Raw genomic sequence first — 229,009 nt, forward strand, 5'->3', positions numbered from 1 at the left:
CGCTCCCCGCCGCCGGACGTCCCGGTGGCGCCGGTCCACCGGTGCGCCGTGCGACCCACCGTGGTGGGCGCGTCGTCGTTGTCCACATCTGTGGACGTCCGTGTGGACACCGTCGACCTTGGAGGACCGCCGAGTCGTGGGCGATGCCGACCACCTGTGGGGCGCATGCTGCGACTTCCTCCGCGGTCAGGTGACCGACGGGGTGTGGATGTCCACGTTCCAGGGCATCCGGGCCGTGTCGGCCGACGACGACCGCCTCGTCCTGGGCGTCCCCAGCGCCATCGTGGCCGAGCGGGTGCACGGCCGCTACCGGTCGCTCGTCGACGAGGCCGTCCTCGCCGCCAACGGCGGACCGCTCGAGCTGGTGGTCGAGGTCCACACCCCGACGACCGACGGCCCCGAACCCGAGCCCGCGCCCGCGCCCCGGCTCGACGTCGCCGCTCCCACCGCCGCACCCGGGCGCGACGGCCAGGACCCCGGCGACAGCGCCGACGCCGACTTCGACCCGTTCCCGCCGCAGGCCGAGAAGATCTTCCCCACCGCCGGGGCCGACCGCCCCCGCGGCGGTCTCGACCCGCTCTACACCTTCGACGACTTCGTGATCGGCCCCTCGAACCGGTTCGCCCACGCCGCGTCCCAGGCCGTGGCCGAGGACCCCGGGGCCGCCTACAACCCGCTGTTCATCTACGGCGACGCCGGGCTGGGCAAGACCCACCTGCTCCAGTCGGTCCGGGCCTACATCGCCCGCCACTACCCGGGCAAGGTCGTCCGGTACGTCTCGACCGAGAGCTTCCTCAACGACTTCATCGAGTGCATCCGCCTCAAGACGATGAACGAGTTCAAGCGTCGGTACCGGGAGCTGGACGTCCTCCTGGTCGACGACATCCAGTTCATCGAGGGCGCCGAGCGGTTCCAGGAGGAGTTCTTCCACACCTTCAACGAGCTGCACGCCCGGCGCAGCCAGATCGTCCTCACCTCGGACCGCTCCCCGGACTCGATCGCCACCCTCGAGCACCGTCTCCGCAGCCGCTTCAAGATGGGCCTGATCACCGACATCCAGCCGCCCGACATCGAGACGCGGCTGGCCATCTTGCGCAAGAAGGCCGAGCGGGCGCCCATCCCGGTGCCCGACGACGTCCTCGAGTTCATCGCCACGAACATCGCCGACAACATCCGCGAGCTCCAGGGCGCCCTCACCCGCGTGTCGGCCTACGCCAACCTCTACCAGCGCGACCTCGGTGTGAGCCTGGCCGAGCAGGTCCTCTCCGACATCCTGGGCGACAGCGCCAGCCGCTCGATCAGCCCGGCCATGATCCTGGAGAAGGTGTCCGAGCGCTACGGCTTCAGCGTCGAGGAGATCACCGGCAAGAGCCGGCGCCGCCCCCTCGTCACCGCCCGCCAGGTGGCCATGTACGTCGTCCGCGAGCTGACCGAGCTCAGCTACCCCGCCATCGGCCGGGTGTTCGGCGACCGCGACCACACCACCGTCATGCACGCGGTGAGCAAGATCGAGGCCCTCATGGCCGAGCGCAAGGCGATCTTCCACCAGGTCCAGGCGCTCGTGCAGGAGCTGCGGAAGGGCGTCTCGTGACCGGCGTCGCCACCTTCGAGCCACGCCCGGCGACGGGTGCGCGGGGGCGACGGGCACGCCGTCGGGCTGTGGACGACCTGCGGACCACCGTGGGGGCGACCCCTGCACGAGCGGTGGAGCGAGCGGGGAGCACGACCCCTCCGCGGTGGACCACCGACGGCCCGACCGGTGGCCAGCCCCGGGCCCTGTGGAGCGCTGCGGATGGCTGTGGATCACGCGCGACCACCCTGACCAGCCGCGATGCGCCGTCATCCACGGTCCACAGGCACCCCTACTTCGATGACCTGGATGTCATCACGGCTGTGGGAGAGTGCACCCCGCACGCCCCCGCCCCCCGACATCCCCAGCACCCCGCTGCGACCCGCAGAGAAAGCGAGCACCGCCGGTGAAGCTCCGTTGCGAACGTGACGACCTGGTCGAGGCCCTGGGCACCGCCGGCCGGGCCGTGGCCAACCGTGGGGGCGCCCTGCCCGTGCTGTCGGGGGTCCGGATGGAGCTGGTCGGTGACACCCTGAGCCTCACCGGCAGCGACCTGGACCTGACCATCTCGGTCACCACGACGGTGGCGGGCACGGCCGACGGGGTCGCGGTGCTCCCGGCCAAGATCGCCTCCGACGTGGTCCGCTCCCTCGACGCCGGGCGCGTCGAGCTCAGCGTCGACGGCGACGAGGCCCAGATCACCTCGGGCCGGTTCTCGTCCACCATCCGCCTCCTCCCGGCCGACGAGTTCCCCCGCCAGGCCCCTCCGGCCGAACACGCGGTCACCCTCGACGCCGGGGACCTGTCCTCGGCCCTGTCGCAGGTCGTCCCGGCGGCCAGCAACGACGACGCCCGACCGATCCTGACCGGCGTCTTGATGGCGGCCGAGGGCGGCGGGCTGCGCCTGGTGGCCACCGACTCGTACCGCCTGGCCGTCCGTGACCTGGAGGGGAGCGCGGTGCTCGAGGAGGGCCAGAGCGTGCTCGTGCCCTCGCGGGCGCTGCGCGAGCTGGTCCGGGCCCTGGGCGACGGCGAGGTCACCCTCCGCCTGGGCGAGCGGGAGGCGACCTTCGAGGTCGGCACGACCCGGGTCACGACCCGCCTCATCGAGGGCGAGTTCCCCAACTACCGGGGGCTGATCCCGTCGACCTACCCGAACCGGATGGTCGTCGCCCGCGACGCCCTCGGCGACGCCGTGCGCCGGGTCCGGCTGATGGCCCGCGAGGCCACACCGGTGCGCCTGACCATGAGCGCCTCGGGGGTCGAGCTCGACGCCGTCACCCAGGACATCGGCCAGGCCAGCGAGGCGGTCGACGCCACCTTCGAGGGCACCGAGCTGACCGTCGGCTTCAACCCCGACTACCTCCTCGACGGCATCGAGGTCGCCCCCGGCGACGAGGTCGTGCTCGAGACCACCGACGCCAACAAGCCCGCCGTCCTCCGGGCCACCGGCCGCGAGGACTTCCTCTACCTGCTGATGCCCGTCCGCATCTGAGCGGGCCGGGGAGGCGGGCTCCGGCCGCATGCAGCTCGACCGCGTCTGGCTCACCGACTTCCGCAGCTACGCGTCCGCCGAGGTCGCCCTGGCCCCGGGCCTGACCGCCGTGGTCGGCGCCAACGGCCAGGGCAAGAGCAACCTGCTCGAGGCCATCGGCTGGATGGGCGGGCTGCGGTCGTTCCGAGCCGCCCCCACCGAGGCCCTCGTCCGGGTCGGGGCCGAGCGGGCCATCATCCGGGGCGAGGGGAGCCGGGCCGGCCGGGCCCTGCTGATCGAGTGCGAGGTGGCCCCGGGCGGGCGCAGCCGGATGCTCGTCAACCGCCAGCCCGTCCGGAGGGTGCGCGACGGGCTCGACTTCCTGCGCGCCGTGGTGTTCGCCCCCGACGACCTCGAGCTGGTCAAGGGGGGCCCGGCCGAGCGCCGGCGCTACCTCGACGACCTGGTGGTGGCCCTCGACCCCCGGCTCGACGCCGTGCGCACCGACCTGGACCGGATCCTCAAGCAGCGCTCGGCCCTGCTGAAGCAGTCCGGCGGGCGCCTCGACGAGGCCATCGCCTCGACGCTGGAGGTGTGGAACGCCCGCCTGGCGCGCGCCGGCGAGGCCCTGGCCGACGCCCGGTCCGAGCTGGTCGCCCGGCTGGGCCCGGTGGTCGAGGAGGCCTACCGGGACCTGGCCGGCGGGGCCGGGGTCGTGCTCGCCTACGACCCCCCGTGGCGGGCCGGGGGCCTGCTCGCGGCGCTGGCCGAGGCCCGCCGCGACGAGCTGCGCCGGGGCGTGAGCCTGGTGGGGCCCCACCGCGACGAGCTGGACATCACCCTGGCCGGGCTCCCGGCGCGCACCCATGCCTCGCAGGGCGAGCAGCGCACGACCGCCCTGGCCCTCCGCCTGGCGGCGGCGCGCCTGGTGGCCGCCGAGCTCGACACGCCCCCGCTGCTGCTGCTCGACGACGTCCTCTCCGAGCTCGACGACGACCGGTCCGCCGCCCTGCTGGCGCACCTGCCACCGGGCCAGACGGTCATCACCACGGCGACGAGCCTCCCGGCGGGCACCGAACCGCAGCTGGTGCTCCGGGTCGCCGGGGGCGAGGTCGTGCCGGCCTGAGGGCGGCCCGCCCCGTCCGGGGTCCCAGTAGGATCGCGCCGGTGCCCTGGGAACCGCTGACGACCGGGCCGGTCCGCCCGTCCCGCCTGGGTGAGACGCTCGACCGCGTCCTCGCCGGGCTCGGGGCGCCGCCCGCGTCGACGCTCGAGGTCGTCGAGCGGGCCTGGCCCGACCTGGTCGGGCCGGCGGCGGCCGCCGCCCTGCACCCGGTGGCCATCCGGTCCGGGAGCCTGGTCGTCCGCACCAGCGACCCGGTGTGGGCCGGTCAGGCCCGGTGGCTCGAGGGGGCGGTGGTGGAGGGTCTCGAGCGGCTGCTCGGGGCCGGGGTGGTCACGGCGCTGGAGGCGCGCGTCGACCGCCGCGGGGACGGGCGCTGAACCGGCGCCAGATGCACCGCCGCCGAGGACCCTGCTGGTAGGATGGGCGACATCGTGATCGCCAGTCTGCGCAAGGGTTCCGACGCTCCGGGAACCAGTCGCAGAGGCGGTCGGAACGGCCCCTCCGGGGGCCCGTCGTCCCCGTGAGCAGCCCGCTCCCCGTCTCTCCCTGAGAGGTCGCGCCCGTGTCGCAGACCACCACCTACTCCGCCTCGTCGATGACGATCCTCGAGGGCCTGGCCCACGTCCGGAAGCGCCCCGGCATGTACATCGGCGGCACCGGCATCAGCGGCCTCCACCACCTCGTGTGGGAGGTCGTCGACAACTCGGTCGACGAGGCCATGGCCGGCTTCTGCGACCGCATCGAGGTCACCCTGCTGGCCGACGGGGGGTGCCGGGTCGTCGACAACGGCCGGGGCATCCCGACCGACGTCAACAAGGAGTTCAAGCTCACCGGCGTCGAGATCGCCCTCACCAAGATCGGTGGCGGTGGCAAGTTCGGCGGCGACGGCTACAAGGTGTCGGGCGGCCTCCACGGCGTGGGCGTGTCGGTGGTGAACGCCCTGTCCCAGCGGGTCCTGGTCCAGGTCGACCGGGACGGCAAGCGGCACGAGATCGAGTTCAGCGACGGTGGTGCCAAGGGCACCAAGCTGGTCGTGGTGGGCGACGCCCCCCGGGGCCGCACCGGCACCACGGTCACCTTCTGGCCCGACGAGAGCATCTTCGAGGTCACCGAGTTCTCGGCCCGCACCCTGCTCGAGCGGTTCCAGATGATGGCCTTCCTCAACAAGGCCCTCCTGATCCGGTTCAAGGACGAGCGGGAGGGTCACGATCCGACCCCGGTCGAGTACAAGTACGCCAACGGCATCGTCGACTTCGTCAAGCACGTCAACGCGACCAAGACCCCGCTGTTCAGCCGCGTCGGGTACTTCGAGCAGGTCGAGGAGGTCCACGAGGTCGAGGTGGCCTTCCAGTGGAACGAGGGCTACCAGACCGACGGCATGCACAGCTTCGCCAACGGCATCGCCACCATCGAGGGCGGGACCCACGAGGAGGGCTTCCGCGCCGCCCTCACCAGCGTCGTGAACAAGTACGCCCGGGCCAAGGGCCTCCTCAAGGAGAAGGACCCCAACCTGGGGGGCGAGGACGTGCGCGAGGGGCTCACCGCCATCATCTCGGTGCGGCTGCGCGACCCCCAGTTCGAGGGCCAGACCAAGGCCAAGCTGGGCAACCCCGAGATCAAGACGCTCGTTCAGCGCGCCACCAACGAGCGCATGGCCGACTGGTTCGAGGAGCACCCCACCGAGGCCAACAAGATCGTCAAGAAGGGCATCGCCGCCCAGCGGGCCCGGGCCGCGGCCCGCCAGGCCCGCGACGCCACCCGGCGCAAGTCGGCCCTCGACGGCGCCGGGATGCCCGACAAGCTGCGCGACTGCTCCAGCCGCAACCGCGACGAGTGCGAGCTGTTCATCGTCGAGGGCGACTCCGCCGGCGGCTCGGCCACCAGCGCCCGCGACCCCAAGACCCAGGCCATCCTCCCCATCCGGGGGAAGATCCTGAACGTCGAGCGGGCCCGCGAGGACAAGATGCTCAAGAACAACGAGATCCAGGCCCTCATCGCCGCCATCGGTGCCGGGATCTCGGGCGACTTCGACGTGACCAAGTCGCGCTACGACAAGGTGATCCTGCTCTGCGACGCCGACGTCGACGGCAGCCACATCCGCACCCTCCTGCTCACCTTCTTCTTCCGCCACATGAAGGAGCTCGTCGAGCAGAACCACGTGTACATCGCCCAGCCGCCGCTGTACTCCACGGTCGTGGGCAAGGAGAAGGTGTACCTGAAGGACGACGCCGCCAAGGAGGCGTTCCTCGCCGAGAACCCCACCCACCGCAAGGAGTTCGCCCGGCTGAAGGGCCTGGGCGAGATGGACTGGCAGGAGCTCAAGGAGACGACCATGAGCGCCGACAGCCGCACGCTGCTGCGGGTGTCGGTCGACCAGGCCGCGGTGGCCGACGTGGCCATCTCCACCCTGATGGGCGACGACGTCGAGGCCCGCAAGCGCTTCATCCAGACCAACGCCAAGGACGTCCGGTTCATCGACATCTGATGTGCGCCCGCGACACCGCATCTGCCTGGCCACCCGGCTGGCGCCTCGCCGGCCACTTCCCCAGGCCACTCGGCTGGCGCCTCGCCGGCCACTCCCCCAGGCCACTCGGCTGGCGCCTCGCCGGCCACTCCCCCAGGCCACTCGGCTGGCGCCTCGCCGGCCCTGCCCCCCGATCGACCCCGAGGTGACCCCCCAGTGAGCGACGACCAGACCCCCACCCCCGACGGCGCCGGCGGCGCCGGTCCTCCCAGCGCGGGCTCGGAGATCGTCGAGCCCTACGAGCCGATCGAGATCGAAGACGAGATGGAGCGGTCGTTCCTCGACTACTCCATGTCCGTCATCGTCTCGCGGGCCCTGCCCGACGTGCGCGACGGGCTCAAGCCGGTGCACCGCCGGATCCTCTGGGGCATGAACGACATCGGCGCCCGCCCCGACCGGCCGTTCATGAAGTGCGCCCGCGTCACCGGCGACGTGATGGGCAAGTACCACCCCCACGGCGACGGCGGCATCTACGACGCCCTGGTGCGCCTGGCCCAGCCCCACTCGCTGCGCCACCCCCTCGTGGCCGGGCACGGCAACTTCGGCTCGCCCGACGACGGCCCCGCCGCCGCCCGCTACACCGAGTGCCGGCTGTCGCCGATCGCCATGGCGATGCTCGCCGACATCGACGAGGACACCGTCGACTTCGGCGACAACTACTCCGGCGAGTTCGAGGAGCCCCTCGTCCTCCCCAGCCGGTTCCCCAACCTGCTGGTGAACGGGAACCAGGGCATCGCCGTGGGCATGGCCACCAACATCCCGCCCCACAACCTGGGCGAGATCATCGACGCCACCACGTTCCTCATCGACAACCCCGAGGCCACCGTCGACGACCTGGTCAACGCCGACATCGTCAAGGGCCCGGACTTCCCGACCGGCGGGCTCATCCTCGGCAAGCAGGGGATCCTCGACGCCCAGCGCACCGGCCGAGGCTCGATCCGCATGCGGGCCGTGGCCGAGATCGAGGAGACCGCCCGCGGCGGCGACCGCATCGTCATCACCCAGCTGCCGTACCAGGTCGGTCCCCGGAACGTCCTGGCCAAGATCAGCGAGCTGGTGGCCACCAAGGAGATCGAGGGCATCAGCGACGCCAACGACGAGTCCTCGGGCGGCGAGACCCGCATCGTCATCACCCTCAAGCGCGACGCCCCGGCCCTGATCGTGCTCAACAACCTCTACAAGCGCACCCCGCTGCAGACCTCCTTCGCGGTGAACACGGTGGCGCTCGTCGACGGCGTGCCCCGCACGCTCAACCTCCACGACGCCCTCCGGCACTACCTGGCCCACCAGGAGGACGTCATCACCCGGCGCTCGGAGTTCCGGCTCAAGAAGGCCCGGGACCGGCTGCACATCGTCGACGGCCTCATCAAGGCCCTCGACCTCATCGACGAGATCATCGCCGCCATCCGGGCCTCGGACGACAAGGCGGCCGCTCGCATCGCCCTCCAGTCCGAGCCGTTCACCTTCACCGAGGTGCAGGCCGAGTACATCCTCGACATGCAGCTGCACCGCCTCACCCGGCTGGGGCGGGCCGAGCTCGAGCAGCAGCAGCAGGAGCTCCGCGCCACCATCGCCGAGCTCGAGGCGATCCTCGGCGACCGCACCGTTCTGCTCCGGGTCATCAAGGACGAGATGGGCGAGATCCGGGCCAAGCACGCCACGGACCGCGTCTCGCAGATCACCTACGACCCGGGCGAGATGAACCTCGAGGACCTCATCGACGACGAGGACCTCATCGTCACCATGTCGGCCAAGGGCTACGTGAAGACCGTGTCGGTCGACGCCTTCCGCAGCCAGGGCCGGGGCGGGCGCGGCGTCTCGGGGGCCAACCTCCGCGACGAGGACTACATCGCCCACATCCTCACCACCACCGCCCACGCGTACCTGCTGTTCTTCTCCAGCCGGGGCCGGGTCTACCGGCTCAAGGCCCACGAGATCCCCATGAAGGAGCGCACGGCGCGGGGCACGGCCATCGTGAACCTGCTGCCGCTCCAGCCCGACGAGAAGATCCGGGCCATCATCGACACGCGGGACTACGAGTCGAACAAGTACCTGTTCTTCGCCACCCGCATGGGCCAGGTGAAGAAGACCCGCTTCACCGAGTACGACTCGTCGCTGCGCGCCGGGCTCATCGCCATCAACCTGCGCGACGGCGACGAGCTGGTGAAGGTCATCCCCTGCAACGAGGGCGACGACATCTTCATGGTGAGCCGGTCGGGGATGACGATCCGCTTCACCCAGGACGACGTCCGTCCCATGGGCCGCTCCACCGCCGGCGTGCGGGGCATGAAGATGAAGCCCGACGACGAGGTCGTGAGCTGCGACGTCGCCCGCGACGACACCTCGATCCTCATCGTCACCGACGCCGGCTACGGCAAGCGGACCCAGCTGGACAAGTTCAACCAGCAAGGCCGCGGGGGCCAGGGCGTCCGGGGCATCAAGCTGACCGCCCGCAAGGGCCGGGTGGTGGCCGCCTTCATGGTCGCCCTCGACGACGAGATCTTCGCCATCGCCTCCGACGGCGTCGTGGCCCGCATGGACGTCCGGGGGATCTCGTCGCAGGGTCGCGACGCGACCGGCGTCAAGGTCATGAACGTCGACGGCGGACGCACCGTCGCCGCCGTGGCACCCGTCCTGGGGGCCGACCCCCCCGACGCCGCCGAGGCCTGACCGTCCCCCCTCGCTGACGACCCCGAGCGGGTCGGATCGCCCTCGCCGAGGGCCGCCCGCCCGCTCGCGCCCGCTCGGAGGTCGTCGTGCCCGTCCCGCCCTGCTCCCCCCGCTCCCGTCGCCGCCCGCCGCCCGGTCGGCAGCGGGGCCAGTCCACCGTCGTCGTCGCCGTCGCCCTGGTCCTCGCCGCCGTCGTGCTGCTGGCGGTCGTCGCCGCCGGGTCCGTCGTGGTCGACGGGGCCCGGGCCCGCACCGCGGCCGACGCCGCCGCCCTGGCCGGCGCGGCCGAGGGCGAGGCTGCCGCCGCCCGCCAGGCGGCCGCCAACGGCGGGCGGATGGTCGCCTACCGGGCCGAGGGCGCCGGGGTCACGGTGACCGTCGCTCTCGGCCGGGCCCGGGCCACCGCTCGCGCCGTGCGCGACGGCACGTGGTGCCGCTCCGAGGGCTCTCGGCCCGGGGTCATCTCGTACACTGAGCCCCCGTGTCCGTCGACTCCGGGTTGAGCGGCCCCGTCGAGGGTCCCACGGTGCCCGCATCGGCGCGCACCGGCGTCGCCTCGCGCGTCGCCCCCCGCGCCGGGGCCCGGCGGGCCGATGCCATCGCCGACGCGGTGAGCGCCCCGTCGTTCCGGGACGGCGGTCGACGACCCCGCCGCCACGGCCGTCGGGTCACCCGGATCGTCCGGCGCATCGAACTCTGGTCGGTCCTGAAGATCGCCCTGGTGTTCAACACGATCATGCTCGGGGTCGCCCTGGGCACCGTCGCCCTGCTGTGGGCCCTGGCCAACACCACCGGCCTCGTCGACGACCTCGAGGGCTTCCTCCGCGACGCCGGCTTCGAGGACTTCCGGTTCCGGGGCAGCGAGATGTTCGAGCAGGTGGCGTTCATCGGTGCCGTCGGCGCCCTGGCCGCCACGGTGTTCATGGTCCTCAGCGCGGCGCTGCTCAACCTCATCAGCGAGATCACCGGCGGCATCCGCTTCGTGGTGATCGAGGAGATCGTCGACGCCCGGTCGGCCGAGCCCGCCCGACCCCCGGCCCCGCTGCCCCTGCCCACGGCCCCGCCCGCCGCCCCGCCCGCGGGCTGGTCCCCGGCCCCGGGGCCCGCCGAGCAGGAGGCGCCCCGCGCGGCCCCCCCGGCCGCACCGGCGCCGTCCCTGTCCAAGGAGCCGGCCGCCCGCCGCCGCGGCGCACCCGCGCCGTCCTCGGCCCCGCCCCCTGCGGGCCGGCCGTCGAGCGGCGATCCGGCGCCCCGCTCGTCGGGGGACGCGCCCGCCCCGCCCGGGGGCCGGACCCGCTCGCGCGCCGGCGGCTCCGGCAGCCGGTCCGGCTCGGGCAGCCGGTCGGGCGGAGCCGGGAACCGATCGGGCAGCCGGTCGGGGGGCGCCGGGAACCGATCGGGTGGGTCCGGGACCCGGACCGGGGGCTCGACGTCGCGCGGGCGCGGACCCCGCCGGCCCCCCACCGCGCCCCTCCGCCCCACCGGCGCCGACGACGACCGGACCGAGCGTCCCGAGGCCGCCAGCTGACCGAAGCGGGCCCCCGGATGCGGGTGGCGTGCCGGTCGGGACGAGCAGTAGTGTCCTCCGACCCGGGGCTATAGCTCAGTCGGTTAGAGCGCACCCCTGATAAGGGTGAGGTCGCTGGTTCGATTCCAGCTAGCCCCACGCATCGGCCCGCCGGCCGACCGGGTGCGGCTCCGGGCCGTGGCGGTCGTGCCGTCGCCCGCCCCCTTCGACCCGGGAGAACCCGTGACCCTGCTCCGTCGTGCGCTCGTGGCCCTGGGCCTGGCCGGGATGGTGGCCGCCTTCGTCCGGCTGCGGGGCTCGGGCGGGACGCCGCCGCAGACGGGCGGCTGGCGAGAGCTGTCCGGCCCGGACCTGCGCTGATGCGGATCGCCGTCGTCGGGCTGGGCGCGGTCGGAGCCCGCGCCGCCCGCCAGCTGGCCTCGACCGAGGGGGTCGACGAGGTCCTTCTCCGCGACATCGACGACGGTCGCCGATCCGAGGTGGCGGCGTCGCTGGGCGCCATCGCCACCCCCGAGCCGCAGTCGGTCACGGCGCCACCCGAGGCCGACGCCGTCGTCTTGGCCCTCCCCGCCGGTGACCACGCCGCCGCCGCCCTGCCCCTGGTCGAGCGGGGCGTCCCCGTGGTGTCGACCTCGGACTCAGTCGGCGACGTCGAGGCCCTGCTCGACCTGGGCCCGCTGGCCGAGGCGGTGGGCACGACGCTCGTCCTCGGAGCCGCCTTCTCCCCCGGGCTGAGCTGCCTCCTGGCCCGGCACGCGGCCGACCTCCTCGACGACGTCACCGAGGTCCACGTGGCCCGCGCCGGCACCGGCGGCCCGGCGTGCGCCCACCAGCACCACCGCGCCCTGGGCGGAAGCGCCATCGACTGGCGCAACGGGGGGTGGCAGCGCCGGGCGGCCGGCTCCGGGCGCGAGCTGTGCTGGTTCCCCGACCCGGTGGGGGCGGCGGACTGCTACCGCGCCGGTCTCCCCGACGCCCTGCTGCTCGTCAACGCCCTGGGCCCGGTCGAGCGGGTCACCGCCCGGCTCGCCGCGACCCGGCGCGACCGGCTCACGGCCCGGCTGCCCATGCTCCGGCGGCCCCACCCCGAGGGGGTCCTCGGGGCGGTCCGGGCCGAGGTGCGGGGCCGGGTCGACGGCCGCTACGAGACCGTCGTCTACGGGGCCTTCGACCGCCCGGGCGTGGCCGCCGGGGCGGTGGCCGCCGTCGCCGCTGTGGCCGCCGTCCGCGGTGACCTCGGCGTGCCCGCCGGCGCCCACGGCCTGGGGGCCTCCACCCGGGCCCGCGAGCTGCTCGGCCAGCTCGCCGTGCGCGGGGTCAAGTCCGCCGCCTTCACCGGCTGAGATCCCGCCCGCGGCGACCATCCGCGCCCCCGGCTGCGGCCCGGCCATCCTGTGCCATCGGTGGTCGCCCGACTGCCCTGCGCAGCGCGCCCCAGGTGGGCCATCCGACTCATTCTGCGTAGCCAGCATTGCGGGTGGTAGTGCGCCCACGTAGAGTGTTCAGCAGTCCGCTGAGGCGACGCTGCGAATAGGCCGAACGACCTATTTGCACCGACGATGCTCACATGCCGCAGCGGGGGGACCGACCAGGGTCTCGGGATGAGACAACGGACAATGGAGGGGCAGATGCCCGCCGTCACGGAAGCAGAAGTTCACCGACTGATCGAGGAGCACCTCCCGCTGGTGCGCCACGTGGTCTTCCAGGTCGCAGTGCACTTCCCGCGCCACGTCGACCGCGAGGAGCTGGCCACCGCCGGCGCCCTCGGCCTGGTCGAGGCTGCTCGTCGCTACGACGAGTCCCGCGGCGTCCCCTTCGACCGCTTCGCCGCCCAGCGCATCCGCGGCGCCATCCTCGACGCCGTCCGCGCCGCCGACTGGGCGCCCCGCTCGGTCCGCACCCTCGCCCGCAAGCTCGAGCAGGTCGAGCAGCAGCTCGCCACCAAGCTCGGCCGCGTCCCCAACGCCCACGAGAAGGCCGAGGCCCTGGGCATGGAGCCCGACGAGCTGCGTCGCCTCCAGGACCGCATGTTCCGCTCGGTCGTCCTCGCCCTCGAGTACGAGGTGGCCGACGACGACGAGGAGCTGACGCTGGTCGACGTCCTCGCCGACGACCACACCAAGGAGCCCTCCGAGGAGCTCGAGAGCCGCGAGCTCCACAGCTACCTCCGCGACGCCGTGCACCTCCTCCCCGAGCGCCACCGCCTGGTCATCGTGGGCTACTTCCTCGAGGGCAAGAAGTCGCAGGACCTGGCCCAGCTGCTCGGCGTGACCGAGTCCCGGATCTCCCAGCTCCGCTCCGAGGCCCTCGCCATGCTGCGCGACGGCATCGAGGCCCAGTACGAGCCGGCGACGGCCGAGGAGCCCACCGGCCGGGTCGCCCGCCGCAAGGCCGGCTACGCCACCGCCATCGGCGGGGCCAGCCAGTGGGGCGACCGCCTCACCGCGGTTGCTCTTCACTAGGTCTCAGTCACTCGTTCGCTGGCGCTCTCTCCGTTCCTTCGAGCTGAGCGGGCTCGCTTGCGCTCGCGCTGAAGACCTTCCCGGAGCCGGACGCCTCGTTCCTCGGCGACACGGCTCCTCTGCGGGGGGAGACCCCCCGCCGCCCCCTAGCGGCTGCGCCGGGCCGGCATCGCTTGCGGGCCATCAGCCGGGGTCTGCCTGAACGTCGTCTGGGCGGCTGCGCCGGGCCACTCGTGCCTCGCGGGAGACCTGGCCGGGTCGCCTTCTCGCGTCGTCCGGCCCGTTGTCGCACCGGCGATCAGCGGAGGAAGGCGAGGAGGGCGGGGATCCTGAGGCGGCCTCCGCCGGTGATGACGTCGCTCAGGAGGCACTCGATGCTGACCGGGTCGAGATCGTCGGCCTGGCCCGGAGCCCGCAGGCGCGCCGCCGGGTTGGGGGCGGGGCGGGGAGGGGCAGCGCTGTCGGCCCCCTCGACCTGGCCCACGAGGACCCGTCGGGCCTCGGCCGGCGAGCCCGGAGGGCTGAGCGTCCCGGTGCGGGCCAGCTCGGCGAGGCAGGCCCGGCCCCCCTCGGCGATGCGGTGGGCGTGGATCTCGATCTCGGTGACGAGGGTCGAGAGGCTGTCGTGGTGGTCGCGCAGGATCCCGGCCCAGGGCACGCGCGCCGCGGCGGCGACCTCCCGGAGCGACGCGATCCCGTTGCGGCTGTCGGGGATGTCCAGCGTGCCCACGGTGGCGGCCCGCATCAGGTCCGCCTCCCGCACCCGCAGGCGCGCCCGATTGAGGTCCTGCAGGGCCCACCCCCAGAAGCGGACCTCCCGGGCGTCGATCAAGAGCTCGAGGGCGACGAAGCGGTACCGGAGCTGCTCCAGGCGGTCGCGCTCCTTCTGGAGCACCTCGACGAGCTGCTCGAGGTGGGCATCCCCGATGGTGTCCGGCACCCCGTTCCATCGGCGCGCGTCCCCCACCGTTGAGCACCAAGAGTGAGGTTCTGCCCCACTCCTGGTCAGGTCACGCGCTCTCCGCGACCTCCGGGGCCGGGGAGGACCCGTCGGGGTCGCCGAGGTCGGGGGCCAGGGCACCCGAGCGCACGACGAGGGCGGCGGCACCGGCGGCGGCACCCAGGGCCACCGCGGTGAGCGCCCGGTCCGTGCCCGCCGGCAACGACGTGGGCAGCACCGCCTTCCACAGGACCGGGAGGCGGACGATCGCCCAGCCGCCGGCCGCGGCCGCCCCGGCCAGGGCGGCGACGGCCCGCAGCACCCGGCCCCGCTGGATCAAGACGATGATCCCGGCCACCGCGGCGATGGCGGGGAGGATGACGACGAGGGGCGACGTCGGGGCGCCGGGGGGGCTCTCGCCCCTCTGGGCCATGCCGGCGACGATGCCGCCGATCCCGGCCACGAGCACCGTCGCCCCCGCCGCGGGCAGGGCCGGGACCACCCGCCCCAAGCCGAGGGCCAGGGCCAGGGCGAGCACGATGGCCAGCGCGGCCCACGGCAGGGGGCTGGGGGCGTCGAGGAGGCGGTAGGAGCCCGAAATGGTGACCTCGTCGCCGTCGACGACGAGGGGGACCGTCCAGGGCACCCCGCGGCGGTGGGCGACCTCGGTGTCACCGGAGAGGTCGCCGGCCATGGAGTGGATGCGGTGGTCGTGCCAGGCCCAACGTCCGTCGGTCGCGACCTCCTCCCACTCGGGCTCGGCCTCGGGGTCGTAGTCCCGGTCGGCCTCGGTGCGGGTGCGGGACTCGTTCAGGTAGGTCGCCGCCGACGCCTGGTTCTCCTCGACCGTGCCGTCCTCCCCGAAGCGGAGGTACGGCTCGCCGGTGTAGCCCGGGACCTCGACCGTGGTGCCCGGCTCCACCTCGAGGAGGAGGAAGCCGTCTCCCCCCACGACCGACGCGGTGATGCCGTCGACCTCGGGGGTGATGTCGGTGACCTCGGAGCGGTAGTCCGTCGGGCCCGGCGGGTCGGCGGCTGCGGGCGACCCCGTCAGCACCACGATGGCGAGGGCGACGACGCTGCCGGCGAGGGCGAGGCGCCGGCCACGTCGAGGGACGGTGGGGCGGAGGCGCACCCGGCCATCATGGCCCGTGGCGCGATCGCCGCTCAGGTCGCGCTCGGGGCCTCAGCCGGGGCGGACCCCGGGTCGGGCCGTGCGGTCTGCCCCGCCCAGGAGGGCGAGGAGGTCGTCGTGGAGGAGGCCGTTGCTGGCGATGCCGCTGCCGTGGCCGGGCCCGTCCTCCCCGTCGAGGGAGGTGAACCTCCCACCGGCCTCGGCCATGATCACCGGCATGGGGGCCAGGTCGTACAGCTCGGCCGCCGGGTCGATCATGGCCTCGACCCGACCGGTGGCCACGAGCACGTAGCCGTAGCCGTCGCCCCAGGTCCGGAGGTGGGCGTCGGTCTGCTGGAGGGCGAGGAGGGCCTCGTCGGACCAGGGCGAGAACCCGCTGGTGCTGATGAACGACTCGTCGATCGACCCCACCGTGCTGACCCGGGCGGGCTCGCCGTTGCAGAAGCAGCCCCGGCCCCGCCCGGCCCAGACCGTCTCGCCCAGCGCCGGGATGTTGATCACCCCGATGGCGATGCCGTGCTCGTCCTCGACCGCCAGGAGGTTGCTGTAGAGCGGCACACCGTGGGTGAAGGCCTTGGTGCCGTCGATGGGGTCGAGGATCCAGCGGCGGCCGCTGGTGCCGGGCGTCTCGGGCTCCTCCTCGCCCAGCACGCCGTCGTCGGGGTGGCGCGAGGCCAGCTCGGCCCGGATCAGGCGCTCCGCCTCGCGGTCGGCGGCGGTGACCGGGGTGCCGTCGCCCTTGCGGTCGACGGCCAGGTCGACGTGGCGGAACCACGGCAGGGTGGCCTGGCCGGCGAGGTGGGCCAGCTCGACCGCCTCGGCCATGAGGTCGAGGTCGGCGGGCGGGGCGGCGGACGCTGACGGCGACGACATGGCGGCATCCTGGCACGCCCCCGGGGGCGTCCGGTCAGCTGCTGGCGACGGTGGTGGCGTACTCCTGGGACATCCGCATCATGGCGACCATCTCGCGGCAGGTCCCGCCGCCGTCGAGGTGCGTCAGCCAGGCCGAGAGCTCCGACGAGGTGGGGACGCGCTCGAGCATCACGCCGTAGCAGGCGACGACGTGCATCCGGTTCTCGTGCTGGGTCGTGTACTCGGGGGTCTGGCTGAAGTGCGTCATCAGCCGGCCCCGGCTCCAGCCGTTGCGGAGGCGGTCGATCCAGTACGCCCGGCCGTCCGCGTCCGGAGCCCGCCCGAGGACGTTCTGGTACACGAGGTCGACGTACTGGCCGTCGTCGAGCGATCCGTACATCCGGGTGAACTCGGTGGTGCCGGCGAAGTGCTGGGCGATGCGGGTCAGCGGCCACGAGCCGCTCCGGATGGCGTCCATCCAGCCGTTGAACCCCTCGGAGTCGGGGAGCCGCTTGAAGAACGCCTGGTAGAGCCGGGCCACGCTGTGGACCATGGAGTCGCACTCACGGGACTCCAGGAAGAACTGCATCAGCCAGTCGGGGGTCTTCGACCCCTCGTCGAGCTTCGTGCCCCAGTAGATGATCTCGTCGGTGCTCGGGGCGCGGCCGAGGAAGTCGCGGTACTGGTACACCACGAAGCCCATGGAGTTGTCCCACGGCCGGAACGTCTCCGGGGGGACCGAGCCGCCCTCCTTGGCCGGGATGGCGTTGCGCAACGACTCGCGCGGGTTCACCGAGGCCGAGGCCCACAGTCGCGAGGTCTCGGTGCGGAAGTCGCCCGAGGCCGGCTTGCGGATCTCGAAGTGGAGGTGGGAGCCGGAGTCCTCGGCGTTGCCGCTGTCGCCGCAGAAGGCGACCAGCTCGCCCTGCTTGACCCGGTGGCCCCGGGCCGCGGCCTCGTTCATGGTGGTGGAGCTGGTGGCGAACTGCCGCAGCCCCGGGCCCCAGGCGTTGGCGACCAGGTTGCTGCCGTCGTCGGTGCCCGGCCGGTCGTTGTTGATGTGGAGGTAGCAGTAGAACCAGCCGTCGTCGCCCCGGATGTAGAGCGAGTTGCCCGTCGAGCGGTGGCGGAGCTCCACGATGGTGCCGCTCTTGACCGCCAGCAGCTTGGTCATCGACCGAGCCATCAGGTCCTCGCCCTGGTGGCGGCGGGAGCAGCCCGAGCGGCAGGCGCCGTAGGTGTCCTGGTTCCGGGTCCACGTCGTGGCGCTGTTGGGGAAGACCGGGAACATGATCCCGCGGTCGGGGCTCTCGGTCAGCAGGGTGTCGAACCCGTCGCGCTGCTCGGGGATGGGCGGGTCGTCGGGGTGCACCGGCTCGACGGGCGTCGCCGTCATCGGTGGGGTGGTGGTGGTCGGCGGCGTCGTGGTGGTCGACGGGGTCGTCGTCGTGGTGGTCGTGCTCGTGGACGTGGTCGACGATGAGGACGAGCCGAACGGGGTGTCGCCGTCCTCCTGGCCCAGGGCGGGCAGGCCCCGCAGGGCGACCACGCTCCCGACGGCGGCCCCCCCGACGAGGACGTGGCGTCGGGTCAGGCGGGTCGGGGCGGGCGTCTGCGGGTCGGGACGATGGTCCTGCATGGCGGGCCTCGTGGGGGAGCGGTGGTGGAGCGAGAGGGTGGCGCGATCCCGGACATCCGCCATGGGAGCCGGTGTGTTGCGGTCAGGTTACGAGTGCGACGATCGCTTGGGAAGTCGGAGACGGTCGGATCCCCGGCTTCTCACCCGTTCTCAGTCGGCAGGCGGCCGCTAGGGTTGAGCGCCGTGCCCGCCGCCCCTCCGCCCACGCTCCACGACCTCGACGTCGAGGTGGCCCGGCGCGTCCGGGGGGCCGGCCAGCGCTACACCGCCAACCGCCAGGCCCTCGTCCGGATCCTGGCCCAGGCCGATCGGCCCCTGACCACCGCCGAGGTGGTTGGTCGGGGTCGGGGGCTGCCCCAGAGCTCGGTGTACCGGAACCTCAGCGTCCTGGAGGGGGCGGGGGTCGTCCAGCGGATCGCCGGGGGCGACGAGTTCACCCGCTTCGAGCTGGCCGAGGACCTCGCCGGCCACCACCACCACCTGATCTGCACCGACTGCGGGATCGTCGCCGACTTCACCGTGCCCGGCCCGGTCGAGCAGCGGCTCGAGTCGGCCCTGGTCGAGGCGGCGGCCGCCGCCGGGTTCCGGGCCGAGCAGCACCGCCTGGACCTGGTGGGCCGCTGCTCGGACTGCACCCCTCGATGACCGTCCTCACCCCTGGCGAGCGAGCGAGCGACGCCGTCACCGAGGCGGCCCGGCGTCGCACCTTCGCCATCATCAGCCACCCCGACGCCGGCAAGACCACCCTCACCGAGAAGTTCCTGCTCTACGGCGGGGCCCTCACCACCGGCGCCGGCGCGGTGAAGGCCCGCGAGGGCCGCAAGGCGGTGACCTCCGACTGGATGGAGATGGAGCGCCAGCGCGGCATCTCCATCACCAGCACCGTCCTGCAGTTCCCGTACCGCGACCACGTGATCAACCTGCTCGACACCCCCGGGCACCGCGACTTCTCCGAGGACACCTACCGGGTGCTCGCCGCCGCCGACGCCGCGGTGATGGTCCTCGACGCGGCCAAGGGCATCGAGCCCCAGACGCTCAAGCTGTTCGAGGTCTGCCGCGAGCGTGAGCTGCCGCTGCTCACCTTCATCAACAAGTGGGACCGGCCCGGCCGCGACGCCCTGGAGCTGATCGACGAGGTCGAGCAGCGCATCGGCGTCATGCCCACCCCGGTCACCTGGCCGGTCGGCATCCCCGGGGACTTCCGGGGCGTCGTCGACCGCCGGACCGGGCGCTACGTCCGCTTCACCCGGGTCGCCCGGGGCGCGACCGAGGCGCCCGAGGAGATCCTCGACGCCGATGACGCCGCCGCCCGCGAGGGCGACGCGTGGACCCAGGCGTCCGACGAGCTGTCGCTGCTGTCGGAGATCCGCGCCGACCACGACGACGAGCTGTTCCGGGCGGGGGAGACCTCGCCGACCTTCTTCGGCTCGGCCCTCACCAACTTCGGCGTGCGTCTCCTCCTCGATGCCGTCGTCGACCTGGCCCCGTCGCCGGCGCCGCGGGTCGACGAGGACGGCAAGGCCCGCCCGCTGGACGCACCCTTCTCCGGCCTCGTGTTCAAGGTCCAGTCCAACATGGACAAGTCGCACCGCGACCGCATCGCCTACCTGCGGGTGTCGTCGGGGCGGTTCGAGCGGGGGGTCGTCGTCACCCACGCCCGCACCCACAAGCCGTTCGCCACCAAGTACGCCCACTCGGTGTTCGGCCAGGAGCGCGAGACCATCGAGGTGGCCTGGCCCGGCGACGTCGTCGGCCTGGTGAACGCCACCGACGTCCGGGTCGGCGACACGCTCTACCTCGACGAGCACGTCGCCTACCCGACCATCCCGTCGTTCGCCCCCGAGCAGTTCTCGGTCGTGCGGGTGCGCGACACGAGCAAGGCCAAGCAGTTCCGCAAGGGGGTCGCCCAGCTCGACGAGGAGGGCGTCGTCCAGGTGCTGCGCGACCCCGCCTTCGGCGACATGGCGCCGATCCTCGCTGCCGTCGGGCCCATGCAGTTCGAGGTCGCCGTGCACCGGCTCGAGACCGAGTTCGGGGCGCCCGTCGAGCTCAGCCCCACCGCCTACACGGTCGCCCGCGTCACCGACGAGGAGAGCTCGGCCGCCCTCCGGGGCATGCGCGGCGTCACCGTGCTGGAGCGGGCCGACGGCACCCGCCTCGCCCTGTTCGAGAGCAAGTTCTGGCTCGACCGCGTCGCCGCCGAGCAACCCGACCTCCGTCTCGACCCGCTCGTGGGGGCGCGGCTGGCTGGCTAGGTCTCAGTCGTTCGTTCGCTGGCGCTCACTCCACTCCTTCGAGCTTGTCGTCCCTCGCTGCGCTCGGGGCCGAACACCGTCCGGAGCCGGACGCCTCGTTCCTCGGCGCCACGCCTCCTCTGCGGGGGGAGACCCCCCGCACCCCCCAGCGGCTGCGCCGGACAGAGAGCGTCACGTGAGCTTGCCTGCTCGCTGCGGCGCCGTTCTCTGCGCTCCTCGTGCTGGGGCGATCAGTCGGTGGGGGGGTTTGGCTCGAGGTCGGCGAGCCGGGTCTCGATGCGCTCCAGGGCGGTGGCCATCCGGTCGACGGCGTCGCGGAGGTCGGACGTGGTGACGACGTCGCCCAGGGCGATGCGCACCGAGGCCAGCTCGCGGGCCAGGTACTCGGTGTCGGCCTGGGTGCGGTTGTTCACCTGCCGGTCGAGCTCGGCTTGGCGGCGGTCGCGGTCGTCCTGGCGGTTCTGGGCCAGGAGGATCAGCGGGGCGGCGTAGGCCGCCTGGGTGGAGAAGGCCAGGTTCAAGAGGATGAACGGATACGGGTCCCACCGGTACCGGACCAGGGCCAGGTTGAGGACGATCCAGATGACGACGAGGATCGTCTGGCCCATGAGGAACCGGCCGGTCCCGAGGAACCGGGCGATGGTCTCGGAGAAGCGGCCGAAGGCATCCGGGTCGTAGAACCCGGTCCACTCCAGGCGCCGCCGAGGCCGCGAGAGGTCGGAGGGGCGGCGGGCCACGTCAGGCCCCCTCGCCGGCGGCGTAGCGGCGGCGGCGGCGCCAGTCGGGCGGCAGGACGTGGTCGAGGACGTCGTCGACGGTCACGGCGCCGACGAGGCGGTTCGCCGCGTCGCACACCGGGACGGCGATGACGTCGTAGGTCGCCAGCCGCTCGGCCACGTCGCGCAGCGGCATCGACGGCGGGACCGGCTCGGGGTCCTCGTGGGCGCAGTCCTCCAGCCGGGTGGCCGGCGGCTCGCGCAGGAGCCGCTGGAAGGGCACGGTCCCGATGAACCGGCCCGTCGGCACCGAGGTCGGCGGGCGGACCACGAAGACCTGGGCCGCCAGCTCCATGGGCAGGTCGGGCGCCCGCACCGTCGCCAGCGCCTCGGCCACGGTCGTCGCCGCCCCCAGCACCACCGGCTCCGGGGTCATGAGCCCGCCGGCGGTGTCGTCGTCGTAGGCCAGCAGCCGCCGGATCGGCGTCGACTCCTCCGGCTCCATGGCCTCGAGCAGCCGCTGGCGCTCGGGCTCGGGCAGCTCGCCCAGCAGGTCGGCGGCGTCGTCGGGCTCCATCTCCTCGATGACGTGGGCGGCCCGCTCGAGGTCCAGACCCTCGAGGAGGCGGATCTGCTCGTCCTCGGGCAGCTCCTCCAGCAGGTCGGCCAGGCGGTCGTCCTCCATCAGCTCGGCCAGCCGGCGCCGCTTGGCGTGGGGCAGGCTCCGGATCCGCTCGGCCACGTCGGACTGGTGCATGTTGCGGAGCTCGGCCACCTCGGCGTACTCGGGCCCGGCGTCGAACTGGTCGGCCACGTCGCCCCACTCCACGACGTGGGTGCTCCTCCGGCGCAGGGGGCCGCGCCCGCCCAGGGCGACGGCGACGACGAACCAGAAGCCCGTGCGCGCCGACTCCTCGATCGAGATGTCGACGATGTAGGCGTCGCCGATGCGGGTGCCGCGGATGTCGCCCATGGCCAGCTTCTCGCCCGGCCGCTGGCGGAACGGCTGGACGTCGATCATCCCCGAGCGCAGGCGGACCCCGGTGGGGTCGATCGACCCGATGCGGGCCTCGTTGACGAAGATCTTCCGCCGGTCGACGGCCACCACGAGGCCCAGCACCCGGGCCGGCTCGTCCCCGGAGGGGACGGTGACCACGTCGGCAACGCGGCCGATGGCGTGCCCGTCGGCGTCGAGCAGCGGGAGCCGCACCAGACGGGAGACGAAGATCGGACCGGGCACCCCCGAAACCTACCCGTGCCACCCCGTTCCGGCGGGGGCCGGCTGCCGGGGTCAGATACCTTCCGACCTCGCCGATCAGGCCAGATCCGTCCCCCGACGGTGGGATGGTGTCTGACCCCCTGGTCTCGCGCGACGCAGTCCGGTCAGCTGTCCCTGTTGGCCTCGTCGGTCTGGCCCGAGGTGTCGAACCCGCCGCTGGACAGGTTCCGGGTGAGGAGGTCGGCGAACGCCTCCGGGGCCACCGGCGGCGAGAACCAGTACCCCTGGCCCAGGTCGCAGCCGACGCTCTTGAGGGCCGTGATCTGGTTCGGGTTCTCGATGCCCTCGGCGACGGTGTGGACGCCGAGGCGCCGACCCAGGGCCACGATGGCCTCGAGGACGGGGGTGGCCTCGTCGTCGGTGATGCCGGACACGAAGCTGCGGTCCACCTTCAGCACGTCGACGGGCAGGTCGTCGGCGTAGCGCAGCGATGAGTACCCGGTGCCGAAGTCGTCGAGGGCCAGCTGCACGCCCAGGTTCTTGAGGGCGGTGAGGCGGCTGCGGTCGTCCTCCATGTGCTCGATGACCACGGTCTCGGTGATCTCGAGGGTGAGGGTCTTGGGGTCGAGGGCGAACTGGTCGACGACGTCGCGGACGGCGTCGACGATCGAGGCCTGCTCCAACTGGCGGACCGACAGGTTCACGCTCATCGACAGGGCGGCGTCGGAGGGCAGGGTCAGCTGCCAGGTGCGCAGCTGCTGGCATGCCTCCTCGAGCACCCACTGGCCCAGCTGGACGATGAGGCCGGTCTCCTCGGCGATGCCGATGAAGGCGTCGGGGGAGAGGCGACCCCGGCGGGGGTGGTCCCAGCGGACGAGGGCCTCGGCCCCGGTGATGCGGCCGGTCTCGAGCGAGACGACGGGCTGGTACACCAGGGCCAGCTGGCCCGAGGTGATGGCCCGGGCCAGGTCGGCCTTGAGCTCCAGGCGCTCGAAGGCGGTGACGTGCATCGCCTCCTCGAACAGCTCGACGCGGTCCTTGCCCCGCTCCTTGGCGAGGTACATGGCCATGTCGGCGTTGCGCAGGACGACCTCGGCGGTCGTTCCCTCGTCGCCGATGGCGGCGATGCCGATCGAGGCGGTGACCACGATCTCCCAGCCGTTGACGTCGAAGGGGACGCGGAGCTCGTGGAGCAGGCGCAGGGCCACGCCGACGGGGCCGAGGTCGTCGTCGGTGGGTCGGACCAGGACGGCGAACTCGTCGCCGCCGAGGCGGGCGGCGGTGGCCCCGGTCGGGAGGCTGGCGGTCAGGCGGCCGGCGACGGCGATGAGCAGCTCGTCGCCCACGGCGTGGCCCAGGCTGTCGTTGACGGTCTTGAAGTCGTCGAGGTCGACGAAGAGGACGCAGGCCGAGCCGTTGCCCTCGGCCGAGGTGACCTCGACCAGCTCGCCGAACCGGGTCCGGTTGGCCAGACCGGTGAGGGCGTCGTGGTGGGCCTGGTGGCGCAGCGTCGACTCGAGCTGCTTGCGGACGGTGACGTCGCGGGCATTGAGGACGATGCCGTGCACGGCCGGGTCGTGGCGCAGGTCGCTGACGGTGACGTCCAGGGTGCGCACGCTGCCGTCGAGGGCCAGGGCCCGCAGCTCGATGCTCTGCGGCGTCGACCGGTCCGCGGCGCCGCGCAGGGCGCCGAGCAGCATTTCCTGGGCCTCCCGCCGCTGGTCGGCGACGACGATGGCGGTGGCGGGGGTGTCGAGCAGCTGCTCGGAGCGGTAGCCCAGCAGCGGCGTGACGGCCGGTGAGACGTAGGTGAAGCGACCCCAGTCGTCGATGACGGCGACGACGTCGCCCACGTTCTGGACGAGCGCCCGGAACCGGGCCTCGCTGCGGAAGAGCCGAAGCTCGGCGTCCTTGCGGTCGCTGACCTCGCGGCAGTTGAGGACGAAGCCGTCGACCTCGGGCTCGAAGCTGAGGTCGCGGGCCGCCACCTCGAACCACCGGGGTGACCCGTCGGCGTGGCGCAGGCGGATCTCGACCGGCAGGGAGAAGGTCGCCCCGTCGGCCTGGGCCAGCAGGTCCTCGAGCAGGGCGACGTCGTCGGCCACCGGCAGGTCCCGGGCGGGGGCGCCGAGCAGGGACGCCTCGTCGCGCCCCAGCAGCCGGCGGCAGGCGGGGCTGACGAAGGAGATCGTGCGGTCGGCGTCGACGGTGACGATGAGGTCCGACGAGTTCTCCACCAGGGCCTGGAACCGACGCTCGATGCGGCTGCGCTGGAGGGCCTCGGACAGCTCCGCCGTCTCGAGCGCTAGCGAGGCGGTGGCGGCGAGCGACTCGATGGCGCCGCGGAGGACGACCGGCAGCGGGTCGGTCGAGGTCACGATGAGGACGTGGCGTTCGGTCTGGGAGATGCCGAGGGGGACGACGTAGGAGGTGCGGATCGGAGCCGAGGCCCGGTGCGGGGCGTCGATCGGCCTGTCCTCGACCTCGATGGGGTCGTCCCCCAGGCGGGTCCACCAGGCCACGTCGGAGACTGGCAGGCGACCACCGGCCACCAGACCGGCGCCGGGACCCGAGGAGCCCTTCACCAGGAGGTGCGTACCGTCAGCGACGACGACCGCCGCGCGGACTCCGTTGGAGCGGCCGGCCAGCTCGGTGACCGCCTCGACGAGGGCGCGGACCATCTCGGACCGTCCGGGGGCGACGGCGAGCAGTGCGTTGGCTCGACGCAGCCCCTGCTCGATGAGCGTCGCCCGCTCGTGACTGCGGAGCAGGTAGGTGAGCCGGGCGAGGACCAGGCCGGAGATGATGACGGAGCTGACGATGTGGACGGCGACGGCCGGCTCGTTGCCCAGCACCTCCTGCACGGCGAGCATCGCCGGGTTGATGAGGAGCGCCCCCACGAGCAGGGCCACGCGCTGCCAGGTGAGCTTGACGTGGAGGGTGTCGGCCGCCTCGGTGATGCGGCTCAGGTGAGGGTGGAGGGCGGCGGCCCCGAAGAAGACGAAGATGAACGGAGCCAGGGCCCGGCCCAGCCGGGCCTCGGGGCCGCCGGCGGCCTCGACAGTGACGGCCAGGTCCTGGGCGAAGATCAGCCCGACGGCCACGGCGAGCAGCCGGTAGCTGGTCGTCCGGGCCCCGGGGCCCACTGCGAGGCGGGCGATGCTCGCCAGCAGGGCTGTGGTCAAGATGGCGTAGAAGACGTTCATCCCTCGGGCGGCCGCGGGGATGGTGGCGTCGTTCACATAGGGCCACAGCAGGGCGACCCAGACCACCGTCTCGATCCCGGCGGCGATCAGCGCGCCGTCGATGATGGCGGCCCGATCACGATCGGGTGAGCGGAGGTGACCGAGGAGGATGCTCCCGGTGATCAGCAGGATGTGCCCCACGACGAGGGCGGCCTCGGCCGGTGAGGGGAAGGGGCGCTCCACGTCGATGAGCAGCCCGTGCACGGTCCGGGCCAGGCCGCCGATCAGGAACGCCGAGCTGGCCAGGGCGAAGCACCACCAGGTCCGGCGGACCATCCCCTCGCTGCGCCGAGCGATCGTGATGCCGATGGACACCGAGGCCCAGCCCAGGATCTGCTGGAGGAGCCCGTTCGCCGTCGGTCCCAGGGTGAGAGCCCCTGCCACCGACACCACGAGGCCCGCGACCAGGGCGACGACCCACCCGTTCTGGCGCCACGACGTCCACGTCACAGGTGATCTCATCGGCAGCGACCTCGGCATGGAGAGGATTCCTGCTGGACAGCTGCACAGGATGGTCCAGCCACCGCGGAGCGTTGCGCTAGGGTCACGGGGAGGGGTCCACACTGGTGCCGGCCACGACGCAGGAACCCAACAGCCCGGAGCAGCGAATGGGGACGGCCGTGACGACGCAGGAGGCTCCGACGGCCACGCGCCGCCAGGTGCTGGAGCTGTCGTGGGTTGTCGGTGTCGTCGTCTTCGTCATCATCCGCTTCGTCGTCGCGTACTCGACGCTGGCGCAGTACAGCCGGACGACGGTCGTCGTCTTCGGGATCCTCGACATCGTCACCGCCGTCCCGTACGCCTTGGGCACGGCGCGCTTGGTCACGGGTCTGGTCGATCGTCGGGTGGGGTACGCCAGCCGGTGGGCCATGGTCGCGTGTGCCTCGTTCGTCGCTCCCTACGTGTGGCTGGCATGGGCCGGTCGGGAGGACTTCCCGGCGATCGCGTACATCGTCATCGGAGTGCTCGCCCTCCTGCTCGGGGCCAACGCCGTCGTCGGCGTGGCCCGCAACGTGCGGAACCAGCGGCGCGAGACCTCAGGTCCTGCTCACGAAGCGTAGGGGCGCCCGGCCAGCCGGTCGCGCATGGTGGGCTCGCCCCCGTCTGCGCGCCCGCTAGGACGGCGGAGGTGAGGCCTCGGCCCCCGCGAGCAGGGGGAGCGACCACCGGTCGGCCTCGTCGGCAGTGAGCGCCTCGAGCGTCCATGCCCAGAAGTCGGGGTTCTCGTCGGCCGTGATCTGGTAGTCCGGGCCGTGGAGCGGCATGGCCACCGGCACGGGCGTGCTGCCCATGTACTCCTTGCCCGTCCCGATCACGGTGAAGGGCAGACGGTACGTGCCCTGGAACACCTCGAGCAGCCAGTCGTCGATGAGGGCGACGAGCGTCGTCGAGCCCGAGCGGAAGGCGTCGAGCCACCCGGCTCGGTAGAGGTGCTCGATGACACCGGTGCTGCGCACGTCGGTCCGCACCGTGAGCGACGACAGCTCGCAGACCGGGTCTGGGTGAGAGGTGTCGGTGCGCTCGAACTGGCCGACCGGGAGCTCGTCGTAGGGGCCGAAGATCGTTCGGACCACGCCGATGACCTCGCCCGCGTCGTCCATGACGGCGTGGAGCCGTGAGCGCGTCTCCCAACGGGCGAGCTCCTCGACGCGGTTGCGGGGGGACTCCTCGCAGTAGCCGACCTGGCGGTAGATGTCGTAGACGAAGGCCTCGGCCTGCGTCCACAGGTCGCCGCCGGTGATCGTCACGATGCGGTGACCGGGTTGGAGCTCGGCCGGCCGGCCGCTCGGCGGACGGGCATCGCGGAGGTCGATGACCTCCTCGGCGTGGGCCAGGTCGGTCCCGGGGGTGACGTCCTCGCCACCTCCGGCCTGGACGAGGGGTTCGACCACCCCGTCGCGCAGGTCGATGATCGCGTCGTCGCCGAGCGATGGGATGGGGTCTCGGTCGGAAGATCCCACGGGATCTGGCCTCCTGTGGCTCGTCGCTCCACCCCCGCCGGCTCGCGACGATACGAGAGGGGCCGGGGGGAGCAGGTGATGGGGTGGGTTGGGGGTAGCAGGTTCGATCGGTCAGCGGGTCGTGCTCACCCGGGACCGAGCAGGCCGTCGCCGAGCGTGAGCGTCTCGGCGGGGGCGGGGGCGGCGAAGAGGTTCCCCTGGGCGTGGGTGCAGCCCAGCTGGGCCAGGACCTCGAGCTGGCCCTGGTCCTCGATGCCTTCGGCGATGACGTCGAGCCCGAGGGCCCGGCCCACGGCGACGACGGCCTCGACCACGGCCCGGCCGCCCGGTTCCCGGAGGCGCCGGCCGATCGAGGGGTCGATCTTGAGGAAGTGCATGGGCAGCGAGCGCAGGTGGGCCAGGGAGGCGCTGCCGGTGCCGAAGTCGTCGATCCCGAGCCGGACGCCGAGGGCGGCCAAGGTGCGCAGGCGGTCCAGTGCCCGGCTGTCGGCCATCAGGAGCGTCGGCTCCGGGATCTCGATGTTGATGCGGGTGGCGTCGACACCGGTGCTGGTGAGGGCGCTGCTGACCCGCTCGAGGATCGAGTCGGTGGTGAGCTCGGGCCCGCTCAGGTTGAGCCACATGGACAGCGGCCCGATCCCGGCGTCGTCCCAGCCCTGCATCTGCTCGAGGACGTGGTCGAGGACCCAACCGCCCAGCTGGACCAGCAGCTCGGCGTCGGTGACGCCGTCGAGCAGGCGGCCGGGGGGGCGGGTGCCGGTGACGGGGTCGGCGACCCGCAGGAGGGCCTCGGTGCCGACGGCCCGCCCGGTGCGGAGGTCGATGACGGGCTGGTGGAACAGCCGTAGGCTGTCGGTGGCGAGCGCCAGGCGGAGGGCCTCGGAGACCGGTGGTCGGGCGGCGGCGGCGTCGGCGCCCACGGTCACCTGGTGCCGGTCGCGGCCGGTGCTCTTGGCCTGGTACATCGACAGGTCGGCGTCGCGGAGGAGGGCGTCGGCGTTGGTGTGCTCGGACCCCGAGAGGACGACGCCGACGCTGGCGGTGACGCCCAGGACGTGACCCTCGACGGAGATGGGCTCGGCGATGGCGGCCCGGACCTTGCCGGCCAGGAGCCCGGCCCGCTCGGGGTCGTTGACGCCCATGGCGAGGACGACGAACTCGTCGCCACCGAGGCGGGCGACGGTGTCGTCGGTGCGGACCGAGTCCCGGAGACGACCGGCCACCTCGACCAGCAGGGCGTCTCCGACCTCGTGCCCGTGGGTGTCGTTGATCCACTTGAAGTGGTCGAGGTCGATGAACATGAGGGCGAAGGGCACCTGGGCCCGCTGGGTGGTGGCCCGCTCCAGCCGCTCGCGCAGGAGGAGGCGGTTGCCCAGGCCGGTCAGCGGGTCGTGCAGGGTCTGGTGGAGGAGCTTCTCCTCGGTGTCGCGCCGGCTGGTGATGTCGTTCACCTGGGCGATGGCGAACGGGCTCAGGTGGTCGGGGGTGGTGACGGCCGAGACGGACAGCTCGACGACGCCGACGGACCCGTCGTGGCGGCGCAGCCGGCACTCGACCCGGCCCCGGCGGCCGACGGTGCTCTCGGCCAGGACGGAGTCGATGAGGTGGCGATCGTCCTCGGGGGAGAGGTCGGCCAGACGCACCCGCTGGGAGTCGACCCCCCCGAGATCGAGCAGCGCCCGCAGCTCGGAGTTGGCCTCGCGGATGGTGCCGTCGAGCTCGACCACCGCCATCGGGGTCGGGGCGTGGATGAAGGCCGAGCGCAGGGCGTCGACGGTGTCGCGCTGGTCGCTCTCGGCCCGGCGACGGCTGGTGATGTCGTGCAGCTCGACGTCGGCCTCGGTGCTGACCGCGGTGGTCACCGCCTCGACCTGGATGCGCACCCACACGGCGGGCGGCTCGTCGGGGCGGGGGAGGGCGTCGGCGTCCGGTGGGGCGACGCGGGCGGCCAGGCGGACCTCGTGCTCGACCGAGCCGAGGTCGCCGGACAAGACCGCGTCGAGGAGGGCGCTGAGGGCGGCTCGGTCCCCGTGGTCGATGAGGTCGACCAGGAGGTGTCCGATGAGGTGGTCGGGGTCGGCCTGGAAGAACCGGGCCATCGCCGGGTTGGCGGCGGCGATGGTGCCGTCGCGGGCGAGGCGGGCCCGGCCCGACGGGGCCTGGAGGAAGGCCGCCGAGGCGCGGTGGGCGGCCCGGGCCAGGTCGCCGGCGCGGGCGTGGAGCTCGGTGATGAGGAGCAGGCGCCCGTGGTCGGTGGGCGCCGGGTCGGCGATGGACGACGCCTCGGGCTGGAGGTCGACGCCGCGGATGTCGACCCAGCGGGTCGGGCCACCGTCGCTGGGCTGGATCCGGACGCCGACGGCGTCATCGGCCATGCCGCGGGCCACGGCCAGCACCCGGCCGTGGTCGGCCGGGTCGACGACGGCGACGATGCCGTCGCGGGCGAGGACGCGGGCCGGCACACCGGCCAGGTCGGCGAGCGCCGGGCTGACCGCGGCGGTGGTGCCGTCGGGGTCGATGACGCAGGCGGCGACGCCGATGAGCTCGGCCCGCCGGCCGTCGGGCAGCACCGTCACCAGGGTCTCACCCGGGTCGGGGTCGGGCCGGGGGCCGGCGCCGCGCACCACGACCTCGACGTGGGCGGGGTCGCCCCGGAGGGTCAGGAGGGCGTGGCCACCGGCCGCCAACGGCAGGGCGACCTGGGCGTCGACGGGGCGGGCCAGGTCGCCGACCAGGGCCACGACCGACGGCTGGGCCGACGGCGGGAGGTGCTCGAGCCCGACGATGGCGGGCCCGGGGTCGTCGCCGCGGGCGTCGGCCGCGGCCTGCGCCAGCGTGTGGGCACGACAGACCACCCACCGCCCGTCCCAGAGTCCCCCCGACTCGGTCACCGACAGGTCCCAGGAGGCGCGCCGCGGCGTCGCGGACGGCGAGCGGGCGAGGGGGCGAGAGAGGGTGTCATGGCGGCAGGTAGCGGCGGGTGCTGGACGCGACCAGTGGTGGTCCGCCCGCTCGGCGCATTGTTCCACAAGCACGCTCCGTGTTCAAATGTCTGACACGACCTCTTTCCGTGGTCGCCTGGGGTCGGCTCGACCACCCGCACCCTCGAACCCCGCGGACCCCGGGCGGGCCTGTGGAGGACTGATCGTCGACCCCGTGGCCTGGGGCGAGGGCCGGGCGGGTGCGGAACGCCACACCCGGGTACGGACCGCCACACCGAGGGATCGACACCACGGGCCCGTGCCGGTGGCACGGGCCCGTGGGTACGGTCGAAGCCCTCCCCCCAACCTCGACCTGCTCCCATCATGGGCGCAGGTCACGGCGGGGGGAACGGAGCGGGCCGGATCCGGGGCAGCTACTTCGTCGGCCGCCGTCTCCGCCATCAGCCGGGATCGTCGGCCCCGGCGACGCCGGGGGCGGACCCGTCGTCCTGGTCGCCGTCGAGGAGGGCGCTCAAGGGGATGCCCTGGAGGAACGCCAGCACCGCACGCTCCTCGACCCCGAGGAAGGTGGCCAGCTCGCCCGGCGTCCGCCCGCACCAGACCAGAGCGTCGGTCAGGATCGAGCCCGCCACCCGGAGCAGCGCTTCGCTCTCGGCCGGGTACCAGCCGGCCTGGACGTCCATGACGTGGGGCAGGCCGACCGGCGGACCGATGCCCCAGTGGGCGTGCACCGGGTGATCAGCGGTGAGCCGGGCGGCCGGCAGCCCGCCGAAGCCCACGGCCTGGTTGCGCTCGGTGAGCAGCACCACGCCGTCGGCGTCGAGGTCGACCTCGACCCGGCGCTCCCAGATGCCCCACCGCCACAGCAGGACGTGGTCCACGGTGTCGGTCGCGGGGACGACGCGCACCCACACCGGTCCGACCCACTCGTCCGAGAAGGCATGGGAGTGCTCGGTGGCCCCCGGCCCCGACGGATCCCAGTCGTCGTGGCCCCGCAGGCTGACGAGGGCGCCCCTCTGGCCGAGGGCGGCGTCGAGGAGGATCGTCGTCTCACGGTCGGGCACCGTCTCGCCCGTCTCCCACCGGGCGAACGTCGAGTGGCCGACGCCGACGCGCGCCGCACACGCCCGCTGCCCCTCGCGCCCCCGCGCCGCCCTGATGGCGGCCGCCAGAGCCGGCCTCCCCCCGTCCCCCGCCCTCCCCATCGGCCCGATGATGCCACGGGTCCACGACGGTCTGCCGGTGCTGCGGCGCGAGCGGTACTCTGCGCCTCCGCGCCGCGCCGCCAGGGACGGCCAGGACCGAAGGAGGGTCCGCACCCTCACGACCTGGGCCTGACCCGGTCAGAGGCACACGGGGACGTAGCTCAGCTGGCTAGAGCACCTGCTTTGCAAGCAGGGGGTCGTGGGTTCGAGTCCCATCGTCTCCACCAGATCTGCCCTGGTCAGGGGGTTACAGGCCGACCGTCCTCCGAGGCTCACACCCCGAGGTCCGCGGAAAGTCCGCGAGACGCAGAGGGACCCCTGCGGAGATCCTGTGACGCACCGTCACTGATGGGACCGGGACGGAACGACGACACGGCCTCTCGGTGGAGCTCATCGAGGCGGCCGGTCAGCGCCTCGTCGAGCTTGGGGAAGAGGTGGCCGTAGCGGTCGAGGGTGACCGTGATCGACGAGTGGCCCAAGCGCTCCTGGATCGCCTTGGGATGGGCGCCGAGAGCGATGCAGAGGGCGGCGCAGGAGTGGCGGAGGTCGTGGAACCGAGTTCGCTCGGGCAACCCGGCGGCGCGCACGGCCGGCTTGAACGACCGGTTGTAGAAGTTCTTGTGGTGGATTACGCCGCCCTCGGGCGAGGTGAAGACGAAGGCCTGGGGGTCAAGGTCGCGACCGCCGAAGTGGGAGCGCAGCTCCTCGGTGAGGAACGGCGGGAGCGTGACCGAGCGCCGCTCGTAGGTCTTGGGCTGACCGAAGACGAGGCCGTGACCCTGTACCTCGGTGACCGACTCGGCGATGGTCAGACGACCGACCTCGAGGTCTGTACGTCCGACACGGAGCGCCTCGATTTCGCCAGCGCGCATGCCGGTGTAGGCGGCGACCCGGATCATCGTCGAGTACCGAGGATCGATGGTCTGGGCAAGCGCCTCAACCTGCTCGGCGTCGAGGAAGACCATCTCAGCCTTCGGCGATGGTGGGACACGTACGCCGTCGCACGGGTTCGAGCGGATGGCCCCCTCGGCCTGAGCGACGGCCAGGACGAGCCGCAGCACTTTGCGAGCGCCACGCACCGTCCCGGGGGCCGATCCCGAGCCCACTTTGTCGGAGATGAACCTCCGGACGTCGCCCGGGGTGATGGCAGCGACGGCACGGTCGGCGAAGGTCGGCATCACGTGGACGCGAAGCAGACCCTCGTAGTCGGCTCGGGTCTTCGGCTTGAGGTGGGCCGAGCCGTCGAGCCACTCCTGCGCCCAGCGGGAGAATAGGGTGCGCCCGAGCCGGGGGTCGACGTAGTCGCCCCTGTGGATCTGGCCCTTCACGGTGGTAAGCCACCGATCGGCCTCTGCCCGGGTGCGATGACGCTTGACCCGCTCCCGCCCTGACGGGTCCCGGTAGGACGCCTCCCACCGACCGTTCTCCAGCTTCGTCACTGCCATGACACCGACCTCCGAGATCGTCCAGGCCCCTAGGCCTCGCAACTCCAAGAAGGTCGACATCACGCCGTCGACGAGCGGGGACCATCCTGCCCTGCGACGACATTGTCGGAACGCAGCCGCAACACTGGCGGTTGGTGGGCTACGACGAGATCCTGGACCGGTATGACCGGCTTGCCCGTCGGGCCTCATGGTGGGCCTTAGAGGATCTCGACGACCGTCCGGAGTGGGAACGAGAGAACGGGATCTGGACCGAGCACTGCCGCACCTGCCGGCGTGACCTGGAGGTCGACGACTTCGGTGAGTGTGAGTCGTGCCGAGCTGCCGGGGGCCGGTGCCGATGGTGCGGCCTGGACCGCATCGCCTACCGCTCCCGCCTGTGCTGTCGGACCTGTTACCGCTGGCTTATTCGCAACGAGGATCGGTGGAACGACGAGGAGCTGATGGCCCTTCTCAGGGTGGTCGTGGAGAGGAGGCGTCGACGTCGTCGCCCCTGACCACGTCGGCCCGCCTTGCATCCATGCTCTGAGGTGATCCACCCGGAATGCCACAAGAGCACGTATCCTCTCGGGCACTGTTGGCGAGGAGTGGGCGAGGACCCACCGCCGACACGATGGGGCCGAGCATCATCGCTCGGCCTCTCTCGCGCCCCGCCTGACCTCCGTCACCGGGGCGTCTCCCCGAGGAGGCGCCATGCCCAAGCGGACCCGCTTGGGTCGGTGAGGGCGGCATCCCGGACGGCGAGCACGGTTGATGCGGGATCGCACGGTGCCGACGGGGACGTCAGTCGCCTCAGCGATCTCGCTGTAGGACAGCTCTTCCCACGCCAACAGCAGCAGGGCCTCACGGTCGGAGGCTTTAGGGCCTCGAGGGCTGCGGCCACCGGCGGCCAGGCCGCAGCTGCGTCAATGGCGCCATCGTGGTCGTTTTGGGCGTCGCCCGAAGCGGCGGGGCGGGCATCAGGCGAAGGAGCGCAGCGTCCTCCCGGCGGCTCCGCAGATGGTGGCGCAACACGGTGGTCGCCGGTCCGTAGAGCCGCTACCGCACCTGTCCCCGCTCCGGGTCCGGAGCGAGCGCGGAATCGAAGGCAACACGAAACGTCTCGGCCGCCAGGTCGGCGACCTCGGTCTGCGGCACCCGCCGAGCGAAGTATCCGAACACGGCGTCGCCGTGTTCGTCGAAGACCTCGCCGAACGCTTTGGGGTCCGACAGCGACCGGACCAGGACGTCGGCATCGCTCGCAGGCTTGCCCGTCATCGTCCCAGCCCGCCGTCGACCTTGCACCCCTGGTGTTGCCCGCAGTCACCGATCGGGTTCACGACCACCATCCATCAGCGGCTTGCTTGGTCTCGTCTCCGGAAGGAGCTCGTTCCGACGGAGGAGGCCAGCGCGCGGCCAGGCGCAGTCCTGCGCGACGGCAAATGACCGGGAGCTCTTCCCACTGCACCGTGCGGGCCCGGCGATCAGAACGTCCACGAGATGCTGGTTGGTATGGCCACCAGTCGGCGATCAGGGGCAGTGTCTCAGGACGGTTGAACAGACCACGCGATCGCCGGAGGGTCCACGCGGGCGCAGCGCGGGCCACCATCTCCGCCGGTCAGGTCGACTCTGGCAACCAGGTGCTCCGCCTTGCGTGCTCTTTCGACGATGGTCACGTCGATTCGATTGAGCATCAGTTTGGCGCGGCGGAACATCTCGAAGTCCCCGCTCGAGCCCAACTCCCCCCATGTCAGGTAGACGAATCGGTCTCCGCGCCTGCCCTGCACGGCTGGTCCGCGAAAGTCTGCGTCGCCGTCACGGTCGGCCACGTCCACATCGAGCTTCCAGGTGGCTGGATCGGTGTCGGCGCACACAAGATTAGTGGGCTCTTGACCGAGTTGAACTCCGACGTGGACATTGGTCATCACCGATCCGTCAGGACGGCAGAACTCGCGCCCCGGGGCGTTTACGCCGATGATCGTGATGCGCACGAGACCGATTCTGCCCGAAGCAGTTGGAGGGGCGTCGTCGGCGGGGTCCCCGTCGTCGCCGCGATCGTCGCAAATCGCCGAGCACCCCGTTGAGGAGCACTCAGGGGCCCACTCCCGGTCGTTCGGGTCGTCGATGGCGACCGAAGAACGGATCCCCCTACTGCGAGGTCAAGGTGGTCCGCTGCGAGCGATAGTCGAGGCGCTGCCGGGCTCGGTCAAAGCATCGAGCCGAGGACGGAGCCGACGGTGGGGTAAGCAGCGGTCATCGACTTCAGCTGTCGGGTGGTGAGGCCGAGCTTGATGGCGAGGCTGAAGAGGTTGATCAGCTCGCCGTATTCGGGGGCCGAGCAATGCCGTCGGCGTCGATGCCCTTGCCGGCCATGAGCCGGGCGCTGTTGATGAGCTCGGCGCCACGGCGCAGGATCTTCTTGGGGTCACAGCCGCGCAGGGCACACGTGCCCCCGTAGGGGAGCTCGTCGACGATGGTGACCCTCCAGCCTTGCGAGGAGCGCTTGTTCGCCGATGACGATCAGATCGTAGGTGTCGGTCATCGCTGCGTTCCTTCGAGTCGTGCCGATCGGTCATGGGTGTCGCCACTGGGGTCATGGCGGTACCGTCGCCGGTCCAGCAACCAGGCGATCACCACGACGACGCCGTGACCGGCGATCGAGACCGCGGTGAATTGTCCGATCGCGGCAAGAGCGACACCGCCGACCAGCCCGGCGATCAGCCCCTCGCACCGCAGCACACGATCGCGCCGACGGGCGCGACCGGCGCGAAAATCCGTTCACGCATCGAGGACCGCCTCGAGCTGCTCGGTCGCGGGGGATCCGGCCGGGCCGTCGGGGGTCTGGTACACGCGGCAAGCCAGCCCGAACGGCTCGTCCCCAGAGGCGAAGGGATCCTCGCCGTCGACGAGGATCGTGGGCGAACCCCGAAATCGGGCCGCCTCGGCCTCCTCGAGCGTCGTCACCAGGCGACGCTCCACCGTCAGGCCACGGCCTCCTGCGATGCCGTCGAGGCGTTCGGCGGCGATCTTCCAGTTCGGGCAGTCATCGAAGTACAGCAGTTCGAGCTTCATGATGGTCCTTCTCGCGTGGAGGGTTGCGTTCTGTGAGCTACCGTAAACCTTCCCCTGTGATGGAAGGTCAAGGAGGGTTCGAGGATGCGCATTGGCGAACTCGCTGACCAGAGCGGCGTCGCGGCCAAGACCATCCGCTTCTGGGAATCGACCGGACTCCTCGCCGATCCGACCCGAACGCCGTCGGGCTACCGCGACTACGACCCCGACGTCGTCGACCGGTTGCGCTTCATACGCCACGCCCAGACCGCCGGACTCACCCTCGCCGAGATCCGACAAGTCCTCGCGATCTCCGACGACGGCGAACCTCCGTGCGGACACGTCACCGACCTCATCCACCAGCACCTCGCCGACGTCGACGAACGGATCCGCGAACTCACTGAAACCCAGTCCATCCTCGAACGCTTGGCCGCGCGTGCCGCCGACCAGAACGCAACCGACTGCAACGGCTACTGCGCCATCCTCCAACCCTCGGACTTCAGCGACTCCCCGGCCCATCCCTGAGTCCCGTTTCAAGGAAAGGCCAGGGTTGCTGGCTGCGTGTTGTGGGGGTGATCGTCGACCGCTCCTGCGGCGTGGCGTCCGGCGACCCACCTAGCCGGTTGACGCCCTGTTCGTGACGACGGGATCCGCGTCTCGTAGTTACAGTCCTCGGCTGCGGTCCGGTGATGGACGGCGTCGGAGTCGATCGAGCTTGGCTCGGATCTGGTCGATCCGGTCGGGCGCCGGCGGTGTCACCGGTGGCACCTCCGAGCGGGTCGGCGCCGCCCGCGCCGCTTGGCGGTGGAGGGCATCGTCGATGGCCAGGGCCGAGTCGTGGCGTGGGGTGCGTTCGATGATCGAGGTGAGCAGGTCGCCGGCGTGGGCGGTGCCGGTCGGGTCGGTGAGGAAGGCGAGGTTCGTGTGGCGGCCTCGGGTCATGGCGACGTAGGTGTGGTTGCGGGTGGTGCCGGGTTCGAGGACGGCGAGGCCGATCTCGACGGTGTCGCCCTGGTTGCCGTAGCCGGTGACCGCCCAGCCCAGCTCGACGTGCTCGACGACGTACTCGGCCGGCAAGCGAACGGCCCCTCGGTCGGGATGAGCGACGGTCAAGGAACCGCCGGGCTCGGCCGACTCGACGGTCCACGTGTGTCGGTTGCGGACTTGTTGGCCGTCGGTGGTCTGGAGGGAGGGTTGGTTGCGGCGGGTGGCGATGCGGTCGCCGGGCCCGGCTCGGGTGCCGTCCGCCAGGGCGACACGGCCTCTGCCGGGGCGGGGGTTGGCCTGGCGCTGGATCTCGACGTTGATCCGCCGGGCCGTCTCGGCGGTGTTGGTGGTGATGGCGACGGTTCGGCCAGCATCCTCGTATCGCCGGTGGATGGCTGCGACGCGAGCTGCGGCGAGTGTCGGGTGGACCGTCTTCAGGCGCCCGTGCAGCTCGTACTCGGCAGCCGCCGCCGGCTCGCCGTTGCGGAGTCCGAGGCTGGCGCCCGCTTCCCATTCCTCCTCGAATCGGCGGGGTGTCTGCAGGTGGTGGGCTGGGAGGGTTGCTGTCCAGTGGGCGAAGACGCCGCCCCGACCGACGGCGGGTAGCTGGTGGGGGTCGCCGATGGCGACGAGCCGCCAGCGGTGTCGCTGGGCGAGGGTGACGAGGCTGTGGAGGTCGTCGGTGGCGGCCATGCCGGCTTCGTCGACGACCACAGTGGTGCAAGGTGCCCACGGCGTGCTCGTCCGTTGCTGATGGCGGGTGAGGAAGGCGGCGAGCGTCTCGGTCGGGCAACCGGCTTCGAGGCCCAAGACGTCGGCGGCCTTGCCCGATGGGGCCAGTGCTACGACCGGTCGGCGCTGGTGCTGCAGGATGCGGACGGCTCGGGCGGTCGTGGTTGTCTTTCCTGTGCCGGCGGGCCCGACGACCAGTACGAGCGGTTGGTGCGATGCCATGGCATCGGACGCTCCTCGCTGTGGATCGGGGGCTGGTCCCACCGGGGCCGAGCTCGCAGCCGCCCAGCGTTGGAGAGCGGTCTCCTGGTCGAGGACGGCCCGGGTGGTGAGGCGACGATCGGTGACGGCCTCGGTGACCGGGCGCCCGTCCCGGCGGCGTGGCGCACCAGGTTCCGTTGGTGGGCCGAGCGGAACGCACTGCGTGTCTGCCGAAGTGGCGAGACGGTCGATCCGCTTCACCGCTTCGGAGCCGGTGAGGTCGTTCGGAGCGATGAGCGTGGCGAGGTGGCGGGTGAGGTCTGCTCGCAGCCACGTCGATGCCTCCTGCGAGATGCGGCGGAGTGCTTCGGCGATGAGCTCGTCGTCCGAAAGGATCGGGGCGTCGATGGGGGAGCCGACACCCTCGGATGTCAGTCCGTCGGGGTCGAACCCGACGGCTGCGGCCTGCTCGCGCCAGGTCTGGTGCAGGTTCGTGCCGTCGATCCCGTGGGCCTTGGCCGGTCGGGAGGCGAGGGCCGCTCGTCGTTCGAGCTGGGCGATCGTGCGTGGGTCGGGGTCGGCGCCGTCGTGTTCATCGGTCCAGGCCCGGAGCAGGTCGGAGAGCTTGCTCTCGACCTGGGCGCTCCGGGCCGAGAACAGGTCGCGCACCGATTCGGGAACGCACGTGGTGTCGGCCTGTCCGCCGTCGAGCGGTTCCCAACCAAGTCCGAGGCGTGCGGTCAGCTCGCTGCGGAGGGCGGCGTCGTAGACCCATCCGATCGTGCGCTGTTGCTGCTTGAGGAACCGGGCATCGAGCGAGAGCCATCGGCCGGTCGGGTCCTGGATCTTGGTGGCGATGACGGCGTGGGTGTGCAGCTGCGGGTCCATGGTCCGCGACGTGTGCTGGCGGAACAAGGCGACGGTCAACCCCAAGGTGTCGACCTGGTCGATGCCGTCGGTTCCTCGCCGGGTGACCGCGCCGTGGCGTTCGAGGTACGCGAGAGCGGCGTCGACGGCTGCGTCGTGGGCGGCCAGGACCTCGGCCCGCACCCACTGATCTGGGGTGAGTGCCCAGAGCACCGACACGGACTTCGGTGCCGAGAACGTCGCGTCGAACCCCCGCGCCGAGGAGTCCCCGAACCGCCGACCGAGCCGCGCACCGGAACGCGGGTGGTGTCCCTCGAGAACGGCCCGCAGGTCCTCGCCGCTGACCTCGCCGTCCAGACCCAGCGCATGTCGGCCCCGTCCCCACCACCGCCCTGCCGGCTCGTCCGGGTCCAGGTAGTACTCGACCGGCCCTCGCGGCGGCCCGGGCCGCTGGCGATCCTCGGCCAGCCCGGCGTAGTAGGCCAGCAGCCCGCCCAGCCGATCGCCGGCCGCCTTGAGCGTCGTTACCCGCATCATCCGACCACGACCCCACGCCATCGAGGTCGTGCGCCGGATCGTGCTCGCCGGAATGCACTCGTCTGTCCCACATGGGCTCTAGGCCTCTTCGGGCCGCGAGATCGTTCACGGGAATCGCATGGACATGTGTCGGGGGCTGACTGTGGGGACGATCACGTAGCCTTGGGGCATGGATCAGAGCGGTGAGGAGGTGGCGGCGGTGGACGGTGAGGCCTGGCGGGCTGTGGTCGCCGATGCTGCTCCGACCCGCGATGACGACACGACGGTGATCGCCGGTCGCCGGGTCACCTTGGCCGAGGCGCTGGAGTACGTGGCCGAGGACGAGCGGCGTCGGGCAGCGGCCGGTGGGCGACCCGCCCGGTCCTGACCTCCGCCGGGGCGATGTCCTCGGCGCCTTGCTCCGTCACGGGGTGAGGTTCGTGATGGTCGGCGGCCAGGCTGCTGCTGCGCACGGCGCCCTGCGGCTGACCCGGGACCTCGACGTGTGCGTCGAGTGGACGCCCGAGAACCTGGACCGGGTCGGCGAGGTCCTCGTCGAGCTCGATGCCGGGCTCAGGGTCGACGGGCTCTCGCAGGGGTTCGTGCCGCCGCATCGCGACGGAGACTTCCTGGCCCCGATGGAGCTCTCGACGTGGCGCACCGTGCTCGGTGACCTCGACGTGTTGCGAGGTTTGCCGTCACCCGATGGGGAGGTGCGGTATGCCGACCTCGAGGAGCGAGCGGTGACGTTGACGATCGACGGCCATGCGGTGCGGGTGGCGGCTCTTGACGACGTGATCACGTCGAAGGAGACCGTCGACCGGCCCTCGGACCGGGAGGCTCTCCCGGAGCTTCGACGTCTCGCTCAGCGGCGCCGGATCCCTCGGGCCGACGGCCGGGATCTGGAGCCTCCTGGCCTCTGAGGTCCGCGAAAACTCCGCGAGACGCGCGATACCCGGGGTGATCCGGCGGGACGGGTTGGGACGGGAAACCGTCGCTGACCTGCGGAAATGGCCTCTGACCAGGACCGACGGAAACGCCCTCAGCGACTTTGCAAGCAGGGGGTCGTGGGTTCGAGTCCCATCGTCTCCACCACGACGTCGGAGGGCGAATCGCCAGCGAATCGCCCTCCGACGGTCATGCCGAAGTCCTCCTCGTTGGGGAGGACGACGGCGCGGGCACGGCCGTAGAGGCGGCGGAGCTCGACGTCGGACACGTGGCCGACGAGCTCGACGTTTCCGGGCCGATCGCGTTCGAGGGCCCCTCGTCAGGATCGGCCCCCTCCCGGCTCGGTGCGGCCCCACCGGGCGGCGCGCCGGCGGAGGTCGTGCCGATGCGCCGGCGCCGTCAGAACCGCTTGGCGCCGGAGACGGCGACGGCAGGGTGGCGGAGGCCCCACACGGAGCCGCGCAGGGCGGCCCGCTCCTTGATGGCCGCAGCCAGCCGGCCGGTGAGGACGCGGCCGTCCTCGCCGGGGCCGAGCTGCACGATGCGCCCAGCCGTCAGGTCGGCAGGGGGGTCGTCCGGTGCTGCGGGTCGGCGGCCCGCAGGTGCACGGCGATGGCCACGCTCGTGATCGCGGCCCACGCGCACCACAGCGAGATGAGGGCGGTGCTGCTCAACCAGGCCAGACCGCCGGCGACCACCAGGTTCACGGCGCCGTACCACCGCACGTGGTGATGGGCCGAGGCCAGCATCGAGCCGCAGGTCGCCAGCACGTAGAGGACGACGATCAGTCCGCCGTGCCAGAGGTCGACCCGGTAGTCGATGTGGTTGCCCTCGATGCGGGCCTCGACCGGTCCGCGGACGATGGCGTGCACCAGCACCAGTGACACGGCGGCGCCGACGACGGCGAAGGGCCGCAGGGCCCGCCGCGTCCCGGGCGGCTCGGCCGCGGCGACGGCGATCGGCACCAGGACGGGGAGGACGCCGAAGGCGATCACCAGGTAGGTCCACAGCGCCGGACGCCACACCGCCTCGGCGGCGTTGCCCTCCAGACCGCGCCAGACGACGGCCTCGACCAGTTGGTGCCCGGCGAAGATGAGGGGCAGGGCCGCCAGCGCCCGCTCGGCCGGCCGGCGGACGTGGCGGAGGGCGTCGATGCCGACGGCCCCGACCACGAGACCGGCCACCAGGTCGGCCTCGGCCGAGAAGCACATGCGCTACCCCGCGCCGTCGCCGGGTGGGGCGAGGGGTGGTGCTCGGCGCGGACCGGGCACGGTGCGGGAGTGGGGCACGGCTGTCGTGATCATGGGCTGCCTGTCAACCCACGGCGGTCCGCCGGCCCGGCGTCAGGTCACGGCGCGCACGTGGGCGAGCACCCGCGCCGCCGCCTCCGGTGGCGTGAGGTGGGTGACGTCGAGGTCGAGCAGGTGCGGGCTGTCGGGGCGGACGAGCGTCAGCCCGGCCACGTCGGCCATCACCCCGTCGGGATCGGTCCACTTGTGGTGGGCCGCCCGGTCGGGTCCGACAACCCGCCGGCGGAGCTCGTCGGGCCCGCAGTGGAGCACGACGGGGACGTAGGTGCTCCGCCGCGCCTCGGCCAGGGCGCGCAGCCGGGCCAGGGTCGGCGACGGCTTCTCCTCGACGACGTAGTTCGTGAACACGTACGACCACCCGGCCGGCGCCATCTCCTCGATGGCGGCCAGGACGTGCACCCGCAGGTCGTGCACGTAGGTCCAGACCCGTGGGTCGATCGGGACCGCGGAGTCGGTGTCGAGCGCGGCCAGGACCGCCTTGCCGGTCAGGTGGTTGTCGACGAGGACGAAGCGGTGCTCGTCGCGGGGCACCGACGCCACCAGGGCGGCCCCGACCGTGCGCTTGCCCGTGCCGGGGTAGCCGAGCAGGTGGACGACCGCCGGCACCGCCCCGTCACCCCTTGGGGTAGCCCCGCTTGACGGTGCGGTCGAGCACGCCCAGGGTCGCCCGCAGGGCGCTCTCGGGGATGATCGGGAAGATGTTCGCCTCGCGCCACTGCGGGTCGATCTCGGACCAGTCGTAGAACGAGGTCACGACCGTGCCGTGCTCGCCGGGCTCGAGCCGGTACCCGTAGACGTGGCCGATCTGGGGCCGGATCTGGCCCAGGATCGTCCAGGAGATGAGCCGGTCGGGCTCGAGCTCCTTGATCGTGACGGTCACGTCGTACTTGCCCATGGGGAAGTCGTTGAGCGCCTCGCGGTCCATGTGCACCACGAAGCTGTCACCGGGCTTGGTCACCGGCTCGCCCTCGGCCGACTGCAGCATCCCCGAGCTGTCGATGGCCACGTGGCCCTGGGGGTCGCACAGCACGGCGAAGATCTCCGCCGGCTCGGCCTCGATCACCCGCTGGACCTCGATGCGCTCGTCGCTCATGGACCGCATCCTGCCCCATGATGGGGGCGTGGACGGGACCGTGTTGACCGAGGACGACGTGGTGGCCCGGATCCGCCCTCGGCGGACGATCACCGGCATGTCCGCGGTGCTGCTCCCGTTCACCGTCGACGGCGAGATCGAGTGGCCCGCGGTCGAGGCCCACATCGCCCGCACCCGGGCCGCCGGCCTCGTCCCCGCCGTCAACATGGACACCGGCTACGTGCAGCTCCTCGACGACGCCACCAAGGCTCGGGTGCTCGACCTGGCCGCCGAGGTGACCGGCGGCGACTTCGTGGCCGGGGCCCACGTGGCCGACGAGGCCGGCGCTCCCCACGACCCGGGCGCCTACGCCCGGGCGGCGGCGGCGATCGTCGAGCGGGGCGGCACCCCGGTCGTGTTCCCCAGCCACGGGCTCAACGCCCTCGACGACGAGGGCTGGGTCACCGCCCTCGCCCGCTTCGGCGCCGAGGTCGACCGCTTCATCGGCTTCGAGCTGGGCGCCATGTTCGTCCCCTACGGCCGGATCTACTCCCTCGACGCCTACCGCGGGCTGCTCGGGATCCCGAGCTGCATCGGTGCCAAGCACTCGTCGCTCGACCGGGTCCGGGAGTGGGAGCGGCTGGCGGTCCGTGACCAGGTCCGGCCCGACTTCCTGGTCCTCACCGGCAACGACCTGGCCATCGACATGGTCACCTACGGGTCCGACTACCTGCTGGGCCTGTCGACCTTCGCCCCCGAGGCCTTCGCCGCCCGCGACCGGATGTGGGCCGCCGGCGACCCCCGGTTCCACGAGCTCAACGACCTGCTCCAGCACCTGGGCCAGATCACCTTCCGCGCCCCCGTCCCCGCGTACCGCCACGACGCCGCCGTGTTCTTCACCCTGCGCGGCTGGGCGAGCAGCGACACGACCCCGCCCGGCGTCCCCCGCCGCCCCGACTCCGACCGCGACCTCCTGGCCGACGTCCTGGCCCGCCTGGAGGCCTGGGACCTCGGCGCCGAGACGTCGCCGTGAGCACGCGCCCGACGCAGGTCAAGAACCTCAAGACCCTCGACGCTCTGCGCGCCCACCTCGACGCCCTGGGCGTCACCATCCCCCTCGCCGACGCCGTCGACCCGCAGGGCGTGCTGGCGAGCCCCACCGAGGTCGTCGACGGGTCGGCCGGTGCCATCCCCGTCGCCAACCGCTTCGCCGTGCTGCCCATGGAGGGCTGGGACGGCACCAACGACGGGCGGCCGACCGACCTCGTCCGCCGCCGCTGGACCCGGTTCGGGGCGAGCGGGTGCGGGCTGGTGTGGGGCGAGGCCACCGCCGTCCGCCCCGACGGCCGGGCCAACCCGAACCAGCTGGTGCTCGACGAGTCGACCGCGGACGACATCGCCGAGCTGCGGGGCCTGCTGCGACCCGGCCAGGTCGCCGCCCTCCAGCTCACCCACTCCGGGCGGTGGAGCCGACCCGAGGGGGCCCCGGCGCCCCGCACCGCCTACCGCCACCCGGAGCTCGACGACCGCTCGGCGGCCGACACCGGCAGCGTGCTCTCCGACGCCGACCTCGACGAGCTGGTCGAGCGCTACGTCGCCGCCGCCGTCCTCGCCCAGCAGGCCGGGTTCGAGCTGGTCGACGTGAAGCACTGCCACGGGTACCTGCTGCACGAGCTGCTCAGCGGCCGGGATCGGCCCGGGGCCTACGGTGGTGACCTCGACGGGCGCACCCGCTTCCTGCGGGCGGTGGTGACCGGCATCCGCGACCGGGCCCCCGGGCTGGCCGTGGCCGTGCGCCTGTCGGCGTTCGACCTGCGCCCCTTCGTCCCCGGCCCCGGGGGTGTCGGGGTGCCGGCGACCGACGGCCCGTACCCGCACGCCTTCGGCGGCGACGGCACCGGTCTGGGCATCGACCTCACCGAGGTGCACGCCTTCCTCGCCCTGCTCGAGGAGCTCGGCGTGGGGTTGGTCAGCACCACCGCCGGCAGCCCGTACTACAACCCCCACGTCCAGCGCCCCGCCTTCTTCCCGCCGTCGGACGGGTACCAGCCCCCCGAGGACCCCCTCGTCGGCGTGGCCCGCCAGCTCGCCGTCACCGCCGAGCTGGCCGCCGCCCACCCGTCCCTCACGATCGTGGGCTCGGGCTACTCGTACCTCCAGGACTGGCTGCCCCACGCCGCCCAGGCCGTCGTGGCCGGTGGCGGCGCGTCGCTCGTCGGGCTGGGGCGGATGGTCCTGAGCTACCCGGAGCTGGCGGCCGACGTCCTGGCCGGTCGCCCGCTCGAGCGGGGCCTGGTGTGCCGCACCTTCAGCGACTGCACCACGGCGCCCCGCAACGGCCTGGTGTCGGGCTGCTACCCGCTCGACCCGTTCTACAAGGAGCACCCCCAGCGGGTGGACCTCACCCAGGCCAAGCGGGCGGCCAAGGCCCGACTGCGCGACGGCTGAGACCGGCCGCCCCGCGCCGGCGCCGGGCCGCGAGAAGATGGGCCGCCGCGTCGAGGGCGTCGGAGCGGCTCCGACGTCACCCTCGGACGGCGCCCGCCCGGGCGCCGAGGACAAGGAGCCCCCCGTGAAGTACATGCTGATCATCTACGGCAACGACGAGATGTGGACCCGCCTCCAGGGCGAGATGGACTTCGAGGAGGTCATCCGGGCGACCGACGCCCACAACGCCGAGCTGGTCGCCTCGGGAGAGATGGTCGGCGCCTACGGCGTGGCCGACCAGGTCCAGGCCAAGAAGGTCCGCGTCGCCGACGGCGTGCCGGCGGTGACCGACGGGCCCTACATCGAGGCCAAGGAGTACATCGGCAGCTTCACCATCGTCGACGTCGACTCCGAGGAGCGGGCCCTCGAGATCGCGTCCCAGAACCCGGTGGCCGGGTTGGTCGACATCGAGGTCCGGCCCATCCTCCACGAGGCCCCCACCGAGCTGTGAGCCCGCCGGGCGTGCGCACCGAGGACGTGAGCGGGCTGGCCCCGCTGGTCCTCGGTGCGCTGGTCCGGCGCTACGGGCACTTCGACCTGTGCGAGGACGCGGTGCAGGAGGCGCTCCTCGCCGCCGCCCGCCAGTGGCCCGAGGAGGGCCGCCCCGACGACCCGAAGGCGTGGCTGATCCGGGTCGGGTCCCGCCGCCTCGTCGACCTGCTGCGCAGCCAGGAGTCCCGCCAGCGGCGCGAGGAGCAGGACCGGCGGCTGACCCCGGTCGACCGGCAGGTCGCGCCCGCCCCCGACGCCGACCCCGTCACCGCCGACGACGACGCCCTGACCCTGCTGGTGCTGTGCTGCCACCCGGCGCTGTCGCCGTCGTCGCAGGTGGCGCTGACGTTGCGCGCCGTCGGCGGGCTGACCACGGCCGAGATCGCCCGGGCCTTCTTCGTGCCGGAGGCGACCATGGCGCAGCGCATCAGCCGGGCCAAGGCCACCATCAGGAGGGCGGGCGCCACCTTCGCCCTCCCCGACGAGCCCGAGCTGGGCGAGCGCATGCGGGCGGTCCTCCACGTCCTCTACCTCGTGTTCAACGAGGGCTACGCCGCCAGCTCGGGGGCCGAGCTCCACCGGCGCGACCTCACGGCCGAGGCGGTGCGCCTGGCCCGCGAGGTCCACCGGCTGCGACCGGCCGACGCCGAGGTCGCCGGCCTGCTCGCCCTGATGCTGCTCACCGAGGCCCGGCGGGCGGCCCGGGTGCGCGACGGCGACCTGGTGCCGCTCGACGAGCAGGACCGGGACCTGTGGGACCGCGACCTGGTGGCCGAGGGGGTGGCCCTGGTCGAGGCGACCCTGGCGGCCTCGCCCGCCCTCGGCCCGTACCAGCTGCAGGCGGCCATCGCCGCCGTCCACGATGAGGCCCCGTCGGCCGAGGACACGGACTGGCACCAGGTCCTCGCCCTCTACGACCTCCTCGAACGGGTCGCCCCCAACCCGATGACCACCCTGAACCGGGCGGTGGCGGTGGCCGAGGTCCACGGCCCCTCTGCCGGCCTGGCCGTGCTCGACACGGTCGCCGACGACGAGCGCCTCGCCGACCACCACCGGCTCCACGCGGCGCGGGCGTTCCTCCTCGAGCGGGCGGGCGAGGTCGACGCCGCCCGCGACGCCTACCGGGAGGCCGTGCGCCGGGCCACCAGCCGGGTCGAGCAGCGCCACCTCGAGCGCCGGCTCTCCCGTCTGCGCTGACGGGGGCCGACGGCCCGGGGGTCAGAGGTGCACGGTCAGGGGACCTGGGCCGAGACCTGCACGTCGACACCGCTGGTGATGTCGCTGGTGGGGCGCAGGTCGTAGCAGGGCGAGCGGTCGACGTCGCGCGCGGCGACGTCGATCCCGGCCGCCTCCACGTTGGTGAAGGTGTCCGACGGCGTCCCCGCGGCCCGGGCCGCCTCGTCGTCGAAGATGTCCAGATCCCACGTCGCCCCGGCCGCGGTGGGCACGAAGTCGAGCCGGAACTCCAGGCCGGGCCGCAGGTACAGGCAGAACGTCAGCACGTTGCGGGCCGAGTCGAGCCGGGGCTCGACGACGGCGGGCTCGGTCTCGCTCTCGAGGTAGAACTCGTCGCCCTCCTCGCCGGCGAAGGCCGTCCAGTGGGCCAGGGCGATGATGTCGACCTCGGCCGAGCCCGTCGCCTGGGGGTCCTCGCCCTCGATCCGCAGCCGGTAGGTGGTGTCGGACCCGCTGGAGAACCGGATCTCGGACTCGTCGGCCGGGTCGAGCTCGAGCACGACCTGGTCCTCGGCGTCGAAGATGGTCCCGACCACACCGGACCCGGTGAAGATCACGTCGTAGAGCTCGTCGGCGGCGATCTCCATCGTCAGGTCGACGATGTCCCCCGGCTCGGCGATCTCGTAGGTGGCCGGGTCGAACTCGTAGGCCTCGGTGCGGACGGGCCGCAGGCTGACCTCGACGACGTCGGCGTCCTCGGCCGTGGCCAGCAGGGTGTGGGTGCCGTCGGTGGTGGGCGTGAGCGACGCGCCGAGGTCGACCGCCTCGTCGTCGGGTCCGACGAGGACCAGCTCGGCGCCGGCCGAGTCGTCCGCCAGCACGACCGAGTACTCGACGTCGGGGTCCAGGTCCACCCGCGCCGACCCGACCGGGCCGGGGCCGAGCTCCACCGTCACGACCTCGTCGGTCGGCTGGGGCTCGGCGTCGGCGTCGACCAGCGCCGGCCGGTCCTCGAGCAGGGCCGTCACGGCCTCGCCGTCACCGTCGCGCACGGCGGTGGCGAGGTCCTCCTGGTCGGCGAGCAGGGCGGCGGCCGCCTCCTCCCGCTCCCGCCGGCGGTCGGCGTCGCGCTGGTTGCCCCGCACGATCACGATGGCCGACGCCACGATGGCCAGCAGGGCGAGCACGGCGACGCCCCCGAGGATCAGGCCGAACCGCGACGACCCCTTCTTCCTCGGCGGCGGAGGGGTGGGAGGGGCGCCGGGACCGGGCGTGGGCGGCGCGTACCCCGGCGGGGGGAACGTCTGCGGCGTCGTGGGCGGCCCGGATCCGTAGGGCCCGGCCCCCGCCGGCGGTGGAGGAGGCGGAGGGAGCGTCGTGCCCGGCCGCCCGGGCGGCGCCGGAGGGGGCCCGAACCCCCCGGAGGATGCTCCTGGCGGTGGCGGCGGCGGGGGCGTGTAGCCCCCGTGGTGGTCGCTCATGGTCCCCGTCCTCCCGGGGGACGGTCCCATGCGCCCCACCCGGTTGTGACAAGCGTCGCGCACCGATCCCGGGAGGGGAAGGGGTCGACCTCCCCCGTTGGTGGGTTGTTGGCCGCGGGCGAGGGCGAGCGCGCCGAGCAGGCGGGCCGCCGCCGCGGCGCGTCGGGCCCGACCGTCGGGCGGGGCCCGGGGCTACCGTCACGTCCTCCGACCCCCCCACCCGGACGGGGTCGGCGTCGCCGACCCGATTGGACTGCCATGGCGATCACCGACGAGCGGCGGGGCTGAGCGGTGGGCACCGCCGTCCACCGCCTCCGGTTCGACCTGGAGGACCAGGCCGCCCAGCGCTACCCCGAGCTCGTCTTCGACCCGGGCGGGGCCGACTCGGTGGAGGTGACCCTGCGCTACGACACCGACGCCGCCGTCGTCGACCTGGGGTGCGAGGGGCCCACCGGGTGGCGGGGCTGGTCCGGCGGCGCCCGCTCGCGGTTCGTGATCGGGCGCGACCGGGCCACCCCCGGTTACGTCCCCGGCGAGGTGGAGCCCGGACGGTGGGCGGTCGTGCTCGGGCTGCATGCGATCCCGGCCGAGGGCGTCGCCGTCGAGGTCACCATCAGCACGCCGGCGGTGGGCGACGTCGACCCCGAGCCGCCCGCGCCGCCGCCGAGCGTCGGACCGCGCGGGAGCGACCGCGCCCTCCCGGCCCCGGCCGGGCTGACCTGGTTCGCCGGTGACTTCCACTCCCACACCGTCCACTCCGACGGCGAGGCCACCATCGCCGAGCTGGCGGGGCGGGCGACCGCCAACGGGCTCGACGTCCTCGCCGTCACCGACCACAACACGGTCTCCCACCACCCGCACCTGGCGGGCGTCGGCGCCGCCCACGACATCACCCTGCTCCCCGGGCAGGAGGTCACGACCGCCCGGGGGCACGCCAACGCCTTCGGGGACATCGGCTGGATCGACTTCCGCCGCCCCGCCTCCGAGTGGGTGGCCGCCGTCGAGGCCCGGGGCGGGTTGCTCAGCATCAACCACCCCCTGGAGGGCGACTGCTCGTGGCAGCACCCTCTCGCCGACCTGCCGCCGGCGCTGGAGCTGTGGCACATCGGGTGGTTCCGGGACCTGGGCTCCACCGCCATGTGGGGCCTGCTCGACCGCTGGGACCCCGGCTCCGGTGGGCCCGTGCTGCTCGGGGGGAGCGACTTCCACCACGCCGGCCAGGGCTACGCCCCGGGCACGCCGACGACCTGGGTGGCCGCCGCCGACCGCTCGCCGGCGGCGATCATGGAGGCGGTGACCGCCGGGCGCACGGCGCTGTCGTGGGCCCCGGCGCCCTCACCGACGCTGCTGCGCGTCGACGACGAGCTGATCGCCGTCGAGGCCGACGGGAGCGTGCTGGTCGACATGGACGGTCGCCGCCGGGTGCTCCACGGCGACCGGGTGCGGCTGGCGGCGCCCGCCCTCGGGCGGGGCCCCTTCCGCCTCGAGTCCGCCGCCGGCCACCTCCTGGCCATCAGCCCCTGACCGCGACCGCCCGGCCGACGGCCGCGGCGGCACCGCCGACCGGTGCCTGGCACCGGTCGGCGGTCACGACTCGACCTTGGTCCAGTCGACGACGGTGGCGCCGCTGGCGGCGACCCGGGTGAGGAGGGCCAGGCGGTTGGCCCGGACGTCGGGGTCGTCGGCCATCACCATCACCGTGTCGAGGCAGGCGTTGAGGGCGGTGGCCATGGGCTCGGCGGCGGCGAGGTAGGCCGCGACCGACGCGGCCGCGTCGGCCGCCTCGACCCGCTCCAGCTCGGCGAGGAGGGCGCCCTCGGTCGGGTCCTCGAACCGATCGGCCGAGACCGCCGGGAGGGACTCCCGGTCGGTGTCGCCGACCAGGCGGTCGGCCCGCTTGAGGGCGTCGGCCACCAGGCCGAAGCGCTCGGTGCCCACTGCGGCGGTGAGGTCGGTGAGGGCGGCCCGCACGTGGGCCGGGCGGTCGGCGTGGAGCAGGGCCGCCTGCACCAGGTCGTGGCGGTGACCCTGGTCGAGGAGCGTCTGCTCGAAGCGGCGCCGGACGAAGGGGACGATCCGGTCGACCAGGTCGGCCGACACGTCGACGGGGAGGTGGCCGGCGGCCCGCTCGAGCCCCTGGCGGAGCGAGAACCGGTCGAGGGCCGGGTCGATCCCCGACATGGCGACCAGGACGATGCCCCGGGCGGCCCGGCGGAGGCCGAAGGGGTCGGCGCTGCCGGTGGGCTCGGCGCCCACGGCGAACAGGGCGGTGACCAGGTCGAGCCGGTCGGCCAGCGAGAGGAGGGCGCCGGCGAGGGTGCCGGGCACCTCGTCGCCGGCGGCCCGGGGCAGCTCGGTCTCGGCGATGGCGGCCACGACGGCCGGGGCGAGGCCGGCGTCGGCGCCGTAGTAGCGGGCCATGGTGCCGGCCAGCGAGGTCATCTCGGCCACCATCGACGAGGCCTGGTCGAACTTGGCCAGCGGACCGGCCTCGTCGACCACGGCGACCACGGCCTCGTCGGCCCGGACGTCCGCGGCCAGGTCGAGACCGGTCTGGTGGATCCGGTCGACCCGGTCGCGCACCGAGCCCAGGCGGCTGTCGAAGGTGATCGTCGCCAGCCCGGCGGCCAGGTCGGCCAGCGGCGTCTCCCGGTCGCGGGCGACGAAGAAGGTGGCGTCGGCGTAGCGGGCCGAGATCACCGCCTCGTTGCCGGCGCGGACGACGTCGGGGTCGCATGCCCCGTTGGCGACGGTGACGAAGTGGGGCAGCAGGGCGCCGTCGGCGTCGGTGACCGGCAGGTACCGCTGGTGCTTGCTCATCACCGCGGTGAGGACCTCGGGCGGGAGGGCGAGGTGGGCGGGGTCGAACGAGCCGAGCACCGGAGTCGGGGCCTCGACCAGGTTCACGATCTCGTCGACGAGCCGGTCCCAGCGCGCCACGTCGACCGTGCCGCCCTCGGCGGTGGCGAGGGCGTCGGCCCCCTCGACGATGCGACGGCGACGCTCGGCCGGGTCCGGGACCAGGCCGTGCTCCTCCAGGGTGGCGAGCGCCGTCTCGGCCGACGGGAGGGCGGCCGTGGGCTCCCCGGTCGAGCGGAACAGGCGGGTCCGGCGATGGGCGGCCAGCCCGGCCCACGCCGTGGGCACGACCTCGTCGCCCAGCAGGGCCACGAGCCAGCGGACCGGTCGGCTGAAGGCGAGGGTGTCGGAGCCCGGCCGCCAGCGCATGTTGCGCCCGAAGCGCAGCTTGCCGAGGGCGGGGGGGACGATGTCGGCCAGGACCTCGGCGGCGGGGCGGCCGCCGCCCGTCGTCTCGAAGGCGAGGTGCTCCTCGCCCTTCTCGGTGACGCGGGTGAGGGCGTCGACCGTGGTGCCGCGCGACCGGGCGAAGCCCTCGGCGGCCTTGGTCGGGTTGCCGTCGGCGTCGAAGGCCGCCTTCACCTTCGGGCCGCGGACGACGACGGCCTTGGTCTCCTCGACGGGCGAGACGTCGGCGACCTCGACGATCAGGCGCCGGGGCGTGCCCGCGACGGTGACCTCGCCGTGGCGCAGGTCGGTGGCCTCGAGACCGTCGGTGATCGCCCGCTCGAGCAGGGTGAGGGCGTCGGCCACGTCGGCGGCGGGGAGCTCCTCGACGCCGAGCTCGAGGAAGAACGCCCGCGGCTCTGTGCCGGGCGGCGGCGGCGGCGCCGGGGTCGGCGCGGGGTCGGCCTCGTCGGCCCGGCCCAGCGGGAAGCCCAGCTCCTCGCGCTTGTCGCGCCACAGCTCGGCCACGTCGTGGGCCAGGCCGCGCATGGCGGCGAAGGCGCGGGCCCGCTCGGTGGTGCCCATGGCCCCGCGGGCGTCGAGGACGTTGAACGTGTGCGAGCACTTGAGGACCTGCGAGTAGGCCGGGATCGGCAGGGCCAGGCCGATCAGCCGTCGGGCCTCGGCCTCGAGGTCGCCCAGCTGGGCCCGCAGGAGGTCCACCTCGGCGGTGTCGAGGAAGTACGTGCTCCACTCGTACTCGCCCTGGGCGAACAGCTCGCCGTAGGTGACGCCGTCGGCGTAGGGGATGTCCTTGAAGTGGTCGATCCCGTGGAGCGCCATGAGGATGCGCTCCATGCCGTAGGTGATCTCGGTGGCGGGGGGGTCGAGGACGAGCCCGCCGGCCTGCTGGAAGTAGGTGAACTGGGTGATCTCCTGGCCGTCGAGCCAGACCTCCCAGCCCAGGCCCCAGGCGCCGAGGGCGGGCGACTCCCAGTTGTCCTCGACGAAGCGGATGTCGTGGGCGGCCACGTCGATCCCCAGGTGGACCAGCGACTCCAGGTACAGCTCCTGGGGGTTGCCGGGCTCGGGCTTGAGGATGACCTGGAACTGGGTGTGGGTCTGGAGGCGGTTGGGGTTGTCGCCGTAGCGGCTGTCGTCGGGACGGACGCTGGGCTCGACGTAGCCCACGTTCCACGGCTCGGGCCCGAGGACCCGCAGGAAGGTGGCCGGGTTCATCGTCCCGGCGCCGACCTCGGTGTTGTACGGCTGCAGGACGGCGCACCCGCGGGCCGCCCAGAACTCGGAGAGACCCAGGAGGGCGGCCTGCATGGTGAGCATCGGGCGAGGGTACCGAAGCCGGGCCTCCGGCCGGGAAGGCGATCCACGGCCGGCGGCAGTCGTCCAGCGCTCTGCTGCGGCGACGACGCTCCGGTCGGCCTGGCGGCAGCCCCTTCACCCGGCCTGCGTCGGATGAGCCGGCGGCGCAGCCGCTTCGGCGGGAAGCGTCCCGGCGCGATCAGGTCGCAGACCCGCGAGCGGGCCTGCGATCTGGCTTCGGCGTGCCGGGGGGGAAGAAGACGTCGAAGGCCCGGGGCCCGACCGTCGCGCCGATCGAGCGGAAGGCCAGGGCAGTGCCGGCGAAGGCGACGCGGTCGCGGGTGGACCACGGGATGGCGAAGCGGCGGCGGACCACGTCGGGCAGGGCGCCGAGCGTCACCAGCCGCAGGTTCTCACCCCGCAGCCAGGTGACGACCGGCTGGGCCGGGCGGAGCGGGAGGGGCAGGGGGGCCTCGGGCAGCTCCGGGGCCGTCTCGGGGGGGTGGAGGACCCAGTCGGCGGCCGGGGTCAGCTCCAGCTCGTGGGCGCAGATCTCGGCGAAGCGGGCCTCGAAGGCGGCCAGGTCGACGGGCACGGGCCGGTCGCTCACGCCGTAGCGGCGGTACCAGGTGACGCTCTCGGAGTAGAGCTGCTCCTTCTCGGCCCGGGTCAGCGGGAGGGGGAAGAACAGCTCCGCGGCCCGGAGGAACTCCCAGGTGAAGGTGGCGTGGGCCCACCAGAACACGTCGGGGTCGAGGGCGTGGTAGCGGCGGCCCTGGTGGTCGACGCCCTTGATGTCGGGGTGCAGGTCGCGGATGGCCCGGCCCCGTCGGTCGCCGTCGCCGTCGTCGGGGGCGAAGATCGTCCCCCAGATCTGCGGGATGGACCGGATGATGCGGGCCCACGGCTCGGTGAAGAAGGCGGAGTGCTCGGTGACGCCGGCGCCCAGGCCGGGGTGGAGCAGCTGGAGGACACCGGCGGAGGTCCCGGTCATCAGGCCCCGGCCGTCGCCGGCGATGCGCCACAGCACCGAGCCGGGGCCGAGCGGGGCCCCCGCGGCCCGCGGCCGTCGGTCGGGGGCGGCGAACTTCCTGGCTACAGCCGTTTCCACGACGGCGAACCTACCCAGGCCGGGCCGGTCCACACCCTGGTGTCAGCGGGGGGAGGTGAGGACCAGGGCCGAGGCCCGGACCGCCCCGTCGACCAGGAGCCAGACGCGCAGCTCGTCGCCCTCCTCCGCCGATCGCAGCTCGACGGTGTCGCGGGGGTCGATGGCGTCGCGGTACTCGACCTCGGCCCGGACCGGGACCAGGCGGCGCCGGTCGAGCTCGTCCTCCACCGGCTCCCACGTCGCCGCGTTGTTGACGTGGCCCATGCCGTCGTGGTCGGTGCTGCGCAGCGGCCACGGCCGGGTGGTGGCGGCGCCGTCAGCGGGTGCCGAGGGATGGTGGAGCCGGGCGCCCACGGTGCGGCCGTCGGCGGCCGACCCGTAGACGGCGACGAACTCGTCGGTCAGGCGGGCCGGCCGCCCGGTGGCCGGGTCGAGGGAGATCCAGAGCGACGCCGCCTCGACGTGGCCCCCGCCGTCGCCCTCGATGGTGGTGCGCCGCTCGGCCCACCGGGCCCCGAGCGCCCCGCAGAAGGTGGTGAGGGTGAGGATCTCGCCCGGCGCCGGCGGGGTGACGATGTCGATCACGGTCCGGCGGACGACCCAGGGCACGGCGAGGTCGAACCCGGCGTCGCGGGTGTCGTCGTTGCTGACGTCCTGGAGGTGGCGGGCGATCGAGTCGAGGCGGAGGCGGCCCCGCCGGTCGACGTCACCCCACCGCACCCGGCGGGAGGCGGAGAAGGCCCGGCCGGCGGCGACCCGACCCGACAGCGGTGTCCGGTCCATCGTCACCCCCGCGTCCACACGACGGGGAACAGGGGGTGGTCCATCGGGGCCCCGGCGGCCAGCTCGTCGGCCAGACCGGGGAACGGCGGCGACGTGGCCCACGGCCGCGGCGCGTGCACGGCGTCGTCGCCCAGGAACCGCAGCGACAGCACCCGCCGTCGCCCGGGGCCGGGGAACCCGGGGGCGGAGTGGAGGGCGAGCATGTGGAAGAACACGGCGTCGCCCGGCTCCAGGGCCCAGGCCAGGATGCGGTGGGCCGCGGGGTCGCCGTCGATGTCGGGGAGGTCGGCCAGCGTCCCCTCGGGGAACCACCGGGCCTCGCCGTCGAGGAAGGTGCGCGGCATGTACCAGGGGCCGAGGTGCGAGCCGGCCACGAGGGCGAGCGACGAGGAGCGGGGCACCGGGTCGACGGGCATCCACATGCTCACCAGCTGGCGGCCGTCGATGTCGTAGTACGGGAGGTCCTGGTGCCACGGCGTGGGCTGGCGGGTGCCGGGCTCCTTCACGAGCACGTGGTCGTGGTGGAGCCGCACCTGCGTCGACCCGGTGAGCTCGCCGGCGATGGCCGCGGCGGCCGAGGTGCGGGCCAGCTCCTCGATGGCGGGGATCTCGGTCCAGCGGCGGAAGTCCTCGACGAAGGCGCCGTCGTCGTCGGCGCTGGCCCGCTTGGCCGTGGGGGACAGGTCGGCCAGGACGGCGTCGATGGCCGAGGCGGCCAGGGCGACCTCGTCGGGAGGGAACGCCCCCCGCACGCACACCGCCCCGTCGGCGGCGAAGTCCCCCTCGATGGTCCAGCTCACGCCCCCAGCATGGCCCGCGGTGCCGACCGGTCCCGCAGCCGGGGCCGCCGCATCGCCGCGCTGACCGTTCTGAGGCAGGAACGGGCCATCGATGGCCGATCCCTGGCTCAGAACGGTGTGGGTGACCGTGCGCTCGGGCTCAGCCCTCGAGCTCGGTGCGCAGGCCGTCGAGGTTGGCCTGCATGGCCGCTCGGTGCTCGGCCAGGCGGACCTCGATGATGCGGGCCTCGCGGTCGGGCATGGCGTCGATGGCGATGCTCAGCCCCGACCGCGCCGGGCCGATGCGCAGCCACTGGCGGACCACGACGCCGTCGCGCACGGGATCGACCTCGAAGCCCCACGTCGACCAGGCCTCGTCGCCGTCGCTGACCTCCCACGTCCAGCGGCGCGGCGGGTCGAGCTCGACCACCGTGCACGTCGTGGTCCACTCGCCGAGGTGCTCGTTGCGGTTGCGGCCCTGGAAGCGGGCGCCGACCGCCGGCGCCGTCGCCCCGTCGAGCCAGGCCACCTCCTGGAGCTCGGGCGAGAAGCGGGCGGGCAGCGTGATGTCGGTGACGGCGGCCCAGGCCGTCTCGGCGTCGACGGCCATCCGCTGGGTGACCTCGACGGTGGGGCAGTCCCGGTAGCGCACAGCCGGACGGTAGCCGTCTCCGTCGTGCGTTGCAGGAGTGAACTGACGGGCGGGTGGGACACGTCCGACACCTGTGCCGCGCTCGATCCGTCGTCGGTCGGGGGCGCCGGCCGGTCGTCCTACGATGCGGCTCCGACCGACCCTGAGGAGGACAGATGGAGGCTGTGCACTGGACCACCGGGGCCGACGGCGCCGCGGTGCTGAGGACGGTGGGCGAGGTGCTCGCCTCCCAGGGCTACACCCTCACCCCCGACGCCACCGGCTGGGGCGGTCGGGCCGAGGTCGGGTCCAAGGCGGCCCGGGCCCTGGCCGGCGGGTTCGCCCGGCGCATGATCCTCGACTACTCCGTGGCCCAGGGCGGCGAGCCGGACACGACGCTCCTGCGCATCGCGCCGGCCTCGACGGGCTGGAGCGGGGGCGCCCTCGGGGCCAGCAAGGCCCAGAAGGAGATGACGTCGGTCGTCAACGGTGTCCACGAGGCGCTGGTGCAGCAGGGCCTGGTGGTCTCGACGGCGCCTCCGGGACCGACGCAGCCCTGAGCGGGGTGCCGTACGGTCGTCGCCCATGCGGCTCGGCGTCCTCTTCGACCCGCACGCCCCCGACGCCGGCGCCCACGCCCGCCGGCTCGAGGAGCTGGGCGTCGCCTCGGTGTGGGTGCCGGAGGTCTGGGGCTACGACGCCCTGACCGGCCTGGCCCACGTGGCCGCCCAGACGACCACGATCGGCCTGGGGACCTTCGTCGTCCAGCTCGGGGCGCGCAGCCCGGCCCTCCTGGCGACCAGCGCCCTCAGCCTCCAGTCGCTCTCGGGCGGTCGGTTCACCCTGGGCGTCGGCGTGTCGGGACCGCAGGTCATGGAGGGCTGGCACGGCGTCCGCTTCACCCGCCCGGTGCAGACGACGCGCGAGACGGTCGAGATCATCCGGACCGTCAGCCGGGGCGAGCGCCTGGTCCACGACGGCGTCGTCTACCCCCTGCCCCTGCCCGACAGCGAGGGCCGGGCCCTGCGCCCGCTCGTCGCCCCGGCCCACGTGCCGGTGCACATCGCCGCCATGGGTCCGGCCAACCTCCGGCTCACCGGTGAGGTCGCCGACGGGTGGCTGGGCAACGCCTTCGTGCCCGAGGCCGCCGACGTCGTCCTCGACGCGCTGGGCGAGGGCGCCGCCGCCGCCGGGCGGACCCTCGCCGACCTCGACCTGGTCGCCCCGGTCGCCGTCGAGCTGACCGACGATCCCGCCGCGACCGACGCCGCCGTGGTCCGCCACGCCCGGGGCTACGCCTTCACCATCGGGGCCATGGGCTCGGGCGGGCGCAACTTCTACAACGACGCCTTCGGCCGTCTGGGCTACGCCGACGACGTCGCCCGGGTGCAGGAGCGGTGGCGGTCGGGCGATCGGGAGGGGGCCGCCGCCGCCGTGCCCCTCGACCTGGGACGGCTCACCAACCTCATCGGCTCCGAGACCGAGGTCGCCGAGCGCCTCGCGCTCCACGCCTCGGTCGGCATCACCACGATCCTGGCCAAGCTCGACGGCGGCCCCGCCGACCAGCTCTCCGTGCTGGAGCGCCTCGTGCCGCTGCTGCCCGGCTGACGGCGCCGCCGCGATCAGCGCACGACGCGGTAGCGGAGGGTCGTGGCGAGGGGGACGTGGTCGACGCTGATGGGCTCGAGCCGCACGTGGGTGCCCCCGGGGTGGTCGAACAGGCGGGTGCCGTCGCCGAGGAGGACGGGGGCGATGCTGGTGAGGACCTCGTCGAGCCCGCCCCGCTCCAGCAGGCCCCGCGCGACGGTGGCGCCGAGGACGTTGACGACGCGGTCACCGGCGGCGTCGCCGGCGAGGCGGATGCCCTCGTCGAGGACGGGCGTGCACGTCACCCCGTCGAGGACCTGGCCGGTCACCGCGACCTGCGGGCCCTCCCACCCCCCGCCGAAGACCTCGCCCTCGCCCTCGGTGCCCTCGTAGGGGTCGCGCCCGCGGAGGGTCCCCCCGCCGACCAGCACGGCGCCGACCTCGGCGATGAAGGCGTCGATCGCCGGGTTGGGACCGAGGTACGGCACCATCCACGCCATGTCGCCCTCGGGTCCGGCGATGAAGCCGTCCAACGACATCGTCACCGAGTAGACGAACCGGGCCATCCCGAACCTCCTGCTGCTGCGGCCCAGGGCGGACTCCCGGACCGCTCGGAGCTCATCGCCGTCACGGTGTCCGGGCGAAGGGGCGGTCGAGCCGCTCGCGCACCGGGCGCGGGCCGTGCGCGACGACGTCCGGGACGAGGACCTGCACGACGTCGAGGTCCGGGCGCCGGTCGTCGGGCAGGCGGTCGGTGTGGGTCAGACCCACTCCGACCGATGCGGTCGAGGTCCTCGCCGAGGGTCCTTCCGTCGAACATCTCGCACATGCCGGGATTCATCCTCCCGGGGTGTGACAGCGAGGCTCAGGCCACCTCGGTGGGGGTGCCGTCGGTGACCCGGACCAGCTCGGCGAAGGTCGTCGGGTAGACGGCGTGGGGGATGCCCCCGGCGGCCCAGACCTCGTCGTAGGCCTCCAGCGCGGTGTCGACCAGGGTGCGCACCGGGGTCGGGTGGCCGACGGGGGCCACCCCACCGATCGGCTGGCCGGTGGCGGCCCGGACGAAGGCGGCGTCGGCCCGGTCGACCGATCCGACGCCGAGGCCGGCCGCCACCTTGGTCGTGTCGACGCGGTGGGCGCCGGAGGTCAGGACGAGCAGCGGCTCGCCGTCGGCCGAGAACACCAGGGAGCTGGCGATCTGACCGACCGCGACCCCGAGGGCCTCGGCCGCCGCCCGCGCCGTGGCCACGGCGTCGGGCAGGACCCGCACCGCGAACGGGGCCCCGCGGGCCGTGAGCGCGGCCCGGACGGCGGCGACGTTGGGGTGGTCGGCGTCGGCCATCCACCGACAGTACCGACGCCCCACCCGGCCGCCCCCGGCCCGTCGGCCCGCTCGTTCCTGCGACAGCCCGCACCCTGCGACAGGGCGAGGGCCGTGCTGGCGGGGTGTCGCACGTCCGGGGTTGTCGCAGGTTCGCGTCAGCCGGCAGACGTCGCCGTGGGCTCGGCGGGGGCGGGCCCGCCGGGGCCGGGGTGGGCCCGGACCTGGCGGACGTCGAGGCGCTGGCGGCAGTGGGAGCACACGACCTCGGCATCCATGTCGTGGTCGCAGGGGGTGTGGTGGTAGGTGAGCGGCGGGCCGTCGTCGCCCGCCAGCCAGCGGTCGCCCCAGGTCTTCATGGCCGCGATGACCCCGAACAGGTCGCGCCCCTTGTCGGTCAGGACGTACTCGTGGCGCAGCGGGCGCTCCTGGTAGGGGCGGCGGGCGAGGACGCCCTCGTCGACCAGGCGGTTGAGCCGTTGGGTGAGGATGTTGCGGCCGATCCCCAGGTTGCGCTGGAAGACGTCGAAGCGGCGCGTCCCCAGGTAGGCCTCCCGCAGCACGAGCGGCGTCCACCAGTCGCCGAGGATGTCGACGGTGCGGGCCACCGAGCAGGGCCAGTCGCCGAACGGTGTGCGCTTCACCGCAGCGAGGCTACCGCTGTCGGTCCTCTTGTGGAACCGACTCCGCCCCGGCCCCGCCACCACCGCAGGGCGGTCCGGGCCGCCCGGGCCAGGATGGCCACCACCACCAGCGCCTGGGCGGCCGGCACGACCCACGTGGAGAAGCCCCGCAGCGCCGGCGCCATGGGGTCGTCACCCAGGTGGGCCGAGTAGGTGTAGACGACGCTCAGCACGGCACCGTGGACGGCGACGAGGACCGCGCCCCGGGACCGCCAGCACACCGCGGCGACGGGGAGGGCGGCGGCGACGTACCAGGCCGGGACGTAGACGCTGGCGAGCAGGTAGGCGAGGAAGGCGGCCGTCACGACCAGCGCCGGGTCCGGGGCCGTGCGGGCGTCGGCCCGGCGGAGGACCAGGAACACCACGGCCACCACCACGACGGCCACCACGGCCAGGGCCAGGGCGGCCACCAGCTGGCGCGCCTCGAGCCCGGCGGTGCCGCCGTCGCGGCCCTGGGCGACCCAGGCCTCGGTGAGCACGAGGCGGGGCTGGGCCCAGAGCGAGCTCCGCGACTGCTGGAGCCCGGCCTCCCGGAGCGGCTCGAGGGCCCGGGGCCCACCGACCAGGAGGTAGCCGCCGGCGACGGTGGCGCCGGTGGCCGCGCTGGCGGCCGCGGCTGTCCGCCAGCCGCGCCGGACGAGCAGCCAGGCGACCAGGCCGACGCCGGCCACGAGCGCGAACGGCTTGACCAGGGCGGCGACGCCGAGGACGGCGGCGGCCACCACCGGCCGGCGCCGGGCGGCGAGCACCGCGGCCAGCAGCAGCACGCCCAGGAGGGCGTCGGCGTGGCCCTCGTTCACCCCCTTGGCGATCACGACGGGGTTCAGCCCGACCAGGGCCAGGCCGCCGGGCTCGACCCCGGCCCGCCGCAGGAGGGCCAGCGCCCCCAGCACGGCCGCCGCGGCCACCAGCTGGAACAGCACGCGCACCCGGGTGGGGGACGGTCCGGCGACGGTGGCGACGGCTGCCTCGACCGCGGTGAAGGCGGGCCCGTAGTTGCTCCGGTCGTCCCGCCAGGGAGGGGAGACCTCGTCGTGCAGGGGGTCGTCGGCGAAGGCGCCCGGCTCGTGGAGGTAGGGGTTGGACCCGTGGACGGCCACGATCCGGCCCTGCATCCCGTAGAGGTAGACGTCCTGGGAGTGCAGCGGGGGGAGGGCGACGGCGAGGCCGACCAGGAGGGCGGCGGTCCCGAGCACCGCCCGGGTCGACGGGCCCTGGCCCCTCCGGGCGAGGGCGATCGTCGCTGCCAGGCCTCCGAAGGCCACCAGGAGCGGCGCCAGGCGCACGGCGAGGACGTCGGATCGGGCGGTGAGCAGGAACGTCGCCGTGGCGGTCGCGGTCCCGGCCAGCGCGAGGGTGCGGGGAGCGGGGCGGGGCAAGGCCCAGGTGCTACCCGGCGGCGGCCCCGTCACTCCCGCTCGTCAGGCCCGCAGCAGGATCTTCCCGACCCCTTCGGCCCGGGAGGCGAAGAGGGCGTAGGCGTCGGGGCCCTCGGCCAGGTCCATGGTGTGGGTGACGACCACGGAGGGGTCGATCCGGCCGGCGGTGGCGAGGCGCATCAGCGTGGGCAGCTCGTGCTGGACGCTGCACAGCCCGATGTGGATCTCCAGGCACTTGAGCTGGGCCAGGACCATGCGCATGCGGAAGTCCATGCTCTGGTTCACGCCGACGATGGAGACCCGGCCCTCCCGCCCCGCGAGGTCGAGGGCGAGGGTCACCGTGGCGTCGGCCCCGACCGCCTCGAGGGCCACGTCGACGCCCCGGCCGCCGGTGGCCTCGGTGACGGCGGCGCGCACGTCCTCGGCGTCGATGGGCTCGGCCCCGAGGGCCGCGGCGGCGGCGCGCCGGCCGGGCACCAGGTCGATGGCCAGCACGCGCGCCGCCCCCATCACCTGGGCGGAGAGCACCGAGAGCAGGCCGACGGGTCCCAGCCCCACCACGGCGACGGTGTCGCCGGGCCCGCACCGTCCCCGCCGGGCGCCGTACCAGGCGGTGGGGAGGTTGTCGGTGAGGACGATGCCGGCGGCGTCGCTGAGCGCCTCGGGCAGGGGGACCAGGTTGCGGTCGGCGGCGGGGACGGCGAGGGCCTCGGCCTGGGTGCCGGGCAGGGCGTGGCCCAGCCCCCAGCAGCCGGACTCGCCCGTCTCGCACAGGGTGATGTGGCCGTGGCCGCAGGGCGAGCAGCGCCCGCAGGCCACCGAGGCGGTGACGAGCACCCGGTCGCCGGGCCGCACCGTGTGGACCGCGGGCCCGACCTCCTCGACGATGCCCACCGCCTCGTGGCCGAGCGTGTACCCGGTGGTGGGCGAGAACCCGTGGCCGTCGTAGATGTGCAGGTCCGATCCGCAGATGCCCGACGCCGTGATCCGGACCACGGCGGCCTCGTCGTCGACGAGGGCGGCGTCGGCCACGTCCGACACGCCGACGTGGTGCGGGCCCTCGTAGGTGAGGCCTTCACCCGGGCGTCCCCGACCGCAGGAGCTCGACGGCGTCGAGGTCGAGGGCGTGCTGGGCGTGGCGGGACGCCATGGCCAGGAACATCAGGTCGCCCCGCTCGGTCTGCTCGACGAGCATCGACGCGGCCACGGCCATCACCAGCCCGGCGAAGGTCCCGCGTCGGTGCTCGTGCCAGCAGGTGTCCCAGTCGAAGCCGTCGATGCCGGCGGCGAGCAGGCCGTCGTGGTAGCGCCGCACCAGCTCCTCCTCGACCGGCCTGCGGTCCTCGGGCAGCAGCCCGGCGCCCATCACGTAGGCCACGTCGTGGAGGGCGGGGCCGACGGCGACCGTCTGCCAGTCGACGACCCCGAGCACGTGGCCGTCGTCGGGGTCGAGCAGCAGGTTGTCGAGCCGGTAGTCGCCGTGGGTGATGGTGAGCGGCGATCCGGTGAGGGTCAGGTACGCCCCGAGGTGGGCGAACAGATCCTCGCCCACGGGCACCACGTGGGGGTCGAGGACGTCGCCGTAGCGGGCCTTGAACCCCGCCCACAGGTTGGGCAGCAGCATGCCGAGGAACGCCCGCCCGGCCTCGATGTCGCCGTGCAGCCACTCCATCTCGGCGAGGGTGGGGTCGCCCCAGCGGGGGGCGTGGAGGTGCACGAGCTCGTCGATGGCCGAGGCGACGACGGCGGGGGAGCAGCCGGCCAGCTGGTCGCCGGCCTGGGCCGGGGCCATGTCCTCGAGGAGGAGGACGAACGACGCGGTGGCCGGGTCGATGTCGGCGTGGAAGACGGTCGGCGTGCGGATCGGGAGGTCGGGGGCGAGCTGCTGGTAGAAGCGGACCTCCTTCTCGTAGCTCCGCAGCGAGAGGGCGGTGGCCCGGCTGGTGGGGTCGGCCGCCGGCAGCTTGGCCACGACCGACGCCGGCGCGGTGGCGGGGGCGCCCTCGTAGGTGAGGGCGAGCCGCAGGCTGTCGCACATCTGGCCGGTGCCCACCGGGGAGGCGTGGGCGGCGGTGACGCGCCCTCCGCCGAGGTGCGGCCCCAGGGCGGCGGTCAGCCACTCGGCGGTGAGGAGGTCGGGCGTGTCGGCGATGGCGATGGTGCTGTGACCCACGCCGCAGTGGCTACCACTTGGCAACGCCCGTTGCCCGCCACCGGAGAGGACGCGACGTGCCAGGCACGTCGCGTCCCGTCGCGTCCGCTAGAGCTCGTAGCCGCCCTGGTGGGCGGCGATGAGGCGGAGGGCCTCGGCCGAGGTGGTGGGGCCGTAGGTCCGGGCCGGGGGGAGGGTGGCCCGGATCTGCTCGATGTCGACGGCGCTCACCGCACAGGTGCTCTCGGGCACCTCGATGCCGTAGAGCCGGGCGGAGGTGAGGCCGAAGATGTCGGCCTTGAGCTCGTCGGTCAGCTCCGGGTAGCCGTGGCGCTCCTGGAGCTCGGCCGAGATCTGGAAGGTCCGCAGCGCCTGGATCTGGTCCTGCGGCGTGCCGAACCAGATCGAGTCCGTGCCCCACACCACCCGGTCGGGCCCGACGTGCTTGAGCAGCTTGCCGAGGACGTGGGCGGCGGCGGTGGTGTCCCGCATCAGGAACCACCAGGTGCCGCCCAGCTCGGCGTAGACGTTGGCGCTGGTCCCGACGCCGGCGGTCTCCAGCGAGCGGATCAGGCGGTCGACGCCCTGGGGGGCGGGGTCGTCGGGGTCGTAGGGGCCCACGCCGCCCTGCCCGGGCTCGAACCCCGAGTGGTAGATCACGAACGAGATGTCGGGGTTGCGGGCCGCGGCGGGGCCGATGTCGCTGGGGTCGGCCAGCTCGGGGGTGGTCCCGACGATCGAGCTGATGCCCTTGTGGGTGCAGATGATGGGCGGGCCGATGTCGCGGACGTGGTCGATGAAGCGCTGCCCGATCTGGGGCCGGGCCGGGTCGTGGTCGTCGAAGTAGAAGTGCGAGTCGACCGGGGTCATCGTGTAGATCTTCCAGGCCGCGATGTCGTAGCGGTCCCGGGTGTCGGTCATGGCCAGCAGGCTCGCCTCCAGCTCGCCGTGGTGCGGGTAGGCGCCGCCGTGCATCAGGACCCGGCCGTCGCAGCCGAGGCGGGTGGCCACGTCGATGGCGTGGACCATGTCGCCGGACTGCAGCCCGTCGAGGGCCTGCGCCGGCAGGGCCGACAGGATCGCCATCGTCGTGTCGGACCGGACGAACATCTCCCGGAAGTAGGCGTCGACGGTGAAGCACGCCCGGGGTTGGCGTCCTCGGCCCCCTCGGGGCAGGCGGCGTGGGGGAAGGCCGAGGTCCACTCGCCCCCGGGCTGGGCCAGGTCCTGGTTCACGTAGTGGGACTGGACGTCGAAGATGAACTCCCCGCCGCCCAGCTCCTCGAGGGCGGCGTCGGTGTCGAGCGTCGCCTCCTCGGACACGTCGTAGGTGCCGCCGGGCTCCTCGCCCCGGCTCCTGGCCTCCTCCTTCGAGCACGCCGCCAGCACGAAGAAGGTGGCGGCCGCGCCGGTCGCTCCCGTGAGGAAGCGGCGCCGGGAGATCCCCAGGCGGCGGGCGTTGACGTCGGCCAGCTGGTGCGTGCGGCGGATGGCCTCGGCGACCGTGGGCGAGTGCGGGACGGGGACGAACTCGCCGTTCGAGACCGGCCCCAGCTTCACGGGCAGCCCCGGCTCCTCGTCGGCCATGCCGGTCTCCTCGTCGACGGAACGCGCACACATCATGCACGATCCCGGCATCCGGTGCGGGGCGGCGTCACGCCGGTGTTTCGGCTCCGTGAACCATGCCCGTCGGGCATTGCCGAGGATGTCATGTGCGCTTACCGTATGCACGCATATGGTTCTGACGGACGCAGGGGAGCAGCGGTGCTGGTGAGCGAGGTCCCGGCCCTCCGGGAGTACTGGTACCCGATCGCCTACGACCACGAGGTCACCGACGCGCCCCGCCCGTTCCGCATCTTCGGTGAGGACTACGTGGCCTGGCGGCCCACCCCGGCCGGCCCCGTCCACGCCGGCGTCGACGAGTGCCCGCACCGGTCGGCCCGGCTGTCGCAGGGCTGGGTCACCGACGGCTGCCTGGTCTGCCCCTACCACGGCTGGCGCTTCGACGGCAGCGGCCAGTGCGTCGAGATCCCGGCCGCCGATCCCGACCTGCCGGTTCCGCCCCGAGCCCACGTCGATTCGATCCTGGTCGAGGAGCGCTACGGCCTGGTGTGGGTGTGCGTCGGCATGCCCCGCGAGGACATCCCCGACCTGCCCGAAGCGGCGCCCGACAGCGGCTACGCGCTGATCCACGAGATGATGGCGACCTGGAGGGCCTCGGCGCCCCGGATCATCGACAACGCCCTCGACGTCAGCCACGTCGCCTGGGTGCACCGCAACTCGGTCGGTTCAGCCGCCAACCCGCGGCTCTCGCCGTTCACGGTCGAGCGCGACGGGCTCAGGATCCTCTTCTCCACCAGCTACGTGGTCGCGGTCAACGAGGCGCAGAAGCGCAACACCGGCATCCAGAGCGACCTCACCGAGCGCACGACGCACGCCGAGCTGGTCAACCCGCTCGTCTTCCGCGGGGTGCTCGAGTACCACGAGAACGGCCTGCGCCACGTCCTGTTCAAGACGGCGACGCCGGTCGACGACCACACGACGCTCTTCTGCCAGTTCATCGCCCGCAGCGACGCCCCGAGCCCGGAGGTCTGGGACGCCATCGCCGCCGTCGACCGGACCGTGCAGGAGGAGGACAGGGTGCTGCTCGAGGGCGTCAACCCGAACTTCCCCATCGAGACCACCACCGAGCTCCACACCAAGTCCGACCGGATGACCCTTGAGTACCGCCGGGTGCTCGCCGAGCTGGCCGCCGAGACCACCGTCGCCCCCGACGCGACCTGGGCCCGCATCCGTCGCTGATCCCCCACCCCTGATCCCTCGGGCCCACCACCGGGTCCGACGACACCACCGGAGAGACCCATGTCCCGACACCGTCTTGGCGGCGCGCGCCCCGCCGCCGCCCTCATCATCGCCGGCGCCCTGCTCCTCGCCGCATGCGGCTCCGACGACGGCGATGATGCCGCCGGCTCGAGCGGCACCAGCGGCGGGGGAGGAGGCGACGCCACCTGGACGATGGTCACCGACCAGGCCGGCCTGGGCGACAAGGGCTTCAACGACCTGGCCTACGCCGGTCTCGAGGCGGCCGCCGAGGACCTGGGTGGCGAGGCCGTCGTCATCGAGTCGAGCGAGCAGGCCCAGTACGTGCCCAACCTCGAGCAAGCGGTCGCCGACGGCTCGTCGCTCACGGTCGGCGTCGGCTTCCTCATCACCGACGCCATCGCCGAGGTGGCCCAGGCCCACACGGACTCGTCGTTCCTGTTGATCGACGCGGTGGCCGCCGACGCCGACGGCGAGCCGCTCCCCAACGTCGCCAGCGTGACGTTCAAGGAGCAGGAGGCGGCCTACCTCGCCGGCATCATCGCCGGAGAGACCACCGAGTCCGACACCATCGGCTTCGTCGGCGGCCAGGAGATCCCGCCGGTCGTCCGCTTCCTGAAGGGCTTCGAGGCCGGAGTGGCATCGGTCAACCCTGACGTCACCGTCGAGGTGTCCTACGTCGGGGCCTTCGACGACTCCCAGAAGGCCAAGGAGCTGGCGGCCGGCTTCTACGACGGCGGCGCCGATCTCGTGTTCGAGGTCGCCGGCCTCGGCGGGCTGGGCGTGTTCGAGGAGGCCCAGAGCCGGGGCGAGGGCTTCTGGGTCGTGGGCACCGACACGTGCAAGCAGGATCTGGCCCCGGACAACTTCCTGACCTCGGCAACCAAGGACGTGGCCGGTGTTGTCGAGCGCACCGCCCAGGCCGTCGATGACGGCTCGTTCGAGGGCGGCGCCATCACCGAGGGCCTGGCCGAGGATGCCGTCGGCGTCTGCGAGGACACGTTCGGGGACCTGCCCACCGAGGTCCAAGATGCCGTCGAGGCGGCCCGCGAGGAGATCGCCTCGGGCGCCCTCGAGGTCCCGGCGGAGTAGGTCGTGACCGCCCGCCCCGCCCCCGTCGCCGCCGCCCCCACGGTGCGGCTGCACGGCATCACCAAGGCCTACCCGGGCGTGGTGGCCAACGACGGGATCGACCTCACCCTGGAGGCCGGCACCGTGCACGGCCTCCTGGGCGAGAACGGGGCGGGCAAGTCGACCCTGATGAAGGTGCTGTTCGGGCTCGTGCCGCCCGACGCCGGCACCATCGAGGTCGACGGCCAGGAGCGTCGGTTCCGATCCCCGGCCGATGCCCTGGCCGCCGGCATCGGCATGGTCCAGCAGCACTTCAGCCTGGTGCCGGACTTCACCGTGGCCGAGAACCTGGTGCTGGGGCACGAGCCCCGGCGCCGGGGGCGGCTGCTGGTCGACCGGACCCGGGCCGAGAGCGAGGTGCAGCACCTGGCCGACCGGTACGGCTTCCGGCTCGATGTGACCCGCCGGGTCGCCGACCTGGCCGTCGGCGCCCGCCAGCGCGTCGAGATCCTCAAGGCCCTTCACCGCGGGGCCCGGGTGCTCATCCTCGACGAGCCCACCGCCGCGCTGGCCCCACCCGAGGTGGCCGAGCTGGCCGCCGTGCTGGCCCGGCTGACCGCCGAGGGCTGCACCGTCGTGTTCATCGGCCACAAGCTCACCGAGATCGTCGCCCTGTGCGACGAGGTCACCGTGCTGCGCGACGGCGCCGTGGTGGCGTCCCGCTCGCTGGCGGACCACGAGCGGGTCGAGGGGCCGGCGCGCCAGCGCCTGGAGGAGGAGCTGTCGGTGGCGATGGTCGGGCGCCCGCTGCCGCCGGCGCCGGCTCGCGCCGGCGCGCCCGGCCCGGTGGTGCTCCGGCTCGACGGCGCCTCCGACGGCCACGACCTGGGTCCGGTGGACCTGGCGGTGCACGCCGGCGAGATCGTCGGCGTCGCCGGCGTGGAGGGCAACGGCCAGACCGAGCTGGTCGAGCTGGTGCTCGGCGTGCGGCGCTGCCGGACCGGCCGGGTCGCGCTGGGCGACGCGGATGTCACCCGCTGGCCGGTCGCCCGTCGCCTCGAGGCCGGCCTGGCCCACATCGCCGAGGATCGCCACACCGCCGCCGTGGCCCTCGACCTGACCCTCGCCGAGAACTGCGCCCTCGGCCACCACACCACGGCACCGGTCGCGCCCGGTCGCTTCCGCCTGTCGCGCCCCGCCATGGACCGGCTGGCCGCCGGGGTGGTCGAGCGGTACGGGGTGCGCACGTCGGGGCTGGGCGCGACGCTGCGCCAGCTCTCGGGTGGCAACCAGCAGAAGCTGGTCGTGGGCCGCGAGGTGGCCCGGGCCCCGAGGCTGATCGTCGCCGCCCAGCCGACCCGCGGCCTCGACGTCGGCGCGACCGCCTTCGTCCACGAGGAGCTGGCCCGTCTGCGCGCCGCCGGGTGCGCCGTGCTGCTGGTCAGCCTCGACCTGGCCGAGATCACCGCCGTCGCCGACCGCATCGTGGTGCTCCGCGACGGCTCCGTCGCCGGCGAGACCGCCGGAGGCGACGCCGACGCCACCCTGCTCGGCGTCTGGATGACCGGTGCCCACGAGGACGCCGCGTGATCGCTCCCGTCGCGCCCGACGCACCGACCGTCGGGCGCGGCATCGGGCGCTGGCTGCGCGAGGCGGCGACCAGCCGCCGCCCGCTGACCTCGATCGCGCTGTTCGTCGGCACCGTCGTGGCGGCAATGGTCGCCGCCGCCCCGGTGATCGGCATCGACGGGGGCAACCCGCTCGAGGCCTACCGGGCGCTGTTCGACGGGAGCCTCGGCAGCGACCGCGGCCTGGCCGAGACGCTCGTGTCGGCGACGCCGCTCCTGATCGGTGGGCTGGCCGTCGCCCTGGCCCTCCAGGGCGGCCTGCTCAACCTGGGCGTCGAGGGTCAGCTGGTCGTGGGGGGTCTGGCCGCCGGCGCCGTCGGTGCCGAGCTCGACCTGCCCACGGGGGTCCACCTGGCGGCGGCGCTGGCTGCGGGCGCCGCCGCCGGCGCCCTCTGGGCGCTCGTCCCCGCCTTGCTCAAGGCCTTCCGGGGCGTCCACGAGGTCATCACCACGGTGATGTTCAACTACGTCGCCTTCAGCCTCTCCACCTACCTGGTGAGCCCGGGCGGCCTGTTCGTCAGCGAGACCCAGCCGTCGGCCACCGAGCGGATCAGGCCATCCGCCGAGCTGCCGCCGATCTGGGAGCCGACCCGCCTCCACGCCGGCTTCCTGCTCGCCCTCGCCCTGGCCGTCGCCTGCTGGTGGTACCTGCGCCACACGCCCGGCGGCTTCCGCCTCCGGATGGTGGGGGCCAACCCGACCGCCGCCCGCTTCGGCGGCATCGAGGTGGCCCGCGTCCAGGTCACGACGCTGTGCCTGTCGGGTGCCCTGGCGGGCACCACCGGTGCGGTCGAGGTGCTCGGCCTCCACGGGCGCTACTTCGACGCCTTCAGCCCTGGCTACGGCTTCGACGCCATCGCCGTCGCCCTGCTCGGCATGGTGGCCCCGATCGGGGTGGTCGCGGCCGCCCTGGTCATCGGGATCCTCCGCGCCGGGTCGACGCTCCTCCAGTCGCAGGCCGGGGTGTCCAAGGACCTCGTCACCGTGATCTCGGGCCTCGTCGTCGCCGCCGTGGCCGGCCGGGTCGTCGTCGAGCGGTGGCTCGACGGGCGCCGAGCCCGGCAACGCCCGGCGGCCGCCCCCGGTGACGACCGGCCCCCACCTCGTGCGGAGCTCCGCACCGAGCTCGACCCCGACCCCGAACCCGTGGAGGCCCGCACGTGAGGGACGTCTTCTCCGTCAACCTGCTGGTGTCCGGCATCTTCTTGTCGACGCCGCTGATCCTGGCCGCCCTCGGCGGGCTGCTGTCCGAGCGGGCCGGGGTGATGAACATCGCCCTCGAGGGCCAGATGCTCTTCGGGGCCTTCGCCGGCGTGGCCGTGACGTGGTGGGTCCGCACGCCGTGGCTCGGGCTGCTCGCCGCCATCGGGGTGGGTGCGCTGGTCGGCGGTCTCCACGCCTTCGCCAGCGTGACCCTGCGGGCCGACCAGATCGTCTCGGCCACGGCCATCAACCTGGTGGCGGTGGGGCTGACCGCGGCCTTGATCGAGCCGATCTGGGGAGCACCGGGCGCCAGCGCGTCGATCGACCGCATCGGTGCGATCCACCTCCCGCTCGTCGAGGGGATCCCGTTCCTCGGTCGGGTGTTCGAGCGGATGACGCTGCTCGACTGGGCGGGGCTGCTGCTCGTGCCGCTGGTGTGGGTCGTGCTGTTCCGGACCCCGTTCGGGATGCGGATGCGCAGCTGCGGCGAGGCCCCCGAGGCGGCCGCCTCGGTCGGCATCGACGTGATCCGCACCCGCTACCAGGCGGTGATCCTGTCGGGTGTGCTGGCCGCCGTGGGGGGTGCCTACCTGAGCCTGGCCCAGGTCGGCGTCTTCCAGCGCAACATGACCGCCGGCCGGGGCTTCCTCGCCCTCGCCGCCATGATCTTCGGCAAGTGGCGGCCCGTCCCCGTGCTGGGCGCATGCCTGCTGTTCGGGCTGACCGACGCCTTCCAGCTGCGGGCCCAGACCCAGGGCGTGGACCTCCCCCACGACCTGCTGCTCGCCCTGCCGTACCTGATCGCCCTCGTCGCCCTGGCCACCTTCGTGGGTCGGGCGACGGCACCGGCGGCCATCGGCAAGGCCTACGTGAGAGGTTGAGACCGATCGACATCGCCATCCAGACACCGCCCGAGAACACATCCTTCGCCGCCTTGCGCGACGTGTGGCAAGCAGCCGACGAGCTCGGCTTCCGGGCCGCCTTCACCTTCGACCACCTGGTGCCGCTCAACCCGGGCCAGCGACCGGGGCCGTCGGCCGCGGTGCCGCCGGGACCGCAGCTCGAGGGGTGGATGACGCTCGCCGCCCTGGCCGCCACCACGACGAGGCTCGAGGTCGGCACCCTCGTCACCGGCGTGACCTATCGGCACCCGGCGGTGCTGGCGAAGATGGCGGTGACGCTCGACGAGGTCACCCAGGGCCGGGCCATCCTCGGGCTGGGCGCGGCGTGGCACGAGGCCGAGCACCGCATGTACGGCATCGACTACCCCCCGGTCGGCGAGCGGATGGGGCGCCTCGACGAGGCCCTCGATCTGATCCGGCGGCTGGGTCGCCAGGAGGTCACGTCGTTCGAGGGCCGCTACTACGCCCTCGAGGAGGCCGTCTTCGACCCCAAGCCGATCCGCCCCGGCGGCATCCCCGTGCTGGTGGGCGGGAGCGGGCCCCGGCTCAAGGGCATCGTCGCCCGCCACGCCGACCTGTTCAACAGCTTCTCGGCGCCGTGGGAGTGGGCGGAGGTCAACGCCGACCTCGACACCCGCATCGCGGCCGCCGGTCGCGAGCCATCCGACGTCGAGCGCACCGCCTTCGTCTTCTGCGAGCTCTCGGGTGAGGGCGCCGCCGAGGACGACCTGGTCGCCCACTTCCAGCGCACGCGGGGTGGCACCGACGAGGAGGTGCGATCGCGCGTCGTCGTCGGTGATCCCGACCAGATGGCGGCGGTGCTGCGGTCCTACGCCGATGCCGGCGTGTCGATGGTGATCCTCAACCTGCGCCCGCCGCACGGGCCCGAGCCGCTCGAGCGCTTCGCCCGCGACGTGCTGCCGTCCCTTGCCTGAGCGGGTCGACCTCCTGGTCACGGGGGGCACGGTCGTCACCGTCGACGCGGCCGACACCGTCCTCGACGGTGATGTCGCAGTGCGCGACGGCCGCATCGTCGCCATCGGTCCCGACCTGTCGTCGACCCACGCCGCCGACCGGGTGCTCGACGCCTCGTGTGCCGCCGTCGTCCCCGGCTTCGTGAACGCCCACATGCACGAGACCATCGAGCGCGGCTTCTTCGAGGACATGCCCTTCATGACCTGGCTGGAGGACTTCGCCCTCCCGAAGGACCGTGCCTACGAGCCCCGGCACATGGTGGCCGCCGGTCTGCTGAACCAGGCGGAGATGATCCTGGGCGGAACCACCTCCTTCATCGACATCTTCCGCTTCCCCCACGAGGCGGCGACGGTGGCGGAGCGGAGCGGGTTGCGGGCGACGTTCAGCCCCCAGGTGATCGACGACCCCGTCGGTCCCGGCGAGACCTACGAGACCAACCTGGCCTTCGTCGACGCCTGGCACGGGCGCAACGACCGCATCCGCACCTGGTTCGGACCGCACTCGCTCTACACGACCCGGGCGTCGACCTATGAGGCGATGCGCGAGCAGGCCGAGGTCTACGGCGTCGGCATCCACACCCACCTGGCCGAGAGCCGGGCGGAGACCACGCTGATCGCCGAGCGCACTGGTGGGCTGACGCCGACGCAGTACCTCGACCGGCTGGTCGGCCTCGGACCTGACCGGGTGCTGGCCCACTGCGTCGAGCTCACCGACGGCGACCTGGCGCGCATTGCCGAGAGCGGCGCCGGCGTCGCCCACTGCCCGACCTCCAACGCCAAGCTCGGCAACGGCGTCGCCCGGGTGACCGCGCTGCTCGGGACCGGGGCAACGGTCGGCTTGGGCACCGACTCGACCATGACCAACAACAACCTCGACATGGTCGAAGAGATGCGCATGGCGTCGCTCGTCCAGAAGCAGGCCACAGCCGATCCGACCGTCCTGCCCAGCGCCACGGTGCTGCGGATGGCGACGCAGGGCTCGGCGGACGTCCTGGGCCTCGGCACCGAGATCGGCAGCCTGGAGGTCGGCAAGACGGCCGACCTGGCGGTCGTCGACCTTCGCGCCCCCCACGCCAGGCCGCTCCTCACGGGGCCCGGCGGCAACGTGGTCGAGCAGGTCGTGTGGTCGTGCGGAGCCGCCGACGTCCGCCACACCGTCTGCGACGGCGTCGTGCTCATGGAGGACCGCCGCCTCCTCACCATCGACCTCGACGAGGTCGGCGACCTCGTCGACCGCGAGGCGGTCCACCTGCTGTCGCAGGCCGGAGTCCTCGACACCCGATCCCGAAGGAACCCCTGATGAGCCTCACCTCCGCCCGCCCGCCCCGCTACGAGTGGCTGACGGACCAGCACCTGCGTCTGCCCGATGGGACGTTCCCGCACCTGGGCACGACCGAGGGCGACGTCGCGCCCGTCGTCTTGCTGTCCGGCAGCCCCGAGCGCGTCGAGCTGATGGCCGCCCTCCTCGACGACGCCGAGCGGGTCGGCGACCGCCGGGGCTACGCCGTCCACACCGGCCGCGTCGACGGCGTGCCCGTCACGGTCGCCACCAGCGGCGTGGGCTCGCCCTCGATGGCGATCGCCGTCGAGGAGCTCGGCGCGTGCGGCGGGCGCACGTTCGTCCGGGTCGGCAGCTGCGCCTCGCTCACGCCCGCCCTCCCCGTCGGCGGTGTGGCCGTGTGCACCGGCGCCGTCCGCGACGAGGGCACCTCGGGGGCCTACGCACCCGCCGGGTTCCCGGCGGTGGCCTCGGTCCGCGTCGTCAACGCCCTGGTCGGCGCGGCCGCCGCCGAGGAGCTGCCGGTCGAGGTCGGCCTGACCCGCAGCACCGACAGCTTCTACGCCGGCGAGCGGGACGAGGCAATCATCGACCGCTGGAGCAGCCTCGGGGTGCTGGCCTTCGAGATGGAGACGTCGTGCCTGTGCACGGTCGCCGCCGTGCGCGGCTGGGAGGCGGGCTCGATCATCGTCACCGGGTCGAACCTGGTCACCGGGAACGCGACCTACCGGGGCGAGGGGCTCGACGCCTACGCCTCCGGCCAGGCCGCCATGCTGCGCACGGCCGTGCGGGCCGCCGCCATCCTCGGGGCCTGACGGTGCCTGAGCTCGTCGTGCGGGGCGGCACCGTCGTCACGGTGGGGCCGCAGGGGACGCTCGTCGGCGACGTCGCCATCGACGGTGGGCGCATCGTGGCCATCGGCGCCGCCGTGGGGCGCGGCGAGGTGGAGGTGGACGCCCGCGGCTGCCTCGTGGTGCCGGGGCTGGTGCAGGCGCACGTGCACCTGGGCCAGACGTTGTTCCGAGGCCTGGCCGGCTCGGTCGACGTCGTCGCCTGGCTGCGCGAGCGGGTGTGGCCGCTGGAGCAGGCCCACACCTCCGAGAGCATGGCGGCGTCGGCTGCTCTCGGGGCCGCCGAGCTGCTACTCGGCGGCACGACCTCCGCGCTGTCGATGGAGACGGTGCACCACACCGATGCCTCGTTCGCAGCGGCGGAGCGGCTGGGCCTGCGGGCCTGGATCGGCAAGGCGCTGATGGACGCGTGGGAGCCCGGCACCGAGATGGAGGGCGAGAGCACCGACGACGCCTGGGCCGACGCCGAGCGGCTGGTGGCGCGCTGGCACGGCGCCGCCGGAGACCGGATCCGGGTGGCCCTCTCGCCCCGCGGTCCGCGCAACGCCACCCCCGAGATGTGGAAGCGCTGCGCCGCCCTGGCCGAGGAGGCCGACCTGCGCCTCCACACCCACGTCAACGAGAGCCGGGAGCAGGCCGACCGGCTGGGCGAGCGCCCCGAGGGCCGCGACGTCGTCGCCCTGGAGAGCTGGGGCGTGCTGTCCGAGCGCCTGGTGATGGCGCATTGCGTGTGGCTGTCCGCGGAGGAGGTCGGGCTGGTCCGCTCTCGGGGGGCGCACGTGTGCCACTGCCCGTCGGCCAACCTCAAGCTCGCCTCGGGCATCGCCCCAGTGCCCGAGTACCTCGAGGCCGGCATCAACGTCGCCCTCGGCGCCGACGGCTCGGCCTGCAACGACCGGCTCGACGCCTTCACCGAGATGCGCCTGGCCGGCCTGGTCCACCGGCCCCGGCGCGGGATGGCGGCGGTGTCGGCGGCCGCCGTGCTGGAGATGGCGACCATGGGCGGTGCCCGGGCCCTGGGGGCGGCCCACGAGATCGGCTCGCTGGAGGTGGGCAAGAAGGCGGATCTCGTCACCGTGCGCGCCGACAGGCCCCACACCGCGCCCGGCCTCGGTGGCGACCCCGTCGAGCAGCTCGTCTTCTCGGCCCGGGGAAGCGACGTGGACAAGGTCGTCGTCGACGGCCGGATCGTCGTCTCCGACGGCTCCCTCCTCACCGCCGACGAGGCCACCGTGGTGGCCGACGCCGAGACCCAGCGCCTCGCCCTCCTGGCTCGCGCCGCCCTCCGCTAGCCCGAGTCGGTCACCAGGTCCTTGGGGCGGGCGTGTTCACGAGGTGCCAGGCACCTCGTGAACACCGGGTCAGAACCCGTCCGACCGCGGGGTCAAACTCCGGCTGGTCACCAGGTCCTGGGGGCGGGCCGGGACGCGGACGACCTCGCGGCCGCTGGCGTGGCGGAGGGCGGCGGCGATGGCGGGGGTGGACGACAGCGAGGGCGGTTCGCCGACGCCCTTGAGGCCGACGGGCCCGTCGGGGTCGGGCACCTCGACGAGCACCACCTCGGTCGGCGCCACATCCGCGGCCGTGGGGATCAGGTAGTCGGCGAAGGAGGCGTTCTCGACCACCCCACCGGTGCAGGTCAGGTCCTCCATCAGGGCCAGACCCAGCCCCTGGGCGATGCCGCCGTCGACCTGGCCTCGGACCTCGCGGGGGTTGACGGCCCGGCCGACGTCTTGGGCGGTGGCCACCTGCACGACCCGGGTGAGCCCCAGCTCGGGGTCGACGTCGACCACGGCGCGGTGGGCCACGAACATCCACGACACGTGGACGTCGCCCTGGCCCGACGGGTCGCCCTGCTCGGTGCGGGGGGCCCGGTAGGTGCGGGTGGCGACGATCGGGTCGGCGCCGACGAGGGTCGCGAGGGCACAGCGCCGCTCGGCGGTGCCGACGCCGTCGGGCGCGATGTCGACCTCGTCGGCCGCCACGCCGAGGTGGGCGGCGGCGCGGCCTCGCAGCTGCCCGGCTGCCGCCATCGCCGCCCGCCGCACCGCGCCCCCCGACATCCACGTCGCCCGGCTGGCCGAGGACGACCCGGCGTAGCCGTGGTCCGTGTGGGCCGTCGCCACGCGGACCGGGAGCGGACCCACCGCGTCTGCCGCCAGCTGGGCCAAGGCCGAGGTGATGCCCTGGCCGACCTCGGACGCGGCCGATCGGACCTCGACGCCCTCGGCGTCGATCACCACCGTGGCCTCCGCGTGCTCGGCGACGCCCTCGCCGTAGAGGTGGTTCTTGACCCCGAGGGCGAAGCCGACACCTCGGCGCAGCTCGGCGCCGAGGCTGGTGCGGCCGACCCCACCCGGTGCGGCGAGGGGGTCGGCCGGATCGAAGGCCGCGGCGGCGGACGGCGGCAGGGGGAGGGCGGTGCAGCGGTCGATCAGCTCGTGGAGCGGCGCCGAGGACCCGACGGTCTGGCCCGAGGTCGGGAAGGCGTCACCGGGCACGAGGACGTTGCGCCGCCGGAGCTCGACGGGGTCGAGGTCGAGGGCGGCGGCCAACCGGTCCATCGTCGACTCGACGCCGAAGCAGGCCTGGACCGCGCCGAACCCGCGCATGGCCCCGGAGACCGGGTTGTTGGTGGCGACCGACTCGGCCAGGACGTCGACCGTCGGCACCCGGTAGGGGCCAGCCGCGAAGTAGCCGGCGCTGCCCACGATCGGGCCGGAGGTGCTGGCGTAGGCGCCGCCGTCGAGGCGGATCCGGGCCTCGACGAAGCGCAGCGTGCCGTCCCGCTCGGCGCCGATCCGGTAGGCGAGCCGCGCGGGGTGGCGCTTCGGGTGGGCGAGGAAGGACTCCGAGCGCCGGTACGTGATCCGCACCGGCCGACCAGTGCGCAGGGCGGCGAGGCACAGGTGGACCTGGAAGGTGACGTCCTCCCGCCCGCCGAAGGCGCCGCCGATGCCGCCCATCTGGAGGCGCACCCGGGCGACGGGCAGCCCGAGGGCGGAGGCGATCTGGGCCTGGTCGGCGTGCAGGTCCTGGGTGGCCAGGTGGAGCGTCACCCCGCCGTCGTCGTCGGGCACCGCCAGGGCGCTCTCGGGTCCGAGGAAGGCCTGGTCCTGCCGCCCGGTCCACCACGTCCCCTCCACCACCACCGGCGCGTCGAGGGGCCCGTCGCCCCGCTGGATGTGGAGGCGTCGGAACAGGTTGCCCCCGGCCCGCAGGTGGGGCACGCCGGGGTCGAGGGCGCGCTCGGGGTCGTCGACGACGGGAAGGGCCTCGAGGTCGATGGTGACGGCGGCGGCGGCCGCCCACGCGCCCTCCTGGGTCGTGGCCACCACGAAGGCGATCGGCTCGCCCTGGTACCGGACGACGTCGCCGGCCAGGACGGGCTGGTCGACCTCGATGTGGCCGATGAGCGCGGACCCGGGGACGTCGTCGGCGGTGATCACGGCGACCACGTCGGGTCGGCGCCGGGCCGCCCCGGCATCGATGGCGCGGACCCGGGCGTGGGGGAGGCGGCTGCGCACGGTCGCTCCGTAGAGCTCCCCGGTCGCGCTGATGTCGCCCGAGAACGGGAACCGCCCGGCCAGCTTGGCGACGACGTCGGGGCGGGTCGCTGCCGTGCCGACCGCCCCCGGGCGCGTCATCGGGTGGCCCGCAGGCGTCCGACCGACACCTCGACGACGGCCTCGAGGATCCCCCGGTACCCGGTGCAGCGGCAGAGGTTCCCGGTGAGTGCCTCGGTCGCGGTGGCGCGGGTGAGGGGCTCCCCGGCGGCGGTGGCGGCGTCGAGCGCGGCCTCGGCGGCGACGACCATGCCCGGCGTGCAGAAGCCGCACTGGACGGCGCCGTGGGCGGCCAGCGCGGCCAGCAGGTCGGGGCGCTGCCGGCCGGCAACGGTGGTGACCTCGGCCCCGTCGACCAGCGCCGCCGGCACCAGGCACGAGCACACGAGGTCGCCGTCGACCAGCACCGAGCACGACCCGCACTCGCCTTCCTCGCAGCCACCGGGCACCGGGACCGACGCGGTGCGGAGGGCCCGGAGCAGCGATGTGACGGGGCCGACCTCGAGGGTTGTCGGCGTTCCGTCGACGACCACCGCGACCGTCCCGGCATCGGGCCCGTCCGGAATCGTCGTCGCGCAGATCATATGTGCAGATACTATCTCCTTGGGCCGGCTGACCTGCGCTAGCGTCGCCTCGTGGCGAGAGGGCGCAGCACGGGGGGTGGGGGCGGCGACGCCGCCGGGTTCCCCCAGAGCTCGGCGTGGGAGCGCCCCGGGTTCCTGCTGTGGCACGCCACCATGCGCTGGCAGCGGCTCGCCACCCGCGCCCTCGAGCCCTTCGGGCTCACCCACGCCCAGTTCACCCTGCTCGGCGCGACGCTGTGGCTCGAGGAGCACGGCGACCACCCGCCGAGCCAGCGGGAGCTCTCCGAGCACGCCACGGTCGACGCCATGATGACCTCGCAGGTCGTGCGGGCCCTCGAGGCGGCGAAGCTGATCCGTCGCACCGAGGACGCCAAGGACGCGCGGGTGAAGCGCCTGCGGTGCACGGCCAAGGGGCGCCGCGTGGCGGTCGCGGCCGTCGCCGCCGTGGAGGCCGTCGAGGACGAGGTGTTCGGCCCCGAGGGCGAGCGCTCGCCGGAGCTGGTCGGCCTCCTCCAGCGCCTCGCCGACCGCGACGCCGAGGGCCACCCCCTCCGCCGCTGATGGCGTGGCGGTCGCCGCCCATCCCGGAAACCGGCCACTAGGTGGCCACTTCTGGGGCGCACCCTGGGCCCTGTGCCCCGGCGATCGTCGGCGGGGCGTGACCTGGAGGTCAGCGATGCCCGGTTTGCCCCGCCCCCACGACGACGAGACGACCCTGCTCCTGGCCTTCGTGGCCCAGCAGCGCGACCTGGTCGCGACCGCAGCCCACGGGCTGACCGACGACCAGGCCCGGGCCACGCCCACGGCCTCCGCCCTCAGCGTCGGCGGGCTGGTCAAGCACGTCGCCGCCATGGAGCGGAGCTGGATGGGCACCGTCCTCCAGCGCCCGCAGCCCTCGGGCGCCGAGGACGACGCGTACGGCGACGGCTTCGTCATGGACCCCGACGAGACCCTGGACGACCTCCTCGCCGACCTCGCCCGGGCCGGCGCCGAGACCGAGGAGGTCGTGCGCGGCCTGCCGCTCGAGCACCCGGTCCCGGTGCCCGACGCCCCGTGGTTCCCGTCCGACGTGGCGGCGTGGTCCCTGCGGTTCGTGCTGCTCCACCTGGTCGAGGAGGTGGCCCGCCACGCCGGCCACGCCGACGTCATCCGCGAGCAGGTCGACGGGGCCACGTGGTACGGCCTGATGGCCGCCCGCGAGCAGCTCGACCTCGGCCCCTGGGTGCAGCCGTGGACCCCCGACGGCGACGGCGCCGCAGCCTGACCCGACGGAAGGGGTCAGGGTCGGTTGAACCGACCCAGACCCCTTCCGTCGGTCCCGGTCAGGTGGGGACCGAGGCGCTGTAGACGGGGAGGTCGAGCAGGGTCTTCACCCCCGGCGAGGCGGCCACGACGGCGGGGATGGCGTTCACCACGTGCATGGCGGTGGCCAGGCAGCCGGCGTGGTTGTGGTCGCCCAGGTCGGAGCCGAGCGACATCTCCAGCTTGAGGTGGGGCTCGCCCTCCACGAGGATCCGGTAGCCCTCTCCCTGCGGCCACTCCGGCGCCTGGTCGGGGTGGAGCCGGGTGACGTGCTCGACCACCAGGCGCTCCTCGCCGTCGACGAGGCCGATGATCACGAAGCGCATGCCGGAGATGGTCCCGGCGGCCACCGTGCCCGAGGCGATCTCGACGTCGTGGTCGTCGCGCCAGACCTCATGGCGCTCGACCACCTCGTCGAGGGTCAGGCCGATGGCGGCGGCCACGAGGTGGAGCACCGGCCCCCACGCCAGGGCGGTCGAGCCCGGCGACAGGAGCAGCGACTCGGACGGGTCGGCCTTCCCGAAGCCCATGATCTCGAACATGGTGAACGAGTTGTCCCAGGTCGCGTAGTCGACGATCTCCATCATCCGGACCGACCGCACCTCCTTGCAGAGGGCGAGCATGTGGACGGCGAGGCCGGCGTTGCCGAAGCCCGGGTCGATGCCCGAGGTGTAGAGGCTCGACCCGCCCTCCTGGCACGCCGCCTCCAGCCGCTCGAGCGTGCCCGGTCCGGCGGCGGCGGGGAACAGGAGCGGCACGAACGACGTGTTCACCACGTTGGCGCCCGAGGCGAGGATGCGGCACAGGTCGTCGACCACGCCGTCGGGCCGGATGTCCGAGCTGGCCGTGTAGCAGACGGCGTCGGGCTGGAGCTCGAGCAGGGCGTCGGCGTCGCTGGTGGCGGCGACGCCGAGCGCCGGCCCGCCGCAGATCTCGCCGGCGTCCCGGCCGGCCTTGGCGTCGGAGTGCACCCACAGCCCGGCCAGCTCGAGCTCGGGGTGGGCGGCGATGGCGGGCACGGCGTGGATCCCCACGGTCCCGGTGGCCCACTGGACGACGCGCAATGTCATAGAACACGTTCTACTTCACCGGGACACGGATGGTGCCTGGCACCATCCGTGGGCTACTCCTCGCCGGCGCCGAAGCGCTGCTTCCAGATCTCGATCTGGTCGTCGTCGATCTTGGCGAACAGGACCGGCGGCACCTCGATCGGCGTGCCCGGGCCGAGCGCCTCCATCTCGGCGGCCACGTCGGTGGGCCACGCCGGCAGGTCGTCGATGCCGAAGGCCCGCAGCAGGACGGCGGACGTGTCGGGCAGGACGGGCGCGCCGAGGATCGCCAGCAGGCGCAGGTGGTGCAGGGCGGTCGCGATGACGGCGTCGCGCGCCGCCGGGTCGTCCTTGAGCTTCCACGGCTCCTGGGCGTTCCAGAACACGTTGCCGGCCGACCACAGCTCGCGCAGCACGGTCATGGCCTTGCGCAGGTCCTTGGCCTCCATGTGCCCGGTGTAGGTGGCGACCAGCCCGCCGACCTGCTCGACGAAGGCGTCGCGCGACGCTGACGATCCCTCGACCGTCGGCACGACGCCACCGGCGTTCTTGGCCGTGAAGCCGAGGACGCGGTTGACGAGGTTGCCGTAGCTGCCGGCCAGGTCCTTGTTCACCGACTGGACGAGCGACTCCCACGTGAAGCTGGCGTCGGACGACTCCGGCGCGTTGGCGATCAGGTGGTAGCGCCACTGGTCCGACGGGAGGATCTCCAACGCCGCGTCCATGAAGACGCCGCGCTGCTGGCTGGTCGAGAACTTGCCGCCGTAGAAGGTCAGCCAGTTGAACGACTTGATGTAGTCGACCAGCTTCCAGCCGCTGTCGGCCCCGAGGAGGGTGGCGGGGAACATGACGGCGTGGAACGGGACGTTGTCCTTGGCCATGAACTGCGTGTAGGTCACGTCGCTGCCGGTGGCGTCGGTCCACCAGCGGCGCCACCCCTCCTCGCCCAGGCCGGCGACGTCCTCGGCCCACTCCTTGGTGGCGGCGATGTAGGCGATGGGGGCGTCGAACCAGACGTAGAAGACCTTGCCCTCGAACCCGGGCCGGTCGACGGGCACGCCCCACGAGATGTCGCGGGTGATGCTGCGGTCCTCGAGCCCCTCGTCGAGCCACTTGTAGGCGATCGACCGGGTGAGCAGCGGCCAGTCCTCGCGCTCGTCGATCCAGGCCCGCAGGCGGTCGGCCATCCGCGACTGGAGGAGGTAGAGGTGCTTGGTCGCCCGCACCTCGAGGTCGGTGGCGCCGCTGATGGCCGACCGGGGCTCGATCAGGTCGGTGGGGTCGAGCAGGCGGGTGCAGTTCTCGCACTGGTCGCCGCGGGCCCGGTCGTAGCCGCAGTAGGGGCAGGTGCCGATCACGTAGCGGTCGGGGAGGAAGCGGCCGTCGGTCGGCGAGTAGATCTGGTCGGTCACCCGCTCCTCGATGAAGCCGTGCTCCTCGAGCTGGGCGGCCAGCAGCTTCGTCAGCTCGTGGTTGTGCGACGACGAGCTGCGCCCGAAGTGGTCCCACGACAGGCCGAAGCGCTCGCCCAGGTCCTTCTGGATGGCCCACTGCTCGGCGCAGTACTCGTCGACGGGCAGGCCGGCCTCGGCCGCGGCCAGCTCGGCCGGCGTGCCGTGCTCGTCGGTGGCGCAGATGGCCACCACGTCGTGGCCCTGCTGGCGCAGGAACCGGGCGTAGACGTCGGCCGGCAGCATCGACCCCACGAGGTTGCCGAGGTGCTTGACACCGTTGATGTACGGCAGGGCGCTGGTGATCAGGTGGCGGGCCACGGTTCGCTCCGGTGAGGGGAGCGCCACCCTACCGGCGGGCGCCGGCGCGGCCGTCTGGGGTTCGGGCAGACTCCGCGGCCATGCCGCACCCTCGCCGCCTCCGCTTCGCCGTCGAGCTCCACCACCCGTTCCCGGGCCGGACGTGGCTGGAGAGCGCCAAGGAGGTCGAGCAGCTCGGCTACTCGACCGTCTTCCTGCCCGACCACTTCGACGAGGGCCCGGGGCCCATCGCGGCCACGGCGGCCTTCGCCGCGGTGACCTCGACGGTGAACGTCGGGCTCCTGGTCCTCGACTGCGACTTCCGCCATCCCGTCCCCCTCGCGCGCGAGCTGGCGACCATCGACGTGATCGCCGAGGGTCGGCTCGAGGTCGGCCTCGGCGCAGGGTGGAAGCGACGGGACTACGACGTCTCGGGCATCCCCATGGACCGCCCCGGGGTGCGGGTCTCGCGCCTCCAGGAGCACTGCGCCGTGCTGCGGGGCCTGTGGGCCGACGGCCCGTTCTCCTTCGCCGGCGAGCACTACACCGTCACCGACCTCGACGGGACGCCCGCCCCGCACCGCCCGGGCGGCCCGCCGATCCTCGTCGGCGGCGGAGCCCCCCGCCTGCTGCGGTGGGCCGGGCGGACGGCCGACATCGTCGGCGTCAACGCCTCCATCCACTCGGGCGAGATCGATGCCGACGCCGCGGCCGATGCCCTGGCCGAGCGCATCGACGAGAAGGTCGGCTGGGTGCGCGAGGGCGCCGGCGACCGCTTCGCCGACCTCGAGCTCAACGCCTGGCTGGCCGCGGCCGAGGTGACCGAGGATGCCGCCACCGTCGAGGCCATCGCGTCCCTGTTCGGCACCGATGCCGAGGGGCTGCGGAGTTCCCCGCTCGCCCTCGTCGGTGCGGCCGGCGAGATCGCCGAGCGCCTCCACGAGCGGCGCGAGCGCTGGGGCTACTCGTACCACGTGGTCCCCGGCGACAAGGCCCACGCCCTCGCCCCCGTCGTGGGGTCCCTCGCCGGCACCTGACCATCCGTGGCCGCCACCGGGAGCTGACGGCGCACGCCGAGGGGGACCGGACCCCCGGAACCTCCGTCGCCTGCTGATCCTCGGACGGGACCACGACGACGGAGGTCCGGGACGTGACGAGACGGCGATGGCGACAGGTGGCGACGGCGATGGCCGTGGTGCCGGCCCTGGTGCTGTCGGGGTGCGGCGAGGACTCCCGCCTCGTCGAGCGGGTGGGGGCGGGCGACGACCCGGCGACGAGCACGACGACCACGGAGCCCGACCCGGTCCCGCCGTCCGAGCGCTCCTCGCCGTTCACCGTGGGTCCCGTGCCCGAGCGCTACCAGCTGGTCGCCATCGGCGCCGGCGACACCGAGGGGGTCTGGGGCTGGGACTGCTGCGGCACCGACGAGCCCTACGTCGTCCTCTCGCCCGACGGCACGCCCGACCACCCCGCCCGGGTGATCGTGGCGGCGACCGGGTACAGCGGCTACGAGGGCGGCCTCGAGCAGGCGGCCGCCGGCTACACCGGCGAGGCCGAGGCGGTCGAGGTCGACGGCGAGGACGGCTTCTTCACGCCGGCGGCGGCCAACGACGGCTGGTCCGAGCTGGTGGTGGCCCGCGACGTCGACCTCGCCATCCGGGTCACCTCCCCCGACGCCACGCTCGCCGAGCTCACCACCGTGCTGGCGACGGTCGAGGACCCGGCCGAGCAGGAGCTCGCCCCCACGATCCCTGCGCCGCCGCCCGGGCTCCAGGTCGTCGGGGCGGCCCACGTCGACGCCGTCATCGCCCAGTACCCGTCGGTGCACGTCGACCAGGCACCGCCGGGGCCGGTGGGCGCCCACTCCGTCGGCTGGCTCGAGGGCGGGGCGGAGGGCGCCGACAGCCTGCTGGTCGAGACGATCCCCGGCGTCGCCGGCGACCCGGCAGCCCTCGCCGCCCCCGGCGTGGACGACGAGCACCTGACGGCGGAGACCGTGGAGGTCGACGGTCGGCCCGCCGTCGTCGTGGACCGGCGCTCGTACGAGGACGAGGTCCGGACCGTCTGGCTCGACAGCGGCTGGGGTGATCTCGTGGTGGTCACCGCCCTGGGCCGGGACCTGCCGACCGCCGAGGAGCTGGTGGCCATCGCCGCGTCCGTCCGTCCCACCGACACCGCGACCTGGGACCGGGCCGTCGCCGCTCGGTCGGTCCCGACGGCCTGACGCGCCCGCCGGTCGAGGCGGGTCAGCGGCTGGCCGGGACGAGGTCCAGGAGCTCCTCGGTGGGAGCCAGGGCCCGGTGCTCCGACGGGCTGATGCCCCGCACCCGGGAGAAGGCGGCGCTCAGGGCGAAGCCGGTGCCGTAGCCGACCTGGCGGGCGACCCCGGCGACCGTCGCATCGGGCTCGCGCAGCAGGTCGGCGGCCAGCGCCAGCCGCCACTCGGTCAGGTAGGCTATCGGGGTCTCGCCGACCTCGTCGGCGAACCGACGGGCCAGCGTCGCCCGGGAGACGCCGACCTCCCGGGCGAGCGACGCCACCGTCCACGGCGCCGACGGATCGTCGTGCAGCAGGCGGAGGGCGTGGCCCACGACGGGATCGTCGTGGGCCCGGTACCACGCCGGCGCCCCGGCCTCGGGCCGGGCGAACCAGGCCCGCACCGCCGTGACCAGGAGCAGGTCGAGGAGGCGGTCGAGGACGGCCTCCTGCCCGGGCTCGTCGCGCACGACCTCCCCCGCCAGCAGCGCGACGAGCGGCCGGGTGGTGGGCCCGTCGCGGACCACGGCGAGGGCGGGGAGCGCATCGAGCAGCCGCCGACTCACCTCCCCGGCCCGCTCGTAGGTGCCTACGATCATGGCCACCCCGTCGGGGTCGGCAGCACGGCCCGAACCCTCCGTGGCGCTGCCCGATCCCACCGTGGCGCTGCCCGATCCCTCCGTGGCGCTGCCCGATCCCTCCGTGGCGCTGCCCGATCCCTCCGTGGCGCTGCCCGATCCCTCCGTGGCGCTGCCCGATCCCTCCGTGGCGCTGCCCGATCCCTCCGTGGCGCTGCCCCATGTCCGCGTGCCGAGGACGTCGGCCACCTTGGCCTCGACGCCGTCGGGCGGGGTGCAGACCTGGCCGGGGTGGACGACGACCTGGACCTCGGATCCCGGGGCGTCGGCGATCCGGTAGTGGTCCGGACCGCGGGCCAGGGCCACGTCGCCGGGGGCCAGCCACACCTCGAGACCGGTGTCCTCGTCGACGAGCACCAGCTCGCCGGTGGTGGCCGCGACCAGGGTGAGAGGGGCTTCGTCCTCGACCCGGATGGCGAACGGCGGCGCCATGACGACCTGGAGCAGGAAGGCGCGGCGAGCCCGAGGTCCGTCGAGCAGCGAGGAGACGGCGTCCACCCTGGCCACGCTAGACGCTCACGTACGGATCTGCGCTCGTGGGCCATGGACCGTCTCACGGGATCGGGGTCCACTGGGCCCATGACCACCTCCACCCACCCCGTGCCCCCCGCCGACCCCGCCGACGCCGGCCCGCCCGTCCGCGACGTGCCGGCCGACGTGGTGCGCAAGGCCCTCGCCACGCGCTCCTACGCCGTGCTGGCCACCGTCTCGCCCGCCGGCCGGCCCCACGCCGCCGGCGTGCTCTACACCACCGTCGGCGACGACCTCTGGGTCTCCACCGAGACCGCCAGCCGCAAGGGCCGCAACCTGGTCGCCAGCCCCCATGTGGCCGTGACCGTGCCGGTGCGCCGCCTCCCGCTCGGACCGCCCGCCACCATCCACTTCCAGGGCCGGGCCGAGGTCCTCGCCGTCGACGACCCCGAGGTCCGGCGGCTGGTCGGCATGGGCGAGCTGAAGGGCATCACCAGCCACGGGGAGCTCGACCTGCCCGGAGGCTGCATGATCCGCATCACCCCGGCCGCCACCGTCCACACCTACGGCGTGGGCATGTCGCTCTGGAGCTTCGTGCGCAACCCCCTCGCGGCCGCCGGGAGGGCTACGTTCCGGCCATGAGCTGGGTGGAGATCGACGACGTCGGCCTCGGACGGGTGGTGGTCGAGCTCCAGCCCACCGTGCTCGAGGTCTTCCAGGCCCGGGTGCAGCAGACCACCCGCCTCCACCTGCGGATGCTGGCCATCGAGCACCGGGGCCCGAACGACCAGGGCCACCAGCAGGTGCACCTGGCCAACCACGGCGGTGCCGGCGTCACCCTCACCGTCCCCGAGGTCCACTGGGTCCGGCTCTGGCCGCTGCTCGAGCAGGCCCGGGCCCAGCAGTACCCGTTCCAGCAGTACTGATCTCTCGTCACTCGCCGGCCCGCCGCGCGCCGAGGTCCAGACGACGGCCGGGAGAGGTACCGCCAGATGGACCACGGGCACTCGGGCCCGGCGCAGCCGCTGGGGTCTGGGGTCCCCCCAGGCGAAGAGCCGTGTGGCCGAGGAACGAGGCCTCCGGCTCTGTGGAGACCCTCAGCGTCGAGCGCAGCGAGCACCTCCAGCTCGAGGAACGGAGCGAAGCGAGTGACGAGAGATCAGAACGCCGAGTAGCCGCCGTCGAGGAGGAGGGTGTCGGCGGTGTGGAACGCGCTGGCCGGGCTGGCGAGGTAGACGGCGACGGCGCCGAAGTCGTCGGGGAGGCCCCAGCGGCCCACCGGCATGCGGGGCAGCACCTTCTCCCGGAACCGGTCCCACGTCAGGACGGGCTCGGCCATCGGCGTCATCGTCCACCCCGGCAGCACCGCGTTGGCCCGGATGTCGTGACGGGCCAGCTCGATGGCGATGGCCTTGATCATCGAGATCAGCCCGCCCTTCGACGCCGCGTAGGACTGCCCGCGCGGCTGGCCGTGGATGGCGGCCAGGCTGGCGATGCCCACCAGGCTGCCCCCGTCGCCCTGGGCGACCATCGGCTTGGCCGCCTCCCGCAGGGTGAGGAAGGCGCCTTCGACGTTGGTGCGCTGCACCCGCCGGAACTCCTCCAGCGACGTCTCCAGGAACGGTGTGCCGCCCCCGCCGACGCCGGCGTTGGCGATGCAGGTGTCGACCCGGCCGAAGGTCTCGAGCGTGCGGGCCATGGCGGCCTCGACGGCGCCCTCGTCGGTGACGTCGACCGAGAGGCCGAGCGTGCGCCGCCCGAGCGCGGCCAGGTCGGCGGCGGCCCGCTCGACCAGCTCGGGCCGCCGACCCCAGAGGCACACGTCGCTGCCCGCCTGGGCCAGGGCGGTGGCCATCGACAAGCCGATCCCCGACCCCCCTCCGGTGATCACCGCGACCTGGCCGGTCAGGTCGAAGGGGTTGGCGAGGGCGGAGGTGTCGGTCACCGGGCCAGCGTGCCCCATCGGCGGGTCGCCCGGCGTCAGCGGCGGTAGAGCTCCTCGATCTCGGCGGCGAAGGTGGCGTGGATGCCCCGGCGCTTGAGCTTGGACGTCGGGGTCAGGAGCTCGGAGTCGGCCATCCACTCGGCGCCCAGCACCTTGACCTTCTTGACCCGCTCGGCGTTGTTGAACGGGGCCATGACCTGCTGCAGGCCCTCGTCGATGGCGGCCTTCACGTCGGGGTGCTCGGCCAGCTCGTCCATGGAGAGGCCCTCGAGGCCGCGCTGCTTGGCCCACACCGGTGCCTCGTCGGGGTCGAGGACCACGAGGGCCGAGACGAACGGCCGCTGGTCGCCGATGGCGCAGGCCTGGCCCACCAGCGGGATGGACTTGAGGGCGGCCTCCAGGTTGGCGGGGCTGATGTTCTTGCCCCCGGCGGTGATGATCAGCTCCTTCTTGCGATCGACGATCTTGAAGTAGCCGTCGTCGTCGAGCTCGCCGATGTCACCGGAGTGCAGCCAGCCGTCGGCGTCGAGGGTCTCGGCCGTCTTCTCGGGGTCGTTCAGGTAGCCCTGGAACACCAGCCCGCCGCGGCAGACGATCTCGCCGTCGTCGCCCAGCGCCACCTCCAAGCCCGGCACGGCGGGACCCACCGACCCGGGCCGCACCCGGTAGGGCGCCCAGCACATCGGCCCCGAGTTCTCGCTCATGCCGTAGATCTCCGACATGGGGACGCCGATGGCCCGGTACCAGGCCAGCAGGTCGGCGGGGATCGGAGCGGCGCCGCTGATGGCCAGCTCCAGGGCGTCGAAGCCGAGCAGCTGGCGGATGCCCTGGAAGGCGACCTGGTCGAGGAAGTCCCACGTGGCCCGGTCCTCGTCGGTGGCGGTGCCCCACGCCATGCGCTCGGCGATGGGCTTGGCCGCCTCGACCGCCTCGGCGAACTGCCGGCCCTTCTCGGCGTCGGCCGACAGGGCGGCGGTCACCCGGGCGTTGATCTTCTCCCACACCCGGGGCACCCCGAACATGAGCTGGGGCCGGACCTCCCGGGCGTAGTCGCCGATGAGGGCGGGGTCGGGGCAGCAGGAGATCTCGTAGCCCAGCATCATCATCGAGTAGTGGCTCGTCACCCGCTCGGCGATGTGCGCCATGGGCAGGTACGACACGAGCCGCCAGCCGGTGCTGTCGTCGGCCTCGATGGCGATCCGCAGGCTCTCGCCCGCCCACACCACGTTGCCGTGGGTGAGCATCACGCCCTTGGGCGGCCCGGTGGTGCCCGACGTGTAGATGATCGTCACCAGGTCGTCGGGGGTGCCGACGGCGACGGCCTCGTCGAGGTCGACGGGGTCGTGGGCGACGAGGTCGGCGAAGCCGATGGTGGCGTCGGTGCCCTCCGGGCGGACGGCGGCGAGCGTGGCCAGGTGCGGGAGCTGGTCGCGGACGGGGGCGAACCGGTCGGCGAAGCTGGCGTCCTCGACGATGGCGAGCTTCGCCTCGCAGTGGCCGACCAGGTAGGCGATCTGGTCCGGGGACGACGAGTTGTAGATCGAGATCGGTGTGGCCCCGACGAGGAGGGCGGCGAGGTCGAGGACGTGGAACTCCGGGCAGTTCCGCATCATGAGCACGACCCGGTCGCCGCGGCCGATGCCGGCGGCGGTGAGCCCGGCGGCGGCCCGGCAGGCCAGGTCGGCGACCTCGGCGAAGGTCCACTCCCGCCACTCCTCGCCCTCCTTCCACCGGACGGCGCACCGGTCGGGGATGCGGGCGACGGTGTCGCGGAAGTAGGTCGGGGCGGTCTTGCCGGCGACCGCGGCGTCGACGTCGGTGCTGGTGGTCATGTCAGTGGGGCTCCCCCGTGTGACGGACGCCAACCCTCGCACAGTTGCGGCAGGTGCTGCCGGCCGGACGTGCCCTCCGCCACCAGGTTGCGGCTCCCCCGGGCCGCGGAGCACACTTGACCGAGCGGTCTAGTCCCGCTCCTGCCCACCGAATCCCGAGGTCCCACCATGCCCACCGCAGTGATCGTCGACGCCGTCCGGACCCCGGGCGGCAAGCGCAACGGCAAGCTCTCGGGCTGGCACCCGGCCGACCTGCTCGCCGAGGTCCTCAAGGCCGTCGCCGACCGCAACAGCCTCGACCCCGCCCTCGTCGACGACGTGATCACCGGCTGCGTCATGCAGGCCGGCAACCAGGCCCTCAACATCGGCCGCAACGCCGTCCTCGCCGCCGGGTGGCCCGAGTCGGTCCCGGCCACCACCGTCGACCGCCAGTGCGGCTCGTCGCAGCAGTCGATGCACTTCGCCGCCCAGGGCGTCATCGCCGGCGCCTACGACATCGCCGTCGCCGCCGGCGTCGAGGTCATGTCCACCACCCCCATGGGCGCCTCGGTCACCCCCGGGAGCTTCCCCTTCGGCCCCAAGGCCATGGCCCGCTACGCCGAGTCCGAGTACTTCGGCTACAAGGGCCTCATCCCCCAGGGCGTGTCGGCCGAGGTCATCGCCGACAAGTGGGGCCTCACCCGCGAGGACCTCGACGCCTTCGGCCTGCGCAGCCAGCAGAACGCCGCCCGCGCCCGCGACGAGGGCCGCTTCGACAACGAGCTCATCACCGTCAAGGCCATGCCCCGCGACAAGGAGACCGGCGAGCTCATCGAGACCGACGAGATCGTCACCGCCGACGAGGGCATCCGCGACTCCTCGATGGAGAGCCTCGGCAAGCTGAAGCCCGCCTTCGTCCCCGAGGAGAACGGCGGCAAGGTCACCGCCGCCAACAGCTCGCAGATCACCGACGGCGCCTCCGCCGTGCTGATCATGAGCGAGGAGAAGGCCAAGGAGCTCGGCCTCACCCCCCGCGCCCGGTTCCACACCTTCGCCCTCGCCGGCGTCGATCCCGTCACCATGCTGACCGGCCCCATCCCCTCGACGGCCAAGGCCCTCGAGAAGAGCGGCCTGTCGATCGACGACATCGACCTGTTCGAGGTCAACGAGGCCTTCGCCTCGGTCGTGCTCGCCTGGCAGAAGGAGCACAACCCCGACCCCGAGAAGGTCAACGTCAACGGTGGCGCCATCGCCCTGGGCCACCCGCTCGGGGCCTCGGGCGCCAAGCTGATGGCCACCATGCTCAACGAGCTCGAGCGCACCGGCGGCCGCTACGGCCTCCAGACGATGTGCGAGGGCGGCGGGCTCGCCAACGCCACCATCATCGAGCGCCTCGGCTAGTCGCGGTAGGTGGTTGGTGCCGGACCGGGGTGGCCTCGTGGCCGCTCCGGTTCGGTGCTCGCCATGGCTCCGGGCGTGGTCGGCTCGCTGCGCTCGCGTCCGGATCGCCCTCCGCTGCTGCGCTCCGCTTCCGGTGCGGCCACGAGGCCTTCTCTGACCTCACCGTGGTGCCGTGCCTCGGGGGGGGGTGATGGGGTGACGTTGGCGTCGTGAGGTGCGTGTGCGTGGGGGGTGCTGCTGTGATCTCGTCGCCGGTCGCCCTGGTCGCGCGTCGGGCACGGATGGTGCCAGGCACCATCCGTGGCCCGCGTCGACCGGGGGGGTTGGCGGGTGGGCTCGTAGGCTTGGGGGCGTATGTGGGACGTCGTCCGGATCGTGATCGCGCTCGTCGTGGCGCTGCTGATCGTGCGGATGGGGATCGCCCTGCTCTCGGGCATGACCCGGCCCGTGCCGGAGCCGCCGCCGCCGGGCGAGCTGCGGAAGGTGAAGCTGCTCTACCGCTGCTCGACGTGCGGGACCGAGGTGCGGATGACCTCGGCGGTGCACACCGAGCCGGAGGCCCCCCGCCACTGCATGGACGAGATGGACCTGATGACCCCGGTCGAGGACCTCTGACCGATCACCCGGACCCCGGTTGTCCCCAGGTGTGGACAACCCTGGGGAGGGTCACACCGTTGTAACTCTCACGTTACTTTCGTCACACCGAGTGGACGCCGTCCCGCCACCGTCACGGAGCGTGGGTCGCCCCTGGTCGCAGCGCCCGACGGCGCCGGTCAGCGGTACTGCGTGGCCGTCAGGATGCCGCCCAGGATGAGCATCAGCCCGAGCCCCAGCGTCAGCGGCCGCCCGTTCCAGAGGACGTAGGTGAGCAGGATGACCACGCCGCCCAGGCCCAGCAGCACGAACATCAGCGCCGGCACCCAGGCCGGGCTCTCGAGCTGGGTGCGGGGGATGGGGGCGGTGTAGCGGGTCGACTCGGCCGCGGCGGCCGCCTTCTTGGGGTTGCCGCTGCGCGCCGCCGAGGAGCGGGCCGCCTTCGGGTCGACGGCGCCGCCGGTGCGCTTCGAGGGGCGGGCGACCTTCTTCGCCGTGGCCTCCCGCTCTCGGCGGGCCTTGGCCCCGGTCGGGTCGTCGGCGGTGGCCGTCCCGGTGGCGGCCGCGGCCCGCGCCGCGCGCCGGGCCTTGGCGCCGGTGGGGTCGTCGGCCGAGACCGCCGTCGTGGCCGTCCGGGCCGACTCGGCCCCCTTGGCCCCCTTGGCCCCCTTGGCCAGGTTCGGTCGGGCGGCGTCGGCCGCGTCGTCGTCGGCCTCGCCCGTGGCGGCGGCGTCCATGCGGGCCTTGGTCGCGGCTCGGCGGGCGGCCACGTCGGCGCGGGGGTCGGGGCGGCGCCGGCCGGGCGTGCGCTTGGTGGTGGTCACCGCCGCCGACCGGTCGGTGTCGGTGGCGTCATCGGTGGTGGTGGGCGCGTCGCCGGGGGCGTCGTCGGTCGCCTCGTCCGCGGCAGCGTCGGCGGCCTCGACGTCGGCACCCTCGTCGGCGCTGGCGTCGTCGTCTGTCGGATCGGCCATGGCGGTCGAGACTAGGCGCGCACCGCCCGGCGGCCCCAGCAGCCGTCCCCGATCTCGTGGGTCCGACGACCGGTCCCCCGGTAGCCTCCGGGGCCCATGGCGCCCGCACCCGGACCACACGTCCTCGTCGTCGACAACTACGACAGCTTCGTCTACAACCTCGTCCAGTACCTGGGGGAGCTGGGGGCCGAGCCCGAGGTCGTCCGCAACGACGAGATCACCGTCGACGAGGCCCTCGCCCGGCGGCCCGACGCCGTCCTCGTGTCGCCCGGGCCGGGCACGCCGGCCGATGCCGGCATCTCCAACGACGTCATCCGGGCCTTCACCGCCCAGCGCACCCCCGTCCTCGGCGTGTGCCTCGGGCTGCAGTGCATCGGCGAGGTCTTCGGCGGCACCGTCGTGCGCGCCCCCCAGGTGATGCACGGCAAGACGTCGCTGGTCCGCCACGAGGGCGCGGGCGTCTTCGCCGGGCTGCCCCAGCCGCTCGAGGCCACCCGCTACCACTCGCTGGTCGTCGACCGGGCCACCGTGCCCGCCACCCTCGAGATCACCGCCGAGACCGACGACGGCCTGGTGATGGGGCTCCGCCACCGCGACGCCCCCACCGAGGGGGTGCAGTTCCACCCCGAGTCGATCCTGACCGTCGCCGGCCACGACCTCCTGCGCACCTTCCTCGCCGCGGCCACGCCCGCCCCCGCCGCCGGCTGACCGCCGAAGCGGGCCTCAGGGCCCGGGAAGCGTGGTCGTGGTGGTGGTCGTCGTCGTGGTGGTCGTGCTGGTGGTGGTCGGCGTCTCGGGCGGGGGCTCGGTCGTCTCGGGCGGGGGCTCGGTCGTCTCGGGCGGGGGCTCGGTGGTGGTGGGCGGCGGGGCCGTGGTCGGCGGCGGCGGCTCGGTCGTCGTGGTCGGGGGGACGCCGGTGGACACCGTCAGGGTGATGTTCGAGTCGACGGCGACCGTGCTCCCGCCCGTCGGGCTCTGGGCCAGGACCTCGTTGAGGGGCGCCTCGTCGGCGCGGGTGCGCTGGGTGATCCGGGCCTGGTCGAAGCCGGCTTCGACCAGCACCATCACCGCCTCGTCGAAGGACAGCCCCACCACGGGGGGCACCGCCGCCTGGGCGGCGTCGGGGGGGCCGCTCGACACCACCAGGCTCACGGTGGTGCCGGCCTCGGCTTCCTCCCCCCCGGCCGGGTCCTGGCTGATGACCGATCCCTCGGGCACCGACTCGTCGGGCTGGCGCTGGGGGACCATGCCCACCTCGAACCCGGCGTCGGTCAGCGCCTCCTGGGCGTCGGCGAGCGGCTGCCCGGTGACGTCGGGGACCTCGGCCGTGTTCTCCTCGCCGATGCCGAGGGTCTCGGCGAACAGCCACAGCAGACCGGCGAGCACGCCGAGCAGCAGGAGCAGGAGCAGGACGAACCACCCGGTGCGCGACCGGCGGGCCTGCTCGGGGGCGGGACCGGTGGGCTCGGGCGGTCGGGTGGGGCCGACGACGGTGCCGGTCCCCGTGCCGGTGGTGGCGGCGGGTGCCGGCGTGGGGACGCCGACCACCGTGGCCCCGTCGACGGGGTCGGGTCCGCCGGCGGCGACGACCGCCCCGGCCGCGACGGCACCCGCGGCGGCGCCGACCGCCGGGGCCCGGACCTTCTGGCCCTCGGTGAAGCGCCGGAGGTCGGCGCGGAGGGCGTCGGCGTCGGGGTAGCGGTCGTCGGGCGCCTTGGCCAGGAGGCGCATGGTGATGGCGTCGTAGCCGGCGGGGACGTCGGGGTGCTGCTCGCGCAGCGGGGGCGGGGGCTCCTGGACGTGCTTGTAGGCGACGGCGATCGGGCTGTCGGCCACGAAGGGCGGCTTCCCGTGGGCCATCTCGTACATGACGATGCCCAGCGAGTAGAGGTCGCTGCGCTGGTCGACGTTGTGGCCCTGGGCCTGCTCGGGGCTGAAGTAGGTGGCGGTCCCCATGACCGAGCCGGTCTGGGTCAGGTTGTCCTCGGCCGAGGCGTGCATGGCCCGGGCGATGCCGAAGTCGGCGACCTTCACGTGGCCGCCGTTGGTGATCATGATGTTGCCGGGCTTGATGTCGCGGTGGACGACGCCGTTGCGGTGGGCGAACCCGAGGGCGGCGGCCACGTCGGCGGCGATGCCGGCGGCCGTCTTGGCCGGCGGCGTGCCCTGGGTGCGGAGGATCTCCGACAGGCTGCGGCCGTCGATGAACTCCATGACGATGTAGTAGGTCCCACCCTCCTGGCCCCAGTCGTACACGCCGACGATGTTGGGGTGGTTGAGGTTGGCCGCGGCCTGGGCCTCCCGGCGGAACCGGGCGACGAAGGCGGGGTCGCTGGCGAACTCGGGGAACAGGACCTTGACCGCGACCGGCCGGGCCAGGAGGAGGTCCTTGGCCAGGAAGACGTCGGCCATCCCGCCCCGGGCGACCCGGCGCTGGACCTCGTAGCGGCCGTTGTAGGTGGGGCGGTCGTCGTCAGCGCTCATGCGATCGATCCACAGTACGAGCCATCAGGACGCGACGTGCCAGGCACGTCGCGTCCAGTGCGGTGGGCGGTCGAGGGCGGAGTGGCGGTCATCGGTCGCCCCGCTCCTGGAGGACGGCCTCCATGACGGCCCGGGCGATGGGGGCCGCCACGGTGCCGCCGGTCTGCTCGCTGGCGCCGTCCTGGCCCTCGACGATGACCGCCACCGCGACCTCGGACTCGCCGCCCGGGGGGCCGGCGAAGCCGATGATCCAGGCGTGCGACCGGGGGGGATCGGTGCCCAGCTGGGCGGTGCCGGTCTTGCCGCCGACCTCCATGCCGGGGATGAGCAGCCCGCTGGCGGTGCCCTGCTCGGCGGTGGCGATCATCCCGCGGCGCACGATCTCGGCGGCCTCGGCCGAGGCGGCCCGGCGCCACTCGGTCTCCTCGTAGGCCCGGACCTCCTCGCCGTCCTGGTCGGTGATGCGGGCCATCACGTGGGGCGTCATGACCGCCCCCCGGTTGGCCAGACCGGCGGCGACCAGCGCCATCTGGAGGGGGCTGGCCTGCACGTCGCCCTGGCCGATGGCGGCCCGGGCGAGGGGGCCGTTGCCCTGGTCGGTGGGGAAGGTCTCGGGGATCACCGACACCGCCGGGTTCGGCATGTCGATGGGGATCTCCGAGTTGAAGCCGAAGCCCTCGGCCGCCCCGGCCAGGTTGGCCGACCCCAGGTCGACGCCCATCTGGGCGAAGGCGGTGTTGCACGACTCCTGGAGGATCGGGAACAGGCTGCCGCCGCAGGTCGCGCCGCCGAAGTTTCCCAGGTCGTTGTCGGTGAAGTCGATGTCGAAGGTCTGCTGCTGCGGGTACACCGGCTCGGTCTCGGAGACCACGTTGCGCTCGACGGCTCCGGTGGCGGTGACGACCTTGAACGTCGAGCCCGGGAAGAAGATCTCCTGGTAGGCCCGGAAGAGGAGCGGGTTCTCCGGGTCGGCGTCGAGGAAGCGCTTGATGTCGGTGGAGGTCCGGTCGTTGGTCGACAGCGGGCCCGGGTCGAAGGACGGGAAGCTGACCATGGCGTCGATCGCCCCGGTGCGGGGGTCGAGGGCCACGACCGACCCCTCCCGCCCACCGAGCTGCTCGGTGGCGATCCGCTGGACGGCCGCCGACAAGGTGAGCTCGACGTTGCCGAAGCGCTCCCGCTCGTCGAACAGGTCCGACAGGCGCTGGAGGTCCAGCTCCGGGTTCGAGCCCGACAGGTCCTCGTCGTAGCTGGCCTCGACCCCGGTGAGGCCCAGGTTGAAGCTGTAGTAGCCGGTGACCGGCCCGAACAGCTCCCCCTCGGGGTAGAGGCGGCGGAAGGCGAAGCCCTCGCCCTGGGCCTCGGAGGTGGCGAGCACGACTCCGTCGGCGCTCAGGATGTCGCCCCGCGGCTGGTTGAACTGGCGCTGCTCCTGGCGGCTGTTGCCGGGGCGGTCGTTGATCGAGTCGGCCGCCCAGAACTGGATGTAGTTCAGCTGGGCGAAGAGGATCCCGAAGCACACGGCCAGGGCGATGCCCAGCTTCTTGATCTGGCGGTCCATCGTCATCGCCGTCGCCTCCCGGCCCGCGTCACGGCGCGCCCACGGGGATGGCCGAGCGGCGGGCCCGGCGTTGGGCCCGCACGTTGGCGTCGTCGGACAGCCGCACGAGCAGGGCGAGCAGGACGTAGTTGGCCAACAGGGCCGAGCCGCCGAAGGAGACGAACGGGAGCACCACGCCGGTGAGGGGCAGGACCCGGGTGACGCCGCCCAGGATGATGAACGCCTGGATGCCCATGAGGGCGGTCAGGCCGGTGGCGAGCAGCTTCTCGAACGAGCCGGTCTGGCTGATGGCGACCCGCAGGCCGGAGCCGACGAGGAGCAGGAAGGCGACGAGGATGGCGGTGGTGCCGAGCAGGCCCAGCTCCTCGCCGATGATGGCGAAGATGAAGTCGTTCTCGGCCTCCGGGACCCGGTTGCCGAGACCCAGGCCGAGGCCCCGGCCGGCGATGCCGCCGTCGGCCATGGCGTACCAGCCCTGCAGGATCTGGAAGCCGCCGCCGTCGGCGTCGGAGTAGGGGTCGAACCAGTTCGTCACGCGCAGCTGGACGTGGGCGAAGAGGAGCCACGACACGAAGGCGCCCAGCCCGAAGAGCCCGAAGCCGACGAGCAGGTAGCGGGCCCGGCCGGTCGACACCCACAGCATCACCATGAAGAGGCTGAAGAAGAGCAGGGCGGTGCCGAGGTCGCGCTCGGCCATGATGACGACCAGGGCGATGCCCCAGGCCACCAGCACCGGTCCCAGGTGCTTGGGGTCGGGCAGGATGGGTCGGCTCTTGGGCCACGAGGCCAGGGCGAGCAGCTCGCGCTTCTCGACCAGGTACCCGGCGAAGAAGATGGCCAGGCACAGCTTGGCCACCTCGCCGGGCTGGAAGGTCAGCGGGCCCAGCTGGATCCAGATGCGTGCTCCCTTGACCTGCAGCCCGAGGATGGGCAGCAGCGGGATCATGATCAGCACGATGGCGGCGAGGAGGGCGCTGTAGCGGTAGCGCTCGAGGTCGCGGGGGCGCTTGACGAAGAACAGGGTGGCGACGAAGGCGAGGATGCCGACCGCCGTCCACAGCGCCTGGCGGGACGCCAGGTCCTGGTCGAGCCGGGCGATGAAGACGTAGCCGATCCCGTTGAGCAGCCCGGCCAGGGGGAGCAGGGTGCCGTCGGCCCCGGGGGCGAGGCGGCGCACGGCGATGTGGGCGACGACGAAGAGGGCGACGACGACGGCGAGGAAGGGCCCGACGTTCGCCGGGACCGAGGCGGTGCGGCCCAGGCTGGCGAGGGCGTAGGCGCCGCCGAAGACGGCGACCCCCATGAGAAGGAGGGTGAGCTCGGCGTTGCGCCGCAGCCGCTCGATCACCGGGTCGGTCCTCCGCCGACGCTCACGGCGCCGTCGTGGTGGTGGGTCCGGAGTTGGGGATCTCCGAGCCGGTGGTCGAGGAGTCGGCCTCGGTGGTCGTGGTGGTCGGCTCCTCCTCCGGCTCCTCCCGGACCTGGCCGCTGTTGACCCGCGAGAGGGCGTCGTCGACCGAGTCGAACTCCCGCTCGGCCCGCACGTCGTCGACGACCTCGTCCTCGAGGTCGTCGAGGGTCAGGTCGGTCCGCTCCTCGATCGACGGGTCGAAGATCAAGAAGCCGCCGGGCGTGCCGCGGTAGACGACGACCTCGTCGCCGTCGGTGCCGAGGAAGACGGTGCGGTTGGCGTACCAGGAGAGGCCGAGGTAGGCCGCGCCCGCGATGCCGGCGAGGACGATGAGCGCGACGAGGGCGGTGACGACCTTGTGGCGCCCGCCGGCGTGGTCGAGGTCGTCGTAGAGGTCGGTGGTGGAGCGGCCGAAGGGGAGGTCGGCGTCGGAGGGCCGATCGTCGTCGTCCTCCTCGCCACCCGGGAACCCGGGGTCGGGCGGGGTCGGGAAGGTCCCCTCCGCCGGCGGGGCGGCGGGGGCCTCGGGCGCAGGTGGCGGGGGAGGGGGTGGGGGTGGGGGCGGGCCCAGCCCGGGATCGGTCGGCGGGGCCCCGGGCGGTGGTGCGGCCGTGGACGGGGCCTCGGCGACCTCGGTGACGTCCTCGTCGGCGGCGACGGCCGGCATCTCGCGCGTCGGCGCCAGGTCGGCGTCGTCGGGGACCGTGCCGGTCTCACCGGCGACGGCCACCGCGGCGGCGGCCCGCTCGGCCCGGCCGCCGTCGTCGACGACGTCGGCCACGACGCAGGTGATGTTGTCGCGGCCGCCGCCGGCGTTGGCCAGCCGGACCAGCTCGGTGGCGATGGCGTCGGGGTCGTCGCCCTCGGACAGGACCGCGATGAGGGTGGCCCGGTCGACCTCGTTGAACAGGCCGTCGCTGCAGAGCAGGAAGCGGTCGCCCTTGAGCGGCACCACCGCCCCGGTGTCGACCTCGACGTCCTGGTCGATGCCCAGGGCGCGGGTGAGGATGTTGCGCTGCGGGTGGACCGCAGCCTCCTCGTCGCTGAGCTGGCCCCCCCGGCGCAGGTCCTCGACCAGGCTGTGGTCGCGGCTGAGCTGGTGGAGCTCCTCGTCGCGCAGGAGGTAGACCCGGGAGTCGCCCACGTTGACCCAGGCGACCTCCTCGTCGTCGGTGCCCTGGTTGACCAGGGCGATGGCCACCAGCGTCGTGCCCATGCCCCGCAGCTCGGCCGAGTCGGCGGCGCGGGAGAAGATGCGCCGGTTGGCCTCCTTCACCGCCTCGACCACCGACGGCGTGGTGGGGTCGGTGATGATGGCCTCGAGGGTCTCGACGGCGATGGCCGAGGCCACCTCGCCGCCCTGGTGGCCGCCCATCCCGTCGGCGACGGCGTAGACGCCGACGCCGTCGGACACCAGCTTGGAGTCCTGGTTGTTGGACCGGACCTGGCCGACGTCGCTGGCCGACCCGACGCGGAACGTGGTCATCGAGGCTCCTGGGGCTGGATGGGGCGGAGGCCGGGCGTCACCCGAGCTCCAGGACGGTGTTGCCGATCTGCACCTGGTCGCCGCGCTGCACCGCGACCGCAGCGGTGACCCGGGACCGGTTGACGAAGGTGCCGTTGGTCGAGCCCAGGTCCTCGACCCAGGTCTGGCCGTCGCGGCTGAAGATCCGGGCGTGGATCTGGGAGGCGAAGGTGTCCTCGGGGATGGCGACCTGGCACCCGCCGGCACGGCCCAGCGTCATCTCCGCGGCCAGGGGGAAGACCCGGCCCCGCTGGTCGGCCGGTTCGAGCACGGTGAGCTGGGTGGGGATCTTCCTCGCCTGGCGCTTGGACAGGTTCGGCGGGGCCGCCGCCACGGGCGGCGCGTAGCCGCCCCCCGCCGCCGGTGCCCGCTCCAGGGCGCGGGGCGGGTTGAGCTCGACCCACACGGCCCGCAGCACCCGGAAGAAGAACAGGTAGAGCAGGGCCAACAAGACGAACTTGAGGATGGTGAGAAGCTCGTCGGACATGACGTCGGGGAGGTTACCGGTCCCCCCTCAGCGGGACGGTCCCGCGCAGGGGTGGGCACTCCCCGGGACCGGGCCGAGCGCCGACCCTCAGCTGGCCTCGAACCAGATCCGGGTGTTGCCGAAGCTGATCTCGTTGCCGTCCTCGAGGGGCTGGATCGACACCCGGATGCCGTCGACGCGCGACCCGTTGGTGGACCCGAGGTCGACCAGCACCCACCCCGACCCCGCCGGGCGGATCTCGGCGTGGTTGCGGCTCACGTTGGGGTCCGACAAGACGATGGTCGACTCGGCCCGCCGGCCGATGGTGATCACGCTCTCGCCCAGCGGGATGCGGTCGCCGGTGGGCAGGACCAGCGACCCGGCCCCGGCCCCGCCCTTGCCCTCGCGCAGGCGACCGTTGACCTGGCAGGTCCCCGCCCGCAGGTCGCTGGGCTCGAAGCTGACCTCGACGGGGCCGAGGAAGGAGTAGGCCTCCTCCCGGGCGTGCTCGCGGGCGGCGTCGGCCAGCTCGCGCTGCAGGCTGTCGGCGATCTCGGCGAAGGCGGCGTGGTCCTCGACGCTCAGGTACACGATGAACGAGTTGGGCACGACGGTGCGGCCCCGCACGTCGATCGACCGTCCGGTGTCCATCTCCCGGATCAGGCGGCGGCCGATCTCCACCGGTCGCAGACCCGAGCGGAACACGCGCGAGAAGGTGCCCTCGACGGCTTGCTCCAGCCGACGTTCGAACCCCTTCAAGCTCATCGGTCGCCAAAGATACCGGGGAGGCCCACCCGCCGAGGAAGCACCGGGGTGGGAGGCGCCACCGTCCGCCGCAGCGGACCGGGGCTGGTCGGGCGGTGGAAGATGGGTCCGTGCAACCCGTCTGGAGCGCCCCGGAGGCGCCGCCCCCGCCGCCCGCGCCGGCGGCGGCGGTCGGGCGCACCGCCGCCGAGCCGGTGGCCGAGGGCGAGCGGCGGGTCACCGTCGATGCCCTCCGCGCCGTGGCCCTGCTGGGGATCGTGCTCGTCAACGTGGCCGCCTACCGCCGGGGTGCCTTCGTGAGCCTGTCCGCCGCCGGGGGCGAGGTCGCCGGCGAGGTGTCGCCGCTGACCGTCGTGCTGGCGGCCCTGGCCGAGGGCCGCTTCTACCCGCTGTTCTCGTTCCTCTTCGGCTGGGGGTTCGCCGTTCAGGACGCCCGCAGCCGGGCCCGGGGCCGGTCGGTCACCGGGCCCTGGCTGCGCCGGTGCGCCGTGCTGCTCGTGCTCGGCGTGCTGCACGCCACCTTCCTCTTCGACGGCGACATCCTCGTGGCCTACGCCGTGATCGGCGTGCCGCTGCTGCTGGTCCGGCGGGTGCCGCCCGGGTGGTTGGCCGGCATCGGGGCGACGCTCGTGCTGCTCCAGTCGCTCTTCACGACCGGACTGGTGTCGCTGTCCGCGGCCGTGGCCCTCGAGGCCGAGAGCGCCGGGAGCATCGCCGAGGTCCGGGCCGACGAGCAGGCCCACCTGGTCTCCGAGGCCGTCGTCTACGCCCGGGGCTCGTTCCTCGACGTCGCCCGCGAGCGGGCCGACGATCTGGTGGTCGACGAGCTGCTGGGGTTCTTCACCGTGGGCGGGACGGTGGCCGGGATGATGCTGCTGGGCATGGCCGCGGCCCGAGTGGGGTGGGTCGACCCCCGCCGCTGGCCCCGGTGGCTGCGCGCCGCCATGGTGCCGGCCTGGGCGATCGGGCTGGCGCTGTCGGTCCCGACGGCCTGGCTGGGCGGGCGGATCGCCCTGGGCACCGACGACCCCGGCGAGGCCGCCCTGCACTGGATCGGCTACTCGCTCCTCGGCCCCGCCGTCGCCCTCGGGTGGGCCGGGGTGATCGTGCTGAGCTCCCGCACGCCGCTCGGCGGCCGCGTGCTCGGCGCCATCGCCCCCGCCGGACGGATGTCGCTGACCATCTACCTGACCCAGTCGCTCGTGGCGTCGCTCGTGTTCAACGGCTACGGCGTGGGCGTGGGCGAGAACGTCGGCATCGGCGTGGCCGTGGCCATGGCGGTCGGGCTGTGGGTGGTCCAGGTCGCCCTCGCGGTCCTGTGGTTCCGGGTCTTCGCCATTGGCCCGCTCGAGGCCGTGACCCGCGCCGCGGCCTATCTCCGCTGGCCGGGTCTGCGCCGCCGGGGCTAACGTCGGCCGCTCCACTCGGGCGAGTGGCGGAATTGGCAGACGCGCTGGATTCAGGTTCCAGTGTCCGAAAGGACGTGGGGGTTCAAGTCCCCCCTCGCCCACTCCCACCCGGACTTCAGTCCATCGAGAGGGTCTCGGCGCCGAAGCGCCGGGACCTTCTGCGCTGGGACATCGTGCCGACCCGCGGCCGGGTGTCAAGGACCGCGCCGGGGGTGGTGGCGCCACAGCCGACGGACCGGGCGCGGGGATTGCCGCCCGGTCGGTCGATCAGACGGTCCCGGCCATGTCCCCAACCGGAACCCTCCACCAACGCCATCAGACCAACGAGGTCCGGCGCCGGCTCGGCAAGATCGGCAGCGGTGCCTTCTCGCCGGCCGGCCCGGCCCGGGCGCCGCTGCGTCTCGCCCACCCCACTGCCCCGGCACCGACGGCGTTCCCGCTGGGTGCGCAGACCCGCACCGTCGACCCCTCAGGTCGCCTCAAGCTCAACAGCGACCCGCGCCTCGGGGAGGTGCTCGGCTGGGAGCCCGGGGTCCTCGACGTGGTCATCGTCGACGGCTGGGCCGTGCTCCGTCAGCTCGGCTCGGGCATCGGGGTGAAGAGCCCCCGCTACTCCTCGGAGGCCTCCTACGTCCGATCCAGCGCCGGCGTCGAACGCATCACCCTCAAGCCCGCCCACATCGAGCACCTGGTCCGCGGGACCGACCGGCACCTGCTCGTTGCTGCAGCCCCGTCCTCCGGCGCGCTGATCGTCGTCGACCCGGGCGTCTGTCTCGCGGGCGCCCCCGGGGTCGTGCGCCACTCGCTCACCTCCGAGACCTCCCGTGACCCCAAGGACCAGCCGTGAACCCCACCGACCCTGAGGTCGTCAAGACCGCGGCGCAGTTCGGCCTCTCGCCCGAGGAGTTCATCGCCCGCCTCGCCACCCCAGCGACGACCGATGCCCCACTGGTGGCGGACCACATCGACGACCACCTCCGTTCCATGACCCGCAACAGCCGACGGACCTACCGGACGCACCTGTGGCGTCTGCGCGATGGGACCGGCCCGTTCTGCGATCAGCAGTGCGAGCCCTGCCTGCAGCGCTGGTCGGGGCCTGCGTGCAGCTGCCCCACGGAGTGCGACGTCTGCGACGACGGCGCCGGGGACCCCAGCTGCGCTTGCCACGACCCTTGCGGCGCATGCGTGGCTCGCCGGGCGGACTTCACCTGCCGCTGCACCTGTCGCCCGTGCCTCGACAGCCGCATCTCGCTCGCCCCCCGGGCTCAGATGCGCGTCGGTCCCTCGGTCTACGACCGGTCGGCCATCGAAGCCCTCGCCTCCATCGCCAAGCGTCACGCAGCCAAGGAGGGGATCGTCGAGAACCGGGTCCGCGCCGGAAAGGGCCTCGCGCAGAAGGCTGCCGAGGGCACAGGTGCCCAGGAGACCGCCGTCTCCGCGTGCCGGGCCCTGTTCAGGTCGGCGCTCAGGTGGACCGACGGCTACGACGGACACGACGTCGCCAAGCCCCGCCGACCCGGCAATGAACGGCGGCCGCTCCAGGACTTCGAGCTCCTCGAGCTCGCCCACGAGACCGCCGTCGGCGGCGACGACCCTTCCTTGGACTCCCTCCTGTTGGACTACGGGATCGCCACGGGCGCCCGGCGCCTGGGCGCCTACGGGTTGACCTGCGGACAGCTCCACGACGCCCGCCAGATCATCGAGCTGAAGGACAAGTACGGCCGACCCCAGGGCGCCCCGGTCTCGGCCGAGCTGATCACCCGCCTCCGGGACCACAGCATCTCCCGCCGAGGATCGGTCTGTGACCCCTCCTCGCCCGACTACCTGCCCGACGCGCCGGTGTTCTACTACCGCACACGCGACGGAGTCCGACCGGTTCGCTCGCGCCGGTTCGACACGCTCCACAAGCGTTGGCAGAGGACGCTGGCGTGGGCCAACGAGGAACAGGTCGGCTACCACCACATCCGCCACTCGATGTCGATGGTGCTCAAGTCCCAGTACGGGCCCCAGTACTCCAAGCGATACCTGCGCCACGCCGACGGCGACGTGACCGAGCTCTACGGCGCCTGCACCCTCGAGGAGCTCGCTCGTGCGATGTCGGACCTGTTGGAGTTCGACCACCCCCTCGTCCATGGCATCGAGGACCGCCGGGCCGCGACGCGGCGCCGGCTCGGCTACGACCTGTAGCCGGCGGAAAGCCGCAGCGACACGGTGACGACGAATGGGGACCTGGCTGCCGGGACGTTGGTCGTGACTGCAGGTGCCGAAGTAGCCAGCGGTTGGCTGCTGGCACCAGCGATCGATGCGCCAGGAAGCGGATTCCGCGGCGGACTTCCGAGATCACGCAGCTCCTCGGCCCGTGGTCGCCTGGCCGCGGTGTTGCACCAGCCAGTGTGCCCGAACTGCCCCGCGGCGGCTGCTGGCGTGCGCGCGGTTGAACCTCGCCTTGCGGGCACCAGCACGGGACTCGACGTGTGCAGCTCCAGCCGCTCCGGCGCGCTCGAGCGCTTTTGTCCAAAAGCGCTCTGATCCAAGCGCGGTGAAGAGACGCGTCTCTTGGGTCAAGAAGAAGGATGCAAAAGCGGACGCGCTTTTGTCTGGGGTCATCAACACAAAAGAGCCCAGGAAAAGAGAATGTGACCCGACCACTTAGGACCGCTCTTTTGAGCCAAAGAGATCGGCATAACACCAGGTCACAGCCCTGATCGACGGGGCCGATGATTCTTCGTATTTACCCCTTGACGGCATCATCAGTTTAGGGTCAAATGCCTCACGTCAACCCGGCGAACACCCTTGGAATCACCAAAGGAAAGGGAACATGGACATGAAGATCATCCCCCTCACCAACCGAGGTCGAGCCCTGGTCCTGGTCGACGGAGCGAACCTCCGCGGCCACCTCCAGAGCGCCGCCTACCCCCGCATCGACGGCTACGCCTTCGCCGCGTGGTGCCAGCAGTTCGGCCGCCCCACCATCACCTGGTTCCAGGGCGCCTACCCCGGTACGGCCGGGTTCTTCGCCCACCTGCGGGCGGCCGGCATCGAGGTCGTCACGAAGGCCGTCAAGCACCTGCCCGGCGGCGCCCGCAAGGCCGACATGGACATGGAGATCGGCTCGGCCGCCCTCCGCCGCGCCCACCACTTCTCCACCGTCGTTCTCGTGACCGCCGACGGCGACTTCGCCTGCATCGTCCGCGACCTCCGGGCCATGGGCGTCGACGTCGTGGTCGTCGCCCCCGAGGGCACCACCGCCCACGAGCTGATCCGGGCCGCCGGCGCCGAGAACGTCCTCGACCTCCACGCCGAGCTGCCCGCCTTCGGCTACGACCCCCGGGCGGCGGCATGAACCCCGTCCCCACCGCCGAGACCGCTGCCCTGCTCGACCTCGAGCGGCGCCTCACCGTGCTTCGCAGCACCGACCGCACCGACCGGGCCGAGTGGATCGAGGCCACGATGATGGCCCTCATCGCCACGCCGTTCCTCTACGAGGTCGATCCGCTCATGCACGACGCCGTGCTCACCTGGGCCGGCTTCGATCTCGACGACGCCGACGACATCCAAGTGGCGGCCAACCTCACGGCCTTCCTCACCAGCGCCGGGTTCATCTCCGTCGCCCCAGACCCCCACCACCTGGCCAGCGGCATCGCCATGCTGGCCGACGAGGACTGCTGCGCCGATGCCCGCGACCGCGGCGCCACCTTCGCCGACACCGACGAGGCCGAGCGCCTCTACCAGCAGGTCACCCGCATCGGTCTCGCCTACATCGCCGCCTACTACGGCATCGACTGGCCCCGCGACCAGGCGGCCTGAGCGGCCCGTCCGGCACCGCCGCTGCCAGCGGACCACGGTAGTGGCGAAGACCTGACTCGTAGCCCCGCGCCACCACGCGACGACCGACCCGTACATGTCCCCGACGCAACGGGCGAACGGATGGGCGGGAACGGGGTCTTGCCTCATCACCGAGGCGTTGTTCGCCGACAGGTTCATGGTTCGCCGGACGGAGAGGACGCGAAGTGAGGCTGAAGAGCACGCTGTGGCACAACACCCGGGCGGCACGGAACCTGGTGAAGGCACTCCGCCAGAACGCAGCCGGCTCCTGCCCCACGTGCGGGCGCGCCGTGGACCCGAAGCCGACGCAGGCTGACCTGGGCGAAGCGACCGCGAACCTGACGGGCTATGGGAGATGGGAGCGGGGCGACGAAGACCTGCGGGCCGACGAGATGGCCCGGGTCGCGATGTCCCTGGCGGTCGGCCCCGGTGAGCTCGCACGGATGGCGAAGCGGGTCGAGCGCGGCGAGGACCCCGCAGCCGTCGCCGATCGCCGCAAGGCGCGGGTCGAGGGGCGGCGCCGAGACGTCAGCGAGTACCCGTGGGCTCGCTGGGAACGCACCGAGTACAGCTGGACCTACAAGCCCCGACGGTGAGCTCGCCGTGAGGCGGTCGTCGGCAGGGGTTGGCCGGAGCGGACGGTCACCACAGCCCCAGACCGGTGTCCTGACTACTGCTGGCACCATCTGACCCGTGCGCCGGGCCGACCAGCGTCGCCGTGATGCGGTGCGACGGGACCGGACCTCGGTCCCGCAGCGCGACCACCTCGTCCCAGGTGTCGGGATCGAGCTCCTCGAGGGCACGAACGCGGTCGCGAACGGTCGGGAGACGTGTGATGCGGGTGATGGCGTCGACAGGGTCCATTGCGGACGCCGTTGGCGGCCGTGCCGAGCGCGCAACCCCTAGCTCGGGTCGACGGTCCCGTCGGTCGGTTCTCCGGATCGGAGCAGGCTGCCGACGCACACGTCCCCGTTGGAGGTGGCGAGCATCTGGCGGCGCCCGGCGCTCGCCCACCGGCGGAGGTACTCGGGGGGGAAGACGACCGTGCTGTTGGCGGGGTCTCGGCGACAGACGGGGCACAGAAGCCCGGAGGGCACCTCAGGGCAGAGGACAGGGACGAGGGCTGGGCCGGCGGCGTTGCGGCGGCAGTGGGGGCAGGTCCGGAGGCTGAAGTGCCGGTCGGCGATCGCGAGCTTGGTGAGCCGCTGGAAGTTCTTGGTGAACAGGGGCGGCCGTCGCTGGCCCCGGGTGGCGTCGGCTCGGCTGGGTCGCCCTTCGTGGGTCAGCTTCACCGCTGCGGTGTAGGGGAGCTGGGCGCGGTCGGCGGCGTCACAGGCGCTCAGCGTCTCGTCGGCGAGGCCGGCGGCGACGAGGACGTCGTGGAGGTCACGGGCTCGTTGCCAGTCGCCGTGGGCCCAGATGGTCCCCGCGACGGTGTCCGGGCTCGTGTACGTGGCCTTGAGGTGGGCACCGAAGGGGGTGGTGGAGCCGGTGACCAGCGCCTCGTAGAGCTCTCGGCGCGTGGCGGCGATGGGGATGTCGAGGATCACCGTGGCGAGCGGGCGAGGTACACCGCGTGACCCGAGCCACGAGCACAGCTCCTTGAACAGCCAGCTCGAGGTGCGACCGGTGCTGTCGGTGCCGCGTATGCGGCCGATGGCCGGGATGGAGTGGCCGTCGAGGAAGAACAGCTGGGCGAGGGTGTCTGTGTCCACCTGCTCGTTGCTCGCTGGATGCCACGCCTGGCCGGGGGTCTCGCGGTGCTTGGCGGCGATGGCGGGGATCGGTGAGGTCTCGATGGGGATGGCGACTGCGGTTCCGTCCTCGAGGGCGAGGCGCACCTCGCCGACGAGCTTCCATCGGGCGCCTCGGTCGAGGCTGACCATCCGTAGCGTGTCGGCGAAGATCTCGCCGGCGATGGCGTTGAAGATGGGCGGAAGCTTGGCGGGGCCTCGCCGCAGGGCTGCGATCAGCATCTCGATGTCGATCGAGTCGAACTCGCCTGTGTCGCCTGCTGCCCGGCTGGCTGGGACCTCGGTGCCGCTGAGGGACTCGAGCCGCATGCGGGCCTCCGCGACTCTCGTCCGGGCGACCTCCACGTCTGCGTCGAAGGCGTCCCGGAGCTTGGCGATGGTGTTGCCGTCGCGGAACGTCTCCTTGACCATGAGGGTGTTCTCGGCGTCCTCGAGTGCCTCGGTTGCCGCCGCGAGTTGCTCCGGGTTGACCTCTCGGGGGCCGGCCGGGGCCAGGTGCAGCGGGGCGATCCCGCTTTCGACGCCGGCGATGGCGGCCTCGAGCGCGTCGGCGAGGGCGGAGTGCGTTGGCTCTCCGGACAGTCGGGCGTGGCAGGTGTTGACCGGAGCGGTGGTCTTCCACGCCACGTGCTCATGCCCTTGTATCGCGCAGTCTGCGGGTCGGGACAAGACGTCGTAGTAGTTGCCGCTGGAGAACGTCGCGAGACGCCACTGGCGGTCGTCCTCGATGTACTGGACGACGCTGCTGAGGACGCGCAGGTCCGGTCCGGAGTTGCGACGGCCGCGACGTTGCGGCGTGGTGGCCAGTCGGAGCTGGATGATCTCGTCCCACTCGCCGTCGTCGATCCCCCAGCCGCCGGAGGGCGCCGGCATGGTGGCCTCGGACTCGAGGTAGGTACGACCATCGGCGCCGACCACGGTGATGGCGGTCGAGGGCAGCGCCGCCAGGGCATCGTCGTGGACGACGGTGACGATCTCGTAGGTGCCGTAGCGCCAGGCGTTGATCCACTCGATCTGCAACAGCGACGTTGCCGCAGACGCCGGGTCCTTGAGCCTGTCGAGGGTGGGGGGGTTGGAGGCGTGCTTGGGCGCCCGACTCGTGATGCCGGCGTGCCCGAGGCCCACAGCGATGTCCACCATGTGGTTGGACCGGTCCTTGGCGAGGTCGACCAGGAGCCGAAGGACCCGGGCACCGTGGGGCGTCGGCTCGACCTCCTGCTTGTCGAGCACATGTCGCTGCGACTCGCCCGTCAGAGGGTCGGTGCGGTACTCGCTCCGGTGCCGCCAGGTGAACGGCAGAAGGTTCTCGCCGCCATACCACTTGCCGGCGGATCGGATGGTCCCCTCGATGCCGCCGAGGCGCTCGATGATGTCGCGTCGGTCCTTGGCCGCGACGCCGCACAGCACGTCGAAGAGGAACTGGTCGGTCTTGTCCAACAAGTTCTGGGTGGTGTTGTTGACGATGAGGGTGGTGCCGGCGGAGCGAAGGCTCGTGCCCACCTGACCCGCCCACCGGGAGTCGCGGATCAGGCGGGTCAGGAGCGGGGTGTGGAGCTCGCGGGGTCGCCCGTGCTGGAGAAGCGTGCAGAGCAGCTCGGTGAACGCGTTGCGATCCTCGTCGCCGGCGGCGGTCGAGAGCACGACGTTGGCGGTCGCCGCTGAGTTGAGCACGAACGCGAACAGGGTTCTGCGATCAGGGCTCGGGATGAGATAGCCGAGCAGGGCCGTGCCGGTGCCCCCGGGCACGTGGCGGCGCTCGACACGGAACACCCCCAGGGACCGGCGGAGGTCCTCACCCCACGGCATGACGACGTCCATCCCGAGCCCCATGGCCCAGGCCACCGCCGGGTCGTCCTGGTTGCCCAACGACATCTGGCGCATCGCGTCGAAGTTGGCCTTGGAGGTGTCGCTGGTTCGGACCACGAACAGCCGATCGAAGGCCACGCCGGAGATGAACGCTCGGAGCTCGCTGAGGGCGTTGCCCTCGCCGGCGCGGACCCGGCGGGACAGCTTCGCCCGCTGCAGCCGGCGCATCGCCCGGCTCTGCACCCCCATCGTGGGGGAGCCGCTGCCGTCGGGGACCGGGGCAGCGGTGGCGGCCTGGTCGTTCGCTGAGTGGCAGTGCTTGTACTTCCTGGTCGAGCCGCAGGGGCACGGCTCGTTGCGGGCGGGGGTGGTGGTCGCTGGGGTGTCCATGGCCCGGACAGTGCTGAGCCCGCCCTACCGTGCAATCCAGGTGCTCGAAGCCGTTCGGCAGACAAGCGGCCCGGCATCTCTGCTGCGTGCGAGTCGAGAAACGAAGGCTCGCAGGCGAGCCTGCGCCAGCACGCCCGGCGACAACGACACTCCGGCTCGTCTCCCAGCCGCCCGCTCTCGGGTTGAAGTGCACCGAGAGCGCCAAGGGCACCACCCGAAGGAACGAGCACCCGTCGAGCTCACGTGGCCCGCACTGCGACGGAGGCTTCCTCGCGTTCGCGTGCGGGCCGACGATCAGGGTCCACCGGTCACACCTCGGGCCGATGCCGAGACCGGGAGCCCGGTCACGCGACGCAGGACTCGGCGACGTCGAGAACGGCAGCCCAGTCCGAGGCGGTCGCCACCAGTGCGTAGGCGACGTCGCTGGCGGATGCGGAGAGCCCGGGTAGGGGGCGACGACAGCGGCATCGCGGTTGGCCGACAGCGGCATGGAGCAGGTGCAGCCCGACAGGACCTTGCGAGCACACCATCTGGAGAAGCGGGTGGTCCCAGGGGTAGGAGAGCTCACCGATGGCAGCTGCCAGCAGGTGGGTCCTGGCACTCCACTGGTCGCGTCTGAGGAGATGGGCGTAGGCGATGCTCCGCACGGCGTCCGCAAGGGCGGATCGAGCTCCGAGGGTGAACCGAGAGGAGGGGAGCCGCCAGACGACTGCGGAGAGGACGGCATCACCGGTGTCAGGGAGCTGGCCGGTGATGGCAGCCGGAACACCGAGGCGAGTCCAGGTTCGCTCGTGCGACTCCACCGGCAGTGCGGACCAGGACCAAGCCTTCTCGATCCTCTGCGGGGCACCAGCATCGACGGTGATGAGCCGCTCGAGGCCTGCCAGGACCTCGGGCGTGAAGGGGCCGAACGGATGCTGGCCCAGGCCGATGATGCTCAGGAGGTGGTCCCGCTTGCCTGACGGCTCCGACTGGCGGCGGTTCGCGAGTACGTGATCGACGAGCTGCTGCGCGCCGTGCGGTCGTAGGGACGATCCATCGCTCCATGGTGAGCGGGGCATGGGACACGATCCTGGCCGCAGCATGGGGGCGTCGCCGCCCGTGGGCAACCGGTGCTGGCAGCACGGCGTCCGTCCGTCTGTTGAGGGCCAGTGGTCGCAGGACCAGACACGTCGTTTGGGTCGGCAGTGGGTGCTCCGAACGGTGGTCGTGGCGCCGCCCGGCGCCCTGACAACCGAGGAGAGCCATGTCCCTCATCGAGGCGAACCGCGCCCATGTGGGCGAGGCCGCCGCCGTGGAGCCGACAGGTGCAGACCTGTTGATCACCATCGCCGTGGCCGAGAGACCGGGAGCGATCTGGACCGCCGACCAGATCGTCCGAGCAACCGGCCTGTCCATCGTCGACGTGCTCGTCGGTGTGGCCCGCCTGGTCGCGTCGGGGCACATCGAGCGCGTGTCACCCGCTCGCTACCGCCACCCCACCCGCCCGGCGGACAAGCTCGCAGGTCGCATCCGCCGCGACGTGCTCGGCCTACGGGAGTGAGCGAGGGCCCCGCCGACGGCGGGGCCCTCGTGCCGTCCTCACGTCGCCGATCCTGCGATCGCCCGGATGCCGGCGGCGACCTCCTGGGTGGGGCCCTCGATCGTCACCGGCATGGCGTGGATGCGGGCCCACCAGCTTGCCGGCGGGGGAGACCCTGCGATGCGAAAGGCGATGGTCGCGCGACGGCTCGCGAGCGCGGCGTCGATGAGGGCCGAAGGAACCTCAAGGAGGATCAAGCCGTCGCTCGATGCGACGGCGAGGGTGGTCGTGCCGGCGTCACGTGCGGCGAGCAACAGCGCTGCGTCCTCAGGCAGCGAGCTCAAGACGACCGAGTCGATCTCGATCCACAGGGAGATGACGATCGTGTCACGAGGTCCGGCGAGAACGCTCGCAGCGCTGACCTTGGGGGTGGTGGGGGGATGCGGCATGTGAGGCTCCTTCTTCGGGGTGGGAACCTCACGGTCCGGCGTCGGGCTTGGGCCGCATACGACGCGAGGCCGCCCCCGGTGTGGGGGCGGCCTCGGTTCACGTGGTGGATTCGAGGACCAGGGCCTGACAGGCGCGGTCGGCCGTGATGCGAGTGGCTGGGGCGAGTGCCTGAGCCAGGAGCGCGACCCGACGTGCAGCTGGGTCGGGTCCACTGGCCAAGAGGGCCTCGGCGTGGTGGACGAGGCGCAGCCATGCGAGGTTGACGTCGACGATGGCCTCGATGGCGACCGTGGTAGCGGGCTCGGTCGGCGCACCAGTGCTGAGCGCCTCGAGTGACGTCGCCAACCGGGCCATGGTCGGGCGGAGCATGCGCATCACGTCGAGCAGCTCCGCATGCAGCGCAGAGGACGGGGGGGCTGACCCAGCGCCGCCCGGGCCAGCGAGGACCTCGGCAACGTCGAGGTAGGCCCTGGCGATGACCGCCGACGGGCGGTCCGTTTCGTGGTGGTCCACGGGTCTCCTTTCGTCCGGCCGGACGGCCGGCGCGAGGGACCGTGGACGCAGGCGCAGCTGTGCCAACCCCTACAGCGTGAAGACCGCAGGGCGACGGCGCTTGAGGATCTCCTCGCAGAGACGGATGCCTGACAGGTGCCGGTCCCAGCGAGGATCGCCGGAGCTGGGGAGCTGGCGATGGGCGTTGGCAGCGGCGACACCTCGATCGAGGTCGTCCGGCCGCCATGCCTCAACGCGAACAAGTCCCTGTGTCCAGTCGTCGCCAGCCGGCTGGTGCAGGCGCAGGTATCAGGTCAACCGGAGCGTCTCGTCCGCCGTCCGCGGAGGCAGCTGGAGGGTCGCCGTCCGTGACCCAGGAGGCAGCGCCGCCAACGGGCGTTCATCGCCCAGGTACCTCGTCTTGCAGGACTTCACCACCCCGATGCACCTGGCGGTCGGGCGATGGCCGAGGAGGCTGCCGTCGACCACCAAGAGGCCGTCCGACCCCTCGTGTGGGTGGGCCGACACCACTCGACGCTCGAGCTCGGCCCGGACCTCCCTCAGGTGTCGGAGGGCGTCGCGGCGGATGCCGGGCGCATGCAGCGCCGCGGTACGGACGACAGGCACCCCGCCGGGCAGCCCTTCGGCCCACTCGACGTCCTCGTCGGAGCAGACGATCCAGAGCCGCTCCTCCACCTTCAGAGCCTCGCGAGGGATGACAGCCGCGCCTGCGCCGGCCCACAACAGCAGGACAGGTCGCATCGCGCCGCCTCTCGTGCTGGCGCGCCACGTCGCGACCACCTGTGCCTGGCAGCCATCGACCCACACGGTGCGTTGGTCTGCGACGTGCTTCCCGGCGGGGCGCGGCTCACCTGCGCCGCCGACGACCGGCCCGTCCCACATCGGTCGTGCGGCAGGTTCCGCCATCGCAGCGGTCTCGCCGACCCAGGTCATGGAGCGGCAGAACGACCGCAGCTCCACTGCACCAGGGGGTGTCGGCGGAAGGGTGGTCGGTTGCTGGGGCATGCGGGGACCGTGCCGTCGCCGGACCATCCGCGCACTCACCTCGAACGCCCTACGCCGCATCTCGGGCGGCCACTCCAACCCCGCGTGCGATCTCCTACGATCGGGCCCGATGGCACCGAGGCGGGGGGCGAAGCGGGCTGCGCCGGCGAGATCGCTCGAGCAGACGCTGTGGGACGCGGCCGACAAGATGCGCGGCAACCTCGAGGCGGCCGAGTACAAGCACGTCGCCCTCGGACTGGTCTTCCTCAAGTACGTCAGCGACGCGTTCGAGCAGCGCCGCCGGTACTTGGACAAGGCCACCGCCGACGTCGAGTCGGACTACTACATCCCCAACCCTGACCGTCGGCTCGAGATCATCGAGTCCCGCGACGAGTACACCTCGGAGAACGTCTTCTGGGTGCCTGAAGGCGCCCGCTGGGAGTACCTCCAGTCGCAGGCCAAGCAGCCCACCATCGGCGTCCTGCTCGACGCAGCGATGGACGCCATCGAGGGCGAGAACCCCAGCCTCAAGGGCGTGCTGCCCAAGGCCTACGCTCGCGAGGACATCGACAAGCGCCTCCTCGGCGAGCTGGTGGACCTCATCGGTGACATCGGGTTCACCGACACCGACGACCACGGCGCCGACGACGTCCTCGGCCGCGTGTACGAGTACTTCCTCGGCAAGTTCGCTGCCGCTGAGGGTCGCAACGCCGGTGAGTTCTACACACCCCGTTCGATCGTCCGGCTCCTGGTCGAGATGCTCGAGCCGTACAAGGGCCGTGTCTACGACCCCTGCGCCGGCTCGGGCGGAATGTTCGTCCAGTCCAGCGAGTTCGTCGCCGCCCACGGTGGGAGCCAGACCGACATCGCCATCTACGGCCAGGAGTTCGTCGGCACCACCTGGAGGTTGGCCAAGATGAACCTCGCCATCCGGGGCATCGAGGCCAACCTCGGCGAACGCTCGGACGACACCTTCCACCGGGACCACTTCCCGGACCTGCGTGCAGATTTCTGCCTGGCGAACCCCCCTTTCAACAAGGACGACTGGTACTCCGACGCTCTTCGCGACGACGTGCGCTGGGCCTACGGCCTGCCCCCGGCGGGCAACGCCAACTTCGCATGGGTCCAGCACTTCATCCACCACCTCGCACCGAACGGCACCGCCGGGTTCGTCCTGGCCAACGGGTCGCTGTCGTCCAAGCAGTCCGGGGAGGGTGAGATCCGCCGCAAGATCGTCGAGGCGGACCTCGTCGACTGCATCGTCGCGCTGCCGGAGAAGCTCTTCTTCAACACCGGCATCCCCGTGTGCCTGTGGTTCATCGCCAAGAACCGCCACGGCAACGGCCACCGGGCCAGACAAGGCGAGGTGCTGTTCATCGACGCCCGTCAGCTCGGGCGGATGGAGACGCGGACGCTGCGCGTGCTCGACGATGCCGACATCGAGCAGGTCGCCGGCGTCTACCACCGTTGGCGGAGCACGGAGCCAACCGAGCCGTACGCGGACGTGCCGGGGTTCTGCAAGGTCGCCACGCTCGACGAGCTGGAGCAGCACGACTTCGTCCTCACCCCGGGCCGCTACGTCGGCGCCGCAGCGGCTGATGTCGACGACGAGCCGATCGAGGACAAGCTCGTCCGGCTCCGGAAGCAGCTCGTCGAGGAGTTCGAGGAGGCGGATCGTCTTGAGGTCCTCATTCGAGAGCGTCTCGATGGGCTGATCGATGGGGACTGACACCCGTACCGGGGGGAGACAGGCAACCTCTGGTGTCATCGCCGGCGGGGCCGCCATCGCCGTCGGCAAGCCGTCCACTCCCACCGCAGAGGGCTTCAGGTGGGCGGCACTGGCTGAAGTCGCCCGGCTGGAGACAGGTCACACTCCCTCTCGAAGGCACCCGGAGTACTGGGGTGGGGACGTGCCGTGGGTCGGCATCAAGGACGCCACCGCCAACCACGGGCGCACCATCAACTCGACCGTCCAAACGGTCACTCATGAGGGCATCGCCAACTCGTCGGCGCGGGTACTCCCGGCAAACACGGTGTGTCTCTCACGCACAGCTTCAGTCGGCTATGTCGTCGTGATGGGCGTCCCGATGGCCACCAGCCAGGACTTCGTCAACTGGGTCTGTGGACCCGACCTCGACCACCTCTACCTCAAGTTCGTCCTGCAACTGGAGCGCAGCACGCTCCTCCGGTTCGCAAGTGGCACCACACACCAGACCATCTACTTTCCGGAGGCGAAGGCCTTCCACGCACTGCTTCCCAACCTGGCGGAGCAGCGCCGCATCATCGGCGTCTTGGGCAGCATCGACGACAAGATCGAGTCGAACCGGCGGCGAGCCGAGGGCGCCGAGCAGTTGCTCGACCTCTTGGCGTCCGGCGTCGCCAGCATGGGCTCAGTTCCGCTCGGAGAACTCGTCGAGGTCGATAGGAAGTCCTGCAGCCCGGCAGCTCTCGGCGAGACGTTGGTCGACCACTTCAGCCTCCCGGCCTTCGATGCGGACCGGCTGCCCGCCCGCACCGAAGGCGAGTCGATCAAGAGCAACAAGCTCGTGGTCGCGACCGAGAGCGTGCTCGTCTCGCGTCTGAATCCGTCGACGAACCGCACGTGGTTCGCCGTGCCCGATGGTGGGCGCCTCGCCGTGGCGTCGACGGAGTTCATGGTGCTCCGGCCGGCTGCCGGCGTCGGGTTCGGCTCGATCTGGCTCGCAGTGCGGGACCAGCTCTTCAGGTCGGAGCTGGGGCAGCGGGCTACTGGTACCTCCGGCAGCCACCAGCGTGTGCGGCCCGCGGACGTACTGACCATCGAGGTCCCCGACGTCCGAGCCCTTCCTGCGGCGGAGCAGGACGAGGCGCAGGGCCTGCTCCGACTGGCCCATCAGGCACGATCCGAGTCCCGCACCCTCGCCGAGTTGCGCGACGCGTTGCTCCCGGAGCTCCTGTCTGGACGGTTGCGGGTCCCTGAAGCGGAGGAGCTCGCCGAGGTGGCGACGTGACCGACCGGCGAGACGTCGTCGCCGCAGGGCCGAAGGGGTAGCGGGAGTTGGCTGCCGGGGGGATCACCGAGGGGGTCGTGGAGGAGGCGTGCCTCGGCTACTTCCAGGCGCTCGGGTACCAGACGCTTCCTGGCCCGGCGATCGGTCCTGACGGGCCAGCGCCGGAACGAACGTCGTGGGACGACGTGGTGTTGGAGCGACGCCTGCGCGACGCGGTGGCGCGGATCAACCCGGATCTCCCGGCCGGCGCCGTGGACCACGTCGTGACGCGGGTGCGTCGCGCGGAGTCCCAGAGCGCCATCGCCGAGAACGAACGGGTGCACAGGCTGCTCGTGGAGGGGGTGCCGGTCGAGCACCGGGTCGACGGCGCAGTGCGAACGTCACTGGCCTGGCTGGTCGACTGGGAGGACCCGGCCAGCAACGACTGGTTGGCTGTCAACCAGTTCACGGTCGTCGGGTCCAAGACCCGGCGCCCCGATGTCGTGGTCTTCGTGAACGGCCTCCCCCTGGGGCTGATCGAGCTCAAGAACCCCGGAGCCGAGCACGCCACGGTCAAGGGGGCGTGGAACCAGCTACAGACCTACCGCACCGACATCCCGTCGATCTTCACCCCCAACGCGGTGTGCGTCGTCTCCGACGGCATGGGCGCGATGATGGGCTCGTTCTGCGCGGGATGGGAGCACTACGCCCCGTGGAAGACCGTCGACGGTCGAGAGGTGGTCACCGACCGACCGCCGCTCGAGGTGCTCATCCGTGGCGTCTTCGAGCCTGCGCGCTTCCTCGACCTCGTGCGGAGCTTCGTCGTGTTCAGCGACGAGCCGTCGGGCTTGGTGAAGCGGGTGGCCAAGTACCACCAGTACTGGGCGGTGAACGCCGCCGTGGAGTCGACCATCGAAGCGTCCGGACCCGACGGCGACCGACGGGGCGGGGTGGTCTGGCACACGCAGGGCTCGGGCAAGTCGATCGAGATGCTCCTCTACGCCGCCAAGATGATGCGGTCGGCGACGATGGGCAACCCGACCCTGGTGATGATCACCGACCGCAACGATCTGGACGACCAGCTCTTCGCCGAGGTGTTCGCACCGGCCCGGATCCTGCCCGAGACCCCGAAGCAGGCCGTGTCTCGCGCCGACATGCGCTCGCTGCTCGATCGATCCTCGGGCGGGATCATCTTCACCACGATCCAGAAGTTCGCTCCGGACGAGAAGGGCGACCCCCACCCACTGCTGACGGATCGCCGCAACGTCGTGGTCATCGCCGACGAGGCCCACCGCTCGCAGTACGACTTCCTCGACGGGTACGCCCGGCACCTCCGCGATGCGCTGCCGAACGCCACCTACCTCGGCTTCACAGGCACGCCCATCGAGTCGACGGACCGGTCGACCCGCCAGGTCTTCGGCGACTACATCGACATCTACGACCTCACTCGTGCCGTCGAGGATGGGGCCACGGTTCGGATCTTCTACGAGTCCCGCCTCGCCAAGGTGAGCTTGCCCGAGGACGTTCGCGACGCGATCGACGACGAGGTCGACGACGTCACGGAGGGCACCGAGGCCGAGGCGGTCGAGCGGGCCAAGACCCGCTGGGCGCGACTCGAGGCCGTCGTCGGATCGGACGAGAGGCTCGACTCCATCGCCGCAGACATCGTCGACCACTGGGAGGCCCGCCGATCAGACCTCCTCGGCAAGGCGATGGTCGTCGGCATGAGCCGACGGATCTGCGTCGAGCTCTACGAGCGGATCGTCGCGCTGCGACCCGAGTGGCACGACCCGGACCCGGAGTCGGGCCGGATCAAGGTGGTGATGACCGGGTCGGCCGCGGACCCGCCCGAGTACCAGCCTCATCTGCACACCAAGGAGGTCCTGCGTTCCATCAAGGCCAGGGCGAAGGACCCCGGCGACCAGCTCGAGCTGGTCATCGTGCGCGACATGTGGCTGACAGGGTTCGACTCACCCGCCCTGCACACCATGTACGTCGACAAGCCGATGCAGGGCGCCGGGCTGATGCAGGCCATCGCCCGAGTCAACCGGACGTTCCGCGACAAGCCCGGCGGCCTCATCGTCGACTACATCGGCATCGCCCCGAACCTCCGCCGGGCCCTTGCGGAGTACTCCCCGTCCGACCGGGACCAGGCCGGCGTCCCGATCGAGCAGATGGTCGCGGTGATGCTCGAGAAGCACGACGTGGTGAGCGCCATGCTCCACGGCGTCGCCTGGTCGTCGGACCCCGACCTGCCTGCGGACCAGCGCCTAGCGCACCTCTGGAACGTCATGGACTTCGTGCTCGCCGAGCCGGAGCGCAAGGCGCGCTACCTCGATCAGGTCCTCGCCCTCACGAAGGCGTTCGCGCTCAGTGGCACCCGCGACGAGGCGATGGCGATTCGCGACGACGTCAAGCTCTTCGCCGACGTCCGCGCCGCGATCGCAAAGCTCGACCACCAAGGAGACGGAGGGGGTCAGTCCGGGAGTACAGAGCTCGACACGGCCATCGCCCAGCTGGTGTCCGAGGCCGTCGTGTCCGAGGGGGTCATCGACGTCTACGCCGCAGCCGGCATCGACAGGCCGGAGCTGTCGATCCTCTCCGACGAGTTCCTCGACGGCCTGGTGCGAGCAGAGCGCCCGAACCTCCAGCTCGAGCTCCTTCGCCGGCTGCTCGACGACGAGATCCGGTCGCAGAAGCGCACCAACCTCGTGCAGTCCCGGCGGTTCTCCGAGCTCCTCGACGAGGTCATCAACCGCTACACCAACCGGGCGCTCTCGACGGCGGAGATCATCGCGGCTCTGGTCGAGCTGGCGAAGGAGATCCGCGACTCCAACGCCCGGGCCGGCGACCTGGGGCTGGCGGACGATGAGCTGGCGTTCTACGACGCCGTGTGCCAGAACGACTCGGCCATCCTCGGGATGGGCGACGAGACCCTCAAGACGATCGCTCGTGCGTTGGTGAAGGCCGTCCGTGAGTCGGCCACCATCGACTGGAGCCTGAAGGAGTCGGTGCAGGCTGGGCTGCGTGCCAAGGTCAAGCGCCTGCTCGCCCGCTACGACTACCCGCCCGACAAGGAAGAGCGAGCGATCGAGCTCGTGCTCGAGCAGGCGCAGCTGCTCGCAGCCGTCGCGTGACACGGCAGTGAGCATCGCGCCTCTCGGTCTCACGAACGCCTATGGAGGACCTGAAGGGAGACCATCGACATGGCAAGCGAGATGGTGTTCACCGTCGCGGGCACCGACGCCGTCGCGGCCACACCGATCGGCCTCGCCGAAGCCGGGCTGAAGGAGCGCGAGCACCTGCAGGAGTGGGTGCTGCAGCACCCACAGATCCTGGGCGACGACGTCAAGGTGATCAGCTTCGAGTTCGGCCGCTGGACCGGCAGCGGCGGGGGCCTGGAACGAGACCGCCTCGACGTCCTGGGCCTCGACACCGAGGGCCGGCTCGTCGTCGTCGAGCTCAAGCGTGACAAGGCGCCCGACACCGTCGACATGCAGGCGCTCAAGTACGCAGCGCTGGTGTCGCGCTTCACCCGCGAGGACCTCGACAAGGTCCACGCCCAGTACCTCAGCCGCCTGCGCGGTGAGGCCCTCACCCCGGACGAGGCCGGCGCCGAGCTCGACGACTGGGCCACGGTCACCGAGGACAGCCTCCGAGTTCCCCGGCTGATCCTCATGGCCTCGTCCTTCCCTCGGACGGTCACAGCCACGGTCGTCTTCCTGCATCAGCAGCTCGGCCTCGACGTCCGCCTCCTCGCGTTCCAGGCCTACAAGACGGCAACCGACGTGCTCCTGACGGTCTCTCAGCACTACCCGCCTCCAGACGTCGAGGAGTTCGTGCTCTCGCCCGAGGTCAACGAGGCGCGCCAGCAGCGCACGGCCAAGCAGACCAAGAAGCGCGAGGCCACTGCGGTGTCCCGGCTACTCGGCGCCGAGGCTCTCGAGCCTGGTGCGCCGCTGGAGTTCCGCTCTCCGATAGGGGCGGTGAACGCCGAGGTGGCGGAGTGGATCGCCGAGGACCCTCGGCGCGGTCGAGCAGCGTGGCAGGAGGACCTGGCCAAGCCGCTGGTGTGGGAGTTCGACGGGCAGCCGTACTCGCCCACCGGCCTCGCTGCGCTCATCCTCGAGGAGGCCGCCGGTCGAACCCAGGCGATACAGGGGCCGGCGTGCTGGTTCGACCAGGACGGCGCCTCACTCGTCGAGCTGGCCAAGGCCATCCCGGCCGGCTCCGAGGTGCCCCTCGAAGTCCACCTGGCCAAGCTGAACGATGGCCTGCGACCGGTGTTCGACGCCGTCGACGCGGCCATCCTCGCTCTCGGCTCGGACGTCACCCGCCAGTCCCGGGTCAAGAGCATCAAGTACTACGGCCAGCGCAAGCTCGCGGACCTGCTCATCCACAACGACCACCTCAGCCTCTACATCCGAGGCCTCACCACCGAACCCGCCGATCCGCAGTCGCTGATCGCCCGGTACGAGCCCGGCAAGTACCTCCACGCCAAGGTCTCCGCCGTCGACGACGTTGTTGCGCTCGTTGAGCTCTTGCGGCCCGCCTACACCAGCGAGGTGGCGACGACGAGGGCCGCCCCGCTGACGCCCTGACGGCGCGAAAGTCGTGCTTGGCCGGGGTACTGCGGCCGACCGCGCGGATCACGACCCGCTGGTGTGAGCGTACGAGTTCGAGCCGTGTTCAGCGGAACGGCCAGGCCGTGTCACCGGCCGATGTGATGGCCGAGACCATGGCAGCAATAGCATGTTCCTTGATCGCGGGAGATGGGCGCTGAGACGTAGCCCCGTCCTGAGCATCGACGGCACTCCCCGAACTTGCTGCGTCGCCCACATCGCTGGAGCCCCCACACGTCTCGCTCCAGGTCGAAATCCGCGGGCGCGTCCGATCCCGAAAAGTCGCGCGCCACGTCTGCTTTCAGTCGAGCTAAGCGCTCGTCGTGGCTTTCCTCTTCTTCTTCTCCCTTGGACGGCATTGTCTACGACGAGAACGACCTGGCGACCTCACGCATAACTGACCTCGACCCACCTGCCCCAGCCTCGTCGAGCCTGTCCAGCAGGAAGTACATGAACCTGAACTGCATCTGAACGACCAACCCGATCTCGTCGAGACCGGCTGAAGCCGCCTTCCCCACCAAGTCGCTTCCTCCACTCGGCCCGGCGTGGGAGAGACGGAACCGGCCTTCGAACACGCTGTTCATCAGCTGAACAAAGTCGGCCCCCAACGGACCACCCGGCGAGCCTGGCCAAGCGCCGAGAGCCACGCGGGCATACTCGGCAAGGTTTGGCGGCAGGCTGGTGAAGAAGGTCTGGAGGCCGTCGGTGAAGGCGGCTAGGAAGCCGTACCGGTCGGACGCTCCGGGGTTGGACTGTGCAAGCAATCCGCAGTACTGCGCGAACTTGTCGATGTCGCTGTCCGCGACCGACTCGAGCCCGAGCCGAGTCACTTCCATCATCGTGTCGCGCTTTCTTGCGATGGGATCCATCGACGCACCTCCCCTAGGCGCCGCCACGGTACCAGTGCCTCCGCAAGGGGGCTTTCACGGGCTCCGGTCGCTCGCTGGGTCGCCGAGCGATACGACTGAATCGAGCCGCGACCATGCGTCGCCTCGGACGGGTTGATGTAATCCTCGTCGACTTCGCGTGGGTCGTCGGCGATTCCCGCCCTCGATGCGGCCACGTGTGGCCCACCCGGAGGGGTGTGCGGGCGGTCTCTGTCCGCAACGTGGTTCGCAGGCCCTGCGGCAGGGCCCGATCGATCGCACGTGCACTGACGAAGGTCCCGGCCGGGTCGGGCGGTACCAACGACTCACCAGTCACGTGCTGAGCAGCGTCTGGCGCTCCGGCTGCGGTCCTACCTGCGTGCCGTCTTTCGCACCTTGGCCGGTCTGACGGTCGCGTACTTGTTGCCAGCTCGTCGTACGAGTCCAGCTTGTTCGAGCCGACGCAGGACCGCGTAGGTGTGGGTCCTGTCCTGTGCCGGCAGCAGGCTCGCCAGCCGACCCGCCGTCATGGGCCCCTCCCGGTGCAGTGTCCGGAGGATCGCTGAGTAGACCTCATGAGGCACGCCTGGACGTGGAGCTGGAGGCCCACCAGGGCGCTTCCGGCCCGAGGAGCGGAAGCCGCGACCTTTCGGCCCCTCACCAACGACGTCCCCGCCAGTGACCAGGCGAACCCTTCGCACAGCGGCATCGTAGGGCTAACGCCCTGCCAGCCGCCTCGGCACCTACGGCGTTCCCGCAGGTGCGCAGACCCGCACCGTCAGCCTCCAGTCGCCCAGCCGAACAGCGACCCCCGCCTCGGCGAGGCGCTCGGCTGAGAGCACGGCATGGTCGATGTCGCCGCGTTCCTTCCGGTTGTGTCTGGGGCCGCCTGTCGGCCTGGCCATGCGCGGGGTTCCCCGGCCAAACCGCCCGTCAGCCGGTCAGCGAACTCTGCAGTTCCTTGCGTAGCTCCTCGAGGGCGACCGGGCGCCCCGCCATGCCAGCGAGCAGACCGTCCAGAGGCCACTCGACCAGCACGGCCTGGCGGGCGAATAGGAGAGCCACCGACGCGATGCCGTGCACGTCGTCGCGGTCCAACAGTGTGTAGGCGACAAGCTGGCGAAGATCACGGGCCCGCAGCGACGGCGAGGTCGTCGCCTTCACCGCGACCAGGAGGCCGTCCGAGGTGACGTAGTCGCCGTCAGCGCGGACCGGTTTACCGACGAACGCCACCGGGGCGGTGCCGCCCCGTGCGACGTGGCCTTCGACGATCGAACGGCAGTGGCGCGTGACGGCGACGACGTCGTCGCGCCAGGCCGGCTCGGCGAGGTCGGCGATGGACCTGGCCGTTCGCATTCGGTCGGTCGCGGCCTCGTCGACCTGGCCGGAGCGGTACTCCTGGTCGGCGACACCAGCGACCCATGCGACAGCGGCGGCGACGTCGGGCGCCACCTCCCGAACGGGGGTGGCTGCGGCGGCGAAGAACGCGTCGCGCACGGCTTCGTCGCCGACCCAGAACGCGGCCGGTGATAGGTGGGCGCCAGCCAGCTCGAACCCTTCGCCGGGTCCGAACTCCCAGCAGATGCGCGTCGAGATGGCGTGCCCGAGCAGCGACAGGGGCGGATGGGTGTCCCGGTCGGGCGCGACTGTCGTGGCCCCGGCGAGTGCAGCGCGGACCTTCGGGCGGGCCATTGCGAGGCTGAAGTTCCTGGACCCCCGCTGGGGCCAGGAGCGGATGATCGCCGCCTTGGCCGGTGTCAAGGCTGAGGACGTCGGGCCTTCCCGGCTAGCGCTGGCGGCCCGCCGGGGAGCGCCAGTCCCGTCGCTTCTCCGAGATCCTCGACCAGGTCATCAACCGCTACACCAACCAGGCCCTGTCGGCAGCCGAGGTCATCGCCGCCCTCGTGGGACTCGCCAGAGACATGCGCGACGCCAAGCCCGCGCCGGCGATCTCGGTCCTCGCCGGGAACGAGCTGGCCTTCTACGACTCCGTCTGCGAGAACGACTCGGCCATCCTCGAGATGGTCGACGACATCCTCAGGGCATCGCATCGTCAGACGCAGTCGCAGGAGCCCGACAGCGACTTCTGCATCCGGCAGCCCGGACACACCTCACGGATCGGAGCTGGAGCCGCCTTCGCCCTTGCAGCGCGCACCCGAGGTGGCAGCTGCGGTGACCCCCCATCGGCCGGCATCTCAGCGCCGAAGTGTCGGTAGCACTCCCAGCGCGTCTGAGCAGCGTGACGTTGCAGGTCGTCGGGGGTGGTCCCCTCAGCTGCGAACACCGGGTCGCTGTAGCCCTGTCCGACGGTGTGGTCGGTCGTCGTCACCACCAAGGAGGTCAGCAGCGGCTCCCCTGCGGGCTGCGACGCCGCCAAAGGGTTCAGGATCTTGCCGATCCAGTTCTGGAGCAGCGACCGCGTGCGCACCCCAGTCACTTCTTGGACGTGCTCGGCGAGCTCCTTGTAGGTGACGAACGCGCCGTACTCGGTCGCCTTGTCCCGGAGGTACCGGTCAGCCGCGTCGACCCACCCGTCAAGTGCCTCGTCCCACGACACCCGCGACCCGTCCGAGACCCTCCACGTGCCCGGCTCGTCGTCGACCATCCAGCCCTCCTCGTCTTGGGAGCGACCCTAGTTCCGGGGCGGCACGTCCGAATCGTGTCCGGGTGCGCCCGACCCGGGCTGTCCCAGCACCGCAAGGACGCCGTCTTCTCCGGCGATGCGCCAAATCTGCCGGGACTCGCCCTCGCCTTCAAGCAGGCCGTTGCTCCACCGCTTCTCGGTCCGCAACCCTCGGGACCAGAACAGCGTGAGCCGCACCCGCCCCCGTGTCAGCTCGTCGCTGATCGCGCCGTGGGATGTCCTCTCGGTCGCACGTGCCCATCCGTGGGCATCGGCGACAGAGAGGACGTCGTCTCGCCGGTCGTGTCGAGCCTGGGTCACCCGCCGATCGTAGGATCACGTCCCCGCCCCGAACGGGGCGGGGACGCGTGCGGCGACCCGGCGTGTCTGCTGACAGCCGAGTCGCCGCAGGCTCACACGGCAGCGGCAGCGGCATCGAGCTCGGGGCGCAGGGTCCACCAGAACAGGTTGTCCTCACGCACCTCGCCGGTGGCGACGACGTGCCACCACATCGTCGAGCCGTCGGGCCGGGTGGAGGTCGCGTAGTCGGGGTCCACGATGGCCAACCCGTCAGCGAGGCGCCGCCCGAGACGGCCCATGGCGAGGTTGGCCCCCCCGTGGGCGTCGAAGCCGAGGTGCTCGGCGAGCATCCCCGCCGTGGCGGAGTTGTTGGGGAACGCCCGGAAGGCCTTGAGGAGGTTCCGGTCGTGTCCGGTGAGCTCCACGACCTCGAGGACCTGCCGCCAGGTGTCGACGGCGTCCCCCGGCGTCGAGGTCGCTGCGCTGACGGTGCGGTCTGCCCGGGCGGTGACCGCGTCACGGAAGAGCCGCACAGCGATCGGGTTGCTGGTGACACCCAGGGCCTGCCCATCGGCGGTCTTGTCCCCGCCGATCCACAGCGGCCGGCGGCCGACGCGACGGAACCGGGACCCGATCGCACGGAAGACCGGCGAGGCGGTGGTCCCCTCGGGGTACCCGGCGTTGGCCACCAAGAGGTTGGTCGGCGACCCGGGCTCGCTGACGACGCCGTGGAGGACATCGAGCTGGTTGTCGCTCAGGTCGTTGACGAGCCAGTGCATGGCGGCGACGTCGTCGTCGGTGTCCTCCCAGTCGGGCAGGTCCCAGGCGTCCTTGGGGCCATCGCTCGAACCGAACGGAGGCGTGTAGCTCCCGGTCGGCGCAGTGGCGTCGATGCTGTCGAGGTAGCGCTGCACGGTTGCCTGCACACCGGGGGCGTGCTTGGCCAGCACGACCAGGCGCAGCTCGACGAGGTCGTCGGGGTTGGTGGAGTTGAGGTTCACGGGGAGCCCTTCACAGGATCAGACGATGTGGCAGTCCTGATTATGTGAGGCCATACGCCCCGCTGTCAAGCACATAATCACACGATCCACCTTCCGTGATGCCTGCTCTCCACCTGTCCGCCGGTGGCGAGCGACTCCATCAACGCAAGACCGGGCCGCACTTGGCTGATTCACCCGGCCCGAGGACCTCGACGCCTGCCGTGCGCTCTGGTTCCTCTGGAGGCGAAGGGGTGTCCCGGGGCGGGCGTACCGTCGGCCAGATGTCGCAGAGCGATGGTTGCCCCGACGGCGCAAGCCTGGACGGTGGTGAGGAACCGACGCCGGACGCGCCGGTCGACCTGACGCGCGCGTTCAAAGGCCAGGTCGGACCCGAGGCCGCCTCAGGCAGTGCAAGTCCCCCCTCGCCCACCAGACCAGAGCGTTCAGCTCGGAGGGTCCCCGTGCCCAACGGCCGGGGGCCGGGGTGTCGCCCCCTTTGTCACAGGGCCTCGCGGCTGCCGTGCCGGGGACCGTGCCCGCCCGTCGAGGCCCACGGCTCGCAGCTCCGTGGTTGACTGGTGCGCTTGGACGGTTCGGGCGCCGGCAGGAGGGTGCCGCGGGTGGCGCGGCGACGCCGGGTGCTCGTCGGTGCCGCCGACATCCTGGTGGCGACGACCATCGTGGCGGTCGTGGCCGGCGCCGTCGTGGTGGTCGTGCGCCAACGCAGCGACGACGGTGCCGCCGCGGCCATCGCGGCGTGGGCGACCGACCGGGGCTCGGAGAGGGTGGCGTGGCCGCCGGAGCGGCGCGCCGCGGTGCCGGCCCTGCTCGCGTCCGGCGTCGTCCCGGTCCTGATCGACGCGGCCGCGCCCCCGCAGCAGTACGCCGTCGCCCGGACAGAGGTGGTGGTCACGAGGGTCGGGGAACCGGCGCCGGACCTCGTCGTGGAGTCGCATCGGGAGGGAGACCTGGTCGCGCACCGGGTCGACCTGGAGGAGGCCGGGACGGTCCCGCTCGAGGTGGGCGACACGGTCTCGGAGGAGATCTCCCGTCCCTATCGCTACGCGCCCCTGCGGCCGAGCACGTCCGTGCCACCCGGTGACGCGCTGGAACGAGAGCTCCACCTGGCGCCGGGCCGGTACGAGGTCGCGGTCGAGGCCTACGTGGGCATCGAGGACGATGACGCGACCACCTCCATCGTCGTCGTCCTCGTGCCCGCAGGAGGGGACCTCGTCGCCGACGGTGGCCAGGTGGGTCGGGTCGTCGAGGAGCCCCTCGTGGTCGAGCTCGTCATCCCCGAGGGGACCGGGCCGGGCACCCGCCTGGGCATCGGGCCCCTGGGCGACAGCGGCACGCCCACCCTGCTCGTCCACGGCTGGTCGGTGACCCGGGTGGCCGACCGGTGATCGAATGCCCCGCGGTGCGCCGGAGCGACCTCCTGCTCTTCGTCGCCGCCGCGCTGGTGCTGGTCGCGCTGTCGTCGGTGACGGCGTGGCGGCTGGACTACGCCCCGGACGAGACCTCCCACCTGACCGTGGTGGAGGTCGTCGCCGACGAACGGCGTCCGCTCACGTGGGAGGACACGCGGTACGGAGCGGACCGGGGCCACGCCTACCACCTCTACTCGCCGGTGGCCTACCTCCCCTACGTCCCGGCTCGGTGGGTCGCCGAGGCCGTCGGGCCCCTGGAGGGAGCAGCCCACCCGGACCGCGTGGTCGTCAGGTTCGGAGCCTGGTCGATCGCCGTGGCCCAGCTGGCGGCGACCTGGAGCCTCGTCCGGCGCGTCCTGCGCACCTCCTCGGCCCGCCTGGCCCTCGCCGTCGCCGTCGCCGTCAACCTGGTGCCGCAGCTGCGCTACATGCACGCCTACATCACCACCGACGGGATGACGGTCCTCGCCGCGACCGTCGCCGTGGCGGTCTCGGCGCGCGTGCTGCAGAGGCCGAGGGCCGAGGTCGTCGACGGGCTCCTGTGCGGGTTGGCGATCGCCCTGTGCGCGCACGTCCGCTACAACGCGCTCATCGTCGGCGCTGTGACGCTGCTGGCCCTGGCGTGGCGAGCGGCGCGCGCCGCCCAGCCATGGAGGCCTCGGCTGCGACCGCTCGGCGTCGCCCTCGCCGTCGCCCTCGTCCTGTCCGCACCGTTCCACCTGTGGGTGTACGAGGAGCAGGCCAACCGCCACGTGACCGCGAGCACTACGCACGAGCAGCTCCGGGAGTCGACGTTCCTCGGCCACCTCACCGAGGACGTCTCGACCGCCGAGCTGATCCGCATCCGCGGGGCCGAGGTCGACGAGGTCGGGGAGGGGATGTGGTTGCGCTTCCAGCGCTACCACAAGATCTCGGCCGCGATCTGGCGCGTGCTCGCCGTGCTCACGGTCCTCGGGGTCGTCGCCGCGCTCGCGTCCCGTCAGCTGACGCGAGCGATCAAGGTGCTGACCATCGTCCTCGTCGTCGCGTTCTTCGTGACCTGGGTCGCGATGGCGGCCCAGTGGCCGTTCACCGCCCATGGTCGGTTCCTGCTCCCCGTCGGTCTGCCCATCGTCGCCATCGCCGCATCCGGGTACACCGCCCTGCTGGGTGAACGGTCTCGGATCCCCGCCGTGGTCGTCCCGGCCGCGGTTGCTGCCGGGCTCGGCTCGCTCCTGCTCGACGGGATCCGCGCCCTCCGCTGAGGGCCTGCCCGAGGCGCGACGAAGGGTGGGCCAGCGGTGCCTGGCCCACCCTCCGCCCACCGCGGGCTGTCTGCTCAGCCGCGGGCGCTGGGGACCGGCTCGTCGACCGCCCCCCGGTCCTCGACGGTGACCGCTCCGGGGTAGCGGATGTTCTCGACCATGTCCTGGATGTGGTCCTCGGGGTCGGCGGTGAGCGTCGACACCACCAGGATCACCAGCATGTTGAGGGTGCCGCAGACCACGCCGATCCCGGCGGCGCTGATGCCGAACCACGGCTCCATGCCGCCGTAGATCACGAACCACATGTAGGTGGCCGCCGTGGTCAGCCCGACCAGCATCCCGCTCACCGCCCCGGCGGTGGTGGCCTTCTTCCAGAAGATCCCGAGCACGATCACGGGGAAGCTGGCGGCGGTCAACCCGAACGCCAGCGCCACCACCTGGGCCACGAAGCCCGGCGGGTTCACCCCGAAGTAGCCGGCGACGACCACGGCGGCGGCCATGACGATGCGCCCGACCATCAGGCGCTGGACCTCGGTCGCGTCGGGCCGGAAGCGCTTGTAGTACACGTCGTGGCTGATCGCCGAGGAGATCACCAGGAGCAGGCCCGAGGCGGTCGAAAGGGCGGCGGCCAGGCCACCGGCCGCCACCAGGCCGACGACCGGTGCCGGCAGACCGGCGACCTCGGGGTTGGCCAGCACCATGATGTCCTGGTCGATGGTGAGCTCGTTGGTGCCCTCGTCGGGCGTGTACTGGACCACGCCGTCGCCGTTGCGATCGTCGATGGTCAGCAGACCCGTCTCGCTCCAGTTGTCCACCCACGTGGGCAGCGCGCCCACCTCGCGGTCGGCGATGGTGTCGAAGACGTTGTACTTGGCGAACACGCCCACCGCCGGGGCGGTGAGGTAGAGCAGACCGATGAACGTGAGGGCCCACACCGCCGACCAGCGGGCGGCCCGCACGTGGCGGACCGTGTAGAAGCGCACGATCACGTGGGGCAGCCCGGCGGTGCCCCCCATGAGGGTCGCCGTCACCAGGTACACGTTCAGCATCCGGTGGCGGCACCACCTCGATGTGGGTCTTCCGACCCGGCCAGCGCAGCTGGTCGACGCGGTCGTTCCCCGCCGTGCGCGGCACCTACGGGGTCGTGGTGGCCGACTTCGACGGCGACCAGCGTGACGACATCTGGTTCACGACGGCGGGAGGGACGAGCCGATGGCTCGCGCGGGACAGGGGCTTCGCCAAGACCCCTGCGGCCCTCACCGTGACCGCCACCGCGGTGGTCGTCGGCTCCGACGGCCGACCGCGGGCCACCATCGAGCTGTCCTACGGGCGCACCGTCGTCAACCGGCGGACGCCGTGAGCCGGCCCCTCCGGGCGGTGGCGTGGCCGACGACCCTGGGTGGGACCCGCCGTCGAGGAGAGCGGCCGGCCATGGGGATGCTCCTGGCTCCGCTCGTCGCGGTGGTGCACGCCTTCGCCGACTGCCAGGACGCGGCGTGGGAGAGGTTCCTCGACGACGACGGGTGAGCTCGCTCAGGCGGTGCGCTTGTTGAGGTACATCCGGTGGTCCGCCGACGCGATCAGCCGGTCGGCGTCGGCGTCGGGCCGGTCGGTCCAGGCCACGCCCACGCTCCACGCCATGTCGAGGGTGGGGCCATCGGCCACCTGGACCCCGGGGGCCAAGGTGGCGCCCAGGCGTCGGGCCGCGGTCCGGGCCTCCTCGGCCCCGGCCACGTCGGTGAGGACGGCGATGAACTCGTCGCCGCCGATGCGGCCCACGACGTCGCCGTGGCGGGAGGCCCGCCGGAGGCGTTCGCCCACCTCGGCCAGCACGTGGTCGCCGGCCCGGTGGCCGAGGGTGTCGTTGACCTGCTTGAAGTCGTCGAGGTCGAAGTAGGCGACGGCGGTCCCGGCGGAGCCCCGGGCGTGGTCGGCGAGGGCCCGGTCGAGGGCGTCGATGACGGCGGACCGGTTGAGGCAGCCGGTCAGCTCGTCGACGGTGGCCCGGCGCTCGAGCTCGGCCCGCATCCGGTGCTCGTCGGTGACGTCGGCGATGGCGAGCACGGCGCCGCTGGGCCGGCCGTCGGCGTCGCTCAGGCCGCGCAGGGCGACGGTGCAGTGGCGGCGGACGATCTCCCCCGGGCGCTGGACGCGCACCTCGATGTCGGCGTCGACGCCGGTCTCGAGGACCTCGTCGAGGCGGACGCGCAGCGCGGCCCGATCGCCGGCGACGAGGGTCGCGAGCAGCGGCTCGACCTCGTCGTTGGCGGGCACCCCGAGCAGCTCGTGGAGGCGGGCGTTGGCGTGCACCACGTGGCGGTCGCCGTCGACGTGCAGCACGCCCGACGGAAGGGCCTCGGTGAGCCGGCGCAGGAGGTGCTCGCGCTGGCGGACCTGCTCGATGGCGTCCATCTCGTCGGAGATGTCGACCATCTCGGTGACGACCCGCCCCTGCTCGGCGAGCAGGTTGGTGTTGGTGAGGTCCATCCACAGCCAGGTGCCGTCGGCCCGGCGGTGGCGGGCGCGGAGGCGGGACGTGCCGCCGGGACGGGTGAGCATGTCGACCCAGGCGTCGACGGCCCGGTCCTGGTCGTCGGGGTGGAGCAGGTCGAGCGAGCGGGTGCCGACGAGGGCGTCGGGCTCGTAGCCGAGCATCAGACCCACGCGCTCGTCGACGTGGACGATGATCGCCATCTCGTCCTTCTCGGTGCGGCCGGTCTTGGGGACGACCGGGTCCCGCTGGGCGAAGGCGGCGATGGCGTCGGCCTCGCCGTCGGCGACGATCACGCCGACGAGCACGTCGTGGCGGTGGCGGACGTCGACGAAGTGGTAGCGGGCGTCGACGCCGTTGGCGAGGCGGACGGACGCGACCGACGCCCCGTCGACCTTGACCCGATCCCACGCGGCGATGATCGCCCGCCGGTCGGACGCCTCCACCAGCTCGAGGGCGGAGCGGGCGGCGACCACGCGCCGGTCGGGCTCGACCAGCTCGGGGGGTGTCTCGACGAAGAGGCCCTCGGCGTCGATGGCCGACACCAGGGCGCGGGGGTGCTGGCGGAGCAGCGCCGCGAGCACGGCCTCTCGGGCTGGCGGTTCCAGCGGTCGGTCTTCGGGTGCGTCCACCTCGGCCCCTCCGGTCGCGGTCCCGGCCCCATCGGCACGACGGCGCCACCTGTGAAGGGTCCGGCCGGTCAGCTGGCCGGGGCACCCCCCCGTCGGGCCTCGATGGGAGCGAGGGGGTGGTGCGGGTCGTCGGCCCACGCCGGACCCCGGTGGGCCCGGAGGGAGGTGTCGTCGAGCTGCTCGCCGCAGTGGGAGCAGACGTACACGGGGTCGGCCGGGTGGCCGCAGGCCCGGTGCTCGATGATCACCGGCGGGCCCTTGTCGCCGACGGCCCACCGGTCGCCCCACTGCATCAGGGCGACCAGCACGGGGAACAGGTCCCGGCCCTTGTCGGTGAGGTGGTACTCCCACCGGGTGCCGGACTGGGCGATGTTGCGCCGCTCCAGCACCCCCTCGTCGACGAGGGTGGTCAGCCGGTCGGTGAGGATGTTGCGCGAGATGCCGAGGTCGCCCTGGATCTCGTCGAAGCGGCGCCGCCCGTAGAACACCTCGCGCACGATGAGCGGCGTCCACCACTCGCCGATGGTCTCGAGCGACCGGGCGATCGAGCACGACATCCCGTCGAAGCTGACCCTCTTCATCGAGGACAGGCTAGGGGCCGGAGTTGCGTCACGAGACGAGGCGCAGCTGGCGCGAGGTGGCGACGTGGGTGCCGGCCCGATCCCAGAGGTCGACCGCCTCGGACACCCACCCCTCGTCGGACCAGTCGGTGCGGGCCCGCACGAGGAGCCACGGATCGTCGGAGTCGACGGGCGCCGGTGACCGGTGGTGCACGGCCAGCTCGACGGTCGGCACCGCGGTCGGGACCCGGAGGGTGGCGTACAGCGAGGGGGCGAGGGCGTCGGCCAGCACGGTGGTGCGGAGCGGGCCCGGGGCCCCGTCCTCCTCGCGGAGCCGCACCCAGGCCGAGAGGCGGGCGGTCGGCCCGCCGGTGAGGGGCAGGACCCCGTCGGTCGGGCGGATGTCGACGTGGCGGCCGAAGGGGACGAGCTCGGCCGGGGGCACGAACGGCTCCAGGTCCTCGGGCCGGTGGACGAGCGGCACGGGGAGGGGGTCGGCGCCGGCGGTCCGGGCGTCGTTGGGAGCGCCGAAGGTGGAGTGGACGACGAGGGCCGTCCGGCCGTCGACGGTGCCCTCGGTGCGGACCGTGGTGATCCGGCGGCCGGCGTGGACGAGGGCCGAGCGCAGGACGAGGGGCCCCCGCACGGGCCGCAGCAGCTGGGCGGTGCTCGAGCGCAGCGCCGCCTCCGGGGCGACCGACGCGGCGTCGGCGGCGGCGAGGGCGACGAGCAGCCCGCCGTGGGCCCCGGCCCACGACCACCAGTCGCGGGGCACGACCACGGGCGCGGGCTGGGCGAGGAGGTCGCCGGCGGTGACGGCGGGCTGCCACCCGTGGGGCACGACCCGGGTGGTCGGTGGGGCTTGCTGCTGGAGTTGCATGACGCAACGATACGTCATCGAAGTTGTGTCATGCAACCCTCTTGCGGGCGGCGGCCACCCGGCGCCGGGGCGGGGCGGCCAGGCGGATGCGTCACGGCGCGGATCAGGCGGCGTCGTGGAACAGGAGGCCCAGGGTCCGGCGCCGGCCCGAGCGGACGACGCTCACCCCGTGGCGCACCGGGGCCCGCGACCACCCCCGGGCGGTGCGGAGGGGGCGGTGCTCGGTGGTCACCACCACGCCGTGCCCCTGGAGCAGGGGGAAGGTGGTGGCCCGGGACTGGGCCCGGGGGCGCTGCTCGACCAGGACCAGCTCGCCGCCGGTGTAGTCGACGCCCGGGCGGTCCAGCCCGACGACGACCTGGAGGGGGAAGACGAGATCGCCGTAGAGATCCCGGTGGAGGGCGTTCCAGTCGCCCGGCCCGTAGGTGAGGAGCAGCGGGGTGGGCCGGGTCTGGCCCGCCGCCTGGCAGGCGTGCAGCCAGTCGCCGAAGGCGTCGGGCCACGGCGCCGGCCGCCCCAGCCGCTCCGCCCACTCCCGGGCGAGGGGCAGCAGGTGCGGCCAGAGCGCGGCCCGCAGGGCGACGACCTCCGGGGGGAGCGGGTGGGCGAAGTAGCCGTAGCGGCCCCGCCCGAAGCGGTGCCGGGCCATGTCGACGGTCGAGCGGAACCGGTGGGGCTCGTCGTCGAGGGCCGCCACCCGGGCGCAGGCCGCCTGGTCGAGCAGCGGGCCGAGGTCGGCCCCGCCGAGGTCGTCGAGCTCGGCGCCGACGGCGGCCCAGTCGACGCCGGCGACGGCCTCGGCGGCAGGTGTCGTGGTGGCGAGGTCCGGGCTCATGCCGCCGCCTCCTCCTCCATGGCCAGCAGCGCCCGCTTCATGGTCGTGCCGCCCAGGTACTGGCCGATGGTGCCGTCGGTGCGCACGACCCGGTGGCACGGCACCACGATCGGGATGGGGTTGGTGGCGCAGGCACTGCCGACGGCCCGGACGGCGCGGGGGCTGCCGGCGGCCGCGGCCAGGTCGGTGTAGGTCGCCGTCCCGCCGTAGGGCACCGACCGGAGGTGGTCGAGCACCCGGCGCCGGAAGCCGTGGGCGAGGCGGAGGTCCACCGGCAGGTCGAAGACCCGCCGCCGCCCGGCGAAGTACTCGTCGAGCTGGCGGGCGGCGTCGTCGAGGCGGCCCGGGGCTGAGAGGACCCGCGGGCTGATCTGGGCCGCCAGTCGGTCGAGCACGGCGTCGTGGCCCTGGGCGGCGAAGGCGATGCGGACCACGCCGACCGGGGTGGCGGCCACGAGCAGCGGGCCGTGGGGGCTGTCGACGGTGCGGTGGGCGACGTCGAGCAGCTCGGCGGCGGCGGCCCGGTCGGCCAGCGCGTCGCGGAGGCGGCCGAGGTCCGCGGGGGTCGGGGCGAGGGCGGCGAGGGCGGGGTCGGTCATCACGAGGGGGACCTCTTCGGGTAGGTGGAGCGGAGGCGGGCGATGCCGTCGGCCGCGCTCCGGCGGGCGGCGGCCGGTGAGCTGTCGATCAGGGCCGCGACCTCGGCGTAGGGGAGGCCGGCGACGTGGTGGTAGGCGACCGCCTGGCGCTGCTTGGGCGGCAGGGCGGCGAGGGCGTCCCAAAGCTCGGTGTCGGCGTCGACCGCCGACGGGGCCAGGGTCGTGGTGGGCGCGGGTGCGGGTCGGCCGGCCGGGACCCGGCGGGCGGTGGCCCGGGTGACGTCGATGGCCTTGCGGTGGGCGATGGTCACCAGCCAGGCCCGGACGTCGCTGCCGGGCCGCAGGTCGGGGTAGGCCCGGAGGGCGGACAGGAACGTCTCGCTCCAGGCGTCGTCGGCGTCGTGGGGTCCGAGGATGGCGCGGCAGACCCGCAGCACCACGTCGCCGTGCTCGGCGACGACCTGGTCGAACGGGGGCAGGCTCACCTCAGGTCAACGCCCCGGAGCCCCGGGACGTGAGGTGCCACACGGAAGGTGCCTGGCACCATCCGTGGCGCGCCACGCATGGTGCCAGGCACCTTCCGTGGTGCGGGGCATCGGTCAGCGCCCGAGGCGGTCGACGTCGGGCATCGCCCCATCATCGCGGCCAGGCTGGAGGCGTGGCCCCCGCCGACGACATCGCTGCCGACGAGGTCAGGGCCCTGCTCGCCGTCCCGCCCGAGGAGTTCGTGCCCGCCCGCACGGCGCGGGTGAAGGAGCTCAAGGCCGAGGGCCGCAAGGACGAGGCCGCCGCCGTGGCCAAGCTGCGCAAGCCCGTGCGCCTGGTGTGGATCGTCGGAGAGCTGGCCCGACGCCACCCCGACGTGGCCGGCGCCGCCGCCGAGGTGGCCGAGGACCTCGAGGCGGCCCAGGCCGGCGGCGGAGCGGTCCGCCCCCTCCTCAAGCAGTTCCGCGACGTCGTCGGCCGGGTCGCCGAGCTGGCCGACGAGATCGAGGGGGCCGTCGACCGGCTCGAGGTCGGGCTGGCCCTGCGCGAGGTGCTGGCCGACCCCGACGCCCGCGAGGCGTGGACCGATGGCCGGCTCCTCGGCCTCCCCGGCGACGACGAGGAGGACGCCCCCGCCGACGAGCTCGCCCCCCGGCGGGCCAAGAAGGCAGCGGCCACCAAGGCGGCGTCGAAGGCCGCGACCAAGGCGGCGCGGGGGAAGGCCGCCCCGGCGGACGACGCCGACGCCGACGCCGACGCCGACGCCGACGCCGAGGCCCGGGCCGAGGCCGAGCGCCGGGCCGAGGAGGCCGAGGCTGAGGCCGAGGCCCGGCGGGTGGCCGAGGAAGCCGTCGCCGCCACCGAGGACGAGGTGGCCGAGGCGGCCTCGGCCCGCGACGCGGCCACCACCGCCCGGGCCGAGCTCGAGGAGCAGCTGGCCCGGCTCGAGGCGCGGGTCGGTGAGGCCCGCCAGGCGCAGGAACAGGCCGAGGCGGACCTCGCCGCCGCCGAGGAGCGCCACGCCACCGCCCGCGCTGCCCTCGACCGGATCGGCGGCCCGGCCTCGGCCGTTCGGCGCCGCCGCCGCTGACCCCTCGGCGCCCCGCCGTCCCGCCCGGGCGGGGCGCAGGTCGGCCGGGCCGACCCGCACCGGCACGGGGCCGCCAGCGATCAGACGAGGGCGCGGGCCGACCGGGCGTCTCGGAGGGCGAGGCCCCACCAGGTCAGCTGGTCGAGGAGGACGGCAGCGGCGGCGTCGGTGCCGGCCCGGTCGTGGGGCCGGCCGTCGGGACCGAAGGCGGCGGCGGCGCCGGGGAAGCTGACCGTGTCCCGGATGGCGGGGGCGTGGAGCTCGGCGAAGATCAGGCGCAGGTGCTCGGTGGCCCGCAGCCGCCGGAGACCCCGCCGTAGGAGACCACCGCCACCGGCTTGGCCCGCCACTCGGGGCCCACCAGGTCGATGGCCTGCTTGAGCGAGGCCGGCACGCTGTGGTTGTACTCGGGGGTCACCACGATGAAGGCGTCGGCCGCCCCGATCTGCCCGGCCCAGCCGTCGACGGCGGGGTGGGCGCCGGCCGGCATCACCGCCGGCAGGGCGGCGGCGGCCACGTCGAGGACGGTGACGTCGAGGTCGGGGCGGGCCGCGGCCCGCTCGGCGATCCAGCGGCCCACGACGGGGCCGAAGCGGCCCTCGCGGGTGCTCCCGATGATCACGGCGACGGAGAGGGGACGGTCGGTGGGGCGCATGGAGGGGACCGTAGGAACTCAACCTCACCTGAGGTCAAGGTCCGTTCGGGAGGGCTAGGCTGGCGGCGTGGAGCACGACCTGTCCATCGGTGCCGTCAGCGAGCGCACGGGCGTCGCCCCGACGGCGCTCCGCTTCTACGAGGCCGAGGGGCTCATCCACTCGGACCGGACCAGCGGCAACCAGCGCCGGTACCACCGGGAGGTCATCCGCCGGGTGTCGTTCATCCGCGTCGCCCAGCAGGTGGGGCTGACGCTGGAGGAGATCCGGGCCGCCCTCGACTCGCTGCCCGACAACCGCACCCCGACCACCAAGGACTGGGAGAAGCTGTCCGCCGCCTGGCGGCCCCGGCTCGACGCCCAGATCGGCATCCTCGAGCGCCTCCGCGACCGCCTCGACGCCTGCATCGGCTGCGGCTGCCTCTCGCTCGGCGTGTGCAAGCTGATGAACCCGGGCGACAAGGCCGCCCTCGCCGGCCCCGGGCCCCGGTTCGTCCTCGACGCCGACTGACTGTCGTCGTCGGGGCCACGTCCTCGCCATCCGCCTCGACGCCTCTTGACCTCAAGTGAGGTCGAGGCTCCAGCATGCCGCCCATGCAGATGGACTTCGGGCACTGGGAGGCGATGCGCAGCGCCATGCGCGACGAGCCGGGGCGGCGGCGTCTGGACCGCCGGACGCTGCGGCGCGTCGCCGCCTTCGCCCGCCCCCACCGGCGCAGCCTGGCCGCCTTCCTCCTGCTGAGCTCGGTCATCGCCCTCCTCACGGTGGCGACGCCCGTCCTCGCCGGGTGGGTGGTCGACGAGATCGTCGCCGCCGACGGGCGCGCCGGTCGGGTGGTGCTGCTCGCCGTGGTCATCGCCCTGGTGGCGGTGGCCGAGGCCGTCGTCGGCCTGGCCGAGCGGTGGTACTCGGCCCGCATCGGCGAGGGCCTCATCCTCGACCTGCGCCGCGCCGTGTACTCCCACGTGCAGCGCATGCCGCTGGCCTTCTTCACGCGGACCCGCACCGGGGCTCTCGTCAGCCGGCTGGACAACGACGTCATCGGTGCCCAGCGGGCCTTCACCTCGATCCTGTCCGGGCTGGTGAGCAACGCCATCGCCCTGGTGCTCACCGTCGCCGTGATGCTCCGCCTGTCGTGGGCGATCACCCTGCTGGCCCTGCTGCTCCTGCCGGCGTTCCTGCTCCCGGCCCGCCGGATGGGCGCCCGCCTGGCCCACCTCGAGCGGGAGGCGGCCACCCACAACTCGGCCATGACGACCCAGATGACCGAGCGCTTCTCGGCCCCGGGCGCCACCCTCGTCAAGCTGTTCGGCCGGCCCGAGCGCGAGGCCGCCGCCTTCGAGGCCCGGGCCGAGCGGGTGGCCCAGATCGGGGTCCGCACCGCACTCGGCCAGTACGCCTTCCTGACCGCCCTGGCCCTGGTGTCAGCCCTCGCCCTGGCCCTCGTCTACGGGCTCGGGGGCTGGCTGGCCCTGGAGGGGCGGCTGGAGGCGGGCACCGTCGTCACCCTCGCCCTGCTCCTCACCCGGCTCTACGCCCCGCTGACCGCCCTGGCCAACGCCCGGGTCGACGCCATGAGCGCCCTCGTCAGCTTCGAGCGGGTCTTCGAGGTCCTCGACCTCGCCCCCCTGATCGCCGAGAGGCCCGACGCCGTCGACCTGCCCGACGGCCCCCTCACCGTCGAGATCGACGACGTCCGCTTCGCCTATCCGGCGGCCGACAAGGTCTCCCTGGCCTCGCTGGAGGAGGTCGCCGTGCTCGACACCCGGGGCGGCGACGAGGTCCTCCACGGCGTCTCGCTGCGCGTCGACCCGGGCCAGGTCTTGGCCCTCGTCGGCACCTCGGGCAGCGGCAAGTCGACCATCGCCTCGCTCGTGCCCCGGCTCTACGACGTCGACTCGGGTGCGGTCCGCATCGGGGGCGTCGACGTCCGCGACCTGACCGCACGGTCGCTGCGCCAGGCCGTCGGCCTGGTCACCCAGGACGGCCACATGTTCCACGACACCGTGCGGGAGAACATGCTGCTGGCCCGCCCCGAGGCCACCGACGACGAGATCTGGGCGGCCCTGGAGCAGGCCCGGCTCGGGCCGCTGGTGCGGAGCCTGCCCGACGGGCTCGACACCGTGGTCGGTGAGCGGGGCTACCGGTTCTCGGGCGGCGAGCGCCAGCGCCTCACCATCGCCCGCATCCTGCTGGCCCAGCCCCGGGTGGTGCTCCTCGACGAGGCCACCGCCAGCCTCGACTCCACCTCGGAGGTCGCCGTCCAGGAGGCGCTGGCCGACGCCCTGGCCGGGCGGACCGCCATCGTCGTGGCCCACCGCCTCTCGACGATCCGCCAGGCCGACGCCATCGCCGTCATCGAGGACGGGCGGGCCGTCGAGCAGGGCCCGCACCTCCAGCTCCTCGCCCGCGGCGGCCGCTACGCCGAGCTGTACCGGACCCAGCGCGACGCCGGCGAGCCGGCGCCGGAGCCCGAGCCCGACCAGGAGACCGCCGCCTGACACCGGAGCTCCGCAAGGTGCGGGTCCTCGCAGCCGTCGGTGGGTTCCCAGCCCGGTGCCTCGTCCGGCGGACGACGCCCGCGGTGGGCCTGGCGGCAGCCCCTCCACCCGGCCTGCGTCGGATCGTGCCGGCGGCGCAGCCGCTTCGGCCGGAAGGGGCCCGCCCCCCCGACGCTCACACGGCGATCAGGTCAGCGACCTGGCTTCGGGGATGGAGAAGTCGCGGTCGACGTGCTTCGGGGGGATGTGGGCGGTGCCGCCGGCCGGGGGCCGCCAGCCGCTCGCCGCGATCCCCTCCATCACGTGGACCATGTTGAGCAGGTCCTCCTCGTAGCGGAACCGCCCGTCGCCGCCGTAGACGAGGGTCGACACGCCCGACTGGGCGTGGGTGGTGCCGTCGGGGCCGGGGATCAGCTGGCGCCACTTCACCACGACGGTGTCGTCCTGGACCATCACGAAGTCGATGGGGAACCGCCAGTCCTCGAGCCCGTCCATGGCGTCGCCGAAGACGGTCTCCCGCATGGCGTCGAGCCCCTCGACCCGCCCCCACGCCGGGTCGATGAACACGGCGTCGTCGGTGAAGTGGGCGGCCAGGTCGGCCCAGGTGCCGTCCCCGTCCTCGATGCGCTCGCGGGTGGCCACGTAGGCGTCGACCGCGGCTCGGACCTCGTCGGGGGGGTAGCTCACGAGAACAGGTTCTACCGCGCCGCGCCGGCTCGCGCTGGGGAGGTGCCTCCCGGTGGTCTTGTTGCGCGTGCAAGTACAATGGCCGAGCGGACCCGCCGGCGGGTCCCGAAGGGAGCATCCGATGCCCATCCAGCGCCTCAACCACGCCGTCCTCTACGTGCGCGACGTCGAGCGCACCGCCCACCTCTACCGCGACGTGCTCGGGTTCCGCACCGTCGTGGAGATCCCCGGCCGGGCCCTGTTCCTCCAGGCCCCGGGCTCGACCAACGACCACGACCTGGGGCTGTTCCAGGTCGGCGAGGGGGCCGGGCCCTCGGGCGCCGGGCGCACCACCGTGGGCCTGTACCACCTGGCCTGGGAGGTCGACACCCTGGCCGAGCTGGCCCGGATCGAGGGGCTCCTCCGGGCCGAGGGGGCCCTCGTCGGCGCCTCCGACCACGGCACGACCAAGGCCCTGTACGCCCAGGACCCCGACGGCATCGAGCTCGAGGTCTCCTGGCTCGTGCCCGCCGACCGCCTGGCCGAGGTGGGGGAGGTCGACATCCGGCCCCGGCCGCTGGACCTGGCGCGCGAGATCGCCCGCTTCGGCGCCGACACCCTCGGCGGCGTGGGCGTCTCCACGCCGGTCCCGGTCGGCCGCTGGTCGGGTCGGTCCGACCCGTCGCGCACGATGCGTGTCGAGACCCGAGACAAGACCACGCACAGTGAACTACGATGGGGGCATGGTCGCTCGCCCCGCCCACCCCGCCCCCCGCCCGGCCCGCCGGGCCGCCCTCGTGGGTCTCGTCGGCGGCCTCCTGGCCCTGGCCCTGATGGCAGGCCCCGCCAGCGCCACCGAGGCCGGCCCCGCCTACCCCCCCGGCGCCGGCGCCAGCGGTGTGGTGGTGGCGGGTGGGTCCGACACCGACTCTCCGGGCGACGCCGGGGCATCCGACCGCCCCGATCCCGACCGCCCCGATCCCGACCGCCCCGATCCCGACCGCCCCGACGGCACCGCCGACGACGCGACCGGCCCCGGCGACGAGGCCATCACCGCCGCCCCCACCTCGGCAGCGGGCGCACCCGACGGCGATGGTGGTGGGAGCGGTCTGGGGCTGGTCGTCGTCGTGGTCGCGGTCGCCGTGCTGCTCGGCGGGCTCATCGCCCGTCGCCTCTGACCCTCGGCGCCACCGCCCGCCGCGGCCGTCGGCGCACCCCGGCCCGGCCCGGCCGGGGCGCATGCCACCATGACCGCATGCCGGCCCACGAGCACGACAGCCCGCTGCGCGGGCTGCCGGGCCGGGTCCGGCGCTCCCGGCAGATGGCCAGCGCCGCCCGCCGCGCCGGGCTGTCGCCACCGCAGCCCCGCCACCCCAGCGCCCCCCGGGACGAGGGCGCCCTCACCACGCTCGACGCGACCATCCGGCCCGTGGCCGGCACCGGGTACCGTCGGCTCGACTGGGCGCCGGGCGAGCCCCACGTCGTGCGCGACGAGCTGGCCCGACCCGCCGCCGACCGGGCTCGGACCCGCACCTCGCTGCTCTACGTCGCCCACCACACCGACGTCCACGTGTGCGACGCCCAGTCGCCGTCCCGGCTGGAGGCGGGCGATGCCTTCGGCTGGGCCAACCCCGGCTCCGACGGCGGGCACCGCCCCCAGGAGACGCTGACCACCCAGGTGCTCGACCAGCTCGTGGTGGCCACCAACGCCGTCGCCACCAGCCCGCTGAGCGGGGCGCCGATGGCCTGGTGCGTCCAGACGGGCGACAACGTCGACAACCGTGGCGCGGCGGAGCTGCGGTGGTTCATCGACGTCCTCGACGGGCGCCCGGTCACACCGAACACCGGTGCCCCCGGCCGCTACGAGGGCGTGCAGCGGTCGGGCTGGCGGGGGGCGTGGCACCCCGACCGCGCCGGGTGGGACCGTCGCTCCCGCGCCGGCTTCCCCCGCCTGCCCGGGGTGCTCGACGCCGCCGTGGCCCCGTTCACCCCGGCCGGGCTGGCGGTGCCGTGGCTGACCGTCTTCGGCAACCACGACGTGCTGTTCCAGGGCACGTTCGGCCCCAACCGGGGCGCCCGCCTCGACCTGGTCGGCGCCATGCTCGAGGCGACCGGGCGCAAGCCGGTGGGCGCCGCCGGCCTCACGCGGGCGCTGGCGGTGGCGACGGCGTCGAAGGGCGACCCGGCCCGCTGGGAGCGGGCCGCCCGGGGCCGCTGGGTCCAAGACGTCACGCCCGACCCCGACGCCCGCCGGCCCGTCGCCGCCGACGCCTACGTGGCCGCCCTCCTGGCCACCGACCCGGCCGACGCCGCCGGCCCGGGCCCGGTGGGGCACGGCTTCACCGAGGGCAACGTCCTCGACGGCACGACGTGGTGGTCCCGGTGGGAGGGGCCGCACCTGCAGGTCATCGGGCTCGACACCTGCAACCACACCCACGGCGACGGTGGCGGGATCGGGCCGGCCCAGCTGGCCTGGCTCACCGACCAGCTCCAGCGGTGCCACCGGCGCTGGCGCGACGAGCGGGGCCGGTGGGTCGAGGGGGCCGGCCCCGACCGCCTGGTCGTCCTGCTCAGCCACCACTCCACCTGGACGATGACCAACGGCGTGGAGGACGAGGCCGACCCCGGCCCCCGGGCGCTCGGCCCGGACCTGGTCGCCCTGCTCGACCGCTTCCCCAACGTCGTCCTCTGGGCGAACGGCCACACCCACCGCCACACCGTGCAGGCCCACCGCCGCGCCGAGGGCGGGGGCTGGTGGGAGCTCAACACGGCCAGCGGCATCGACTTCGGCCAGCAGGCCCGCACGGTCGAGATCTTCGCCAACGGCGACGACACCCTCTCGATCGTCGCCACGGTCCTCGACCACCACGGCCCGCCCCGGGTGGCGCACCGGCGCGACGGCCGGTGGGACCCGGTCGAGCTGGCGTCGCTCAGCCGCGAGCTGTCGGCCAACGACGACCAGTGGGTCGACCCGCTGTTCGGGCTGGGTGCGGTCGAGGACCGCAACGTCGAGCTCGTGGTCCCGCTGCCGTTCCCGCTGGCCTGACCGACGCCTGCGCCGCGGCGGGGCGCCGATCAGCCCTCGGTCAGGTCGACCGGGTCGTCCACCACCTCGCACCCGGCCACCAGGGCCCGCAGCATGGCCACGGGGAGCTCGGTGTCACCGGTCCCGGTGGCGTTCACGTGCTGGCACCCGAGGTGCCCGGCGATCAGCAGCTGGGTGAAGGTGTCGACGTCGATGCCCGGGGGCGGGCGGCGCCCTTGGGCGGCCAGCAGCTCGGCCACGCCGCGCCGGAGCTCCTCGCGGAACCGGGCCCGGTGCTGCTCGACCCGCTCCTGCAGACCGGGTGTGCGCAGCGAGTGGAGGAGGAACTCGGTGCTCAGCACGAACCAGGCCCGGTCCGGGGCCCGCATGGCGATGAGCGACTCGATGGCCTGCTCGAACGGGCGCCCCTCCCGGTCCACGGTGGCGACCTGTTCCCGGATGAGCCCGACGGTGACGTCGATGGTGCGCTCCCACAGGGCCAGCAGGAGCTCGTCGAGGCTGGTGAAGTTGCTGTAGAACGCGCCCCGCGTGAACCCGGCGCGCCGGCAGACCTCCTCGATGGTGGTGGCCTGGAACCCGACCTCGCAGAAGGTCTGGTAGGCGGCGTCGAGCAGGCGCTGCCTCGTCTCCTCCCGGGGGGGCCGTCCCGGCGTCTCCCGGCTGTCGGTCGGTGACGACATGGTGAGGACGGTACCCACAAGTGGGGGACGCCCATGCCCCGGAGCGTCAGCGGGGTGCGGTCACGGGTCGGCCCGATCCGGCGATGGTCACAAGCACCGGGCACCCCGTGAGCCTGTCCGATCCGGCGATCGGCGGGCCGCTTCCGCTTCTGATCGACGGGTAGCGCGGCGCCGTGCTGTACCTGGCGTGGGAGGAGACCGGCGAGCTCGACGGGCCGGTCGAGGGACCGTGGGAGGAGGTGGTCCGGCTCCGTCCGGGTCTCCTGCTGCTCGACAGCCCGGCGACCCGCTCGGTCGTCTACCACGCCGTCAAGCACCAGCTCCCCGAGGGCACGGCGCTGCTGGTGGCCCCGCTGGCCGACGCCCCCAAGATGAAGGGCATGGCCGAGGGCACCGCCGCCTGGCTGCGCGACCGACGCGGCAGCTGAGCACCCCCGACGGGATTCGAACCCGCGTTGCCGGCTTGAAAGGCCGGTGTCCTGGGCCGCTGGACGACGGGGGCCTGGCCCGCCGACGGTAGCCGCACCGGTGGTGCCGACCCCCGGGCGGATCAGACGATGATGCTGCGCACGGCGAGCAGGGAGGCGACCAGGTCGGGGTCGCCGGTGGTGCGGACGGCGGCGGGCGCCACCGCCAGGCCCGTCAGCTGGCGCCAGGCCGTCTCGGCGTCGAGCGCCAGGGTCGCCGAGGGGGCGGCCGGCCGTCCCTCGTCGAGGTCCCAGCCGTCGGCGTCCCGGCGCACCGTCCACCACTGGTCGCCGAGCGCCACGCCGACGGTCGTCCGCTCCGGTGCCGGGCCCAGCTGGGCGGGCACGGCCCACGCGAAGGTGCGCAGGACCTCGGCCCGGACCGGGTCGGCGCCCTCGGGTGGCGGCCGGCCGACGGCGTCGGCGATGTGGCGGCCGTGGACCCACCGCTCGGTCAGCTCCCGGGCCACGTCGAGCCATCGGGGGGCGGCGCCGCCGGCCCAGCTCACGTGGGACGGCGCGCCGAGGTCGACGGTGGCCAGGTGGCGGTCCACCTCGGCTCCGGACCAGCGCAGGAGGTCGGTCACGACCCGGCGGCTCAGCCCGGCGGCGCCGACGACCCAGCGCTCGTTCTTGGCGTCGAGGGCGGCGACGAACGCCTCGGGCGGACCGTCGACGGGGATGAGGCCCGACCGGTCTCCGTCGCGCTGGCGGGACAGGAGGCCGAGGTCGTCGTCGAGGAGGTGTCGGGCCACGTCGCCCACCCGCCAGTGGCCGGCCTCGGTCGGCGCCGCCCACGCCGTGTCGTCGAGGGCGTCGAGCACGGCCACCAGGTCGGCCCGCCCGGCCGTGAGCAGCGACCGCACGTCGCGCACCGGTGCCTCACCCAGCCGCACGGCGCCTCCTAGTCGAGCGCCTCGACGGCGTGGTGGAGGAGGTAGCCGAGCACCTCGTAGACCTGCCACATGTGGACCAGGCGCACGGCCTCGTCGCGGCGGGCGGGGTCGGCGGTGGGGTCCTGGGCCACGGCCCAGGCCCGCTCCAGCGTGGTGGCCTCGTGCTCCTCGTCGCCGTCGACGTCGAGCCGCTCGGCCAGCACCAGGCGGAGGGCGTTGACGCCCTGGACCCACGCCACGAGCTGGTCCTCGGTGAGCGGCTCGCCGCCCGCGGTGCGCACCACCTCGAGGGCGGCGCGCCGGGCGTCGCGGAGCCGCCCGCCCTGCTCGATCTCCCACGCCGCCTCGGCCAGCACGTCGTCGGTGTGGGCCGGGGGGAAGAGGCGGCGCAGCCCCCGGTCCGCCGACGGGTCGTCGAGAAGGGGGTCCAGCTGGTCGACGAGGGCGGTGAGCAGCCCGGTCATGGCGTCGTCGAGGCGGAGCACGTAGGTCCCGTCGCGCTTGCGGGCCACCGGCTTGCGGGCCACGTCAGGCTCCCGTCACGGCTGCTGCTCCATGGTGGCCCACAGCCCGTGCTCGTGGAGGCGGAACACGTCGAGCTCGGCCTTCTCCCGGGGTCCGGACGAGACGACGGCCCGGCCCTCGTGGTGGACCTGGAGCATCAGGTGGTTGGCCTTGTCCTTGGAGAAGCCGAACAGCTTGCGGAACACCCACGCCACGTACTGCATGAGGTTGACCGGGTCGTCCCACACGATCACCTGCCACGGCCGGTCGAGCTCGACGTCCTGGTCGAGGTCCGGCTCCATGACCTCCAGGGGCGCGGTCTCGGACATGGTCAGCCTCCCGCGGGGACGGCGGCCGACGGGTCGAGCGCGGCGGACCCGAGCGGCGGGAGCCGGGCGGGCAGGGGCTCGGTCAGGGTCAGGTAGAGCCGCAGCGTCGCCGCCCACACCAGCATCGACCCCAGGACGTGCAGGCCGACGAGCAGCTCGGGCACCCCGGTGGCGTACTGCAGGTACCCCAGACCGCCCTGGAGGACCACGACGGTCAGCAGGGCGGTGGCCCGCTCCATCCCCGTGGGCCCGACCATCTCGCGCCGCATGCGCACGAGCAGGGCGACGAGCACCGCCAGGAACACCCACGTCACGGCGCTGTGGATCATGGCGACGCCCCGCACCGACAGCCACTCGAGCCGCTCGGCCTCCTCGTCGCCGGCGTGGGGGCCGGTGCCGGTGACCACGGTCCCGGCCAGCATGACCGCCGCCGCCATGGCGATGGTCGCCCGCCCGAGGCGCACCACCGCCGGCCCGGCCAGGGCGTAGGCCCGCTCGGGCCGGCCGTCGTCACCATCGGGCCGGGAGGCGCGGTGGTGGAGGACGACGGCGTTGGCCACGAGGACCGCCGAGACGAGGAAGTGGCCCTGCACGGTGATGGGGTGGACGTGCATGCGCACGACGACGGCGCCGAGGACGATCTGGGCCAGGACGCCCGCCACCAGCCCCCACGACAGGAGGGTCAGGTCGCGCCGGCGGGGCACCCGGCGCAGCGAGCCGAGGACGGCGAGGGCCACGGCGACCGACACCGCACCGGTGATCATCCGGTTGGCGAACTCGATCCAGGGGTTCCACGACGACTCCCCGTGGGGCACGAACTGCCCCGGCTCGCAGCCCGGCCACGACGAGCATCCCAACCCCGAGCCGGTCAGCCGGACCCCGGCCCCGGTGACCACGATGACGACCAGGGACCAGAGCGCGACGGACGTGATGCGCCGGTAGCTGGTGGGAGAGAGGGCGGGGGCGCGGTCCATCACGGCCACCCCCAGAGGGTACGGCCGGACCCGGTCCGACACCCAAGGCGGGAAGAACTCGTCGTCCCCTTTGGCCCCCTCCGGGAGGCGGCCGTAGTCTCGCCGCTGTGACCCCGCCCGCCCACGGTGCCGCTGCCGTCTCGCCCCTGCCGGGGCGCGGCGCCGCGGTCCCCTCGCGGCTGCGGGTCGTCGCCGGGCCGGCGACGCCCGTCGACGGCGGTGGTCAGCCCGCCGAGGCGCCGGCCCCGACCCGGTCGAAGGCCGCCGCCTACCTCGCCCTGACCAAGCCGCGCATCATCGAGCTGCTCCTGGTCACCACGGTCCCGGTCCAGGTCGTGGCCACCCGGGGCCTGCCCAGCGGGTGGCTGGTGCTCTGGACCGTGCTCGGCGGCGCCCTCGCCGCCGGCGGGGCCAACACCTTCAACATGGTGGTGGACCGCGACATCGACCGGCTGATGGAGCGGACCAAGAAGCGCCCGCTGGTCACCGGCGAGATCACGCCCCGCGCCGCCATGGTGTTCGCCCTGACCCTCGAGGTCGCCGCCTTCGCCCTGCTGTGGGGTGCCGTCAACCTGCTCTCGGCCGTGCTCGCGGTGTCGGCCACCCTCTTCTACGTCTTCGTCTACACGCTCTGGCTGAAGCGGACGTCGACCCAGAACATCGTCATCGGCGGGGCCGCCGGAGCCGTCCCCACGCTGGTGGGCTGGTCGTCGGTGACCGGGTCGCTGGGCTGGGCGCCGTGGATCCTGTTCGCCGTCATCTTCGTGTGGACGCCGCCCCACTTCTGGTGCCTTGCCGTCCGCTACCGGGACGACTACGCCGCCGCCGACGTCCCCATGCTCCCCGTGGTGTCGAGCATGCGCGCCGTCACCGTGCGGATCATCGCCTACACCGCTCTGCTCTGGGCCCTCACCCTCGTCTTCGCCCCGGTGGCGGACATGGGAGCCCTCTACCTCGTCGCCGCCGTGGTGCTCGGCGCGGCCTACCTCGGGCTCACCGTGCAGCTCCACCGCACGCCCGACGCGGCCAAGGCCATGCGCCTGTTCCACTGGTCGATCACCTACGTCACCCTGCTGTTCGGGGCCATGGCCCTCGACCAGCTGCTGGCCGGTGCGGCGTGACCGGCGACGAGTCCCCGTCCCTTTGTCGGCCCGAGAGGGTGCCCGTGTATTGTCCCGCAGCGATAGGCACTGTCTCCCCACCGAGTGGCGCCCCGTCCTTCATGCGGTGGACGCCCCCTCCGAGGTCCACCCGTCGATGACAGCAACCCAAGCCCCGCCCGAGGCCGTCGCCCCGGGGAGCACCGCCCCCCCTGCGAGCCGCGTGGCCACCCCGCGCGGCCTGGCCGGGGTCCTCGGCTCGTCCGACCACAAGGTCGTCGGCCGGCTCTACGTCGGCGCCGCCCTGCTCCTGGGCCTGATCTCCGGCGTCGCCGGGATCCTCGGGGGCATCGACCGCATCGACGGGACGTTCGGCAACACGATCCTCGACGGCGACACCGCCCCCCAGGTGATCAGCTTCCACGCCACGTCGGCCACGCTCCTCTTCCTGCTCCCCGCCCTGCTGGGTCTGGCCATGGTGGTCGTCCCGCTGCAGGTGGGCGCCCGGGCGATCGCCTTCCCCCGGGCCGCGGCGGCCTCGTTCTGGACCTTCCTCTTCGGTGCCGGCCTCACCGTCACCGCCTACGCCATCGACGGCGGGCCCGGTGGCGGTCGCGCTGACGCCGTCGACCTGTGGGCCGCCTCGACCGGGCTGACGATCGTCGGCCTGCTGCTCGGGTCGATCTGCGTGGCCACCACCGTGCTGGCCGTCCGGGCCGAGGGCATGAGCCTCGAGCGGGTGCCCATGCTCGCCTGGTCGCTGCTGTGCTCCACCGTGATCTGGCTGCTGACCCTGCCGGTGATGCTGGCGCTGCTGATCATCCTGTACGTCGACCACCGCAACGGCCAGCAGTTCCTCGGCGGGCTCGGCCCCGACATGGCCGAGCAGGTCGCCTGGCTGGGGCGCCAGCCGCAGGTCTACGCCGCCGCCATCCCGGTGCTCGGGGTGGTGCTCGACGCCGCCGCCACCGCCGGCCGGACCCGTCTCCCCAACCGGGGGGCGGCGATGGGCGCCATCGGCGCGTTCGCGGTCCTCGGCATCGGCGCCTTCGCCCTCACCGCCATCTCCCCGGAGGTGGCCCAGCAGCCCGTCACCAAGGGCATGGCCCTCCTCGCGCCCCTGCCGGTCCTGGCCGTGCTCGGGCTGGTCGGCCTCAGCCTCCGGGGCGGCCGGCCCCGGCCCACCAGCGGCCTCGTCGGCGGCGTCCTCGCCACCTTGGTCCTCCTGCTCGCCACGCTCGTCGGCGCCGCCACCGCGTTCGAGGGGGCGCTCGAGCTGGCCGGCACCCAGTGGGTCACCGCCCAGTCGCACCTCACGCTCGTCGCCGCCACCATCGCCCTCGTGGCCGGCCTCTACCACTGGTCGACCAAGGTCCTCGGCCGGGTCGCCACCGAGGCGGCCGGCCGCACCGCACCGCTCGTCCTCGCCCTCGGCGCCCTGGTCCTGGCCGTGCCCGAGGCCCTGTCCGGCCTCCTCGGCGAGGGCGACGAGGCCGTCACCGGGATCGAGGCCATGAACGCGGTGGCCGTGGCCGGCGCCGGGCTCGTCCTGCTCGGTGGGCTGCTGGCCGTCGCCGGCCTGGCCGGCCGCCCGGGCCGCGACGAGCCCGCCGACCCGTGGGGCGGCCACACCCTGGAGTGGGCCACCGCCTCGCCCCCTCCGTTCGCCAACTTCGACGGCCCGGTCCCGGCCGTCACCTCGGCCGAGCCGCTGCTCGCCCCGACGACTCCCGACGACGAGGACGGCGCCTGATGTCCACGGCAACTGTGGCCCACGACGAGGCCGCCTACGACCTGGTCCCGGAGGACCTCGCCCCCGGCGTGGCCCGGCCCCGGGTGCTGCTCGTCGGCACCGCCCTCGCCGCCGGCGCCATCATCGTCCTCTTCGCCGCCCTGATCGGCATGTACCTCCGGGTGCGCCACGGGGTCATCACCGGCCCCGCCGTCGACGGCGTCGACCCGGTGTGGTTCGCCGACGGCCAGACCATCCCGCTCACGCCGGCCAACGTGGCCATGGCCACCATGCTCCTGTCGTGCGTCAGCATGCAGTGGGCCGTGCAGGCCGTGAAGGACGACGACCGACGCAACGCCCTGTTCGCGCTGGTCCTCACCGTGCTCTTCGGCGGCGCGGTCATCAACGCCACCTCGTTCCTCTACTCGCAGTCCGGCTTCACCGTCTCCGCCGAGGCGACGAACCCGGCCGGGCTGCTCTTCTACGCCGTGACCGGCAGCCACCTGGCCCTCATCGTCGGGGCGCTGCTGTTCGCGGTGATCATGACCGTCCGCACGCTCGGCGGTGAGTACGGCAGCCACAACCGCGAGGGGATCGTGGCCGCCAGCCTCATCTGGTACCTGACGACGGGGATCATGCTCGTCATCTGGTACGCCGTCTACGTGACCAAGTAGCGAGGTCCACGTGCTCACCACCGGATCCAAGTGGTTCTTCGGCGTGGCCGGCGCCGCCCTCCTGGCGGCGCTCGTCTACGGCGGCGCGACCAACCCCAGCGAGGTCAAGATGGCGACCTTCACGGGCGTCTTGACCCTCGGGTACAAGGGCGGGGTCGGCGACCACATCGGCTACGCCATCCTCATGGGGATCGCCGGCGCCGCCGTGTTCCTCGGCGCCTCGCTGGCCGCCTTCCGCGACGCCGACGTGGAGGCCGAGGCCGCCCTGCTCCCCGTCGACACCGTCCCCGAGGTCACCGCCCCCCCGCAGGGCAGCTACTGGCCGGTCATCGGCGCCTTCGGGGCCGGGGCCCTCGTGGTCGGGATCGTCACCTCCTCGGCGCTGGTGATGCTGGGCATCGTCGTCCTGGTCGCCGTCGCGTTCGAGTGGGCCATCTCGGCCTGGTCCGACCGGGCGACGAACGACCCGGCGGTGAACCAGGCGGTGCGCCGCCGGGTGATGATGCCGTTCGAGGTCCCGATCCTCGGCGCCCTGGGCATCGCCGTGTTCGTGCTCGCCATCAGCCGAGTGCTGCTCACCGTCCCCCAGCTGGGCGTCTACTTCATCTTCGGCGGGGTCGCCCTCGCCGTCCTGGTCGTGGCCTTCGTCCTGTCGGCCCGACCCCGGCTCAACCCGTCGGTCGTCGCTGCCCTCTGCGTCGTGGGCGCCCTGGCTGTGCTGGCGGGCGGCGTGGTGAGCGCCGTCGTCGGTCCTCGGGAGATCGAGCACGAACCCGAGGGCGAAGCCGAGGACGAGGATCAGCAGGGGGCGCCGCTCCTCTCGCCCGACGCGCCCGTCGTCCTCACTGGAGCCCCCTCGTGACCCCCACCTCTGACCGCACGGGAGATCGCATGTCGTTCCTGCGCCGGGCCCGGTCGGCCGCGCCGCTGCTGGCCGTCGCCGTCGTCGCCTTCCTCGGGGCGTGTGCGAAGGACGCCCCCCAGGACACCCTCGCCCCCGAGGGCCCGAACGCCCGCCTCATCGACAACCTCAGCGACCCGGTGTTCGCCGTCGCCGGCGTGGTGTTCGTGGTCGTCCTGCTCGGCGCCGTCGTGATCGGCATGAAGTTCAAGGCTCGCGACGACGAGCACTTCGACGACATGCCCGGCCAGATCCACGGCAACAACGCCCTCGAGATCGGCTGGACCATCGTCCCCGCCCTGATCCTCGTCGGCATCGGCGTGTTCAGCGTCTTCGCCATCTTCGAGCTCAACGAGGATCCGCCCGAGGATGCCGTGTCGGTGCAGGTCATCGGCCACCAGTGGTGGTGGGAGTACCGCTACGACATGGACGGCAACGGGGACTACGACGATCCCGAGGACATCGTCACCGCCAACGACCTCGTCATCCCGGTCGGCGAAGAGGTCGCCCTCGAGATCACCTCTCGCGACGTCATCCACTCCTTCTGGGTGCCCAAGCTCAACGGCAAGCGCGACGCCGTGCCGAACCGCAGCCACCCCTGGACGCTCGAGGCCGACGAGCCCGGCGAGTACATCGGCCAGTGCACCGAGTTCTGCGGGCTCTCGCACGCCGAGATGCGGATCAAGGCCATCGCCGTCGAGCGGGATCGCTTCGACGAGTGGGTCACCGAGCAGCAGGCCGAGGCCGAGACCTACGCCGAGGACGACACCAGCGAGGCGGCCGAGGGCTACCGGGTCTTCACCGGCCAGCTGTGCGCCAGCTGCCACCTGGTCGAGGGGGTCAACGACGACACCTTCTCCGACGAGGACATCCCCGAGTTCAACCGTGGGATCATGGGCGGGCCGGGGACCATCACCGACCCGGCCCTGCAGGCCAGCCGGCACGCGCCCAACCTCACGCACCTGATGAGCCGCACGACCTTCGCCGGCGCCAAGTTCGACCTGCGACGCGACACCGAGGAGTGCGAGGAGATGGGCATCGACTGGGCCGACACCGAGGAGGGGCTCGAGATGTGCCTCGACCGGGGTGCCCTCGAGGCCTGGCTCCGGAACCCCCCGGCCGAGAAGGCCATGCAGGCTGAGGAGGTCCCCGGCCGCAGCCCCCGCCGGGGCATGCCCAACCTCCAGCTCACCGAGGACCAGATCGATCAGCTGATCGCCTACCTGGTCACCCTGAAGTAGGCGGAGAGAGACGCGATGACCACCACGTCACCCGAGACCATCAGCGCCGGCGGACCGCTGGCCCTCCCCTCCGGGGAGGAGACCCGCCGCAACCCGCTCGGCGTGTTCGCCCGCCCCACCGCCACCGAGGGGTGGCGCAGCTGGATCACGACGGTCGACCACAAGCGCATCGGCATCATGTACGGGGTCTCGTCGATCTTCTTCCTGGTGATCGGCGGCATCGAGGCCCTCCTGATCCGGGCCCAGCTGGCGGCCCCCGACGGCCAGGTCCTGTCGGCCGACGCCTACAACCAGGTCTTCACCATGCACGGCACCACCATGATCTTCCTGGCGGTGATGCCCCTCGGGGCGGCGTTCATGAACTACCTGATCCCGCTCCAGATCGGCGCCCGCGACGTTGCCTTCCCGCGGCTCAACGCGCTCAGCTTCTGGGTGTTCCTCGGCGGTGGCATCGTGCTGAACTCGTCGTGGCTGCTCGGCGGCGGCGCCGACGGCGGCTGGTTCAACTACGCCCCCAACAACGGCGTCACCTACTCGCCGTCGCGCGGCATCGACTTCTGGAACATGGGCCTGATGCTCACCGGCATCGCCTCGCTGGTCGGTGCGATCAACCTCATCACCACGTGCCTGAACATGCGGGCGCCCGGCATGAAGCTGTTCCGCATGCCGGTGTTCACCTGGATGAGCCTGGTGACGCAGTTCCTGCTGCTGTTCGCCATCCCGGTGCTGACGGCGGCGCAGTTCCTGCTCATGTTCGACCGGCTCTTCGGCGCCCGGTTCTTCGACGTCGACGCCGGCGCCGACCCGCTCCTGTGGGAGCACCTGTTCTGGATCTTCGGGCACCCGGAGGTCTACATCATGATCCTGCCGGCGTTCGGCATCATCTCCGAGATCATCCCGGTGTTCAGCCGCAAGCCCATCTTCGGCTACCCGTTCATGGTCTTCTCGGGCATCGCCATCGGGTTCATGGGCTGGGGCGTGTGGGCCCACCACATGTTCGCCTCCGGGATCGGCCCGCTCTCGGTCGCCGCCTTCTCGGTGTCGACGATGTTCATCGCCGTGCCGACGGGCGTGAAGATCTTCAACTGGCTGGCCACCATGTGGGGCGGCCGGCTGCGATTCAGCGCACCGATGCTGTACTCGGTGGGCCTCGTCACGATGTTCACCATCGGTGGCCTGTCGGGCGTGACCCACGCCGTCGCCGCCGCGGACACGCAGCAGACCGACACCTACTACATCGTCGCCCACTTCCACTACGTCCTGTTCGGCGGCGCCCTGTTCGGCTTCATCGGCGGCTGGTACTTCTGGTGGCCCAAGGTGTTCGGCCACTACCTGAACGACCGCGTCGGCAAGGTCAACTTCTGGATCCTGCTCGTCGGGTTCAACCTGACCTTCGGCCCGATGCACATCCTCGGCCTGCAGGGGATGCCCCGCCGGACCTACACCTACCGGGACGGCTACGGCTTCAACCTGTGGAACATGGTGAGCACGATCGGTGCCTTCATCATCGCCGTCTCGTTCCTGATCTTCTTCTGGAACATCGTCAGGTCGTACCGCGCCCACAAGGCCAACCCGGTGGCCATGCCGGCGGACCCCTGGGACTCCCGCTCGCTCGAGTGGAGCATCCCGTCGCCGACCCCGCCCCACAACTTCGACATCTCCCCGACAGTCCACCGACTCGACGACTTCTGGCACCGCAAGTACCAGGAGAACGCCCAAGGCAAGCTCGTCCGGGTGGCGACCTCCGAGGAGATCGCCCAGAAGGGCGATGCGACGGGCGTGCACCTGCCGTCGCCGTCGTACTGGCCGCTGGTCATCTCGGTCGGCCTGCCCCTCGTGGCGTGGGGCCTGATCTTCAGCCTGTGGCTGTGCCTGCCCGGCGGTCTCCTGGTCGTGGCCGGCATCTACGGCTGGGTGCTCGAGCCGGCCACCGAGCCCGGCGACCACCACGGTCACGAAGACCACGGTCCGACGACCACCGACGACGCGGGCGACGCCGAGGCGACAGCCGACGCTCCGGCCGAGGAGGCTGCCCCCGTTGACTGACCTCTCACTCTCCAAGGGCGACGCCGACGCGGCGGCGCTCGAGCAGGCCTCCGAGGCCCGCGCCGCCCACGGTGCGGGTGTCGCCTACGCCGACGGCGAGGACCACGACCACACGCTCACCAACACCGGCATCAGCAACCCCAAGCTCGCGATGTGGGTCTTCCTGGGGTCGGAGTGCCTGCTGTTCGGCGGGCTCATCTCGACCTTCCTCCTCTACAAGCGCAACAACCTGGCCGGCGGGCCCACCCCGCAGGAGCTCTACGACATCGAGCTGACCTCGATCTCGTCGTTCGTGCTGCTCATGTCGTCGCTCACGATGGTGCTCGCGGTCTCGGCCATCCAACGCGGTGAGCACCAACGCCTGCGCCTCTGGCTGGTCACCACGGCCATCCTCGGCGCAGTCTTCATCTCCGGCCAGGTGTACGAGTTCCAGGTGTTCGTGAAGGAGGGGATGGGCTTCACGACCAACTCGGCCAGCTCGGCCTTCTTCGCCCTCACCGGCTTCCACGGCGTCCACGTCACGCTCGGCATCGTCATGCTGCTGTCGGCGGTGATGATGTCGCTCCGGGGCCGGATCCCGCAGGCCAGGGCCGAGGCGGTCGAGATCGTCGGGCTCTACTGGCACTTCGTCGACGTGGTGTGGGTGCTGATCTTCACCATCGTCTACCTGATCCCCTGAGAGAGGTCGCGATGACCGACACCGCCAGCCCGACCGCCTCCGACCCCTCGGCGCCGGCCGCCGTGGCCATGCACCACGACACCCACGACGACGACCACGGCCACGCCAGCGACACGCTCTACATCCAGATCGCCATCGGCCTCGCCGTGCTGACCGCGATGGAGGTGGCGTGGCCCTACGTCACCGACGGGCTGCTCGACACCGACGGCCCCATCCTGATGATCCCGCTGCTGATCGTCATGGCCATCAAGTTCGTGATCATCGCTGCCTTCTTCATGCACCTGAAGTTCGACTCCAAGGTCCTGACGCGGGTCTTCTACTCCGGGCTGCTCCTCGCCGTCGGCGTGTACGTGGCGGCCCTCGGCACGTTCCGGATCTTCTGAGCCGGGGTCGGCCACCGTGCTCTCCGCCATCCCCGAGTCCGTGGGCGTCTGGCGCTTCCAGATCCACCCCGAGGTCTGGCTGCTCGTCACCGCCCTGACCGTCCTGTACGTCTGGGCCGCCCGCGTCGTCGGGCCCAAGGTCGTCCCCGCCGGCCAGCCCGTCCTGACCCGACGCAACATCGTGTCGGCCGTCGTCGGGCTGGTGCTGCTCTGGGTGGCCTCGGACTGGCCGATGCACGACATCGGCGAGGAGTACCTCTACGCCGTCCACATGGTGCAGCACACCCTGCTCACGCTGGTGGTGCCGCCGCTGGCCCTGCTGGCCACCCCCCGCTGGCTGGCCGACCTGATCCTCGGCCACGGCAAGGTGCGCACCGTCATCCGGGCCGCCGCCCTGCCGGTCGTGGCCGGCATCGCCTACAACGCCATGGTGATGGCCGTGCACTGGCCGGCGCTGGTGAACGCCTCGGTCGAGAACGGCATCCTGCACTACGTGGTGCACGTGGTCCTGGTGTTCACCGCCCTGATGATGTGGATGCCGGTCTGCGGCCCCATCGAGGAGTGGCGGATGGGCATCCCGGCCAAGATGGTCTACCTGTTCATCATGTCGGTGATCCCGACCGTGCCCGGCGGCTGGCTCACCTTCGCCGAGAACGCGGTGTACACCGCCTACGACACCCCGACCCGGGCCTTCGGCATCTCGGTCCAGGACGACCAGCAGGCGGCCGGCGTGTTCATGAAGCTCGCCGCCGGCAGCTGGCTCTGGTTCCTCATCACCTGCCAGTTCTTCATCTGGGCCTTCCGCCACCAGCGCGACGAGGCGGAGCTCGACCGGGCGTCCCGCCCGCCCCGTCCCGACACCGATGCCGACGCCGCCCTGGCCGACGAGCCGCTCACCTTCGAGGCCGTGGCCCAGGCCTTCGCCGCCACCACCGCCGCCCCCGAGCCCGACCACCGGCGCACGTGACCCTCGTGGGGCCCGCCCCCGGCCCGGCTCCCGCCGGCCGCCGGGTGGCGGCCCAGCTCCGCATGGAGCTCCTGCTGACCCTGCGCCGGGGTGAGTCCGTGCTGCTCACCTTCTTGATCCCGGTCCTGATCCTGGGGTTCTTCAGCCTGGTCGACGTGCTCCCCACCGGCACCGACGACCCCGTCGACTTCCTGGTCCCCGGCGTGCTGGCCCTGTCGGTGATGTCCACGGCGATGACCGGGCTGGCCATCGCCACCGGCTTCGAGCGCTCCACGGGGGTGCTCAAGCGGCTCGCCGTGACCCCCCTCGGCCGCCGGGACCTGATCGCGGCCAAGGTCGGGGCCGTGCTCGTGGTCGAGGCGCTCCAGGTCGTCATCCTCGTCGCCGTGGGCGCCGCCCTGGGGTGGCGGCCGACGGTCGGCCTGGTGGGGGCACTGGTGGCCATGGCCCTGGCGACGGTGGCCTTCGCCGGCGTCGGGATGCTGATGGCGGGCACGCTCCCGTCGCTGACCACGTTGGCCCTCGCCAACGCCGTGCACGTCCTCCTGCTGCTCTTCGGTGGGGTCGTGGTCCCCATCGACGACATGCCCACCGCCCTGCGGCTCCTGGCCCGGGCCCTGCCGATCGGGGCCCTGTCCGACATCACCCACGCCACCCTGGGTGGGGGGGCGGTGCCCGGCGGGGCCTGGCCCGTGCTGGCGGCCTGGGCCGTCGCCGCCCCGGCGCTGGCCGCCTGGCGGTTCCGCTGGGAGTGACCCGGGGACCCGACCCCGCCGCCCGCGGACGGCGGGAACAATCGGGGCCCACCCCACCTCTCACCTCGGACCGCCCCCGAACCGGAGGATCGACGTGACCAGGAACGCGACGGCCGCAGCGACGAGCGGCCCGCCGACGACCCGACGCCCCGTGGTCCGGGGGTTGGTCGTGGCCGCCGTCGTGGTCGGGGTCGCCTGGTGCGCCGCCGCCCCGGCCCTGGCCCAGCTGGGCGAGCCCGTCGACCCGAGCGACACCACCGAGTCCGAGCAGACCACCACGACGACGACCGCACCGAGCGAGGAGCCGTCGACCACCGACGCCGAGGGACCCACCACCACCTCGCCCGGCGAGGAGGTCGAGCCCGACGACGCCACCGTCGAGACCGACGACGACGGCACCTCGATCGCCGCCCTCGCCGCGGTCGGCGTCGTCGCCTTCGTCCTGGGCCTGATCGTGGCGGCCATCCCGCTGGGGGCGGCCCTGTCGCGGCGCAAGGCCGGGCCCACCGTGCCCGGCCCGGCGCCCGCGCCCGCCGCCCCCGCGGCCGGGCCCGCCCCGTCCCCGCCGGCCGGCCCCGGCCCCGCCATCGGTCCCGCCCCGTCCCGCGACGCCGACCAGCTCCGCCACCAGCGGGTGGTCCTGGTCGAGGCCCTCATCGCCCTGCGCGACCAGCTGCCCAGCGCGGCCCTGGGCCAGGAGGCGCTCCAGGCCCTGGAGGGGGCCGGCATCACCGAGGTCGCCCCCGTGGGCCAGCGCTTCGACGCCGGCCAGCACCACGCCGTCCACCAGGAGGCCACCGACGACCCCGCCCGCCACGGCACGATCGTGTCGGTCGAGCGGCCCGGCTACCGCGACGGCGCCACGATCATCCGCCAGCCGGAGGTCGTGGTGGCCACGAACGGGAGCCCGTCGTGAGAGCCGTCCCCCGCCACCTCGCCGGCCGAGCCCCGGGGGGCCGGTCAGGCGTCGGCGGCCTCGAGCAGCTGGGCCACGGCCCGGCGGGCCCGGGCGATGCGGGTCTTCACCGTCTCGACCCGGATGCCCTCGGCGTCGGCGATCTCCTGGTAGCTCATGTCGGCGTACTCCCGCAGCACCAGTGCGGTGCGGAAGTCGGGCGGCAGCTTGGCCAGGGCCCAGCGCACCGCGCTCACCGCGCTCACCGAGTCCTCCAGGTCCGCCCGGAACGGGCCGTCGGGCTCGGGCACGTCGGCCATCGGGTCGGCCCGGCGCTTGGCCACCACGGCCAGCGCCGCCCGGCTGCCGATCTGGCACAGCCAGGTCGAGAAGCTGGCCCGGCCCTCGAAGCGGGGCAGGGCGCGCCAGGCGTCCAGCAGGGCGTTCTGGGCGGCGTCGTGGGCGGAGTGCTCGTCGCCGGTGATGCGCACGCACACCGAGAAGAGCCGGCGCCGGCTCCGCTCCACGAGGAGGGCGAAGGCCCGGTCGTCACCGTCCTGGGCCCACGCGACGAGCTGCTGCTCGGTCGCGACCCCGTGGTTGCGAGAGCGGGTCTGGGTCATCACAGCACACCTCTTGCTTCCCCACCTCGGCGCCTGCCGGATCCCCCTGGCGCACCGGCCCGCAGGTTACCTCTCTCCGTGGTCCGTGTCTGCCCCCTCGGGGCGCCCACCCCCTCCCCGAAGGACGGCCCCCGATGAGCGGTCTCGACGGCCTCGAGCTGGACGCCGACGGCTTCGTCGACATGGACCAGTTCCCCGACGACGGCTCCGACCTGGTCGGGGCCGACCTCGAGCAGCTCCGGGCCGCCCTCCACGCCGATCCCGTGGACGAGCCCACGCCCGAGCAGTGGGACGCCATCGTCGACGACGTCGTCGGCCTCGACCTCGACGCCGGCCCCTTCGCCGTCGACGACCCCGACCCCCTGCTCCCCGACCCCGCCGAGGACGGGACCGACGACGCCGCGCCCGACGACCTCGACGACGTCGACCCGGACGGGGACGAGCCCGGTGAGGCCGACGCGGGCGCGGACGACGCCGACGGGGTGGCCGAGGTCGACGATGACGTCGACCTCGACGGTCTCGACGACGTCGACGTGGACCTCGACCTCGACGGGGGGCTGGACCTCATGACCGCCGACGACGCCGGCGACGACCCCTTCGACGCCGCCGCCGACGGTGCCGACGATGCTGCCGCCGACGTGGGGCCCGACTTCGAGGACCTCCTCTGAGCGGCGACGCCACCCGCGCCCTCGTCGCCGTCATCGACGAGGCGCTGAGCCGCCTCCCGGTCAGCCCGACCCGGGAGGCGGTGCTCGAGGTGCGCGCCCGGCTGCTGGCGCCCCTCCGCGTCGCCGTCGCCGGCAGCGTCAGCTCCGGCAAGTCGACCCTGGTCAACGCCCTGCTCGGCCAGCGCATCGCTCCGGTCGACGCCGGCGAGTGCACCCGGCTGGTCACCTGGTTCCGCTACGACCACCACCAGCGCATCGAGGTCCAGCGGCGCGACGGCGGGGTCACCACGGTGCCCTTCGCCCCCGGCACCCGCATCCCCGACGACCTGGGCGTGCCGGTCGACGACGTGGCCCGCCTCATCGTCCACCTGTCGAACGAGCGGCTGCGCGACCTCACGATCATCGACACCCCCGGGCTCAACACCGTCACCGACGAGAACCAGCGGGCCACCGCCGACGCCCTGGGCCTGGCCGACGACGCCACGCGGGAGGCGGGCGACTCGCGGGTGGCGATGAGCGACGCCGACGCCCTGTTGTTCCTCACGCCCCACGTCCGCGAGAGCGACGTCGAGGTGCTCGAGCAGTTCCGGGCCCTGTTCGCGGCCTCGGGGCTCAGCGCCGCCAACGCCGTCGGCATCCTCAGCAAGGTCGACCGCCTGGCGCCCGACGGGGACCCGTGGCCCGTGGCCCGCCGGCTGTCCGACGCGGCCAAGGACCGGCTGGCCAACGTGGTGTCCGACGTGGTGCCGGTGATGGGGCTCATGGCCGAGACGGCGTCGACCGACGCCTTCACCGAGTCCGACGCCTACGCCCTGGCGGCCCTGGCCCAGCTGGACGAGCTCGACCTGGAGGATGCCCTCCTCAGCCCCCACGACCTGCTCGCCGCCGAGGTGCCCGACGTCAGCCGGGACCAGCTGCGCCGCCTCCTGACCATGCTCGACCTGCACGGCATCGCCGTCGGGGTCGAGCTCGTCCGGGGCGGGGCCCGGGGGGCCGGCGAGCTGCTGCGCGGGTTCCGGCAGCGCAGCGGGCTCGAGCCCCTGGCCGACGTGGTCGAGCACGACTTCGCCCGCCGGGCCAGCGCCCTCAAGGCGCGGGGCGGGCTGGCCGACCTGCGCCGGATCCTGGCCCAGGCCCAGGGGGAGGAGGCGGCCGTCGCCGTCGCCATGGCCGGACCCCTCGAGCGGGTCGAGCTCGACCCCTCGCTCCACGAGCTGCGCATCCTCGACGCCCTGCGCACGGTGGAGGAGGGCGGCGCCCGGCTGCCCGACGAGCTGCTCGAGTCGCTCAAGACCCTCGCCCTGGAGGAGACGCCGGCCCGCCAGCTGGGCCTCGCCGAGGGCGCCGACCCCGATGAGGTGGCGGCGGCGGCCTCCGCCGCGGTGGCTGCGTGGGCCCGCTACAGCAACGACTCCCGGCGGACCCCCGCCGAGCGCCGCCTCGGCGAGGACGTGCGGGAGTGGTACGAGCTGGTGTGGGACGCCACCGGGGTGCGCCCGCCCCGCCCCGCGGCGGCGCCCGCAGCCTCCCCGGCCCCGGGGTACGGCCAGCAGGGGTACGACCCGGCGGCCCAGCAGGGGTACGGCCCGCCGGGGTACGACCCGGCGGCCCAGCAGGGATACGGCCCGCAGGGGTACCAACAGCAGGCCTACGGCCAACCGGGGTACGACCCCGCCGCCTACCAGCAGGCCTACGGCCAGCCGGGGTACGACCCCGCCGCCTACCAGCAGGCCTACGGCCAGGCGGGGTACGACCCCGCCGCCTACCCGGCGGCGCCGGCCACCCAGCCCCCGGCCTACGATCCGGCCGCCTACCCGGCGGCGCCGGCCACCCAGCCCCCGGCCTACGATCCGGCCGCCTACCCGGCGGCGCCGGCCACCCAGCCGCCCGCCCCCGCCCCGGGCTACGACCCGGCGGCCTACGGGCAGGGGGCGGGAACGCCGCCGCCGGGCACGCCTGCGCCCCAGCCGCCCGCCCCGGGCTACGACGCCGCCGCCTACGCCCAGCAGTACGCCGAGCACTACGCCCAGCAGTACGGCCAGCAGTACGGCCAGCAGTACGGCCAGCAGGGGTACGGCGCCTACCCGGCGCCGACCCCGGCCCCGGCCGCCTACCCGCAGCCCTACGACCCGGCGGCCTCCCCGCCGACCGGCGCCCCGCAGGGCTACGACCCCCAGACCTACGGCCAGGGCTACCCCCCGGCCTACGCCCAGCCCACCCCGCCGCCGGCCCCGCCGCCGTCGGCGGCGTCGGTCGCCTCCGACGGCACGCCGCGCGTCGGCCCCCCGCCCCCGCGCACCGCGCCCCCGCCCTCGGCTCCCGCCGCCGCCACCCCCGCGCCCACGCCGGCCCCGAAGCCCAAGCCCAAGCCTCGGGAGGACCCCGACGACGACGGCCCGCTCACGTCGACCCCGTGGAGGACCCGTCGATGACCGCGCCCGGGCCCCCGCCCCCGCCGCCGCCCCCGCCCCGTCCCGGCGGTCCCGCCACCGGGCCGACCCCGGTCCCCGGACCGCCCCCGCCCCGCCGCCCGGCCGGGGCGCCGGCGCCGGCTGCGCCCCCGCCCCCGGCTCCGGTGGCGCCCGCGCCCCCGGCGGCTGCGCCGCCGCCCGCTCCGCCGGCCCCGCCCGCGCCGGCGCCGGCCGCGCCGGCGCCGCCGCCCGCCGCCCCCGCGGCGCCGCCTCCCCCCGCCGCACCCGCGCCTGCTCCCGCGGCCCCGGCTCCGGCCTCCGCCGAGCCCGCCCCGCCGCGTCCCACCGAGGAGAAGGTCCCCCTCGCCAAGCCGGCGCAGCCCCCGGGGCTCCCCGCCGTGGTGGCCGAGGTCCTCCGGCTGGCCAACCGCACGCACAACCTGACGAAGATCGTCGGCGCCACCGACCTCACCGAGCGCATCGAGACCGAGGCGGCCAGCTGGAAGGACAACGAGGTCCGCGTCGTCGTCGCCGGCGAGATCAAGCGGGGCAAGACCAGCTTCATCAACTCGATGCTGGGCCAGCCCGGGCTCCTGCCCGTCGACGCCGACGTCGCCACCAGCGTCCACCTGGCCGTGCGCCACGCCCCGTCGCTCACCGTGGAGGCCGTGCGCCGCCTGCCCGACAGCGAGGCCGAGGAGCGGATCACCCTCCGTCCCGACCAGCTGGTCGACTACGCCTCCATGCAGGGCAAGGCCGTCCTGCGCGAGGGCGTGCTCGGCGTCGAGATCGGCCTGCCCCACCCTCTGCTCGAGCGGGGGCTGGTGGTGATCGACACCCCCGGGGTCGGGGGCCTGACCCGCGGCCACCGCGACAGCGCCCTGACCGCCCTGCGCCGGGCCGACGCCCTCTTCTTCGCCGTGTCGGTCGAGGAGCCCATCTCGTTGAGCGAGCTGAAGTTCCTGGCCGAGGCGAGCGAGCGCATCGACTCGGTCGTGCTCATCCTCACCAAGGTCGACTCCTCGGCCGACCCGCAGGCGATGATGGTCGAGGACCGGACCAAGCTGCGCGAGTTCGTCGAGGTCCTGCGGCGGCAGGCGAACGTCGCCGACGACGAGGACGCCCGCGAGGCGGTCCGCCGCTTCGCGCGGGTGGCCGAGTCCCCGTTCCTGCCCGTCAGCAGCCGCCTGGCCGACAAGGCCAAGGCCAGGGCCGCGGCGGGGCGCGAGGAGGCCGCCGCCAGCCTCGAGGCCCGCAGCGGGTTCGCCGACATCGGGTCGATCTTCGACCGCACCCTCCAGAACCGGGAGCTGGTGCGGATGTCCAACATCCTCCGCCTGGTCGGCCACGTCCTGGCCCGGGTCGAGTCCGAGCAGATCGCCCAGGTCCGGGTGGCGGCGGGCGACATCGGGGCGGTCGAGGCCGAGCTCAAGGCCCGCCAAGCGCTCCTCGAGGAGCTGGCCCCGTCACAGGCCCGCTGGCGCCAGCGCCTGGCCGGCAACGTCCAGCGCATCCAGGCCGACCTCAACCGGGTCATCGGGCGCGAGATGACGCGGATCGACCGCGTCTACCGCGACCACATCGACTCGGCCGGCAAGGACGTCGACCCGATCATGGCCAACCTGGGCAACGACCTGGGCCAGTCGATCGAGGCGGCCTGGGCTGCCGTCGCCCACACCCTGGCCCAGCGCCTCGATGCCGCCGTGACCAACATCGCCGCCGAGTTCAACCTCGACGAGATCGTGCTGGAGCTGCCGCAGACGGGGCTGCCCGACTACCTGTCGGACCTCGGGGTCGACGGCCGGGGCGACCCGAACGCCGGCAAGGCCGACTTCGTCCAGGACGGCCTGCCGGGCGTGCTCTCGATGGGGGCCCTCGGCAGCCTGGCCGGCGCCCTCATCGGGCCGGCGCTCGGCGTGGCCCTCACGCCGCTGCTGCCGGGCGTCCTCCTCGCCGCGCCGGTCACCTACGCCCGCTACAAGAAGCGGCACCAGATCCAGGTCCGGCAGGACTACCTGCGGATCGTGCGCGAGGTCGTGGCCCAGGTGCGCCAGGAGTTCCAGGCCGAGTTCACCCTGAAGATCATCGAGGCCCGCGAGGCGGTCGAGTCGACCGTCGACGGCGCCATCACCGCCCGCAAGCAGGCCATCGAGGGCCAGCGCCGCGAGCTCCACCAGCTCCTCCAGCAGTCCAAGGCCGAGCAGCAGCAGCGCCGGGCCGCGGCCGAGAAGCAGCTCAGCGGCGTCCGCGCCCTCCGCGCCGACGCCGACAAGCTCCGCGCCAAGGTCGACGCTGCGTTGGGCGCCCCCCCCACCCCGACCTGAACCGGTACCCCACTGGTGCAGGCCCAGGATGTGACCGCCGGCGCAGCCGCTGGGGGCCTGGGGGTCCCCCCCAGACGAGGCGGCGTGGGCCCGAGGGACGAGGGCTCCGCCGCTGGGAAGGTCTTCGGCGCGAGCGCAGCGAGCACGTTCAGTTCGAAGGAACGGAGAGAGCGCCAGCGAACGAGTGACTGAGAGAACGCGCGACGAAGCCCCGCCGGGGTGGCGGGGCTTCGTTGAGCTGTCGCTCCCGGCGTCCGTTGCCCGCCGGGGCGATCAGGAGGGGTGGGCTCAGGCCTGGAAGGGGCCCCCGCCCAGGTCGACGACGCCGACGTCGGCGGTGCCGTCGTAGTCGGTGTCGACCGCGGCGGCGTCGGTGAAGCCGTCGGCATCGGTGTCGACCTCGACCACGTCGACGGCGCCGTCGGTGTTGGTGTCGGTGGCCACGGTGTCGGCCAGGCCGTCGTAGTCGGTGTCGGCGATGGCGGTCTCGGAGACGCCGTCGTTGTTCTCGTCGATGACGGCGGCGTCGATGACACCGTCGTTGTCGGTGTCGGCGACCAGGGTCTCGAACACGCCGTCCCCGTCGTCGTCGACGACCGCGGTGTCGATGACGCCGTCGCCGTCGGTGTCCTCGGAGTAGGTCTCGAACACGCCGTCGCCGTCGCGGTCGTAGGCCTCGGCGTCGGAGAGCCCGTCGGCGTTGGTGTCGGCCGCGGCGGCGTCGGCCGAGCCGTCGAAGTCGGTGTCGGAGACGACGACGTCGCTGAAGCCGTCGCCGTCGGTGTCGGCGATGACCGTGTCGGCCACGCCGTCGAAGTTGGCGTCGTCGACGACGGTGTCGGTGAAGCCATCGCCGTCGGTGTCCGCCTCGACGATGTCGACGAAGCCGTCGCCGTCGGTGTCGAAGCCGGCCACGTCGACGATGCCGTCGGCGTTGCTGTCCACCTCCACGGTGTCGGCGAAGCCGTCCCCGTCGCTGTCGATGACGGCGCCGTCTGCGTCGTCGAGCCCGAAGTCGCTCATGGTGTGTCCTTCCTCTCGCCGGGCTCGTGCTCGGCGCTGTCGTGTGCGTCGAAGGTGAGAGCGGCCGGCGGTGGTCGAAGTTCCCGCCGGCGGGGCCCCGGCGCGAGGGACCCCCCACCCCCGGGGACCGTCAGGTGCTGGAACCGGAGCTGGCCAGCGTGGCGAGGAACCAGAAGACCCACGCGACGAGCACCACCCCGGCGGCGATGGCGTTGACGAGCAGCGCCGTCTGCCCCTGCGGGTGGCCCTCCTTCTTGGCCTCGTTGGCGAAGTACAGCCCGACGAGCGGGCCGGGCAGGCAGCAGAGGAGGAAGGTGGCGGCGCCGATCCAGGCGAAGAGGATCTTGTCGCTGCCCGGCGCCTTGGCGCCGGCCGGGGCCGAGGGCGCGTACCCCGGGGCGGGGGCCGCGCCCGGCGACCACGCCGGAGGGGCGGCGGCCGCCGGGGCGTACGCCGGCGCCCCCGGGGGGGCGCCGTAGCCGGCCGGCGCGGCCGGGGCGGCGGCGGGCGGGGGCGGCGGGGGACCGGGCGCCTTGGCCAGGTCGGGGCCGGGCGTGGCCCCGCCGGGACGGGGCGGCGGGGCGCTGACCTGGATCGGGCCCGACGGCACCGGCGCCTGCGGCAGCCCGTGGTCGAGGGGGGTGCCGGCCGCCTCGGCGGCCTGGAGGGTGCCCGAGAACTTGGCCGCGCCCAGCACCACCGCCCCCTTGGGGTCGTCCCACGTGCTGACCCGGTCGCCGTAGCGCTCGCCCATCCGCTGCTGGACCAGCGGCAACCGGCTCGACCCGCCGACCAGGTACACCTTGGCGATGTCGTACTTGGAGAGCCCGGCGCTCTCGATGGTGCGGGCCATCTCGTCGACGGTGCGGTCGACGTCGGCGGCGATCAGGGCCTCGAACTCGTCCCGGGTGACGGTGATGTCCCGCTCGAGCGAGCCGACGTACACCGACGCCCGCGGGTTGCGCGACAGCTGCTCCTTGGCCGCCCGGGCCTGGGTCAGGAGGTCGGCCCCGGCCCGGCGCCACGCCCGCTCGTCGCTGGTCTGCATGTTCTCCCAGACCGTCGGGTCCTCCCGGGCGACCAGGCTGCCCAGGTGCTGGAACATCCGGTGGTCGAAGTCCTCGCCGCCGATGCGCTCGGTGCCGCCGGGCAGGCCCACGACCTTGAACGAGGTCTCGGTCCGGCGCATCACGCAGGTGTCGAAGGTGCCGCCGCCGAGGTCGTAGACGGCGACGTGCTGGCCGACCTCGAGCGGGTCCTCCACGTAGTGGGCGGCGGCGACCGGCTCGGGGCAGAACTCGACCCGGCTGAACCCGGCCTGGCGGGCGGCGGCCCGCAGGACGTCGATGCGCTCGGGACCCCACCGCGCCGGGTGGGTGAGGACGATGTGTCCGGGCTCGCCGCCGTGCTTGGCCCGGGCCGCCTCGGTGTGCGGTCCGAGGAGGGCGGCCACGGCGTCGTTGATGGGGACGGCCTGGCCGCCGAGGAGCAGGGTGTGGCCCTTGCCCAGCCGGCGCTTGGGGGCCCGCTCGACCCGCTCGGGGACGACGGCGGCCTGGTTGTCGGCCTCCCGGCCGACGATCCACGTCCCGCCGGCCGACAGCAGCACGACCGACGGGACCCGGCGGTCACCGGCGACCTCGACGGCCTCCACCACGCCGTCCGCCCAGGTGGCGCCGGTGGTGTTGCTGGTGCCGAAGTCGATGGCCAGGTTCCACATCGTGATCTCCCTGCTGCGTCCCCGCGGCGCGGCCGCCCCGAGCAGCGCCGCACTCTAGGCCGGGCCTGGCCAGGGCTGGTCCGGGGACGCATCCCCGGATGACCCGGGTCAGCTGGCCGGGCGCTCCTGGGTGTCGACGCGCACGGCGGGGATCTCGCCGGTGATCGCGGTCATGCGGAGGAAGACGTCCTCGAGGGTGTGGCGCCCGGCCCGGAGGTCGGCGAGGGGGAGGTCGTTGGCCGCCAGCCACGCGGTCAGGGCGTTGATGTTCGACGGCGTGGGCTCGAGGCCGACGACGTACTCGCCCGGCGCCACCTCGTCGACGCCGGCCATCAGCGTCTTGCCCAGGGCGGCGGTGTCGAGCCCGGGCGGCGCCCCGAAGCGGATCTCGGCGGTCCCGGCCGACCGCATCAGCTCCGCCGGCGTCCCGCTGGCCACGACCCGGCCGCGATCGACGATGACGACCAGGTCGGCGGTCTTCTCCGCCTCCTCCAGGTCGTGGGTCGTCACGATGACGGCCACGCCGGCGGTCTTGAGGTCGGCGACCAGCTGGCGGACGAGCTGGCGCCCCGAGGGGTCGATGCCCGCCGTCGGCTCGTCGAGGAGCACGACCTCGGGCCGGCCGACGAGGGCGAGGGCCAGCGACAGCCGCTGCTGCTCGCCGCCCGAGAGGGTGCGCCACGTCGCCCGGGCGCGGTGGCTGAGCCCGACCCGCTCCAGCAGGGTCGTCGGGTCGTCGGGGCGGGCGTGGAACGAGGCCACCAGGCGGAGCATCTCGATGGGCCGGGCACCGGGGTAGACGCCGCCCTCCTGGGGCATGGCGCCGAGGTGGGGCATGAGCCGCTGGTGGTCGGTGCTGGGGTCGAGACCGAGGACCCGGACCGACCCGCCGGCGGGGCGGAGGAGGCCCACGACGGTCTCGACCGTCGTGGTCTTGCCGGCTCCGTTGGGGCCGAGCAGGGCGAGGACCTGGCCCGGGGCCACCGCGAAGCTGACGCCGTCGACGGCCAGGTGGTCGCCGCGCCGGACGACGAGCCGGTCGACCTCCACGGCAGCCATCTCGGCACGCTAACGGGCAGGACCGCGGCCTCGGCAACGCCGCGCCCCGCCCCTGGCGGCCCGCCGGCCGAACCGGGGACGGGCGGGGCGAGCCGGGCGTCTACCGTTCCCCCGTGCTCGACATCAGGCGGATCCGCAGCGATCTCGACGGCGTGAAGGCCGACCTCGCCCGCAAGGGCGTGGACGGCTCCGACGTCGACGCCGTGGCCGCTGCCGACGCCCGCCAGCGCCAGCTGGCCGCCCGGCGCGACGAGCTCCGCAGCCAGGTCAAGGCCCTGTCGGCCGAGGTCGGCCGGCTCCACCGCGACGGGCGGGGCGACGAGGCCGACGCCCTCCGCGACGAGAGCCGCCGGCGGGGCGACGAGGAGGCCGCCGTGGCCGCCGAGGTCGACGCCCTCACCGCCGAGGTCCGGGACCGGCTGCTGGCCATCCCCAACACGCCGCACCCCGACGTGCCCGACGGGGCCGACGACAAGGACAACCCGGTGCTGCGGGTGCGGGGCTTCGACCCCGACGGCTACGGCCCGCACCAGCGCGTCCCGCACTGGGACACCGGAACCGCCCTCGGGATCCTCGACCTCGAGCGGGCCGTGAAGATCTCGGGGTCGATGTTCACCATGCTCCGGGGCGCCGGTGCCACCCTCTCGCGGGCGCTGTGCCAGTACGCCCTCGACGCCAACGCCGACGCCTACGAGGAGATCCGGCCCCCGAGCCTGGTCACCACGGCCACACTCACCGCCACCGGGCAGCTCCCCAAGTTCGCCGACGACGCCTACGCCATCCCCCGCGACGACCTGTGGGCCATCCCCACCGCCGAGGCCCCCCTGACCTCGATCGCCGCCGGCGAGGTGCTCGCCGCCGCCGACCTGCCCCTGCGGCTGATGGCCTACTCGCCCTGCTACCGCCGGGAGGCGGGCTCGGCCGGCCGCGACACGCGCGGCCTGCTGCGGGTCCACGAGTTCGACAAGGTCGAGATCTTCGCCTACGCCACGCCCGAGCAGGCCCCGGCCGAGCTCGAGGCCATGGTCGCCCGGGCCGAGGGCCTGATCGCCGACCTGGGCCTGGCCCACCGGGTCATCGAGATCTGCGCCGGCGACCAGGGCCAGGCCCACCACCGCAGCTACGACATCGAGGTCTACGCCCCGGGCGTCGACCAGTGGCTCGAGGTCTCGTCGGTCTCGTGGCTGTCCGACTACCAGGCCCGCCGGGCGGCCATCCGCTACCGCCCCGAGCAGGCCAAGGGCAACGAGCTGGTGCACACCCTCAACGGCTCGGCCCTCGCCGTGCCCCGGGTGTGGGCGGCCATCGTCGAGACGCACCGCCAGCCCGACGGCACGGTCGCCGTCCCGGAGCCGTTGCTGCCGTACATGCGCGGCCAGACCGTCATCTCCTAGCGACGACGCGACCAGCCCCGGCGGCGAGAGCCTGGCTGTCCGATCACGCCCAGCCCGGCGCAGCCGCTGGGGGTCTGGGGGTCTCCCCCAGACGAAGCGGCGTGGGCCCGAGGAACGAGGGCTCCGCCGCTGGGGAGGTCTTCGGTGCGAGCGCAGCGAGCACGTTCAGCTCGAAGGAACGGAGGGAGCGCCAGCGACCGAGTGACCGAGAAGACCTACGCGGCGCGGCGGCGGGCGATCTCGTGGAGCTGGTCGGCGGTGACGATGCCGAGGAGGCGCTCGTCGGCGTCGACCAGGGCGACCCACCCGGCGTCGTCGAGCAGCAGGGCGGCGAAGGCGTCCTTCAGGGTGTGGCCCTCGCCCACCCGGGCGTCGAGGGCGACGGCGGCGTCGCCGACGGTGCCGGTCGCCCCGGCGTCGCCCTCGGTGGCGGAGTGGCGCAGGACGCCGACGAGGCGGTCGTCGCGCACCACCGGGGCGTGGACCCAGCGGGCGGCGTCGAGCAGCTTGCGGGCCTCGGTGAGCGGCATGCCCACGTCCACCACGACCTCGGGTGCGACGACGTCGGCCCGGTCGAGGGGGACGACGTCGAGCCGCTTCAGGCCCCGGTCGGACCCGACGAAGTCGGCCACGAAGGACGAGGCGGGCCGGTCGAGCACGACCTCGGGGGTGTCGTACTGGGCGAGCACGCCACCGACCTGGAGCACGGCGATGCGGTCGCCGAGGGTGACGGCCTCGTCGACGTCGTGGGTCACGAACACGATGGTCTTGCGCACCGTCTCCTGGAGGCGCAGGAACTCCTGCTGGAGGCGGTCGCGGCTGATCGGGTCGATGGCCCCGAAGGGCTCGTCCATCAGCAGGACCGGCGGGTCGGCGGCGAGGGCCCGGGCCACCCCGACGCGCTGGCGCTGCCCGCCGGAGAGCTGGTGCGGGTAGCGCTCGCGGTACTCGCCGGCCGGGAGGCCGACCAGCTCCAGCAGCTCGTCGGTGCGGGCCCGGATGCGCCCCTTGTCCCAGCCCAGCAGGCCGGGCACGGTGCCGATGTTGTCGCCCACGGTGTGGTGCGGGAACAGGCCGACCTGCTGGATGACGTAGCCCATGCGCCGCCGGAGCCCGACCGGGTCGACGTCGGTGACGTCCTCGCCGCCGAGGAGGATGCGGCCCGACGTGGGCTCGATGAGCCGGTTGATCATCCGCATGGTGGTCGTCTTGCCGCAGCCCGAGGGCCCGACGAGCATGCAGATCTCGCCCTCGGCGACCTCGAGGCTGAGCTCGCGCACCGCGACCTGGCCGTTGTCGTACCGCTTGGTGACGGAGTCGAGCGTGATCATGGGCGTCGCCGGATCTCCGTGGGGTTCGTTGGCATCGGCTGACCGGCAGGCTACCGTCACGCCGGATCCCACCACTGACCCAACGACCGCTCCGTGGCGGTCGATGGCCGGCTACCCGGGGCGCGTTCGACGACGCGGGAGGGCACCGTGCAACCCACTCCAGCAACGGCTCAGGGATGACCGCGCTCATCGTGGCCTCCAACACCGAGCGGTGGTTCTGGGCCGAGTGGGTCGGCCGCGACGCGAACCAGGACCTGATCTGGACCGCCACCCGCGAGCACGTGATCCTCACCGTCGGGAGCGTGGTCCTGGGGCTGCTCATCGCCGTCCCCGCCTCGATCGCCGTGGTCCGCCACCCTCGGCTCAAGGGCGTCGTGCTCGGCACCGCCGGCGTCTTCTACACGATCCCCTCGCTGGCCCTCTACGGCCTGCTGGTGCCCTACACGGGGCTGTCGCGCACCACCGCCCTGGTGCCGCTCACCCTCTACACCCTGCTGATCCTGGTGCGGAACACCGTCACCGGTCTCGAGCAGGTGCCCGAGGAGGTCCGCGACGCGGCCGACGGCATGGGCCTCGACCGGCGCCAGCGGCTGTGGAAGGTCGAGATGCCGCTGGCCCTGCCGTCGATCATGGCCGGCATCCGCATCGCCACGGTGAGCACCATCGGGATGCTCACCATCGCCGCCCTCGTCGGCCTGGGCGGGCTGGGCCAGCTGATCCTCACCGGCCTCAACCGGCCCATGCGCACGGCGGTCACCGTCGGTGTGGTCCTCTCGATCGCCCTCGCCATCGGGTCCGACGTGGGCCTGGCCTGGGTGGGCCGGCGCCTGGCCCCGTGGACGGTGCGTCGGCGCGGCCGGCGGGACGACCGCGCCGACGACGAGGTCGCCCCGAGCGACCGGGCCGCCGTGCTGCCCGATGGCGCGGTGGCCGCCTGATGGGGCCGATCGGCGCCGTGCTGGCCCAGTCGTCGGGCACGAGCGAGGACAACCTCCTCGTCCAGACGTTCGACTACCTGCGCGACCAGGCCCGCTACCGCGGTCCCAACGGGATCACCACCCGCATCCTCGAGCACGTGCAGATCTCGGTCGTCGCCGTGGTCGCCGCCATCGTCGTGGCCGTCCCCATCTCGCTGTGGCTCGGCCACAAGCGGCGCTTCGGGCTGCTGGTGATCAACGTCTCCAACGTCGGGCGGGCGATCCCGTCGTTCGCCATCCTGGTGGTGGGCAACCAGATCCTCGGCCTCGACGAGAAGCCGGTGATCGGCCTGGTCAGCGTGTTCCTCGCCCTGCTCGCCCTGGCCATCCCGCCCATCGTCACCAACACCTACGTCGGCATCGCCGAGATCCCCGACGACGTGCGCGACGCGGCCCGGGGCATGGGCCTGTCGGAGGGGCAGATCCTGCGCCGGGTCGAGATCCCGCTGGCCGTCCCGCTGATCATGGCCGGCATCCGCACCACCGCCGTCCAGGTCGTGGCCACCGCCACCATCGCCGCCCAGCTCGGGGCCGGTGGCCTGGGCCGGTTCATCATCGACGGCTTCGCCACCCGCTCCACCGGGGGCTTCGTCAAGGTCATCGTGGGCGCCGTCCTCGTCGCCCTCCTCGCCCTGGTCACCGAGCTGCTGCTCGGCCTGGTCCAGCGGGCGCTCACCCCCAAGGGCCTGCGCGCCGCGCGCCGGGCCTGCGCCGCCGCCGGCTCGGCCGAGGCCGAGCCCGACGACGACGCCCCGTCCGCCTCGCCGCCCCCCGGCGAGCCCGCCCTGGCCGGCGCTGCCTAGCGCCGACCGGAACCATCCCCCGACCTGCTCCCACCGAAAGGCCCACCATCGTGACCACCACCCGACGGCGTCTCGTCGCCGCCCTGCTCGTCCCCCTCCTGGCGCTCGGCGCCGCCGCCTGCACCGACAGCGACGACGGGGACGAGACCACCTCCGGCGACGACTCCGGCGCCACCGACGAGACCGGGGGCGCCGAGTTCACCTTCAGCCCCCTCGACGCCGGCGGCCCCAACACCAAGGCCGCCCTCGAGAACGGCGACATCGACATCGCCCTCCTCTTCTCCTCCGACGGCGCAATCGCGGCCAACGAGTGGGTCGCCCTGGAGGACGACGAGGACCTGCAGCCGGCCGACAACTTCGTCCCGGCCATCCGCACCGACGCCACCAACGACGACATCGCCGCCGTGCTCGATGCCGTGAGCGGCGCCCTCACCGTCGAGGACATGCAGGGCCTGGTCGCCCAGGTCTCGATCGACGGCGACAACCCGGAGGACGCGGCGGCGGCCTACCTGGAGGAGAAGGGCCTCCCCGGCGACCTCACCGCCGAGGGCAGCCTCACCGTGGGCAGCTCCAACTTCGCCGAGTCGAACATCGCCGCCCAGCTCTACGGCCAGGCCCTCGAGGCCGCCGGCGTCGACGTCTCCTACACCCCTGACATCGGGGCCCGCGACGTCTACTACGAGGCCCTCAAGTCCGGTGACATCGACCTCGTCCCGGAGTTCACCGGCACCCTGCTGACGTTCCTCGACGGTGAGGCCGAGGCCAGCCCCGACGTCGAGGAGGTCCTCGAGCAGCTCCGCCCCCTGGCCGAGGAGGACGGGATCACCATCCTCGAGCCGGCCGAGGCCGACAGCGTGAACACCTTCGTCGTCACCGCCGAGACGGCCGAGGAGTACGGCCTCAGCACCGTCTCGGACCTGGCCGGCGTGGAGGACCCCCTGGTCCTCGGCGGTCCGCCCGAGTGCCCCGAGCGGCCGTACTGCCTGGTCGGGCTGCAGGAGACCTACGGCCTCAGCTTCGCCGAGTAGCCGATCGCGGCACGCTCACCCCGCCACCGACGATGATGGCGGGGTGAGCGAGCGCAGCGAGCGAACCAGACGGCGCGTGAGCGAGCGCAGCGAGCGAACCAGACGGCGCGTGAGCGAGCGCAGCGAGCGAACCAGACGGCGCGTGAGCGAGCGCAGCGAGCGAACCAGACGGCGCGTGAGCGAGCGCAGCGAGCGAACCAGACGCCGCGTGAGCGAGCCGGCGAGCGAAACAGAGGACACGTGAGCGAACCACCGTCTGCGCCCCGACCGCCCCACGGGGTCCTCGACCTCACCGCCGTGCGGGAGGACTACCAGGCCACCGGTCTCCACCGCGCCGACCTGGCCGACGACCCGCTCGACCAGTTCCGGGCCTGGTACGCCGACTGGGAGGCGGTCGACCCGTTCGACCCGGCGGCGGTCGCCCTGGCCACCGCCACCCCGGACGGCCGGCCGTCGGTGCGGTTCGTGCTCGTCCGCCGGGTCGACCACGGCTTCTGCTTCTTCACCGACACCACCAGCCGCAAGGGCGAGGAGCTGGCGGCCAACCCGCAGGCCGCCCTGTGCTTCGGGTGGATCCCCCTGAGCCGCCAGGTGCGGGCGGTGGGTCCCGTCGAGCGCTTGAGCGACGCCGAGGTCGACGCCTACTGGGAGGCCCGGCCCCACGGGTCCCGGGTGTCGGCGGTGGCGTCGGCCCAGAGCCAGCCCATCGCCGATCGCGCCGCCCTCGAGACCCGCCGGGACGAGGTCGCCGCCGCGGTGGGCGACGGCCCCGTCGAGCGCCCCGAGGGCTGGGGCGGCTACCGGCTCACGCCCGACGAGGTCGAGGTCTGGCAGGGCCGGGCCGACCGCCTGCACGACCGGTTCCTCTACACCCGCGCCGGCGACGGGTGGGCCATCCAGCGCCTGATGCCGTAGCCGGAGGATCAGGAGGTGCGGGACCGGCCACCCGCGCGGAGGACGACCACGAGGGCGACGGCGGCGACGAACAGGGCCAGGACCAGGCCCAGCTCGACGCCGCCGATGTCTTGGACCCGGGCCGAGATGTCCGACGACCACCCGGTGACCCGGTCGATGACGGGGTCGTCGGGGGTGCGGGTGTCGAGCCGGATCTCGGCCAGGCCGTACCAGACGAGGTAGACGCCGGCCAGCACGAGCAGGGCGCCCGACACCCGGCTGACGTGGGCCGAGGCCGAGCGGGCGACGGCGGCCAGCGACCCCCGGGCCAGGGCCACCGAGACCGACAGGGCCACCAGCACCAGGGCGAAGCCGACGGCGAACCCGGCGAGCTGGGTGAGGCCCGTGTCCCAGCCCTCGCCGAAGGTGGTGCTCACCTGGATGAGGAACACGGGCAGGGCGCACGACACCGAGACCACGGCGTAGGACGCCCCGTAGGCGACCATGGCGGCCATCCCCCGGCCGCCGCCCCCGCTGCGGTCGAGGCGGGGGAGGGGGACCTTCAGCGTCCGGCCGCTCACCAGCACCACGCCCACCACGGCCAGGGCCACGCCGACCACCGGGGTGATCCAGGGCGTGACCTCCTCGACCTGGGCCGAGGCGGCGGTGGCCAGCAGGCCGAGGGTGCCGAAGACGGCGACGAAGCCGAGGGCGACCGACAGGGCCACGGCCACGGCGCGGGCCACGGCGGCGCCGGCCGGCTGGCGCTCGTCGTCGCCGGTGATGAACCAGCCCAGGTAGGCCGGGAGCATCGGGAGGGCGCAGGGGTTCACCGTGGCCAGCATCCCGGCCGTGAACGCCACCGCGATGCGGGCGTCGCCCATCAGCCGCACTCCTCCAGGGACTGGTTGAGCAGCGACTGGTTGATCTTCTCGCACAGCCGCTCGGCCGAGACCTCCCGCCGGACGACGTCGACGACGGTGCCGTCCGCGTCGACGAGGACGGTCGTCGGGAAGGTGGTGACGTCGAGGGCCCGACCGAGGGCGCCGTCGACGTCCCGGGCCAGGTCGTAGGTGACGCCGGTGCGGTCGACCAGGCGCGTGGCCGCCTCGACGGTGTCGTTGACGTTCACCCCGAGGAAGGCGACGTCGTCGCCGAGGGACTCGTGCACCCGCTGGAAGGCGGGCATCTCGTCGACGCACGGCTCGCACCACGAGCCCCAGAAGTTCACGACCAGGGGCTGGCCCCGGTAGTCCGAGATGGTGATGTCGTCGCCCCCGCCCAGGCGCGGCAGGACGATGTCGGGGACGTCCTCGGCCGGGGTGAGGGTGCCCAGACCGGCGGCCTCGTCGGTGTCGTCGGTGGTCAGGCGGTTGGCCACGAACCCGGCCAGCAGGGCCGCGATCAGGGCCACGAGTGCGCACACGGCGAGGGTGCGCCCGTCGAGGCCCCGGCGGGCCGCCCGCCGCCCGGGACCGGGAGCGGTGCGGCCGGGGTCGGTGGTGGCCGCGTCGGACCCGTCGGGGTCGTCGTCGGGCCCGTCGGGGGCGGTGGCCTCGTCGGCCGGCTCATCGGCCGGCGCGTCGTCTCTGTCGTCGCTCGCGGCCATGGGGGAAGGCTAGGGGCGGGTCGCCGCTCCGAGCCATGCGGGGAGGGGCCGGGTGGGTCAGCCCGGCGGCAGCAGGAGGGTCGCCAGGTCGAGGGCCCGGCGCTCGGCGTGGGCGTGGAGGGCGGCCGGCTCGACCAAGCTGGCCTCGACCAGCAGCGCGACCAGGACGGCGCACACCGATCGGGCGGCCAGATCGACGTCGACGGCCAGCTCCGGCACGAGGCGGGGGAGGGTCTCGCGCAGCCCCTCCTCCAGCGTGGCCAGCAGCTCGGCCCCGACCTCCCGGGCGGTCCCGTCGCCGTGGAGGGCCTCGCTGAGCAGCAGCTTCCAGATGGTGGCCTCGGCCAGGGCTCCGTCCCACATGTCGACGACCAGGGCGGCCAGGCGCTCGGCCGGGGGCAGGCGCAGGTCGGGCACGGGCATGGCCTGGAGCTGGGCGCCGTAGCGGCGCTCCTCGATCACCGCCCGGAGCAGGGCGTCCTTCGACGCGAAGTAGTGGTAGAGGGCGGCCACGTTGAGCCCGCAGGCCGAGGCCAGGGCCCGCATGCTGGTCGCCGACGCGCCCCGCTCGGCCATGAGGTCGAGGGCGGTGTCGAGGATGCGCTCGCGCTGGCCCTGGGGCGGCGTCGGACGGGGGGCGACGACGGGGGTGCTCACCGGGCGGCCAGCGGGGACTCGGGCCGCGACACCGGGGTGAAGATCGCCGGGAGGCGGTCGATGCCCACGACCAGCGTCGAGCGGTTGCGGTCGATGGTGGTCGGGTCGACGGCCCGCACGTCGGGCAGCCGCTCCAGCAGCGCCTGGAACACCAGCTTCACCTCCAGCCGGGCCAGGTTGGCCCCCAGGCAGTAGTGGGTGCCGGCGCCGAAGGCCAGGTGGTTGTTGGGGTCGCGGTCGACCACGAAGTCGTCGGGTCGGTCGAACACCCGGTCGTCGCGGTTGGCCGACTGGTACAGCATGAGGATCCGGTCGCCGACGTCGATGCGCTGGCCGTGGATCTCGTGGGCCTCGGTGCAGGTGCGCATGAAGGTCATGACCGGGGTCGTCCACCGGATGATCTCCTCCACGGCCGTGTCGATCAGGGTCGGGTCGGCCAGCAGCCGGTCCCGCTGGTCGGGGAAGAGGCTGAGGGCGAGCAGGCCGCCGGAGATGGCGTTGCGCGTCGTCTCGTTGCCGGCGACGAGCAGCAGGGTGAGGAACATCAGCAGCTCGTCGTCCTGGAGCGACCCGTCGCCGTAGAGCTCGGGGTCGCCCGACTTCAGGTCCTTCTGCAACCCGCCCTCGTCGTGGGCCCGGGTGAGGATGCCGATGATGTCGTCGGTGGCGGCGCCGTGGCGCTCGGCGATGAGCCCGGTGCACATCTCGGCGAACTCGCCGAAGGCGACGGCGGCGTCGTGGAGCTCGGGGTCGTCGCCCTCGTGGCCGTCGCCCGCCATCATGGCGTCGGACCAGCGGTACATCCGGTCCCGCTCGGCCGGGTCGAGCCCCATCATCTCGCTGATGACGATGAGCGGGACGTGGGCGGCCAGCTCGCTGACGAACTCGACCTCGCCCCGGTGCTGGACCTCGTCGATCAGCCGGTCGGCCAGGTCGCGGATGTGGGGGGCGATCTCGCGGACCCGGCGGGGCGTGAAGCCCCGGTTGATCAGGCGCCGCTGCCGGGTGTGCTCGGGGTCGTCGAGGGCGATGAGGGACATGTCCGCCGCCACCTTGGGCCGCACCCCCTGGGCCGCCGACCACAGGTCGGACCGGCGGGAGACCTCGAAGACGTCGGCGTGGCGGCTCACGACCCACAGGTCGTTGGTGGTGTCCCGGTAGAGGGGGGCCTCGTCGCGGAGCCACCGGTACGTGGCCCAGGGGTCGTCGTAGAGGTCGGGGGCGAGGATGTCGACCTCGCGGGTGGTGGTGGCGCCGACGGACATGGCGCCCATGATGCGCCTGAACGAACGTTTGGTCAACCCAAGCGAACGTTCGCGGGCGAGATTGGCAGGGTTCGGATGCTCGGGACGCGGGTAGTCCCGGTCCTGTCCCACCCACCGGCGCCTCCCCTGTCGCCGGTGGCGTCCCTGGCGGGAACCCTCCGAGTCCCGAGCTGCCCCGCAGCTCGGGTCTCGGCGCGCCCGGGACGCACACGGAAGGTGCCTGGCACCATCCGTGCGGGCTAGGAGCGGACGAGCCGGGCGATGGCGGCGGTGGCCTCGGCGACGATGCGGTCGGCCTCGGCCTGGTCGCCCTGGCGGGCGGCGTCGGCGACGCAGTGGCGGATGTGCTGGTCGAGCAGGCCGAGGGCCACGCTCTCGAGGGCCGAGCTCACCGCGCTGATCTGGGTCAGGACGTCGATGCAGTAGGTGTCGTCGTCGACCATCCGCTGGAGGCCGCGCACCTGGCCCTCGATCCGCTTGAGGCGGCGGGCGTAGTCGTCCTTGTCCATCGAGTAGCCGGGCACCGGGACGTCCTTGGTCGGTGCCCAGGGTACCCCCTGGGGGTACGTCAGCGGTGGGGGCCGCCCATCGTCTGGGTCGTCCAGCGCTGCCCGTCCCAGTAGCGGTGGCCGCCCCGGGCCCACGGGTCCGGGTACCAGCCCGGACGCTGGGCGCCGAGGGCGGGGAGGGCGGCGGGCGCCGAGCGACCGGCCCGGGTGGCGATCGCCACGGTGGCCACGACGACGAGCCCGATGAGGGCGACCCAGAGGATCGGTCCCACCGCGGACCCGCTGCCGTCGCCGTCGGAGACGGGCGAGGCCGGGCCGTCGAAGCGCTCGTCGAGGATGGCCGCGGCCTCCTCGTCGCGTACGACCGGCCCGATCGAGCCACCGTCCTCGGGCAGGACCTCCTCGCGCATCCACAGCGGCGTGTAGCCGGTGTCGGGGATGACCCGGTACGGCGCGGCGGCGAAGGCCTCGGCATCGACGGCGAGCAGCGGGGCGATGTCGTCGGGGGCGGGGGCGGTGGGCTCGTCGGTGAGCCACCACACGGCCGACTGGGTGGTCGTGTGGCCCACGTCGGCGACGGTCGCGGCCCGGAGGGTCTCGGCCAGGGCCACGTCGGCGGGAGCGATGGGCGACACCGGGGCGTCGCCGGAGTAGCCGTCGCCCAGCTCGGTGCAGTACGCCGGCAGGTCGTGGGTCGAGGTGCCGGGCTCGACCTCGATCGTCGGGGTGCCGCCGCTCGCGGCCACGTCGATCACCTCGGGGCTCGACGGCGGCGTCACCGCCAGGGTCTGGTCGCCCTCCGCCTCGGTGACGACGAGGGTCCCGAACGGGATGGCGACGTCGACCGCGTCGTCACCGTCGTTGGTGATCTCGAGCACGACGCCCATGTCGCCGTCCTCGATCGAGGTGGTGGTCGCAACGGCGGCGACGCCGGCGACCTCCCCGTCGAGGACCTGGGCGAGCGTCGGGGCCCCGGCCGGAGCCTCCTGGGCACCGGCGGCGAGCGGGGCGCCGGCGACGACGAGGCCCAGGACGGCGGTGACCAGCACCAACCGGGCGGTGCGCCGGGCGGGGGCCCCGGCGGGGGGACGGTGGGTCATCGGATCCTCCGCGGGCGACGACGACGGTGCCCGACGGTACCCCTCGATCCCCGCCCTGTCCTGTCGTGGGCGGGGGAGCCCTCCCCCGTCCGTTTCGCCCCGCCGCCGCCGGGTGGGCTGGGATGCGGGGCATGGAACGGCCGATCCGACCGACGACCATCGCCCTCCTCGGTGTCGCCGCCCTGGGTGCCGTGGCGGTGTGGCGCCGCCGCCCCGACGACCTGCCGGCCGCGCCCGGGCCGGTGTCGGGACGCACGTCGTGGGCCCGCAGCGCCCGCCTCGGCGCCGTCGGGGCCCGCGGGGCGGGGCGCTACGCCGCCCACCGCGCCCGGCGGACCTTCGCCGACGCCGCCCGCCGGGAGCACCTCGACATGCAGTTCCAGATGCAGACGGCCGAGGACGTGGCCGCCGCCCTGGGCGACATGAAGGGCGCCCTGATGAAGGTGGGGCAGATGGCCTCGTACCTCGACCAGGGCCTGCCCGAGCCGGTGCGCGAGGCCCTGTCGCAGCTGCGCTCCGACGCCCCCCCGATGGCCCCCGAGCTGGCCGCCCAGGTGATCCGGGAGGAGCTGGGCGGCGACCCCGTGTCGGTCTTCGCCGAGTGGGACCCGGTGCCGATCGCGGCGGCCTCGATCGGCCAGGTCCACCGGGCCCTCACCCACGACGACCGGGCCGTGGCGGTCAAGGTCCAGTACCCGGGTGTCGCCGCCGCCATCCGCTCCGACCTGGCCAGCGCCGGCCTGCTGTTCTCGGGGCTGGGGGCCGCCTTCCCGGGCCTCGAGCCCGGCCCCCTCGTCGAGGAGCTCAAGGCCCGTCTGACCGAGGAGCTCGACTACGCCCTCGAGGCCCGCAACCAGGCCCTGTTCGCCGCCGCCTACCGAGGTCACCCGTTCATCCACGTCCCCGAGGTCGTGCCCGCCCTGTCGACGGCGCGGGTGCTGACCACCGAGCTGGCGACGGGCGAGCCCTTCGAGGCGGTGACCGGGGCGGACCAGGCGACCCGCGACCGGGCCGGCGAGATCCTCTACCGCTTCGTCTTCCGCAGCCTGTACCGGCTCCGGGCCTTCAACGGCGACCCCCACCCGGGCAACTACCTCTTCGCCCCCGACGGCACGGTGACGTTCCTCGACTTCGGCCTGGTGAAGCACTTCCACGGCGACGAGCTGGCGGTGTTCTCCGACATGGTCGAGGCCATGAGCACCACCCGGGACCCGGCCCGGTTCCGGGGGATCGTCGAGCGCGTCGGCCTCCTGCCGGCGGGGCACCCGGCGAGCGACGCCGAGGTCATCGACTACTTCGGGCACTTCTACGAGATGGTCGACCAGCGGGGCCGGTTCACCTTCACGCCCGAGTACGCCAGCGAGACGATGCGGCGGATCTTCGACCAGAGCGGCCCCTACGGCGAGATCCAGAAGGCGGCCAACCTGCCGCCGTCGTTCGTGATCATCCAGCGCATCAACCTCGGGCTCTACGCCATCCTCGGCGAGCTGGGCGCCACCGGCGACTGGCGGGCCATCGCCGAGGAGCTGTGGCCCTTCGTCGACGCCCCGCCCGCCACCGAGCTCGGTGAGCAGGAGCACGACTGGATCGAGCGTCGGCGGACCGAGGGCGACCCGACCCCGCTGGCGTAGCCCCCGACCGGCGACGAACGCGGGCCGGTGACGGCCGGCGAGGGTCGTGCCGGCCCGGGTCGCAGGTCGGGCGATGACGCAGGTCGGGGCTACGCCTGCTCGAGGACGAGGAGGAAGTCGAAGCTGCCCTCGTCGGCGACGTCGGCGACGAAGCCGGGCCCGTCGACCTCCATGTCGTGGTCGGCCAGCACGATCGGGATGAACTCGCTCGGGGTGACCCGGAAGGTCGCGCCGTCGGCGACGACGTCGACGGCGAAGGTGACGGGCCGGGTCACGCCGTGGAGGGTGAGGTCGCCGGTGGCCTCGGCCGTCACCACCTCGCCGCTCCCGACGTCGTCACCCAGCTCGATGGGGGCGGTGAGCGAGAACGTGGCCTCGGGGAAGGCGCCGGTCTCGAGGCCGGTGCGCTCCATGGCCCGGGCCCGGTTGGCCACGTCGAAGCCGGGGGGTGCGTCGGTGAACGCGAGGGTGGTCATGTCGGCGGTGATGGTCGCCTCGGTGACGGCGCCGTCGGCCACGACCACCGACCCGCCCACCTCGGTGTGGCCCTCGACGGCGTGGTCGGCCACCCCGCCGATGGTCTCGGTGATGGCCAGGGTGGTCTCGCTCCCGTCGGCCACGACCGTCCAGGTGCCGTCGACCGTGCTCGCCGTGCTGGTCTCGCACGGGTCCGGGTCGCAGCCGACCTCGGCCTTCTCGACGCTGTCGTCGCGGATGACGAAGTACCACACCCCGACGCCGACCAGCACCAGCACCACCACGATCACCGCTCCGACCAGCTTCTTGATCATGCAAGCAGTCTGGTCGCTCGGACGGGGCCCGGCCCGTCGGCCCGGACCGGTCCGGTCGGGTCGCACCCGCCTCCCGAGCCCCGACGGGCGGATCAGCGGCGCGGTCGGGGGAGCTCGAGGCGGGCGAACACCGCGACCAGACCGGCCAGCACCAGGCCGGGGAGGACCAGCCACACCGGGCGCAGCAGCCACCAGGTCGGGCTGGTCTCCGACGGGAGGGTGAGCCCGAGGCCGACGGCCACCCCGATCACCGCCACGAGGGCGGTCATGTGCCAGGCGAACACGGTCATGGCCACGGCGTTGACGGCGACCACGGCCCGCCACGGCCCCCGGCGGGCCAGCCACCGCTCGGCGGCCGGACGCCCCAGGGCGATGAGCCCGAGCTGGAGGACGGCCAGGACGGCGATCGGGGCCGTCGTCGGGAACATGTTGCTGAGCCCGCCGCCCCGCACCGCCACCATCGACGGCGGGTAGGGGCCGACGCCGGTGAGCAGGGCCAGCGTCGCCGCCGCGCCCACCGCCAGGCCGGCCTGGGCCCGCCGGCCCCAGGTCGTCACCGTCCCGTCCCGCCAGAGGTAGCCGAGCTGGTGGGCGGTCACCCAGACCAGGGCGGTCGTCACGTAGCCCCAGCGGTCCTCGCCGGTGGAGAACCGGAGCCCGTCGGCGACGGCGATGCCGGCGGCCAGGGCCCCGAGCGTGCCGAGCGGGTGGCGGCGGTGGGCCCCGATGGTGGCGGGGGCGAGGAGGAGGACGGCGCTGTAGGCGCCCATGAACCACAGGGGGACGAACACCACCATCCCCCAGGACGTCACGCTGGGGACGCCCAGGGCGGCCCGGGCGACGGTGTCGGCGACGCCCCACGCCACGACCACGGCGGCGAGGGGCCGCCCCAGCCGGGCCAGGCGCCCGGCGGCGTAGGCCCGCCAGGTGGCCGCCCCGTCCCGCTCGAGCCGCTGCCACGACGCCAGGTTGGCGAACCCGCCCACCACGAAGAAGGCGGGCATGACCTGGAGGACCCACGTGGCCAGCCAACCGGCCGGGATCTCGTCGATGGGGTTCGGCATGGTGAGCGCACCGTCGGCCCGCACGTGGGTGATGGAGAACACCCAGTGCCACAGCACCACCACGACGATGCAGAGGGCGCGGACGGCGTCGACGGTGCGGTCGCGGTGGGCGGGCGTGGCGGCGACGAGGGCGTCGAGGCCGACGTCGGGGGTGGTCGCGGTGGCGGTGGGCATGGGTCCGACGGTGCCCGACGGCGACGGCCCCGCTCGCCCGGGTCAGCCCCCGGATGGGCCTGGGGGTGCCCCCCAGGGGCTCTCGCGGTCCGCCACCCGGGCGGCCGGCGGCCCCCCCGGGGTGGGATCGGTGGGGCGGTCGCGTTCGGCGGCCCGGGCGGCGCGCACCACCCGGCGCTGGCGGGGGCGGACCACGAACAGCTCGGTGGCGAAGGCGACCACGCCGAGGACGGTGGCCAGGGTCAGCAGGAGTCCGGCGGGGACGGCCCGGTCCGCCACCCGGTCGCGGCACGGTTCGGTGCGCGCCGCGGCGGCGACGTCGGCGTCGAGCGTGACCACCTCGCCGTCGGGGCCGAGGATCCGACCGTCGGGGTCGGGCACGACGTCGACCCGCCCGGCCAGCAGGTAGGCGCCGGGGGCCCCGCAGTCCTGGACGCCGGGCGTCTCGACCGGCACTGCCAGCAGCACGCCGGCCACCAGGTAGCAGAGCAGGGCCAGCCCGGCGCCGACCATCGAGAGCCGGGCGATCGCGCCCACCGGCGGGGGGTCCAGGGCCGGGGCCAGCGGCGGCCAGGCCGGCTCGGCCGGCGACGCCGGCGGCGCCGGCGGCGCCGGATGCGGGGGCTGGTCGACCACGGCCGCCGAGCCTGGCACAGCGATCCCCCCGGGCGGCACCCGGCCCGGTCTCCCGCCTTCCGGGGCGGGGCCGGTCGGGAATGCCGACCCGATCCCTCATGGGGCAGGTCACAGCGCCGATGGGTCCTCCGCGTCCGGACCGCTCTCATCCCAAGCCGCGGAACCCCACCGAGGTTCCGCGGGTGCGGCGAGGTCGCCCGGGGCCGGCTCCGTGGAACCCCCTCCCGGGGCCGGCCCCCTCACCTCTCCCGCGGCCGGGTCGTCGACGGTCCGATGCCCCCTGGCGTCGCGACGCGTCCTAGCGTCGCCCCCGTGCTGGCCGAGGCGTCCACCGGGGGAGCGTTCCTGGGCGAGGACCTGCTGGCCTACCTGCTGCTCGCCTTCGGCGGGGCCATGCTCGTGGGCAACCTGTTGGCGCTCTACCGACCGCCGCCGCGCCTGCGGGAGGCGGGGCAGCGGGCCCCGGTCGGGCGCAGCCTGGTCATGGCCGGACTGGGGGCGGTGGCCTTCGTGTGGGCCCTCGCCAGCCTGATCAACGGCTGACGGCCGAGGCGTCGGGGTCCGGGGTCCGCCGGCCGGCCGCCCGTCGGGTCGACCGCACGACGAGGGCGACGATGACGGCGAGGGCGGCGACGATCAGCCCGAACAGGGCGACCTGGGCCCAGCCGCCGGGCTCGCCGGGGTCGTCGGGCGCCCGCCCCTCGCCCGGCTCGGGGATGATGCTGGGCCGCTCGGCGCCCTGCTGGGCGATCCGGCAGGCGGTGTCGTCCTCGGCGCAGGCGACGGTGGTGTCCGTCGTCCGACGCTCGTCGCCCGACCCGCCCGCGAGCACGGCCACCAGGGCGATCAGCACGACGAGGATCCCGAGGAACAGCGCCCCGGCGACCACGAAGCGGCGCCGTTCGCCGTCGGCGGCGGGTGCTGACGAGGAGCTCACGCCTCCAGTGTGCAAGATGGCCCGCCGGGGTCCCCGGTCGAGCGACGGCGGCCTCAGCCGCCGGGCGACCACCCCGGCGGGGCCAGCTCGAAGCCGTCGAAGCCGAACGCAGGAGCGACGGTGCACCCGACCAGGACGGCTCCGGCGACGGGTCGCGCCGCCTGCCAGGCCCCGGCGAGGACGGTGCCCTGGGGTCGCTCGCCCGCCGCCAGGTCGGAGCCGAGGCGGGTGGTGGTGACCGGCCCGTCGTCGGCGGCGGCCACCAGCAGGTCGACGGGGCCGCCGGCGTAGTGGTGCCAGGTCTCGGCCGCGTCGACCCGGTGCCAGTGGGACGCCTGGTGGGCCTCGAGCAGGAAGTAGATCGCCGTCCCGACCCCCCGGCTCCCGTCGGCCGGCGCGTCCCGCCACGTCTCGGCGTACCACCCGCCCTCGGGGTGGGGGGAGAGCCCCAGGGTGGCGATGACGGCCTCGGCGTCGAGCGGGTCGGGCATCGGGCCAGCATGCCCCAGCGACGCCGATCGCCGTTCCGTTCACGTCTGGGCGGCGGGGGCCGATCAGGTGCGGGTGACCGCCACCACGTCCTCGGGCCCGCGCCCCGCCCCCGACGACGTCGATCTGGCCGTCCGGCTGGCCGAGGCCGAGGCCCGGTTCAGCCTCGGCTTCGACCACGCCCCGATCGGGATGGCGCTGGTGGACCTCGACGGCGGGTTCCTGCGGGTCAACCGGGCCATGGGCCGGATCGTCGGCCTCACCCCGTCGGAGCTCCTCGCCCGCACCTTCCAGGACATCACCGACCCCGCTGACCTGGACCTCGACCTCCACCAGCTGGGTCGCACCGTCGCCGGGGAGATCGACGGCTACACGATCGAGAAGAACTACGTCCGGGCCGACGGCTCCCTCGTCGCCTGCCAGCTCGACGTCGCCCTGGTGCGCAGCGACGACGGCACCCCGCAGCACTTCATCTCCCAGGTGCAGGACATCAGCGAGCGGAAGGCCGCCGCCGCCTCGCTCGAGCAGGTGCGCTCGGCCCAGCGGGCGTGCCTCGAGGCCCTCGAGCAGGGCGTGGTCATGGCCGACGTGGACGGGACCATCCACCTGTCCAACGCCGCCGCCTGGCGGATCCTCGGCGGTGACCCGGCCACCTTCACCCGCCGGGTGCGGACCGGGACCTGGAACGCCTACGACGAGCACGGCGACCTCATCCCCCTCGAGGACCGCCCCATCATCCACACCGCCCTGACCGGCGAGCGGGTCACCGACCGGCTGATGCACATCCGGCGCGACGACGGCCAGCACGTCGCCATCCGCATGGCCACCGAGCCGGTGCTCGACGACACCGGCGCGGTGGCGTCCATCGTGATCGCCTTCGCCGACATCTCCCACGAGCAGGCCCTGACCACGGCCCAGCGCCACGCCGACGAGGAGGTGCGGGCGAGCAAGGTCCTGCTCGAGGCGTTCCTGGAGCGCAGCGCCGACCTCATCTGCGTCCACGACGCCCGGGGGTACGTGCGCTACACGAGCCCCACCGCCGAGACCGTGCTGGGCCACCCCCTGGTGGCCGGCGACCGGATGCACTGGGACCGCATCCACCCCGACGACGCCGAGGGCGGGCTGGCGGCCTACGCCGAGCTGCTGGAGGCGCCGGGCGCGACCGTCCGGGCCGAGGTCCGCTACCGCGGCGACGACTCGTGGCGGCACCTGGAGATCGTGGCCACCAACCGGCTCGACGACCCCGCGGTGGGCGGTGTCGTGGGCAACGTCCGCGACATCACCGAGCGGGCCGAGGCCGCGGCCCAGCTGTCGTGGCAGGCGTTCCACGACCAGCTGACGGGGCTCCCCAACCGGGGCCTCCTGATGGACCGGATCGGCCAGGCGCTCGAGCGCACGCGCCGCCAGGGCGAGCGGCTGGCCCTGCTCTTCATCGACCTCGACCGGTTCAAGCTGGTCAACGACGAGCGCGGCCACGAGGCCGGCGACAGCCTGCTCGTCGAGGTCGCCGGTCGGCTGCGCGACACCGTCCGGTCCTCGGACACCGTGGCCCGGCTCGGCGGCGACGAGTTCGTGGTCGTGGCCGAGGGCGGTGACGACCACGACATCGCCGCCCTCGCGACCCGGATCCTCACCGCCCTCGAGGTTCCGGTGGTGCTCCCCGACGACTCCGCCCTGGCCGTCTCGGCGTCGATCGGCCTGGCCTACGACGCCGGCCACCCGCCGGAACGCCTGCTGCGCGACGCCGACGCCGCCCTGTACCGGGCCAAGCAGCGGGGCCGGAACCGGATGGAGGTCTTCAACGAGGCCCTGCGCGTCGCCGCCCAGCGCCGGTCGACGGTCGAGACGACCCTCCGCCGGGCCCTCGACGACGGCGCCCTCGCCGTGCACCACCAGCCCATCGTCTCGCTCGACGACGGGTCGGTGGTCGGGACCGAGGCCCTCGTGCGCATCCCGTCGCGGGACGGGCACCTCGAGGCCCCGCAGGAGTACATCGCCGTCGCCGAGGACCGGGGCCTGATCGTCCCCCTGGGCGAGGCCGTGCTCGAGTCGGTCGGGCGCACCCTGGCGGCCTGGCGGACCGCCGCCGCCCCCTGCGACCCGGCCACGTTCGTCTCGGTCAACGTCTCGGCCCGCCAGCTCGGGTCGTCGTCGTTCGCCGCCGGCGTCGCCGCGACCCTGGACCGGCACGGTCTGCGGCCCCGGGACCTGGTCGTGGAGTTCACCGAGGACACCGTCATCGGGGCCGACCGATCGACCGGCCGGACGATCGACGCCCTGCACGAGATGGGCGTGCGCCTCTGGCTGGACGACTTCGGCACCGGCTACAGCAGCCTCGCCTACCTCAAGCGGTTCCCGATGGACGCCCTCAAGCTCGACCGCTCCTTCGTGCGCGGGCTGGGCGAGGACCACAGCGACACCGAGATCGTGCGGGCCGTGCTCGCCCTGGGGCGGTCGCTGGGCCTGACCGTGGTCGCCGAGGGCGTGGAGACGCCCCGCCAGCTGACGCTCCTCCACGACCTCGGGTGCCACCGGGTCCAGGGCTTCCTCGTGGGCCGCCCCGCCCCCGCCGACGAGGTCGACCGCGAGGCGCGCCACCTCGACGTCCTCGGCACCGACCCCGCCCAGCCCCGCCTCCCCCTGCGCTGACCGGTCCCGCCGCGCTCCCACCGCGTTCCGGCGACACTGACGGGAGGTCGTCTCCGGCCCGTGACGCTGGAACGCGCCGCCGCCCGCACCGTCCGCCCGGGCCTCACCCCGAGGCGGTCTCGCCCTGGCCCAGGAGCGCGGTCGAGGCGGTGGCGTCCGCGGTCCGGGGTCCCGAACGGCGGCCCAGGTCGGTGTCGGTGCCCAGGTAGGACGCGACGACGTCGGGGTCGGCCAGGACCTCGGCGGGCGTGCCCCGGGCGATGACCCGGCCCTGCTCGAGGGCGACCAGCTCGTCGCACAGCTCCTGGAGCAGGCCCATGTCGTGCTCGACCACCAGCAGCGAGCACCCGGTCTCGGCCTGGACCCGGCGGAGCATGGGGACGAGCGCCTCGATCTCGGCCTGGGCCACCCCGGCGGTGGGCTCGTCGAGGAGCACGACGGCCGGGTCCTGGGCGAGCAGGCAGGCCAGCTCGACGATGCGGCGCGTGCCGGTCGAGAGCTCGCCCGTCAGGCGGTCCCGGAACGGGGTGAGGCCCAGCAGGGCGACCAGCTCGTCGGCCCGGGCGGCGGCGGCGCGCTCGGAGTCGGTCGAGGCGGGGAGGTGGAGGGCGGCGGCCACCGGGTCGCGGTTGGCCAGGTGGCGCTCGAGGGCGACCTCCACGCACTCGACCACCGTGAGCGACGGGTAGAGCAGGGCCTCCTGGAACGACCGGCCCAGCTCGAGGACGGCGCGCCGGTGCGGGGGGTGGTCGGTGATGTCGACCCCGCCCAGCCGGACCGCGCCGCCGTCGAGGGCGAGGAAGCCGGTGAGGAGGTCGAACAGCGTCGTCTTGCCCGCCCCGTTGTGGCCGATGAGCCCGACGATCGCGCCCGGGTGCACGGTCAGGTCGACGTCGTCGACGGCGGTGATGCCCCCGAAGCGCCGGGTGAGGCCGTGGGCCTCGAGGGTCACGCCGCGGTCGGGCCGGGGGGCGGGGTCGTCCGGCGGTGCGGCCGGTGAGGGGTCGTCCTCGGCGCCGATGAACACGGCGCGGAGGATGTCGGGGCGGTCGAGGAGCCCCGCGGTGGGGCCCCGGAACCGGACCTGGCCCTTCTCGAGGAACACGGCCTGCTCGCACATGAGCAGGGCCACGTTCACGGACTGCTCGACGACGACGATGGTCGTGCCGTCGGCGTGCAGCTCGCGGACCTTGTCGACCAGCATGCCGACCACCGTCGGGGCCAGCCCGAGCGACAGCTCGTCGATCAGCACGACGCGGGGCTCGGTCACGAAGGCCATGGCGATCGAGAGCTGCTGCTGCTCGCCCCCGGACAGGTCACCGGCGGCCTGGTCCCACCGGTCGGCCAGCACCGGGAACATCGCCAGCATGGCGTCGGTGCGGCGCCGTGACCGTTCGCGGTCGGTCCGGAGCATCCACGTGGCCATGCGCATGTTCTCGGCGACGGTGAGCGTCGGGAACACCCCCCGCCCGCCGGGCATCATCGACAGCCCCATCTGGGCGATCTGCTCGGTGGGCAGGTTGGTGATGTCCCGCCCGGCCAGGGTCACGGTGCCGCGGGTGCACGGGAGCAGCCCGGCCACGGTCTTGAAGAGCGTCGACTTGCCGGCGCCGTTGGTCCCGAGGAGGGCGAGCACGTCGCCGTCGGCCACGGAGGCGTCCACGCCGAAGAGGACCTGGAGCGAGCCGTAGCCGGCCTCGACGCCGCTGATGGCGAGGACGGCCTCGTCGGCGTCGGCGTCGGCGGTGGGCTCGGCGGCGAGGCCGGCGCGCCCGGCGCGCCCGGCGAGCCGTCGCTCCTCCTGCTCCACGGCCAGGGCGGCCACGGTCGCCTCCTGCTCGGGGGTGGTGGCCGTGAGGTCGGCCTCGTCGAGCTCGTCGGCGTCGGGGAGGCCACGTCGTCGGGCGGCGGCCCGGGCGAGGCGGTCCCGCACCGCCTCCCACGCCTGGCCCAGACCGCCCGGCAGCACCATGAGGATGACGAGCAGACCGACCCCGGTGATGAGCAGCTGGAACCGGGGGAAGGCGTAGCCCAGCCACTGGACGAGGGCGACGCCGGCGAGGGTCCCGCCGAGCGAGGCCACCCCGCCGATCACCGCCATCGAGAAGACGAGGAGGCTGGCCGAGGCCGGGTAGCTGTTGTCGCCCATGCTGGCGAGGGTCACGGCGTGGATGCCGCCGGTCAGCCCCGCGAACATCCCCGAGAGGACGAAGGCGGTGATGGTGGTCCGGGACCGGCTGACCCCGACGGCGGCGGTGGCCCGGGAGTTGTCCCGGGTGGCGGCGATGACCCGCCCGGTGCGGGTGCGGCGGAGGTTGGCGAGCACCAGGGCGCCCGCCACCACCAGCACGAGGGCGAGGGCGTAGAGCCACTCCTCCGACGCCAGGTCGTACCGGCCGAAGAGCTCGGGGCGCGGGTAGGTGGGCGGGATGATGCTCTCGTAGCTGGCCGGCTGGACCACGTGCTGCTGGAGGGCGACGGCGAAGGCCATCGTCGACACCGCGAGCAGCTGGCCCGAGACCCGGAGGGCGGGGATCCCGATGACGGCGGCGACGACGCCGCCGGCGAGGGCTGACAGGCCCAGGGTGAGGAAGAGGTCGAGGTCGAGGTCGTCGATGAGGTTGGCGGCGACGATCCCGCCCACGCCCACCAGGGCGACCTGGCCCAGGCTGACCGAGCCGCCCCACCCGGTCAGCACCACCAGCGACATCGCCGCCATGGCCGAGACGAGGGCGAGCGTCGCCGTCTGGATCTGGGTCGGGGTCCCGACGACGGGGATGAGGACGAGGGCGGCGACGACGAGCACGGCGACCACCGCTCGGGTGGCGCGCACCTCGGGCAGGGCGCCCAGCCGGGCGGGCAGCCGTCGCGTGGTCCCGACCGTCGACCAGGACCCCTCGCCGGCGTCGGCCCGGCCCGTGGTGCCCTGCTGGGCGAGGAGGGCCACGATGATGATGGCGAGCAGGACCACGTAGGTCCACGACCGGGGCGACACGTTGATCTGCACCAGCTGGTCGATGATCTCGATGGCGATGCCGGCGAGGAACGCCCCCCAGATCGACCGCATGCCGGCGACGACGGCGGCGGCCAGGGGGGCGAGCAGGACGGTGGGTCCCGAGGCGGCGTCGATCGGGAGGCCCTGCACCGGCTCCTTGAGCACGACGGTGAGGGCCGCCAGCCCGCCGATGACGGCCCACAGCTCGAGGTTGAGGCGGTCGACGGGGATGCCGAGCAGGCGGGCCCGGTCGACGTTCTCGGCCACGCCGCGGACGGCGGTGCCCGACTCGGTGCGGTAGAGGTAGAAGAGCAGCGCGAGGAGGGCGATCGGGGCGATCGCGGCGAGGGCCATGTGGTTGCCGTCGAGCGTGGTGCTCCCGACCCGCACCGTCGCCGACGACAGCTCGGTGTCGAAGCCCGGGATGGCGGAGGGGATGTCGAACCACGTGGGCACGAACAGGGCCAGCCCGCCGAGGGCCTGGGCCAGCCCGATGGTGGCCACGGTGAGGACCAGGCGTGGGGCCCGGCGGAACCGGCGGATCACGGCGAGCTCGACGAGCACGCCGAGGGCCACGCCCAGGGCGATGCAGAGCGGGGCGGTGATCCACCACGACCAGTCGAGGCCGAGGCGCAGCCCGGCGGCGAGGGCGCCGCAGGCCGTGCCCATGGCCCCGTAGGCGAAGTTGATGACCCGGGTCGTGCGGTAGACGAGGACCAGGCCGACGGCCATCAGCCCGGTGCCCACGCCGAGGGCGGCGCCCTGGAGGACGACCCCGACCTCGACGTCGAACAGGCCGGCGAAGCCCAGCCCCAGGGCGACGAGGAACGCGACCCCTGCGACCCGGAGGCCTCGGGAGCTCATGGCCCCTCCTCGTCGGCGAGGACCTCCTCGACGTTCTCACTGTCGAAGCGGGGTCCGTCGCCGACGTAGGTGCCGGGCTCGCCGTTGAACGGCGAGGTGGCCTCGGGGTCCCAGACGATCTCGCGCAGGTCGGTGATCGGGGTGTAGGACTCCGGGTCGTAGTCCCAGGTGCCGGCGGGGCCGGTGTGCTCGGGGTAGCTGAACAGGCCCGTCTCCAGCGTCTCCGGCGTGAGGTCGGGCCCGGCCATCTGGATGCCGAGGGCCAGCTGGTACAGCTGGTAGTAGAAGACGTCGACGGCGGCCGACGGTTCCTCGTCGGGGCGGACGGACTTGAACGCCCGGTAGCCGGGGCTGTCCTGCCGCGGGGGCTGGACGCCGAGGGGGCTGGCCCCGAAGGCGCCGTCCCACTGGTCGTTGCCCTTCATCAGGCCCTGCCCGATGAGGTCGATGTCGATGAACCCGACGCCGGTCGCGATCCACTCGGGGTCGACGCCGGCGGCGTCGATCTGCTGGATGAGGTTGAGCAGCATGAACGGGTCGCAGAAGCAGGAGATGGTGGTGATCCCCTCGCGGATCATCTCGGTGGCGATCGAGGTCGCCTGGTTCGGGATGCGGCCCAGGTCGAGGGCGTAGTCGGTGACGTAGTCGATCTCCTCACCGGCCTGCTCGACGACGGCCAGACCGGCTTCGGAGCACCGCTGGTACTCGCCGTTGTTGGGGGAGATCACCGCCATCTTCCGGGTCTGGCCGGCCAGCTCGCCCTCGGCCCGGGTGGCCGGCTTCCCGATCAGGCGGGCCAGCCCGTAGGCGCTGGCGGCCTCGGCGACGTCGGAGCAGTCGGAGGTCAGGCTCCAGGCGTAGGGCCGGTGCTCCCCGAACCACTCGCGCGACAGGTAGGGCGGCCCGAAGGCGATGGTGCGGTTGGCGGCGAGGGCCTCGGCGTAGGGCTGGGTGGTGGCGGTCACGTCGGCGAAGGCGCCGATCTCGGTGCCGGCCCGGAGCCCGTCGGTGCTGGCGGCCTCGCGCCCGCCGCCGGTGAGCTCGGTGGTGAGGCCGCCCTGGCCCTCGTACACCTCCAGCTCGATCTGTCGGCCGTACATCTGGAAGGTCTGGTTGAAGTACTCGATGAGCCCCTCGTGGGTCCGGCGGAAGTCCTCGGCCGTCTCGTCGAACGCGATGCCCATGAGCTGGGCGAGGAGGGTCAGGGCGTTGCCCTCGGTGGTCTGGCGGTAGGAGACGGTGATGGTGTCGGCGGTGACGCCCTTGCTCGTCTCGCCCCCGTTGTTGCCGTCGAAGGCGAAGCACGGGGGCGAGTAGGGGTCGTCGGGCACCTGGGGCCCGCCGCGGGGGCAGGCGGTCACCGAATCGCCCCAGCCGGTGGCCGACTGGCCCTCGGTCCCGGCGTCGACGTCCTCGGCGTCGATCTGCTCGGGAGCGGTGCTGGGGGCCACCACGATGACGGCGGCGGCCACCGCCACCGCCACCGCCAGCGGGGCGTAGCCGCCCAGCGCCCGTCGCCACCACGGTCGCGGTCGGGGGTCGGCCGGTGCGTCCGGCCCCCGCCCACCGATCATGCGTACCCTCGGTAACGCAGCACGGGGACACCCTAGGCAACTCGGTGCCCTCGGTCACACGCGTCGTCCGTCCGGGCGCCCCGGCAGCGCCCCCGTCGATGAGGAGCGGGTGGCGGTCAGGTGCGGGTGTACTTCTCCCGGCGGGCGTGGACCTTGCGGCCCCGCAGCGTGGTGCGGCCGAGGGCCTCGATCACCTCGTCGACCTTCCCGGACGGGACCTCGACCAGCGAGAACATCTCCTGGACGTCGATCGAGCCGATGTCGCGACCGCTGAGGCTGGTCTCGCCGGCGATGGCGCCCACCAGGTCCCCCGGCCCGACGCGGGCCTTGCGCCCGGCGCTGACGTACAGGCGGGTCATGTCGGCCCCGGTGTGGGTGTTGCGCCCGGGCTTGCCCTTCGGGCCGCCCGGTCGGGCCTTCCCGCCCCGGTCGCCCTTGCCCGGTCGCTCGTCCTTGAGGTCGACCACGGGGATCTCGGTGTCGTCGGTCTCGGCGCCGGCCACGCGGAGCTCGTGCACGAGGGTGACCGCGGCCAGGGCGATCTCCATGAGGTCGTGCTCGTCGGAGAGCGACTCGACCACGACCCGCACCCGGTCGAGGTGGTCGCGGTCGCCGCCCAGGACCTCGTCGAGGGCCTCGCGGGTGCCGCCGAGCTGGTGGGCCCGGAGCTCGTCGACGGTGGGCACCTGGCGGACCTGCACCTTCTGGCCGGTGACCCGCTCGATCGTCTTGAGCATCCGGTGCTCGCGGGGCTCGGCCAGGGTGATGGCGACGCCCTCGCGCCCGGCCCGGCCGACGCGCCCGATGCGGTGGACGTAGGTCTCCGGCGCCGAGGGGACGTCGTAGTTGACGACGTGGGTGAGCTGGTCGATGTCGAGCCCGCGAGCGGCGACGTCGGTGGCGACGATGAGGTCGGCGGCGCCGGAGCGGAGCCGGTTCATCACCCGGTCGCGGTGCTCCTGGCCGAACCCGCCGTGCAGGGCCTCGGCCCGGTAGCCCCGGCCGTTCAGCGTCTCGGTCAGGGTGTCGACCTCGGCACGGGTCCGGCAGAAGACGATGGCCGCGGTGGGGGCCTCGACGTCGAGGATCCGGCCCAGGGCGGTGGCCTTGTGGGCCCGGCGGACGAGGTAGGCGGTCTGGGTGACGGCGGGCGAGTCACCGTCGGACGTCGTCGAGCGGCCCAGCTCGATGCGGACCGGATCGGTGAGGTGCGTGCGGGCGATGGCCTCGATGCGGGGCGGCATGGTCGCCGAGAACAGGACGGTCTGGCGCTCGCCCGGGGTCCCCTTGAGGATCTCCTCGATGTCCTCGGCGAAGCCCATGTCGAGCATCTCGTCGGCCTCGTCGAGGACGACCGTGCGGATCTCGGCGAGCGACAGCGACCCCCGCCCGAGGTGGTCGACGGCCCGGCCCGGGGTGGCCACCACGACGTCGACGCCGCTGTCGAGGGCGCGCAGCTGGCGGAAGATCGGCTGGCCGCCGTAGACGGGCACGACCCGGGCGTCGACCGCCCGGCCGTAGCGGTGAACGGCCTCGGACACCTGGATGGCCAGCTCGCGGGTCGGGACCAGCACCAGGGCGGTGGGCGACTTCGTGCGGCGGGCGGCGGGCACCAGGCCGTGGACGATGGGGAGGGCGAAGGCGGCGGTCTTGCCCGTGCCGGTCGCGGCCTGGCCCATGAGGTCCCGCCCCTGGAGCAGGACGGGGATCGCCTCGCGCTGGATCGGGGTGGGCTCCTCGTAGCCGAGCTTGACGACGGCGGCGACGAGGTCGTCGGCCAGCCCCAGCTCGTCGAACCCGGGCCCGCTGCCGTCGTCGGCGACCGGGGCGTCGGCCACCGGTCCGTCGTCTGCTACCGGTCGATCGTCTGCTGCCGGTCGATCGTCTGCTACCGGTCGATCGTCTGCTACCGGTCCATCGCTCACCCGTCGAGGCTAGCGCCGGGGAACAGGAGTCTCCCCAGGGAGGTTCGCACCGGCATGCGTGTCGACGTCTGGTCCGATGTGGTCTGCCCCTGGTGCTTCGTGGGCCTGGCCAACCTCGACGTGGCCCTGGAGGGCTTCCCCCACGCCGACGAGGTGGAGGTCGTGCTCCACTCGTTCCAGCTCGACCCGAGGGGGCGGACCACCACGCCGGAGGAGAACGTGGCCGGCATCGCCCGGAAGTACGGCTCGTCGGTCGGCGCCGTCCGGGCCCGCCAGGCGCACATCGTCAGCCTGGGCGCCGAGCGGGGCATCGACTTCCGCTTCGACCGGCAGTGGGGCGGCAACACCTTCGACGCCCACCGGCTGCTGCACCTGGCCCTGGAGCGAGGCGTGCAGCGCGACCTCAAGGCCCGCCTCGGTCGGGCCACCTTCACCGACGGCGAGCCCATCGGCGACCACGACACCCTGCGCAAGGCTGCTGCCGACGTGGGGCTCGACCCCCAGGAGGTCGACGACGTCCTCGCCGGCGACGCCTACGCCGACGCCGTCGAGGCCGACATCGCCACCGCCCACCAGATGGACGTCACCGGCGTCCCGTTCTTCGTCGTCGACGGGCGCCTGGCCCTCTCCGGCGCCCAGCCCCCCGAGCTGCTGGCCAAGGTCCTCCAGCGGGGCTGGGACGAGTCCCACCCGCAGATCGAGCGCCTCGACGGCGCCGCCGACGGCGAGTGCGGACCCGAGGGCTGCGCCGTCTGACGCACCCGGGACGGAACGTGCCAGGGCACGTCGCGTCCGGGACGGAAGGTGCCAGGCACGTCGCGTCCCCCACCTCGCGTCCGGCGTCGAGGACGGGGGTGGCGGGTCGAGGGGCCAGACTGGGGCCATGCTCCTCGCCCGCACCGTCGGCCTCGGGGAGCTCGTCATCCTGGTCGTGATCGTCGGCGCCGTGCTGATGGCCGCCCTCGTCGCCTTCCGGCGGCGCACCGACGGGGATGCCTGAGGCCGACGCCGGCCGAGCCCCGGCGCTGCTGCGGGCGTGGCGGTGGATCTGGGAGCCGTCGGAGCGGAGCCTCCACGTCGACGCCTGCCCGCGCTGCGGCGCGACGGTGGTGGTGGCGCCGGGCCGCCCCGAGCGGACCCTCGACCGGTTGAAGCTGCCCGAGCCCCCCGACCCGGGCCAGCTGCTCGCCGCCTGCCCCGAGCACGGGTGGGCGCCCTACAACGAGCGCAGCCGGCGCCTGCGGGGCTCCGAGGCCTGATCAGGCGGCGACGTCGGGGCGGGGGTCGTCGGGATGGTCGGGCAGGCCCAGCTGCGGGAACAGCCTGCGGTGGACGTCGACGAAGTAGGTGGCGTTGGCGACCTTGCCGTCGACGATCTCGAGGTGGTGCACGGCCCAGGGCTCGTGGCGCCCGCCGGGGCCGCTCGGCCGGTACTGGGCGAACCCCTTGGTGCCGTTGATGTCGACGGGGATCAGCCGGGACCCCTCGCACTCGGCGCCCGGCCCCCGGTTCCACCGGATCCACTCCTCGGCCCCCTGGAGCCACAGCGGCCACGGCGGCATGGAGTGGGTGGCGTCGTCGTGGAGCAGGGTGACCAGCCGGTCGAGGTCGAAGTCCTCGAAGGCCTCGACGTACTGGGCCAGCAGGACGCGGTCGCCGTCGTCGTCCACGGCCACGGGCGTGGCCCGGTCGTCGCGCTCGAGCGTGGCCCGGGCCCGCTGGAGGGCGCTGTTCACCCCGGCGACGGTGGTGTCGAGCAAGGCGGCCACGTCGGCGGCCGGCCAGCGCAGGACCTCCCGGAGGATGAGGACGGCGCGCTGCTTGGGCGGGAGCTCCTGGAGGGCGGCGACGAACGCCAGGCGGATGGCCTCGGACTGGACGGCCCGCTCGGCCGGGTCCAGGTCGGCCGGGACGGCGCTCCCGGTGGCGATGGGCTCGAGCCACGTCTCCCCGGCGAGCGGGGCGCCGAGGGTGACGTCGGCGGTCGAGACCGGGCCCAGGTCCATGGGCAGGGCCCGGCGCTGCGTGCCCCGCAGCATGTCGAGGCAGACGTTGTGGGTGATCCGGTACAGCCAGGTGCGGAGCGACGAGCGGCCGTCGAAGCGGTCGAGCGCCCGCCAGGCCCGCACCATGGCGTTCTGGACGGCGTCCTCGGCGTCGAACGAGGACCCCAGCATGCGGTAGCAGTAGCCGGTGAGCTCGCGGCGGTAGCCGTCGAGCTGGGCCTCCAGGTCGGCCCGGCGGGCCTCGGCCGCGGTGGGGCCGGGGGGCTCGGTGGTGGTCATCGGGCTCCGTCCTCGTCGGCGCGGAGCGGGGTCGACCGGACGCCCATCGGGCCGATGGTACCGCCCGTGCGCGGATGCGTCCCGGGCCTTTCGGGGCCGGCGGCCGGGGGTGGTCGGGCGTCGCTCGGGGCCGGTCGGGGTCTCGGCGCGGGGGAGGGTCGTCACGTCGTCGTGGGTCGCGGTCACGTCCCCGAGGCGCCAGATCCGATCTGGCACCCGCGAGGCGACCGTCGGAGCGCCCCCGCCACCCGGTCGACAGCCCCGGTGACGTGGGGCCGGGCCCCGTCGGGCCCGACGGCGGCCAGGGCGTTGCCCCCGGCGCCCGGGGTTGCCAGGCTCGACGGCATGCCCCGCATCGCCACCACCACCGACGTCGATCGCGACGGACTGCTCGAGTTCGTCCGGCCCCGGCACCGCATGGTGCTGGTGACCGAGCGGTCCGACGGTCGACCCCAGCTGTCTCCGGTCGCCGGCGGCGTCGACGACGAGGGCCGCATCGTCATCTCGACCTACCCGCAGCGGGCCAAGGCCGCGAACCTCCGGGCCCGGTCGGCGGCGAGCGTGCTCGTCTTGTCCGACGACTGGAACGACGCCTGGGTCCAGGTCGACGGCCCCGCCGAGGTCATCGACCTGCCCGACGCCCTCGAGCCCCTGGTCGACTACTACCGGTCGATCTCGGGCGAGCACCCGGACTGGGACGAGTACCGCGAGGCCATGCGCCGCCAGGGCAAGTCCCTCATCCGGCTCACGCCCGAGCGTTGGGGCCCCATCGCCACCGGCGGCTTCCCCGCCCACCTCGCGGACTGACCGCGCCCACACCCCCCGCGACCTGCGACCAACGTGCGACATCTGGCCGGCACGACCCTCGCGGGCGGTCGCATGGTCGGTGGGGTCGCCGGTCGAGGGCCGCGAACTCGTGCCGCGACCGCCACCGCGGTCCGGCACGCTGCGGGCATGGCCCCGCTCGTCGACAGCCTGCGCGCCGATCTGGTGGAGGCGCTGAAGGCGGGTGACTCCGTCCGGTCCTCGGCCCTGCGGCTCGGGCTGGCCGCGGTGGCCAACGCCGAGGCCGTCGACCCTTCCGGACCGACCACGGCCGCCGGGTTGGCGGGCGACGTGGCCCGCCGCGGCCTCAGCGACGCCGACGTGGTGGCCGTCCTCGCCGCCGAGCGCGACGACCTGCGCGACCAGGCCGCCGCCCTCCGGGCCCGCGGTCGGGCCGAGGCCGACGACCTCGACGCCCGGGCGGCCGTCCTCTCCGTCTACCTGGTCACCGATGAGTCGGGGCGGTCGCGGGCGTCACACTGACGCCGTCCCGATCGAGGAGCACCATGAGCACGCCGTCCGACCGGTTCCGCCGCGTCGCCGCCGACTTCACCCGGGTGGTCGGCGCCGTCCCCGACGACGCCTGGGACGCCCCCGCCCCGCCCGAGGGCTGGCGGGCCCGCGACGTCGTCGGCCACCTGGCCGAGTGGTTCTCGGGCCTGTTCTTCGCCACGTGGGGCGACCCGGCCCCGCCGCTGCCGTCGGTGGAGGACGACCCGGCCGGCACGTGGGCCGCCCTGCGCGACGCGGTCCAGGCCGTGCTCGACGATCCCGACCGGGCCGACGTCGTCCGGGAGATCCCGCCCGGTCCCATGACCCGCGCCGAGGCCATCGACCGCCTGGGGTCCTCGGACATCGTGATGCACCAGTGGGACCTGGCCCGGGCCACCGGCGGCGACGAGCGCCTCGATCCCGCCGAGGTCCACGCCCTCCTCGCCGAGATGGAGCCGCTCGACGAGGTCCTCCGATCCAGCGGCCACTACGGCCCCCGGGTCGAGGTCGCCGCCGACGCCGACGAGCAGACCCGCCTCATCGCCTTCATCGGTCGCCAGCCCTGAGGGCGACGAGTCGGCGCCCCCGCGAGCGGGGCGCTCTGCCCGCGGGCTTCTCGCGTCACCGACGGGAGACGGCCTCTCGTCAGTGGAACAGGAGGGGGCGACCGGGCGACGACCTCAGGCCGGGCCGACGGCGCGCAGGCGGCCCGGCGCCCGTCCGGCCAGGCGGTCGAGCCCGGTGGCGGTGGCCTCGTCGGCCGGCAGGTAGGTGACGAGGCGCTGGCGGTCCGGGTCGGGCAGGGCGAGGACCTCGAACGCCAGGCGGAGCACGCCGACGTCGGGGTGGGCCACGGCGTGGACGCCGGTGCGGCGGGGGGTCAGGGCGGCGTGGTCGTAGTGCTCGGTGAACGCCGGCCCGGCGACGGCGCCGATCTCGGTGGCGAGGGTCCCGGCCTCGTCCTCGGGCTGGTACTGCTCGGTGTGGAGGGCGGCGGCCATGTCGGCGGCGACGTCGTCCCAGTCCGGGTACACGGTGGGGGCCCGATCGTCGGTGAAGGTGTGGCGCACGAGGTTGGGCCGGTCGCCGTCGAGGATGCCCAGCGGCCGGGCGAGGCGGTCGTAGCCGTCGGTCCAGGCGAGCAGGTCGGAGAGGTGGTTGAGGACCACGGCGGGCGCCGGCTCCAGCTGGTCGAGCAGGGCGCGCACCGCGGGCCGGACCCGTCGGGCGGCCGGGACCTGCTCGGGGCACAGCTCCACCGAGCTGCGGATGGCGGCGAGCATGCGCAGGTGGCCGAGCTCGTCCTCGCCCAGCCGCAGGGCCTCGGCCAGGGCGGCGAGGACCTGGGCCGAAGGGTTGGTGTCGCGGCCCTGCTCGATGCGGATCAGGTAGTCGACGCTCACCCCGGCCAGGGTCGCCAGCTCGGCCCGGCGGAGGCCGGGGGTGCGACGCCGGGCACCCGACGGCAGCCCGACCGACTCCGGGGTCGTCGCCTCCCGCCGGCTCCGCAGGAACGCTCCGAGCTCGCCCTCGACCATGGGGCCCAGTGTGCCGCCGTCGCGCCCCCGGTGGGTGGCCCTGTCAGGGCCAGGCTCGGGCCGGCCAGCCGTGACCCGGTCTCCCTGCCCCGCCGCCCTCGGCGGAGGGTGACGTCATGACCGACACCGCTCCCACCACCACCCTCCCCCTCGCCCCCGGCACCTGGACGCTCGACGCCGCCCACACGTCGGTGGGCTTCACCATCAAGCGCCTCGGCCTGGCCAAGGTCCGGGGCATGTTCACCGACGTGCGCGCCGAGCTCGTCGTGGGCGACACGCTCGCGGCCACCAGCCTCACGGCGACGATCGACCTGGCCTCGGTCGACACCGGCAACCCGGATCGCGACGCCCACCTCCGGTCGCCCGACCTGATCGACGTCGCCGTCCGCCCGACGATCGCCTACCGCTCGACGGCGATCACCGGCGAGGGCGAGGACTGGACGGTCGAGGGCGAGCTCACGATCGGCGACGTGACCCGGCCCCACACCCTCGAGGTCTCCTTCGGGGGCGTCGCCCTGTTCCCGCCCGACGGCCGGCTGCACGCCGCCTTCGAGACGACCACCGAGGTGCGGCGCAAGGACTTCGGCCTCGGCTTCGGGGCCATGGGCGCGGCCCTCGGCGCCACGGTCAAGGTCGACATCGACATCGAGCTCGTCGGCCCCGAGGCCGCGACCTAGCACGGATGGTGCCAGGCACCATCCGTGTCCCACGGAAGGTGCCTGGCACCATCCGTGGCGCGCTGCTCAGGTGATGTCGGGGCCGACGGCGCGACCGTCGACGACCTGGTCGAGGTACTCGCTCATGCCCATGCCGGTGCGCCCGTCGCAGGTGAACCGGGTCATGGCCTCGGTGATGCGGGTGACGAGGGTGGCGCCGTCGGGGGTGGCCCGCCGGTTGCGCAGCGGGATGAGCGACAGCACCTCGCCGGTGACCTCGTACTCGCGGTCGTCGGTGCGCACCCACGCCCGCATCGCCGTCTGGTGCTGGGCCTCGTCCCAGTCCGACTCGAGGCGGCACTCGCGGATCGGGACGTAGGCCCCGTCGGCCAGCACCACACCGCTCTGGCGGGGCGGCCGGTCGGGGTCGTCGCCGCCGATGAGCGAGATCATCATGGCGAAGTCGGGCCCGAAGACCATGGGCAGCCACCGGTACCAGCGGAGGGCCTGCCAGTAGCGGGGACCCCACGACTTGTCCCGCAGGCCGAGCCCGTCGAGGGTCAGCTCCTCGTCGCCCACGGTGATGGTCCCGGTGACGGCGATGTGCTGCTCGTAGTGGGCCTTGGCGAAGCTGCGCTCGTCGTCGGCGGCCACCACGTCGGTGCCGTCGGCCCGCACCGGCCGGCCGCCGTACATGGGCGACACGCCACGCACGTCGAGCGCCACTGTGCACGGCACCATCGGGTTGTCGCGGAAGGCCTGGCGGGGGTCGGCCATCTGGAGGGGGTCGTCGAGGAGGCAGACCTTGCCCTCGTAGGTGACCCGCAGCTGCTCGAACGGCGTGACCACCTCGATGTGGAGGCCGCCGGCGCGCATCTCGTCGTTGCTGGTGATCTCGGGACGGGCGTAGGCGAAGCCGACCCGCCCGCCGGGCAGGTACACGCACACGGTCACCTCGGCGTAGCCCTCGTTGACCCGGTTGCCGATGCGGAACCAGGCCCCCACCTCGCGCTCGAGGTCGAAGGCGTTGAGGTACATCGACTCGTTGTAGTTGGAGGCGGCGTCGGGCTCGTGGGGGTACTCGTCCTGGGGCTCGAGCACCATCTGGACCTGGGCATCGGTCATGGCCGGACCGTACCGACCCGGGGGCCCCGCCGCGGCCCTTGACTGACCAGTCGGTCAAGCCCCGCGTGTCGTGCGTCACGCGGCTACGGGTGCGCGCTCGTTGCCGGATGGACGTTCCGAGGAGCGAGACATGACAGTGCGCAGGCGCAGGACCCGATGGGTCGCCGTCGTGGTGGTGGCGGCGCTGATCGCCGGCTGCGGCGGGGGCAAGGACGGCGGGGGTGGCGACGAGGCCGAGGCCCCGTCGAGCGACGAGATCGTCCGGGGCGGGACGGTCCGCTACGGGATCGAGGCCGAGACGGCCGACGGGTGGTGCATGCAGGAGGCGCAGCTGGCGATCTCGGGCATCCTCGTGGCCCGGGCGATCTACGACACCCTGACCGCCCCGAACAACGAGGGCGAGTACGTGCCGTACCTGGCCGAGGCGGTCGAGCCCAACGACGACTACACCGAGTGGACCATCACGGTCCGCGAGGGCGTGACGTTCCACGACGGGTCCGAGCTGACCGCCGAGGTGGTCAAGAACAACCTCGACGCCTACCGCGGCGCGGAGGGCGGCCACTCGCGCTCGCCGCTGCTGTTCTTGTTCGTGCTCGACAACATCGAGAGCGTGGAGGTCACCGGCGAGCGCGACGTCACCGTCACCACCAAGGTCCCGTGGGTCGGGTTCCCGGCATTCCTGTACTCCTCGGGACGTCTCGGCATCACGGCCCAGGCCCAGCTCGACAACACCGAGTCGTGCCAGACCGACCTCATCGGCACCGGCCCGTTCATGCTCGAGTCCCCGTCGGACTGGGTCGAGGGCCGTGAGTTCCGGGCCGTCAAGAACCCCGACTACTGGCAAGAGGCGCCCGACGGCGAGCCCTACCCGTACCTCGACGAGCTGATCTTCGAGCCCATCCTGGAGTCCGAGCAGCGGCTCAACGCCCTGGAGTCCGACGACATCCAGATGGCCCACTTCTCGGCCTCCGACGACATCATCGCCCTCCGGGACCTCACCGAGGCCGGGACCCTGCGGGGCTACGAGTCGACGGTGAACGGCGAGGTGACCTTCATCCAGATGAACCAGTCCCGGCCGCCGTTCGACGACGTGCGCATCCGCCGGGCCATCGCCCTCACCATCGACTTCGGCGCCTACAACGACACGATCGGTCGCGGCATCCTCGAGCCCGCCAACGGCGTGTTCGCCCCGGGCTCGGCCGGCTACGTCGAGGACACCGGCTACCCGACCGAGGCGAACCTCGACGAGGCCCGCAGCCTCATCGCCGAGTACGAGGCGGAGAAGGGGCCGGTGCGCACGCTCGGCTACCTCACCGGCCCGCAGCCGCTGACCCAGGAGCAGGCCATCTACATCCAGCAGACGCTGGAGGAGGTCGGCCTGACGCTTGAGATCGAGACGGGCCAGCAGTCGGCCGTGATCGACCGGGCCATCAGCGGCGACTACGACATGCAGGCGTTCCGCAACTACCCCGGCGGCGACCCCGACTCCCTGTACGTCTGGTTCAAGAGCGCCTCGCCGGTGAACTTCGCCCGCATCAACGACCCCGAGATCGACCGGCTCCTCGACGCCGGCCGCTCCGAGCCCGACCTCGAGGCCCGCGAGCAGATCTACCAGGACCTCAACCGGCGCATGGCCGAGCAGGTGCACTACGCCTTCTTGAACCTCACCACCTGGTTCGTCGCCTCCAACCCCGACGTCTACGGCTACGACCCCGAGACCACCCCGCCGCTGCCCGGTGACGGGGGCACCTTCGACGAGGGCCTGGCCGTGGGCCACCCGCTCCACGGTCTCTGGATCGACCAGTAGGGCGCGGCCGCCTCCGAGGTGGTCAGGGCCCACCTCGGAGGCGGCTACGGTCCGCGGCGCCGGACGGGGGAGCGTCGTCGAGGAGCGAGTGCATGGTCATGAGGTCGCGTGGGGTCCGTTGGGTCGCCGTCGTGGTGGTGGCGGCGCTCGTCGCCGGCTGCGGCGGGGGCAAGGACAGCGGGGGGAGCGGCGGCGGGGCCGAGGCCCCGTCGACCGACGACATCGTGCGGGGCGGGTCCGTCCGCTACGGGATCGAGGCCGAGACCGGCGACGGGTGGTGCCTCCAGGAGGCGCAGCTGGCGATCTCGGGCATCCTCGTGGCCCGGGCGATCTACGACACCCTGACCGCCCCGAACAACGAGGGCGAGTACGTGCCGTACCTGGCCGAGGCGGTCGAGCCCAACGACGACTTCACCGAGTGGACCATCACGGTCCGCGAGGGCGTGACGTTCCACGACGGGTCCGAGCTGACCGCCGAGGTGGTCAAGAACAACCTCGACGCCTACCGCGGCGCGGAGGGCGGCCACTCGCGCTCGCCGCTGCTGTTCTTGTTCGTGCTGGACAACATCGAGAGCGTCGAGGTCACCGGCGAGCGAGACGTCACCGTCACCACCAAGGTCCCGTGGGTCGGGTTCCCGGCGTTCCTGTACTCGAGCGGGCGTCTGGGCATCACCGGGCAGGCCCAGCTGGACGACACCGAGAGCTGCAACTCCGACCTCGTCGGCACCGGCCCGTTCATGCTCGAGTCCCCGTCGGACTGGGTCGAGGGCCGCGAGTTCCGGGCCGTCAAGAACCCGGACTACTGGCAAGAGGCGCCCGACGGCGAGCCCTACCCGTACCTCGACGAGCTCGTCTTCGAGCCCATCGTCGACTCCGAGCAGCGGGTCAACGCCCTCCAGTCCGGCGACGTGGACATGGGCCACTTCTCCGCCGCCCAGGACATCCTGGCCGTGGAGGACCTGGTCGAGGAGGGGAGCCTGGCGAGCTACGGGTCGGACGTGAACGCCGAGGTCGGCTTCCTCCAGCTCAACGTGTCCCGCCCGCCGTTCGACGACGTGCGCATCCGCCGGGCCATCGCCCTGGCCATCGACCCCGACGAGTACGCCGAGGTCATCAACCTGGGGGTGCGACCGCCGGCCAACGGCCCCTTCGCCCCCGAATCCCCGGCGCACCTCGACGACACCGGCTACCCCTCCAGCGGTGACCCGGCCGAGGCCGAGCGCCTCATCGCCGAGTACGAGGCGGAGGTCGGCCCCCTGCGCCCGGTCGTGCTCTCGAACACGCCCGACACCTTGTCGCAGGAGCAGTCGATCTACCTGCAGCAGACCCTCGAGGCGGTGGGCCTGCCGGTCGAGCTCGAGACCGTCCAGCAAGACGCCCTCATCGACCGCTCGATCAGCGGCGAGTTCGACATGCAGGCGTTCCGCAACTACCCCGGCGGCGACCCCGACGAGCTCTACGTCTGGTTCAAGAGCGCCTCGCCGGTGAACTTCAGCCGCATCGACGACCCCGAGATCGACCGCCTGCTCGACGAGGGCCGGTCGGAGACCGACCCCGACGCCCGGACCGAGATCTACCAGGAGCTCAACCGGCGCTTCGGCGAGCAGGTCTGGAGCGTCTGGTTCGACTTCACCAAGTGGACCGTCGGCGCGATCCCCGAGGTCCACGGCTACGACCCCGAGACCGCCCCGCCGCTGCCCGGCGACGGCGGCTCGTGGGACGAGGGCATCACCGTCGGCCACCCGCTCCACGGCCTCTGGCGCGAGGACGGCTGACCCCGACCCCCTCGTTCTGTCAATCCCCATGCGCGGTGGCGGCGCATGGGGATTGACAGAAGCAGGCCGGCGCTACTCGATGGGGGTGAGGTTGCCCTCGGAGTCGCAGGTGAAGCCCTCGGCCTCGAGCACCTCGGGAGCGGGGCACTCGGTCGGGGCGTCGGACTCCTCGGAGCCGTCGGAGCCCTCGGAGTCGTCCGAGGCTGCGGGCGCATCGGAGTCGTCGGATCCGGCGTCGTCGGCGTCGTCGGCGGGGGCGTCGGGAGCCTCGACGGGCGCGGGGTCCTCGTCGGTGTCGTCGCCGCAGCCGGCCAGGCCGGCGCCGGCACCGAAGAGGAGCGTGAGGAGAGCGGCGCTCGCGGCGACGCGACGGGTGAACGTGATGCTGGTCAAGAGACCCCCCATGGAGATGTGGCCCGCAGGTTGGCAGATCGTCGGGGCGCTCGACGTCATCGTCGACCGGCGCGACGAGTTCGCGGCGGTCGCGCGGTCTGTGGTGCATGGCCGAGACCACGCAGACCTTCCGCACGACCCTGGTCCCCGGTGGTGGCAGCAACGTCGGCATCGAGGTGCCCGAGGCCGTCGTCGCCGCCTTCGACCGGGGGAGGCGGGTGCCGGTCGTCGTCACCGTCGACAGCAGCCACCGCTACCGCAACACCATCACGTCCATGGGCGGGCGGTTCCTGATCTCGTTCAACGCCGCGACCCGCGCCGCCACCGGCCGTGGGGCGGGGGACGAGGTCGAGGTCCGCCTCGACGTCGACGACGCCCCGCGGGTGGTCGAGGTCCCCGACGACCTGGCCGCCGAGCTGGCCCGCGACGACGCCGCCCGGGCAGCGTGGGAGACCCTCAGCTACAGCCGCCAGCGGGCCCACGCCGAGCCCATCGCCGCGGCCAAGACGCCCGAGACCCGGGCCCGTCGCGTGGCCAAGGTCCTCGCCGCCCTCCGCTCCTGAGCCGCTCGCTCCGGACCGATGAGCCCGGCCCCTCGGCGACGTTCCACTCTCGTCCACGAGAGAGGAGAGGACGATGGGCAAGGTCATCTACGACATGAGCGTGTCGCTCGACGGGTTCGTCACCGCCGCCGGGATCAGCGCGGATGAACCGCTGGGGGTCGGAGGAGCGGTCCTCCACGACTGGGCGATGGGGAGCGACCCGGCCGACGCCGAGGCCCTCGCCGCCGGCAGCGCCGGCCTGGGCGCGATCATCGCCGGCCGGCGGACCTACGACTCCTCGATCCGCTGGTGGGGACCCGACGGCCCCACCGGTCCCCGTCGGCTGCCGCTGTTCGTGGTCACCCACGCCGTACCCGACGACGGTCCCGATGGCAGCGTCTACACCTTCGTCACCGAGGGTCTCGACGCCGCCCTCGATCGGGCCCGGGACGCCGCCGGGGAGGGCGACGTCGCCATCATGGGCGGGCCCGACCTGGGCCAGCAGTACCTGGACCGGGGTCTGGTCGACGAGGTCGGCCTGCACGTCGTGCCCGTCCTCTTCGGCGCCGGGCAGCGGATGTTCGGCGACCTGGCCCAACACCTGCGGCTCGAGTCCGTCGACGTCACGCCGGCCCCGTCGGCCACGCACCTCCGGTACCGCATCGTCCGCTGACGCAACCTTGGACGGAACCCCGCAGCATGGTGCGGGTCCCGTCCAACGTTCGGCGACGGACGGGCCAGGGTGCCGAGCTAGGTGGTGACCTCGACGGTGAGCGGTGGGCTCGAGACGATCGTCTGGAGGACGACGCAGTAGCGCTCGGTGGTCTCGATCAGGGCGGCGACGTCGTCGGGCGGTGCGTCGATGTCGAGGTCGAACGACAGGCGGATGTCCCGGAAGCCCACCGGTGCGTCCCGGTCGATGCCCAGCGTGCCGCGGAAGTCGAGGTCGCCCTCGGCGCGCACGGTGCCGCCCCGGAGGTCCAGGCCGCGGGCGGTGGCCACGCTGCGCACGGTGACGCCGGCACAGGCGACGAGGGCCTGGAGCAAGATGTCGCCCGAGCACGCCAGCGTCCCGTCGCCCCCGGTCGCGGGGTGGAGGCCGGCCTCGACGAGGGCCCGGCCGGTGTCGACCGAGCACGAGACGGTCTCGCTCCCGAGCTCGCCGCTCGCCCGGAGGGTGACCAGGGCGGTGCCGGGATCGTCGCGGTAGCGCGCCTTCAGCGGCTTCTGCACGGCGCGGAGCTCGTCCCGGTCCACGGCGGGAACGGTACCGAAGCCAGGCGGTCCCTGCCGTCGATCGGCGCCGGTCCCCGCCGCCGGGTGGTGGCGGACCTAGCGTCGCGCCGTGGCGGTCGACCGGCGGAGGAAGGCGCGGGCGGCCCGCAAGCGCTCGCGCCGCATGGCGGCGCGGGACCACGACCTGACCGCCGAGCAGTGGGCCGGGCTGCGGGCGGCGTGGGGTGGCTGCGCCTACTGCGGGGCCACCGACATCCCCCTCCAGCGCGACTGCGTCCTGCCCATCTCGCGCGGCGGTCGCTACACGGTCGACAACGTGGTGCCGGCCTGTGGCTCCTGCAACGCCAGCAAGGGGAACCTCGAGGCGACGACGTGGCTCCGCCGCACCCGGCGCGACGAGCGCGCCTTCCTCACCCGCCTGGTCGCCATCGTCTCCGGATCGGTGGGGGAGGACGCGCCGCCGCCGATCTGACCCCTTGCCCGATCAGGTGACAAACCGTAACTTTGCGGTGTGACCTACGCCCACCGCCCCGCCATCTTCGACGCCGACAGCCACGTCATGGAGGGCCTCGACTGGCTGCGGGACCACGCCGACCCGAAGGTCCGGGACCTGCTGCCCGACCTGTCCGGCCTGCTCGACAAGGCCGGCGCCGGGGCCGGCCAGGCCATCCAGGGCGGCGAGGCCCGCATCGGCGACCCGGAGCGCACCGCCGCCCTGGAGGAGGACGTCATCGCCTCGGCCAAGGGGTGGGGCGCCCTCGGCGCCATGGACCCGGGCGAGCGCTCCCGGGCGCTGGACCTCCTCGGGTTCACCTCGCAGCTGGTGTTCTCGACCTTCTCGCTCGGGCTGTTCGCCTTCGCCGACGACCTCGACGTCGTCTACGGCGGCACCCGGGCCCACAACCGGATGATGGCCGAGTTCTGCGGCGGCGACCCCCGCCTCGTCGGGGTCGGGTTCTTGCCCCTGCACGACCCGGACCGCTCCCTGCTGGCCCTGGAGGAGGCGCTCGAGATGGGGTGCGGGGCGCTGTGGGTCACCCACGCCACCTCGGCCGGGCGGTCGCCGGCGCACATCGAGAACGACCCCGTCTGGGCCGCGGTGCAGGACGCCGGCGTGCCGATCGTGATGCACATCGGCGGTGGTCGGAACACCATCTCCAAGGCGTGGCACCGCAACGGCCGGCCCCGCCCGGTCGACCTCCACGGCGGGGGCGAGAACCTGCGGGCCAAGGACCTGCCCTCGGTGCACCACGCCGCCGAGACGTGGCTGACGGCCATGGTCCTCGACGGCGTGTTCGAGCGCTTCCCGGGTCTGCGCTGCGGGGTGATCGAGATGGGGGCGTCGTGGGTGCCGTCGCTGATGCGCCGCCTCGACCACGCCGCCCGCAGCTTCCGGCGCACCGAGGAGATGCTGGGCGAGCTGACCCTGCTCCCGTCGGAGTACCTGCGCCGCCAGGTGCGCGTCACCCCGTTCCCCGGCGAGGACGTGGCCGACCTGGTGGCCATCTCGGCGCCCGAGCTCTACCTCTTCTCCAGCGACTACCCGCACCCGGAGGGCACCAAGGACCCGATCGGGCGCTTCGAGCGGTCGTTCGACGAGCACGGCTGCGACGACGACGTCCGCCAGCTGTTCTACGAGGACAACTACCGCACGCTGCTCGGCGTGTGAGGATGGCCGCGTGACGCGGCCAGCCGCCGGGGGGACCACCGACGACGCGCCGGCGCGCCGGCGCATGCGGGGCGACGACCGTCGTCACCAGCTCCTCGACGCCGCCGCCGAGCTCATCGTCGAGCACGGGGCCGCGGCCATGAGCATGGAGCGCCTGGCGGTCACCGCCGGCGTGTCGAAGGCTCTGCCGTACAAGCACTTCGACAACAGCGAGGCCGTCCTCGCCGCGCTCTACCGCCGCGAGACCGTGGCCCTCGGCCGCGCCGTGTGGGACGCGCTGGAGCGGGCCGACCCCACCGCCGACCGGGTCCGCCTGGGCATCCGGGTCTACTTCGACGAGGTGGCCCGGCGGGGCCCGGTCCTGGCCGCCCTCTCGGCGCCCGGCTCGACCGTCGCCGCCGTGGCCGACCCGTCGCAGGCCGGCGTGGTGTTCGAGGTCGAGGTGTTCAACCGGTTCCACGGGGTCGACCGGGACCGGGCCAAGGCCGTGGCCGGGATGGTGCAGGGCGCCGTCGTCGGCGCCACCTCGACCTGGCTCGCCGGCCACGGCACTCGGGAGGCGCTCGAGGACGACCTGGTGGCCATGCTCACCACCCTCATCGACCGCTCCTGAGGCCCGGGCGGGCCGGCTCTGGGATGATCCGGGGGTGATCGACCGCCCCCGCTCGGACGCGGCCGGGGCGGGGTGGGGCGAGCCGTGGGTGGTCCACGAGGACGAGCACCTCCTGGCGGTGGCCAAGCCCGCCGGCATCACGACCCACCGGGCCGACGCCCACACCCAGGACGGCATGCACGAGTGGGTGCAGCGCCAGCGCCCCGACGTGTCCCTGTCGGTGCTCCACCGGCTGGACAAGGCGACCTCCGGCGTCCTCGTCTTCGGCAAGACGACGGCGGCCAACCGGGCCCTCACCGCCCAGCTCACCGAGCGCACGGTGGCCAAGACCTACGAGCTGCTCACCGCACCCGGCCGGGGACCCGAGGGGGTCGTGCGGGTCGACCGGCCGATCGCCGGCGTCGCGGCCGTGACCGAGCTCGAGCGGCAGGCGTCCGGGCCCGGCGCCCAGCGCTACCAGGCCCGGCCGCACACGGGGCGGACGCACCAGGTGCGGATCCACGCCGAGGCCGCCGGCGTGCCCGTCGTCGGCGATGGCGAGCACGGCGGCCCGCCCGGAGCCCGGCTCTTCCTCCACGCCGCGGCCATGGGTCTCACCCACCCCGACGGGAGCGCCCTGCGCCTCGCCCGCCGGCGGCCGGCCAGCTTCGACCGCGTCCTCGCCGGCGACCCCGCCCCCGACAGCCCGGCGCTCCACGCCCGCGTCGCCCTCGAGGCCCGGGCCTCGTTGCTCGACCCGGCCGACACCGACGCCCACCTGTGGGTCGACCGCCACCACGACGGCCTGCCCCGGGCCCGGGTGGAGCGCCTGGGCGAGGTGGCCCTGGTGCTCGACTACCGCGACGAGGCGGGCCCGCTCCCGGAGGGGTGGCTCGACGCCCTCCAGCAGACGCTCCCGCGGCGCGGCGTCTACGTCCAGCACCGACCCCGACGGGGAGGGGGTGGCCCGGCGGTGCGGGTGGCCGGCGACGCCCCGCCCCGCTTCGAGGTGGTCGAGCTCGGCCTCCGGTACCTGGTCGACCTCGGCGCCAGCGCCACCTCGAGCGGCCTCTTCCTCGACCAGCGCGAGACCCGGCGCGAGCTGCTGGCGGCGGACCTGGCCGGGCGGACCGTGCTCAACGCCTTCGCCCACACCGGGTCGCTCTCGGTGGCGGCCGCCCGCGCCGGGGCCGAGACCCTCACCCTGGACCTGTCCAAGCGCTACCTGGCCTGGGCCGAGGAGAACCTGCGCCTCAACGGCATCGACCCCGCCGACCACGACGCCATCTACGGCGACGCCCTGGAGTGGATGGGCCGCCTCGCCCGCAAGGGCCGCCGCTTCGACGTCGTGCTGGTCGACCCGCCCAGCTCCAGCACCAGCAAGGGATCCGGCCGCTGGTCGGTCGAGCGGGACCTGGGTGCCCTGGTCGAGCGGGCCGTCGCCCTCTGCGCCCCCGGCGGCACCGCCTACGTGTCCACCAACATGCACCGGCTGACCTGGCCCCGGTTCCTGGGCCACCTGGACGCCGGTCTGGCCGCCGCCGGCCGCTCCGCCACCGTCGAGACCCGGACCCTGCCCCTCGACCACCGCTCCGGGCCCGGCGACCCGCCCTACCTCAAGGCGGCGTGGCTCCACCTCGACCCCTGACCCGACCTCCGCCAGGCTGACCAGCACGACCCTCCCAGGCAGCCGCACGGTGCGAGATGTCGCCGGTGCGGACGGTCGCGGCCGGCCGCCGGCGGGCGGGTTGTCGGACGTCGAATCGCCAGCGAATCGCTGTCCGACGGCGAATCGCCAGCGAATCGCCCTCCGACGCCGGCTGTGACCCTTCTCGTCAGCCCCGGGCCGCGGCGTGGGCCTCCACGTACTTTGCCGACGGCGGGATCGGGGGCATCACGAGCCCGGCGGCCGGTCGGGTCCGTTCTTGGTACGGATCGTGCAGCGGGCGAACGTGATCGGTACCTGGAACCGGGCGGCCGGTCGGGTCCGTTCTTGGTACGGATCGTGCAGCAGAGGAGCGTGATCGGTACCGGGAACGGCGGCCGCCCGATCCGGGATCACGGCGCCGCCGGGCAGACCGGGCGGCGACCGCTACGCGCCGGCGCCCTCCGACGATGGTGCCGGTGGGTCGGGGGTGGCCTCGCGCAGGGCGGAGATGACGGCGTGGATCGCGGCCAGGAGCGGTGTGACGCTGCTGGGCTGGCGACCCCAGAAGGCCTCGGCCGGGACCCGGGCCCGGTGGCGACCGGCGGGGGTGAGCACCGTGATCTGGACCAGGTCGGACGGCGGCAGGTCCATCCGGTCGTCGGGCGGGACCCTCGTCAGGATCGACTGCACCACGGTCAGGAGCGAGCGGGTGGCGACCACCACCTCCGGCCGCCCGCCGGCGCCGACCACCCCGCTTCCGGCGCTGCTGTACATGCTCGTCGTCCCGTCGGCCAGGGCGATCAGGGTGACGCTGCCGCCCTCGGTCGGGACGTCGACCACGGCGCCGACCACGTCGGGGTGGTCCGGCGGGGCTTCGCCGACGTGCTCCTGCCCCTCCTCGAGGGCCCGGCCGCGCAACGTGCGGTAGAGCTCCTCCGGGGGCATCGCCATCGGCGCACGGTAGGCGGGACCCGCCGGCACCGCCCTCCGAGCGCCAGCCGGCCGGCCCGTGGCTCGGGACCTTGGACCCTCGACCCGGGCACGGACGGCGACGACGATGACGACGCCGGCCCGTCGGGTCGCGCCCGACCGAAGGAGCGGCGATGGCCCGTTGGCCCGTCTCCGACCAAGACGCCCGCGACATGTACCCCGGCGGTCGGGGCGACGAGACCGCCCGGTGGTACGCCCGGCACTGGAAGCGCGTCTTCCGCACCGGGCTGCTGCCCCGCCGCTGGGTCGTCCTCGAGGTCGTCGGGCGCCGGACGGGCCGGCCGACGTCGTTCCCCGTGGGGATGGCCGACGTGGACGGCCGCTGGTACCTGGTCTCGATGCTCGGCGAGTGCAACTGGGTCGCCAACGTCCGCGCCGCCGACGGGCGGGTGGTGCTGCGTCGCCTTCGGCCCCGCCCGGTCCGGCTGGTCGAGGTCCCCGCCGCCGACCGGGGTCCGATCCTGCGGCGCTACGTCGAGAAGGTCCCCGGCGGCCGCCCCCACATCCCCGTCCCCAAGGGCGCCCCGGTCGCCGACTTCGCCGCCATCGCCGACCGGTACCCGGTCTTCGAGGTCCACGACGCCCCCGATCCGACCTGACCGTCCCCGGCCGAACGGGGCGGGCCCCTGCCGCTGCCGTTCTTGGTGCGGATGGTGGGGTTGGGGGGCGTGTTCGGTACCAGGAACGGGTTGGGCCCTGTCGCTGCGGGTCCCGAACCCGCTGACCGCGTCACGGATCACCTCCGAGGCGATCCGGGCGCGGGCACGTCAGGCGGTGAAGCGGGCCAGCTCGTCGAGGAACACCGGGGCGCCGAGCCGGCGGGCGAGGTCCCGGGCCCGGCCGGCCAGCCGCGCCGCCGGCGCCGGGCGGTCGAGCGCCTCGGCCAGCAGCGCCAGGACGGTGTCCACCGGCCCGTAGGCGCAGGTGCCGGCCCAGCAGACCCGTCCGGACCACGGCTCGAGGCGCTCCCGGTAGCGGTGCACCAGCTCCTCGTCGCCGCTGTGCGCCGCGGCCCGGCCGCCGATGACGTGGGCCGCCAGCCAGGTGAAGTCCGGGGCCGCCCGGTCGAGGGCGAGGGTCGCGTGGTGGCGGGACGCGGCCCGGTCGGTCGGCGCGACGCACAGGGCGAGCGCCGCGTGCCAGGCCGGGACGCCGGGCTGGTCGGCCACCAGGGTCTCGAGCTGGTCGGCCAGCTCACCGAGGCGGCCGGCGGCCAGGCGCAGGGGGAGGAGCTGGGCGGCGTAGGTGGCGAAGGCGCGCGACGGCGACACGTCGACGAAGGTGGTCAGGGCCAGCTCGGCCAGCTCCTCGGAGCGGGCCAGGTCGCCGTCGAGGTGGGCGACCGCCGCCCGCTGGTAGGCCAGGGCCCACCGGCGCCCGACGTCGCCGACGCGAGGGGTCAGGTCCTCCAGCTCGGCCAGGCTGGCGCGCACCCGGTCGCCGTCGCCGCGCTGGAGGGCCACGGAGATGTCGAGCTGGGCGGCCTCGAAGCGGGCCCGGGGGTCGTCGGCGGCGACGGCGAGGTCGTGGAGCTCGTGGGTGATGCGCTCGCGCTCGTCGAGGTCGGCCGGGTGGCCCAGGGCCAGGTAGGCGAAGGGGAGCACGTCGCGGCGCGCCGCCGAGGACGTGGCGCCGGCCTCGGCGGCGACGAACAGGGCGCGGCAGCGCTCGGGCCGTGAGGTCATCGAGTACATGAGGCTGGCGGCGGCGCCGATGCGGGCCCGGTCGTCGGCGTCGGTGACGGCGGCCAGGGCGTGCTCGGCCAGGACCATGGCCCGCTCGTGCACCGTCCCCGACTCGGTGGTGGCGCCGAGCTGCAGGACGGCGAAGGCGGCCTCGCCCAGCAGGTCCACGTCGCCGATGGCCGTCGCCGCGTCGGCCGCGGCGAAGAGGGCGTCGGCCTGGCCGGGGTCGCCGGCCTGGCGGAGGGCGTCGCCCCGCCGCACCATGGCCTCCACCAGGTCCCGGGGTCGGAGGGCGGGGTTGTCCGAGGCCACGACGACCGCCCGCCCGCACCACTCGGCCGCCTCGGCGTGGGCCCCGGCGCCCGTGGCGGCGGCGGCGGCCCGGAGGGCCCAGCGGTGGGCGGCGACGGGGTCGAGCTCGGCGGCGGCGACGGCGTGGGCCGCCACCGTCGCCGGTGGGGCGCCGACCCGCTCGGAGGCGGCGGCGGCGCGGTGGTGGAGCTCGATCCGGAACCCGAGGGGCACGTCGTCGGCCACGACCCGCTGGATGGCGCCGTGGCGGAAGTGGAGCCGGCCGTCCCCGTCGGTGCGGAGGAGCCCGGCAGCGACGACCTCGGCCACGGCGGCCTCGCCGACGAGGTCCACCACGACGGCCACGGGCGACGACGTCCCGCAGACGGCGGCGGCCTCGAGGGCGGCGCGCCCGTCGGGTCCGAGGTGGGCGACGCGCCGCCGCACCAGCTCGCGCACGCCGGGCGCGGGCGGCAGGGTGTGCTCGGGGTCGCCGCCCCGGAGGTGGTCGAGAACGGCCGGGTCGACCAGCAGGCTGGCCAGCAGGACCGGGTTGCCGCCCGACATGTGGTGGAGCCAGGTGACGTCGAACGGCTCGCCCGACGACCCGAGGGCGCCGTCCAGGGCCGTCGCCGCCAGGTCAGCCACGGCGGCGACGTCGAGCGGGGGCAGCGTCACCACCCGGGCCGGCTCGGGCCCACCCGGCAGGGACACCGGCCGCTCGGCGGTGACCATCACGGTGACGCCGTCGTGGGCGGCGGCGGTGGCCAGGGCGGCCTGGGTGGTCGGCCCGGACCGCTCGACGTCGTCGACGGCGACCACGATCGGGCCCCGGTCCTCGACCTCGCGGACGAGGGCGTCGACGAAGCGGTCGACGGGCGCCAGCCGGTCGTCGGGCCGGACGCCGAGGTCGTCGACCAGCTCTGTGAGGGTCGACACCGGCGACGCCGGGTGCTCGGAGGTGGTGACGCCCACGGCCCGCCGCCCGGACCTCCGCAGACGGCGGAGGACCTCGGACACCAGGGCCGAGCGGCCCGACCCGGCCTCGCCCACCACGACGGTGACGGGGCCGGCCTCGAGGGCGTCGAGGACGGCGCGCACCTCGTCGTCGCGGCCCACCAGCCGGAGGGGCGCGGTGCCGGCGGTGCCGGGCTCGACCTCGAGGACCAGGGCCTCGGCGGCCCGCAGCTCGGGCCCCGGGAGCAGCCCGAGGTCGCGGGCCAGCGAGCGGTGCGCCCGGTCGAGGGCGGCGAGGGCGTCGCCGCGCCGGCCGGTGACCGCCAGGGCGCGCACGAGCAGGGCCCAGCGGTGCTCGTCGCCGGGGGTGGCGGCCACCAGCCGCTCGGCCTCGGCCACGGCCCAGCGGGTGCGCCCGGCCGCGAGGGCGGCGGCCAGGCGCACGTCCTCCAGGGCCCGGCGGACCTCGCCCAGGTGGGTGCGGAGGGCGGCGGCCACGGCCAGCTGGTCGAGCTCGTCGAGGGGCCGACCCCGCCAGCGCCCCAGCGCCCGCTCGGCGATGTCGTGGGCCGACGCGGCGTCGTCGTCGAGGGTGGCCTCGGCGGCACGCAGGTCGGCGGCGACGGCGGCGAGGTCGCTCGGCAGGCCCAGCCGGTAGCCCCGCCCGTCGGTGAGCACCGCCTCGGGGCCCAGCCGGACCCGGAGCCGGCTCACCTGGTTCTGGATCGCGGCCCGGGAGGTGGCCGGCGGGTCGTCACCCCACAGCGCCTCCTCGAGCTCGGCGACGGCGACGGTGCCGGGCGCGTCGATGGCGAGCCGGCCGAGGATCTGGCGCTGCATGAGCGACAGGGCGCTCGGCGCCCCCGGTCCCTCGACCGTGCACGGCCCGAGCAGCCGCAGCCGCAGGCCGGAGCCCCCGTCCCCTCCCTCCACGGCCGGAGGTTACCCCCGGTGCGCCAACGGGGGAGCGCCCGTTGGCGGGCTGTTGGCGGGCGCGGGGCAATGTGGTCGCCGTGACGGACGGCAGGGCGGGTCGACCCGTCGGGGGAGGGGCCGGGGTGGCGGCACGACGGGGGTAGGCGGGCCGCCGCCCGCCGGGGCGGTGGTGGTCACCCCCTGGCCACCACCGCCTCGGGCGTGCGGCGAGCCCGTCGCCGCCGTCACCCCACCGCCCGCAGGTGCTCAGGGGGCGGTGGCGATGGCCAGCGGGTACGGCAGGTCGAACACGTTGGGCTGGCCGGCCCGGTACCGCTGGCGGTCGAGGCTCTTGGCCGCCGCCAGCTCGGGCGGCTGGTAGAGCGACCACACCTGGGTCAGCGGCTCGGAGGACCCGGCCTCCTGGAGGAGGGCGTTGACGGCCTTGCGCCCGGCCTCGTTGGCGCTCTCCATGGTGGCCAGGTCGATGTCGGTGCGGACGTGGTCGGCGGCGAGGAAGAGGTTGGGCACGCCGGTGTGGGCCTCCGAGCGCAGGGCCCAGCTGCCGGCGGTGTTGATGAGCAGGGGCTCGTCGTTGGCCGCCTCGACGACGCCGGGCCGCGGGTAGGTGATGGCCGGGTCGAGGTGCCACGACGCCACCACCTCGTCGCGCAGGTGCTCGCCGCCGGTGTCCTCCAGGCTGGCCTTGAGCTGGGCCCACACCTCGGTGAACACCTCCTCGGGCGTGCACTCCCGGGCGGGGCGGCCGAACACGATGCCGTCCCGGGTCCAGTCGGAGATGTCGATCGACAGGCAGTCCCGCACGGTGCCGTCGCCGTAGTCGTCGGGGAAGCTGCGCTCGGCCCAGAACTGGGCCTGGCTGATCGAGGTCAGGGCCCACCTGCTGTCGAGGTAGGCGACGTGGCCGTGCACGAGCGGCACCGGCTCGCGGAGGTAGATCTGCAGGCCGTTCATCCAGTCGGTGACCAGCCGGCCGGTGTCGGCCAGGTGGGGGTCGAGGGCGAGGATGTCGGCGTTCCACAGCGCCGGCGTGCGCTCGGCGGGGACGGCGACGACGAACCAGTCGGCGGTCAGGGTCCGCGTGCGCCCGTCGGCGCCGGCGACCCGGGCGGCGGTGATGCGCCCGCCCTCGACGGCCAGGTGCTCGACCAGCCCGCTTTCGAACCGCACCCCGAGGGTCTCGAGGTGGTCGATCCACGGGTCGATCCACGCCTCGTTGGTGGGGGCGTCGAGGACGCGGTCGGGGGCGCCGTCGCTCCCCCGGCCCATGGCGGAGAGGACGAAGGCCTCGCCCATCTTCCCGATGGTGCGGGTCGAGGCGACCTCGGGCTTGGCCGCCACCAGGCTGCGGGTCAGGCCGGAGGCGACGACCTCCTGGTACTGGGTCGACATCGACTCGGCGCTGATGAAGTCCCACCAGCCGACGTTCTCCCACTGGCCGTAGCGCCGGTCCTCGCAGCTGGTCAGGTAGACGAGGAGCCGGTTGGCGAACCAGGCCAGCTCGTGGGGCGGGACGTCGGTGACGAGCTGGAAGGCGGCGACGACGCTGCGGACCATCGACTCGGCGGTGAGGGCGCCGGGACCGGCCTCGATGACGAGGTCCTCCCGGCCCCCGCTGCGGGAGATGGCCACGCCGGAGGCGTCGACGAGGTTGTCCCACACGCCGTTGGGGTTGCCGGGGACGGGGATGCGCCGCATGGTGTCGGGCAGGTTCCGGTAGAAGCCGGGGAAGAACCGGAACCCGTGCTCGCCGGGGAGGGGCCGGCGGCCGCCCGCCGCCGTGCCGGCCACGCCCATGCTGCGGGCCTTGCCGCCGAGGGCCTTGCGCTCCACGACGGTGACGGCGAAGCCCCGCTCGGCCAGCTCGTGGGCGGCGGTGAGCCCGCCGGGGCCGGCTCCGACGACGACCACCCTCGGCTGGGCTCGTCCGCCGCCCGTCGTCGCCGTCTGCCGGCGCGGCGGCGGGTCGCCGGCGCTGGCCCCGGCGGGGCCGGCCACCCCGACGGTGAGGGCTCCGGCCGCGCTGGCGGCCAGACCGGTGAGGACCCGGCGACGGCTGACTGTGGCGTTGTGCTGCGTGGCGTCGCGGGGCGTGTCGCTCCGCGTTGTCATCTGCAAAGAAGTACCGTAATCTTTGCATCTATGCAAGCCGGTCCCGCTCCCGACGACGGCGTCGACGACGGTGCGGACGCCGCCGTCGTCGCCCTGCCGCCGTCGCCGTCGGCCGGTCTCCCGCCGCCGCCGTCGGCCGGTCTCCCGCCGCCGCCGTCGCCCAAGCTCGACCCGCTGCTCGACGCCGCCGCCGTGTGCCTGGCGGCCCGGGGCCCGTCCAAGACGACCCTCAGCGACATCGCCCGCGAGCTCGGCGTCGCCCCCAGCACGGTCTCCCGGAAGGTCGGCACGGTCGAGAGCGCGGCCTGGCTGCTCTGCGCCCGCGAGGCGCACCGGTTCTTCGCCCGCCTGCCCGAGATCGTCGCCCCCCACGACGGGGCCCGGATGGTCACCGCCTTCATGGCCGCCGGCATCGAGACGGCCCGGGCCGACCCGGTCTTCGCCCACATCCTCCAGCACGAGCCCGACTTCGTGGGCCGGGCCGTGACCCGCCGCATGGAGGCGATCATCGAGCAGGTCACCACCGCCCTGGCGCCGGTGCTGTCGATGGCCATGGACATGGGCGTCATCCGCCGCACCGATCCGGAGCCGCTGGCCCACTGGGTCACCCGGGTGGCGCTCGTGTGCGTCCTCAGCCCCCCGCCCGGCGACCTCCACGAGGCGCTGGACCAGATCCTGCTGCCCCAGCTGGAGCCCTGAGCGGGGAGCGTCGTCGCCCGGTGGCGATCGCCCCGACGGCGACGACGGCGACGACGGCGGTCAGGGCCACGACCTCGCCCACCAGGCCGCCCGGCGCCGGCAGCGACCCGACGGCGAGGAGGACGAGCCCACCGACGAGGGTGGCGGCGACGACGGCGGCGGCGCGGGCGACCTCGGCGTCCACCACGGCGGCGTCGGGGACGGCCGTCGACCGGCTCCGGGCGGCCAGGCCGGTGGCCTCGCCGGCGGCGACGGCCCCTGCGGCCCACAGCACGACCTCGGGGGCGAGGCCGTCGGCGCCGAGGCCGGTGGTGGCGGCGACGCCGACGGCGCCCAGCCCGAGGGCGAGGGCGACGTCGCCGCCCCGGTCGGCGGCGACCCAGAGCCCGGCGCCGGCGACCACCACCAGGGCCACGACGAGCCACCCGGGGGCTCCGGCCCCGCGCCCGGCGAGGATCACGGTCGCCCCGCCGATCATCGGCCCGGCGGCGACGAGGGCGGGGCGTCGGATCACGGGGTCACCGGGGTGGTCCGGACAGAACCCGTGAGGGCGAGGACGGCGGCGTCGGGTGAGGCCCCGGCGGGGACGGTGGCGGTGCGCAGGCCCTGGGCGGCCAGGCGCCGCCGGCGCTGCTCGACCTCGAGCCGCCAGAGCCGCACGGCCTCGGGCGGGACCGGCGCGAGGTGGGGGGCGAGCAGGGGCGTGCGGTCGATGACCACGACGGCGACGTCGAGGCCCCGGCGGCGCAGCGAGGCGAGGGCGGTCGCGAACACGTCGTCCTCGAGGGTGGTGATGGCGACGACGGTCGCCCCGGCCGGGATGGCGTGGGGCGGGAGGAAGCCGATGAGGCTGGGGTGGGTCAGCGTCAGCGACGCCACCGCGAACAGCTCCTGCAGCAGGTGCTCGCGGCCCCGGGTGCCGCCCCGGGGTGGGAGCCACCGCAACCCGCTCCCGAACAGGACGGCCCCGACCCGGTCCTGGCGGGCGAGGTGGACCTCCGCGAGCGCCCACGCCACGCGCCCGGCCTCGAGCAGGCCCGATGGCGGGTACGCACCGCCGTCGACGGTGGTGTCGATGACGAGGACGACGTCGCCCGCCCGCTCCGAGTGGCGCTGGTTGGCCATGAGCCGACCCCGACGGGCCGTCGCCTTCCAGTTGACCGCGTGCAGCGGGTCGCCGGGCTGGTGGGGGCGGAGCTCGGCGAAGTCCGACCCGTCCCCCCGGAGGCGGGTCAGGTGGCTCCCGGCCACCGATCGGGGCTGGGTCGCCCGGAGCGCACCGCGACCCCGGGGGGCGGCGGGGAGCACCTCGACCCGGCGCCGGAGGACGGCACCTCCCGTCCAGCGCACCAGCCCGCCGGGGCCGTCGACCCGGAGCTCGACCCGATCGACCCACACCTCGCCCCAGTGCCGCGTCCGCGGGGCGATCGTCCAGCGCACGGGCTCGGGCCCGACCCGGCGGGCCACGGCCACCGGGCCCTCGGGATCGTCGAACCGCACCGGCCCGCGGACCCGGGCGGCCACCTCGACCACCACCGGGCGCGAGGCGACGAGCTCGACGACGACGGCGAGGCGGTCGCCCTCGACGAGGCGGCCGATCGGCGGCAGGACCCGGATCCGGAGCTCGGGGTCGGCGGCCGAGGCCGTGGCCAGCACGGCGAGGACGAGGAACGGCGCGCCGAGGACGACGAGCTCCACCCGGGAGGCGGCCAGGCCGAGCACGATCCCGGCGAGCCCGAGGACGACGTAGGCGCCGAGCCGGGGCCCCCGCTCGCGGCGCAGCGGGACCGTGGTGGCGGCGTCGTCGGACCCGAGGACCGGCACCAGGTCGCGGAGCAGCATCGCTAGCGCGCCGTCGGCGCCGGCACCGACGCCAGCACCTCGTCGAGGATCGTGGCCGGGTCGACCTGGCGCACCCACTGGTCGCTGGTGAGGAGGAGGCGGTGCTCCAGGGCAGGGTGGGCGATGGCCTTGACGTCGTCGGGCAGCACGAAGTCGCGCCCGGAGAGGACGGCCCGGACGCGGGACAGCCTGATCAGGGCCAGGCTGCCCCGGGGGCTGGCCCCGACCGCCAGCCGCTCGTCCCGGCGGGTCGCGGCGGCGAGGTCGACGGCGTAGGCGACGATGCCGGGGTCGACGTGGACGGCCTCCATCGACCGCTGCATGGCCAGCAGGTCGCCCGGCTCCAGCACGGCGGTGACGGCCACGGCGTCCACGCCGCGGGTCAGGCGCCGGTCGATCAGCTCGACCTCGGCGGTGCGGTCGGGGTAGCCGACCGGGGTCCGGAGGATGAACCGGTCGAGCTGGGCCTCGGGCAGGGCGTAGGTGCCCTCCTGCTCGATCGGGTTCTGGGTGGCGATGACCAGGAACGGCGACGGGAGGTCGCGCGTCGCCCCGTCGGCGGTGACCTGGCGCTCCTGCATGGCCTCGAGGAGGGCCGACTGGGTCTTGGCCGGCGCCCGGTTGATCTCGTCGGCCAGGACGACGTTGGCGAAGACGGGGCCGGGCACGAACCGGAAGCCACCGCCGCCGGGGTCGAGGATCGAGACGCCGGTGATGTCGGCCGGGAGCAGGTCGGGCGTGAACTGGATCCGGCGGAAGGTGAGCCCGCTGGCCGCCGCGAACGTCTGGGCGATGAGGGTCTTGGCGACGCCCGGCAGGTCCTCCAGCAGCACGTGCCCGTCGGCGAGCAGCCCGCCGAGGACCACCTCGAGGACGGCCCGCTTGCCCACCACCACCCGCTCGACCTCGTCCAGCAGCGCCGCCATGAGGTCGGCCGTGCGGGCCAGGGGGGCCTCGGCCGGGCCCCCGCCCTCGGCGTCGCGGTTAGGGGCCGGGACCGCAGACACCGGCCCCGAGGTCACAGGGCCTCCAACCGGTGGAGGGCGGCCGCCAGGTCGACGGGCCCGATGGGCTGGTCCGGTGGCGTGGCGACCAGGACCCAGAGGTGCTCGCCGGTCAGGTCGTGGGCGGCGCGCGCCGTGCCCGGGTCGTCGGGGTCGAGGCCGCGCGCCCGGAGGCGCTCGCGCCCGATGCGGTGGACCACGGCCCGCGCTCCGCCGTCCGCGCCCGCGGCGGTGGCCGCCTCCACCGACGCGGCGATCCGCCGCAGCTCCCGCGGGAGGTCCTCCGGCGCGGGTGGCGGCCCGGGGGCCCGGTCGAGGTCGGTGACCGCCGCCTCCGGGTGCGCCCGGATCCCGGCTGCGAGCACGACGGCGAGCACGGCGATGGCCACCGTGAGCACGGCGAGCCGCTCGACCTGGGGCCGGACGACCGGGTGCCCGTCGGCGACCGCCCACAGCAGGACGAGGACGACGAGGGCCCCGGCAGCGGCGACGGCTGCGGATCGTCTCATCCGACCGGCTCCCGGACCCGGGCCAGGTCGGCGGCGACCTCGTGGAGGGCGGACCCGGCCCGCCGTCGGTGCTCCGGGCTCATGGGGTGCGCGCTGAAGCGGGCCTCCTCGAACAGCGCGGTCAGCTCGCGCAGCGGCGCCGGGCGGACGTCGAGGGAGCTCATGACGCGCTCCATGTGCTCCAGGGGCGTCTCCGCGGGGCGGCGGCCCTGGGCGCAGGCGTCGAGCCCGTCGAGCAGGGCGACGTAGGCGGCGATCACGGCGTCGCGGTCGTCACCCCCGTCGTCGAGCCGGCGGGTCCCGTCGTCGACCGAGGCGGCCAGGACGACCCGGTCGTGGCGCACCTGCCCACCCGCGTCGTGCCCGGGCGGGGGCCGGTCCGGCGTCGGCCCCCGACGGAGGGAGCGGAGGCCGAGGGCGAGCCAGAGGGCGAGCCCGGCCAGGACCGCCACGGCGGCGACGGTCGCCGTCCCGCCCACCAGGTCGCCGAGCCGGTCGACGCCGTCCTCCGCCTCCTGGTCGGACCGGGTGCCGACGCCCTCGCCCTCGGCACCGGCGCGCCCGTCGCCCCCGTCCCCACCCGATCCGGACCCCCGGCCCGTCCGCCCGCCGAACAGGTCGGTGGAGACCTCGTCGTCGGGGACGCCGTAGCCGGCGGGGGTCAGGCAGTCCTGGCGGAGGCGGGCCCCGACGAGGCACCGGTCCGTGAGCACGAGGAGGGTCCCCGCGCCGGCCACGCAGCTGACGTCGGCGCCCCCGCCCGGCTCGACGCACGCCTCCGGCACGTCGACGCCCATCTCCCGCTCGATGCAGTCGGCGGCGATCGACCGCTCCCGGCGACAGGTGCGGGGCACGACCTCGGCGGCGATGCTGTCCCGCTCATCCCCCGGCCCGGGGTCGGCGAGGCAGGCCGGGTCGATCGACCCGTCGGCGATGCACGCCCCGGCCAGCGCCTCGGGCGGAATCGCCCCCCGGAGCAGCGACCGGGCCAGGCGCACGTCGCCGGCGGTGACCGCCGACGGGTCCGGGTCGGCCACCAGCAGGCGCTCGTCGGCGAACGCGGCCACGATCGCCAGGGCGCCGAGGACGATGACGACCACCGCTGTCTGCCGCCCCGGTCGTCGAGGCTGCGACTCCACCCCGGGATCGGGCATGGCGACACGCTACGACCACGGTGGGACCCTGGCTCGGGGACGGCGCCGACGGCTGGCGGGGCCTCACGGCCCGGGGTCAGGCGGGCATGCGGTCGGTCTCGTAGGCCCACATGGCCAGCTCCACCCGGTTCCGGGCGCCGAGCTTCTGCATGAGGCTGGCGAGGTGGGTCTTCACCGTGCTGAGGCTGATGCAGAGGTCGTCGGCAATCTCGGCGTTGGTCCGGCCCCGGGCGACGGTCACCAGCACCTCCTCCTCCCGCTCGGTGAGCGGGTCGAGCGGTTGCGCCGCCGGCTCCCGGGCCGACGCCCCCTCGGAGAACGTCGCCAGGAGGCGGGCGGTCACGCTCGGGGCGATGAGGGCGTCGCCCTTCGCCGCCGAGCGCATCGCCTGGGCCAGCAGCTCGGGGCCGGAGTCCTTGAGGAGGAACCCGCGGGCCCCGGCCTTGAGGGCGCCGTGCACGTACTCGTCGCGGTCGAAGGTGGTGATGACGACGATGGCGAGCGGGTCGGCCACGTCCGGTCCCGCCAGGCGCCGGGTGAGCTCGATGCCGTCGAGCTCGGGCATGCGGATGTCGAACAGGCACACGTCGGGGCGCAGCCGGCGGGCCAGGTCGAGGGCGTCGCGGCCGTCGACGGCCTCGCCCACGACCTCGATGTCGGGGTGGGCGTCGAGGATCATGCGCAGGCCGGTGCGCACGATCTCCTGGTCGTCGGCGACCAGCACCCTGATGGTCACGAGGTGACCGCTCGGCGGGGGAGGGTGGCGGCGACGCTCCAGCCCCCGCCGGGGCGCGGGCCGGCGGCGAAGGTGCCGCCGAGGAGCTTGGCCCGCTCGGCCATCCCGACCAGCCCGAAGCCGGTCGGCGTGGCGGGCGACGGCCCGCCCGGGCGTCCGTCGTCGTCGACGGTGACCCGCACGTGGTCGGTGTCGCCGTCCACCCGCACCTGCACCTCCGAGGCGTGGCGGGCGTGGCGCAGGGCGTTGGTGACCGCCTCCTGCACGAGGCGGAAGCAGGCGGCGTCGACGGCGGGACGGAGCTCGTCGAGCTCGCCGGCGGTGGTCACCACCACCCGGGGACCGGCTCCACCGGCGCCCGTCTCGAGCCTCCGCAGGTCGCGGACGCCCTGGGGCGGGCTCAGCTCAGCCTGGTCGCCGTGGCGCAGGGCGCCGACCATCGATCGCATCTCCTCAAGCGCCCGGGCGGCCTGCTCCTCGATCACCGAGAGGGCGTCGAGCGCGGCCTCGGGTCGGGAGGCCGCCACCACCCGACCGGCCTGGGCCCGGACGGCGATGGCGGACACGTGGTGGGCGACGGTGTCGTGGAGCTCGCGGGCCAGCTCCTCGCGCTCGCGCGACCGCACCCCGGCCACCTCCTCGGCCCGCAGCTCGCGGGCGTAGCGGACGGCGATGCCGATGGCGCAGGCGAGGAGGAGGACGACCGTCCCGCCGACGAGGTCGGCCGCCGGGGCACCGGAGACGGCGGTCAGGACCATCGGGACGGCCAGGACGAGGAGGCCGGCGCCGACCGCTCGGGCCGAGGCCCACCGGGCGAGGGCGTAGGGCAGCACGAGCAGGAAGATGGCGGTGGTGAGCCCCTCCCAGTCCGCGTCGTGGACGATCGCCACGGCGTGGGCGGTGCTCATCGTCCCGAAGCCGACGACGACCACCGCCAGGGGGTGGACCCGCCGCCAGGGGAGGAGGGCGGCGACGCCGAGCGTCAGGGCCAGGGAGACGGCGGGCCACACGAGGTCGGGCCGGGCGACCGTCTCGATCGTCGCCGCCACGGCCAGGACCGCGACGACGATCCAGTCCCGCGGGGCCGGCCCGGGCGGATCGGCCACCCGGGGTGCGGCCCAGTAGGGCCGGCTCGTGTCCAGCACGGGGCCAGCGTACGACGACCCGGCGACGGGGGGATCGGCCGAAAGGACGGTCCGCGCGCCGGCCGATCGGGTGGCTCCGAAGGGGCCGGACTCCCGATGCGCACGGGGCCGGCTGTCCCGACGATGGCAGCCATGTCGATCACGCCGAGCGCACCGCCTGCTCCTCCGTCCCCCCGCACCGCCGTCGACGGCGGCGGGGGTGCTCCGTCGCCGAAGGTGTCCGTCCTCGGCCGAGTCGGCGGCTGGTGCTTCGACCACCCCCGAGCGACCCTCGGCCTCTGGGCCGCCGTCCTCGTCGCGGTCCTGGCCGCCGCCGGCGCCGTCGGCCCCGCGTTCGGGGGCGGGTCGTCGGCGCCCGGGTCCGACAGCGACGCCGGGTTCGCCGTGCTCGAGGAGCACTTCCCCGAGCTCGGCACCGGAGGGCAGTCCGGCACCATCGTGGTCCGGGCCGAGCAGGGCGTCGACGACCCCGCCGTCGTCGCCGGCCTGGAGGAGCTCTTCGCCGCCGTCGACGCCGGCTTCCCCGACGCCGACGGGGTGCCGCGAGCACCGGGCGCAACCGTCGTCTCGCCCTACTCGGACGAGGGGGTCGGGCAGATCGCGGCGTCGGGCCCGCTGGCCGGCCGGCTGGCGTTCGCCCCGGTCCAGCTGACGGCCGACGTGGACGACACCGAGTCGGCCCGGATCGGGGAGCTCATCACCGCCGAGGCCCCGTCGATCGACGGGCTCGAGGTCCTGGCCGGCGGTCAGTACCTGGCCGAGCTCGAACCGCCCGAGACCGAGCTGATCGGCATCGCCTTCGCCGTCGTCGTGCTCATCGTCGCCTTCGGGTCGGTGCTGGCCATGGGTCTGCCCATCGCCGTGGCGCTCGGCGGCGTCGGCATCGGCACCGGCACCATCATCCTGCTCAGCCGGCTGACGACCGTCCCGGAGGACACGATGCTGCTCGGGCTGATGGTCGGCCTCGGCGTCGGCATCGACTACGCCCTCTTCATCGTGACCCGGTACCGGGAGGCGGTGCGGGCCGGCCATCCGCCGAGGGCGGCGACCGTGGTCGCCATGGGCACGGCCGGCCGGGCCGTCGGCTTCGCCGGGGCCACGGTCGTGATCTCGATGCTGGGCCTGCTGCTGGTCGGCCTCGGGATGCTCTCGGGCATGGGGATCGGGGTCTCGGCCACGGTGCTCGCCACCATGGTCACGTCGATGACGCTGCTGCCGGCCCTGATCGCCCTGACCGCGGGGCGGCTCGAGGTCACGCGGTGGCGGGGTCTGCTGGCGGCCGGGGCGACGGCCGGCGCCGTCCTCGGCATCGGGATCGGGTTCGCACCGCTCATCGTCGGGGGCGCCGTGCTCGCCGTCGCCGTCCTCGGGGCGAGCCGGTTCGTCCCCCGGCTGCGTCAGGTGGTGCCCCCGCGTGCGACCCCGCCCAAGGAGGCGACGCTGTCGCACCGGTGGAGCCGCACCATCCAGCGTCGGCCCGGCCTCTGGGGGGCGCTGGCGGCGGTCGTGCTCGTCGTCCTGGCGGCACCGGTGCTCGGCCTCCGCCTGGGCTGGTCCGACGAGGGCAGCTACCCCGAGGGGTCCGACACCCGCCGGGCCTACGACCTGCTGGCCGAGGGCTTCGGCGTCGGCTTCAACGGCCCGTTCGTCGTCACCGCCACCTCCGGGCCGTCCACGCCGGGCGGGAGCATCGATCAGCTGCACGCGGCCCTCACCGAGACGCCCGGCGTCGCCGCCGTGTCCGCACCGGTCGCCGACGATCCGTCGGACCCCGGGGCCCACGTGATGACCCTGATCCCGACGTCCGCGCCCGAGGACGAGGCGACCACCGAGCTCGTCCGCACCCTGCGCGACACCGCCGTCCCGGACGCGGCCGCCGCCGGCCTCGAGGTCCACGTCACCGGGAGCGCCGCCACCAACATCGACGTCACCGACTACCTCGGGGCGCGCATGCCGCTGTTCTTCGCCGCCGTGCTCGGCATGTCGTTCCTCGTCCTCCTGGTGGTGTTCCGCTCGGTCCTGGTCCCGTTGAAGGCCGTGCTGATGAACCTGCTGTCGATCGCCGCCACCTACGGCGTGGTCGTCGCCGTCTTCCAGTGGGGGTGGGGTGACGCCCTCCTCGGCATCGAGGCCGGTCCGATCAACCCGTTCATCCCGCTCATGCTCTTCGCCATCACCTTCGGGCTCTCGATGGACTACGAGGTGTTCATGCTCTCCCGCATCCGGGAGGAGTACGACCGCACCGGCGATGCGTCCGCGTCGGTGGCCGACGGCCTGGCCTCGACCGCCCGGGTCATCTCCGCCGCCGCCGCGATCATGGTCGTGGTCTTCGGGTCGTTCGTGTTCGAGGACATCCGGGAGATCAAGCTCTTCGGGTTCGGCCTGGCTCTGGCCGTGCTCCTCGACGCCACCCTGGTCCGCATGGTCCTCGTGCCGGCGACGATGGCGCTCCTCGGCGACCGCAACTGGTGGATGCCCCGCTGGCTCGACCGCCTCGTCCCCCACGTCACGATCGAGGCGCACCCACCTGCGCCGGCCCTCGCCCCGGAGCTGGAGCCCGCACGCCAGGGCGTCGCCTCCTGAGCGGTGGCGACGGAGCACCGCCGCCCGCGGTGAGCCGCGGTCCGGCCCGACGTGACGGCCCCGGCGGCCTCAACCCATCGGGTGAGGGGGGCCGGGGCCGCTCAGCGATCGGCGCCGCCGGCCGATCGGCGCCCATGCGATCTCCGTCCCACCCATCGGCTCCGGTCCCGAGCTGCTCGTGCGGGAACCTGGTCGAGAGCATCGAGCAGGCCGACGACGGGACCGACCCCCGGCTGGCCGCGTGGCGGTCGACGCTGGCCGACCCGCGCAGCATGCAGTGCCACTACCAGCCGATCTTCGACGTGCGGACGATGGAGGTCGTGGCCCACGAGGCGCTGCTGCGCGTGACCGACGTGGGCACCGACGTCATGATCCCGCCGCAGGAGCTGTTCGGCGCCGCCATGGACGGCGGCTGGCACCAGGCGCTCGACCGGCGGCGCGGCGGACGGCGATCATGGGCGCCGCCGGGTGGCTGGGCGACCATCAGCTGTTCGTGAACTTCTTGCCCAGCTCGATCTACAACCCGTCGATCTGCCTGCGCACCACCGAGGCCGCCATCGCCGAGGCCGGGGTGCCGATGGCCCAGCTGGTGTTCGAGGTCGTGGAGAGCGAGCACATCGCCAGCGTCCCCCGCCTCCGCGCCATCTTCGACCGCTACCACGAGATGGGGGCCAAGGTGGCCCTGGACGACCTCGGCGCCGACCACGCCACCTTCGGCGTGGCCGAGGCCCTCCGCCCCGACATCATGAAGATCGACGGCGCCATCGCCCGCCGCCTCCCGGACCCCTCGGCGGTCGCCTTCGTCCGCCAGGCCGTGGCCCTCGCCGACGCGT

Annotated in this window: 211 protein-coding genes, 4 tRNA genes and 4 pseudogenes (1 of these 219 cut by a window edge); 110 read left to right on the top strand and 109 right to left on the bottom strand. The window is 73.6% G+C overall.

Annotated features, from left to right (window positions below):
• Positions 1-136 precede the first annotated feature (136 nt).
• From dnaA to HC251_RS00060, 12 genes are all read left to right on the top strand, one after another.
• Positions 137-1,591, top strand: coding sequence for a chromosomal replication initiator protein DnaA (gene dnaA / locus HC251_RS00005; protein ID WP_219943280.1), 1,455 nt, complete (start codon positions 137-139; stop codon positions 1,589-1,591).
• 385 nt (positions 1,592-1,976) lie between these two features.
• The gene (gene dnaN, locus HC251_RS00010; RefSeq protein WP_219943281.1) at positions 1,977-3,065 is read left to right on the top strand and encodes a DNA polymerase III subunit beta; all 1,089 of its coding nucleotides are present in this window, start codon (positions 1,977-1,979) and stop codon (positions 3,063-3,065) included.
• 28 nt (positions 3,066-3,093) lie between these two features.
• The gene (locus HC251_RS00015) at positions 3,094-4,170 is read left to right on the top strand and encodes a DNA replication/repair protein RecF (RefSeq protein ID WP_219943282.1); all 1,077 of its coding nucleotides are present in this window, start codon (positions 3,094-3,096) and stop codon (positions 4,168-4,170) included.
• A gap of 41 nt (positions 4,171-4,211) precedes the next feature.
• Positions 4,212-4,547 carry a DUF721 domain-containing protein gene (locus tag HC251_RS00020; protein ID WP_219943283.1) on the top strand — a complete coding sequence of 112 codons (336 nt, stop codon included), beginning with the start codon at positions 4,212-4,214 and terminating at the stop codon, positions 4,545-4,547.
• 185 nt (positions 4,548-4,732) lie between these two features.
• Entirely contained in the window at positions 4,733-6,655 is a 1,923-nt protein-coding gene (locus HC251_RS00025) for a type IIA DNA topoisomerase subunit B (RefSeq protein ID WP_255566549.1), read from the top strand.
• A 195-nt stretch (positions 6,656-6,850) separates the two neighbouring features.
• Positions 6,851-9,364 carry a DNA gyrase subunit A gene (gene gyrA, locus HC251_RS00030; RefSeq protein ID WP_255566550.1) on the top strand — a complete coding sequence of 838 codons (2,514 nt, stop codon included), beginning with the start codon at positions 6,851-6,853 and terminating at the stop codon, positions 9,362-9,364.
• Between the two features lie 86 nt (positions 9,365-9,450).
• Positions 9,451-9,867: a pilus assembly protein TadG-related protein gene (locus tag HC251_RS00035; RefSeq protein ID WP_219943284.1), complete on the top strand. Its 417-nt coding sequence runs from the start codon at positions 9,451-9,453 to the stop codon at positions 9,865-9,867.
• On the top strand, positions 9,846-10,892 hold the full coding sequence (locus HC251_RS00040; RefSeq protein WP_219943285.1) for a DUF3566 domain-containing protein: 1,047 nt from the start codon (positions 9,846-9,848) through the stop codon (positions 10,890-10,892). The genes HC251_RS00035 and HC251_RS00040 overlap by 22 nt, the downstream gene beginning before the upstream one ends.
• A 64-nt stretch (positions 10,893-10,956) precedes the next feature.
• Positions 10,957-11,030, top strand: a tRNA-Ile gene (locus HC251_RS00045).
• A gap of 84 nt (positions 11,031-11,114) precedes the next feature.
• Positions 11,115-11,252, top strand: coding sequence for a hypothetical protein (locus HC251_RS00050; protein WP_219943286.1), 138 nt, complete (start codon positions 11,115-11,117; stop codon positions 11,250-11,252).
• Positions 11,252-12,235, top strand: coding sequence for a Gfo/Idh/MocA family oxidoreductase (locus HC251_RS00055; RefSeq protein WP_219943287.1), 984 nt, complete (start codon positions 11,252-11,254; stop codon positions 12,233-12,235). The genes HC251_RS00050 and HC251_RS00055 overlap by 1 nt, the downstream gene beginning before the upstream one ends.
• A 285-nt stretch (positions 12,236-12,520) precedes the next feature.
• Positions 12,521-13,354: a sigma-70 family RNA polymerase sigma factor gene (locus HC251_RS00060; protein ID WP_219943288.1), complete on the top strand. Its 834-nt coding sequence runs from the start codon at positions 12,521-12,523 to the stop codon at positions 13,352-13,354.
• 298 nt (positions 13,355-13,652) lie between these two features.
• Here HC251_RS00060 and HC251_RS00065 read toward each other — a convergent pair whose 3' ends face one another.
• The 4 genes from HC251_RS00065 to HC251_RS00080 form a co-directional block, all read right to left on the bottom strand.
• Complete coding sequence (locus HC251_RS00065; RefSeq protein WP_219943289.1) at positions 13,653-14,294, bottom strand: hypothetical protein; 642 nt, start codon at positions 14,292-14,294, stop codon at positions 13,653-13,655.
• Positions 14,295-14,364: 70 nt separating this feature from the next.
• A complete protein-coding gene (locus HC251_RS00070; RefSeq protein ID WP_219943290.1) occupies positions 14,365-15,429 on the bottom strand; it encodes a hypothetical protein in 1,065 nt (354 codons plus the stop codon).
• Positions 15,430-15,480: 51 nt separating this feature from the next.
• Complete coding sequence (locus tag HC251_RS00075) at positions 15,481-16,302, bottom strand: inositol monophosphatase family protein (RefSeq protein ID WP_219943291.1); 822 nt, start codon at positions 16,300-16,302, stop codon at positions 15,481-15,483.
• Between the two features lie 34 nt (positions 16,303-16,336).
• Positions 16,337-17,920 (bottom strand): DUF4214 domain-containing protein, encoded by a 1,584-nt coding sequence (locus tag HC251_RS00080; protein ID WP_219943292.1) that lies wholly within the window; start codon positions 17,918-17,920, stop codon positions 16,337-16,339.
• Positions 17,921-18,103: 183 nt separating this feature from the next.
• Between HC251_RS00080 and HC251_RS00085 the strand changes: the two genes are divergently transcribed.
• Entirely contained in the window at positions 18,104-18,565 is a 462-nt protein-coding gene (locus HC251_RS00085; protein ID WP_219943293.1) for a Fur family transcriptional regulator, read from the top strand.
• Complete coding sequence (locus HC251_RS00090) at positions 18,562-20,175, top strand: peptide chain release factor 3 (RefSeq protein ID WP_219943294.1); 1,614 nt, start codon at positions 18,562-18,564, stop codon at positions 20,173-20,175. The genes HC251_RS00085 and HC251_RS00090 overlap by 4 nt, the downstream gene beginning before the upstream one ends.
• A gap of 230 nt (positions 20,176-20,405) precedes the next feature.
• On the opposite strand, the gene HC251_RS00095 is transcribed toward HC251_RS00090, so the two are convergent.
• The 3 genes from HC251_RS00095 to HC251_RS00105 all read right to left on the bottom strand — a co-directional run bounded on the left by HC251_RS00095 (position 20,406) and on the right by HC251_RS00105 (position 25,817).
• Positions 20,406-20,912 carry a DUF1003 domain-containing protein gene (locus HC251_RS00095; RefSeq protein WP_219943295.1) on the bottom strand — a complete coding sequence of 169 codons (507 nt, stop codon included), beginning with the start codon at positions 20,910-20,912 and terminating at the stop codon, positions 20,406-20,408.
• A gap of 1 nt (position 20,913) precedes the next feature.
• Entirely contained in the window at positions 20,914-22,131 is a 1,218-nt protein-coding gene (locus HC251_RS00100; RefSeq protein WP_219943296.1) for a magnesium transporter MgtE N-terminal domain-containing protein, read from the bottom strand.
• Between the two features lie 143 nt (positions 22,132-22,274).
• Positions 22,275-25,817, bottom strand: a complete 3,543-nt coding sequence (locus HC251_RS00105) for a bifunctional diguanylate cyclase/phosphodiesterase (protein WP_219943297.1) — start codon at positions 25,815-25,817, stop codon at positions 22,275-22,277.
• A 158-nt stretch (positions 25,818-25,975) separates the two neighbouring features.
• Here HC251_RS00105 and HC251_RS00110 point away from each other — a divergent pair, with 158 nt between their 5' ends.
• Positions 25,976-26,416, top strand: a complete 441-nt coding sequence (locus tag HC251_RS00110) for a hypothetical protein (protein WP_219943298.1) — start codon at positions 25,976-25,978, stop codon at positions 26,414-26,416.
• Between the two features lie 54 nt (positions 26,417-26,470).
• Here HC251_RS00110 and HC251_RS00115 read toward each other — a convergent pair whose 3' ends face one another.
• The 3 genes from HC251_RS00115 to HC251_RS00125 form a co-directional block, all read right to left on the bottom strand.
• Positions 26,471-27,316, bottom strand: coding sequence for a hypothetical protein (locus HC251_RS00115; protein WP_219943299.1), 846 nt, complete (start codon positions 27,314-27,316; stop codon positions 26,471-26,473).
• Between the two features lie 125 nt (positions 27,317-27,441).
• Positions 27,442-30,207 carry an EAL domain-containing protein gene (locus HC251_RS00120; protein ID WP_219943300.1) on the bottom strand — a complete coding sequence of 922 codons (2,766 nt, stop codon included), beginning with the start codon at positions 30,205-30,207 and terminating at the stop codon, positions 27,442-27,444.
• Between the two features lie 491 nt (positions 30,208-30,698).
• Positions 30,699-31,463, bottom strand: coding sequence for a DNA-binding transcriptional regulator (locus HC251_RS00125; protein ID WP_219943301.1), 765 nt, complete (start codon positions 31,461-31,463; stop codon positions 30,699-30,701).
• 150 nt (positions 31,464-31,613) lie between these two features.
• On the opposite strand from HC251_RS00125, the gene HC251_RS00130 reads away from it, so the two are divergent.
• Positions 31,614-31,690, top strand: a tRNA-Ala gene (locus tag HC251_RS00130).
• 45 nt (positions 31,691-31,735) lie between these two features.
• Here the strand turns inward: HC251_RS00130 and xerC are convergent.
• The gene (gene xerC / locus HC251_RS00135; RefSeq protein ID WP_219943302.1) at positions 31,736-32,908 is read right to left on the bottom strand and encodes a tyrosine recombinase XerC; all 1,173 of its coding nucleotides are present in this window, start codon (positions 32,906-32,908) and stop codon (positions 31,736-31,738) included.
• A gap of 134 nt (positions 32,909-33,042) precedes the next feature.
• Here xerC and HC251_RS00140 point away from each other — a divergent pair, with 134 nt between their 5' ends.
• Positions 33,043-33,402, top strand: coding sequence for a hypothetical protein (locus HC251_RS00140; protein WP_219943303.1), 360 nt, complete (start codon positions 33,043-33,045; stop codon positions 33,400-33,402).
• 129 nt (positions 33,403-33,531) lie between these two features.
• Here the strand turns inward: HC251_RS00140 and HC251_RS26130 are convergent, their stop codons facing one another.
• The 5 genes and pseudogenes from HC251_RS26130 to HC251_RS00160 all read right to left on the bottom strand — a co-directional run bounded on the left by HC251_RS26130 (position 33,532) and on the right by HC251_RS00160 (position 35,956).
• Entirely contained in the window at positions 33,532-33,798 is a 267-nt protein-coding gene (locus HC251_RS26130; RefSeq protein ID WP_370651325.1) for a sigma factor-like helix-turn-helix DNA-binding protein, read from the bottom strand.
• 145 nt (positions 33,799-33,943) lie between these two features.
• Positions 33,944-34,162: a hypothetical protein gene (locus tag HC251_RS00150; RefSeq protein WP_219943305.1), complete on the bottom strand. Its 219-nt coding sequence runs from the start codon at positions 34,160-34,162 to the stop codon at positions 33,944-33,946.
• Between the two features lie 266 nt (positions 34,163-34,428).
• Positions 34,429-34,875, bottom strand: coding sequence for a DUF5990 family protein (locus HC251_RS00155; protein WP_219943306.1), 447 nt, complete (start codon positions 34,873-34,875; stop codon positions 34,429-34,431).
• 355 nt (positions 34,876-35,230) lie between these two features.
• Positions 35,231-35,401, bottom strand: a pseudogene (locus HC251_RS26135) (NAD(P)/FAD-dependent oxidoreductase); the annotation flags it as partial.
• A 261-nt stretch (positions 35,402-35,662) separates the two neighbouring features.
• Complete coding sequence (locus tag HC251_RS00160; RefSeq protein WP_219943307.1) at positions 35,663-35,956, bottom strand: thioredoxin family protein; 294 nt, start codon at positions 35,954-35,956, stop codon at positions 35,663-35,665.
• A gap of 84 nt (positions 35,957-36,040) precedes the next feature.
• Here HC251_RS00160 and HC251_RS00165 point away from each other — a divergent pair, with 84 nt between their 5' ends.
• Entirely contained in the window at positions 36,041-36,460 is a 420-nt protein-coding gene (locus HC251_RS00165) for a heavy metal-responsive transcriptional regulator (RefSeq protein ID WP_219943308.1), read from the top strand.
• 138 nt (positions 36,461-36,598) lie between these two features.
• On the opposite strand, the gene mobF is transcribed toward HC251_RS00165, so the two are convergent.
• Positions 36,599-39,259, bottom strand: a complete 2,661-nt coding sequence (gene mobF, locus HC251_RS00170; RefSeq protein ID WP_219943309.1) for a MobF family relaxase — start codon at positions 39,257-39,259, stop codon at positions 36,599-36,601.
• Positions 39,260-39,428: 169 nt separating this feature from the next.
• On the opposite strand from mobF, the gene HC251_RS00175 reads away from it, so the two are divergent.
• Both HC251_RS00175 and HC251_RS00180 read left to right on the top strand, forming a co-directional pair.
• Positions 39,429-39,626, top strand: coding sequence for a hypothetical protein (locus HC251_RS00175; RefSeq protein ID WP_219943310.1), 198 nt, complete (start codon positions 39,429-39,431; stop codon positions 39,624-39,626).
• A gap of 43 nt (positions 39,627-39,669) precedes the next feature.
• Positions 39,670-40,161, top strand: coding sequence for a hypothetical protein (locus HC251_RS00180; RefSeq protein ID WP_219943311.1), 492 nt, complete (start codon positions 39,670-39,672; stop codon positions 40,159-40,161).
• Between the two features lie 424 nt (positions 40,162-40,585).
• On the opposite strand, the gene HC251_RS00185 is transcribed toward HC251_RS00180, so the two are convergent.
• The 4 genes from HC251_RS00185 to HC251_RS00200 form a co-directional block, all read right to left on the bottom strand.
• Positions 40,586-40,726 (bottom strand): hypothetical protein, encoded by a 141-nt coding sequence (locus tag HC251_RS00185; protein ID WP_219943312.1) that lies wholly within the window; start codon positions 40,724-40,726, stop codon positions 40,586-40,588.
• Between the two features lie 14 nt (positions 40,727-40,740).
• Positions 40,741-41,397 carry a DUF6629 family protein gene (locus HC251_RS00190; protein ID WP_219943313.1) on the bottom strand — a complete coding sequence of 219 codons (657 nt, stop codon included), beginning with the start codon at positions 41,395-41,397 and terminating at the stop codon, positions 40,741-40,743.
• A gap of 132 nt (positions 41,398-41,529) precedes the next feature.
• Positions 41,530-42,102: an AAA family ATPase gene (locus tag HC251_RS00195; protein WP_219943314.1), complete on the bottom strand. Its 573-nt coding sequence runs from the start codon at positions 42,100-42,102 to the stop codon at positions 41,530-41,532.
• Positions 42,103-42,109: 7 nt separating this feature from the next.
• Positions 42,110-42,589 (bottom strand): SRPBCC family protein, encoded by a 480-nt coding sequence (locus tag HC251_RS00200; RefSeq protein WP_219943315.1) that lies wholly within the window; start codon positions 42,587-42,589, stop codon positions 42,110-42,112.
• A 28-nt stretch (positions 42,590-42,617) separates the two neighbouring features.
• Between HC251_RS00200 and HC251_RS00205 the strand changes: the two genes are divergently transcribed.
• The 4 genes from HC251_RS00205 to HC251_RS00220 all read left to right on the top strand — a co-directional run bounded on the left by HC251_RS00205 (position 42,618) and on the right by HC251_RS00220 (position 46,744).
• The gene (locus tag HC251_RS00205; protein WP_255566551.1) at positions 42,618-43,601 is read left to right on the top strand and encodes a dihydrodipicolinate synthase family protein; all 984 of its coding nucleotides are present in this window, start codon (positions 42,618-42,620) and stop codon (positions 43,599-43,601) included.
• Positions 43,598-45,016: an NADH:flavin oxidoreductase gene (locus tag HC251_RS00210; protein WP_219943316.1), complete on the top strand. Its 1,419-nt coding sequence runs from the start codon at positions 43,598-43,600 to the stop codon at positions 45,014-45,016. Before HC251_RS00205 ends, HC251_RS00210 begins: the two co-directional genes overlap by 4 nt.
• A 133-nt stretch (positions 45,017-45,149) precedes the next feature.
• Positions 45,150-45,506 carry a YciI family protein gene (locus HC251_RS00215; RefSeq protein WP_255566779.1) on the top strand — a complete coding sequence of 119 codons (357 nt, stop codon included), beginning with the start codon at positions 45,150-45,152 and terminating at the stop codon, positions 45,504-45,506.
• Positions 45,507-45,517: 11 nt separating this feature from the next.
• Positions 45,518-46,744, top strand: coding sequence for an RNA polymerase sigma factor (locus HC251_RS00220; RefSeq protein WP_219943318.1), 1,227 nt, complete (start codon positions 45,518-45,520; stop codon positions 46,742-46,744).
• 35 nt (positions 46,745-46,779) lie between these two features.
• Here the strand turns inward: HC251_RS00220 and HC251_RS25900 are convergent, their stop codons facing one another.
• On the bottom strand, positions 46,780-48,204 hold the full coding sequence (locus tag HC251_RS25900) for a hypothetical protein (RefSeq protein WP_219943319.1): 1,425 nt from the start codon (positions 48,202-48,204) through the stop codon (positions 46,780-46,782).
• Positions 48,205-48,495: 291 nt separating this feature from the next.
• On the opposite strand from HC251_RS25900, the gene HC251_RS00230 reads away from it, so the two are divergent.
• A complete protein-coding gene (locus tag HC251_RS00230; RefSeq protein ID WP_219943320.1) occupies positions 48,496-49,728 on the top strand; it encodes a CehA/McbA family metallohydrolase in 1,233 nt (410 codons plus the stop codon).
• Between the two features lie 63 nt (positions 49,729-49,791).
• Here HC251_RS00230 and glyS read toward each other — a convergent pair whose 3' ends face one another.
• From glyS to HC251_RS00255, 5 genes are all read right to left on the bottom strand, one after another.
• Positions 49,792-52,791, bottom strand: a complete 3,000-nt coding sequence (gene glyS, locus HC251_RS00235) for a glycine--tRNA ligase subunit beta (protein WP_219943321.1) — start codon at positions 52,789-52,791, stop codon at positions 49,792-49,794.
• Between the two features lie 178 nt (positions 52,792-52,969).
• A complete protein-coding gene (locus tag HC251_RS00240) occupies positions 52,970-53,881 on the bottom strand; it encodes an oxygenase MpaB family protein (protein WP_219943322.1) in 912 nt (303 codons plus the stop codon).
• A gap of 42 nt (positions 53,882-53,923) precedes the next feature.
• The gene (locus tag HC251_RS00245; RefSeq protein WP_219943323.1) at positions 53,924-54,664 is read right to left on the bottom strand and encodes an acyl-[acyl-carrier-protein] thioesterase; all 741 of its coding nucleotides are present in this window, start codon (positions 54,662-54,664) and stop codon (positions 53,924-53,926) included.
• Between the two features lie 2 nt (positions 54,665-54,666).
• Positions 54,667-55,464, bottom strand: coding sequence for a phytanoyl-CoA dioxygenase family protein (locus HC251_RS00250; RefSeq protein WP_219943324.1), 798 nt, complete (start codon positions 55,462-55,464; stop codon positions 54,667-54,669).
• A gap of 139 nt (positions 55,465-55,603) precedes the next feature.
• Complete coding sequence (locus HC251_RS00255; RefSeq protein ID WP_219943325.1) at positions 55,604-56,095, bottom strand: SRPBCC family protein; 492 nt, start codon at positions 56,093-56,095, stop codon at positions 55,604-55,606.
• 155 nt (positions 56,096-56,250) lie between these two features.
• Between HC251_RS00255 and HC251_RS00260 the strand changes: the two genes are divergently transcribed.
• Entirely contained in the window at positions 56,251-56,634 is a 384-nt protein-coding gene (locus tag HC251_RS00260; protein ID WP_219943326.1) for a hypothetical protein, read from the top strand.
• A gap of 25 nt (positions 56,635-56,659) precedes the next feature.
• Positions 56,660-57,682: an LLM class flavin-dependent oxidoreductase gene (locus HC251_RS00265; RefSeq protein WP_219943327.1), complete on the top strand. Its 1,023-nt coding sequence runs from the start codon at positions 56,660-56,662 to the stop codon at positions 57,680-57,682.
• A 14-nt stretch (positions 57,683-57,696) separates the two neighbouring features.
• Here the strand turns inward: HC251_RS00265 and HC251_RS00270 are convergent, their stop codons facing one another.
• From HC251_RS00270 to HC251_RS00310, 9 genes are all read right to left on the bottom strand, one after another.
• The gene (locus HC251_RS00270; RefSeq protein WP_219943328.1) at positions 57,697-58,227 is read right to left on the bottom strand and encodes a dihydrofolate reductase family protein; all 531 of its coding nucleotides are present in this window, start codon (positions 58,225-58,227) and stop codon (positions 57,697-57,699) included.
• A 61-nt stretch (positions 58,228-58,288) separates the two neighbouring features.
• The gene (locus tag HC251_RS00275; RefSeq protein ID WP_219943329.1) at positions 58,289-58,432 is read right to left on the bottom strand and encodes a hypothetical protein; all 144 of its coding nucleotides are present in this window, start codon (positions 58,430-58,432) and stop codon (positions 58,289-58,291) included.
• Between the two features lie 94 nt (positions 58,433-58,526).
• Positions 58,527-59,003 (bottom strand): YbaK/EbsC family protein, encoded by a 477-nt coding sequence (locus HC251_RS00280; protein WP_219943330.1) that lies wholly within the window; start codon positions 59,001-59,003, stop codon positions 58,527-58,529.
• A 137-nt stretch (positions 59,004-59,140) separates the two neighbouring features.
• A complete protein-coding gene (locus tag HC251_RS00285) occupies positions 59,141-59,626 on the bottom strand; it encodes a helix-turn-helix domain-containing protein (protein ID WP_219943331.1) in 486 nt (161 codons plus the stop codon).
• Complete coding sequence (locus HC251_RS00290) at positions 59,623-61,044, bottom strand: glycosyltransferase 87 family protein (protein ID WP_219943332.1); 1,422 nt, start codon at positions 61,042-61,044, stop codon at positions 59,623-59,625. The genes HC251_RS00285 and HC251_RS00290 overlap by 4 nt, the downstream gene beginning before the upstream one ends.
• Before the next feature lie 42 nt (positions 61,045-61,086).
• Entirely contained in the window at positions 61,087-62,085 is a 999-nt protein-coding gene (locus tag HC251_RS00295; protein WP_219943333.1) for an alcohol dehydrogenase catalytic domain-containing protein, read from the bottom strand.
• Positions 62,086-62,119: 34 nt separating this feature from the next.
• A complete protein-coding gene (locus tag HC251_RS00300) occupies positions 62,120-63,217 on the bottom strand; it encodes a phosphotransferase family protein (protein ID WP_219943334.1) in 1,098 nt (365 codons plus the stop codon).
• A gap of 87 nt (positions 63,218-63,304) precedes the next feature.
• The gene (locus HC251_RS00305; protein WP_219943335.1) at positions 63,305-64,282 is read right to left on the bottom strand and encodes an amidohydrolase family protein; all 978 of its coding nucleotides are present in this window, start codon (positions 64,280-64,282) and stop codon (positions 63,305-63,307) included.
• Positions 64,171-64,782, bottom strand: coding sequence for a hypothetical protein (locus HC251_RS00310; protein ID WP_219943336.1), 612 nt, complete (start codon positions 64,780-64,782; stop codon positions 64,171-64,173). Before HC251_RS00310 ends, HC251_RS00305 begins: the two co-directional genes overlap by 112 nt.
• A gap of 183 nt (positions 64,783-64,965) precedes the next feature.
• Here HC251_RS00310 and HC251_RS00315 point away from each other — a divergent pair, with 183 nt between their 5' ends.
• The 9 genes from HC251_RS00315 to HC251_RS00355 are packed head-to-tail and all read left to right on the top strand — an operon-like array spanning position 64,966 to position 75,215.
• Complete coding sequence (locus HC251_RS00315) at positions 64,966-65,997, top strand: aromatic ring-hydroxylating dioxygenase subunit alpha (RefSeq protein WP_219943337.1); 1,032 nt, start codon at positions 64,966-64,968, stop codon at positions 65,995-65,997.
• A gap of 60 nt (positions 65,998-66,057) precedes the next feature.
• Positions 66,058-67,107: a BMP family protein gene (locus HC251_RS00320; protein ID WP_219943338.1), complete on the top strand. Its 1,050-nt coding sequence runs from the start codon at positions 66,058-66,060 to the stop codon at positions 67,105-67,107.
• A 3-nt stretch (positions 67,108-67,110) separates the two neighbouring features.
• Positions 67,111-68,676 (top strand): ABC transporter ATP-binding protein, encoded by a 1,566-nt coding sequence (locus tag HC251_RS00325; RefSeq protein WP_219943339.1) that lies wholly within the window; start codon positions 67,111-67,113, stop codon positions 68,674-68,676.
• The gene (locus HC251_RS00330; protein ID WP_219943340.1) at positions 68,673-69,878 is read left to right on the top strand and encodes an ABC transporter permease; all 1,206 of its coding nucleotides are present in this window, start codon (positions 68,673-68,675) and stop codon (positions 69,876-69,878) included. The genes HC251_RS00325 and HC251_RS00330 overlap by 4 nt, the downstream gene beginning before the upstream one ends.
• The gene (locus HC251_RS00335) at positions 69,875-70,798 is read left to right on the top strand and encodes an ABC transporter permease (RefSeq protein WP_219943341.1); all 924 of its coding nucleotides are present in this window, start codon (positions 69,875-69,877) and stop codon (positions 70,796-70,798) included. The genes HC251_RS00330 and HC251_RS00335 overlap by 4 nt, the downstream gene beginning before the upstream one ends.
• A complete protein-coding gene (locus tag HC251_RS00340) occupies positions 70,795-71,754 on the top strand; it encodes an LLM class flavin-dependent oxidoreductase (RefSeq protein WP_219943342.1) in 960 nt (319 codons plus the stop codon). Before HC251_RS00335 ends, HC251_RS00340 begins: the two co-directional genes overlap by 4 nt.
• Positions 71,747-73,093 (top strand): amidohydrolase family protein, encoded by a 1,347-nt coding sequence (locus HC251_RS00345; RefSeq protein ID WP_219943343.1) that lies wholly within the window; start codon positions 71,747-71,749, stop codon positions 73,091-73,093. Before HC251_RS00340 ends, HC251_RS00345 begins: the two co-directional genes overlap by 8 nt.
• Positions 73,093-73,887: a nucleoside phosphorylase gene (locus tag HC251_RS00350; protein WP_219943344.1), complete on the top strand. Its 795-nt coding sequence runs from the start codon at positions 73,093-73,095 to the stop codon at positions 73,885-73,887. The genes HC251_RS00345 and HC251_RS00350 overlap by 1 nt, the downstream gene beginning before the upstream one ends.
• Positions 73,888-73,889: 2 nt before the next feature.
• Positions 73,890-75,215: an amidohydrolase family protein gene (locus tag HC251_RS00355; protein WP_219943345.1), complete on the top strand. Its 1,326-nt coding sequence runs from the start codon at positions 73,890-73,892 to the stop codon at positions 75,213-75,215.
• Between the two features lie 69 nt (positions 75,216-75,284).
• On the opposite strand, the gene HC251_RS00360 is transcribed toward HC251_RS00355, so the two are convergent.
• Together HC251_RS00360 and HC251_RS00365 are read right to left on the bottom strand one after the other, a co-directional pair.
• Positions 75,285-77,570, bottom strand: coding sequence for a xanthine dehydrogenase family protein molybdopterin-binding subunit (locus HC251_RS00360; RefSeq protein WP_219943346.1), 2,286 nt, complete (start codon positions 77,568-77,570; stop codon positions 75,285-75,287).
• Positions 77,567-78,073, bottom strand: a complete 507-nt coding sequence (locus tag HC251_RS00365; protein ID WP_219943347.1) for a (2Fe-2S)-binding protein — start codon at positions 78,071-78,073, stop codon at positions 77,567-77,569. Before HC251_RS00365 ends, HC251_RS00360 begins: the two co-directional genes overlap by 4 nt.
• A gap of 51 nt (positions 78,074-78,124) precedes the next feature.
• On the opposite strand from HC251_RS00365, the gene HC251_RS00370 reads away from it, so the two are divergent.
• A complete protein-coding gene (locus tag HC251_RS00370) occupies positions 78,125-78,634 on the top strand; it encodes a MarR family winged helix-turn-helix transcriptional regulator (protein WP_219943348.1) in 510 nt (169 codons plus the stop codon).
• A gap of 115 nt (positions 78,635-78,749) precedes the next feature.
• Positions 78,750-79,337: a DinB family protein gene (locus HC251_RS00375; RefSeq protein WP_219943349.1), complete on the top strand. Its 588-nt coding sequence runs from the start codon at positions 78,750-78,752 to the stop codon at positions 79,335-79,337.
• A 58-nt stretch (positions 79,338-79,395) separates the two neighbouring features.
• On the opposite strand, the gene HC251_RS00380 is transcribed toward HC251_RS00375, so the two are convergent.
• Together HC251_RS00380 and metG are read right to left on the bottom strand one after the other, a co-directional pair.
• Positions 79,396-80,445, bottom strand: a complete 1,050-nt coding sequence (locus HC251_RS00380; RefSeq protein WP_219943350.1) for a hypothetical protein — start codon at positions 80,443-80,445, stop codon at positions 79,396-79,398.
• Positions 80,446-80,498: 53 nt separating this feature from the next.
• Complete coding sequence (metG, locus tag HC251_RS00385) at positions 80,499-82,196, bottom strand: methionine--tRNA ligase (RefSeq protein WP_219943351.1); 1,698 nt, start codon at positions 82,194-82,196, stop codon at positions 80,499-80,501.
• Positions 82,197-82,276: 80 nt separating this feature from the next.
• Between metG and HC251_RS00390 the strand changes: the two genes are divergently transcribed.
• Together HC251_RS00390 and HC251_RS00395 are read left to right on the top strand one after the other, a co-directional pair.
• Complete coding sequence (locus HC251_RS00390; RefSeq protein WP_219943352.1) at positions 82,277-83,212, top strand: TIGR03621 family F420-dependent LLM class oxidoreductase; 936 nt, start codon at positions 82,277-82,279, stop codon at positions 83,210-83,212.
• Between the two features lie 113 nt (positions 83,213-83,325).
• Positions 83,326-84,399: a hypothetical protein gene (locus HC251_RS00395; protein WP_219943353.1), complete on the top strand. Its 1,074-nt coding sequence runs from the start codon at positions 83,326-83,328 to the stop codon at positions 84,397-84,399.
• Between the two features lie 22 nt (positions 84,400-84,421).
• On the opposite strand, the gene HC251_RS00400 is transcribed toward HC251_RS00395, so the two are convergent.
• Positions 84,422-85,567 carry an AraC family transcriptional regulator gene (locus tag HC251_RS00400; protein ID WP_219943354.1) on the bottom strand — a complete coding sequence of 382 codons (1,146 nt, stop codon included), beginning with the start codon at positions 85,565-85,567 and terminating at the stop codon, positions 84,422-84,424.
• A gap of 81 nt (positions 85,568-85,648) precedes the next feature.
• Between HC251_RS00400 and HC251_RS00405 the strand changes: the two genes are divergently transcribed.
• On the top strand, positions 85,649-86,182 hold the full coding sequence (locus tag HC251_RS00405; RefSeq protein ID WP_219943355.1) for a pyridoxamine 5'-phosphate oxidase family protein: 534 nt from the start codon (positions 85,649-85,651) through the stop codon (positions 86,180-86,182).
• Positions 86,179-86,466 (top strand): hypothetical protein, encoded by a 288-nt coding sequence (locus tag HC251_RS00410; protein WP_219943356.1) that lies wholly within the window; start codon positions 86,179-86,181, stop codon positions 86,464-86,466. Before HC251_RS00405 ends, HC251_RS00410 begins: the two co-directional genes overlap by 4 nt.
• A 233-nt stretch (positions 86,467-86,699) precedes the next feature.
• On the opposite strand, the gene HC251_RS00415 is transcribed toward HC251_RS00410, so the two are convergent.
• Positions 86,700-87,485 carry an SDR family NAD(P)-dependent oxidoreductase gene (locus HC251_RS00415; RefSeq protein ID WP_219943357.1) on the bottom strand — a complete coding sequence of 262 codons (786 nt, stop codon included), beginning with the start codon at positions 87,483-87,485 and terminating at the stop codon, positions 86,700-86,702.
• Between the two features lie 35 nt (positions 87,486-87,520).
• Entirely contained in the window at positions 87,521-89,317 is a 1,797-nt protein-coding gene (locus HC251_RS00420; RefSeq protein ID WP_219943358.1) for a long-chain fatty acid--CoA ligase, read from the bottom strand.
• A gap of 168 nt (positions 89,318-89,485) precedes the next feature.
• Here HC251_RS00420 and HC251_RS00425 point away from each other — a divergent pair, with 168 nt between their 5' ends.
• Together HC251_RS00425 and HC251_RS00430 are read left to right on the top strand one after the other, a co-directional pair.
• Positions 89,486-90,697 (top strand): acetyl-CoA C-acyltransferase, encoded by a 1,212-nt coding sequence (locus HC251_RS00425; protein WP_219943359.1) that lies wholly within the window; start codon positions 89,486-89,488, stop codon positions 90,695-90,697.
• A gap of 354 nt (positions 90,698-91,051) precedes the next feature.
• Positions 91,052-91,312, top strand: coding sequence for a hypothetical protein (locus HC251_RS00430; protein WP_219943360.1), 261 nt, complete (start codon positions 91,052-91,054; stop codon positions 91,310-91,312).
• Positions 91,313-91,470: 158 nt separating this feature from the next.
• Here HC251_RS00430 and HC251_RS00435 read toward each other — a convergent pair whose 3' ends face one another.
• Positions 91,471-92,265, bottom strand: a complete 795-nt coding sequence (locus HC251_RS00435) for a hypothetical protein (RefSeq protein ID WP_219943361.1) — start codon at positions 92,263-92,265, stop codon at positions 91,471-91,473.
• A 96-nt stretch (positions 92,266-92,361) separates the two neighbouring features.
• Between HC251_RS00435 and HC251_RS00440 the strand changes: the two genes are divergently transcribed.
• The gene (locus HC251_RS00440) at positions 92,362-92,973 is read left to right on the top strand and encodes an aminodeoxychorismate/anthranilate synthase component II (protein WP_219943362.1); all 612 of its coding nucleotides are present in this window, start codon (positions 92,362-92,364) and stop codon (positions 92,971-92,973) included.
• 15 nt (positions 92,974-92,988) lie between these two features.
• On the opposite strand, the gene pknB is transcribed toward HC251_RS00440, so the two are convergent.
• From pknB to HC251_RS00470, 6 genes are all read right to left on the bottom strand, one after another.
• Positions 92,989-94,749, bottom strand: a complete 1,761-nt coding sequence (pknB, locus tag HC251_RS00445) for a Stk1 family PASTA domain-containing Ser/Thr kinase (protein ID WP_219943363.1) — start codon at positions 94,747-94,749, stop codon at positions 92,989-92,991.
• Between the two features lie 88 nt (positions 94,750-94,837).
• Positions 94,838-96,316: a penicillin-binding protein 2 gene (locus HC251_RS00450; RefSeq protein WP_219943364.1), complete on the bottom strand. Its 1,479-nt coding sequence runs from the start codon at positions 96,314-96,316 to the stop codon at positions 94,838-94,840.
• A 22-nt stretch (positions 96,317-96,338) separates the two neighbouring features.
• On the bottom strand, positions 96,339-97,658 hold the full coding sequence (locus HC251_RS00455; protein WP_219943365.1) for an FtsW/RodA/SpoVE family cell cycle protein: 1,320 nt from the start codon (positions 97,656-97,658) through the stop codon (positions 96,339-96,341).
• A gap of 22 nt (positions 97,659-97,680) precedes the next feature.
• Positions 97,681-99,207 carry a Stp1/IreP family PP2C-type Ser/Thr phosphatase gene (locus HC251_RS00460; RefSeq protein WP_219943366.1) on the bottom strand — a complete coding sequence of 509 codons (1,527 nt, stop codon included), beginning with the start codon at positions 99,205-99,207 and terminating at the stop codon, positions 97,681-97,683.
• A 37-nt stretch (positions 99,208-99,244) separates the two neighbouring features.
• Complete coding sequence (locus HC251_RS00465) at positions 99,245-99,733, bottom strand: FHA domain-containing protein (protein WP_219943367.1); 489 nt, start codon at positions 99,731-99,733, stop codon at positions 99,245-99,247.
• An 87-nt stretch (positions 99,734-99,820) separates the two neighbouring features.
• Positions 99,821-100,477, bottom strand: a complete 657-nt coding sequence (locus HC251_RS00470; protein WP_219943368.1) for a DUF3662 and FHA domain-containing protein — start codon at positions 100,475-100,477, stop codon at positions 99,821-99,823.
• A gap of 110 nt (positions 100,478-100,587) precedes the next feature.
• Between HC251_RS00470 and HC251_RS00475 the strand changes: the two genes are divergently transcribed.
• From HC251_RS00475 to HC251_RS00505, 7 genes are all read left to right on the top strand, one after another.
• Positions 100,588-101,886: a DUF418 domain-containing protein gene (locus HC251_RS00475; protein WP_219943369.1), complete on the top strand. Its 1,299-nt coding sequence runs from the start codon at positions 100,588-100,590 to the stop codon at positions 101,884-101,886.
• Between the two features lie 17 nt (positions 101,887-101,903).
• Positions 101,904-101,987 (top strand) — tRNA-Leu (locus tag HC251_RS00480).
• A 182-nt stretch (positions 101,988-102,169) separates the two neighbouring features.
• Positions 102,170-102,733, top strand: coding sequence for a hypothetical protein (locus HC251_RS00485; RefSeq protein WP_219943370.1), 564 nt, complete (start codon positions 102,170-102,172; stop codon positions 102,731-102,733).
• Positions 102,730-104,073, top strand: coding sequence for a site-specific integrase (locus tag HC251_RS00490; protein ID WP_219943371.1), 1,344 nt, complete (start codon positions 102,730-102,732; stop codon positions 104,071-104,073). The genes HC251_RS00485 and HC251_RS00490 overlap by 4 nt, the downstream gene beginning before the upstream one ends.
• Positions 104,074-104,704: 631 nt before the next feature.
• Positions 104,705-105,229: an NYN domain-containing protein gene (locus HC251_RS00495; RefSeq protein WP_219943372.1), complete on the top strand. Its 525-nt coding sequence runs from the start codon at positions 104,705-104,707 to the stop codon at positions 105,227-105,229.
• A complete protein-coding gene (locus HC251_RS00500) occupies positions 105,226-105,693 on the top strand; it encodes a hypothetical protein (RefSeq protein ID WP_219943373.1) in 468 nt (155 codons plus the stop codon). The genes HC251_RS00495 and HC251_RS00500 overlap by 4 nt, the downstream gene beginning before the upstream one ends.
• Positions 105,694-105,896: 203 nt before the next feature.
• Positions 105,897-106,307: a flavodoxin-dependent (E)-4-hydroxy-3-methylbut-2-enyl-diphosphate synthase gene (locus HC251_RS00505; RefSeq protein ID WP_219943374.1), complete on the top strand. Its 411-nt coding sequence runs from the start codon at positions 105,897-105,899 to the stop codon at positions 106,305-106,307.
• Between the two features lie 306 nt (positions 106,308-106,613).
• Here HC251_RS00505 and HC251_RS00510 read toward each other — a convergent pair whose 3' ends face one another.
• Both HC251_RS00510 and HC251_RS00515 read right to left on the bottom strand, forming a co-directional pair.
• Positions 106,614-109,661, bottom strand: a complete 3,048-nt coding sequence (locus tag HC251_RS00510) for a YecA family protein (protein WP_219943375.1) — start codon at positions 109,659-109,661, stop codon at positions 106,614-106,616.
• A 344-nt stretch (positions 109,662-110,005) separates the two neighbouring features.
• Positions 110,006-110,722 (bottom strand): hypothetical protein, encoded by a 717-nt coding sequence (locus tag HC251_RS00515; protein ID WP_219943376.1) that lies wholly within the window; start codon positions 110,720-110,722, stop codon positions 110,006-110,008.
• A 185-nt stretch (positions 110,723-110,907) separates the two neighbouring features.
• Between HC251_RS00515 and HC251_RS00520 the strand changes: the two genes are divergently transcribed.
• Entirely contained in the window at positions 110,908-111,204 is a 297-nt protein-coding gene (locus tag HC251_RS00520; protein WP_219943377.1) for a hypothetical protein, read from the top strand.
• Positions 111,205-111,242: 38 nt separating this feature from the next.
• On the opposite strand, the gene HC251_RS00525 is transcribed toward HC251_RS00520, so the two are convergent.
• From HC251_RS00525 to HC251_RS00535, 3 genes are all read right to left on the bottom strand, one after another.
• Positions 111,243-111,632, bottom strand: coding sequence for a hypothetical protein (locus HC251_RS00525; RefSeq protein WP_219943378.1), 390 nt, complete (start codon positions 111,630-111,632; stop codon positions 111,243-111,245).
• A gap of 97 nt (positions 111,633-111,729) precedes the next feature.
• Positions 111,730-112,146 (bottom strand): hypothetical protein, encoded by a 417-nt coding sequence (locus HC251_RS00530; RefSeq protein WP_219943379.1) that lies wholly within the window; start codon positions 112,144-112,146, stop codon positions 111,730-111,732.
• A 288-nt stretch (positions 112,147-112,434) separates the two neighbouring features.
• Positions 112,435-112,821, bottom strand: a complete 387-nt coding sequence (locus HC251_RS00535) for a hypothetical protein (protein ID WP_219943380.1) — start codon at positions 112,819-112,821, stop codon at positions 112,435-112,437.
• 439 nt (positions 112,822-113,260) lie between these two features.
• On the opposite strand from HC251_RS00535, the gene HC251_RS00540 reads away from it, so the two are divergent.
• The 4 genes from HC251_RS00540 to HC251_RS00555 all read left to right on the top strand — a co-directional run bounded on the left by HC251_RS00540 (position 113,261) and on the right by HC251_RS00555 (position 120,700).
• Complete coding sequence (locus tag HC251_RS00540) at positions 113,261-114,859, top strand: class I SAM-dependent DNA methyltransferase (RefSeq protein ID WP_219943381.1); 1,599 nt, start codon at positions 113,261-113,263, stop codon at positions 114,857-114,859.
• The gene (locus tag HC251_RS00545) at positions 114,849-116,120 is read left to right on the top strand and encodes a restriction endonuclease subunit S (RefSeq protein ID WP_219943382.1); all 1,272 of its coding nucleotides are present in this window, start codon (positions 114,849-114,851) and stop codon (positions 116,118-116,120) included. Before HC251_RS00540 ends, HC251_RS00545 begins: the two co-directional genes overlap by 11 nt.
• Positions 116,121-116,167: 47 nt before the next feature.
• On the top strand, positions 116,168-119,236 hold the full coding sequence (locus HC251_RS00550; protein ID WP_219943383.1) for a type I restriction endonuclease subunit R: 3,069 nt from the start codon (positions 116,168-116,170) through the stop codon (positions 119,234-119,236).
• Between the two features lie 69 nt (positions 119,237-119,305).
• Positions 119,306-120,700, top strand: a complete 1,395-nt coding sequence (locus tag HC251_RS00555; protein ID WP_219943384.1) for a DUF5655 domain-containing protein — start codon at positions 119,306-119,308, stop codon at positions 120,698-120,700.
• A 383-nt stretch (positions 120,701-121,083) separates the two neighbouring features.
• On the opposite strand, the gene HC251_RS00560 is transcribed toward HC251_RS00555, so the two are convergent.
• From HC251_RS00560 to HC251_RS00570, 3 genes are all read right to left on the bottom strand, one after another.
• Complete coding sequence (locus tag HC251_RS00560; protein WP_219943385.1) at positions 121,084-121,590, bottom strand: hypothetical protein; 507 nt, start codon at positions 121,588-121,590, stop codon at positions 121,084-121,086.
• Between the two features lie 368 nt (positions 121,591-121,958).
• Positions 121,959-122,288 (bottom strand): MarR family transcriptional regulator, encoded by a 330-nt coding sequence (locus tag HC251_RS26140; protein ID WP_370651268.1) that lies wholly within the window; start codon positions 122,286-122,288, stop codon positions 121,959-121,961.
• Positions 122,289-122,520: 232 nt separating this feature from the next.
• Positions 122,521-123,279: a hypothetical protein gene (locus HC251_RS00570; protein WP_219943387.1), complete on the bottom strand. Its 759-nt coding sequence runs from the start codon at positions 123,277-123,279 to the stop codon at positions 122,521-122,523.
• Positions 123,280-123,413: 134 nt separating this feature from the next.
• Here HC251_RS00570 and HC251_RS26145 point away from each other — a divergent pair.
• Positions 123,414-123,620: pseudogene (locus HC251_RS26145) on the top strand (type I restriction enzyme endonuclease domain-containing protein); the annotation flags it as partial.
• A 20-nt stretch (positions 123,621-123,640) separates the two neighbouring features.
• On the opposite strand, the gene HC251_RS25365 reads toward HC251_RS26145, so the two are convergent.
• Together HC251_RS25365 and HC251_RS00580 are read right to left on the bottom strand one after the other, a co-directional pair.
• A complete protein-coding gene (locus tag HC251_RS25365; protein WP_255566554.1) occupies positions 123,641-124,192 on the bottom strand; it encodes a hypothetical protein in 552 nt (183 codons plus the stop codon).
• A 431-nt stretch (positions 124,193-124,623) separates the two neighbouring features.
• Positions 124,624-125,511 (bottom strand): hypothetical protein, encoded by an 888-nt coding sequence (locus HC251_RS00580; protein WP_219943388.1) that lies wholly within the window; start codon positions 125,509-125,511, stop codon positions 124,624-124,626.
• 599 nt (positions 125,512-126,110) lie between these two features.
• Between HC251_RS00580 and HC251_RS00585 the strand changes: the two genes are divergently transcribed.
• Together HC251_RS00585 and HC251_RS00590 are read left to right on the top strand one after the other, a co-directional pair.
• Positions 126,111-126,896 (top strand): hypothetical protein, encoded by a 786-nt coding sequence (locus HC251_RS00585; RefSeq protein WP_219943389.1) that lies wholly within the window; start codon positions 126,111-126,113, stop codon positions 126,894-126,896.
• Between the two features lie 14 nt (positions 126,897-126,910).
• Positions 126,911-128,164 carry a glycosyltransferase family 39 protein gene (locus HC251_RS00590; RefSeq protein ID WP_219943390.1) on the top strand — a complete coding sequence of 418 codons (1,254 nt, stop codon included), beginning with the start codon at positions 126,911-126,913 and terminating at the stop codon, positions 128,162-128,164.
• A 74-nt stretch (positions 128,165-128,238) separates the two neighbouring features.
• On the opposite strand, the gene HC251_RS00595 is transcribed toward HC251_RS00590, so the two are convergent.
• Positions 128,239-129,213: a VC_2705 family sodium/solute symporter gene (locus HC251_RS00595; RefSeq protein WP_219943391.1), complete on the bottom strand. Its 975-nt coding sequence runs from the start codon at positions 129,211-129,213 to the stop codon at positions 128,239-128,241.
• Positions 129,214-129,233: 20 nt separating this feature from the next.
• On the opposite strand from HC251_RS00595, the gene HC251_RS00600 reads away from it, so the two are divergent.
• Both HC251_RS00600 and HC251_RS00605 read left to right on the top strand, forming a co-directional pair.
• Positions 129,234-129,524 (top strand): hypothetical protein, encoded by a 291-nt coding sequence (locus HC251_RS00600; RefSeq protein ID WP_219943392.1) that lies wholly within the window; start codon positions 129,234-129,236, stop codon positions 129,522-129,524.
• Complete coding sequence (locus HC251_RS00605; RefSeq protein ID WP_219943393.1) at positions 129,521-129,691, top strand: hypothetical protein; 171 nt, start codon at positions 129,521-129,523, stop codon at positions 129,689-129,691. Before HC251_RS00600 ends, HC251_RS00605 begins: the two co-directional genes overlap by 4 nt.
• 6 nt (positions 129,692-129,697) lie before the next feature.
• Here HC251_RS00605 and HC251_RS00610 read toward each other — a convergent pair whose 3' ends face one another.
• From HC251_RS00610 to HC251_RS00635, 6 genes are all read right to left on the bottom strand, one after another.
• Positions 129,698-131,287 carry a GGDEF domain-containing protein gene (locus tag HC251_RS00610; RefSeq protein WP_219943394.1) on the bottom strand — a complete coding sequence of 530 codons (1,590 nt, stop codon included), beginning with the start codon at positions 131,285-131,287 and terminating at the stop codon, positions 129,698-129,700.
• A 68-nt stretch (positions 131,288-131,355) separates the two neighbouring features.
• The gene (locus tag HC251_RS00615) at positions 131,356-131,868 is read right to left on the bottom strand and encodes a helix-turn-helix domain-containing protein (protein WP_219943395.1); all 513 of its coding nucleotides are present in this window, start codon (positions 131,866-131,868) and stop codon (positions 131,356-131,358) included.
• Positions 131,869-131,896: 28 nt separating this feature from the next.
• Entirely contained in the window at positions 131,897-132,727 is an 831-nt protein-coding gene (locus tag HC251_RS00620) for a thioesterase family protein (RefSeq protein ID WP_219943396.1), read from the bottom strand.
• 103 nt (positions 132,728-132,830) lie between these two features.
• On the bottom strand, positions 132,831-133,562 hold the full coding sequence (locus tag HC251_RS00625; RefSeq protein ID WP_219943397.1) for a 2OG-Fe(II) oxygenase: 732 nt from the start codon (positions 133,560-133,562) through the stop codon (positions 132,831-132,833).
• Positions 133,559-134,161, bottom strand: a complete 603-nt coding sequence (locus tag HC251_RS00630; RefSeq protein WP_255566781.1) for a methylated-DNA--[protein]-cysteine S-methyltransferase — start codon at positions 134,159-134,161, stop codon at positions 133,559-133,561. The genes HC251_RS00625 and HC251_RS00630 overlap by 4 nt, the downstream gene beginning before the upstream one ends.
• Positions 134,161-134,646, bottom strand: a complete 486-nt coding sequence (locus tag HC251_RS00635) for an RNA polymerase sigma factor (RefSeq protein ID WP_219943399.1) — start codon at positions 134,644-134,646, stop codon at positions 134,161-134,163. Before HC251_RS00635 ends, HC251_RS00630 begins: the two co-directional genes overlap by 1 nt.
• Positions 134,647-134,819: 173 nt before the next feature.
• On the opposite strand from HC251_RS00635, the gene HC251_RS00640 reads away from it, so the two are divergent.
• Positions 134,820-135,737: a hypothetical protein gene (locus HC251_RS00640; RefSeq protein ID WP_219943400.1), complete on the top strand. Its 918-nt coding sequence runs from the start codon at positions 134,820-134,822 to the stop codon at positions 135,735-135,737.
• An 80-nt stretch (positions 135,738-135,817) separates the two neighbouring features.
• Here the strand turns inward: HC251_RS00640 and HC251_RS00650 are convergent.
• Positions 135,818-136,392, bottom strand: a pseudogene (locus HC251_RS00650) (NADPH-dependent FMN reductase).
• Between the two features lie 67 nt (positions 136,393-136,459).
• On the opposite strand from HC251_RS00650, the gene soxR reads away from it, so the two are divergent.
• Both soxR and HC251_RS00660 read left to right on the top strand, forming a co-directional pair.
• Positions 136,460-136,900, top strand: a complete 441-nt coding sequence (gene soxR / locus HC251_RS00655; protein ID WP_219943403.1) for a redox-sensitive transcriptional activator SoxR — start codon at positions 136,460-136,462, stop codon at positions 136,898-136,900.
• Between the two features lie 113 nt (positions 136,901-137,013).
• Positions 137,014-138,891, top strand: coding sequence for an ABC transporter ATP-binding protein (locus HC251_RS00660; RefSeq protein ID WP_219945580.1), 1,878 nt, complete (start codon positions 137,014-137,016; stop codon positions 138,889-138,891).
• 186 nt (positions 138,892-139,077) lie between these two features.
• Here HC251_RS00660 and HC251_RS00665 read toward each other — a convergent pair whose 3' ends face one another.
• Entirely contained in the window at positions 139,078-139,578 is a 501-nt protein-coding gene (locus tag HC251_RS00665) for a nuclear transport factor 2 family protein (RefSeq protein ID WP_219943404.1), read from the bottom strand.
• Positions 139,579-139,699: 121 nt separating this feature from the next.
• Here HC251_RS00665 and HC251_RS25370 point away from each other — a divergent pair.
• The 3 genes and pseudogenes from HC251_RS25370 to HC251_RS25380 form a co-directional block, all read left to right on the top strand.
• Positions 139,700-140,059 (top strand): annotated as a pseudogene (locus HC251_RS25370) (VOC family protein); the annotation flags it as partial.
• Positions 140,060-140,300: 241 nt separating this feature from the next.
• Complete coding sequence (locus HC251_RS25375; protein WP_255566797.1) at positions 140,301-140,735, top strand: hypothetical protein; 435 nt, start codon at positions 140,301-140,303, stop codon at positions 140,733-140,735.
• Between the two features lie 77 nt (positions 140,736-140,812).
• Positions 140,813-142,603, top strand: a complete 1,791-nt coding sequence (locus HC251_RS25380) for a TIGR03767 family metallophosphoesterase (protein ID WP_255566782.1) — start codon at positions 140,813-140,815, stop codon at positions 142,601-142,603.
• Positions 142,604-142,632: 29 nt separating this feature from the next.
• Here the strand turns inward: HC251_RS25380 and HC251_RS00675 are convergent, their stop codons facing one another.
• Positions 142,633-143,283, bottom strand: coding sequence for a TetR/AcrR family transcriptional regulator (locus tag HC251_RS00675; RefSeq protein ID WP_219943406.1), 651 nt, complete (start codon positions 143,281-143,283; stop codon positions 142,633-142,635).
• A 173-nt stretch (positions 143,284-143,456) separates the two neighbouring features.
• On the opposite strand from HC251_RS00675, the gene HC251_RS00680 reads away from it, so the two are divergent.
• Complete coding sequence (locus HC251_RS00680) at positions 143,457-143,711, top strand: hypothetical protein (protein ID WP_219943407.1); 255 nt, start codon at positions 143,457-143,459, stop codon at positions 143,709-143,711.
• Position 143,712: 1 nt separating this feature from the next.
• Here HC251_RS00680 and HC251_RS00685 read toward each other — a convergent pair.
• From HC251_RS00685 to HC251_RS00705, 5 genes are all read right to left on the bottom strand, one after another.
• Positions 143,713-143,785 (bottom strand) — tRNA-Glu (locus tag HC251_RS00685).
• A 48-nt stretch (positions 143,786-143,833) separates the two neighbouring features.
• Positions 143,834-144,646, bottom strand: coding sequence for a maleylpyruvate isomerase N-terminal domain-containing protein (locus tag HC251_RS00690; protein WP_219943408.1), 813 nt, complete (start codon positions 144,644-144,646; stop codon positions 143,834-143,836).
• A gap of 8 nt (positions 144,647-144,654) precedes the next feature.
• Complete coding sequence (locus tag HC251_RS00695) at positions 144,655-145,173, bottom strand: DUF2017 family protein (RefSeq protein ID WP_219943409.1); 519 nt, start codon at positions 145,171-145,173, stop codon at positions 144,655-144,657.
• Between the two features lie 12 nt (positions 145,174-145,185).
• Positions 145,186-145,479, bottom strand: a complete 294-nt coding sequence (gene clpS / locus HC251_RS00700) for an ATP-dependent Clp protease adapter ClpS (RefSeq protein ID WP_219943410.1) — start codon at positions 145,477-145,479, stop codon at positions 145,186-145,188.
• A 2-nt stretch (positions 145,480-145,481) separates the two neighbouring features.
• Positions 145,482-146,453: a heme A synthase gene (locus tag HC251_RS00705; RefSeq protein WP_255566783.1), complete on the bottom strand. Its 972-nt coding sequence runs from the start codon at positions 146,451-146,453 to the stop codon at positions 145,482-145,484.
• Positions 146,454-146,560: 107 nt separating this feature from the next.
• On the opposite strand from HC251_RS00705, the gene HC251_RS00710 reads away from it, so the two are divergent.
• From HC251_RS00710 to HC251_RS00760, 11 genes are all read left to right on the top strand, one after another.
• Positions 146,561-147,574, top strand: a complete 1,014-nt coding sequence (locus tag HC251_RS00710; protein ID WP_255566556.1) for a heme o synthase — start codon at positions 146,561-146,563, stop codon at positions 147,572-147,574.
• 202 nt (positions 147,575-147,776) lie between these two features.
• Positions 147,777-149,306 (top strand): cbb3-type cytochrome c oxidase subunit I, encoded by a 1,530-nt coding sequence (locus HC251_RS00715; RefSeq protein WP_219943412.1) that lies wholly within the window; start codon positions 147,777-147,779, stop codon positions 149,304-149,306.
• Positions 149,306-149,959 carry a cytochrome c oxidase subunit 3 gene (locus tag HC251_RS00720; protein WP_219943413.1) on the top strand — a complete coding sequence of 218 codons (654 nt, stop codon included), beginning with the start codon at positions 149,306-149,308 and terminating at the stop codon, positions 149,957-149,959. The genes HC251_RS00715 and HC251_RS00720 overlap by 1 nt, the downstream gene beginning before the upstream one ends.
• A 10-nt stretch (positions 149,960-149,969) precedes the next feature.
• Positions 149,970-150,821 carry a hypothetical protein gene (locus tag HC251_RS00725; RefSeq protein WP_219943414.1) on the top strand — a complete coding sequence of 284 codons (852 nt, stop codon included), beginning with the start codon at positions 149,970-149,972 and terminating at the stop codon, positions 150,819-150,821.
• Entirely contained in the window at positions 150,818-152,101 is a 1,284-nt protein-coding gene (gene coxB, locus HC251_RS00730) for a cytochrome c oxidase subunit II (RefSeq protein ID WP_219943415.1), read from the top strand. Before HC251_RS00725 ends, coxB begins: the two co-directional genes overlap by 4 nt.
• Positions 152,102-152,116: 15 nt before the next feature.
• On the top strand, positions 152,117-154,147 hold the full coding sequence (gene ctaD / locus HC251_RS00735) for a cytochrome c oxidase subunit I (protein ID WP_219943416.1): 2,031 nt from the start codon (positions 152,117-152,119) through the stop codon (positions 154,145-154,147).
• Complete coding sequence (locus tag HC251_RS00740) at positions 154,140-154,826, top strand: cytochrome c oxidase subunit 3 (protein WP_255566557.1); 687 nt, start codon at positions 154,140-154,142, stop codon at positions 154,824-154,826. Before ctaD ends, HC251_RS00740 begins: the two co-directional genes overlap by 8 nt.
• 11 nt (positions 154,827-154,837) lie before the next feature.
• Positions 154,838-155,209 (top strand): cytochrome C oxidase subunit IV family protein, encoded by a 372-nt coding sequence (locus tag HC251_RS00745; protein ID WP_219943417.1) that lies wholly within the window; start codon positions 154,838-154,840, stop codon positions 155,207-155,209.
• Positions 155,210-155,225: 16 nt separating this feature from the next.
• On the top strand, positions 155,226-156,176 hold the full coding sequence (locus HC251_RS00750; protein WP_219943418.1) for a cytochrome c oxidase assembly protein: 951 nt from the start codon (positions 155,226-155,228) through the stop codon (positions 156,174-156,176).
• Positions 156,173-156,931, top strand: coding sequence for an ABC transporter permease (locus HC251_RS00755; protein WP_219943419.1), 759 nt, complete (start codon positions 156,173-156,175; stop codon positions 156,929-156,931). Before HC251_RS00750 ends, HC251_RS00755 begins: the two co-directional genes overlap by 4 nt.
• A gap of 94 nt (positions 156,932-157,025) precedes the next feature.
• Positions 157,026-157,847 (top strand): nucleotide exchange factor GrpE, encoded by an 822-nt coding sequence (locus HC251_RS00760; RefSeq protein WP_219943420.1) that lies wholly within the window; start codon positions 157,026-157,028, stop codon positions 157,845-157,847.
• A gap of 44 nt (positions 157,848-157,891) precedes the next feature.
• Here HC251_RS00760 and HC251_RS00765 read toward each other — a convergent pair whose 3' ends face one another.
• Positions 157,892-158,449 carry an RNA polymerase sigma factor gene (locus tag HC251_RS00765; RefSeq protein ID WP_219943421.1) on the bottom strand — a complete coding sequence of 186 codons (558 nt, stop codon included), beginning with the start codon at positions 158,447-158,449 and terminating at the stop codon, positions 157,892-157,894.
• A 134-nt stretch (positions 158,450-158,583) separates the two neighbouring features.
• On the opposite strand from HC251_RS00765, the gene HC251_RS00770 reads away from it, so the two are divergent.
• From HC251_RS00770 to HC251_RS00780, 3 genes are all read left to right on the top strand, one after another.
• Entirely contained in the window at positions 158,584-159,117 is a 534-nt protein-coding gene (locus tag HC251_RS00770) for a hypothetical protein (protein ID WP_219943422.1), read from the top strand.
• An 80-nt stretch (positions 159,118-159,197) separates the two neighbouring features.
• On the top strand, positions 159,198-161,549 hold the full coding sequence (locus HC251_RS00775) for a dynamin family protein (RefSeq protein ID WP_219943423.1): 2,352 nt from the start codon (positions 159,198-159,200) through the stop codon (positions 161,547-161,549).
• Positions 161,546-163,852 (top strand): dynamin family protein, encoded by a 2,307-nt coding sequence (locus HC251_RS00780; RefSeq protein ID WP_219943424.1) that lies wholly within the window; start codon positions 161,546-161,548, stop codon positions 163,850-163,852. The genes HC251_RS00775 and HC251_RS00780 overlap by 4 nt, the downstream gene beginning before the upstream one ends.
• A gap of 288 nt (positions 163,853-164,140) precedes the next feature.
• On the opposite strand, the gene HC251_RS00785 is transcribed toward HC251_RS00780, so the two are convergent.
• The 3 genes from HC251_RS00785 to HC251_RS00795 all read right to left on the bottom strand — a co-directional run bounded on the left by HC251_RS00785 (position 164,141) and on the right by HC251_RS00795 (position 167,654).
• Positions 164,141-164,875 (bottom strand): hypothetical protein, encoded by a 735-nt coding sequence (locus HC251_RS00785; RefSeq protein ID WP_219943425.1) that lies wholly within the window; start codon positions 164,873-164,875, stop codon positions 164,141-164,143.
• Between the two features lie 130 nt (positions 164,876-165,005).
• Positions 165,006-166,595 carry an Hsp70 family protein gene (locus HC251_RS00790; RefSeq protein WP_219943426.1) on the bottom strand — a complete coding sequence of 530 codons (1,590 nt, stop codon included), beginning with the start codon at positions 166,593-166,595 and terminating at the stop codon, positions 165,006-165,008.
• 108 nt (positions 166,596-166,703) lie between these two features.
• Positions 166,704-167,654 carry an ABC transporter ATP-binding protein gene (locus HC251_RS00795; protein ID WP_219943427.1) on the bottom strand — a complete coding sequence of 317 codons (951 nt, stop codon included), beginning with the start codon at positions 167,652-167,654 and terminating at the stop codon, positions 166,704-166,706.
• Positions 167,655-167,767: 113 nt separating this feature from the next.
• On the opposite strand from HC251_RS00795, the gene serS reads away from it, so the two are divergent.
• Positions 167,768-169,048 carry a serine--tRNA ligase gene (gene serS / locus HC251_RS00800; RefSeq protein ID WP_219943428.1) on the top strand — a complete coding sequence of 427 codons (1,281 nt, stop codon included), beginning with the start codon at positions 167,768-167,770 and terminating at the stop codon, positions 169,046-169,048.
• A gap of 215 nt (positions 169,049-169,263) precedes the next feature.
• On the opposite strand, the gene HC251_RS00805 is transcribed toward serS, so the two are convergent.
• A complete protein-coding gene (locus HC251_RS00805; RefSeq protein ID WP_219943429.1) occupies positions 169,264-170,379 on the bottom strand; it encodes an ABC transporter ATP-binding protein in 1,116 nt (371 codons plus the stop codon).
• 176 nt (positions 170,380-170,555) lie between these two features.
• On the opposite strand from HC251_RS00805, the gene HC251_RS00810 reads away from it, so the two are divergent.
• The 4 genes from HC251_RS00810 to pdxH all read left to right on the top strand — a co-directional run bounded on the left by HC251_RS00810 (position 170,556) and on the right by pdxH (position 174,102).
• Positions 170,556-171,317, top strand: coding sequence for an ABC transporter permease (locus HC251_RS00810; protein WP_219943430.1), 762 nt, complete (start codon positions 170,556-170,558; stop codon positions 171,315-171,317).
• Positions 171,317-172,159: an ABC transporter permease gene (locus tag HC251_RS00815; protein ID WP_219943431.1), complete on the top strand. Its 843-nt coding sequence runs from the start codon at positions 171,317-171,319 to the stop codon at positions 172,157-172,159. The genes HC251_RS00810 and HC251_RS00815 overlap by 1 nt, the downstream gene beginning before the upstream one ends.
• Positions 172,160-172,209: 50 nt before the next feature.
• A complete protein-coding gene (locus HC251_RS00820; RefSeq protein WP_219943432.1) occupies positions 172,210-173,187 on the top strand; it encodes a glycine betaine ABC transporter substrate-binding protein in 978 nt (325 codons plus the stop codon).
• A 240-nt stretch (positions 173,188-173,427) separates the two neighbouring features.
• Positions 173,428-174,102: a pyridoxamine 5'-phosphate oxidase gene (gene pdxH, locus HC251_RS00825; RefSeq protein WP_219943433.1), complete on the top strand. Its 675-nt coding sequence runs from the start codon at positions 173,428-173,430 to the stop codon at positions 174,100-174,102.
• A gap of 8 nt (positions 174,103-174,110) precedes the next feature.
• Here pdxH and HC251_RS00830 read toward each other — a convergent pair whose 3' ends face one another.
• The 6 genes from HC251_RS00830 to HC251_RS00855 form a co-directional block, all read right to left on the bottom strand.
• On the bottom strand, positions 174,111-174,965 hold the full coding sequence (locus HC251_RS00830) for a cytochrome c biogenesis CcdA family protein (protein WP_219943434.1): 855 nt from the start codon (positions 174,963-174,965) through the stop codon (positions 174,111-174,113).
• The gene (locus HC251_RS00835; RefSeq protein WP_219943435.1) at positions 174,965-175,690 is read right to left on the bottom strand and encodes a TlpA disulfide reductase family protein; all 726 of its coding nucleotides are present in this window, start codon (positions 175,688-175,690) and stop codon (positions 174,965-174,967) included. The genes HC251_RS00830 and HC251_RS00835 overlap by 1 nt, the downstream gene beginning before the upstream one ends.
• Before the next feature lie 57 nt (positions 175,691-175,747).
• A complete protein-coding gene (locus HC251_RS00840; protein ID WP_219943436.1) occupies positions 175,748-176,347 on the bottom strand; it encodes a TetR/AcrR family transcriptional regulator in 600 nt (199 codons plus the stop codon).
• Positions 176,344-177,612 carry a cytochrome P450 gene (locus HC251_RS00845; protein ID WP_219943437.1) on the bottom strand — a complete coding sequence of 423 codons (1,269 nt, stop codon included), beginning with the start codon at positions 177,610-177,612 and terminating at the stop codon, positions 176,344-176,346. The genes HC251_RS00840 and HC251_RS00845 overlap by 4 nt, the downstream gene beginning before the upstream one ends.
• A 239-nt stretch (positions 177,613-177,851) precedes the next feature.
• Positions 177,852-178,121, bottom strand: coding sequence for a metal-sensitive transcriptional regulator (locus HC251_RS00850; protein ID WP_219945583.1), 270 nt, complete (start codon positions 178,119-178,121; stop codon positions 177,852-177,854).
• A 59-nt stretch (positions 178,122-178,180) separates the two neighbouring features.
• The gene (locus tag HC251_RS00855; protein WP_219943438.1) at positions 178,181-179,221 is read right to left on the bottom strand and encodes a DUF2510 domain-containing protein; all 1,041 of its coding nucleotides are present in this window, start codon (positions 179,219-179,221) and stop codon (positions 178,181-178,183) included.
• 131 nt (positions 179,222-179,352) lie between these two features.
• On the opposite strand from HC251_RS00855, the gene HC251_RS00860 reads away from it, so the two are divergent.
• Positions 179,353-180,852: an AarF/ABC1/UbiB kinase family protein gene (locus tag HC251_RS00860; RefSeq protein WP_219943439.1), complete on the top strand. Its 1,500-nt coding sequence runs from the start codon at positions 179,353-179,355 to the stop codon at positions 180,850-180,852.
• A gap of 89 nt (positions 180,853-180,941) precedes the next feature.
• On the opposite strand, the gene HC251_RS00865 is transcribed toward HC251_RS00860, so the two are convergent.
• The 3 genes from HC251_RS00865 to HC251_RS00875 all read right to left on the bottom strand — a co-directional run bounded on the left by HC251_RS00865 (position 180,942) and on the right by HC251_RS00875 (position 183,517).
• Positions 180,942-181,643 carry a YceI family protein gene (locus HC251_RS00865; RefSeq protein WP_219943440.1) on the bottom strand — a complete coding sequence of 234 codons (702 nt, stop codon included), beginning with the start codon at positions 181,641-181,643 and terminating at the stop codon, positions 180,942-180,944.
• Between the two features lie 92 nt (positions 181,644-181,735).
• Positions 181,736-182,881 (bottom strand): acyltransferase, encoded by a 1,146-nt coding sequence (locus HC251_RS00870; RefSeq protein WP_219943441.1) that lies wholly within the window; start codon positions 182,879-182,881, stop codon positions 181,736-181,738.
• A gap of 42 nt (positions 182,882-182,923) precedes the next feature.
• Positions 182,924-183,517, bottom strand: coding sequence for a hypothetical protein (locus HC251_RS00875; protein ID WP_219943442.1), 594 nt, complete (start codon positions 183,515-183,517; stop codon positions 182,924-182,926).
• Between the two features lie 312 nt (positions 183,518-183,829).
• Between HC251_RS00875 and HC251_RS00880 the strand changes: the two genes are divergently transcribed.
• Positions 183,830-184,060 (top strand): hypothetical protein, encoded by a 231-nt coding sequence (locus HC251_RS00880; protein WP_219943443.1) that lies wholly within the window; start codon positions 183,830-183,832, stop codon positions 184,058-184,060.
• On the opposite strand, the gene HC251_RS00885 is transcribed toward HC251_RS00880, so the two are convergent.
• The gene (locus tag HC251_RS00885) at positions 184,050-184,454 is read right to left on the bottom strand and encodes a hypothetical protein (RefSeq protein WP_219943444.1); all 405 of its coding nucleotides are present in this window, start codon (positions 184,452-184,454) and stop codon (positions 184,050-184,052) included. The genes HC251_RS00880 and HC251_RS00885 overlap by 11 nt on opposite strands.
• A 53-nt stretch (positions 184,455-184,507) precedes the next feature.
• Entirely contained in the window at positions 184,508-184,945 is a 438-nt protein-coding gene (locus HC251_RS00890; RefSeq protein ID WP_219943445.1) for a cupin domain-containing protein, read from the bottom strand.
• Positions 184,946-185,018: 73 nt separating this feature from the next.
• Here HC251_RS00890 and HC251_RS00895 point away from each other — a divergent pair, with 73 nt between their 5' ends.
• Complete coding sequence (locus HC251_RS00895) at positions 185,019-187,592, top strand: EAL domain-containing protein (protein ID WP_219943446.1); 2,574 nt, start codon at positions 185,019-185,021, stop codon at positions 187,590-187,592.
• A 103-nt stretch (positions 187,593-187,695) separates the two neighbouring features.
• Here the strand turns inward: HC251_RS00895 and HC251_RS00900 are convergent, their stop codons facing one another.
• From HC251_RS00900 to HC251_RS00910, 3 genes are all read right to left on the bottom strand, one after another.
• Entirely contained in the window at positions 187,696-191,451 is a 3,756-nt protein-coding gene (locus HC251_RS00900; RefSeq protein WP_219943447.1) for an ATP-binding cassette domain-containing protein, read from the bottom strand.
• Positions 191,448-193,025, bottom strand: coding sequence for an ABC transporter substrate-binding protein (locus HC251_RS00905; RefSeq protein WP_219943448.1), 1,578 nt, complete (start codon positions 193,023-193,025; stop codon positions 191,448-191,450). Before HC251_RS00905 ends, HC251_RS00900 begins: the two co-directional genes overlap by 4 nt.
• A 116-nt stretch (positions 193,026-193,141) precedes the next feature.
• Positions 193,142-194,863, bottom strand: coding sequence for a DEAD/DEAH box helicase (locus HC251_RS00910; RefSeq protein WP_219943449.1), 1,722 nt, complete (start codon positions 194,861-194,863; stop codon positions 193,142-193,144).
• A gap of 141 nt (positions 194,864-195,004) precedes the next feature.
• On the opposite strand from HC251_RS00910, the gene HC251_RS00915 reads away from it, so the two are divergent.
• Both HC251_RS00915 and HC251_RS00920 read left to right on the top strand, forming a co-directional pair.
• On the top strand, positions 195,005-195,706 hold the full coding sequence (locus HC251_RS00915) for a DsbA family oxidoreductase (RefSeq protein WP_219943450.1): 702 nt from the start codon (positions 195,005-195,007) through the stop codon (positions 195,704-195,706).
• A 236-nt stretch (positions 195,707-195,942) separates the two neighbouring features.
• Positions 195,943-196,209: a hypothetical protein gene (locus HC251_RS00920; RefSeq protein ID WP_219943451.1), complete on the top strand. Its 267-nt coding sequence runs from the start codon at positions 195,943-195,945 to the stop codon at positions 196,207-196,209.
• Here the strand turns inward: HC251_RS00920 and HC251_RS00925 are convergent, their stop codons facing one another.
• Positions 196,210-197,235, bottom strand: coding sequence for a sigma-70 family RNA polymerase sigma factor (locus HC251_RS00925; protein WP_219943452.1), 1,026 nt, complete (start codon positions 197,233-197,235; stop codon positions 196,210-196,212). It abuts the gene before it with no gap.
• Positions 197,236-197,580: 345 nt separating this feature from the next.
• On the opposite strand from HC251_RS00925, the gene HC251_RS00930 reads away from it, so the two are divergent.
• The 3 genes from HC251_RS00930 (at position 197,581) to HC251_RS00940 (ending at position 199,118) form a co-directional block, all read left to right on the top strand.
• The gene (locus tag HC251_RS00930; protein ID WP_219943453.1) at positions 197,581-198,042 is read left to right on the top strand and encodes a PPOX class F420-dependent oxidoreductase; all 462 of its coding nucleotides are present in this window, start codon (positions 197,581-197,583) and stop codon (positions 198,040-198,042) included.
• A gap of 147 nt (positions 198,043-198,189) precedes the next feature.
• The gene (locus HC251_RS00935) at positions 198,190-198,543 is read left to right on the top strand and encodes a GatB/YqeY domain-containing protein (RefSeq protein WP_219943454.1); all 354 of its coding nucleotides are present in this window, start codon (positions 198,190-198,192) and stop codon (positions 198,541-198,543) included.
• A gap of 23 nt (positions 198,544-198,566) precedes the next feature.
• Positions 198,567-199,118, top strand: coding sequence for a TIGR03086 family metal-binding protein (locus HC251_RS00940; protein ID WP_219943455.1), 552 nt, complete (start codon positions 198,567-198,569; stop codon positions 199,116-199,118).
• A 114-nt stretch (positions 199,119-199,232) separates the two neighbouring features.
• Here HC251_RS00940 and HC251_RS00945 read toward each other — a convergent pair whose 3' ends face one another.
• Positions 199,233-200,090, bottom strand: a complete 858-nt coding sequence (locus HC251_RS00945) for a helix-turn-helix domain-containing protein (RefSeq protein ID WP_219943456.1) — start codon at positions 200,088-200,090, stop codon at positions 199,233-199,235.
• A 116-nt stretch (positions 200,091-200,206) separates the two neighbouring features.
• On the opposite strand from HC251_RS00945, the gene HC251_RS00950 reads away from it, so the two are divergent.
• The gene (locus tag HC251_RS00950; RefSeq protein ID WP_219943457.1) at positions 200,207-200,767 is read left to right on the top strand and encodes a YceI family protein; all 561 of its coding nucleotides are present in this window, start codon (positions 200,207-200,209) and stop codon (positions 200,765-200,767) included.
• 66 nt (positions 200,768-200,833) lie between these two features.
• Here HC251_RS00950 and HC251_RS00955 read toward each other — a convergent pair whose 3' ends face one another.
• Entirely contained in the window at positions 200,834-201,871 is a 1,038-nt protein-coding gene (locus HC251_RS00955) for a hypothetical protein (RefSeq protein WP_219943458.1), read from the bottom strand.
• Positions 201,872-202,001: 130 nt separating this feature from the next.
• On the opposite strand from HC251_RS00955, the gene HC251_RS00960 reads away from it, so the two are divergent.
• Together HC251_RS00960 and HC251_RS00965 are read left to right on the top strand one after the other, a co-directional pair.
• On the top strand, positions 202,002-203,678 hold the full coding sequence (locus tag HC251_RS00960) for an ABC transporter substrate-binding protein (protein ID WP_219943459.1): 1,677 nt from the start codon (positions 202,002-202,004) through the stop codon (positions 203,676-203,678).
• A 98-nt stretch (positions 203,679-203,776) separates the two neighbouring features.
• Positions 203,777-205,453: an ABC transporter substrate-binding protein gene (locus HC251_RS00965; protein WP_219943460.1), complete on the top strand. Its 1,677-nt coding sequence runs from the start codon at positions 203,777-203,779 to the stop codon at positions 205,451-205,453.
• A gap of 72 nt (positions 205,454-205,525) precedes the next feature.
• On the opposite strand, the gene HC251_RS00970 is transcribed toward HC251_RS00965, so the two are convergent.
• Positions 205,526-205,846 (bottom strand): hypothetical protein, encoded by a 321-nt coding sequence (locus HC251_RS00970; protein ID WP_219943461.1) that lies wholly within the window; start codon positions 205,844-205,846, stop codon positions 205,526-205,528.
• A gap of 107 nt (positions 205,847-205,953) precedes the next feature.
• On the opposite strand from HC251_RS00970, the gene HC251_RS00975 reads away from it, so the two are divergent.
• Positions 205,954-206,409, top strand: a complete 456-nt coding sequence (locus HC251_RS00975) for a YdeI/OmpD-associated family protein (protein ID WP_219943462.1) — start codon at positions 205,954-205,956, stop codon at positions 206,407-206,409.
• Positions 206,410-206,482: 73 nt separating this feature from the next.
• Positions 206,483-207,061, top strand: coding sequence for a dihydrofolate reductase family protein (locus HC251_RS00980; RefSeq protein ID WP_219943463.1), 579 nt, complete (start codon positions 206,483-206,485; stop codon positions 207,059-207,061).
• A gap of 77 nt (positions 207,062-207,138) precedes the next feature.
• Here HC251_RS00980 and HC251_RS00985 read toward each other — a convergent pair whose 3' ends face one another.
• Positions 207,139-207,645 (bottom strand): OsmC family protein, encoded by a 507-nt coding sequence (locus HC251_RS00985; RefSeq protein WP_219943464.1) that lies wholly within the window; start codon positions 207,643-207,645, stop codon positions 207,139-207,141.
• Between the two features lie 88 nt (positions 207,646-207,733).
• Between HC251_RS00985 and HC251_RS00990 the strand changes: the two genes are divergently transcribed.
• Genes HC251_RS00990 through HC251_RS01005 form a run of 4 tightly spaced genes read left to right on the top strand, consistent with a single transcriptional unit; the run spans position 207,734 to position 211,533 of the window.
• Complete coding sequence (locus HC251_RS00990) at positions 207,734-208,096, top strand: HNH endonuclease (RefSeq protein ID WP_219943465.1); 363 nt, start codon at positions 207,734-207,736, stop codon at positions 208,094-208,096.
• A gap of 39 nt (positions 208,097-208,135) precedes the next feature.
• Positions 208,136-209,293 carry an amidohydrolase family protein gene (locus tag HC251_RS00995; protein ID WP_219943466.1) on the top strand — a complete coding sequence of 386 codons (1,158 nt, stop codon included), beginning with the start codon at positions 208,136-208,138 and terminating at the stop codon, positions 209,291-209,293.
• Between the two features lie 10 nt (positions 209,294-209,303).
• Positions 209,304-209,906 (top strand): TetR/AcrR family transcriptional regulator, encoded by a 603-nt coding sequence (locus tag HC251_RS01000; protein WP_219943467.1) that lies wholly within the window; start codon positions 209,304-209,306, stop codon positions 209,904-209,906.
• A 34-nt stretch (positions 209,907-209,940) separates the two neighbouring features.
• The gene (locus tag HC251_RS01005) at positions 209,941-211,533 is read left to right on the top strand and encodes a class I SAM-dependent methyltransferase (RefSeq protein ID WP_219943468.1); all 1,593 of its coding nucleotides are present in this window, start codon (positions 209,941-209,943) and stop codon (positions 211,531-211,533) included.
• 444 nt (positions 211,534-211,977) lie between these two features.
• On the opposite strand, the gene HC251_RS01010 is transcribed toward HC251_RS01005, so the two are convergent.
• Entirely contained in the window at positions 211,978-212,484 is a 507-nt protein-coding gene (locus HC251_RS01010; protein WP_219943469.1) for a hypothetical protein, read from the bottom strand.
• Positions 212,485-212,636: 152 nt separating this feature from the next.
• Here HC251_RS01010 and HC251_RS01015 point away from each other — a divergent pair, with 152 nt between their 5' ends.
• Positions 212,637-213,122 (top strand): nitroreductase/quinone reductase family protein, encoded by a 486-nt coding sequence (locus HC251_RS01015; protein ID WP_219943470.1) that lies wholly within the window; start codon positions 212,637-212,639, stop codon positions 213,120-213,122.
• A 168-nt stretch (positions 213,123-213,290) separates the two neighbouring features.
• Here the strand turns inward: HC251_RS01015 and HC251_RS01020 are convergent, their stop codons facing one another.
• Positions 213,291-216,389, bottom strand: coding sequence for a BTAD domain-containing putative transcriptional regulator (locus HC251_RS01020; RefSeq protein ID WP_219943471.1), 3,099 nt, complete (start codon positions 216,387-216,389; stop codon positions 213,291-213,293).
• 249 nt (positions 216,390-216,638) lie between these two features.
• The gene (locus tag HC251_RS01025; protein WP_219943472.1) at positions 216,639-218,504 is read right to left on the bottom strand and encodes an FAD-dependent oxidoreductase; all 1,866 of its coding nucleotides are present in this window, start codon (positions 218,502-218,504) and stop codon (positions 216,639-216,641) included.
• Between the two features lie 30 nt (positions 218,505-218,534).
• Between HC251_RS01025 and HC251_RS01030 the strand changes: the two genes are divergently transcribed.
• The gene (locus HC251_RS01030; RefSeq protein ID WP_219943473.1) at positions 218,535-219,203 is read left to right on the top strand and encodes a TetR/AcrR family transcriptional regulator; all 669 of its coding nucleotides are present in this window, start codon (positions 218,535-218,537) and stop codon (positions 219,201-219,203) included.
• On the opposite strand, the gene HC251_RS01035 is transcribed toward HC251_RS01030, so the two are convergent.
• The 7 genes from HC251_RS01035 to HC251_RS01065 form a co-directional block, all read right to left on the bottom strand.
• Positions 219,136-219,717: a hypothetical protein gene (locus HC251_RS01035; protein WP_219943474.1), complete on the bottom strand. Its 582-nt coding sequence runs from the start codon at positions 219,715-219,717 to the stop codon at positions 219,136-219,138. The two genes, HC251_RS01030 and HC251_RS01035, sit on opposite strands and share 68 nt — an antisense overlap.
• Positions 219,714-221,045, bottom strand: coding sequence for a DUF58 domain-containing protein (locus tag HC251_RS01040; RefSeq protein WP_219943475.1), 1,332 nt, complete (start codon positions 221,043-221,045; stop codon positions 219,714-219,716). Before HC251_RS01040 ends, HC251_RS01035 begins: the two co-directional genes overlap by 4 nt.
• Positions 221,046-221,047: 2 nt before the next feature.
• Complete coding sequence (locus HC251_RS01045) at positions 221,048-221,971, bottom strand: MoxR family ATPase (RefSeq protein ID WP_219945584.1); 924 nt, start codon at positions 221,969-221,971, stop codon at positions 221,048-221,050.
• A 92-nt stretch (positions 221,972-222,063) separates the two neighbouring features.
• The gene (locus tag HC251_RS01050) at positions 222,064-222,558 is read right to left on the bottom strand and encodes a hypothetical protein (RefSeq protein WP_219943476.1); all 495 of its coding nucleotides are present in this window, start codon (positions 222,556-222,558) and stop codon (positions 222,064-222,066) included.
• On the bottom strand, positions 222,555-223,712 hold the full coding sequence (locus tag HC251_RS01055; protein WP_219943477.1) for a DUF4129 domain-containing protein: 1,158 nt from the start codon (positions 223,710-223,712) through the stop codon (positions 222,555-222,557). The genes HC251_RS01050 and HC251_RS01055 overlap by 4 nt, the downstream gene beginning before the upstream one ends.
• 76 nt (positions 223,713-223,788) lie before the next feature.
• Positions 223,789-224,448, bottom strand: a complete 660-nt coding sequence (locus tag HC251_RS01060; RefSeq protein WP_219943478.1) for a response regulator transcription factor — start codon at positions 224,446-224,448, stop codon at positions 223,789-223,791.
• Positions 224,445-225,593 (bottom strand): sensor histidine kinase, encoded by a 1,149-nt coding sequence (locus HC251_RS01065; protein WP_219943479.1) that lies wholly within the window; start codon positions 225,591-225,593, stop codon positions 224,445-224,447. The genes HC251_RS01060 and HC251_RS01065 overlap by 4 nt, the downstream gene beginning before the upstream one ends.
• 132 nt (positions 225,594-225,725) lie before the next feature.
• Between HC251_RS01065 and HC251_RS01070 the strand changes: the two genes are divergently transcribed.
• The 3 genes from HC251_RS01070 to HC251_RS01080 form a co-directional block, all read left to right on the top strand.
• On the top strand, positions 225,726-228,176 hold the full coding sequence (locus tag HC251_RS01070; RefSeq protein WP_219943480.1) for an MMPL family transporter: 2,451 nt from the start codon (positions 225,726-225,728) through the stop codon (positions 228,174-228,176).
• A 134-nt stretch (positions 228,177-228,310) separates the two neighbouring features.
• A complete protein-coding gene (locus HC251_RS01075; protein ID WP_219943481.1) occupies positions 228,311-228,673 on the top strand; it encodes a hypothetical protein in 363 nt (120 codons plus the stop codon).
• A protein-coding gene (locus tag HC251_RS01080) for an EAL domain-containing protein (protein ID WP_219943482.1) crosses the window boundary here: on the top strand, positions 228,631-229,009 show its 5' portion. The gene runs 176 nt beyond the window's last position; the window shows 379 of its 555 coding nt (coding positions 1-379); the start codon lies at positions 228,631-228,633; its stop codon lies beyond the right edge, outside the window. Before HC251_RS01075 ends, HC251_RS01080 begins: the two co-directional genes overlap by 43 nt.

The organism is Iamia sp. SCSIO 61187, from assembly GCF_019443745.1.
GTDB lineage: Bacteria > Actinomycetota > Acidimicrobiia > Acidimicrobiales > Iamiaceae > Iamia.

Bases quoted from the DNA above. Each gene is read 5' to 3' on its own strand.
- HC251_RS00015 (WP_219943282.1), top strand. From the start codon at position 3,094: ATGCAGCTCGACCGCGTCTGGCTCACCGACTTCCGCAGCTACGCGTCC.
- HC251_RS00055 (WP_219943287.1), top strand. From the start codon at position 11,252: ATGCGGATCGCCGTCGTCGGGCTGGGCGCGGTCGGAGCCCGCGCCGCC.
- HC251_RS00060 (WP_219943288.1), top strand. From the start codon at position 12,521: ATGCCCGCCGTCACGGAAGCAGAAGTTCACCGACTGATCGAGGAGCAC.
- HC251_RS00075 (WP_219943291.1), bottom strand. From the start codon at position 16,302: ATGTCGTCGCCGTCAGCGTCCGCCGCCCCGCCCGCCGACCTCGACCTC.
- HC251_RS00080 (WP_219943292.1), bottom strand. From the start codon at position 17,920: ATGCAGGACCATCGTCCCGACCCGCAGACGCCCGCCCCGACCCGCCTG.
- HC251_RS00090 (WP_219943294.1), top strand. From the start codon at position 18,562: ATGACCGTCCTCACCCCTGGCGAGCGAGCGAGCGACGCCGTCACCGAG.
- HC251_RS00105 (WP_219943297.1), bottom strand. From the start codon at position 25,817: ATGAGATCACCTGTGACGTGGACGTCGTGGCGCCAGAACGGGTGGGTC.
- HC251_RS00125 (WP_219943301.1), bottom strand. From the start codon at position 31,463: ATGGGGAGGGCGGGGGACGGGGGGAGGCCGGCTCTGGCGGCCGCCATC.
- xerC (WP_219943302.1), bottom strand. From the start codon at position 32,908: ATGGCAGTGACGAAGCTGGAGAACGGTCGGTGGGAGGCGTCCTACCGG.
- HC251_RS00150 (WP_219943305.1), bottom strand. From the start codon at position 34,162: ATGACGGGCAAGCCTGCGAGCGATGCCGACGTCCTGGTCCGGTCGCTG.
- HC251_RS00160 (WP_219943307.1), bottom strand. From the start codon at position 35,956: ATGAAGCTCGAACTGCTGTACTTCGATGACTGCCCGAACTGGAAGATC.
- HC251_RS00165 (WP_219943308.1), top strand. From the start codon at position 36,041: ATGCGCATTGGCGAACTCGCTGACCAGAGCGGCGTCGCGGCCAAGACC.
- mobF (WP_219943309.1), bottom strand. From the start codon at position 39,259: ATGATGCGGGTAACGACGCTCAAGGCGGCCGGCGATCGGCTGGGCGGG.
- HC251_RS00175 (WP_219943310.1), top strand. From the start codon at position 39,429: ATGGATCAGAGCGGTGAGGAGGTGGCGGCGGTGGACGGTGAGGCCTGG.
- HC251_RS00190 (WP_219943313.1), bottom strand. From the start codon at position 41,397: ATGTGCTTCTCGGCCGAGGCCGACCTGGTGGCCGGTCTCGTGGTCGGG.
- HC251_RS00200 (WP_219943315.1), bottom strand. From the start codon at position 42,589: ATGAGCGACGAGCGCATCGAGGTCCAGCGGGTGATCGAGGCCGAGCCG.
- HC251_RS00215 (WP_255566779.1), top strand. From the start codon at position 45,150: ATGCTGATCATCTACGGCAACGACGAGATGTGGACCCGCCTCCAGGGC.
- HC251_RS25900 (WP_219943319.1), bottom strand. From the start codon at position 48,204: ATGAGCGACCACCACGGGGGCTACACGCCCCCGCCGCCGCCACCGCCA.
- glyS (WP_219943321.1), bottom strand. From the start codon at position 52,791: ATGCTCACCATGCAGGCCGCCCTCCTGGGTCTCTCCGAGTTCTGGGCG.
- HC251_RS00245 (WP_219943323.1), bottom strand. From the start codon at position 54,664: ATGGACCGGACACCGCTGTCGGGTCGGGTCGCCGCCGGCCGGGCCTTC.
- HC251_RS00260 (WP_219943326.1), top strand. From the start codon at position 56,251: ATGGAGGCTGTGCACTGGACCACCGGGGCCGACGGCGCCGCGGTGCTG.
- HC251_RS00265 (WP_219943327.1), top strand. From the start codon at position 56,660: ATGCGGCTCGGCGTCCTCTTCGACCCGCACGCCCCCGACGCCGGCGCC.
- HC251_RS00270 (WP_219943328.1), bottom strand. From the start codon at position 58,227: ATGGCCCGGTTCGTCTACTCGGTGACGATGTCGTTGGACGGCTTCATC.
- HC251_RS00280 (WP_219943330.1), bottom strand. From the start codon at position 59,003: ATGGCCGACGCCGACCACCCCAACGTCGCCGCCGTCCGGGCCGCGCTC.
- HC251_RS00305 (WP_219943335.1), bottom strand. From the start codon at position 64,282: ATGGCGATCCTGTCGGCCCTGCCGGCGCAGGCCCTCGACGGGCTGCAG.
- HC251_RS00310 (WP_219943336.1), bottom strand. From the start codon at position 64,782: ATGGCCGACGAGGAGCCGGGGCTGCCCGTGAAGCTGGGGCCGGTCTCG.
- HC251_RS00320 (WP_219943338.1), top strand. From the start codon at position 66,058: ATGTCCCGACACCGTCTTGGCGGCGCGCGCCCCGCCGCCGCCCTCATC.
- HC251_RS00350 (WP_219943344.1), top strand. From the start codon at position 73,093: ATGAGCCTCACCTCCGCCCGCCCGCCCCGCTACGAGTGGCTGACGGAC.
- HC251_RS00360 (WP_219943346.1), bottom strand. From the start codon at position 77,570: ATGACGCGCCCGGGGGCGGTCGGCACGGCAGCGACCCGCCCCGACGTC.
- HC251_RS00365 (WP_219943347.1), bottom strand. From the start codon at position 78,073: ATGATCTGCGCGACGACGATTCCGGACGGGCCCGATGCCGGGACGGTC.
- HC251_RS00375 (WP_219943349.1), top strand. From the start codon at position 78,750: ATGCCCGGTTTGCCCCGCCCCCACGACGACGAGACGACCCTGCTCCTG.
- HC251_RS00380 (WP_219943350.1), bottom strand. From the start codon at position 80,445: ATGACATTGCGCGTCGTCCAGTGGGCCACCGGGACCGTGGGGATCCAC.
- HC251_RS00390 (WP_219943352.1), top strand. From the start codon at position 82,277: ATGCCGCACCCTCGCCGCCTCCGCTTCGCCGTCGAGCTCCACCACCCG.
- HC251_RS00405 (WP_219943355.1), top strand. From the start codon at position 85,649: ATGACCACCTCCACCCACCCCGTGCCCCCCGCCGACCCCGCCGACGCC.
- HC251_RS00410 (WP_219943356.1), top strand. From the start codon at position 86,179: ATGAGCTGGGTGGAGATCGACGACGTCGGCCTCGGACGGGTGGTGGTC.
- HC251_RS00420 (WP_219943358.1), bottom strand. From the start codon at position 89,317: ATGACCACCAGCACCGACGTCGACGCCGCGGTCGCCGGCAAGACCGCC.
- HC251_RS00425 (WP_219943359.1), top strand. From the start codon at position 89,486: ATGCCCACCGCAGTGATCGTCGACGCCGTCCGGACCCCGGGCGGCAAG.
- HC251_RS00430 (WP_219943360.1), top strand. From the start codon at position 91,052: ATGTGGGACGTCGTCCGGATCGTGATCGCGCTCGTCGTGGCGCTGCTG.
- HC251_RS00435 (WP_219943361.1), bottom strand. From the start codon at position 92,265: ATGGCCGATCCGACAGACGACGACGCCAGCGCCGACGAGGGTGCCGAC.
- HC251_RS00440 (WP_219943362.1), top strand. From the start codon at position 92,362: ATGGCGCCCGCACCCGGACCACACGTCCTCGTCGTCGACAACTACGAC.
- pknB (WP_219943363.1), bottom strand. From the start codon at position 94,749: ATGAGCGCTGACGACGACCGCCCCACCTACAACGGCCGCTACGAGGTC.
- HC251_RS00450 (WP_219943364.1), bottom strand. From the start codon at position 96,316: ATGACGATGGACCGCCAGATCAAGAAGCTGGGCATCGCCCTGGCCGTG.
- HC251_RS00460 (WP_219943366.1), bottom strand. From the start codon at position 99,207: ATGACCACGTTCCGCGTCGGGTCGGCCAGCGACGTCGGCCAGGTCCGG.
- HC251_RS00465 (WP_219943367.1), bottom strand. From the start codon at position 99,733: ATGTCCGACGAGCTTCTCACCATCCTCAAGTTCGTCTTGTTGGCCCTG.
- HC251_RS00470 (WP_219943368.1), bottom strand. From the start codon at position 100,477: ATGAGCTTGAAGGGGTTCGAACGTCGGCTGGAGCAAGCCGTCGAGGGC.
- HC251_RS00485 (WP_219943370.1), top strand. From the start codon at position 102,170: ATGTCCCCAACCGGAACCCTCCACCAACGCCATCAGACCAACGAGGTC.
- HC251_RS00495 (WP_219943372.1), top strand. From the start codon at position 104,705: ATGGACATGAAGATCATCCCCCTCACCAACCGAGGTCGAGCCCTGGTC.
- HC251_RS00500 (WP_219943373.1), top strand. From the start codon at position 105,226: ATGAACCCCGTCCCCACCGCCGAGACCGCTGCCCTGCTCGACCTCGAG.
- HC251_RS00510 (WP_219943375.1), bottom strand. From the start codon at position 109,661: ATGGACACCCCAGCGACCACCACCCCCGCCCGCAACGAGCCGTGCCCC.
- HC251_RS00515 (WP_219943376.1), bottom strand. From the start codon at position 110,722: ATGCCCCGCTCACCATGGAGCGATGGATCGTCCCTACGACCGCACGGC.
- HC251_RS00520 (WP_219943377.1), top strand. From the start codon at position 110,908: ATGTCCCTCATCGAGGCGAACCGCGCCCATGTGGGCGAGGCCGCCGCC.
- HC251_RS00525 (WP_219943378.1), bottom strand. From the start codon at position 111,632: ATGCCGCATCCCCCCACCACCCCCAAGGTCAGCGCTGCGAGCGTTCTC.
- HC251_RS00540 (WP_219943381.1), top strand. From the start codon at position 113,261: ATGGCACCGAGGCGGGGGGCGAAGCGGGCTGCGCCGGCGAGATCGCTC.
- HC251_RS00545 (WP_219943382.1), top strand. From the start codon at position 114,849: ATGGGGACTGACACCCGTACCGGGGGGAGACAGGCAACCTCTGGTGTC.
- HC251_RS00555 (WP_219943384.1), top strand. From the start codon at position 119,306: ATGGCAAGCGAGATGGTGTTCACCGTCGCGGGCACCGACGCCGTCGCG.
- HC251_RS00560 (WP_219943385.1), bottom strand. From the start codon at position 121,590: ATGGATCCCATCGCAAGAAAGCGCGACACGATGATGGAAGTGACTCGG.
- HC251_RS00570 (WP_219943387.1), bottom strand. From the start codon at position 123,279: ATGGCCCGCCCGAAGGTCCGCGCTGCACTCGCCGGGGCCACGACAGTC.
- HC251_RS25365 (WP_255566554.1), bottom strand. From the start codon at position 124,192: ATGGTCGACGACGAGCCGGGCACGTGGAGGGTCTCGGACGGGTCGCGG.
- HC251_RS00595 (WP_219943391.1), bottom strand. From the start codon at position 129,213: ATGCTGAACGTGTACCTGGTGACGGCGACCCTCATGGGGGGCACCGCC.
- HC251_RS00600 (WP_219943392.1), top strand. From the start codon at position 129,234: ATGTGGGTCTTCCGACCCGGCCAGCGCAGCTGGTCGACGCGGTCGTTC.
- HC251_RS00615 (WP_219943395.1), bottom strand. From the start codon at position 131,868: ATGAAGAGGGTCAGCTTCGACGGGATGTCGTGCTCGATCGCCCGGTCG.
- HC251_RS00620 (WP_219943396.1), bottom strand. From the start codon at position 132,727: ATGCAACTCCAGCAGCAAGCCCCACCGACCACCCGGGTCGTGCCCCAC.
- HC251_RS00625 (WP_219943397.1), bottom strand. From the start codon at position 133,562: ATGAGCCCGGACCTCGCCACCACGACACCTGCCGCCGAGGCCGTCGCC.
- HC251_RS00630 (WP_255566781.1), bottom strand. From the start codon at position 134,161: ATGACCGACCCCGCCCTCGCCGCCCTCGCCCCGACCCCCGCGGACCTC.
- HC251_RS00660 (WP_219945580.1), top strand. From the start codon at position 137,014: ATGCGCAGCGCCATGCGCGACGAGCCGGGGCGGCGGCGTCTGGACCGC.
- HC251_RS25375 (WP_255566797.1), top strand. From the start codon at position 140,301: ATGGTCGCTCGCCCCGCCCACCCCGCCCCCCGCCCGGCCCGCCGGGCC.
- HC251_RS25380 (WP_255566782.1), top strand. From the start codon at position 140,813: ATGCCGGCCCACGAGCACGACAGCCCGCTGCGCGGGCTGCCGGGCCGG.
- HC251_RS00675 (WP_219943406.1), bottom strand. From the start codon at position 143,283: ATGTCGTCACCGACCGACAGCCGGGAGACGCCGGGACGGCCCCCCCGG.
- clpS (WP_219943410.1), bottom strand. From the start codon at position 145,479: ATGTCCGAGACCGCGCCCCTGGAGGTCATGGAGCCGGACCTCGACCAG.
- HC251_RS00705 (WP_255566783.1), bottom strand. From the start codon at position 146,453: ATGGACCGCGCCCCCGCCCTCTCTCCCACCAGCTACCGGCGCATCACG.
- HC251_RS00720 (WP_219943413.1), top strand. From the start codon at position 149,306: ATGTCCACGGCAACTGTGGCCCACGACGAGGCCGCCTACGACCTGGTC.
- ctaD (WP_219943416.1), top strand. From the start codon at position 152,117: ATGACCACCACGTCACCCGAGACCATCAGCGCCGGCGGACCGCTGGCC.
- HC251_RS00745 (WP_219943417.1), top strand. From the start codon at position 154,838: ATGACCGACACCGCCAGCCCGACCGCCTCCGACCCCTCGGCGCCGGCC.
- HC251_RS00765 (WP_219943421.1), bottom strand. From the start codon at position 158,449: ATGACCCAGACCCGCTCTCGCAACCACGGGGTCGCGACCGAGCAGCAG.
- HC251_RS00770 (WP_219943422.1), top strand. From the start codon at position 158,584: ATGAGCGGTCTCGACGGCCTCGAGCTGGACGCCGACGGCTTCGTCGAC.
- HC251_RS00780 (WP_219943424.1), top strand. From the start codon at position 161,546: ATGACCGCGCCCGGGCCCCCGCCCCCGCCGCCGCCCCCGCCCCGTCCC.
- HC251_RS00785 (WP_219943425.1), bottom strand. From the start codon at position 164,875: ATGAGCGACTTCGGGCTCGACGACGCAGACGGCGCCGTCATCGACAGC.
- HC251_RS00790 (WP_219943426.1), bottom strand. From the start codon at position 166,595: ATGTGGAACCTGGCCATCGACTTCGGCACCAGCAACACCACCGGCGCC.
- HC251_RS00795 (WP_219943427.1), bottom strand. From the start codon at position 167,654: ATGGCTGCCGTGGAGGTCGACCGGCTCGTCGTCCGGCGCGGCGACCAC.
- HC251_RS00805 (WP_219943429.1), bottom strand. From the start codon at position 170,379: ATGATCACGCTCGACTCCGTCACCAAGCGGTACGACAACGGCCAGGTC.
- HC251_RS00810 (WP_219943430.1), top strand. From the start codon at position 170,556: ATGACCGCGCTCATCGTGGCCTCCAACACCGAGCGGTGGTTCTGGGCC.
- HC251_RS00815 (WP_219943431.1), top strand. From the start codon at position 171,317: ATGGGGCCGATCGGCGCCGTGCTGGCCCAGTCGTCGGGCACGAGCGAG.
- HC251_RS00830 (WP_219943434.1), bottom strand. From the start codon at position 174,965: ATGGGCGACGCCCGCATCGCGGTGGCGTTCACGGCCGGGATGCTGGCC.
- HC251_RS00835 (WP_219943435.1), bottom strand. From the start codon at position 175,690: ATGGCCGCGAGCGACGACAGAGACGACGCGCCGGCCGATGAGCCGGCC.
- HC251_RS00845 (WP_219943437.1), bottom strand. From the start codon at position 177,612: ATGTCCGTCGGCGCCACCACCACCCGCGAGGTCGACATCCTCGCCCCC.
- HC251_RS00850 (WP_219945583.1), bottom strand. From the start codon at position 178,121: ATGGACAAGGACGACTACGCCCGCCGCCTCAAGCGGATCGAGGGCCAG.
- HC251_RS00855 (WP_219943438.1), bottom strand. From the start codon at position 179,221: ATGACCCACCGTCCCCCCGCCGGGGCCCCCGCCCGGCGCACCGCCCGG.
- HC251_RS00860 (WP_219943439.1), top strand. From the start codon at position 179,353: ATGGAACGGCCGATCCGACCGACGACCATCGCCCTCCTCGGTGTCGCC.
- HC251_RS00865 (WP_219943440.1), bottom strand. From the start codon at position 181,643: ATGATCAAGAAGCTGGTCGGAGCGGTGATCGTGGTGGTGCTGGTGCTG.
- HC251_RS00870 (WP_219943441.1), bottom strand. From the start codon at position 182,881: ATGCCCACCGCCACCGCGACCACCCCCGACGTCGGCCTCGACGCCCTC.
- HC251_RS00890 (WP_219943445.1), bottom strand. From the start codon at position 184,945: ATGCCCGACCCGCTCGACGCCGAGGCCGTCATCGCCACCCTGGGGCTC.
- HC251_RS00900 (WP_219943447.1), bottom strand. From the start codon at position 191,451: ATGAGCTCCCGAGGCCTCCGGGTCGCAGGGGTCGCGTTCCTCGTCGCC.
- HC251_RS00905 (WP_219943448.1), bottom strand. From the start codon at position 193,025: ATGATCGGTGGGCGGGGGCCGGACGCACCGGCCGACCCCCGACCGCGA.
- HC251_RS00915 (WP_219943450.1), top strand. From the start codon at position 195,005: ATGCGTGTCGACGTCTGGTCCGATGTGGTCTGCCCCTGGTGCTTCGTG.
- HC251_RS00920 (WP_219943451.1), top strand. From the start codon at position 195,943: ATGCCTGAGGCCGACGCCGGCCGAGCCCCGGCGCTGCTGCGGGCGTGG.
- HC251_RS00925 (WP_219943452.1), bottom strand. From the start codon at position 197,235: ATGACCACCACCGAGCCCCCCGGCCCCACCGCGGCCGAGGCCCGCCGG.
- HC251_RS00930 (WP_219943453.1), top strand. From the start codon at position 197,581: ATGCCCCGCATCGCCACCACCACCGACGTCGATCGCGACGGACTGCTC.
- HC251_RS00935 (WP_219943454.1), top strand. From the start codon at position 198,190: ATGGCCCCGCTCGTCGACAGCCTGCGCGCCGATCTGGTGGAGGCGCTG.
- HC251_RS00940 (WP_219943455.1), top strand. From the start codon at position 198,567: ATGAGCACGCCGTCCGACCGGTTCCGCCGCGTCGCCGCCGACTTCACC.
- HC251_RS00945 (WP_219943456.1), bottom strand. From the start codon at position 200,090: ATGGTCGAGGGCGAGCTCGGAGCGTTCCTGCGGAGCCGGCGGGAGGCG.
- HC251_RS00950 (WP_219943457.1), top strand. From the start codon at position 200,207: ATGACCGACACCGCTCCCACCACCACCCTCCCCCTCGCCCCCGGCACC.
- HC251_RS00955 (WP_219943458.1), bottom strand. From the start codon at position 201,871: ATGACCGATGCCCAGGTCCAGATGGTGCTCGAGCCCCAGGACGAGTAC.
- HC251_RS00960 (WP_219943459.1), top strand. From the start codon at position 202,002: ATGACAGTGCGCAGGCGCAGGACCCGATGGGTCGCCGTCGTGGTGGTG.
- HC251_RS00965 (WP_219943460.1), top strand. From the start codon at position 203,777: ATGAGGTCGCGTGGGGTCCGTTGGGTCGCCGTCGTGGTGGTGGCGGCG.
- HC251_RS00975 (WP_219943462.1), top strand. From the start codon at position 205,954: ATGGCCGAGACCACGCAGACCTTCCGCACGACCCTGGTCCCCGGTGGT.
- HC251_RS00980 (WP_219943463.1), top strand. From the start codon at position 206,483: ATGGGCAAGGTCATCTACGACATGAGCGTGTCGCTCGACGGGTTCGTC.
- HC251_RS01010 (WP_219943469.1), bottom strand. From the start codon at position 212,484: ATGGCGATGCCCCCGGAGGAGCTCTACCGCACGTTGCGCGGCCGGGCC.
- HC251_RS01015 (WP_219943470.1), top strand. From the start codon at position 212,637: ATGGCCCGTTGGCCCGTCTCCGACCAAGACGCCCGCGACATGTACCCC.
- HC251_RS01025 (WP_219943472.1), bottom strand. From the start codon at position 218,504: ATGACAACGCGGAGCGACACGCCCCGCGACGCCACGCAGCACAACGCC.
- HC251_RS01030 (WP_219943473.1), top strand. From the start codon at position 218,535: ATGCAAGCCGGTCCCGCTCCCGACGACGGCGTCGACGACGGTGCGGAC.
- HC251_RS01040 (WP_219943475.1), bottom strand. From the start codon at position 221,045: ATGCTGCTCCGCGACCTGGTGCCGGTCCTCGGGTCCGACGACGCCGCC.
- HC251_RS01045 (WP_219945584.1), bottom strand. From the start codon at position 221,971: ATGGCGGCGCTGCTGGACGAGGTCGAGCGGGTGGTGGTGGGCAAGCGG.
- HC251_RS01050 (WP_219943476.1), bottom strand. From the start codon at position 222,558: ATGAGACGATCCGCAGCCGTCGCCGCTGCCGGGGCCCTCGTCGTCCTC.
- HC251_RS01055 (WP_219943477.1), bottom strand. From the start codon at position 223,712: ATGCCCGATCCCGGGGTGGAGTCGCAGCCTCGACGACCGGGGCGGCAG.
- HC251_RS01070 (WP_219943480.1), top strand. From the start codon at position 225,726: ATGTCGATCACGCCGAGCGCACCGCCTGCTCCTCCGTCCCCCCGCACC.
- HC251_RS01075 (WP_219943481.1), top strand. From the start codon at position 228,311: ATGCGATCTCCGTCCCACCCATCGGCTCCGGTCCCGAGCTGCTCGTGC.